The sequence below is a fragment of the Brevibacterium sp. NPDC056726 genome (assembly GCF_042790515.1).
GTDB lineage: Bacteria > Actinomycetota > Actinomycetes > Actinomycetales > Brevibacteriaceae > Brevibacterium > Brevibacterium sanguinis.
The window spans coordinates 224,729-412,436 of the sequence record NZ_JBHTYZ010000006.1 but is presented as its reverse complement, the minus strand read 5'-3'; the positions used below and the strand labels follow the sequence as shown (position 1 = coordinate 412,436).

The window sequence follows — 187,708 nt, the reverse complement described above, 5'->3', positions numbered from 1 at the left end:
GTTCTCGTGGGAAGACGGGATCGGTATCCAGTCAGGATGGGGCGGACGACGTCGGTGACACACCCGGCACGGACACACTTTTTGGCCTATAACCCGGAAGCCATGAGGACCCTTTTCGTCTGCGCCGCGTCCCCGGTCGCCGACGTCGGCGACCGGGGACGCGGATTGCTGCCAGCGGTTCCCGAGAACCGCGTTCGTCCCATACAGACTAGAGGCCTCTCACTGATTTTGCGAGATCCTGAAAGACATTCCCCAGAATCGTTGGAATCCGTGACCTACGGGCAGGTAGTTGAAACCTCCATGATGGCGGGGATCCGCGGGATGTCGGGGATCCCCGCCGAGGTTGTCCTCAGGTGGCCTTGTGCGCGCGGATTCCGCAGCGCCTCAGTCGACGGTGACAAGAGACGTTTCCGTGCGGGCGACAGGGCGGGGTGTCCCGGTCGGGCTCAGAGGTTGATCGTCACGTCGCCCTGATCCTGCAGCTCCCCGGCGTACTGCTGGGTCGCCTCGTTGGCCTTGTCGCTCCTGACCTGCTCCTCGAGCTGCGGGCGCATCTCGTCGATCGAGGGCACCTGCGCCTCCTGACCGGTCTGCGCGGCCATCTGCTCCTGCTGGTCCTTCGCCTGCTGGTAGGCCGCCCCGACCTCCTCGTCGGTGACCTCGAACTCTCCGAACTCGTCGGCGATGAGGCCCTCGATCTTCAGCTGGGTCTTCATCTCCTCATTCACCCGCGCTTCGTCCATGCCCTGGTCGTTCATCGCCGAGAGGAACTTCTCGGTGCTCATCTGCGAGGCCTGGGCGGTCTCGTCGAGGGCGGTGGCGACATCGTCGTCGGTGACCTCGATGCCGCGCCTGTCGGCTTCCTGCTTCAGCAGTTCGGTGCTCACGAGGTTGTCGGCGGTCTGCTGCTTGAGTGCGGCCTCGTCGACGGGCTGTCCGCCCTGCTGGGCGGCCATCATCATCTGCCCGTACTGGGTTTCGTAGAGGGGGACGAACTCGTCCTTCGTGATCTGCTCGCCGTTGACCTCGGCGACGACGTCGGGGATGTCGTCGGTGTTCGGCGCCCCGGCGTCGCTCTGCTCGGCGGCCGGGCTCGTCGGGGCGGCCGACGGGTCGTCACCGCTGGTCCCGCAGCCGGCGAGCGCGACGACGGAGACGGATACGGCGAGTCCCACCCACCACTTGGACTTGACCACAATCACTCCTGCGAATCGATTCAGCCCACCACGCTAACAGGCCGGGATCACTGCGGCCTGTGCGCACGCGGTCACAGCCTGGGCGCGCGGTGAGTGCGCGGCTAGACTGCAGGCATGACCGAACCCACGGAAACCCAGTTCCGCGGAGTGTTCCTCACCTGCGCGGATGTGGAGACCACGGCGGCGTTCTACCGGGACATCGCGGGACTCGCTCTCACCGCGGCCGGTGATGAGGAGTACAGCTACCAGCGCATCGACGTCGACGGGATCCAGATCGCCCTCCACGACGCCGAGGCGTTCGCCGACTACACCTCGCCGCCGCACCCGGCCTCCAACCTCACCCACCTCTACTTCCGCATCGCGGACCGCACGGCGTTCCTCGACCGCCTCGACGCGGCCGGGATCATCCCGGTCGCGGTCGACGACGTCGTCGTCACCGTTGCGGACCCGGACGGCCGGAAGGTGATGTTCGGGACGGCCTGACCGCCTCGGCGCGGGACGTGTCCGCCTGGGCACGGAACGGACGGAGCGACGAACGAGGCCGGATCACAGGCTCGTCGGGACCTCTCCGGTCGGGGCGTAGGCGGAGTAGACGACTCCGCTGCGGTGGAAGGGCCGGGAGTCGAGCAGGGAGAGCTGCGGCTGCGGGTGGCCGTCGGGGAAGAAGCCGCGTCCGCGCCCCTGCCACACGGGGTGGACGAACATCCGGTACTCGTCGACGAGGCCGGCGGTGATGAGCTCGTGGGCGAGCGTGATGCTGCCGGTGATGATGACGTCGAGGCCCGGTTCGCTGCGCAGGGCCGCCACCTCGAGGAGCGGTTCGGTGATGACCTCTGAGTTCGTCCACCCAGGTTCGGTGAGCGTCGAGGAGACGACGACCTTGCGGACCTTGTCGAGGTGGGCGGCGATGCCGGTCGTGTCGTCGGTCTGCTGCGGCCAGTAGCCGCGGAAGTCCTCGAACGTCTGCCGGCCGAGCAGGAGGATCTGCTCACGCGCGGACTGCGCCATCAGCTCGGCGACGAGCTCGTCGTCCTGGGCCTGCGGGTCGAACCAGTCGTCGAGCATCTCGACCCGTCCGTCGAGGGTGACGTTCTGCGTGATGATGATGCGCACGGTGGACTCCTTCGTCAGTGGCCCGGCGGGGCGTGTGCCCATCACGCTACGCACCCGGTGAGCGGGCGTAAAGACCCGGGCGACGGTGTCGTTCGGCCCGACTAGGATCGGGTCCATGACGACCCCCGACTTCCGCGCCGAGGCGACCGCCCTCCTTCCCGATCTCGTCACCCTGCGTCGCACGCTCCACGCCCACCCCGAGCTCGGCACGCAGCTGCCCTTCACGCAGGCCGAGGTGCTCCGGGCGCTTGCGGGGCTGGGACTCGAGATCACGACGGGGGAGTCGCTCACCTCGGTGGTCGCCGTCCTCCGCGGCCGGCGCCCGGACCTGCGGTGCTGCTGCGCGGGGACATGGACGCGCTCCCGGTGGTCGAGGAGACGGGGCTCGACTTCGCGTCGACGAACGGGAACATGCACGCTTGCGGGCACGACATGCACACGGCCGGGCTCGTCGGGGCGGCGAAGCTGCTCGCCGCGCACCGCGACGAACTGGCGGGCTCGGTGATCTTCATGTTCCAACCCGCCGAGGAGGTCGAGGGCGGGGCAGAGCCGATGATCGCCGAAGGCGTGCTCGAGGCGGCTGGGGTTCCGGTGGTCGCGGCGTACGGCATCCACGTTGAGGCGGCCGAACGGGGCCGGTTCGCGACGCGGCCGGGATCGCTCATGGCCGGGTTCGCCGATCTCCACGTCACCGTCCATGGGGCTGGCGGTCACAGTTCGCAGCCGCAGTCGACGCGGGACCCCGTGCCCGCGATCGCCGAGATCACGCTGGCGCTGAACACCATGACGACGCGGTCCTTCGACATCTTCGACCCCGTCGTCGTCTCCGTCACCCAGCTGCAGGGCTCGGCGGCGAACAACGTCATCCCCGACACCGCGTCGCTGGGCGCCTCGATCCGCTTCCTCTCCGCCGCATCGCTCGCCCTGCTCGAGGAGCGCATCACCGAGGTGGCCGAGGGCATCGCCCGAGCGCACCGGTGCACCGCCTCGGTGGACTTCGCAGTCGGGTTCCCCGTCACCGTCAACGACCCGGGCGAGACCGGCGTCGTCCTCGGACGCCTGCGGGAGCTGTTCGGGGAGGAGAGCGTCACGGTCCTCGACCACCCGCGGATGGGATCCGAGGACTTCTCCTACGTGCTCGAGCGGGTACCCGGTGCCTTCGTCTTCCTCGGCGCGACCCCGGACGGGATCGACCCCGACGCCGAGACGAACCATTCGCCGAGGGTGCAGTTCGACGACGGACTGCTCGGCGATCAGGCCGCCGCACTCGCCCACCTCGCCTGCACGCGGCTGCGCGACGAGGCGGGCGACTGAGCGCCGCGGCGGGCACCTGCGCGCCGAGACCGCCACTCAGCAGCGAGACGGACGGTTACAACCGGCGGTCTCGATGCTAAGTGGCGGTCTCGGTGGCTGGGGAGCGGGGGAGCTGGGGAGCTCAGGTCTCGTCGGCGACGGCCAGCGGCGGCTCGAGATCCCGGCGCCGCACGGTGCGGTAGGCGTCGAACGTGTGGTCCTCGTGCAGGGTCTTGACGATGCAGATGCCGAGCAGCGCGACGATGACGGCGAAGGGCAGGGCCGAGAGCATCGCCGCCTGCTGGAGGGCGGCAAGACCGCCGGCGAAGAAGAGGACCATCGCCGTCGTGCCCGTGAGCGCGCCCCAGACGGTGAGCACCCAGCGGCTCGGTTCGAGCGTGCCGCGCGAGGTGAGCATGCTGAGCACGAAGGTGTTCGCGTCCGCCCCGGAGACGAAGTAGAGGACGACGAGGATGATCGCGATGACCGAGGTCAGCCCGGTCCACGGCAGCTGCCCGAGGGTCTCGAAGAACGCGGAGTTGACGTTGGCCGCCGCGGCCTGGCCGATCTCCCCGCTGCCGTCCATGTCGAGCTTGATCGCGGTGCCGCCGAAGACGGTGAACCACGCGAAGAAGACGAGGCTCGGCACTCCCATGACGCCGAGGACGAACTCGCGGACCGTGCGGCCCTTCGAGATCTTCGCGAGGAACACCCCGACGAAGGCGCCCCAGCTCAGCCACCACGCCATCATGAAGTACGTCCAGAACTGGTACCACTCGACATCCCCGGAGGCCAGCGGCGTGAGGAGGCTCGTCGTGAAGAACTCGCCGAGGTACTGGCCGGTCGAGCGGAAGAAGAGGTTGCCGATGAACCCGGTCGGGCCGACGATGAGGACGAAGAGGCCGAGGAAGATCGAGAGCACCGCCGTCGTCTGGCTGAGGAACTTGATCCCCTTGTTGACCCCGGACAGCGCCGACAGGGTGAAGACGACGGTGATGCCGAGGATGATGATGATCTGGACGAAGAGCTCGTTGGGGATCCCGAAGACCCGGTTGAGGCCCTCGGAGATCTGGGAGGCGCCGAGGCCGAGCGACGTCGTCGTCCCGAAGAGCGTGGCGATGACGGCCATGATGTCGACGACCTTGCCCGGCCACCGGTCCATCGCGCTGCCGAAGAGCGGCTTGAGCATCGGGGAGATGAGCCCGGTGTTCCCGCGCTTGTGCGTCGAGTAGGCGATTGCGAGCCCGAAGACTCCGAACACCGCCCACGCGTGCGGACCCCAGTCGAAGTACGAGTACTGGAGGGCGACGACCGCCGCCTGGGTGGTGCCCGCCTCGGCGAGGTCGTGCGGGGGAGTCGTGAAGTGCGAGATCGGTTCGGCGACGCCGTAGCTGATGAGCCCGATGCCCATGACCGCCGAGAGGATCATCGCCAGCCACGCCCATGTGCTGAACTCGGGGCGGTCGTCCTCGGCGCCGAGGCGGACCCGACCGAAGCGGCCGAAGCCGAGGTAGACGAGGAGGCCGATGCAGCCGAGGGTGACGACGAGGTAGGACCAGCCGACGTTCGCCGCGACCGCGTTCATCGCCGTCGTCATCGTCGTCGACATGCCCTCGGGTGAGATCACGCCCCACAGGGTGAAGGCGGCGACGCCGGCGATCGAGATCCAGAACACCGACCCCGGCCGGTGGCGCAGGGCGTTGGCCTCGGCCATCGCCGGGGAGATCCCGGCATCGTATTCCATGCCGCCGCCGGGCAGCTGGGCGTGGCGGTGCGGGGGGCCTGATGAGGGGTCATCGGCGGGGCCGGGGACGTGTTCCATGGCGAACTCCACTTCCTTGTGAGTCAGTTCTTCGGGACTTCGGTGATCAGTCTGCGGGTGGTGCTGGTGGAGCTGCGGTGCTCAGGGGAGTGGGTGAGGGGGTGCCGGCGGGGACTCCGGATGCGGCATGGAGGGCTCGGCCGGTGGGGACGGCCGGTGGCATGACTCTCAGTCGAGGGACTTCAGGTCCTCGCTGTCGAAGAACTTGCCCGCCTTGTAGATCATCGGGGAGTCCTCCGAGGTCTCGGCGCTCTTGACCCGGCCGATGAAGACGGTGTGGGTGAGCGCCTGGAAGCGCTCCTTGATCTCGACCTCGATCGAAGCCGACGAGCCGTCGATGAGCGGCGAGCCGCCGGCGGCGGGATGCCAGTCGAGGGTGGCGAACTTGTCGGGGGCCTTCGAGGCGAAGACGCCGATCGTGTCCCGCTGATTGCGGCTCATGATGTTGATTCCCATGTGCGTCGAGCGGAACAGCGCCGGATACGTCGACGAGGTCTTCTGCACGCAGACGAGGACGAGCGGCGGGTCGAGGGAGACGGAGTTGTACGAGTTGACGGCGAGACCGCGGGGCCTGCCCTCGTCATCGGTCGTCGTGACCACGGTGACGCCGGTGATGAACTGCCGGTTGAAGGCCTTGAGCGAATCCTTCGTCGGATTGCCCGTGAGATCGGCGGTGACGACGTCGTCCGGGGCGACCTCGAACGCCGAGGACAGCGACTTCAGCCCGAGGTCGGCCAGCAGCTCGTGGGCATCCCACGTCACCGTCTCCCGTGCGATCCGATCGCCGTCGAGGGTGATGAGGTTCGAGCCGTGGGTCGTCACCTCCTGCCCGGTCGGCGGGATGTCGCCCATCGGCTCGGTGAACGTGCCGACGGAGTGCCAGTAGATCGCACCCTCATCGCCTTCGATGAGGATGTGGTCGATCGTCGTCGTGAGATCGGGGAACGCGGCGCGGATCTCCGCGATCTCCTCTTTGATCGCTGCGGCGTCCTTCTCCTGTCCGGAATTCGTCGAGACGCGGACGTAGTCGTCGGTGACGAGGGCGTCGAAGGCGTCGAGGTCATCGGTGTCCCAGACGGCGTGCCACGCGTCGCTGATGGTCTTCTTCACACCACTGGGGGCGGCATTCTGTGTTTCTTGCATACCAGAGACCATAGAATGGCCGACATGCATCCGTCAACAGATTCGGGAAACTCAGTGAAATCAAGGTTTCAATCATGCTGTTGACATGCTCGCATGTATGCAAGTAGATTTCTTGTATGCAACAGACCTCCAGCGACGCACAGACCGAATCGTTCCTCGACCGGGTCCGCACGCTCATCCTCAGCGACGGGTACGAACCGGGTGACATGATCCCCGAATCGACGCTCGCCGAGTCCTTCGGCGTCAGCCGCACCCCGGTCCGCGAGGCCTTCAAGCAGCTCGAGCGCGAGGGTCTCGTCGAGATCCGGCCCCGGGTCGGAACCTTCCTCCGCCAGCCCAAGCGCCGGGAGATCGTCGAGCTCTTCCAGCTCAAGGAGTCCCTCGAGGGCCTCGCCGCGAACCTCTTCGCCAAGCGCGGGGCGATCCCCGAGCTCGCGATGCTCAAGGACAACTCCGACGCCTCCGACGCCGCGGCGCTGGCCGAGGACGCCGAGACCTACGCCCGGCTCGTCCACGAATTCCACTGGGCGCTCGTCCGCGGGGCCGACAACCGCAAGCTCACAGAGACGTACGAGCGCCTCATGCACCAGCTCGCCTACCACCGCATCGTCCTCAAGGCCGTGCAGAGGCCGGGCCGGCTGAGCGAATCGGTCGGCGAACACCATGCCGTCATCGACGCGATCGAGAACAAGGACTCCATCGGCGCGGAGATCGCGATGCGCGAACACGTCAGCGCTTCCTCCCGTGCGGCCCTGCTCTCCCTGACCGAACAGGATCGGCAGACCGCCGGAGCCGGCACCGAGGAGGCGCAGTGAGCACGGCAGCCCCGACCGAGAATCTGCCCGCGTCGTTCGACGACCTCGCCCGCCGCCTCGGCGTGCGCTCTCTCACCGTCCACCGCGAGGAGATCCTCTCCGAGGCCGGCGCCGACCTCGATCGCCCGCTCGTCCAGGCGGCCGCCGTCGCCGTCGTCCCCAACCCGTGGATCGGGGAGGGACCTGCGGCCGACCTCGCCGCCGCGACGCAGGAGCTCGCACCCGTGCTCGCGAAGGTGCTCACCGACCGTCTGCTGGCGGCCATCGGATCCGCCGAGGCGGTCGAGGCCTTCGGGAAGGGCGCGGTCGTCGGCACGGGCGGGGAGCTCGAACACGCCGGCGCCCTCATCCACACCCCGTACTTCGGCAACATCATGCGCGAACTCCTCGCCGGCACCTCGGTGCTCTGCTTCGCCGACGGCCGCGGACCGGCCGGGACGACGATCCGCGTGCCCCTGTGGCACAAGACCCACGCGACCTCGCGCGACCACTACCAGTCGATCGAGGTCGCCCTCCCCGACGCCCCTCACGCCGACGAGATCTGCGTGATCGCCGCGGCCTCGAACGGGCCCCGGCCCTTCGCCCGCATCGGCGACCGTCGCACCGACGGCGCCGTGACCACCGACATCCTGAAAGGACTCATCTCATGAAGGTTCGCAAGATCACCACCATCGTCGAAGACGTGCTCACCGAGGGCGGACGCGACGTCAACCCGATCACCCGCGTCGCCGCCGTCGCCGCGGTCATCGAGAATCCGTGGGCGGGGCAGGGCTTCGTCGACGACCTCGGGCCCGGCATCGACGCCACGGCCAGCGACCTCGGCGCCCTGCTCGCCCCCCGCGTCATGGAGGCCCTCGGCGGGCAGCTCGAAGCGTACGGGAAGGCGGCGATCGTCGGACTCGGCGGAGAGATCGAGCACGGCTCCGCCCTCATCCACACGCTGAAGTTCGGTGACCACTTCCGCACGGCCGCCTCGGCGAGCACCCTGCTGCCCGCCGTCGAGAAGCGCGCGGACGCGGGAGCGATCTTCGACATCCCGCTCAAGCACTTCACGGATGCGACGATCCGCTCGCACCACCAGACCTTCGAATGGCGCGTCTCGGATGCCCCGCACGCCGACGAGATCCTCGTCGCGCTCGCCGGTGCCACGGGCGGACGGCCGCAGGAGCGGCTCGCCCCGCTCTCGGCGGACAAGTAGTCGGCGCGATGATCGCTGAGGATGCGGGCACCCCCGTCGTGCTCCTCCACGGGGTCGGTCTCGACCGGACCGTGTGGGCGCGCGTCGAGGACCGCCTCGACCGCCCGACGGTCGCCCTCGACCTGCCCGGGCACGGGGAGCAGCCGCCGCTCACCGCGCCGACGACCCTGGAGGACATGGCCGCCGACATCGCCGCGCGCATGCCCGCCGGACCCGTCCACCTCGTCGGGTTCTCCCTCGGCTCGCTCATCGCGCAGCAGCTGGCGGCGACGCTGCCCGGGCGCGTGCGCACCCTGACGTGCGTGAGCTCCGTGGCCGCGCGCACCGCCGAGGAGGCCGCGGCGGTCCGGGCCCGCCTCGACACCGCGTACGAGGACTTCGCAGGCAGCATGGAGCGTGCGCTCGACCGCTGGTTCCCCGCCGGGGAGAGCCCGGAGACCGCGGGCTGGCGGGCGGAGACGCGGGCGGTCCTCCTCGCCAACGACCCCGACTCCTACCGGCACGCCTATGCGGTCTTCGCCACCGGCGACCGGGCGATCGCCCCGCGGCTGCCGGCGATCACCGCCCCGACCCTCGCGATCACCGGGGAACGGGATCCCGGGTCGACCCCGGACATGAGCCGTCGCCTCGGCGCGCTCATCACCGGCACCGAGGTGGTCATCGTTCCCGCTGCCCGCCACATGCTTCCCGTCACCCATCCCGAGACGCTCGCCCGCCGGGTGAGCGCGCTCATCGACGGCAGTGCTGTTCCCCCGGATCGCAGTGCCGTTTCCCATGACCACAGCGAAAGGAGTCAGCGATGACGCTGCGACTCGACCACTTCATCGGCGGGGAGCACAGCGCCCCGGCCGATGGCGGCTATCTCACGAGCACGAACCCGGCGACGCTCGAGACCCTCTACGAATTCGCCCGCGGCACGGCGGCCGACGTCGACCGGGCCGTCGATGCCGCCTCGCAGGCCTTCTCCTCACGGATCTGGCGTCGGACGACACCGACGCAGCGGGGGCACCTGCTGCGGCGGTTCGGCGACCTCATCACGGAGAACGCGGACGAGCTCGCGCGGCTCGAGAGCCAGGACAACGGCAAGCTCCTGCGGGAGATGGTCGGCCAGCTCGCCGGGCTGCCCGAGTACCTCTACTACTTCGGCGGACTCGCCGACAAGGTGCAGGGGTCGCAGATCCCGACGAACTCGCCCGAGGTCATCAACTTCACGCAGCGGGAGGCGCTCGGCGTCGTCGGGCTCATCACCCCGTGGAACTCGCCGATGACGCTGACGCTGTCGAAGCTCGCACCGGCGCTGGCGGCCGGGAACACCGCGGTGATCAAACCGAGCGAGTACACCTCGCGCACGATCCTGCGCCTGGCCGAACTCGCCGATGAAGCCGGATTCCCCGCCGGCGTCGTCAACGTCGTCACCGGCCTCGGCGCCGAGGCGGGGCAGGCGCTCGTCGACAACCCGAAGCTCGCGAAGATCTCCTTCACCGGATCGACGCGCACGGGGTCGGCCATCGCCTCGGCGACGGCGGGACGGTTCATCGGCTCGACCCTCGAACTGGGCGGGAAGAGCCCGAACATCGTCTTCGACGACGCCGACGTCTCGAACGCCGCGATGGGCGTCATCGCCGGCATCTTCGCAGCCGCCGGGCAGACGTGCATCGCCGGGTCCCGGGTGTTCGCGCAGCGCGGGATCTACGATGAGCTGCTCGAGAAGGTCACCGCCCGGGCCGCGTCCATCGTCATCGGCGACCCGATGGCCCCGGAGACCGAGCTCGGGCCGCTCGCCTTCGAAGCGCAGCTCGGCAAGGTCAAGGAGTACGTCGACCTCGGCGTCTCCGAGGGCGGACGGATCGCCTACGGCGGGGACCGGCCCGACGTCGACCTCCCCGGCTACTTCTTCCAGCCCACCGTGCTCACGGACACGACGAACGACATGCGCGTCGTGCAGGAGGAGATCTTCGGACCCGTCGCCGCGGTCATGCCCTTCGACACCGAGGAGGAGGTCCTCGCACTCGCCAACGACACCGACTACGGGCTCGCCGCCGGGGTGTGGACCCAGAACCTCGCCCGCAGCATGCGGATGTCCCAGCAGCTCGAGGCCGGCACGATCTGGATCAACATGTACCGCGCGATGTCGCCGATGTCGCCGCGGCAGGGGTTCAAGAACTCCGGGGTGGGCATCGAGCACGGCATCGAGTCGATGCACGAGTACACGCGGCTCAAGAGCATCTGGATCAACACGGACGAAGGCCCGGTCGCCGATCCCTTCGTGCTGGGGAGGTGAGGACATGCCGCTCATCGACATCTCGATCGGCCGGGGCCGCACGCCCGAGCAGCTGCGCGCCCTCATCGCCGGCGTCCACGACGTCGCCGCCCGCACCACAGGTGCTGCGGACGAGAACATCACGGTGATCGTGCGCGAAGTCGACAAGGAGCTCTGGTCGCGGTCGAACACGACGATCGCCGAACGCGAAGCCTCCGCCTGACCCGCTGCCCGCGCTAGGCGGGTTTCCGGCGGCCGCCTCGGTGATCTCATCACCACGACCACACCACCCCGCTGAACCCTCCACCACCTCGGCGAACCGACCACAACGACAGCACCACGCTCACCTCACGAGCAGAGATCCGCCAGGCGCCGCCGGCGGATGGAAAGGACCAACGATGCGCTTCTCGCTCTTCCTTCACATGGAACGCTGGGACGACTCGATCAGCCCCGAACAGCACTGGGCCAACCTCGTCGAACTCGTCAAGATCGCCGAGGCCGGAGGCTTCGGCACGGTGTGGATCGGCGAACACCACTCGATGGAGTACGTCTCCTCACCGAGCCCGATGCCGCAGCTCGCCGCGCTCGCCGCGCAGACCTCGACGATCCGGCTGGGATCGGGCACGATCATCGCCCCGTTCTGGCACCCGCTGCGCGCCGCCGGCGAGGTCGCGCTCCTCGACGTCATCAGCGGTGGGCGCGCCGAGGTCGGCATCGCCCGCGGCGCCTACCAGTTCGAGTTCGATCGGATGGCCGGCGGCATGCCCGCGGCCGACGGCGGTGAGTACCTGCGCGAACTCGTGCCCGCGATGCGCGCCCTTCTCCAGGGCGACTACGCCCACGACGGCGAGCACTGGCAGTTCCCCGTCTCGACGGCGGTGCCCAAGCCGGTGCAGCAGCCGACGCCGCCGATCTGGCTCGCCGCCCGCAGCCCCGAGACCCACGACTTCGCCGTCGCCAACGGCTGCAACGTCCAGGTCACACCGCTGATGAAGGACGACCGCGAGGTCGAGGACCTCATGAACAAGTTCGAGACGGCGCTCGCCGCCCACCCCGAAGTCGAGAAGCGCCCGGAGATCATGGTGCTGCGCCACACCTACCTCCACTCGCCCGAGGACCCGGAGGGCTGGAAGGTCGGGGCTGCCGGCATCAACAAGTACTACCGGACGTTCTCCGCGTGGGCGTTCGGGAAGAAGGACCCCGTCGACGGCTTCCTCGACCCGACCCCCGAGGAGCGCTTCGCCGACCGTCCCGAGTTCGAACTCGAGTCCCTCCACCGGTCGGCGATGATCGGCACCCCCGCCGAGGTGACCGAGCGGATCAGGCACTACGCGGACCTCGGCTACGACGAGTACAGCTTCTGGTCGGACAATGCGCTCAGCCACGAGGAGAAGAAGGCGTCGCTGCAGCTCTTCATCGACGAGGTCGTGCCGAACTTCAGGTGATCGGGGCTGTCGGGGCGGGTGCGCGGTGCAGGTTGATGCGTGTCGCTGCGACGTGCCCCGGCTCCCGGGCGCTCGGGTACGTCTGTGCTCGGCGTGAGCCCGCGCGCGGAGTGAGCTCAGGTGCGGCGTGCCCCGGAGGTGGATCCCGCTCGATTTCTGCTCCGGAATCGAGCGGGATCCACCTCGGGGACGTGCTCGGTCGTGCGAAGCCCAGCAGCCCTGCCGACCCGCAGCCCTTCTGACCAAGGGCCGCAGCCCACCCGCGACTGCGGCCTCAGCCCGTCACGCGCTGATGAGGCCGTGGGGGTCGAGGACGAACTTCTTCGCGACGCCCGAGTCGAAGTCGGCGTAGCCCTGTGGGGCGTCCTCGAGCGAGATCGCCGTGGCGTTGACGTTCTTCGCGATCGAGACCTTGTCGTGGAGGATCGCCTGCATGAGGCCCCGGTTGTACTTCATCACCGGGCACTGGCCGGTGACGAAGACGTGCGACTTCGCGAACCCGAGGCCGAAGCGCATCGACAGCGAGCCCTCCTTGGCCGCCTCGTCGACGGCACCCGGATCACCGGTGACGTAGAGCCCGGGGATGCCGAGGCTGCCGCCGGCCCGCGTGATGTCCATGAGCGAGTTGAGCACGGTCGCGGGTGCTTCGTGCCCCGCGTCCTTGCCGTGTCCGCGGGCCTCGAAGCCGACGGCGTCGATGCCGCAGTCGACCTCAGGGGTGCCGAGGATCTGCTCGATCTGGTCCTTCGGGTCGCCCTTCGAGACGTCGACCGTCTCGCAGCCGAAGCTCCGCGCCTGCGCCAGACGGTCCTCGTTGAGGTCGCCGACGATGACGACGGCGGCACCGAGGAGCAGCGCCGAGGTGGCCGCCGCGAGACCGACGGGACCGGCGCCTGCGACGTAGACGGTCGAGCCGACCTGCACTCCCGCCCCGACGGCGCCGTGGAATCCGGTGGGGAAGATGTCCGAGAGCATCGTGAGGTCGAGGATCTTCTCCATCGCCTGCTCTTTGTCCGGGAACTTCAGGACGTTCCAGTCCGCGTAGGGGACGAGGACGTATTCGGCCTGTCCGCCGACCCAGCCGCCCATGTCGACGTAGCCGTAGGCCGAACCGGGACGATCGGGGTTGACGTTGAGGCAGATGCCCGTCTTGCCCTCCTTGCAGTTGCGACAGCGGCCGCACGAGATGTTGAACGGCACCGAGACGAGGTCGCCGACCTTGACGAACTCGACGTCCCGGCCGACCTCGACGACCTCACCGGTGATCTCGTGCCCGAGGACGAGGCCTTCGGGAGCAGTCGTGCGGCCCCGGACCATGTGCTGGTCGGAGCCGCAGATGTTCGTGGCGACGGTCTTGAGGATGACGCCGTGGTCGACCTTCCGGCCGACGTTGGCGGGATTGACGCCGGGGCCGTCCTTGAGGACGAATTCCGGGTACTCGGTGTCGATGACCTCGACCTTGCCGGGACCTGCGTAGCTGATTGCCCTGTTGCTCATCCTTGAGCCTCCGTTCGGAGCTGATGGTGAGGACGTGATCGGCGGGAGAACCGATCGGCCTCCTGAAATATCAGTCTTGTATCAGACGTGCTGTCAGTCTTGCCGGGCGTCTCCGTCCGTGTCAATACCCCAGTTCGGACTGTGCGACTCCTCCCAGGACCTCGCCGAGTCGCCGCGACGCGCGGCGCGGCGCACCCTGCCCGGCAACCTGACTTGGCGGTCGCGGCGACGGTCGGCCGCCTCGGCGCGTGGGGTCGGCCGGTGCGTCATCGGCCAGGTATTCCTTTGACGCCCTCGACCGACAGATACGCCCTGCGCTAACGGCGTATTTGTCGGTTGAGTGCGTCGGTGCGTGAGTGGGCGAAGGATGGCGGCGTAATTGTCGGTTCACCGCGTCGGTATCGCGGGCGGAGAGCGGCGCCGCACTCAATCGTCGCAGGCGGACTCGCTCCGCACGCAACTGCCCACACCCCGCGCAATCGTTGCGGGCTGGACCGGCCTCCGCGCAGCCAACCGTCCCACGCAGCCTCCCCGCACTCCCGCCCGCTCAGTCGGACTCGCCGAGGCGGGTGGCGAGGATCCGCTGGGACGTTGCGCGCAGGTGGCGGAGGGATTCGCGGATGAGCGGTGAGCCGCGGCTGCCGGTGCGCACGGCGGCGATGATCCTCCGCGAGAGCCGGGCCGTGCCGGTCAGCCGCACGCGTCTGACGTTGTCCTCGCCGGAGAGGTTCGCGAGCCGGGGGACGAGGCTGACCCCGATGCCGGCGCCGACGAGCGCGGCCGAGGTCTCCCATTCGACGGACTCGTGTGCGATCGTCGGCGTCAGCCCGGCCGCGGTGAACGCGGCGATGAAGAGCGCATGGTAGGGCGAGCCGGGCACCGCGGTGATCCAGTCCTCGCCGGCGAGATCCGACAGATCGACCGCGTCGAGTCCGGCGACCGGGTGGTCGGAGGGCACCATGACATCGAGCGGATCGTCGAGGAGGTCGACCTTCTCGAACCGCGCGTCGTTCTCCGCCCGGGTGTCCCCGCGCGGGGAGACGACGACGGCGAGGTCGATGCGCTCGGCGACGAGGAGGTCGAAGCAGCGGCTCGGACTCGCCTCGATGACGTGGACCCTGACCTCCGGATGGGTGGTGCGCAGGTTGGCGGCGAGCGGGGCGAGGAGATTCGCCGAGGCGGTCGAGAACCCGCCGATCCCGAAATGGGAAGGCGCCTGGTCGCCGGCGGTGAACGAGGAGGCGCGGATCTCCTCCCACACGGAGATCAGCCGGTCGGACCGGCGGACGAGATAACGGCCCGTCGCCGTCAGGCGCAGGCCGCGCCCGTCCTTGGTGAGAAGCGTCATTCCCAGCGCATTCTGGAGGTCGCGCAGCTGCGCGGACACCGCCGAAGGGGAGTATCCGGTGAGCTCTGCGGTGGCCGCGATCGTGCCCGCTTCGGCGAACGTCCGCAGCGTGATGAGACGCGGATCAAGCATGCTGACATTATGCACCGATTCCGCACGTTGATCTCCAGAATCTCGCGCTTTTCCCGCAGTGTTCGCCCGGTCTATCGTGACATCAGCGAGGCGGCGGGCCTGGGCGATGGGTCGGCCACGCCCGAGGGGCCGCTCGCCTTCATGAGCTCATCAAGGGAGATCGGAATTGACCGCTACCAACCTGGCACCGACGAAGAAGGGATTCCCCGCGGGGATCAGCGAGGAGAGGCTCGACGAGATCCGCCTCCTCCTCGACACCAGGCGCCAGGGCTTCTCACTCGAAGCCCCGTTCTACACCGACGACCACCTCTTCAACCTCGACATGCAGGGCATCTTCGGCCGGCACTGGGTCTTCGCGTGCAGCGTCGCCGAGATCCCCGAGCCCGGTGACTACATCACCGTCGACCTCGGGCCGTACTCGCTCATCGTCCTGCGCACCGACGACGGCGGCGTCAACGCCCTCCACAACGTCTGCCGCCACCGCGGCGCCCGCGTGCTCACTGAATCCTCGGGCACGACGGGCAACCTCGTGTGCGGCTACCACTCGTGGACGTACTCGCCCGACGGCGAGCTCATCCACGCCTCGGCGCCGGGTGAGATGTCCTTCGACAAGGCCTGCTACGCGCTCAAGCGCGCCCACGCGAAGGTCGTCGCCGGCCTCGTCTTCCTCTGCCTGGCCGAGGAGCCGCCGGAGGACTTCGCCGAGGTGGCCGACCTCTTCGCGCCCTACGTCGGTCCGCACGAGCTCGCGAAGACGAAGGTCGCCTACCAGCAGAACATCGTCGAGGAGGGCAACTGGAAGCTCGTCATGGAGAACAACCGCGAGTGCTACCACTGCGACGGCCACCCCGAGCTCGCCTGCTCGCTCTTCCCGACGTGGGGGCTGAGCGACGAGACCGTGCCCCCGCACCTGAACGAGGTGTGGGAGCGCAACCAGCAGGCCCAGGCCTCGCTCGAGTACCGCTGCCGGCGCTACGGCCTGCCGTACGAGGTCATCGAGGAGCTCGACACCCGGGTCGCCGGAATCCGGATCTCCCGGGAGTCCCTCGACGGGGAGGGCGAGTCGTTCTCCGCCGACGGGCGTCGGCTCGTCAAGAAGCTCCTCGGCGATCTGCCGGACTTCCGGCTCGGACGGTGCTCGATGCACCTGCAGCCCAACAGCTGGTTCCACCTCCTCGGCGACCATGTCATCACCTTCGCCGCGTTCCCCATCAACGCCCACCAGACGCTCGTGCGCACGACGTGGCTCGTCGCCGATGACGCGGTCGAGGGCGTCGACTACGACCTCGAGACGCTCACCCACACGTGGAAGCAGACGAACCTCCAGGACAAGGCGTTCGTCGAGCTCTGCCAGCAGGGCGCGGCCAGCCCGATGTACGAACAGGGCCCCTATATGAAGAGCGAGTACCAGGTCGAAGCCTTCATCAACTGGTACGTCGGCCGGATGCGGGAGCACGTGGAATGAGGTCGCTCGCCGACCCGACCATCCCGCTCGCGCAGCGGATCCGCGGCCTCGAGATGCCGTGGAACCGGGTCCTCGGCTCGACCGCGGGCCCGGCCGGTGCCGCCACCGCGCTCGGACCGTGGCATCCGCAGGAGTTCACCGCCGAATGCGTCGAGACGATCCCCGAGGCCGGGGACATGATGACGTTCGTCTTCCGCCGCACCGACGGCGCACCGCTGGCGTTCCGGTCGGGACAGTACGTCAACATCGACTTCCCCATCTACGGCGCCGAGGCGGAGCCGGAGTCCCGCAGCTACTCCCTGTCCTCGGCGCCCACCGAACCGTGGACGTTCTCCGTAACGATCAAACGCGACGACAACGGACTCGTCTCACCGTGGGCGCACGAGTCGATCAGGCCGGGCACGGTGCTCGAGATGCTCGGTCCCGTCGGCGCCTTCCACCTCGCCGACTGGGACCGGCGGGCCCGCTACCTGCTGCTCGCGGCCGGGGCCGGCATCACGCCGCTGATGTCGATGATCCGCACGATCCACTCGCTGCCCGGGCAGGCCGACGTCATCCTCCTCTACCACGGGTCGGAGCCCGACCGCTTCGCCTTCACCGATGAGCTCGACTTCCTCGAGAAGGCCGACTTCCGGATCCAGGTCGTCTACTGTCTCGGCGATCGGGCGCAGTCGGCGGCGGCGGAGGCGTGGACGGGACGGACCGGTCGGCTCTCGGCCGAGCTCCTCGACGAGGTCGTCCCCGACGCCAACGGCCGCCAGGTCTTCGCGTGCGGACCGGAGGGCTACCTCAACACGGCCACGGAGTGCCTGAGCCGGGTCGGCGTCGACGACACCTCGATCTTCATGGAGTTCTTCTCCGGTGACCGGGCGACCCGCCTCGAATACGCCGAGGAGGTGGCGCTGGCCGGAGAGATCGCCGGGGAGATCGCCTCGTCGACCGAGGAGTACTGGGAGCAGCAGCCGGCGGCGTTCGACCTCTACGAACCCGAGTGCGACACCGAGGGCGCAGTCGAGGCCGGCGGCGTCCCGCTTGAGGCCGTGCCCGCTGACGTCGAGACCACCCCCGACGGTGCAGATGATGGCGAAACGAGACCCGCGGACCCTGCGAGCTTCGCTACCGTGGGAGAAGGCGAACTCACCATGGCCTTCCTCCGCACCGGGGTGAACGTCCGCATCGCCCCGGAGGCCAATATCCTTCAGGCCGCACGGCGGGCCGGGGTGCGGATCGGAGCGAACTGCCAGGAGGGCATGTGCGGTTCGTGCAAGGTCGTCAAGCTCGACGGGGAGGTCGACATGAACCACCAGGGCGGCATCCGCGCCCGCGAGATCGACGCGGGGAAGTTCCTTCCCTGCTGCTCGACGGCGACGACCGATCTCGTCATCGACGCCTAGGCCACCGTGTCCACGGTCCCGGCACCCGCCTCGGCGCGGGGACGGGACGGGGCGACCACCTCGGCGAACACATCACCACACCTGTCCATCGCAGCGTCACCACAGCAAGGAGAACCCAGTGTCGAATTCCTCACCGCGGGTCGTCATCATCGGAGCGGGCATCGTCGGGGCGAACCTCGCCGATGAGCTCGCGCAGTTGGGCTGGACGAACACGCTCGTCATCGAACAGGGGCCGCTGTCCATCCCCGGCGGATCGACCTCGCACGCCCCGGGACTCGTGTTCTCGTCGAATCCGTCGAAGTCGATGACGGAGTTCGCGCAGTACACGATCGCGAAGCTGACGTCGCTGACCGGGCCCGACGGACGGGGATCATTCCTGCCCGTCGGCGGCCTGGAGATCGCGACGACCCCCGAACGGCTCGCCGATCTCGACCGCCGGGCCGGCTGGAACCGCGCGTGGGGCGTCGACGCCGAGGTGGTCGACGCCGACGAGGCGCTGCGGCTCTTCCCGATGCTCAACCGGGACATGGTATTGGGCGGTCTCTTCACCCCCGGCGACGGACTGGCGCTGGCGGCGCGGGGCACACAGCTCGTCATCGAGCGCGCCCAGGCCGCCGGGGTCGAGTTCCGCGACCGCACGGTCGTCACCGACATCGAGCATGCCGGGGGCAAGGTCGCGGCGGTCATCGCCGGCGACGAGCGGATCCCCGCCGACATCGTCGTCTCGTGTGCAGGCTTCTGGGGACCGAAGATCGGGGCGATGGCCGACACTCCCATCCCGCTGCTGCCGCTGGCCCACCAGTTCGCATGGTCGACTGAGGTCCCGAGCCTCGTCGGGAAGAACGAGCTGCCCAACGGTGCGCAGGCACCGATCCTGCGCTACCAGGACGAGGACCTCTACTACCGGGAGTGGGGCGAGCGGATCGGCATCGGCTCGTACGCGCACCGTCCGATGCCCGTCGACCTCGACGAGCTGCCGGCGTACGACCCGGACGAGATCACGTCCGAGCGGATGCCGTCGTCCCTGACCTTCACCCCCGAGGACTTCGAGCGCGAGTGGGAGCTCAGCCGGCAGATCCTCCCGGAGCTGGCGCAGACCGACATCCAGCGCGGGTTCAACGGCATCTTCTCCTTCACCCCCGACGGCGGGTCGCTGGTCGGGGAGTCCCGGAACGTCAACGGATTCTTCGTCGCCGAGGCGGTGTGGGTCACCCACGGGTGCGGCGTCGCGAAGGCCGTCGCCGAGCTCATCGCCCGCGGGTACTCGTCGACGGACCTCAGCGGACTCGACCTCAACCGCTTCGAGGACGTCCAGACGACACCGGAGTACGTCAGCGAGACCTCGCAGCAGAACTTCCGCGAGATCTACGACGTCCTCCACCCGCTCCAGCCCCGGGTCTCACCGCGCGACGTGCGGCTCAGCCCGTTCAACGAGCAGCAGAAGAAGCTCGGGGCGGTGTTCCTCGAGGCCGCGGCGTGGGAGCGCCCGCACTGGTACGAGGCGAACGCCGCGCTGCTCGACGAACTGCCCGAGGAGTGGCGGGCCCCGGAGCGCGAGGCGTGGGCCGACCAGTTCCATTCGCCGATCGCCGCCGTCGAGGCGTGGAAGACGCGGACGAACGTCGCGATGTTCGACATGACCCAGCTCAAGCGCTTCGAGGTCAAGGGTCCCGGAGCCGGCCGGCTGCTCCACGGGCTGACGACCTCGTCGATGCTGCGCAAGCCCGGGGCGGTGAGCTACACGCTGCTCCTCGACGAGGCCGGCGGCATCACCTCGGACATCACGGTGGCGATCCTCGACGAGGAGACCTACCAGGTGGGGGCCAACAGCAACATCGATCTCGCCTACATCTCCCGGGCCGCGCGGCGGCAGACCGAGGAGGACCCGAGCCAGTGGGTGACGGTGCGGGAGACGACGCCGGGCACGTGCTGCATCGGCCTGTGGGGACCGCTCGCCCGCGACGTCATCGCCGCGGTCAGCGACGACGACCTCTCCGATGAGGGGCTCAAGTACTTCCGGACGAAGCCCATCACGATCGCGGGGATCCCGGTCACGGCGATGCGGCTGTCGTATGTCGGGGAGCTCGGCTGGGAGCTCTACACCTCGGCGGATCTCGGGCACCGGCTCTGGGATGTGCTGTGGGAGGCCGGACAGGAGTTCGGGATCATCGCCGCCGGTCGGGAGGCGTTCAACTCGCTGCGGCTGGAGAAGGGCTTCCGCTCCTTCGGCACGGACATGACGAGCGAGCACGAACCCGAGCAGGCCGGTCTCGGCTTCGCCGTCAAAGCGTCGAAGACCGATGACTTCGTCGGGAAGTCGGCGCTCGCGGCCCGTGCCGCGGCGGCGGAGAAGAAGCTCACCTGCCTCACCCTCGACGAGCCGAGCGACATCGTGCTCGGCAAGGAACCCGTCTACGTCGGGCGGTCGGACGGCGACGGTGGTGCGGCGGGTGGCGGTGCTGCGTCGGGGTCGGGTGCGGCCTCGGGCTCAAGTGCGGCCGACGGGTACGTCACCTCGGCGGCGTACGGGTACACGATCGGGAAGGCGATCGCCTACGCGTGGCTGCCGAACACCCTGTCCGTCGGTGATCCCGTCGAGATCGAGTACTTCGGGCGCCGGGTGCCGGCCACCGTCACCGCCGAACCCCTCTACGACCCGGAGATGACGCGCCTGCGCGGGTAGTGCGCGAACCGGCGCGCTCCGCCTGTGAGCGCTCGTTCCACACTTCGCGTGAAAATCGCGTCCTCGGAGGGCCGTTTTTCACGCGAAGTGTGGAACCAGGGTGCGGGGGCTCCGCGCGGCGGTGTTCTGCGCGCGAAGTGCTGAACGACGGCGCCGAGGTGGTGGAGCGGGACGGGCCGTCACCTCGACGAGCGGGTGCGGAAGGTGAGCACGGCGATGACGGCGCCGACGGCACCGAGGGCGGCAAGACCGGCGCCCATCGTCGTCGACCCGCCCGCACCGGGACCGCCGACAGCGACCAGCACGCCGACGAGGGCCGAAGCGATCGCGTTGGCGATGAGCTCCGCGGTGCCGAGGCCCGCGGCCGCCTTCGAGCCCTCGACGGGGTCGTCGCTGCTGCTCATCGCGGCGACGTTGAGGTGGGGGAAGGCGAGGCCGATGCCGGCTCCGGCGACGACGAGACCCGCCGCCCAGACCCACGCGATCCAGGTGCCGGTGACGTGCTGCGTGACCGCGAAGACGGTGAGACCGGCGGTCACGAGGATCGGCCCGAGCACCATGAAACGGCGGGCGAGGCGGGGGCTGTCGACGCTCGCGCTGACGATCTGGACGAAGCTCCAGCCCACGGAGATGGCCACGCCGAAGACGGCGGCGACGAACGGGGACATCCCGATGAGCTCTTGGCCGAACTTCGGCAGGAAGATCTCGATCATCGCCGCGGAGGAGAGGATGCCGAGGACGAGATAGATCCACTTGAGCGGGTTCCCGCGGCGGTAGGCGAGGTGGGGGAGCACCGACGACGGCGAGCGGCGGTCGATGAGGACGAAGCCGACGACGAGGCCGACGCCGAGGACGAGGGCGACAGAGGTCGGCAGGCCGACGGGGACGACCGCCGCCGCGCTGAAAGCCGAGGCCGCGAGGACGAGCACGGTGAGGGAGGCGTACGGCAGCGGTCCGAAGTCGGGGTGATCTGCGGAGCGGCCGGGCAGGCTGCGCAGGGCCATGACTCCGAGGACGAGCGACATGATCGTCAGCAGCCAGAACGCTCCTCGCCAGAAGTCGAACTGGGCGAACAGTCCGCCGACGGCCGGGCCGACGAGGGTGCCGAAGCCCCACATCGCCGAGACGAGCCCGGTCGCGCGGGTCCACAGCCTGCGGGGGAGGGCGTCACGGATGACCGCGTAGCCGAGACCGGCGAGCAGACCGCCGCCGGCGCCCTGGATGATGCGGGCCCCGACGAGCAGCTCCATCGTCGGTGCGAGGGCCGCGCCGAGCGAACCGACGGAGAAGAGCATGAACGCGAAGAGGTACGCGCGGGCGGCACCCCAGGCTCCCAGTGTGCGGGCGACGAGCATCGAGGTGAGCACGGACGCGACGAGGAAGGCCGTCGTCACCCAGGCGAAGTAGCGTTCGCCGCCGATGTCGGCGATCGCGGAGGGCAGGAGGGCGGCGGTGACGAAGGTGTTCATCGCGTAGACGGCGACACCGCCGGCGAGTACGAGGGAGGCGGTGAGATGGTCAGGGCCGAAGAGTTCGCGCCAGCTGCCGGTCTCGCTCGGCACGCTAGTCGCCGGATCGGGAGTCATCGTCGGGTCGGAGGCGGTTGAGGGCCTGTCGTCGTCTCTCATATCGGCTACGCTAAAACCTCAACCAAAGTTGAGGTCAATGATGGATGTGAAGAATTCTCACGACGTGAAGCCCTCGCCCACCGATCTGCTCTCGGTCGGTGAGGTCGCGAGGCGCGCGGGCGTTGCCGTCTCGGCACTCCACTTCTACGAGCGTCAGGGGCTCATCTCCGCGACGCGGACGTCCGGCGGTCAGCGGCGCTATGCGAGGCACGTCATCCGCAGGGTCTCGGTGATCCAAGTGGCCAAGCGGATGGGCATCCCTCTCGTCGAGGTCGCCGAGGTGTTCTCCGACCTGCCGTCGGACCGGATGCCCGGCAAGGCGGACTGGCGACGGATCAGCGAGCGCTGGCGCGGCAGGCTCGAGGCCAGGCGCAGGGAGATCGAGCGGATGGAGAGCGAACTCGTCGAGTGCATCGGGTGCGGATGCGTGTCGCTGAAGAGCTGTCGCGTGCTCAACCCCGATGACGAACTCGGGACGAGCGGCTCGGGCCCCCGGCTGCTGCCGGAGATCCCGGCGGAGTGAACGGGAGACGGCTCACGCGACTGACACGGTGACGGCTGCGGCCCGGCCCGCCTTTCACTATTGCGACCGACGAACCCGGCCTGCGCGGATCAGGCGGCGACCGCCTCGGCGAGGGTGCGGCGATGCATCGCACGGTGGCCGATGACCGCGGCGACGGCGATGATGACGGCGACGAGGGCGATGCCGATCCACTGGTTGATGAGCAGGGAGGCGGCCCCGGCGAGGGCGCCGATGAGGATGAGCGCGACGGCGAGGCCACGGCGGATCCAGTTCGTGCTGTCGCCGCCGGCGAGCCGAGAGTCTGCGGCGAGACCGACGATCGTCGAGGTGACGACGACGGTCGTGACGTCGGCGATCTTCATCCGCCGTGCCGCGGCGGCCTGCGCGCCCATGAGCGTGGAGAGCGCCGAGGTGAAGATCGTGCCGGCGGCCCCGAGAGCCGGATCGGGAACAACGGCGACGTAGACGGACAGCGCCGCGCAGCCGAGCGCGACGAGCGTGAAGATCAGCGTCGTCCGGTGGTGCCAGGCCTCGCCGCGACGGCCGAGGATCCGTCCGCCGAGTGCCGCGCCGACCATGAAGAAGGCGAGCGCGAGCGCCGGGCGGAGGACGGGCAGGTCGTCGGCGCCGGTGAGCGCCATGCCGAGGATGACGACGTTGCCGGTCATGTTCGCGGTGAAGATCTTGTCGAATCCGAGATAGCCGATCGCGTCGACCATCCCTGTCGAGAAGGTGAGGACGAGGAGCATCGCGAGGTCGAGGCGGCGATTCATTGCGCCCCTTTCGTCGGGAGGGGTCCACGCGCAGGGGCGGGTCCGCCTGCCGGGAGGGGTCCACGCGCGTGCTCTCGCACGCGCGTGGGGGTGAGGGTGAGTCGTACGTGTTGTCGTCTCATTGCTGAGCCGGCACTTGTTCGGCCAGGTCATGGCCGGCCGAGCACGCGGCTCTTTCGACTGGCGCGGTGCCTGCGAGTTGCGCAGTGCCGGGCACAGACGCGGGCCGGCTGGGAACCGGCCCGAAACGGGTCTCCCACGGTGCGGGAGACCCATTGGGTTTGTATACAAAAAGCATAACCGTCGATAGATTGTATGCAAACGGAAGGCCGGAAACGATCTCCCGATTGCCTACGATGGCCTCAAGGCCGAATTCCCGACGCGCCACCGGTTCCACGGAGGAACACCGATATGACCTTTACCGCGCCCGCCGCGTTCACGACCCGCCCGACGCTCGAAGGCCACTTCGGAATGTCGGCATCGACGCATTGGCTCGCGACCGCCTCGGCGCAGGCCGTCCTCGAACGCGGCGGCAACGCCTTCGACGCTGCGGTGGCCGGAGCCTTCGTCCTCCACGTCGTCGAACCCCACCTCAACGGACCCGGCGGTGACATGACGGGGGTGTTCGCCACGGCCGATGACCCGTCCTCCCCACAGATCCTCATGGGCCAGGGCCCGGCTCCGGTGGCTGCGACCATCGAGCACTACCGCGGTGAGGGGCTCGACATGGTCCCCGGAGCGGGTGCCCTCGCCGCTGCCGTGCCCGGCTCCGTCGACGCATGGCTCGCCCTCCTCGAGGACCACGGCACCTGGGAGCTCGCCGAGGTGCTCGCCTACGCGATCGACTACGCCGAGAACGGGCACCCCGTCCTCGCGCGGGTCGCCGGAACCATCGAACGGGTGCAGGAGCTCTTCACCGACCATTGGCCGACCTCGGCGCAGCTGTGGATGCCCGAGGGCCGGATTCCCGAACCCGGAGAGATCATCGTCAACCCGGCCTACGCCGAGGTGCTCCGACGGCTGATCGCCGCCGGTGACAGTGCTGCCCCCGGTGAAGGCGCGGAGGCCCGGGCCGCGCGGGTCCGTGCCGCCCGGACGGAGTGGAAGACCGGATTCGTCGCCGAGGCGATCGCCGAGTTCGTGCGGACCCCGCACCGCCATTCGACCGGCGGTGACCACGCCGGAGTCCTCACAGTCGCTGACATGGCCGGTTTCGACGCAGGATACGAGACGCCGGTGACGATCGACTTCCGGGGATATGAGATCGCGAAGATCGGACCGTGGGGACAGGGACCGGCACTGCTCCAGGCGCTGACGATCCTCGACGGATTCGACGACGACCGCCTCGACCCATCGACGGAGATCGGCGCCCACACGATCCTCGAAGCCCTCAAACTCGCAATGGCCGACCGCGACGCCTACTACGGAGACGCCGCTGTCGACCTCGACTGGCTGCTCAGTGACGAGTATGCCGCGAGCCGCCGCGACCTCATCGCCGACACCGCCTCGGCGGAGTTCCGACCAGGGCCGAACCGGGCCGGCGAGGCTCCGACGTTCACCCCGCCGCTCGTCCCCGAAGGCGCGGACCGGGAGGAGCTCAGCAGAGCGGGAATCGGTGAGCCGACCGTCCAGAAGAACGGAGTCAACAACGGCGACACCTGCCACATCGACGTCGTCGACCGCTGGGGCAACATCATCTCCGCCACGCCGTCGGGAGGGTGGCTGCAGTCGTCGCCGGTCGTGCCCGAACTCGGCTTCTGCCTCGGCACGCGCCTGCAGATGACGTGGCTCGACGCGGACTCGCCGTCGGCGCTGACGCCGGGCAAGCGCCCGCGGACGACCCTGACGCCGACGCTCATCTCGCAGAACGGGCAGCCGATCATCGCGCTCGGCTCCCCGGGCGGCGACCAGCAGGAGCAGTGGCAGCTGCTGATGATCCTCCGCATGCTCGTCGGCGGATACGCGCCCCAAGAGGCGATCGACGCTCCGGCTCTGCACACGACGGCGCTGGCCGGCTCGTTCTGGCCCCGCACCTGGGTGCCGGCGGGCGCCGTCGTCGAGGACCGCCTCGGCGAGGACGTCATCGCAGGACTCATCGAGCGCGGACACGCGGTGACACGGGCCGGCGACTGGGAGCTCGGCCGGCTGTCATGTGTGACCCGCGAACCGACGACGGGCACGCTCGCGGCGGCGGCGAATCCGCGCGGTGCCCAAGGCTACGCGGCGGGGCGATGATGAGCGGCTCGAGTGCCGCCGCCGTCGGTGCGCTGCTGCGTCACGACATCATCGCCGGTGTGCTCCCACCCGGCACGAAGCTGCGGGAGGCGGCGCTCGCCACCCACTACGCGGTGTCTCGCATCCCCATCCGCGAGGCGCTGCGGGCGCTCGAATCCGAAGGGCTCGTCGAATCCCGGCCGTACGTCGGCAGCGTGGTCGCCCCTTCACCGGTCGACGACGCCGAGGACCTCTTCGAGATCCGCAACGTCCTCGAATCCGCGACAGCACGGAAGGCGGCGAAGCGGGCGGCAGCGCAGAGCAGCGGCGGGGCGACCGATGCGCAGTGGCTTCGGGTGCGCAAGGAGATCACGGTGATCCTCGACGACGGTGATGCCGTGATCGCGCAGCAGCGTTTCGACGCGCTCGCCGAACTCAACATGCGCTTCCATTTCGCCATCGCCGAACTCAGTGGAAGCCTGTCACTGACCAGCCTGCTGCGACAGATCTCGGGCAAGATCGAATGGCTGTATTCGCTCAACGTCACCACCCGCGGGTCGCAGGCGTGGTCGGAGCATCGGGGGATCCTCGCCGCCGTCGACGCCGGTCAGGAGGCAACCGCCGCTGACCTCATGTCCATCCACGTCTGCCGGAGCCGTGATGCGTACTTCGCGATGGTGGCCGAGGCCGCCGACCGCTCCCGGGAGAGCCCTGCCGCCGGCAGCTGACTCTCCCGGGAGCGGTCCCGGGCATGCCTCCTCTGCTCACCCCGCCTCGGCGAGCAGGGCGTCGAGCTTGTCATAACCCTCGACGATTCCGGTCTCCATACCGGAGGCGACCATGCCGTCGCGGGACTCGACGGAGTCGAAGATCGCCGTCGAGCTCAGCCGGGTGCGTCCGTCGCCGAGGTCGGTGAGCGTGAGGATCTCGAGGCTCACGGCGTCGGGGAAGCCCTCGTACGTGAAGGTCTGGACGATGCGCTCGTTCTCGCGCACATCGTGGAACGATCCGAAGAATCCGTACTCGCCGTTGTCGTCGGTGGAGACGTAGCTCCAGTTCCCGCCGGTCGTCGGATCCCATGCGCGGATCGTGTTCGTGGTCTCGGCGGGGCCGTTCCACTGCATGAACAGCTCCGGGTCGACGTGCGCCCGGAACACCTTCTCCGGCGGTGCCTGGAAATCGCGGGTGATCGAGACGGTCTGGACGCCCTCGGGCGCCTCGATCCTCGTCGTGCTGAAATCGGTGTCGGTGGTCATGTCATGCTCCTTTGCATCAGTGTCGGTCGGTCGTTTCCTGTGGTGTGGTCGTACTGGAGATCAGCTCGCCGAGGCGGTCCCCGGGTTCGCGTCCTCCCCGTCCTCGTCCGCGGTCATCGCGTCGAGCACCGCGTCGAGGCGCTGGTAGCGCTCCTCGGCTTGGCGCTGGTATCGCTCGATCCATTTCGTCATGAGATCGAAGACGTTGTCCTCGAGGTGGACCGGTCGACGCTGGGCATCGCGGGAGCGCGTGACGAGTCCCGAGTCCTCGAGCACCTTGAGATGCTTCGACACCGCCTGGACGCTCACGTCGTAGGGTTCGGCGAGTTCGCTCACCGTGGCATCGGCCACGCTGAGCCGGGCGACGATGTCCCTGCGAGTGGGGTCCGACAGTGCCGCGAACACCTTCGACAGCTGGTCGGTCACCGCACCTCCTCCGGCTGCAGTCGACGGTGAACAGTTTCTCAACCATTCGGTTGATTGCAACGGTAGGACTGCGCCGGCCTGTTGTCAACCATTTGGTTGAATAAAGGGTTAGCCTTCGTGCGCTGAGGTTCGGAGGCAGCGATGTTGATCCGGGTCGCTGTCTTCGGCAGGCGCGCGGCGAACCACAGCGACACGACTATGGCGAAACCGCTGGCGATCCAGAGCACTGGCTGCACGCCCAGGGACGTGACGCCGATCGCGGCCAATCCGGCTCCCAGCGGCAGAGCGCCCCAGCTGATGACCCGCGACGCCGAGTAGACGCGACCGAGCAGGTTCAGCGGTGTCGTCCGCTGGCGAACGACGGAGACGATGATCCGCCAGACTGTCGACCCGGCGCCCGCGATGATGATTCCGGCGGCGATGACCGGAACGGGGGCGCCGAGCGCAGCCGGGAGGACGAGGCCCGCAGTGCCCACGGTGTCAACGAAGAGGAGGGCGGCAGGAGGCAGCAGTCGTTCAAGCCGCGAGGTCAGCATCGAAGCGACGATGCCGCCACCGGCCATGCTCGCGAGGAGCAGGCCGTACGCTGCCGGCGAGAGGCCGAGGGGGCCGGGTGACACGGCGAAGAGAACGAAGACCGATGTCCAGGCGCCCCACACCACACTCATGGCGGCCGTCAGCACGGTGAGTTCGCGCTGAAGCCGATGGTTCCAGAGGAAGCGCATTCCGCCGAGGACTCCGCGCGGAGGTGTGGTGCTGCCGGCTGATTGCTGTCCGTGATCCTTTCCTGCGTCATCGGCGGTGGAGGCGGCCGGAAGTCGGGAGGGATGATTCGATGCCAGGCGATTGTCGCTGCTGAGCGTGATCGCCAATCCCACCGCGGCTATCGCCGCCAGCGCGTAGAGACCCGACCCGACTGCGGTGGCCGCAAGGCCCGACAGTCCGATGAGGAGCCCGGCGAGCGGGGGTCCTGCGAGCTGGTTGGCGACATTGATCGTCGCCTCGAGCCTGCTGTTGGCCGCGGTGAGCTGCCCCTTATCGACTGTTCGGGGGACGGTGGAGATCAGGGCTGTGTCGACGAGTGTCTCTGCGACGCCGTAGACGAACGCGGCTCCGACTGTGAAGGCGAAGGTCGCGAAGTCGGTGGTGAGCGAGACGGCAAGAGCGGCCAATGCAAGGACTCGTGCGACGTTGACGGTGACGAGCAGCGTTGCCGGAGAGGCTCTGTCGACCAGCCATCCAGCGTGGAGTCCGAAGAGGGGCCAGGCGATCGTCGCTGACACGGTGACCAGTGCGACCTGCCCCGGCGGGGCACCTGCGGCCACGGCGATGAGCGGCAGTGCGGTAACGGTGATTCCGTCACCGAGGTTGGCGGCACCCGAGCCTGCCCAGAGCCATCGAAATGATGCGCGCATTCTAACCACCTAAATCTCGTTTGAAGGTCAAGTCTTCTCCGAACGTCCTAACCAGTCAAGAGTCTGTGAGTGGTAAAGTTGGCGCATGGACTTCGAGCATGTCGGAAACGCCCACTGCTTCGAGCTGGTGAACTCGGTGCCGAACCGCCAGGACGGTGGAGACCGGGACTGGCTGTGCGACGTGGATACCGCCGAGGCATGGGCGCAGACGCTCGGACTGGGGCCGGTGCAGCGATTGACCCGAGACGAGCTGGCCAGCCTGCGGTCGTTGCGCGAGAAGATCCATGCCGTCTTCACGGCGGTCGTGAGCGACGTCGATATCCCTGTGGCTGAACTCAACGCGGTGACCGAGGCTCACGCGGCGGGGCTATCGCGGTACGGCTATGCGCCGACATCCACCGGAATCGCTCGAGCCTGGCCTGATGTCTGGGATGCAGAATCTCTCACCGCGCTTTTCGCTGAATCCGCCATCGAGGAGCTCAACGGTCCTCGGCTCGACCGAGTCAAATCGTGTCCGAACTGCCAGTGGCTCTTCGTCGACACCTCGCGGAACCGAAGTCGACGGTGGTGTTCGATGCGCACGTGCGGGGGGCGCGACAAAGCCCTGCGGCACTACCGGAAGACATCGGGCTGAGCTCGGCCATCATGCGGCGGCGCAGTCGGCTGCGGGACGACGCGCTGGTCGACGATCCGCACCTGCGGTGGCGTCCGCTGACGGATCGTGAACCGGCGCTCAACTGAGCCGACCCGCGGGGACATCGCATCAATTCGCCTCCAGCGCCCGCCGAGCGGGCCGCGGTCGGCTAAGGTCTGCAGAACAGAAGTGACTTGCGCGGCCTGCTGTGACCGATCGGCGGTTCGGCGTCGCGCCCTGCAACAACGACGACGACGTCGGGAAGGACAGTCATGAGCTCTCTGCGACAACAGCTCTTCCGAGTGAAACCGGTGCCGCGCGACAGTGAGGAGGCCGGCAGCGACCTCAAGCGCACGATCGGACTCTTCTCCCTGACGATGATCGGCGTCGGATCGACGATCGGCACGGGCATCTTCTTCATCCTCTCCGAATCGGTGCCCGTCGCCGGTCCCGCCGTCATCTGGTCGTTCGTCATCGCCGGCGTCGTCGCCGGTCTCGCGGTGATCTGCTACGCCGAACTCGCCGGCAGCGTGCCCGTCTCCGGATCGTCGTACTCCTACGCCTACGCCACCCTCGGTGAGCTCCCCGCGATGGGCGTGGCTGCGTGTCTCCTCCTCGAATACGGCGTCGCCGGTGCCGCCGTCGCCGTCGGCTGGTCGCAGTACGTCAATCAGCTGCTCTTCAACCTCTTCGGCTTCCAGATCCCCGATGCGCTCGCCTACGCCCCCGAGGAAGGCGGCATCGTCAACCTTCCCGCGATCCTCCTGCTCGCGATGTGCTGCTTCCTCCTCGTCCGCGGCACCGGCGAATCGGTCGTCGTCAACACGATCATGGTGTGCATCAAGGTCGCCGTTCTCGTCTTCTTCATCGTCGTCGGCCTCACCGGCTGGAACTCCGACAACTTCGCGAACTTCGCCCCCTTCGGCCTCTCCGGAGTCGTCTCCGGTGCCGGCATCATCTTCTTCAGCTACGTCGGCATGGACGCCGTCGCCACGGCCGGCGATGAGACGAAGAACCCGAAGAAGACGATGCCCAAGGCGCTGATCTCCGCGCTGCTCATCATCACCACCGTCTACGTCCTCGTCGCCGTCGCCGCCCTCGGCGCACAGCCGTGGGAGGAGTTCGAGGGGCAGGACGCGGGGCTCTCGGCGATCCTCGAGAACATCGTCGGCTCGACGTGGCCGGGCACCGTCGTCGCCGCGGGTGCTGTCATCTCGATCTTCAGCGTCACCCTCGTCTCGATCTACGGTCAGAGCCGCATCCTCTTCACGATGTCGCGCGACGGGATGATGCCCAAGCTCTTCCAGGACGTCAACCCCCGCACGCTCACCCCGGTCAAGGGCACGATCGTCGTCTCCGTCGTCATCGCCATCCTCGCCGGCTTCATCCCGATCAACTTCCTCGCCGAGATGACGAGCATCGGCACCCTCGTCGCCTTCGTCGTCGTCGCGCTCGCCGTCATCATCCTCCGCGTGCGCGAACCGAACCTCGAACGCGGCTTCAAGGTGCCCTTCTACCCGGTCCTGCCGATCCTCTCGATCCTCGGCTGCCTGTGGATCATCAGCAGCCTGCGCCCGATCACGATCGTCGTGTTCGTCGTGTGGACCGCCGTCATCATCGGCCTCTACCTCGTCTTCGGCCGCAAGAGCTCGGTCCTCGGCAAGCAGATGGCCGCGGCCGACCGCGATGCCGCAGGAGGTCAGCGATGAGCATCGTCGTCGGTGTCGCCCCAGGTCAGGACAATACCTCGGCGGTCGAACTCGGAGTCGTCCTCGCCCGTTCGTACAGCAGGTCGCTGACGCTGGTGTCGGTGAGTTCGACGGCATGGCCGCCGAACCGGGACAAGATCGATCAGGAGTTCCAGTCCTACATCCGCACCGTCGCCGAGGCGTCTCTTGAGGAGGTGCGCCCGCTCGTTCCCGACGACATCAGTACCGACTATGTCGTCCACGCCGCCCGCTCCTCCCGGCGCGGTCTGCTCGAGGTCTGCCGTCGCGTGGGAGCGTACCGGCTCGTCGTCGGCTCGGCCGCCGACGGCAGGGACGGGCGGATCACGCTCGGCTCGGTGACCAACGGCCTCCTCCACAGTGCGGAGCTGCCCGTCGTCCTCGCCCCCATGGGATTCCGCGCCGAGGCGGGGGCCAAGCTCAAGCGGATCACGGCGGCCTACAGTGGGTCGACCACCTCGGCGGAGCTCATCCTCGGTGCCGCGTTCGTGTCCCAGGAAACCGGGGTGCCCTTCCGCATCGCGTCGTTCGCTCCGCGTTCGCGCGTGCTGTCGGCGGCGAGCATCGGGCTCAACGCCGAGGCGGGGATCGTCGACGAGTGGACGAAGGTCGTCCGCCGCGACACCGATGAGATCCTCTGCTCGATCGACCAGCTCCACATCAACCCGGGGGAGACGGAGGTCGCGATCGGCACCGGCCCGAACTGGGCGGCCGCGCTCGAGAGCATCGGCTGGGAGCATCCCGAGGTGATGATGCTCGGGTCCTCGGGGCTCGGCACCCTCAAGCGGGTGTCACTCGGCAGCCACGCGATGCGGATCCTGCAGAACTCCCCGGTCCCCGTCGTCGTCGTTCCCCGCCGTGCCAAGGCCGGCTACATGTCCCAGGCGCGCGACCGCACGGACCTCGGCGGGGAGGGGTAGTCCGGTCCGCGGCGTCAGTATTCGGATTGGTACCAGGCGCGGCGTTCGAGGAGCTCGGCGCGGAATGTCGATGTCAGCAGGCGGGGATCGGGGATGTGCACTCGGGAACCGGGGCCTCTTGGGTGTCCGAGTGCCGCAAGAAGGGTGTCAGCCCGCTGGCTCGGCGCCGACTTCGCACCGAGGTGGCTCTGCAGGTCCTTGATGCGCAACGGGGTGCGACCCGCGGTCGATGCGAAAAATGTCTCATTGATTTCCCCTGCGATCCAGAACAGTGCCGCGAGCAGCGCCGGATCGGAGAACCGGCGCCGGAAGACGGTCGGTTCACGGCGGGCCACCTCGGCGAGGATGCGGAAGGCGACGGTGGCGAACTCCGGGTCGCCGAAGAACTCCTGTGCCGTTGTCGTCACCTGAGGCAGAAGAGGGCGGAGCCGATCGACGACATCGTCCGGGATGCCCGTGGCATCGAAATCCTCGGTCGGCAGCGGGTCGATGGTGAGCGAATCGAGGTTGGCTCTGCCCCCGACGGTCTCTTCGAGAAGGGCGAGTTGCCGTGTCGCGAACTGCTCGTCGGCGACGAAGCGCGCCTGCAGTGCGTCGATGAGTTCCGGCGGCAGATCGACACCGTCCGGCAGCTCGGCGAAGGGGAAGCCGATCGTGTCAGGCTCCGCCCGTCCGGTGACGAGGCTGACGTAGTCGGCACGTCCTGCCTCGATAGCGTTCAAGGCATTCTGCGTGAAGCCGGGATCGACGCCGGAGCGTTCGTTGGCGTACTGGACGAGCGCTGTCAAGGTCGTCGGCATCGACAGCATATATGCGTCATCGGCGACGACCTTGCGGGGATAGAGATCATGGAGGATGCGGTCGGTGAAGCTGCCCGACCAGCGCAGAGGATCGTTGTTGCCGTAGTTCGCCTGGAATTCTAGGAGCAAGTCGGCGTGCCTGAGCTCGTCCCCAGTGAGGTCTGCGGCCCACGGCGAGGCGGCGAAGTCGTCGGCGATCTCCTTGATCTCCTCGGGCGTCCACTCTTTGAGGTCGTACCCGATTCCGCCGGTGGGCATGAGTCTGAGCATCCAGGTCAACATCGCGCGGGTGCCAGGCCAGGTTTCGGTTGCCGGTGCTGGAATGATGGTGTCGCTCATGTCGAGGGCCTCGATGATTCGAGCCCGCGCATCGGCAGGGCTGAGCTCGACCCGGTCGACGTCGATCTCTGGGTTGACGGCGATTCCCGACATCACGGTGTCAAAGGACTCGGGCGTGAGGTAGGCGTCCTCGATGAACGGGGCCCCGCTGCGTTCGATGCCGATGGCGAGCGTGCACGACCGGGCCGCCGTGCTGATCTCGACGACGATCGTCTCTTCGATGAGCACGGGCGAGACGATCGCCGCAGCCCTGCGCGGGGTGACCTCGTCGATGCGTCGGACCCATTCGGGCTCCCGGCGATCGGCCGGTGGCAGCTGCCGTCTGATGCGTCGGCGGAACAGTTCGTCGTCGATCATCTCCGCCCATATGCGCACCAGCGACTCGGTTTCCTGACCGGCAGGGTCGAGCATCGACAAGGCGATGTCCTGGAGCCTGCTCAGGTCGCCGACATCGGGAATTGCCCTGTTGATCCGGTTGGCCTCTCGGAAGTCGAGGTCGGTCCCGGTGTCCTCACCATCGCTGCCGACGATCGCTGCGACCAACGTGCTCGCCAGTTGCAGGAGCGGGACCGGATCGGTCGGATCGGCGGTTGCCTCGGCAACGATGCGGATGAGGTCGAAGTCCGCGGGGCCGTGGGGTCCAGGAGGTCGGGCCATGCCCACACGCTACGCGATCGGGGCGGGCAGATGCGAGACTTCGGGGGGACCGGCTCGCGTCCGGGTGACCTGCGAATTGGTGCTCCGGTTCGGCGTGAGGGGACAAGGGAATCAGCCGAGCACCGATCTGGGGAGTCGATGCACGGTGACGGCTCCTTTCGGAGTCATCGGGTGCAGAGGGTCGGGCGCGGTGGATCCGGTCGGACCGCCGAGTTCGGAATCGGCCAACGCGCTCATGACCACGTAGGCATCGGCTGACGACCAGCCATGGTCTCCGACGAGGAAGTCGAACATGTCCTCGTAGCCGCGGGCGATCGATTCCTGCACCGGGTCGCCGAGTCCCACGAAGATCCACTCATCGGTGGTCTCGATCCGTGGCGCGCGCAGATTCGTCATCGTCGACCCTTGGTGGTCTCTGGCGCGCAGGAGATCGATGGAGACGATGGCCGTGCCCTGCGCCTCGATCGCCACGAATGAGGATTCTCCCCGGGCCATGAGCGCATGAATGTCGCCGATGCTCAGCAGGGCGCCGGGAACTTCGACCGGCAGGTAGACCGTCGAGCCCGGCTTGGCATCCGTGAGGTCCATGTTCCCGCCGAATCCGTAGCTGGGCATGATCGTCGAGCCTGTCCCGACCGCCGGTGCGGTTCCAATGCACCCGATCATCGGCTCGACGGGCGCCGTGAGCGAATCCGTGAGCACCACCTCGGCGCCGTTGATCGGTATCCGGTACGCTCTGGTCTCGCCTCCCATCCTGTTCGCAAGGGCGCCCGTCCCCGGCAGGTAGACCGACCACCCGTAGTCACCGAGGTCGATCCGGTGGATGGTCACGGCGAGCGTATCGCCGGGTTCGGCATCCTCGACGAAGACCGGCCCGGTCACCGGGTTGATCGGTGCCGTGACCGCCTCCAGGCTGCCGCGCTCATGGATCTGCGCATAGGCCGCGTCGTCGGTTTCGAATCCGATCGTCTCCGAGGTGCCCGGACGGATGGTCAGAGCAGGCTCGGCCTGGGCGTCGAATGCCGGTTTTCCGAAGGATCTGTCCAGGAGATGGGTTGGTGAGTCGGGCATGGTCACTCAGCCTCCTTGTGAAAGCGATGTTGGGAAGGGTGCTGAGATCCCGGCACCCTTCTTGCGATAGATGAAGAATACGATGGCGCCAAGAATGAGCCATGCCAGGCCGTCGATCAGCACGAAGCCATGCATCAAGGTGCCCTCCGAGATCACCGGGCTATCTCCACACTCAGTGATCCGGGGCCGTGCCGATCGTCGGCACAGCCCCGGATCACGTAAGCGCGACGTCAGTCGGTCTCGGGCTGCTGCGTCCCGCCGAATCCCTCGTCCTCGCTCTCCTCGAGGCGTCGACGGTCCTGCCCGTCGCCGAGGCCGTCGCCCTCGGGTCGGCCCGCCTGCTGTCCGTCGAGGCCGCCGACGCCGCCGCGGTCGCCCTGCGGCTGCCCGCCGGTGTCCTGCTCGCCGAACTCGGACTGGCTGCCCGGACCCGGATGGCCCTGCTGTGACTCCTGCGGATCCTGTCCCTGCTCGGAGTTGAAGCCGCCGTTGCCGAAGTTCTCCGATGTCATGTCCCACTCCTTCTCTGGTGTCGAACCGTCGCACTGTGCGACATGTTCGTCAGTCTTGGCCGTCTCCTCCAATTCGGCAAGGAGGTTTGTGCAATACTCATCGAACTCTGAGTTTGCGGACACGCAGGACTCCGCGCCCGCGACCATGACCTGGCACCATGGGAGGTCAAGCGACCATCGTTCGCCCGGCGGCGCCTGTCGCGGCCGCCCGAGAACAGGAGCCACCCATGACTACCAGACGCCTCCCGCTCGACGGTGTGCGAGTCCTCGAACTCGGCAACTACATCGCCGCGCCGACCGCCGGGCGCATGCTCGCCGACTTCGGCGCCGAGGTCATCAAGGTCGAACGTCCCGGCACCGGTGACGAACTGCGCAACTGGCGGCTGGCGGCCGGCACGACGTCGATGCTCTACCGCACGATCAACCGCAACAAGAAGTCCGTCACCCTCGATCTCCGCACCGAGGCAGGGCGGGAGGCCGTGCTCGAACTCGTGCGCCGCAGCGACATCGTCCTCGAGAACTTCCGACCCGGCACCCTGGAGAAGTGGGGGATCGGCCCCGACGTCCTCGAAGAGGTCAACCCCGAACTCATCCTCGTGCGCATCTCCGCATTCGGTCAGACCGGCCCGCTGTCGGCCCGACCCGGCTTCGCCGCCGTCGCCGAGGGATACTCCGGCTTCCGCGAACTCGTCGGCGACCCCGATCGCCCGCCCGTGCGCGTGGGCGTCTCGATCGGCGATTCGATCGCGGGCATGCAGGCGGCCTTCGGCGCCGTGATGATGCTCTTCGACCGTCAGCAGCAGAGGATCCACGGAGCCGCCGAGGCGGTCGTCGGATCCGAGACCGGCTTCGAAGGAGAGGGCCCGCTGGCCGACCGCACGGTCGACGTCGCGCTCAACGAGGCGATGTTCTCCGTCATGGAGTCCCTCGTGCCCGACTACTCCGCCTTCGGCGAGGTGAGGACCCGCACCGGCGGTCGCATGGAGGGCATCGCACCGTCGAACGGCTACCTCTGCGCCGGTGGGAAGTCCGTCGTCATCGCCGGCAACGGCGACGGCATCTTCACCCGCCTCATGGCCGCGATCGACCGCCCCGACCTCGGTGCTGACCCCGACCTGCAGACCAACGCCGGACGGTGGGCCAGACGCGACGAACTCGACGAGGCGATCGGCGCCTGGTGCGCGACCCGCGAGGTCGACGACGTCGTCGCCGTCCTCGACGCCGCCGGGGTGCCCGCGGGGCCGATCTACACGGCCGAGGACCTCGTCGCCGACGACCAGCTGCGCGCCCGCGGAATGATCCAGCACCTCGACGTCTCCACCGGCGAGGAGACGCTGACCGACGTCGCCTTCCCCGGGATCACCCCGGTCATCGGCACCGCCTCGCTGCCGATCGATCACCTCGGCCCCGACCTCGGCGAACACACCGATGAAGTCCTCGCCTGGCTCGGACTGAACCGCCCGGACGACGACGGCGGCGGCACCACCGAACAGACGGACGCGGACTGAGCCCATGGCCGCGCTGCGCTACGCCATCAACGTCACCATCGACGGCTGCGTCGACCACCGCGAGGGTGTCGTCGACGAGGAGCTCCACCGCCATCACGCCGAGAACCTCCTCCGCGCCGACGGTCTCCTCTTCGGCCGGACCACCTACGAGATGATGGAAGCGGCCTGGCAGAACCCCGCACCCGAGATCGCCGACGACCCCTTCGTCCAGGCGATCAACGCCGCGCAGAAGTTCGTCGTCTCCCGCACCCGCACCGAGGTCGGCTGGAACTCGCGGCTCATCACCGGTGACCTGAGGACGGAGATCGAACGCCTCAAGGCCGACTCGACCGACGGCATCGCCGTCGGCGGCGTGACTCTGCCGGCAGCGCTGGCGCAGCTGGGACTCATCGATGAGTACCAGTTCGTCATCCACCCCCGCGTCGCCGGCCACGGACCCTACCTCTTCGCGGGCCTCGAGCCGCGACTCGACCTCGACCTCATCGGACGGTCCGAGCTCGGATCCGGCGCTGTCGTCCTCGACTACCGCCCGAGACGCTGAGCGAGGCCGACCGGCCCAGACGCCGAGCGTCGCAGCCTTTTCCCGAAGAACGGGAACTGCGACGATGAGTTTCCCGTTAGCTCTCACATACCGACCGCTGCGTCTTCCCCGTGTGCGCAGGGCTATGGTAATCCTGACACCAGCACGCGACGAGGCGTGCAGTACCAGGCATTCCGGCCGGCCGTCCCGCTGACCGGGAGCCACCCCGAAGGAGTCTCATGGTTCGGCCGACCGCGGTCCACATCCTCGATACGACGCTGCGCGACGGTCTCCAGATCGAGTCGACCATCGTGCCCACCGACGTCAAGGTCGAACTCGCCGAACGGCTCATCGCCGCAGGCCTCACCCAGCTCGAAGTCGGCTCCTTCGTCAACCCGAAGAAGGTCCCGCAGATGGCCGACACCGACGACGTGCTGCGCCGCCTCCAACCCTATGAGGACCAGGGCGTCGAGCTATTCACCCTCGTCTTCAACCTCAAGGGAGCCCAGCGGGCCGTCGACGCCGGGGCGAAGAACATCAAACTCGTCGTCTCCGCCTCGGAGGGCCATTCGCAGGCGAACTCCGACGCCCCGATCGCGCAGGCCACCGAACGCCTGCTCGCCGCCGCCGACTACGCCACCGAGCACGGACTCCGCTGGGACATCACCACGGCCGTGAGCTTCATCTGCCCCTTCGACGGCATCACCGACTCAGGCCGCCTCGTAGAGGTCCTCCGTCCCTTCGTCGACGCCGGCGCGCACAGCATCGGGGTCGCCGACACCATCGGCAACGCCAACCCCTCGCTCGTGGCCGCGAACACCTCGGCGGTCATGGGGGCCTTCCCCGGCAAGCCGGTCAGCCTCCACCTCCACGACACGTACAACTTCGGTATGGCCAACGTCATCACCGCCCTCGACCTCGGCATCGAGAACTTCGACGCCGCGATGGGCGGCCTCGGCGGATGCCCGTTCGCCCCCGGTGCCGCCGGCAACATCGGCACCGACGACCTCGTCCACCTGCTCCACCGCGAAGGGGTCGCCACCGGCATCGACGTCGACGCGCTCGCCCAGGTCCGCGCGCCGCTGACCGCGGCCGTCGGCCACGACCTCACCTCGAGCCTGTCCCAGATCCCCGCGGTTCCCGCGAGCCTGACGAGCTGATCGGGGCCGGGCCATGAGCGCAGAGGACACGACCACGAGCACCGAACCGCTGCCGCTCGAGGGCATCCGCGTCATCGAGTTCTCCCACATGGTCATGGGGCCGAGCTGCGGGATGATCCTCGCCGACCTCGGCGCCGAGGTCATCAAGATCGAACCCCGCGGAGGCGGCGACAAGACCCGCTACCTGCCCGGTTCGGGCTCGGGGCTTTTCCCCGCGTTCAACCGCAACAAGCGCAGCGTCCAACTCGACATCGCCGAGGCGGTCGACCGCGACATCGCCCTCACCCTCATCGACTCCGCCGACGTCGTCCTCGAGAACTTCCGCGTCGGACGGATGGAATCCCTGGGCTTCGGCTACGAGGAGCTCTCCGCGCGCAATCCGCGCCTCATCTACTGCTCGCTCAAAGGCTTCCTCACCGGTCCGTACGGTGAGCGGACCGCCCTCGACGAGGTCGTCCAGATGCTCGGCGGGCTCGCCTACATGACCGGGCCGCCCGGCCAGCCCCTGCGCGCGGGAGCGAGCGTCAACGACATCATGGGCGGCATGTTCGGGGTCATCGGGATCCTCTCGGCGCTGCGAGTCCGGGAGCGGACCGGCCACGGGCAGGTCGTCAACTCCGCGCTCTTCGAGAACAACGCGTTCCTCGTCGGCACGCACATGGCCCAGGCGCAGCTGAGCGACGAACCACTGCGGCCGATGCCCACCCGCCGGGCGACCTGGGCGGTCTATGACATCTTCCGCGACCGGGACGACAGCCAGGTGTTCGTCGCCGCCGTCAGCGACGGACAGTGGCGCGACCTCTGCGACGAATTCGGACTCACCGAACTCGCCGATGACCGCGCCCTGGCCGACAATCAGGGGCGGGTTGACAACCGCGACCGGATCCACCGCGTCCTCCAGGCCGCGCTGTCCCACCTCAGCCTCGACGAGATCGTCGAGAAGTGCACGCAGCGCGGCCTCCCGGTCGCTCCCGTCAACACGCCCGCCGATCTCACCGCCGACCCCCACCTCGTCGCCTCCGGGGCGCTCGCGGCGACAGCGCTGCCGACCGGTGAGCGCGTCGACGTGCCGCTGCTGCCGCTGACCTTCGACGGTGCGCATCTGCCGAAGCGCAGCGACGTGCCCGCGCCGGGAGAGCACAACGGAATCTACCGCGACGGCGAGCCGGAGACGGCACACGACCGCGATGACGACGTACCCGACCGCGAGGAACACGCACCCGACCGCACCGAGGAGAGGGTGCAGTCGCCATGAGTGATGCGGTCATGGACTCGGACAGAAGCAGGCTCGGACTCGGACAGAAGCAGGAAGGACACTGCAGGCGACTGCAGCCGGTGAAGGAGTGGCAATGCGATCAATGGAGATCACACGTCGGACAGGGACGACGGGCGGCGCGGCGACCGCCTCGGCGCCGAGACGGGGGAGGAGACGCTGGCTTGGGATCGGTGCCGCGGTGGCGACGACGGCGCTCGTCCTCTCGGGGTGCCAGGGCAAAGCGCAGCCGCCCGGTGAGAGCGGGGACTACCCGAGCGGCCCGGTGACGGTGACGGCTCCGGCCGAACCCGGATCGGGATGGGACACGACCGCGCGCGCCGTCGTCGAGGCGCTGCAGCGCGACGAACTCGTCACCTCGCCGCTGCCGGTGCAGAACCGGCCGGGCGGCACGGGCTGTTCGTGGCTGACGACGATGATGCAGCAGGACAAGGGCAAGGACGACCAGATCGCCATCACGTCGCTGGCGAGCCAGACGATGAAGGCGCGGGGACTGTGCGAGTACGGCCCCGAGGATGCCACCCTCATCGCCACCCTCTACGTCGAGGACTTCATGGTCGTCGGCCCGAAGGACGGCGACATCAAGAACCTCGAGGACCTCGTCGCCGCACTCAAGGACGACCCGCAGAAAGTCACCGTCGCCGCAGCCGGTGACGACACGCTGCCGTTCGCGCTCTTCGCCCAGGCCGCCGGGGTCGAGCCCGCCGACGTCAACTTCGTCAACTACGACGGCGGCGGCGAGCAGACGACGGCGATGCTCAACGGCGATGCGAAGGTCGCGATCGCCGGGCTCAGCGAGTTCCGGTCCGTGCTCGAAGCCGGCGACATCGTCCCCCTCGTCACATTCGCGCAGCAGCCGCTGGCGGCTCCCTTCGACACGGTGCCGACGGCGATGGACTCCGGGTACGACGTCACCCTCGGCAACTGGCGCGGGGTCTACGGTCCCGCGGACATGCCGCAGACCGCCGTCGACTACTGGGCGACGACGCTCGAGGAGATGAGCACATCGCCGACCTGGGAGGACACGGTCAAGAAGAACCAGTGGGCACCGGAGTTCAAGACCGGCGAGGACGCGCAGGCCTACGTCAAGGAGGCCGCGACCACCGTCGACGAGGGTGTCAAAGCCACCGGCATCGGTTCGGAGAAATGACCGCGACGAGACGCGACCTCGTCACCGGGGTCGTCGTCGCCGTCATCGGCGTCATCTACTACATCGCGACGTTCTCCATCCAGGAGACGACCGACATCGTCACGCCGCGGACGTTCCCGGCGATCGTCGGGGCAGGGCTGATCATCCTCGGTCTCTTCCTCGCCGGTCAGGCCCTGTGGCAGGGGAGGACGGCGGCCGCAGACGCGGCGGCTGCTGACGCTGTGCCTCGAGACGGGGTCACGGCAGACGCAGCCCCCGGCGACACGACAGCCGCAGACGCGACGCCGGCAGACACGGCACCCGGCGACACGGCGCCCGAACCCGCCTCGGGTGTCGTCCTCCCCGCGCCCGAGGACCCGCCGGCCCGCAGGGTAGTGCTCCAGTTCGCGCTCTTCTTCGTCTACCTCGCGATCGTCATTCCCGTCGGCTTCCTCCTCTCGACGGCGGCGTTCCTCATGGCGGTGACGAGCCTCTACGCCCCGGAGAAGTGGATCCGCAACCTCCTCTACTCGGTGCTGTTCTCCGTCATCATCTACGTCGCCTTCGTCTACGGGCTGCAGGTCTACCTGCCCGTGGGAATCCTAGGGTAGAGGGAGGCACGGACATGGACACTCTCAGCGACCTCGCCGGCGGTTTCGCCGCAGCGGTGCAGCCGGCCAGCCTCGCCTTCGCCCTCCTCGGCGTCCTCCTCGGCACCGTCGTCGGCGTTCTGCCCGGCATCGGACCGATCTCGGCGATCGCGATCCTCATCCCCGTCTCCTTCGGCATGGAGCCGGTGCACGGGCTCATCCTCCTCTGCGGCATCTACTACGGGTCGATGTACGGCGGGTCGATCACCGCGACCCTCATCAAGACCCCGGGTGAGGTCGCCAGTGCGGTGACGGCGATCGAAGGCTACGAGATGGCCCGCCGCGGTCGGGCCAAAGCCGCGCTCGCGACCGCGGCGATCGGGTCGTTCCTCGCCGGCACGCTCGCCATCGTCGGGCTGACGTTCCTCTCCCCGCTGCTCGTCCAGCTCGCGAACTACTTCGGCGCCACCGAGTACTTCCTCCTCATGGCCACCGCCCTGCTCCTCGCCTCGACGATGTCGGCGGGGTCCCGGGCCAAGGCGCTCATCTCGATCTTCATCGGTCTTGCCGTCGGTCTCATCGGCCTCGACTTCCAGACGGGACTGCCGCGCCAGACCTTCGGTGTCGGGCTCCTCTCCGACGGCGTCGACTTCACGATCTTCGCGATGGCGCTCTTCGCGATCCCCGAGGCGATCCGCAACCTCGCCCTCGGGCGCGGTGCGAAGGAGGAGATCCAGAGCTTCGGCAGCGACAAGTGGATGACCAAGGAGGACTGGCAGCGCTCGGCGGGACCGTGGGCGCGCGGGTCGGTCCTCGGCTTCATCATCGGCGTCCTGCCCGGGGTCGGGCCGTCGCTCGCATCCTTCATGTCCTACATCATGGAGAAGCGGATCTCGCGGCGGAAGCACGAGTTCGGGCACGGGGCGATCGAAGGCGTGGCCGGCCCCGAGGCGGCGAACAACGCCGGCGTCGGCGGGGCGATGATCCCGCTCTTCAGCCTCGGCATCCCGGGATCGGCGACGACGGCGCTGCTCCTCTTCGTCTTCACGATGTACGGGCTCCAGCCGGGACCGCTGATCTTCCGCGACGATTCGGCGCTGATCTGGACGATCATCGCGAGCATGTACATCGGCAACGTCGCGCTCATCATCCTCAACCTCCCGCTCGTCGGCGTCTTCGTCAAACTGCTCAAGATGCCCAAGGAGATCCTCTTCTCCGCGATCCTCGTCCTCGTCGTCATCGGCGCCTACGCGATCGAGTTCAGCCTCTTCGGCCTTCTGCTGCTCGGCATCTTCGGGGTCATCGGCTACCTCATGGAGAAGGGCGGCATCCCGCTCGCGCCGTCGATCCTCGCGCTCGTGCTCGTCCCGCTCCTCGAGGACAACTTCCGCCGGATGCTCCAGATCTCCGGCGGTTCGATCGCGCCCCTGTTCACCCGGCCGGTGTCCCTGGCGATCATCATCCTCATGCTCGCCGGCATCATCGGTCCGTTCCTCTTCCGCTGGTGGGTGCGCCGGCGGAAGCTCCTCGCCGACGTCAGCGTCGGCTGACCCGACCGCACACCGTCAGACACGAGAGGCAGGCTCCCATGGCACGGTCCATCGACACGGCAGAGGCGAACCCCATCGCCGAGGTGCGCGCCGGGCCGGACCCGGACCCGCCCGACGGCGGCAACCGCAGGTCGGCGGAGGCCCCGCCGGTCGGTGAGGCTCAGGAGGTCGGGGTGATCGCCCGCAGTGCGGCGATCCTCACCGCCCTCCAGGACTCGCCGCTGACCGCCGCCGAGGTGTGCCGGCGACTCGGGTACTCGAAGTCGACGACCTACCGGCTGCTCGCCGATCTGCGCACCCACCGGTTCATCGTCCGCGACCCCTCGGGTCTGCTGCGGCTGGGACCGTTCCCCGGGCGACGGAGCATCGCGACGACGAACTCCGTGCTCGAGCACCTGCGGACGCGGGCGAGCGAGTCCGTGCAGCTGTGGGTCCGCGTCGGCGAGGACCGGGTGTGCGTGCGCAATGTCGAAGCCGACCACGAGCTGCGGGTCACGCGCAGCGTCGGCACGATCCTCCCGCTCGTCGACGGCGGGTCCGCGGCGCTCGCCCTGTGCGGGCCGGGCAGCCCGCAGGAGTTCTACGCGACGAAGCAGGCCCGGGTCAAGGGGACCGCCTCGGCGAGTGTCGCCTTCACGGTCGGACCCACGGTCTTCGCGCTCTGCGTGTCCTATCCGCTCTCCCGCGAACCCGACAACGTCGCCGGGGCCTACCGCGGCCTGCTCACGAGTGCCGCGACCGAGCTGAAGTCGCTGCTCGACGGCAGCGAGGAGCTCAACGTCCTCCGCGACATCGCCCGCCTCTCGGTCGGGGCGGCCCGCGGCGGGCCCCGCTGACTCTGTCAGTGAAGCCACTAACGGGTCAGCTGGCGTCCTCGCCGAGGTAGAACGCCGTCGTGCGCTCCGCGGCGGCCCGTGCCTCGTCCTCAGGGGTGCCGGCCAGCCGGGACGCCTCGGCCCAGCGATCGCTGACGATGCGGATGAAGTCGTGGGCGGGTTCGGCGTCGAACGTCGCCGCGTCGCGGGGCTCATCGCTGCGGGACTCGAGGTAGAGGGCGAGACCAAGGAACGAGAGGTCCCAGCCGACCCCGCCGGCACCGGGGCCGAACTGCGTCCAGAAGTCGGCGTCGGCCTCGGCGGTGAACCGGTGTTCGAGGGTGAGCCGGGCGTGGTGGCCGTCCTTGGCCATGCGCACGGCGACCTCGCTCTCATCACCGGCGCTCTCCCACGTCAGGGTGAAGGACTCGCGGGGTTCGCAGGCCGTGATCGTGCCCTCGGCGTTGTCCTCGACGACGTAGCGGCCGCCGAGCCGGAAGTGACCGGCCACGGGCGCGAACCACTTGCCGAGGCGCTCGGGATCGGTGCATGCCTCCCAGAGGTTCTCCAGCGAGGCGGGGAAGGTCTGGGTGAGCGACTGCGCGGTGTGCCGGAGGCCGTCGGCGACGTCGACGGTGAGGGTGCGGGCGACGGAATCGGGTTGGGCGGCGATGATCTCGTCATCCGTGCGGTGCGCCATGCGTGCTCCTTCGGGTCGGTCGCCGATGGTCGGCGCTTCTCATCATAGGCCCGCCCGGATCGCGGTCGTCGCCACCGCCTCGGCGCCGGGGTGTGGTTCGATGATCCCATGACTGCTGCACTCGAGACCCATCGCGCCCGCCTCGGCGACGGGGCGATCTACAACGGCCTGTGGATGATGTCGGCGGCCCCGGAGCTCGCGACGATCGGGGCGGCGGCCGGGTTCGACTACGTGTGCCTCGACCTCCAGCACGGTCTCGCCCGGGCCGGTGACGTCGTGCGCCTGTCCGATGCCGTCCGCGCGCACGGATCCGCGCTCGTCACGGCCCGAGTCGCGGCGAACCGGTTCACGGAGATCGGGCTGCTCGCCGACGCCGGCATCGAGGCGATCATCGTTCCCCTCATCGATTCGGTCGCCGATGCCGAGGCGGCCGTCGCCGCGCTCGACTACCCGAGCCGCGGCGGGCGCCGATCGTGGGGTCCGACCGCGGAGATCCTCACCGGCCAGGTGCGGGACTCCCGCACCGCCCGTCCGCTCCTCTTCGTCATGATCGAGACCGCCGAGGCGCTCGCCGCCGTCGAGGACATCTGCGCGGTGCCCGGCGTCGACGGGGTCTACGTCGGCCCGGCGGACCTCGCGTTCGCCGTCGGCACGGTCCCGGGCCGGCCCAACGACGCCCACGCCGAGGCGCTCGTGCGCATCCGCACCGCCGCGGACTCCGCCGGCATCGTCCCGGGCATCCACTGCTCGACCGGGGCGGAGGCCAAGCTGCGGGAGGAGCAGGGATTCCGGTTCATCACCTCGGCGAGTGACATCGGGGCCGCCGGCCGGGCGCTGCGGGAGGATCTCGAGGCGGCCCGCAGCTGAGGGTCTGCCGGCACAGGCCGAAGGGTGCCGTCAGCGGCGGAGATCGACGACGGTGCGCAGGCCCGGGGTGGGGTGGGCGAACTCCGCCGGCAGATCGGTCAGCCCGATGGGGCCGCCGAGGATGTCGTCCCAGGGCAGCGCTGAGCCGGCGGTGGCGAGGAAGTCGACGGCGGCGGTGAGGTGCCGGGGTTCGTAGTTGTGGACCCCGGTGATCGTGCGCCATCCGCGGACGAGGTGTTCGGGATCGACGGTGACGTGCGGGCCGGGCGAGACGCTGCCGACGAGGACCGCGGTGCCGCCGATGCCGAGCGCGTCCAGGCACGTGCGGACTCCCGCCTGAGCGCCGGAGAGTTCGATGGCGACGTCGACGTCGGCAGGGGTGTCCCCGTCACCGGTGACGAGGACGTCGGCGCCTGCCGCAGCGGCGAGGGTGCGACGGTCAGGGGCGGGGTCGAACGCGGCGACCTCGGCAGCGCCGCGTGCCTTCGCGGCCGCGACCGCGGCGAGTCCGAGCATCCCGAGGCCGTTGACGAGCACCCGCCGTCCGGTCAGCTCCCCGGCGGCGTCGAGGGCGGCCATGACGGTGGCCACCGCGCAGCCGGCGGTCGCCGCGACGGCATCGGGCACGTGGGCGGGAACGGGGGCGACTGCGACGCCTGCGGGCAGGAGGATGTGCGACGCGTAGGTTCCCGACAGGGCCCAGCCGGAGTCGGTCGCTTCGTGGCCGACCTTGGCGACCGCGGCGCATTTCGCGCTCAGTCCGCGCCGGCAGTTCTCACACGCCCCGCACACCGAGGTGACGGCGAAGACGACGCGCTCGCCGACGGTGAGTTCGCCTCTCGTCGCCTCGATGACGCCGACGCCCTCATGGCCGAGCACCGACGGGCAGGCCCCGGAGCGATGGCCGGAGACCGTGTGGCGGTCAGATCCGCAGACGGTTGCGGCACTCAGGCGCACGAGGCTCTCCCCGTCGGCGAGGTCCGGGATCGGCAGGGTCTGCCGATCGAAGCGATCGCCGCCGAGCCAGACGAGCGCCTCGGCCGTCGTCGCCGCCGGGCCGGAGGCAGGGTCAGATGCGGTGGCGGTGCGATCCGCGGGAGGTGTCGGCGCGGTCCGGGTCGCGGAGGCAGTCGGGGCGGTCCGGGTCGCGGTGGCGCGGCGGCTGGCGCTAGCGGTCGAGGTCTGGTCGTCCATAGACGACCAGTTGACCAACCCCCGACGTGACTTGTCTACACAAGTCGCCCGAGTTCACGCACGCGCCACGATGATTTCATGCGCTGTTGTGACAGTTCACGGCCTGGCGTCATCGCCTGATCCACCACTGCGGGCCCGGTGTCCCGGCAACGCCTCGGCTCAGTGAACGACGGGTTCGTCGCGCGATTCCTCGGGAGAGACCGCTCCGTTTCGCGCAGCCCTCACCCGTGCGGTGATGACAAGGGCGAGCCCGACCACGATCATCGTCATGCAGGTGACGAACACGGCGAAGGGAAAACCGAAATGCGTCGTCGTGAATTCGACGCCGGTCACGGTGTCGCCGTGGCACTTCAGATACGGCAGAAGATAGTTGGAATCGATTCCGAAACCGAGGATCTCCTCACCCTGAAACGAAGACGGGCAGACGGGCGAGCCGTCACCGGAGTTCGACGCCCGATACCACGCCGCGTACTGGGTGAGGATGCCGAAAGGACCGATGACGCACGCCACCATGAGCAGTCCGACGCCCCACCGGGCCATCCGCCCCGCGGATCGTGGCGCTCCCCACGTGACCAGCGCTTTCACGGCGACTGCGCAGAAGACACCGAAGAGGGCGACAGTGCTGATCACAGCAATCGCGATCGCGAAGAAGGTGAGAATCGAGAGATTGCTGAACTCCGTGACGCCGAAGCCGCCGTCGGAGAACGTTGCTTCGCACGCATAGCCCCACACCCCGCGGCTGACGATCTCCATCTCCTTCACCTGGCCCATCGAGGCGAGGTCCGCGCACACGACGTCGACTCCGCGACTGCGTGCGTCGGAGAGTTCGACGAAGGAGAGAAGCGACTGCACGGCACCGAGAATCACGGCGACGACGAATCCGAGGCCGGGCAGCAGAAAGCCCCATTGGAGCAGGGTCAATCGGGGCAGCCTGCGCCGGTTCTCCGGTCCGGTCTGCCGCACGTCGCGCTTCCTTCTCACGAGCTCACCCTAGCCGACGCTGACGGCCTGGCCCCGGCCCGGGCCTTGGAGCCCCGGACCCCCGGGACCCAGCGGTCCGCGGACCCTGAGCCCCGCCTCGGCGGGAGTATCGTGAGGACATGGCGCACGCGCAGATGTTCGACGACGATGACCCGGTGCTCGCGCGGTTCCGCACGCTCGCGCTCGGGTATCCCGATGCGCAGGAGAAGGTCTCGCACGGTCGCCCCGCGTTCTTCACGAAGAAGGTCTTCGCGTACTTCGGCGGCACGGAGAAGCACGTGACCGGACAGATGGAGCAGCATCCGCATGCCGCCCTCCTCCTGCTCGATCCCCTCGACGCCGAGGTGATGCTCGAGCGGGACGACACGTTCGTCCCGATGTACCTGGGTCCCACCGGCTGGATCGGCATCGACATCGACGACCTCGACGATGACGACCTCGGCGAACTCGTTGCCGATTCGTACCGCAACACCGCCCCGACGCGTTCGGCTCGGCTCGTCGAGGCGGAGGCGGAGGCGGAGTCGGAGTCGCAGTCCTGAGACGGCGCCGACGCCGCGAACGGGTGCGGTCGTGCGCTGGCGGTCGTAGGGTGGAAGCATGACTGAATCCGGCAACGGCACCCCGATTCCCACCGTCGACCTCAACGATGGACGCCCGATCCCGCAGATCGGCCTCGGCACCTACGCGATGACTGGTGACGAGGGCGTCGCGGCGATCGACGCCGGCATCGCCGGCGGCTACCGACTGCTCGACACCGCGGTCAACTACCAGAACGAACGCGAAGTCGGTCGCGCGATCGCCGAGAGCCCCGTCGCCCGCGAGGACCTCTTCGTCACGAGCAAGATCCCCGGCCGCCACCACGGCTTCGACGAGGCGATCGCGAGCACCGAGGAATCCCTCGCCCGACTCGGCCTCGACCGCCTCGACCTCCACCTCATCCACTGGCCCAACCCCAGTGTCGGCAAGTACGTCGACACGTGGCGCGGCCTCATCGAACTGCGCGACCGCGGACTCGTGACATCGATCGGCGTCTCGAACTTCACCGCGGACATGCTCACCGAGCTCATCGAAGCCACCGGCGTGACCCCGGCCGTCAACCAGGTCGAACTCCACCCGTACTTCCCGCAGACCGCGCTCGTCGACTTCCACCGGTCGATCGGCGTCCAGACCGAATCCTGGTCACCGCTCTACCGCGACGGCGGGCTGTTCGCCGAAGACCCCATCACCGAGGCGGCGGCCGCCCACGGCGTCGAACCGGCCCAGGTGGTGCTGCGCTGGCACGTCGAGATCGGCAGCATCCCGATCCCGAAGTCCGCGAACCCGGCCCGCCAGCGGACGAACGCCGACATCTTCGGCTTCAGCCTCACCCCCGCCGAGGTGGCCGCGATCTCCGGACTCGAGCGCGGCCGGATGAAGGACCGGGACCCGCTCACGCACGAAGAGATGTGACCGGCCGCCCGGGCCTCAGCGGGTCACGGTCTCCCGCGCCTTCGCATCCGCCCGCCGGGTCCGCAGGTTGCGGATGACCGCGGCGATGAGCGGGTAGGCGAGTGCCACGAGGGCTGCGAGGGTGAGGATGAGCGAGAGCGGCTGCTGGAACATGATGAGCAGGCTGCCGTTGCCCAGCGCCGAGGTCTGCACGAGGTACTTCTCGAGCAGCGGGCCGAGCACGAGGCCGAGGACGAACGGCGCGGCGGGGAAGTCGAAGCGCTTCATGAAGTAGCCGAGCAGCCCGGAGAAGAACACGATCCACAGGGTGAACATGTTGTTGCCGAGCGCGAAGGCCCCGATGAAGCTCATCATCAGCACGATCGGATAGAGGTAGACGTAGGGGATCCGCAGGATCTGCGCGAACACCGGCGCCATCGGCAGGTTGAGCACGAGCAGGATGAGGTTGCCGAAGAAGAAGCTCACGAGCAGACCCCACACGAGGTCCGGCTCCTGCTGGAAGAGCAGCGGGCCCGGCTGCAGACCGAAGATGACGAACGCGCCGAGGAGGACCGCCGTCGTGCCGCTGCCGGGAATGCCGAGCGCGAGGGTCGGGATGAAGCTCGCGTTCGCGGCCGCATTGTTCGCCGCCTCCGGAGCCGCCACCGCTTCGGGTGCGCCCTTGCCGATGAACTGCCGGAACCGGCTCACCTGCTTCTCGACACCGTAGGCGAGGAACGTCGCGAGCGTCGCCCCGGCGCCGGGCAGGACTCCGACGGTGAAGCCGAGACCGGTGCCGCGCACCGTCGACGGGAACGCCCGCCGCAGCTCCTCCTTCGTCACGAGCAGATCCCGGAAACCGGCGCGGATGGGCTTCTCCCCGCCTCGGCGGATCTGGTGGAGGACCTCACCGACGGCGAAGATGCCGATCATCACGGCGACGAAGTCGAGGCCGGAGAGGAGATTGACGCTGCCGAACGTGAACCGGGCCGTGGAGAATCCCGAGGCGACCCCGACCATCGACACGAGCAGCCCGGCCGCGGCCATGGTGATGCCGCGCAGGATGTTCTCCCCGGCGAACGACACGATCGTCGCCATGCCGAGGAGGATGATCGCGAGGTTCTCGGCCGGACCGAAGTTGAGGGCGAACCGGGCGATCGGCTGGGCGAGCGCGATGAGGCCGATGAGGGAGACGATGGCGGCGAAGAACGACGCGAGCGCCGAGATCGCCAGCGCCGCCCCGGCTCTGCCCTTCCGCGCCATCTGATAGCCGTCGATCGTGAGCACGACGCTCGAGGAGTCGCCGGGCGTCGAGATGAGGATCGAACTGATCGACGACCCGTACTGGGACCCGTAGTAGATGCCGGCGAGCATGATGAGCGCGGTCACCGGGTCGAGGGTGAGGGTGACGGGCAGGAGGATCGCGACACCGGTGGTCGATCCGAGGCCGGGCAGCAGGCCGATGACGGTGCCGAGCAGCACGCCGACGAAGCACCACAGCAGATTCTCCGGGCTGACTGCGGTCTCCAGCCCGAGCATGAGATTGTCGATCATGAGCACTCCTCAGATCAGGCCGAGCATCCCCGTCGGCATGGGAACCGAGAGGACGAGGCCGAAGACGATGTAGACGAACACGGCGGCCCCGAGCGTCGCCGCCGCCGAGGTCCACCACTTCTGCTTCTCCACGACGATGAGGAGGAAGAGGATCGCCAGGGACAGCGCGATGATGAGGCCGAGGACCGGAACGAGGGCGAGAGCGACGCCGAAGGTCGCGAAGATGACGAACGGCGCGCGGTTGCGCTGCTTCTCCGTGCGACCGAACGTGTCGACCTCGTCCCCGTCGGCCGAGACCGCCTCGGAGGCGGAGTCGATCGACTCCGCGGCCGTGGCCTCGATGTCCTCGACGGCGGACATGATCCGTCCGCCGGAGGTCCCGACGCGGGCGAAGAAGAGACGGAAGATCTCCGCCACCGAGGCGAGGAAGATGAAGGTGCCGGTGAGGAACGGCAGCAGCCCCGGCCCCACCTCGCCGCTGTCGACGCTCAGCCCGTAGCCGATCCCCATGACCGCCGCCACGGCGCCGACGACCCCGAGGATCGCGGTGCCGATGACGTCGGAGACCTCCGGCCTGTTGCGCGGCGGATTCTTCGCGGTGACCGTGTTCATGTCTCCTCCATTCCGTTCATCGCGTCTCGGCCGGCGCCGAGGCGGTCGCCCCGGTCGTCGGGGCATCCGCGGTGGCCGTGTCCCGGCGCGAGGCGGCCATCGCCGCAGCGAGGTCGAACGCGTGCTGACTCGGGCTGAGATCGGCGGTGCCGGTGCCGACGATCCCGTGCGCCGTGCCGTGGGCGGGGGTGGCGATGGGGATGGGCAGACCGCCGTGGACGGTCACCCCCTGGTCGAAGCCGAGCAGCTTCATCGCGATCTGCCCCTGGTCGTGGTACATCGTCACGACCCCGTCGTAGTCGCCGCCGGCGGCCCGGCCGAAGAGCGTGTCGCACGGGAACGGTCCCTCGACGTCGATGCCGCGGGTGCGCGCCAGCTCGATCGCCGGGGCGATGTCCTCGATCTCCTCCCGCCCGAACTTCCCGCCCTCGCCGGCGTGCGGGTTGAGCGCGCAGACGGCCAGCCTCGGTGTCGGGGTCCGCGTCTCCCGGACGACGCGGTCGAGGAGTTCGATCGTCTCGAGCACCCTGCCGGCGCGGATGCCCGCGGCAATCTGCGACACCGGCACATGGGAGGTGACGCGGGCGGTGACGAGCGAGGAGATGAAGTTGAGTTCGGAGGTGAAGCCGGTGAAGCCGATGCGCTTGGCGAACCACCGCAGCTCATCCTCCTCGGTCATCCCGGCCCTGCCCATCGCGCCCTTGTTGAGCGGGAGGAAGAGCACCCCGTCGGCGCGTCCGGCCGTCCACAGGTCGAGCGCGGTGCCGAGGTCGGAAAGCGCCCGCTCGCCGGCTGCCGTGCTCACCACTCCGGGCGGAATCTCCGGACCGTCGTAGGCGGTGCCGAGGAACTCGATGGCATCGACGTCGGGCACGGACACCCCGGCGGTGTCGGCGAAGGCCTCGAGCTCCTCGGGCGTTGCGGTGATGAGGACATCGGCCCGCGCGCGGTTCTCCGGGTCGGCGAGCAGCCGGGCCAGCAGCTCGGGGCCGACCCCGGAGAGGTCGCCGGGCACGAAGACGAGGCGAGGGCGGGGCAGTGTCGCGGTCATCTCGGCGCTCACTGTCCGATCGCCTCACGCAGCTCCTGGTCGTTCTCCCCGAGGTACGTCGTGAAGTCGTCCCCGTAGGCGACATTGGGCTGCATCATGTTGTCCTCGATGTACTTCGTGTACGCCTCGGACTCCGCGAACTTCTGCGACTGCTCGATCCAGTACTGCTTCGCCTCGTCGGGAATGTCTCCGGGGGCGATGACGCCGCGGAACTGGGCGAACGCGACATCGATGCCCTGCTCCTTCGCCGTCGGGATGTCCTTGAGCGAGTCGTACTCGTAGCGCTCCTCGGCGGCCGCGCACAGCGGTTTGAGATCGCCGGACTCGAGCTGACCGGAGACCTCGCCGGGGTTGACGGAGATCGCCTCGACCTGCCCGCCGAGGACCGCGGTGATCACCTCGGCGCCGGATTCGAAGGGCACCCGGTCGAACTTCGCCCCGGTCGCCTTCTCCATGAGCGTGAAGGTGATGTTGTCGAGGCCGGTGGCACCGGAGATCGCGACGACCGTGCGCTCGTTCTGCGCCTTGTCGGTGAGGTCCGAGCACGTGTTGAGCGGGGAGTCGGCCTTCGTGACGATGAGCGTGTAGTCGTCGCCGAGCTTCATGATCGGCGTGAAGCTCTCGTACGTGAACTCGACGTCCTGGGTCGCCGGCAGGGCGAGCATCGCCGTCTCCGTCGCCAGCAGGTAGCTCGGGTCCCCGCTGCGGCCGAGGAACTCCGAATATCCGACCGCGCCGGAGCCGCCGTCGATGTTCTGCACGGTGATCGTCTTGCCGGTCGCCTCCTCGAGACCCGAGGCCGTCGCACGACCGGCGATGTCGCTGCCGCCGCCGGCGGCGAAGGGTACGATCATCGTGACATTGCCGGGAGGCTCGTAGCCTCCGTCGGATGAGCCCGAGGATCCCTGACCGCACGCGCTGAGGGCGAGTGCCAGGGTGCCGGCCACGGCGGCAGCGGTGAGCAGTTTCTTCGAATGCATGTCCATCTCCTTTGACAGAACGTCCAGATCGGTGGTGCCGGTGGTGCCGGAGCGATGGTCACTCCGCAGTGGGCAATGAGGCACGCACCTCCTCGAGCCAGCGGTCGGATTCGGGAGTCGCCCCGTCGAGGCGGTCGACGACGTCGATGAGGAACGAGAGGTTCCCGTGGTTGTCGAGTGCGGTCTCGATCTCGTCGATGTCGCCGCGCAGGATGACCTCGAGCATGTGGGCGTGCCGAGCGACGTTGCCGTCGAGATCCTCGATCTCCCGGCGCGCCTGGTTGTTCAGTGCCATGCACATCTGCAGCTGCATCGCCATCGCCCGGTACGTCGATTCGATGCGGGCGTGGCCGGCGAGGCCGACGACGGCGTAGTGGAACTCGAAGCCCGCCGCGACCATGTCGCCCTCGGACCCGGAGTCGGCGATCTCGCGCATCGTCTCCAGCGCCGCCTCGCACCGGGCGACCCGGTCGGGGACGAGGGTCGGCAGGGCGAGGCGCAGCGCCATCGATTCGAGTTCGCGACGCAGGGTGGCGATCTCGAAGACGTCGTGCTGGGTGATCGCCATGATGCGGACCCCCTTGCGGGGAGTGTGCTCGACGAGTCCGGTGTGGGCGAGTTCCTTGAGCGCCTCGCGCAGCGGCGGGCGGGAGATGCCGAGCTCTGCGCACAGGCGCTCCTCGACGAGACGTTCACCGGGAAGGTAGTTGCCTTCGAGGATGGTGCGTTCGAGAGCCTGCCGTGCCTGCACCGACAGGCTGGGCTGGGAGGGAAGGAGAGTCGACACTTTTGAATAGATCCTCTTTTGTATACAGTAGTGCAAAGACTGTAACGCGGATCACAGTACGAATCAATGGGGTGTTTCGGCGAAGTGTCGCCTCGCAGCGACTCGGTGACAGGTGATTCCTACAGGATCGATGGCGATGTGAGGAGATCTCATGAACGAGAATGCGACAGGCGGGGGAGCGCTGGCCGGGGTGACGGTCCTCGAGCTCGGCGTCTTCATGGCCGGGCCGTTCGCGACGATGCAGCTGGCCGACCTCGGCGCCCGGGTCATCAAGATCGAGAACCCCGACGGCGGCGACCAGACGCGGAGCACCGGCCCGTACGTCAGCGGTGAGAGCGTGCCGAACATGCTCCTCAACCGCAACAAGGAGTCGATCACCCTCGACCTCAAGGACCCGACCGGTCGGGAGGCGTTCATGCGCCTCGTCGAGCGCGCCGACGTCGTCGTCGAGAACATGCGCCCGGGTGTCATGGCCCGCCTCGGCACCTCGTATGAGGAGGTGTCCGCGCGCAACCCCCGCATCGTCTACGCCTCGGCGTCGGGCTGGGGGCAGGACGGGCCGCTGGCACCGCTCGCCGGGCTCGACATCATGGCGCAGGCCCGCAGCGGGCTGATGAGCATCACCGGGTTCCCCGACTCCCCGCCGGCGAAGGTGGGGGTGCCGATCTGCGATCTCACCGCCGCGATGTACGTGGCCCTCGCCGTCACCGCAGCACTCGTCGAACGGGACCGGTCCGGTCAGGGACAGCACATCGACGTGTCCCTGTTCGAAAGCGGTGTCTCCTATGCCGTGTGGGAGGCCGCCGCGTACTTCACGGACGGGACGATCGGGCGCCCCAACGGCTCGGCCCACCAGAACCAGGCGCCCTACCAGGCGGTCCACTCCGCCGACGGGTTCGTCACCGTCGGGGCGAACACCCCGCGGAACTGGGAGCGGTTCTGTGCCGCCCTCGGACTCGAGGACCTGCTCGACGACGCGCGGTTCGGCCAGTCTTACGACCGCCTCACCCACCGGGAGGCCCTCATCGCCCGAGTCGAGGAGAAGACGCAGACGATGACGACCGACGAGATCGTCGAAGTACTCAACGCGGCCGGAGTGCCGTGCGCGCCGATCAGCGACTACGGCGAGGTCTTCACGGACGACCATCTCCAGGCCCGCGACTTCTACTGGGACTCCGACCATCCGGTCGCGGGAACCGTGCGGCAGATCGGCTCGCCGATGCGCCTCTCGCGAACCCCCGCCCGTCGCGGTCCGGCCGGCCCCTCCCTCGGGGCCGACAACGCCCTCCTCGACGACCTCGGGTTCACGCCCGAGGAGCTGACGAAGCTCAAGGGACAATGAGCACGACGACCTTCAGCCGCCCGGATCCAGCGTCCCGGGTGACCACGACGACGAGCGAAGGAGCTCGACCATGACCGACAACGCCCCCGACACGGGCACCGAGGACCTTCTCGTCGACCTCGCCGACGGTGTCCTGACGATCACCTTCAACCGGCCCGCGGCACGCAATGCGATGACGTGGGACATGTACATGGGCCTCGCCGAGGCGTGCGAGGAGGCCGACTCCGACGCGGCGGTGCGCGTCATGGTGCTGCGCGGCGCCGGTGACAGGGCGTTCGTCGCCGGCACCGACATCGCCCAGTTCACGGACTTCGACGGACCCGCCGGCGTCGCCTACGAGCACCGGATCTCCGAGGTGCTCTCCCGACTGCGCGCCGTCGACGTGCCCGTCATCGCCGCGATCGACGGCTACTGCGTGGGCGGGGGGCTCGGCATCGCCGCGTGCGCGGACCTGCGGGTGGCCTCGCCGACCTCACGGTTCGGGGTGCCGATCGCCCGCACCCTCGGCAACTGCCTCTCCGGGGACACCCTGAGTCTGCTCATCGAGCTGCTCGGCCGCGGCCGCGTCGTCGACATGCTCCTGCGCGCCCGCTTCATCGAGGCCGACGAGGCGCACACCGCGGGGTTCCTCGGCCTCGTCACCGCCGATGTCGATGCGGCGGCGGCCGAGTGGGCGGAGACGCTCAAAGGGCACGCGCCGCTGACGATGTGGTCGGTCAAGGAGGTCGTCCGACGCCTCTCGGCCAACGGTGGGTCGATCGACGACACCGATGTCATCGAGCGGATCTACGGCTCCGAGGACTTCCACAACGCCGTCGGCGCCTTCATCGCCAAGACCCCGTACGAGTGGACGGGACGCTGAGCCTGCGTCGTAGAGCGGCCCCCGGCGACCGGCGGCCTCTCCCGCGCCCCGGCCGCATCGCTGCCCGCGCCCCGGCCGCGCCGCTCACTTAGGATCGTAGGTGCGGATGACCTGCGAGTCGTCGCGCCGGGCGAGACCGGCGTCGGCCGCCTCGGCGAACTTCCTCCCGGCCACCGGCAGCAGAGCGAGGTCGATGTCGAGGTCGGCGGCCACCTCGGCGACGAGATCCGTGTCCTTGACGAAGATGCTCACGGCACTGGCGACGGGGGCCTCGAGACCCTCGAGCATGCGCGGCCCGCGGTCGCCGAGCATCCACGACTGCCCGGCACCGGCGGTCATCGCGGCGAGCACGGACTCCTCGTCGAGGCCGAGCCGATCCGCCAGGGACAGGGCCTCGGCGGCGGCGACGATGTGGACGGCGCACAGCAGCTGGTTGACCGCCTTGTACGCCTGACCGTCACCGACCCGCTCACCGCAGTCGATGAGCGTGCCGAGCGCCTCGAGCACGGACCGGCGGGATTCGAGCACCGCGGGCGGACCGGAGGCGAGGAGGCGCAGGGTGCCGGACTTGACCCCGGCGATGCCGCCGGTGACGGGCACGTCGAGGACGGCGATGCCGTGGGCGGCGGCGGACTCGGCGGCGCGGCGCACGGCGTCGGGGCCGACCGTGCTCATGATGACGAGCACGGACTCCTTCGGCATGAGCGCGAGCAGTCCGGGGGTGTCGGTGCTCGGGTCGCCGGTCAGGGCGGCCTCGAGCTGCGCGCCGTCGGCGACCATGACGATGACGGTGCCGGCCGTCGCCGCCGCCAGCGGCTGCGCTGCCGTCGTCAGCCCCGCCGCGGCGGCCCGCTCCCGCGGATCGGGGAACGGGTCGACACCGGTGACGGTGAGACCGGCGGCGTGCAGGCGCAGCGCCATCGGCAGGCCGATGGCGCCGAGGCCGAGGAACGTCACGTGCTCGGACATGGATCCTCCCGTGGATCGGTGGGGTCTAGTGGAAGTAGAGGCCTCCGTTGATGCTCAGCGTCTGGCCGGTGATGTGGCCGGCGCCTTCGCTGATGAGGAACGCGACGGTCGCGGAGACGTCCTCGGGCACGGAGATGCGCCCGAGCGGAGTGGCCGCCCCCATCGCGTCGCGGCGCGCGTCGTCGAGGGGACCGCCCATGATGTCGGTGTCGACGGGTCCCGGGGCGATGGTGTTCGCGGTGACTCCGTGCGGCCCGAGTTCGAGGGCGACCCCGCGCATCAGCCCGATGATCCCCGCCTTCGCCGCGGCGTACGCGGTCTTCGAGAACGTGCCGCCGCCCTTCTGCGCCGTCACCGAGGAGAGGCCGACGATCCGCCCGAGCCCGTTGGCCGCCATGATCCGGCCGAAGGCCTGGGTGACGAGGTGGGTGGCCGTGAGGTTGTTCGCGATGACCCGGGCCCACTCGTCGTCGGTGATCTCGAAGTAGGTCACTGAGGAGGAGACACCGGCGAAGTTCGCGAGCGCGACGATCTGGGGCAGGTCGGATTCGAAGGCGGCGGCCGCCTCGGCGATGGCCGTCGAATCGGTGACGTCGACCCCGGCGCCGCGTGCCGCGATCCCGTGGGCCGCGGTGAGCTCGGCGGCGAGTGCCGTGGCCTCGTCCTCCCGCCGGGCGATGAGGCCGAGGTTCCAGCCGGCCTCGGCGAGCCGGTGGGCGGTGTGCCGGCCGATGCCGTTGGCGCTGCCGACGCCGGTGAGCACGGCGGTCCGCTCGGCGGGGAACGCGGGCCCGGGCTGGGCCGATCCGGTCTGGGCGGATCCGGGCTGAGCGGATTCGGTCATGGGGTGACACCTTTCGTCGACGGCGCGGCGGGGCGGGGTGAGGTGGCGAGCAGGCCGGTCAGATACGTCCGGTTCTCCGCGCAGACGCCGAGGCTGTCGCCGCCGTACTGCTCCATGAGGAACGGTCCGTCGAACCCGAGCTCGACGGCGCGGGCGACCATCGCGCGGTAGTCGATGAGGCCGTCGCGCAGGGTGGTCGGATGGGCGGTGAACCACGAGCCGTCGGCCGCTTCGTCGCGCTGGTAGTTCTTCATGTGCCAGTAGTTCGCGTACGGCAGCGTCGCCTCGTGCATCTCCCGCCAGTCCTCGATGGGCCGGTGGAGGCGGATGAGGTTGCCGATGTCGGGGTTGAGGCCGACGGTGTCGAGCCCGATCTCCTCGATGAGGCGGACGGCGGAGGCGGCGGTGCCGAGGTAGGTGTCCTCGTACATCTCCAGCGACATCGGCAGCCCCACCTCGGCGGCATGACGTCCGAGCTCACGCAGCCGGGTCACGGCGAGCGCGCGGACCTCGGGATCGTCGGGGTCGGTCCACCCTGGTGCCGTCCAGAACCACAGCGCCCGCTTCTGCGCGGGAGTGAAGGGCTGGTGGAGTCCGGTGGAGAAGACCCGGCAGCCGAGTTCCGCGGCGGCGTCGATCGTCCGGTGGGCGTAGGCGAGGTTGTCCTCGCCGTGGACGGGGTCGATGACGGACCGGCGCTGGACGTGGACGGCGGCGAAGTCGATGCCCGCCGAGGCGGCTGCGGCGGCCAGCTCGGCCCGCCGCTGCGGGGTGAGGTCGCCGGGTCGGATGTGGCTGTCGGCGATCTCGAGGGCGGTGAATCCGAGACCGGCGACGGTGTCGGCGACGTGCTGCCACGCCGTGGGGTCGGCATCGTGGAGGGCGAGGCCGTCGCGGTCGACGGGGGAGAAGCCGTGCATGCAGCAGGCGATCATACTCATGTGTCCTCACTCTTCTTCATGCCGGGACTCCTCTTCGTCCCGGGCCGGGTCAGGCGTCGGGTGGCTGTGGGTCCTCGACGAGGGCGCGGTGGGCGACCATGCGCAGGTGGTGGCGCATCGCGGCCTCGGGGGCGGTGGGGTCGGGGGAGGCGAAGGCGTCGAGGATCGCGCGGTGTTCGGCGATCGCGTCGTCGACGTCGGTGATGCCGTGGGGCAGGGCCTGGCGCAGGCGGTGGACCTGGGCGCCGAGGTCGGACGACATCTTCATGAGGTACCGGTTGCCGCAGCCCTCGAGGATGACGCTGTGGAACGCGCGGTCCTTCGCGTAGTAGTCCTGGGCGGCGGCGACTTCGATGCGGCGGGCGGCGTCGGGGTCCTCGGTAGTCTCCGCGGCGGTCTGCGCGGCCTCGCGGACGCGGGCCCCGGCCTGCTCATGGTCGGCATGGGCGTCCTCGAGCGCGCGGAGGAACGCGTCGTCGGCGGGGGTCGCGAGCCGTGTCGCCGCGGTCTCGATGGTCTCACGGGCGACGAAGAGCTCGTCGAGCTGTTCGCGGTCGAGCGGCGGTGCCACCCGGTAGCCGCGGAGGGCTTCGCGGACGACGAGGCCGGTGCGCTCGAGGTCGACGAGGGCTTCGCGGACCGGGGTCGGGGAGACGTCGAGGAGCCGGGCCAGGCCGTCGATCGACACGCGCTCGCCGGCGGTCAGCTCACCGGTGAGAAGGATCTCGAGGATGTGGTCGTAGACGTGGTCGCGCAGGCCTCGCCTCTCGATGTCGGGGCGGCGGATCTCGGGGAGTGAACTCATGGGGACAGCTTAATGACGTCGGGAAGCTCGTCGAGGATCGCCGGGACCGCTGCCGGGTCGTGGGCGAAGCGCCCGAGGAAGAGACCGTCGACGGCCGCCCCGAGGCGGGCGAGCAGGCCGGGGCGGGCGCTGCCGCCGTAGATGAGACGGAAGTCGAGGCCGGGGAACTGGGCGCGGGTGCGCGAGCGCACGACGGTGCACACCGCGGCGATATGGTCGGGACCCGCCGGTTCGGCGGCCCCGATCGCCCACACCGGTTCGTAGGCGATGACGACGGTGAGCGGGCGGGGGAGGTCAGCGGTCGCGGTCGGCAGTGCCGAGCGGATCTGGACCATCACCTCGGCGGCGGCCTCCTCAGCCGGGACCGCGTCGACCTCCCCGACGCAGAGGACGGGGATGAGTCCGTGACGCAGGGCGGTCGCGGTCTTCTCCCTGATGAGGCCTTCGGTCTCGGAGAAGTGACGGCGGCGCTCCGCGTGCCCGATCTCGGCGAACCGGCACCCGAGTTCGGCGAGCACGGCGGCCGAGACCTCGCCGGTCCAGGGCCCGGAATCGTGGGCGGCGACGTTCTGCGCGCCGATGAGCACGGGGCCCGCGGTCTCGAGGCACGCCGGGATCGAGGGGAACTGCGGGAGGAGGAAGAGCCCTGCCGCGCCCGAAGTGAGCGCCGGGTGGTCACGGGTCAGTGCGGTCACCTCGGCGAGCCAGTCGAGGGTCTGCCGGTGGCCGAAGTACATCTTCAGGCTGGTGCCGAGGATCCGATCGGGCAGGGGAGAGGTGACCGCGTCGTCCATGGGTCAGCGGGACTCGTACGCGCTGATCTCGGCGACCTTGTCGTTCGAGGCGCTCGTCGGGTCGAACGTGTAGCCGATCCACTCATGCGCCAAGCGCCGGGCGAGTTCGACGCCGATGACGCGCTGGCCCATGCAGAGGACCTGGGCGTCGTTGGAGAGCACGGAGCGTTCGACGCTGAAGGAGTCGTGGGCGGTAGCCGCGCGGATGCCCTTGACCTTGTTCGCCGCGATCGCCACGCCCAGTCCGGTCCCGCAGATGAGGATCGCGCGGTCGGCGTCGCCGCGGGCGACGATCTCCGCGGCGGCGGTCGCGATCGAAGGATAGAACGTGTGCGACTGTGCGTCGACGCCGACGTCGGTGACCGCGGAGATGCGCTCATCGGCCTCGAGGTCGGCTTTGATGACCTCTTTGTAGTCGAACCCCGCATCGTCGGAGCCGACGACCACTCGCAGTGTCATGATCGGGTTGCCTTTCGTTCGGTCGGTGCCAGGGGCGGTGATGTCGTCAGTGGGGCGGCGCGGCGGGTGAGCTCCTCGGCGACGACCGAGGCGATCATCGCGAGCGAGACCGCGCCGGGGTCGGGGGTGCCGAGGCTCTTGTCCCCGTGGGAGCGGGCGCGGCCGCGGCGGGCGACGAGGTCGGCGGTGGAGTCGGCGCCGCGGTCGGCGGCATGGGCGGCGCGGGCGGCTGCCGCGGCGATGAGGGGAAGCGGGCTGGTGCTGTCTGGGGCGGGGTTGTCCGGGGCGACGCTGTCCCGGCCGGGTGCGGCGGCTTCGGCGACCGCCTCGGCGAATTCGTCGGCCAGGGGGGCCAGCGCATCGACGAGGGTCTTGTCGCCGACCTCGACCCTTCCGAACGCGCGGACGTCGTCAAGGGTCGTCGCCAGCACGGCGGCGACGCCCTCGGGGGTGGGGTCGTCGTCGACGGCTGCGGCGAGTGAGCTGAGGATGCGCCCCCAGATGGCGCCGGAGGTGCCGCCGCCGACGTCGGCCCAGGCCTCACCGGCGACGCGGAGGACGGCGCCGGCCGACTGGTCGTGGGCGGCGGCCGCTTCGGCTTCGAGGGCAGCGGCCTTCGAGCCGCGCTGCATGCCGATCCCGTGATCGCCGTCGCCGGCGATGCTGTCGAGGTGTCCGAGGTCGTCCGCGGCGTCATCGATAGACACGGCGATGCGGGTGAGGACCGCTGCGATCTCTCGGCCGAGCGCCCGCGACCGGGCGGTGGGGCGGGGACTGCCGGCATCGCCGCCTGCTGCCGGCACGGACGTGTCGGGCGCGGCGGTGTCTGGGTCTGCGGTGTCTGGGGCCGCGGAGTCTCGATCCCCTGCGTCTGCCGATGTCGCGCTGTCGTCCTCGACTCTCTCGTGGGCGAAGCCGAGGGCGTCGCGGGTGAAGGCCGCCGAGGAGCAGGGGGCGTCCCAGAGGGGCGCGAGTTCGTCGTCGAGCCACACGAGGGTGAGGGAGAGGCCGGCCATGTCGAAGCTCGTGCAGAACTCGCCGACCTCGGGGTCGACGATGACGAGTCCGGCCTCGCGCAGGAGCGGGTCGATGAGTCCGTAGAGGAGGTAGAGCTCCTCGTATTTCACGGTGCCCAAGCCGTTGAGGATGGGCACGACCCGTCCCGAGGTCACGGGCGCCTCGGCGAGGAGTCGGGTGACGAGGAGATCGGCGAGCTGAGATGCCGTGGGGAGGGGGACGTCGTCGATGCCGGGTTCCCCGTGGATGCCGAGGCCGACGGCCATGCGGCCGTCCGCGACGGTGAAGAGGGGAGCGTCGGCGCCGGGCAGGGTGCAGCCGGAGAAGGCGACGCCGATCGAGCGGGTGCGGTCGTTCGCCGAGGCGGCCAGGCGTTCGACCTCGGAGAGGTCGAGTCCCGCTTCGGCGGCGGCTCCGGCGATCTTGAAGACGGCGAGGTCCCCGGCGATGCCGCGGCGGCGGTCGATCTCGTCGGCCGGGGCGCTGAAGATGTCGTCGGTGACGACGACGGTGCGGGTGTCGATGCCCTCGGCGCGCAGCTGCTCCTGGGCCTGGTCGAAGTTGAGGACGTCGCCGGCGTAGTTGCCGTAGCTGAAGAGGACGCCGCGGCCCTGGTCGCTCGCGCGGGCGACGGAGAGGATCTGCTTCGTCGACGGGGAGGCGAAGACGTTGCCCATCGCCGCGCCGTGGGCGAGGCCGGGGCCGACGAGACCGGAGAATGCGGGGAAGTGTCCGCTGCCGCCGCCGATGACGAGCGAGACGGTCGGTGCGGGAGCGCGGGTCGAGCGCACGACCCCGCCGGGCACCGCACGCACCCAGCGCGCGGCGGCGAGGCTGAGTCCGCGTGACATGTCGGCGACGAAGTCATTCGGGTCATTGAACAATCGGGCCACGAGCTCCCCTTCGAACCAGTTCCTATTTCAAAGATCCTATAGGATTATTCGCCGGACGCAAGACCCGGGGGTTGAGCGGACGTCGAGGCGTCAGGGCATCAGCGACAGTGCCACTGCGCAGATGCTGCGATCCTCCCCGCTCGCCAGATCCATCCCGAGTGCATCCTCGAGTTCTCTGCGGTATGAACGGGCTGTGTTCCGATGGACGCCGAGCCGAGCGGCCGCCCGAGCCACGGACGGCGAATCGACGAACGCCGCCAGAGCGTCGAGCAGAGCGGTTTCGTCTCTGCGCCCGCGAATCGGACCGAGCACTGCCTCGGCGATCGCTGCGGAATGGGCGGGCGGCACGAGGAGGCCGAGGTCGCGCAGCCGCGGCGGGCCGAGGAAGCGAACTCCGGCGGACCCTCGGTGTGAGGACGGCGCAGGGACCGCATGCTCAGGCGCATCGTCGTCAGGGCTCGCCGGATCGACGTGGAGACCGACGAACAGTGACAGCGCCGAGGTGTGACGCACGGCTTCGCTGACAAGCACGCTGTCTCCGGCTTCCGCATTCACCGCCTCGACGAGTTCGTCGAGATGGGTTTCGGATTCCCGTACTTCACGGCCGTTGCGGGCAGCAGGCAGGCCGGCTGCGGCCGTGATTTCCGAGCCGTTCCGAGGCGGGTCGGTCGGCTTCGACGCCGACCACCGCACCGCGGAGAACGGGGCCAGCAGGAGCAGGACGGTGCGCTCGGTCTCCACCGGGAAGACGACGACGTGATCGTGGAGAATCCGCATCAGACGCCAGGTCAGGAGGTGACGGCGAATCGGACTCCGAGCGCGGACGCTGAGCATTCGCATGCCCGTCGTGCTGTCGACGCCGAGGTCCGCGAGCGCTGTCATGATCTCCGCGGAGGCGTGGCTGCCCGTCTGCCGCAGGGCCGCAAGAAGAGCATCGGTCTTCTCGCTCCGCGGCAGACCGATGCTCAGGCTGCGAGCGAGCACCATTCCCAGGATCGCGGCCGCAGGCGTGAGTGCGGTGCGCAGTGTGGCGGGAGTGAACACCGGCGCCGGAGTCCCGGACTGCACTGTGCTCGGCCCCGGGCTGTCGAGGCAGTGCAGGTGCCATTGCTCGTCCTCGCCGATGTTGAGGGGCAGCGAGAGCAGGGGAGCGGAGTCGGACGTCCTCCCTGCGGAGCGGTCCGAGCCGGGCATGCGGTCGGTGGACACGAAGACGGCGTCCTCATCGTCGACCACGCGCAGAGCATGTCCGATGCGAGATGCTACGCGTTCGAGCAGCGGGGCGAATTCGAGACCGTCGGCCGCAAGCTTCGTGCACTCCTCGGCGATCGACCAGGCGTGGTGCGATGCCTGGTGCTCGTCCTCGGAGAGCGCGCGGAGGACGAGGTTCTGGAGGCGGAGAAACGGCACATCGGGCGGGACGAGCAGAATCGGCAGGCCGCGGGCGTCCGCGGCATCGATGAGTCCGTGCGGCACCTGCTGGTGCGGCTTGCCTTCTCCGAACGCGATCGCCGCCGTGCCGGCGGCGACCAGCCGTTCGACATAGCCGTCCCAGATGCGAGCATCGTCGAAGTTGAGCGCCATTCCGGTGGTGAGGACGAGCGTGCCCGGCGTGAGGTAGGCGGCGGGATCGATGGACTCCGTGGCCACAGCGGCGCCGATCGCCGTCTGGAGGCGCTCCTGTGAACTCGGGGTGGCGAGTTCGAGGCGGAGCATCGGGTCGGCGATGAGGTCGATGAGTCTCATGCGCTGAATCTACGAGGACTGTGCACTGTGCACAATAATCCGCGGCGAATTTGATCATCGGCGTGGTGCAGGTCACATTCGGATTCCATACGGTTGTGCCAGGAGGTCACCGATGACGAAGACAATCAATGCCGATCTCGGCGAAGGAATCGGTCTGCACGCATTCGGCAACGATCCTGAGCTGATGACGCTCATCGATGTCGCCAATGTGGCATGCGGGTTCCACGCTGCCGACCCGCACATCATCAACACGACAGTCGAACTCGCAGCGGAGAACCAGGTGAAGGTGGGAGCGCACCCGGGGCTGCCCGACCTCGCCGGATTCGGGCGCAGACCGATGGTGCTCAGCGCCGATGAGGTCGAGGACATCGTCACCTACCAGGTCGGGGCGCTCTCGGCCTTCCTCGACCGACACGATCTTCGGCTCAACCACATCAAACCCCATGGGGCGCTCTACGGCATGGTCGGCCGCGACCCCGAGCTCATGGCCGCGGTCGCCCGAGTCGCGCTCGTCCACGGCGTCCCGATCTTCGGATTGGCGAACACCGCGCACAAGACCGTCTGCGACGAGCTCGGCGTCCCCTTCGTCGCCGAGATCTATGTCGACCTCGGCTACGACGCCGAGGGCAGACTCGTCATCGAACGCGCTCCCCAGCCCGGAGTCCCTGCCGAGGCCGCTGCGCGGATCACCTCGGCGATGACAGACGGCACGATCCGCGCCAACGACGGAACGGAGCTCACCGTCGATTTCGACAGCGTCTGCGTGCACTCAGATCCTGCCAACGCCGCCGATGTCGTTCGGGCAGTCAGAGCCGCCATCGACGCCGCCGAGGAAGAGGAAGCCGACAGCCTCTGACGGTCCTCGCAGACTCCCAGACCCCTCTCCAGACATTCCCCACCCAATCGGACGCTGACGTCCGGCCAGTGAAGAACAACGAAAGCAGGAACCGACATGGCTGAGATCATCTCCCCACTCCCCGGTGTCTTCTACCGGAAGCCCGCCCCCGGAAAGGACGACTTCGTCGAGATCGGCGACACCGTCGAAGCGGGACAGACGATCGGAATCGTCGAGATCATGAAGCAATTCACCGAGGTCAAAGCGGAGACCGCCGGTACCGTCGCCTCCTTCAACGTGGAGAACGAGGGCACGGTCAACCCGGGCGACGTCATCGCCGTCATCGACGAGGCCTGAGTCCGCCCGGGTTCCCATCCCGGCCGATCCCGAGAATTCCCATCCACCCAGAGCTGGAGACCCTCTCATGGACCACCTATTCATCGCCAACCGCGGCGAAATCGCGGTGCGCATCATTCGCACCGCCCAGCAACTCGGAATACGCACGACGCTGGCCGTCAGCGAGGCGGACACGGACTCCCTGGCCGCTCAGATGGCCGATGACACCGCACTCGTCGGTCCCGCACCGGCCACCGCTTCCTATCTCAACGGAGAAGCCGTGCTCAAAGCCGCCCGCGACTCCGGTGCCGATGCACTTCATCCCGGCTTCGGCTTCCTCTCCGAGAACGCCGACTTCGCCCAGATGGTCAGCGACGCCGGGATCATCTGGGTCGGACCAGATCCGGAGTCGATTCGCCTGATGGGCAACAAGGCCGCGGCGCGCGCAGCGGCCGTCGACGCCGGCGTCCCCACCCTCGCCGGATCCGATGGCGCGCTCGCCGCCGACGCCGACGTCACGGCGATCGCCGCGGAGATCGGGTATCCGCTCGTGGTCAAGGCATCGGCAGGCGGAGGCGGCCGCGGCATTCGTCGAGTCGAGTCGGCAGAGCAGCTGCCGGCAACGATCGACATCGCCCGGGCAGAGGCCGCCGCGGCATTCGGCGATGACGCTCTGTACATGGAGCGCTTCGTCGACCGCGCCCGACACGTCGAAGTCCAGGTCCTCGGAGACGGGGAGCGGTACATCCACCTGGGTGACCGTGACTGCTCGATGCAGCGACGCCAGCAGAAGGTCATCGAAGAGGCAGAGGCGCCGAGTCTCCCCGACCACGTTCGTGACCTCATCCGCTCATCGTCCGTCGAGTTGGCGCGGCGGTCAGGCTACAAGGGGGCGGGAACCGTCGAGTTCCTCTACGACCCGGCTCGCGAGACCGCCGCCTTCATCGAGATGAACACCCGTCTGCAGGTCGAACACCCCGTCACCGAATTCGTCACGGGCATCGACATCGTCGCCGAACAGCTGCGGATCGCCGAGGGCCGCGGACTGTCGGTCACGCAGGACGAGGTCGCCTTCGACGGGCACGCGATCGAGGTGCGCATCAACGCGGAAGACCCCGCACACAACTTCATGCCGTCGCCGGGGACGATCACCGCACTGCGATGGCCGGACGGGGAGGGAGTGCGGATCGACTCCGGCTTCGTCGAAGGCGGAGTCGTCGCCCCCTTCTACGATTCGATGCTCGCCAAGCTCATCGTTCACGCGCCGGACCGCGACCAGGCCATTGCGAAGATGGAGCGCGCGCTCGACGACACGGAGATCGACGGGGTGAAGACCACGGTGCCCCTGCTGCGCGCGCTCATCGCCCGCGAGGAATTCGCCGCCGTCGACCACTATTCGACCTTTGTGGAATCCGCCGACATCCTTCTGGAGAAGCTATGACCACGACCATTGAACTCGGACCAGCCCGCTACACGTTCGGAGGCGACGAATTCCTCTTCGTCGAGGTGTCGGAGGAGATGAGCCTGCAGGCCAACTTCCGGGCGATGCTCATCGCCCGGGCCCTCTCCGAACGCATCGACGGGGGAGAGCTGCCCGGGATCGTCGAACTCTGCCCCGCCAACGCCTCACTCCTCATCCGGTTCGACCCCGACGTCATCGCCCCGGGCACGCTCGAGGCGGCCGTCAGAGAAGTCGAGGCGTCGGTCATCCATTCCGACACGACGACGCTGGAGACGCGCATCGTCGAAGTCCCCGTCTGGTACTCCGACCCCTTCACCGCCGAGGTGGTCGAGCGTTTCCGTGAGGGCTACCACCAGGACCCGTCCGGCACCGATCTCGACTATGCGGCCGCCGTCAACGGCTTCGCCGGCGCCGACGAGTTCATCCAGGCGCACCACTCCTCGCCGTGGCTGGTCACGATGGTCGGCTTCGTGGCAGGGCTGCCGTTCATGTATCAGCTTGTGGACCGCGACCATCAGCTCGAAGTCCCGAAGTACTTGGCCCCGCGCACCGACACTCCGAAACTGACGATCGGGCACGGAGGGTGCTTCTGCGCCCTCTACTCCGTGCGGGGCGCAGGCGGATACCAGATGTTCGGAGTGGCCGCGGCGCCGATCTTCGAACCCGAGCAGAAGGGCCCTGACTTCGCCGATTTCATGATCTTCTTCAAGCCCGGAGACATCGTGCGCTTCCGTCCCATCGACGAGGCCGAGTACAACGAGATCCAGAAGGAGGTCGACGCGAACACCTATGCCTTCAAGCAGGCTCCGGTCACCTTCGACCTGGAACGGGCATTGGCAGAAGGACCGGCGTACAACGCAGAACTCCTGGAGGCACTGAAGTGAGCGCGACGACACCCTCAGACCGAGCGACCTTCGAGGTCCTCACCCCCGGCCTGTCGACGACAGTTCAGGATCGGGGCCGCTTCGGCTACTACAACGTCGGACTGCCGCAAGGGGGATCACTCGACAACTACTCATCGCAGGCGGCGAATATGCTCGTGGGCAACTCGCCGGACGAAGCGGTCCTCGAATGCACCTACATGGGTGCGAACCTGCGCTTCGACTCGGCCGCCACGATCGCGGTGACCGGCGGCGACATCGATGTGACGGTCAGCGGCGAACCCGCACCGACATGGCAGACGGTGGAGGTTCCCGCCGGGGGCACCGTCGAATTCGGCATGCTGCGCTCCGGGGCTCGCTTCTACATCGCCGTCCACGGTGGTGTCGATGTGCCCGTCGTGCTCGGCTCACGGTCGACCTATCCGCTGGGGCAGATGGGCGGATTCAACGGCCGCAAACTCGAAGCGGGAGATGTGCTGCCGATCGGCGCAGGCAGCGGTGAGGCTCCGAACAGAACCGTCGTCGATGAAGCGGCGAGACCGTCGTTCGCCAAACAGCAGGATGTGCGCATCCTCATGGGCCTCTACGATTTCCGGCTGACGGAGACGGGCAAGCGCAACCTCGTCGAGGGCGAATGGGAGCTGACCCCCGTCGCCGACCGGGCCGGCCTGCGCTACAAGGGCCCCGGAGTGGAGTGGGTCGAGCGCGAGCAGCCCTTCGGCGCGGGTTCCGACCCGTCGAACATCGTCGATGCCGGCTACGCCGTGGGCTCGATCCAGATCCCCGGCGGCACGCAGCCGATCGTCCTTCACCGTGACGCCGTCTCAGGCGGCGGCTATGCGATGGTGGCCACGGTCATCAGCGCGGATATGGATCTCGTCGCCCGGGCCACTCCCGGCACGAAGACACGGTTCGTCGAGGTGACGATGGAGGAGGCGCTTGCCGCGCGCAGAGAGTACAAGGATGCCGTGGCGGCGCTCTGGGAATGAGGCGCTGTGGAAATGACAGAGTCGACGCTTCTGCCACCATGCTCATGCGGAGCCCAATGCGCCTTGCACCCCGGGCATCGCACCCCGGCAGTCGGGTGAGAACGGCCCGCCCGCTCGTGTGACAATGGTGGGCGTGAAGAAGGACAGGCGCCGCCAGCGCGCCCTGCGGGGCACTGCCGCCGCGGTTGCCGCTACCTTCCTCGCGCTCACCTCCCACATCCTCGGCGGCGGGTCGATGCCGACGCTCATGGGCATCGTCGCCCCGCTCGCGCTTTCGATGCTCGTCTGCGTGCTCCTCGCCGGGCGGCGGATGACCCTGGCCCGACTCGTGCCCTCGGTCTTCGTCAGCCAGGGCCTCTTCCACGGTCTCTTCTCCGTCTTCACCCCGATGCACCCGATGGCGATGGGCGCCACCGCCGTCGAACGCCAGGCCATGGACCATGCGGGCATGGACGGCTCGGGGGCGATGGCGGGACAGATGGCCGCCTCGGCGGGACAGATGAGCCAGATGCATTCGCACTTCTCCGTGCCGATGACGATCATGCACTGTGTGGCGGCGATCGCGACGATCGCCCTCATCTACTGGGCCGAGACCCTGCCGGTGCGGCTGCTCGCCTTCGTCCGCCTCGTCGTCCGCGCCCTCGTGCCGGCCCTCGGTGCCGTTCGCGCGCTGCCCGAGCGCCCCCGTCTGGCCGTCCCGGTCAGCGATTTCGTGCCCCCACCGCTGGGCGTGCTGCGCTCACCGGTGCTCAGGCGCGGACCCCCGCTTCCGGCTTTCTGATCACTGACCTCCACGGCTCGGCCGCCCTGCCCGATGCCGTGGCATCGCCGTGCCACGACTGACTCTGTGCCACGGTGCTGCCGCGCGTGCGCCCGGGACCGCCGCCGAGCCGGCGAAGCGCGCTCGAATGCGTCCTTCGCCGACCATTCCACACAGAAAGCTTGACCATGACAGGACTGTCATCACCCCTGCCCGAAAACTCGGGCACCGCCACCCAGCCGCCCACCCGGCGGCCCGTTCCCGACCGCCGGCAGCCGTGGTTCTCCTCGCTCCTGCGCCGCCTGCACTTCTACGCCGGCATCCTCGTCGGCCCCTTCATCCTCATCGCCGCCCTCAGCGGTGCCGTCTACGCGATCAGCCCGCAGATCGAGCGGGTCGTCTACGCCGACGAACTCACCGCTTCGACGGAGGGACCGGCGCTGCCGCTGTCCGACCAGGTCGAATCCGCGAACGCCTACATCGGGGAGGGCCAGACGATCGCCACCGTGCGTCCCGCCCCGGAACCGGGCATGACGACCCGGGTCATGTACGAGGACCCGACGCTCGACTCGAGCGACTACCGGACGATCTTCGTCGACCCGACGACCGCCGAGGTGAAGGGCGACCTTCCCGTGTACGCGGCGTCGAGCACCCTGCCGGTGCGGACGTGGATCTCCCGCCTCCACACCGACCTCCACCTCGGCGACGTCGGGCGGTACTACAGCGAACTCGCCGCCTCGTGGATGGGGATCATCGCCGCCGCGGGCCTGTGCCTGTGGATCGTGCGGGCGCGGAAGGCGAAGAAGATCAGCTCGATGCTCAAGCCCTCCCGCAAGCACAAGGGGCTGCGCCGCACCCTGTCGTGGCACGCCTCGACGGGTGTGTGGATCGCGGTCGGGATGCTCTTCCTCTCCGCCACCGGGATCACGTGGTCGCAGCTCGGCGGCGGGAACGTCGGAGCGCTGCGCGAAGCGCTGAACTGGACGACGCCGTCGGTGTCGACGGAGCTCAGTGAGGACACCGGCACCGAGGCAGACGCCGGTGGCGCTCATGCCGGCCATGGTGCCGCATCCGGGGGCACCGAGGCGGCCCCGGCCGGCACCCCGAGCCCGGCGGACTTCGACATGATCTCGTCGATGGCCGAGAACGCCGGCTTCACGACGTCGTACATCGAGATCGTGCCGCCGGCCGATGCGGACACCGCGTGGCTCGTCGAGCGCTACCAGCACAACTACCCGGACAACACCGGCACGGTGTCCGTCGCCTACGACATGGCGACGATGGCCGAGACCGACCGCGTCGAGTTCTCCGACTACGGGGTGGCGGCGATGCTCACGAGCGTGGCCATCGACCTCCACATGGGGACGCTGTTCGGTCTGCCCAATCAGATCGTCCTCTTCGTCCTCGCCCTCGGCATCGCCTCGATGGTCGTGTGGGGATACACGATGTGGTGGCAGCGCCGACCCAAGCACGACACCTCGCGCCGCTTCGGGATCGCGCCGGCCCGCGGAGCGCTCAAGCAGGCGCCGTGGTGGGGTGTGGCTCTCGTCGTCCTCGCCGCCGTGGGCATCGGACTCTTCCTGCCGCTGGTCGGCCTCAGCCTCGTCGCGTTCCTCGTCCTCGACGTCATCCTCGGACTCCTCGCCCGACGGAAGGCGCGGGCGCAGGCCGGCGCCGGGAAGGAGATGGCACCCGCGTCTCGGAGCTGACCTGAGTACGGAAGCGGACGACCGCCTCGGTGGGGGAATCATCCTTCGCCGAGGCGGTCGGTGCTTTGCGGGGAAACCGAAGGCGTCTTGTGAGAAATCCGTGGTGAGAGGCGCACGCGCAGACGCATTTCCCTGGACAGGGCAGAATCTGTGGATATGCTGGGAGAGAACTCTGACGTGCGGCGCCCGTTTGGACGCCGCACGTCAGCCCAAAGCGGGGAAGGTGCGGGGATGCATCGGGTTCGCTCGTGGGGCTGCCGGAATTCTTCGGGGAACTACGCCCGTCGGAATGCCGAACAGTTCCATTGAACAATGAAAATGTTGCTGAGGCAACAAATGTTGAGAAGAGTTCATCTCCGCCATCATCCTCACCCCACAAGCGGGATTGCTGGTTATCTGCAAGTGGGATTGCCGATTCGTCATCACAGTGCCGTGCCCGAATGTCTGCAGGAGTTGTTATGTTCTCTTCCTCCCATGCCGCTCGAAAGTCGCAGCACCGCGCCTCGCAGCCGGTGTCCTCCACCTCCCTGCCCACGGACGTCGTCCGCGCACGACACAGATCCTCGACCCGGAACCGAGCCGCCGGGTCGGGGGTGGAGCATGACTGAGACGACCCCAGTGAGCACGATCCTCAAGAAGATCGCTCCGATCCAGATCGCCGCCTGGCGCCTCATGCTGGAGAAGCATCAGGACTTCATGGTGCGTTTCGCCGCTGAGTTCCGCGACCGTCATGACCTCACCGTCAACGAGTTCGACGCGCTCATCAACACTCCACCGGACGAGCAGATCCGCCAGCGCGATCTGCTCCAGCTCATGGTGCTCAGTCGCAGTGCGCTCAGCCGGCTGCTCCGCCGCCTCGAAGCCCGTGGCTTCGTCGCGCAGATTCCCGATCCCGAGGACCAGCGCGGGGTGCTCGTCGAACTCACTGAGAAGGGCTTCGCTCTCCGCGACGAGGCGGCGCAGACGAACGCTGAGATCATCCTCGACGGGTTCTCCGGGCTCACCGACGCCGAAGCCGATCAGCTCTTCGCGCTCGTCAGCAAACTCAAACCGCTCAAGCCGCAGGCGACTGCTCCGGAGTGAGCGAGCGCCTCGGCGCCGCCCCCGCGCCAAGCTGAGGCATCGCAGCCGCGCCGCGCTGAGGCATCGCGAGAAGTCCGGCGCCTCAGGAGGCGTCCCCAGCTATTCAGGAGGCGTCGAACGGGCGGTTGCCGTCGCCCATGTCCGGGTCGGGCAGCTTCGACTCGGGGTCGAAGAGTCCGACCTCGAGCCCGTCAAGCGCGAGCCGGCGCATCGCCTCGAGCACCATGCGGCGACCCACGTCGGTGAACGCGTCGACCCGGCTGACGTCGACGACCACGGTGCCCGACGGCGGGGCGGTGCCGTCGAGTTCGTGGAGGACCGCCTCGGCGCCGCTGAAGTTCACGGTGCCCTGGAGGTCGACGGTCGTCGTGTCCCCGTCCGTGCGGATGTCGCGCAGCGCCCGCGACCCCGTCGTCTCGACCTCCATGAGATGGAAGCCCATGTCCTTGGACATCCGGCTGAAGAGCTCGACGCCGCGCACACTGTTGCCGTGCTCGTCGAGCCGCGGGGAGAACGCGCCGAGTCCGACCTGACCGGGCAGCGCGCCGAGGAGGCCGCCGGCGACTCCGCTCTTCGCCGGGATCCCGACATCGCTGAACCACGAGCCCGCCGCGTCGTACATGCCGGCCGCCGCCATCGCCGACAGCGTCTGCCGGGCCACGGGCTTCGAGATCACCCGTTCGCCGGTGACCGGTTGGACTCCTCCGGTGGCCAGGGTCGCGGCCATCGTCGCGATGTCGGAGACCGTGACGAGGATCGAGCACTGCGCCGTGTAGCCCTCGACCGCCTCGTGGGCGTCGTCCTCGATGATTCCGTAGTTGTGGAGCATGTGCGCGATCGAGAGGTTCCGATCGGCGGTCTCGAGCTCCGATTCGTAGATCGTCTCGTCGATGCGCAGCTGCCGGCCGGCCAGAGTCGAGAAGAACGCGAGGGCCCGCTCGACCCGCTGGTCCCGGCTCGCTCCCTCGCCGACGAGGAGGCTGTGGGCGGTGATCGCGCCGGCGTTGATCATCGCGTTCTTCGGCCGGTAGGTGCCCGTCTCCAGGGAGAGCTCGTTGAACGCCTCACCCGAGGGTTCGATGTCGATGCGGCCGTCGACGAAGGTCGTGCCGCGGTCGGTCAGCGCCGCCGCGTAGGCGAAGGGCTTCGACATCGACTGGATGGTGAACTCGACGTCGCTGTCGCCGGCGGCGTACGTGCGCCCCTCGACCGTCGTCAGGGCGACGGCCAGTCGGTCGGGATCGGCCGAGGCGAGTCCGGGGATGTAGTCGGCGACGGCGCCGCGGTCGTCGTCGCGCAGGTCGTCGAGGATCTCGTTGAGGTAGTCGGGAATGGGAGTGCGCATGGGTCTGCCTCTCTGCGATTTCGGCCCGGCGGGCCGCCTCTGGACGCAACCTTACATGTGTGGGATTGTTGAGATCGCAACGACTTCGACGCCCTTCCCGCACCGAGGTGGGACCGATGTGACCCCTGGTGGCACCATAGAGGCAACCTCGGTCGGGTCGACCGCCTCGGCGGGGGAGGATCTGTCGGAACAGGCAGGAGTGGAGGTGTCCATGAGCAACGTCGAGACCCGCCCGGACCAGGTGGTCTGCCGGTCAGGCGGCTTGCCGGGTCCGCAGTGCGATCAGCAGGGCCGGGCTCCTGTCGAGATCATCACTGCCCGCGACGTTCCGCTCGGCGGACCGCGGGCGATGACCGTCCGCCGCACACTGCCGCAGCGGCAGCGCTCCCTCATCGGCCCGTGGTGCTTCGTCGACCATTACGGTCCCGAGGACGTCTCCCGCTCCGGCGGGATGGACGTCGCCCCGCACCCGCACACCGGTCTGCAGACCGTGAGCTGGCTCTTCGAGGGCGCCATCCAGCACATCGACTCCGGCGGCAACGCCGGCCTCGTGCTGCCCGGCGAAGTCAACCTCATGACCGCCGGTCGTGGCATCTGCCACTCCGAGGTCTCGACGGAGGAGACGACGACCCTCCACGGCGTCCAGCTGTGGCTGGCACTGCCCGACTCCTCACGGCACCAGCGGGAACGGGCATTCGAGCACTACGCCCCGCAGGTCAGAGCCGTCGACGGCGGGGAGCTCCTCGTCTTCCTCGGTGAGCTGTGGGGCGAGTCGTCGCCGGTGACGACCCATTCGCCACTCCTCGGCGCGGAGATCCGGCTGAACCCCGGGGCGAGCATCGATCTGCCCGTCAACCCCGATTTCGAGCACGGCCTCCTCGTCGACGACGGCGACGTCGCGCTCGAGAACGTCGCCCTTCCGGTCGCCGCGATCGGCTACACAGGGGTCGGGCTGAATGAGCTGCGCATCGCCAACCGCGGCGAGACACCGGCCCGCCTCCTCCTCCTCGGCGGAGAGCCGTTCACCGAGGAGATCGTCATGTGGTGGAACTTCGTCGGCCGCAGCCATGAGGAGATCGTCGAATACCGGCAGGAGTGGCAGGACCATTCGGACCGCTTCGGCATCGTCGAGGGATACGTCGGTCGCGGCGGGCCCGGTCGCAATGCCGAGGGCCTCGGCAGGCTGCCTGCCCCCGACCTGCCCGAGACCCCGATCCCGGCCCGGAAGAACCCGCCGCCTCAGGTTCAAGGCGGGGAGGACGAGACGTATGAGGAGACACAGTTCTGAGCGGCTGAGCGCCCACCCCGTCCCGATCCCCTGACCACCAACTCCGCACCCCGGCCCAGACCACTCACCCCGCACCACCGACACAAGGAGAAGAACGATGAACGATGCACTCAAGGACTCCACCGGAGAGGACGTCACCGTCGAACTCGACGAGGCGGGTCTCGCCTACGACATCAAGGTCGCTGACGGGGAGGTCGCCGGTCGGGCGCACTACCTCGTGGGAGCGAAGGACCCCAACGAGCGGATCTTCTATCACACGACCGTCGATTCGAAGTTCGGCGGCCGCGGAATCTCGAAGATCCTCGTCAACGAGGCGCTCAAGGACGCCCGGGAGAAGGGCGAGACCGTCGTCGCGATCTGCCCGCTCTTCGTCAAGAAGCTGCAGGAGTCCGGCGATGAGTACATCGCCGAGGGCGGCAAGATCCGCAACCCCACGGGCGCGGACTTCGATCAGGTCAAGCAAGAGGCCTGAGCGCAGCGGAATGCACGCGAACAGACCCTTCATCGACAAGGCCAATCCCGAGATCTACAAGGCCGCCGTCGCCGCCGCGCAGGCGACCCGGAAGGCGGCGGTGGCCGCGGGTCTCGACGTCGCTCTCATCGAGCTCGTCAACTCCCGCGTGTCGCAGATGAACAGGTGCCACACGTGCCTGAGCATCCACGTGCCCGCTGCGCGGAAGGCCGGGGTCGACCAGCTCAAACTCGACATCCTCTCCGCGTGGCGGCATGCGGAGATCTTCAGCGATGTCGAGCGGTCGGCCCTCCTCCTCGCGGAATCGCTGACGGATCTGTCCGTCCCGGTCGACCATGAAGCGGTCGCCGCCGAGGTGGGGCAGCACCTGAGCACGGAGCAGATCTCAGCGATCGAATGGGTCGTCACGCTCATCAACGCGTTCAACCGCATCTCGATCGCGAGCAACCATCCCACCGTCGGGGGCAAGCAGCTCGCGGCGATGCTCGCCGCCGGGGGCGGAGCGCCGCCGAGCTCCGGCGGGACGAAGGCCGCAGACGACTGACTTGCGCAGGGCTATACGCGAACGGCTGACGCGCCCAGCCAGTGAGACCGTCGGGGCACCGGCGGTCGCCTCCGGGCACACTGATGGTCGCACCTCGGCGCACTGCCGACCGAGCTGCGACTGATCTGCGCCGACCTGAGGAAAGTCACGAGACAATGCCAGCTGAACCGACACCGCCGTCGACCACCGAGCCCGCGACCGCCTCGGCGCCGGTGAACCTCACCGCACGCCTGCGGCTCATCGGACCGGGGATCGTGCTCGCGCTCGCGAGCGTCGGGGCCTCGGACATGATCACGACGATGAACTCGGGGGCCCAGTACGGTCTCGCGCTCATCTGGGTCTTCACGGTCGGGATCGCTCTGAAGTTCGTCCTCTCCGAGGCGGTGTCGCGGTTGCAGATGAGCGGTGACCGGTCGTTGCTCTCCCACCTCACCCGGTTCGGGGGACGACTGTTCCCCGCGCTTTTCCTCATCGCCGAACTCCTCGTCGGACTCTTCTTCGGCGCCGGCGTCGTCGCCGTGAGCGCGAACATCCTCCAGGCGATCTTCCCCGTCCTGCCGTTCTGGCCGACGGCGATCGTCGTCCTCCTCTCCGCGGCGATCCTCGTCGGGATCGGCCGCTACGGCATCGTCGAGAAGGCGATGATGGGCTTCGGGATCATCATGTTCTTCGGGATCATCGCCCTCGCGTTCTCCGTCTTCCAAGGTCAGGGTGCCCAGGAGATCGCTGCGGAGACGATCGTGCCGGTCTTCCCGCAGACCTCGATCATCACGGTGATGTCGCTCATCGGCGGGGTCGGCGGGGCGACGGGGATCCTCGCGTACTCGTTCTGGATCCGGGAGAAGTCGTGGCGCAGCGCCGACTGGAAGCCCGTCGTCCGCCTCGACCTGCTCATCAGCTACGGTCTCGTGTTCGTCTTCGCCGTCGCGATGAGCGCGGTGGGAGCGTTCATCCTCTACGGTCAGGGCTTCACGATCGCCGACAACGACGCCCTCTTCGCCATCGCCGACAGTCTCATCGCCTCGATCGGCGACGTCGGGCGGCTGATCTTCCTGCTCAGCTTCCTCGCCGTCGTCTACACGAGCGTGCTCGGCGGGTTCTCCGGCATCGCCTACGTCACCGCCGACTGCATCCGCGTGCTCCGCCGCTACCCGCACCAGGACGAGGCGCGGTTCGAGATGTCGGCGACGTCGATCGAGTTCCGCGTCGTCCTCGTCTACCTCAGCGTCGCGACGCTCGTCATCATGGGCCTCGGCAGGCCCGTCACCCTCGTCCTCGTCTACGCCGCGATCAGCGCGTTCATCCTCCCCGTGCTCGCGCTAGCCCTCCTCGTCATCCTCAACCGCTCGTCGGTGCCGGTCTCCCTGCGCAACAGCTGGTGGTCGAACGTGCTGCTGGCCGTGTGCCTCGGCCTCTTCGGGTTCCTCGCCGTCCTCCAGGTCATCGAGTCGGTGTCCGGGCTCGTGGGGTAGGGCGGTGCGTGGTCGGTTCGCAGGCTGACCGCGCCGAGGCGGGGCACCGTCCCGTCATCCGCCGAGGTGGTGTACTCAAACTGTATTTTTTACTGGGAGTTCCGGCGTGAATCGTGAATAAGCCCAGTGTTCGAGCACCGAAAGTGGAAAGCGCCTCGATACTGAAAGCATACTGCGAATATAAGGTATACAAGATAGTTACTCGGCAGTCAGCGCAGTCATAGTGATTTGTCAGCGTTGCTGTGCGCACGAAGTGGTACTGTGCCGCGATTGCCACATTATCGAATAAGCGTTCTATTTATGCTCGGGCCGGACGGCAGGCGTGATGAGGTGCGGTGACTCGGTGGACTTGAAAAACCTAAATCTAAATGTAATATATGCAACAAGATGACAGCAGTGGGCTACCTGAGTAAAGGAGCACTTTAGTGGAAAGGGTATTTAATGGACTCTGTAATTGAGGACGTTTTTAAAGATCGTGTCTTAGATTTAAGAAAGAATCCAAATACGCGATTTATTGACCAGAAGTCAACCCCCGATCTTCTCTCCTTAACATCAGCACTGATTGTCGAACTGTTTGATGAAGGTGATGAATTTTCGCATCCGGAATTTCAGCGTCGCCCGGAGGTAGAACGAGCGCTGGCCGTCGAGTTGAAAAAACCCCCGGCATCTGTGACTCCGGGCGAAAACAACAAGCTCTTTATGCACTCACTGAAATTGCTTAGCCATGCCGGAATTCTTGAGGAGACCAAGCGAAATAGCACAAACTATTATAGGGTGTCGAATATTAATGCGTTGCGAAAGCTGGCTAACGATGAGCGCCAATCTCTAAATTTCATCATAAAATACGTTACCGAAGTTTTTAAACAGACAAATGCGCTGTGGATGTTCGAGGAGTTTCGTGATTCCAGGCAAGATGCAGATGCCTACGCCACACTCAAGAGTAGATTTATATCTTTCGCGCGGAACCATATGGGGGCTGGTCTAAAGGGGGCGGATACCGATACAGAAGCACGGAGGATTCTTCCCAAGATCTTGAATCCGCTGGCAATCGAATGGAATATGAATGGGTCGATTGCGGGTAAAGTGTCAAAAGCAAATATCTCGGTAATGGATCTTCGTTATTCTCGAGTGAACGCGCGTGATCGGAAACTCTTGAGGTCAGCCGAAACTAGTCGTCAACAAAAAAAGGCCGAACGATATAGCAGTCTTGCCGAGCGAAGAAGTAGCAGGGTCACCGATGCCAAAAAACTGGTACGCGCGAGGCACCAGGACCGGTCTGAAATTTCTGGTCTCATGCCGGCCACACAGGTTCATCACATATTCCCGGCAAGCCAGTTCCCGTTGTTGGCAAGTGTTTTAGAGAATCTTATCCTTTTAACTCCGGATGAGCATAATGTTAAAGCGCATCCCCTCAATAATACTGGGAAGGTAGACGTTACTTATCAGCGACAGCTTTTGTTTGCAAAGTTGGATTCTATTGAAGAAAGTATTGTTAGGGGCGACAATTTTTATTCGATTGAGCGATTCGCGAAAGTCGTCGAAATGGGATACGGATTGGCTGACGGTTCCTTGGAGGCAAGTGCAGTACTTATACGTAGAGCAATTGAGGACAACGCGTAGGGTCGATAATTGAGTTCCGGCGATATCTTCGTTCTTTCTTCGACCCGACTTCTACATTTAGATGTTGAATCTGGGATTGCAGTCGCGTTTACGCTGGTCAGGGAGGTGTGCGTGCAGTTTGTGGGGAACTAACGTGCTGCCTACTTTAGGGGTATGTCGCCTCGCCTGGGGAAATTCGCCATTGGATCCGGGGCCAATGCTGTCCAGTTCGTGCGGAAGATCCGCGGGAAGTCACCGTCCTCGAACGAACACTTCGGTTCCCCCTGTACCCCGGTAGAGCTGTCGGCACTGGTGGCCCCGGTGAAGAGAAACTTGCCGACTATGGGGCCGCCGAAGAACTCGAGCCTGAACTGGGACTACCCAGCGACGAGACGACACCGCTACAAGCCAGAACCGTCGTCGGACCTCGAGCCGCGGTGCTCATCGACGCGAACACCGAGTCCTGGACACGACTTGGCGTCAGTGAGGCTATTTACGACCAGGGTTTTTTCACCTCGTCCTGACTCGTCTGGTCGAACCGACATCGAAGGCCGATAGCTTTCGGGTCGTTGCCGAGCTGGGAATCGACGCACCGCATCACAACACGTTCCTCAACTGCTTGACTCGAGCCAACGATCGCGACTACCGGGCGAAAATCGCTGCCAAGTGCTTCGAGTACAGCGTCGCCGCGTCCGGTATCAGCCTGCTCCCTTATGACGTCACGACTCTGTATTTTGAGGCAAAGAAAGAAGACGACCTGCGGAAAGTCGGGTACTCGAAAGAACGCCGTGTCGACCCGCAGACCGTCGTCGGCTCGCTAGTTGACCGCACCGTATTCCCCCTGGAGATCGGCTGCTACGAAGAATCCAAGGCCGAGACTCACAGGATTTCCCGGTGGTTAAGGCATTCCAAGACCGCCACGGTAATCGCTGTTGATGCTGGGATGCTCTCGGCCCAGAATCTGAAAGAATTCGATGCCGCCGCGTTGCGGTTCATCGTCGGGTCTGGGCAGACGAAAGCACCGCATGATCTGGCCACCTACTTCTGGTGGAGCGGCGAGTATGGCGAGCCCGGGCAGATCATCGACACGATTACCCCGAAAGGGGTGAAGCGGCTGGATCCGGAGCGGGTGAAGAAACAGAGCGAACCGATCTAGACGGCGGAGGCATTTCCCGATGCGTGGCGAGTGGTGTGGTAGTACCGACGCAAACGGGCGACGCGGGATTCCCAGACGCTGAACGTGCAGCGCAATTGGGCGTTGGCGATCATCGAAGGTGGAAAACTGGCGAAAAAAGCGAGGTTCGTCAAGGTCACCGACGAGGGCAAAGAATTCGACGAGAGCGCGTGCACACGTGCGATGATGCTGTCCGTTTACAAGGGGTACGTGACGAACATCCCGCCAGTATCATTCCGGGATCCGAGGTGATCGGCCGCTATCACGACCTGTGGCGTGTGGAGCAGTCATTTCGAATGTCGAAGACAGATCTGCGAGCCAGGCGGAGCTTCCACCGCCCGAGAGAGGCGATCGAAGCTCATTTGACGATGGTGTACACGGCGTTGACAGTCGCGCGATTCATGCAGGACGCGACGGGGGTGTCGTTGAAGAATATGATTTACCGCGTTGCGTCCGCTGTGGGAGTTCACGGGGCGTGTGGGTGGTCAGGACATCACGTTTAATCCCGAGGTCGCTGGGTCGTGAGAGATCGCGGCTGCGTTGATGCCTGGTCGGTTCTCGGAACACTAAAATTGTAGAGCTCAGGTTTGACCTGGTGGTCGCGTTCGCCATTCCTCTGTCTACTCGAATGGCCATCGCGTCGGCGAAAGACCCGGAGCTCCCGGAGCGCAACGCTGGCTACCTCGAGGCCTCGTTGCAGCCTGGTCTGAAGTTCACGTAACTGCATGATATAGCTGCTCAATTTGCTTAGTGGATCAGGACCAGAGCGGACATCGGCACGATGGGTGCCCGTCCAGTGGAGAAGCTTCCCGAAGAGCCTGCCGCGATGACGCATCTGCCACCGCAGATCGCGACAACAGGCTGCGGGCCCGAGTTCGCTTGTCCTGGGACCACCGTGTGCTCGTGACTTCCAACGACGGCTCCGGGGACTCTGACCATAGCGGACGATTGGTCGCCGTTACCGCGACCCCGGCGAGAAAAACTGTGGTCTGCGTAGAATTACTGATCGCCGATCACGAGCGGTGATTGCATTACCAGCAAGTCAGCATCGACCAGACACAAGTTCAGGTCGCGAAGCGTCTACGCGCTCACTACTCGGCCCGCCTGCTCAGACCGGTGCCTGAGCCGCGAGGCACCTAGAAGCCCACCCGGGCCTTGAGTGCATATGACAGAGTCTTCGCACCGAAGCCGTGCCCGTTCTCCCTATGTTCGGCTGGGATCGAAGTCGGTCCCCCGTGTGTGAAGAACGAAGGCCCCGAAGCAAAATTCGTGACACTCCGTACAAAATCTCCTTCACAGAGGCTTCATGTCCATGGCTTGCGATACATTGGGACCGATGACTACCTACCCCGCTTATGTTTCTCTGTTCAGTAGCGCTGGACTCGGCTGCTTTGGATTCAAAGAAGCCGGTTTTCAGTGCGTAGCAACCGCTGAGCTGTTGCCGCGACGCCTTGAAATACAGCGTTCAAACGAGGTCTGCGATGATCCGGAGGGATACATCCTGGGAGACCTTGGCGACACCCACACGCAACGACGAGTGTTGGACAAAGTTGAGGATTGGAAGAAAGCAAAACGAAGCGAAATAGCCGCAGTCATAGCGACGCCGCCATGTCAAGGTATGTCGGTAGCGAACCATAAAAAGAAGAACGAACTGCCAAGAAACTCACTGGTGGTAGAATCGTTAAAATTGATAAATAGTATCGAGCCACTTTTCTTCGTTATAGAAAACGTCCGAGCTTTCCTCAAGACTCCATGTTTGGATGTGGATGGCACTGTAAAGCCGATCGGTAATGCAATATCGGAAAATCTTGGCGGAAAGTATAATATTGAATCTCAGACCGTTAACTTAAAAGATTATGGTTCACCATCGAGCCGCACGCGATCTCTTACCATTGGAATCCGAAGAGACATACATGACGTAACACCGAGCGACGTATTTCCAGAGAAGACAACACCTCCAACGCTTCGTCAACTAATTTATGATCTCCCTCGCTTAAATAGGATGGGGCAAATATCGGATGACGATATTTATCACGGGTACCGCAGCTTCGATTCACGAATGCGCCCTTGGATCACTGAACTAAAAGAAGGCCAAAACGCTTTCGAAAATACTGACGAACTCAAACGACCACATAGATATGTGGACGGGCGCGTGATTCCAAATAAATCTTCGAATGGTGACAAGTACCGAAGAAACGTATGGGATAAAGTTGCACCATGCGTTCACACGAGAAACGATATCCTGGCAAGTCAATCGACTATTCATCCGGAAGATGACCGGGTATTCAGCATTAGAGAACTTTCGCTGATGATGGGAGTTCCAGATACTTTCAAATGGACGCCCTATTCATTGGCGATGCTTAATGAACTGCCGATAGAAGCTAAAAGACAACATTTGCGGGAGAATGAACTAAACATACGTCAGTGTCTTGGAGAGGGAGTTCCCACTCCTGTCTTCCAAGCAATGGCAGAGCGCATCTACTCATTGATTGGATACGCTAGCGTTAAGGGGCGGCCGAACAAGAGTAGGCGCACGCGGCTTGGATTACGCATAGCTGATTTTATATCAACCGCCGAGAGTTTGAACTCAGACAAGAAAATGTTAGCTGGATTCTATACGAGACAGGATACTGTATTCAGCCTGATTCGTTCGTTAGAAAAACCTGGCCGGGTGAAGCAAGTACGTATTCTCGAGCCGTCGGTTGGTGCAGGCGCGTTCTTGCCTGAACTTATAAAGCACTTTAAATTGTACAAGGTCCAGTTGGATCTTGTGGACATTAACCCGCTAGCATTAGAGCAGGCTAAAGAACTAGTTTCAACACTAGACGTGCCCGACTCGTTCCAAATAAATTATATTAACTCTGATTTTCTTTCAGAGTTTGACGGCTCGGACTACGACTACGTCGTAGGAAATCCTCCGTTCGGGGCGCAGCCTCTCGGGCCAGGTGCTGGTAGATCGTCGCTTGGACTTCGAGATCGGTACGCGCGTTTTCTGCATAAAGCGATGCAGATCGGAGACCGCGTCGCGTTTGTTGTACCAAAGACGCTACTGAATGGTCCGGAGTTCTTTCAGCTGCGTAATGCAATATCGTCAGAATGGCACATTCGGGAGATTCAGGACTATGGCGAATCAGCATTTCTGGATATCAATATTGAAACGATCGGTATCTCAATTTCCCCTAAGTCTCGTGACGGGCTAGATTTAGATACTGTTATTACCTCAATCCCAATGAGGACTCGAGAAGTGAAAAAGCAGAGCTATATCACTGATTCACGGTATCCGTCATGGCTGATATTTAGAAATGATTTCTTTGACTCGGTCGCTAGCCAGCTAAATTTCGGCGAATTTAAATCATACAGGGACCGTAGGCTGACTAAAAGTAGATTGTCTGAAGACGGTGATGTCCCGATCGTGAGAGCTCGCAATATTCGACCTGGCTCCGTGACGTTCGATGAAGACGGTCCATTGTATTGTTCTCTGCGGGACGTCCCACCCGGCTTCGTGGGAATTTCTCATCGCTCTAACTTGATTGTAGCGCCGAATCTTTCATATTACCCACGTGCTGCCAAGCTGCCAGCTGGCGCGTATGTCGATGGCTCCGCTGCCGTGCTTATCCCCATTGATGACGGTGCAAACCCCGATGTCGAATATTACTCTTCACCTGATTTTTTCTACTTTTATAGAATTGCGAGAAACTTTTCGACACGTTCATTAAATATAGATTCAGTCTCAGTGCATTATTGGGGAATCCCTCGGCCTGGATACCGGCGAGTTTTGGAATATTCGAATTTCACTCCAAGCTCGAAAGATATTTTTAAGATTCCCGATGTTGCGTTATTGTCAAATTCGTCGCGACATTCTGTTGAGCGTAATGATGCAAGCGGCCTTTCGCCTGCGGCTGGCTAATGCGTGGTGCGGCGACCTTTACTGGTGCGTAGTTTACCGGTGCTCCATGTTGGCCTCCCACGCGAACGTCGCCACCCAGTGCGACGACATGTACTCATCGGACACGGCAGCCTCAAGCCCCGGTGCCATGAGCGCATCGACACGGGTCAGCATGCCTTTGGCCAAGGAGTCGAGGTCGGCCCTGTCGTGGCGTTGGGCGATCTGCTCGAGCTGTGGGGCGAGGCGCATGATCGATGCCGCGACCGACAACCCCAAGCCATAGAGGTGGCTCTGCTGGCCGTCGGTGGGGTCGAGCACCTCGACCGGTGAGAGCGCAGGCGACTCGGGAGACAGCTCCGAGAGGAACGCCGGGAGCCACACGGCGAGCTCATCCTCGGTGAGGATCCCCGACATCAGGTCGGCCTCGCACAGTCCTGCCGAGAGGAAGTCCTGACCGCTGCGCTCCTGACGGAAGTTCCATGCCTCGTCCTCGGCATAGAAGCGTCGCGCCGCACCCGCGATGACATCGACGACGTCCCGGCGTCCCTGTGCGCGAGCGCCGAGGAGGATCCGACGCAGACCGAACGCAGTGTTGGAATGCACCCCGTGCCGAACAGGCTCCGGAACCTTCGGCAGCCACGCGACCACGAGATCGAACACCGTGTCCGCGAGAATTTGCGCGCCCTCAGTCAAGTCCCCCAGCTGCGGATCCGAGCTGGTCCGCAGCGCCTCGACGAGTTCGACCGCCCACGCCCATCCGTACGGCCGTTCCCACCCCGGATGGTCACGCAGGAATGCGGCCTCCGCAGTGAGCTTCACGGCACTGAGGTGCAGCTGCAGCAGCTCGATCGCCTCGTCGCGCCACGGTGCGTCCTGCGCCGCCTCGGTGTCGAGGAGCTTGACGAGCAGATAGTGCATGTGAACGCTCGAGTGCCAGTCGAACGAGTTCGCAAACGTCGGGTGCTTCTCACTCGCTGGCACGATGTCGGCGAGGCTGTTCGCCACGTGATGCGCCGCGTAGGGGTAGTCCTGCGTGATGTTCGTCAGCGCGACCTGCGCGAACGGGTGAACGAAATCGGCGGGTGCAGTCATGCGTGAGTCCTCTTCGGCTGGGGTAATCCAACAGTAGTCGAGTGAAGTCGGATGATCCGACCAGACCGGCAAGCGTCGTTGACGTGAAACAGCCCCTCCGCCGAGGCGGTCGGACGTAAGCTGGTCCCCAACGGTTCGACCGCCCATCGAGAGGACGCTGCCATGACCAGTTCGACCGCAGGGAGCCCTGCAGTCCAGGCCGCGTCCCATTTCGAGGTTCGGGCATGACCGCGAGCAGGGGCGGCGTCGATACGGAGGCCCACAAGGCCGCCGGCGGCAGCTGGCTCACCGTCATCATCGCCTTCGCGGCGAACCTCGCCGTCGCGATCGCGAAGACGATCGCCGCCGGCATGACCGGGTCGGCAGCCCTCGTCGCCGAGGCGGCCCACTCCTGGGCCGATGCCGGCAACGAAGTGTTCCTCCTCATCGCCGAACGCAAATCCTCCCGCCCCGCCGACGCCAAGCATCCCCTCGGCTTCGGGCGCGAGGCCTACGTGTGGTCGATGTTCGCGGCGTTCGGCATCTTCACGGTCGGCTCCGCCGTCTCGATCTGGCACGGGTTCCAGTCGCTGTTCTCCCACGAATCCAATGACAGCAACTACCTCGTCGGGTACATCGTGCTCGCGATCTCGTTCGTCCTCGAAGGATTCTCCTTCCTGCAGTCGGTGCGCCAGGCCAGAGGCAGGGCGGCGGAGCTGCGGCAGCCGGTCCTGCGCTATGTGCTCAAGGGCTCGAACCCGACGCTGCGGGCGGTCTTCGCCGAGGATGCTGCGGCCCTCATCGGACTCGTCATCGCGTTCCTCGCCATGTTCCTTCACCAGATCACCGGCATCGCCGCGTTCGACGCGATCGGTTCGATCCTCGTCGGCATCCTCCTCGGCATCGTCGCGATCGTCCTCATCGACCGCAACCGCCGCTACCTCGTCGGCGAGAACGTCACCCCGCGCATCCGCGACATGATCCTCCGCGCCCTCCTCGAGGACAAGGACATCGTCGAGGTCACCTACCTCCACGTCGAATTCGTCGGCTCGGGCAAGGTCTACGTCGTCGCCGCCGTCGACCTCGTCGGCGATGCGAAGGAGAGCCAGCTCGCGGTGCGCCTGCGCACCGTCGAACGTCACCTTGAGGAGAATCCCATGGTCCAGGAGGTCGTCCTCACTCCGTCGGCTCCCGGGGAGAAGCCGCTCGTGCCGCTGACGGTTGACTGAGCACATCTCCCAGAACGGCTGGAATTGCCAAATAGCATGTAGCTATATTTGATTCATGGGACGGTTTGACTCCGACGATGCACGCGATCTCGTCCGGACCGCTCGGCTCGATGCTGGGTTGACGCAGACCGAGCTCGCCGAGCGCGCCGGTATGCGTCAGCCGACGATTGCCCAGATCGAATCGGGCAGTCGGAAGATCTCTTCGGAGATGCTGGAACGGATCCTGCAGGCAGCCGACTTTCGACCGGCGCTCGCCCTCGAACGAGTCGTCAGTCAGGTGCGGGACATCGCATCGGAGCTCGGTCTGCGCAATGTCAGGGTGTTCGGGTCGGTGGCACGCAACGAAGACGGCTATGACAGCGATATCGACCTCGTCGTCTCCGCCGACGATGGGGTGGACCTGTTCGATCTGGCGTATTTCGGTGAGCGGGTCCGCCAGATCACCGGCTTCCCCGTCGATGTCGTCGTCGACAACGGGCCGGTGCCACCGGGCTGGGACGTGCTGCGTGAGGCGGTTCCGGTATGACCGGCTCCGACTCGTCCAGGGACGATTACTCGGCCGGGCGGCGCCGCAGTCGACGGAACAGCCCGAACTTCGACCGCGAGAACATTCGGGAGGAGCTGGCTCGAATTCTCCAACGCGCACAGGCCGTCGCCTCGACCCCGCGCGATGACTTCGTCGCTGGCGCGCCGTCCTACGATGTCGCGAGTATGGTGATCATTCGTCTGGCCTCGTTGACTGAACGTGCAGAATTCGCTCCGTGGCTTGACGAGTTGACCCCGATGGAGGTGACCGCGATCAGGGCGACCCGGAACATTGCCGCCCACGCCGGGTATACGGCAGTGAACAACGAGGTCTTCTGGAACGCTGTGACAGTTCGTGTTCCGGAGATCATCGGCCGTCTGCTCAAGCACTGAAGTTCGAACGATGCCTCCAGCTGACCCTCACCCGTCGAAGAGATCCCGGATGTCGTCTGCGGTGATCTCCCGGCTGAACGCCTGACCGTGGCTGCTCGACGGCCCGCCTAGCAACGCCGCCGGCCCACCCGACGCCCCCGACCCCGACGCCGGCCCGGGCGCCACCTCGTCGCCCTCACTCATCAGCGAGTCGAAGAGCTCCGCCTTCTTCCGCTGGAGCCCGAGCACCTTCTCCTCGATCGTGCCCTCGGTGACATAGCGGTAGACGATGACGTGCTTCGTCTGTCCGATCCGATGCGCACGGTCGATCGCCTGATTCTCCGCTGCCGGATTCCACCACGGATCCATGAGGAAGACGTAGTCCGCCTCGGTGAGGGTGAGACCGAACCCGCCGGCCTTGAGACTGATGAGGAACACCGGCGCCGCCCCCGCCCGGAACGATTCGACGACCTCGGCGCGATTGCGGGTCGACCCGTCGAGCATGACGGAGGGGACACCGCGACGATCGAGCTCCTCGGCGACATGATCGAGGAACGACGTGAACTGACTGAACACGATCGACCGATGCCCTTCGGCAATGACCTCGTCGAGGTGGTCGAGGAGCGCCGTGAGTTTGCTCGAGGGCACTGCGGCGTGCTCGGCATCGACGATGCGCGGATCGAGCGCGAGCATCCGCAGCAGGGTCAGTGACCGGAAGACGATGAACCGCTGCCGGTCGTAGTCGGATTCGATGAAGCCGAGGATCTTCTTCCGCTCCTTCTGCAGGATCCGATCGTAGAGCTTCCGGTGCGCGGCCGAGAGCTCGACGGTGATGACCTGCTCCTGCTTCTCCGGCAGATCGGCGGCGACGAGGTCCTTCGTCCGGCGCATCATGAACGGCCGGATCCGTCGCTGCAGACGCTGCATCCGTCCCGGATTCTCCCCGCCTTCGATCGGCCGCACGTACTCCTCCTCGAACCGGTGCGGCGAGGGGAAGAGACCGGGTGCGGTGATCGCGAGCAGCGACCAGACGTCGCGCAGCGAATTCTCCAAGGGCGTGCCCGTGAGCGCGAGGCGGAACGGCGCCCGCACCGCCTTCGCCGCCTGGTGGACCTGCGAGGACGCGTTCTTGACGAACTGCGCCTCATCGAGGACGAGGCCCGCCCACTCCAGGCCGGCGATCTCGTCCTCATCGAGGCGGAGGATCGCGTACGAGACGACGATGACATCGGCACCGGCGGCCACCTCGGCGACGGACGTGCCCCGCTTCTTCGTCGACTCCCGGACGACGCGCACATCGAGGTCAGGGGTGCGCATCCCGGCCTCCTGAGCCCAGACCGGGACCACCGAGGTGGGGGCGACGACGAGGAACGGCGGCTCGGTGCCGGTGGCCTCGCGGCGCGCATGGGCGATGAGCGCGAGCGTCTGCAGGGTCTTGCCGAGCCCCATGTCGTCGGCGAGGATCCCGCCGAGGCGGCACCGGTGCAGCAGCGCGAGCCAGCGGAACCCCTGCACCTGGTACGGCCGGAGGGTGACCCCGTTCAGGTGCGGCACCGGTGTGGCGGGAAGCCGGTCGAGTTCGGTCAGGGCCTGCGCGGACTCCCGCCAGGTCACGGCGGGTTCGGCCTCGTCGGCGAGGTCCTCGAACTCCGACCACAGACCGACGTGGAGGCGACTGATCTTCGGGGCGCCCGGTTCCCATTCGGGGATGAGCTCCGCCTCGGCGAGGAGGGCCTTGATCCGGTCGAAGACGGGCCGGTCGAGGGTGAGGAAGGTGTCGTCGACGACCTTGATCTTCTTCGCCCCCTTGGCGAGCGCGGTGAAGAGCGTGGCGAAGGGGATCGGCTTGCCGCCCACGGTGATCTGGAAGCCGAGGTCGAACCAGTCGTTCTTCTCCGACTCGACCGAGGTGATCTTCACGTTCGGATCGCCGCCGAGCTCACGGTACGGCTGCCGCCTGCCGCGGGTGATGACCGTGACGTGGTCGATCTCCTCGAGGCCGGGGAGGATGTTCGCGACGAAATCCGCGGTGTCGGCGTCGTCGAGGTCGACGTCGGTCGGGGTGGTGGGGAACTCGGCCCCAGGGTCGGTCAGCGCGAATCGGGCGAGGTGGGTGCTCACCTCGGCAAGGACCGCGGCTTCGTGCTCGTGGTCCCGACGCTCCTCGCCGAGGCGGTTGTCGCCGTGGCGGTTGTCGCCGCGGCGGTCGACCGGCCGGACCGGGAGCCTGCGACGCGGCCCCGAGTACTCCCAGTACCAGCGCACGCTCAGTCGGTCCGCGGTCCCGAAGGTGAGGAAGAGAACGAGACGGGGGTCCCTGAAGTGCGGAAACGTCACGGAATCATCGGAGCTCACGACCTGCGCGGAGGTGCGCAGCAGCGGGTAGTACTCCGCGAAGAACTCCTCGGCCTCGGCGGCGGGAATCGTGATCGGGCCGGGGGAGGAGAAGACCGGCAGCGCCGAGGCGGTCGTCGGCGCCGCCGCAGGCGCGAGGGTGACGGTGAAGCCGGTGCGGGTGTCGACGCCGAAGAATCCGTGCGTCCAGATCGGCTTGGCCAACCCCGTGGCGAATTCGCGCTCATCGATCGTCACCTGCGGTTGGACGCGGAGACGACCGGGCACCCGGGCGACGTCGATGAGGGCGCCCGCACTCCGCCCGATGCGGACGTCCATGCCCTGGTTGACGCCGACGAACGCGATCCCGAGCTCGGCCCCGTGGGTGAAGATGTCCCAGATCAGCGGGGTGTGGAAATCGCCGAGGTGGTACGGCGCACCGTCGGGCGTGAAGTCGGTCTTGTCGCGGGTGCGCAGGCCCGCGAGCTGGGAGAACCACTCCTGGTGGCGCGGGTCGACCCCGAACTGCGTCGTCATCCGGTCGATCGTGCGCCACGTCAGCGACTTCTTCACCCAGTTCCCGGACTCGCTGAGGACGAGCGGACGGATCGCCAGCGTCGGGTTCGCTCGCGGACTCACGGCATTCCTCGTCAGCAGCACCGAGCGCTGCGGTTCGTACCACGTGCGGGGCACGACCTCGATGAGCTCGAATCCCAGAGCCACGGGCGTGTGGTCCTGCGGCGTCACCTCGGCGAAGGAGGCGAACGTCGTGCGCCAATCGGTGTGGACGCTCTCAGACCGCCGAGGCTGCGGCGAGGTCGGACGATCGGTAGGCACGAGCCCATCCTCTCACCCCGGCCTGACACGGGGCAGGCTCTACGGCAGCAGGCCCGTCTCCTGCGCCTCGATGACCGCAGCGTACCGGGTGCGGGCATTGAGCTTCGCCATGAGCGCCTTCATATACGCCTTGACGGTGAGCACGGTGAGACCGAGCGCCTCGGCGACCTCCCGGTTCGTCATGCCCGTCGCCACGAGCGCGAGGACATCGGTCTCCCGCTCGGTCAGCGACACCGGCACCGTCGGCTCACGCTTCTCCGGCAGCGCGAGACCCTCGGCGATCTCGCGCAGCTCCCGGCGCAGGCGACCGTCGGTGACCGCGGCACTGAGTGCCCGCAGCTCCCCATGAACGGCGCGGATCCGGGTGAGCAGAGCGCGGGCCGCCTCGGCGTCGCTTTCGAGCCGCTGCGCACGGGCGACGATGAGCGCGTGCTCGAGTTCGCGGGCTTCGTCGGTCAGGGTCGAGAGGATGCGGTCGGCGATGACGGCGTCGCTGCGGAACGCGGCATAGAGAACGACGGTGGTCTCACGGTCGACGACGACCGGGGCCGCAGCGATCGCCCGCAGACGCTCAGCCCGGATCACCCCGTCGTAGTGGTGGGAGATCGCCTCCGAGGCGACATAGTCGGCCACGGCCAGGGGCCGCCGCAGGGCGACCGTGCGACCGCCGAGCCCCGCATCGTAGGACAGCGTGACACCCGGAAGCGCACCGACGGTGGGGCCGAAGAAATGGGAGAGGAGCAGACCTCGGGAGTCGTCGACCACCCCACCGAAGGCGAGGTCGACACCGGTGCCGGTGCGCACGCGATCGAGCGACCGTCGAATGCGCTCGTCGTGCTCCGTGCCCATCGCCGCCCCGTCCTCGCCTCATCGCCTCGGCAGCAGCCACTGCCCACTTCGGAGGGTAGTCAACGATGCGCGCCTTGCCTAGTCTCGCTTCAAACGTCTCGCTTCACCGGCGCACGGGACCACGGTGCCGTCGAGACAGGACGATGACGACCGAGACTGAGGAGAGCGCAATGAACGAGGCAATGACGACCGAGCAGGTGGACGAGGATGTCGCGGCGGCGCCCGCCCCGTGGCAGGACCATCTCGACATCGTGGCCGAGGTCGAGGAGCTGCGCCGCCGATTCTCGGTGGCCGACCTCTGCCTCGCCGAGGTGCTCTGTGACAGCCGCCCGGCAGCCGACACCGCGTTCGTCTGCGTCGACGAGCGACTCGACCCCTACCGCCTCACGTTCGGCGAACTCGCCGATCGCTCCCAGCGCCTTGCCGCACTGCTCCGCGAACTCGGCGTCGGACGCGGATCGCGAGTCGGCGTCCTCATGGAGAAGACGCGGCAGCTGCCGATCGTCCTCATGGCACTCTGGCGCCTCGGCGCGGTCGAAGTCCCCCTGTTCACCGCCTTCGCCGGACCGGCGATCGCAACCCGAGTGACCGGGGCCGATGCCGTGCTCATCGTCGCCGACGCCGCCCAGCAGCCCAAACTCGAGGGCATCGATGTTCCCCTCCTCGGGACGGGTGCCGACCTCGACCGGGAGATCGCTGTACGTCAACCGCTCGACTCTGCCGAGGCGATCGGCGGGGATGGTCTGTTCCTCCAGCTCTACACCTCCGGCACCACGGGCACCCCCAAGGCCGTGGGGGTCCCGGGCTCCGCGCTCGCCGCGTTCATCGCCTACATGCGCTACGGTCTCGGCGTCGCCGAGGACGACGTGTTCTGGAACGCAGCCGACCCCGGCTGGGCCTACGGCCTCTACTACGGCGTCGTCGGACCGCTCGCGATCGGTGTGCCCAACATCCTCTTCGCCGGCGGCTTCGATCCCGCGACGACCGGGTGCCTGCTCGACGAGCTGCAGGTGTCGAACCTCGCAGCCGCGCCCACCATCTACCGGGCCCTGAAGAAGACGGGCATCACCGCTGCCGCACCCCTGCGCGCAGCCTCCTCGGCGGGAGAGCCGCTGACCGCAGACGTCGTCGACTGGGCGCCGGGTGCGCTCGGGGTGACGGTGCGCGACCACTGGGGGCAGACCGAGCAGGGCATGGCCATCGGCAACGCATGGGACGAACGTCTGCGCTCCACGGTCGCCGACCGGTCGATGGGGCAGGCGCTGCCCGGGTTCGTCGCCGGCACGACCGGCGGGTCGATCACCCTCTCGGTCGAGGACAGCCCGCTGATGTGGTTCACCGGCTACGTCGACGCCCCGCGCCAGACGGCGGAGCGCTTCACCCCCGACCGCCGGTGGTACTTCACCGGGGATATGGGCCGAGCGGAGGGACCGGACTTCTTCTTCGCCTCCCGTGACGACGACATCATCCTGGCCGCCGGCTACCGAATCGCCCCGTTCGATATCGAGAGCATCCTCGTCACCGACGACGCCGTCGTCGAGGCGGCCGTCGTCGGGCGCCCGGACGAGGTCCGAGGCGAGGCCATCGAAGCATTCGTCGTCCTCGGGGAGTCCGCGGGCACCGACGATCTCGTCACGCGGCTGCAGAACGCCGTGCGCACCACGTACGGCGCACACGCGTATCCGCGCCGAGTCCACATCGTCGACGAGCTGCCGAAGACGCCGAGCGGGAAGATCCAGCGATTCGTCCTCCGGAATCTCGAGGTCTGAGCCGCCCCGTAGGATGGTGGGGATGACGGATGCAACGCGCGACAGATCCCACACCCCCACCCCTGCGGTGCTCGGGGCTCTGCTGCTCGCGACCGCGCGCACGACCGACACGGCGCCGACCGACGCTGGACCGGCGGGCGCGGCGCTGCCCAACGCAACCGGAGGGCTCGATGCGCCGGATGAGACGATCCTCGCCGAGGTGGAGGCGACGCTGTCCGCCCAGTTCCCCGACGACGCGGCACTCGTCGCTCGCACCGTCACCGAGGTGGCTGAGGCGATCGGTTCCATCCGCCGTCGTGACGCGAAGCCCGGTCTGACCGCGGCACGCTACGACGCCGAGCGCACCGCCCTGCTGCGCCACCTCGGGATCGGCTCGGGCAAGGGCGCGAGCCTCTGGCCGCCGACGAGTCAGACCGCCGTGCAGCGGTTCGGATCGTGGAACGATGCGCTCACGGCGGCGGGACTGGCGACGAGCAGCACGGGCCGGGCGAAGGGTCAGCTGCGCTTCGACGCCGCTGCCTACGATCGGGCGATCGCGGCGTTCGTCGCCGACTGCGAATCGCGCGGCGTCGGCGCCACGTACAAGGCGTACGGGGAGTACGCGACGGCGCACAAGGGCGAGGTGCCCTCGGCCGCCGCGGTGCGGAAGTTCTACGGAAGCTGGAACGCAGCGCTCGCCTCGGCGACCTGACCCGATCGCGGTACCGCCGCCGCGGCGGGATCGACAACATCGATTTCTGCCCGATCTGACGGCGTCGACGGCCTGACCTCGACGGCCGCATGCCCCGTGATCGCGGGGCACACGCCGGGAAACGCCCGACCGCGTGATCCGACACGGCAAGTTCACCTGGGTGAAACTCCGGGAAAAATCCTTGAAAAATGTGCGTGAGGTTTGTAGTGTCACTGCGTCTGTACAGGTGGAATGGAACCAAGCAGGCCTGCCGGTCTGCAGGCTCCGTTCCCTAGAGAGAAGGATGGAAACATGGTTGTCATCGGCTGGATCATCGTCGGACTGCTCGCGGGAGCGCTCGCGAAGCTCATTCTGCCCGGCAAGCAGGGTGGTGGCTGGATCAGCACCATCATCCTCGGTGTCATCGGCGCCTTCGTCGGTGGACTTCTCTTCGGCCTCTTCGGCGGCAAGGGAATCGGCGCAGTCTTCTCGGATCCCTGGTCGTGGGGTTCGTTCTTCATCGCCGTCATCGGCGCGATCGTGTTCTCGTTCATCTGGGGACTGATCATCAAGAACCGCAGCAAGAACGCTGCCTGACCACGATCCGGTCTCTTCCGGATCACCTGTTGGAACAACGAAAGGAAATCGCCATGAGTGCGAAGGACAAGTTCGACAACAAGGCCCAGGAGCTCAAGGGCAAGGCCAAGGACGCCACCGGCAAGCTCATCAACAACGAGCAGATGCAGGCCGAGGGCAAGGCCGACCAGGCCGCCGCCGGCACCAAGCAGGCCGGTGAGAAGCTCAAGGACACCGCGAAGGACGTCACCGACCGTCGCTGAATGACGGGCGCTGATCTCTGATCAGTGCGTCCTGGCTCCGGTGATCGCACACCGGGCACCGACCCGGTCGCGCCGCTTCTTCCGCGGCGGTCCGGGCAGCGCAGGGGCGAGTGCACTTAAGTGCACTCGCCCCTGTCGCGGTCTCAGCCGGTTGAAGTCACCGTGCCACTGGGTCACTGCGCCACCCTGTCACCGCGTGGCAGCGAAGTCCGCGAGGCGTCGGCACGCCTCCCTGATCGTCTCCGGGGACACGGCGAACGTCAGCCGCAGATAGCCCTCACCGGCGGGGCCGAACGCCGACCCGGGAATCGTGGCGAGCCCGTGGTGCCTCAGCAGCTCAAGTGCGACGTCCCACGAGCTCAGACCCCAGTCCTTGACGTTGGCGAACGCGTAGAACGTCGCCTCGGGGCGCAGCACACTCATTCCGTCGATGGCGTTGACCTCATCGACGATGAGGTCACGGCGCTGCGCATACGACTCGACCATCGCTCCCACCACCGACTGCGGGCCGGTGAGCGCGGCGATCGCTGCCTCCTGGACGAAGCCCGGCAGGCTCGAGGTCAGCCCCTCCTGGAGCAGCGGCATCGGTGCGATGAGATCGGCAGGGGCGATGACGAACCCGCACCGCCACCCCGTCATCGCATAGGTCTTCGAGAAGCTGCCGATGACGAGGTGCCGATCGAACCCGGGCCGCACCTCGGCGATCGAGGTGAACGTCGCATCGTCGAAGACGATCTCGTCGTAGACCTCATCGGAGATGATCGTGAACCCGAACTCCTCGGCGAGGTCGACGATCCCCTCGAGATCGGCCCGATCGATGACCGAGCCGAGCGGATTCGACGGGGAGTTGAGGATGATCGCCGCGGTCCGCTCGGTGACGGCGGCCCGGACATCCTCGGCGCGGACCTTGAAGCCGCTGTCCTCGCGCACGGGCACGGGAACGGCAACCGCGCCGAGGCGGTGGATCTGACCGCGGTAGTTCGGGAAGCTCGGATCGGCGATGATGACCTCCTGTCCGGGCGAGACCGTGGCATCGAGGGAGAGGGTGAGCGCCTCCATCGCCCCGAAGGTGACCATGACGTTCTCGATGCCGACCGGCCGACCCCAGCGGGCCGCGTACTTCTCCGCGATCGCCTCGCGCAGCCCCGGGATCCCGGCATTGGCGACGTAGCGGGTCTCGTTGTTCTCGATCGCCCGGATGCCGGCGGCCTTGATGTGCTCCGGCGTGGGGAAGTCCGGTTCGCCGACGGTGAGTTTGACGGCCTCGGGGTGGTCGAGCGCGAGGTTGAACATCCTGCGGATGTCCGAGGCCGGGTACGTCTGCGCCATCGGCGAGATGCGCTGGTCCGGGGTCGTCATGGTCGCACTCCTTCATCGTCGCTGCCCTCTCACTGAGTCTGGCAGATCTCAGCCCGGCCGTGTGACAGCAGCACGGCCCGCGAACTCGCGAACCCGAGGAACTCCAGGTCGAAATGGTCAGATTTTCCGTCGGATTCTCTGTCTGGAACGACCTGAAGTCGGAGGAGCCCGGCCTACTCTGCGAGGCCGGCGAGCCGCGCGCCGAAGCGGGCGAGGAGGCTCGTCCGCTGCGCTTCGGTGATGCGCTCCCACTCATCGGCGAGGTTGAAGATCTTGTACATCGACCGGATGCCGAGCCACCGGATCGGCTCGGGCTCCCACTGCCCCGAGACGTGATCGTTCCACGGCAGGGCGGTCAGCGGCGTCGGCGTGCCGGCCGCCCGGTCGAGGAGCGTCTTCGCCGCCAGATGCGTCGCCGTCACCCCGTGTCCGGCATACCCGCGCGCCACGCCGATGCGCTGTGCGGGGTCGAAGAAGATCCCGGCGCACCAGTCGCGCGTCACCCCGAGCGCACCCCGCCACGCGTGGGCGACCTCGACGTCGAGCGTCGGGAAGAGCGAGGACAGCCGCGTGCGGAGCAGGTCGACCACCTCGGCGGGGACCCGTCCATCACCGGGCAGGCCCGAGCCGAACGCATACGGCGCACCCCGGCCGCCGAGGGCGATCCGATCATCGGCGGTGCGCTGGGCGTAGATGAAGGTGTGGGCGGCATCGCCGAGGCACTCCCGGCCCTCCCAGCCGATCTGCTCCCACGCCTCGGCCGGCAGCGGCTCGGTGGCGATCATCGAGGAGAACACGGGAATGACCTGGCGGCCCTCGAGGCCGGGCAGGTCTCCGGCGACGGTGTCGGAATACCCTTCGAGGCAGACGAAGATCGTCTCCCCGCTGACCGGGCCGCGTTCGGTCGACACGAGGCCGGTGCCGATGTGCCGGGCCCGCGTGCCCTCGCAGATCGTCACGCCGCGCTCGCGCAGAACGCGGGCGAGTCCTTCGGTGAGGAGCGCCGGGTCGATGCGCGCGGTGCCGGGCACGAAGACGCTGCCCTGCGCGTTGTCGACGTTGATCCTCGCCCGCGTCTCGGCGGCGTCAAGGACCTGCATGTCCTCAGGCCCGTACCCGAACCGGCGGTTGCCCTCGACGAGGTCGTGGAGGCGGGCCATCCCTGCCGCGGACTGGGCGACGTCGATGTGCCCGCCGCGCACCGCCTCGGCGTCGATGCCCTCGGTCTCGAGCACGTCGAGGACCTCGTCGATCGAATCGAAGAGCGCGGACTGGAAGGCCCGGACGCTCTCGACGCCGGTCCGTCGGGCCGAGCCGACCGGGCCGTCCGGGTCATCGATGACGGCGCGGTCGACCGCCTCGGCGAAGCGGGCCCGATTGCCGGGCATGAGCGTGGAGAGCCACCCGCCGTTGCGGCCCGAGGCGCCGTAGCCGACCGTCTTCGCTTCGATGACCGTGATCGCCCAGTCGGGGTGGGCCTGGCGGGCGCAGTAGGCCGACCACAGCCCGGTCATGCCGCCGCCGACGATGACGAGGTCCTGCTTGGCAGAGGGGAGTGGGGTGGGGATGGGCGCGGCCGGCGACTGCGCCAGCCAGAACGACGCCTCACCGTTGAGGTAGGTCAATGGAGCTCTCCTGATCGAGTGCGCCCGCCCGCTGCGAGCGTACGGATTCAGTTCTATCCCATGGCTAGTCGTGCTGTAAACAGCAGCTGGACGTCGTATTGGCATATGTAATCGCCGAGGCGGCTCCGAATTCCGTGCTCGTGTTCCGGTTCCGCTCGCTACACTGGGCGCATGAGCGCAACGGAGCCGATCGACACGACCACCTACCCCCTCGACCACGAGCCGATCGAGGAGTGGCAGCGCCTCGACCCCGCCGGGACTGACGCGCCCGGCGACGCTGGGGCGCCCGCCGCGGAAACGACGACAGCGTTCGCCGAGCTCGGAACGATCGGCGACGTCGACTACGGACTGTGGGAGATGAGCACGGGCGCGATGCGCGATGTCGAGGGCGACGAGGTCTTCCTCGTCATCTCCGGTGCCGGTCGCATCGAATTCGACGACCCCGCGCAGGAGCCGGTCGTGCTGGCACCCGGCTCCCTCGTCCGCCTGACCGCCGGGATGAAGACGCGGTGGTACATCGACAAGTCACCGCTGCGGAAGCTCTTCATCGCCCCGAACGAGGGGTGACTCCGAGCCCGGCTCGCGGACAAGGCTGACGCCGACCCTCAGGCTGCAGACGACACCAACCCTCAGGCCGCCTCGGCGATGAGGGATTCGATCGCAGCGACAGCACCGGTGATCGCGAGCTCGAGACCCCTGGCCGAACGGTCATCATCATCCCCGAACGGCGCCGCACGCTGCAGGTGCGGGACCGCATGATCGCCCGGCTGCCACATCGGCACCGGGGCACCGCGATCGAGCGCCGATCCGAGGACGACCGCGTCGAGCATCGAGACGACGTCGACTTGGTCCTCGGCGGGGATGCCGATCTCGTCGAGGATCGCGAACGCGACCTCGTAGATCCGCAGCGTCGGCAGGTCGTCGACCGGGGAGCCGACGAGCAGCGGCATCGCGGCGGGCAGCTTCGCCATGTTCGCCCGGTAGCTGCGGATCCACGCCCGCAGCCGGTCCTGCCACGGGGCGCCCTCCGCGGTCGCCGCACGCAGGTCGATGCGACCGTAGAGCGCCTCGCGCATGAGGTTGATGATCTCGTCGCGACCGCCCCGGACGTGGTGGTAGAGCGATGACGGGTTGACCCCGAGCTCCTTCGCGATCCCGGGAATCGTGAAATCGTGATCGCGCTCGACCAACGTCAGGGCCGCCTCGGCGATGATGCTGGGGGAGAGGATGTTCTTGCTCGGTCGCGCCATGGCGCCATTCTCTCAGAGCGTCGCGCATCCCCTCCCTTGAGGCGGTCAGTGGACGATGACCGTGCGGCCCTGAGCCCCCGCGCGCATCGCGTCGAAGGCCGCATTGGCCTCGTCGAGGCCGACCCGATCGGTGATGAGGCGGTCGATCGGCAGCTTCCCCGCGCGGTAGAGCTCGGCGAGGAGCGGGAAGTCGCGACCGGGAACCGTCGACCCGTAGTTCGAGCCGACGAGCCGCTTGCCCTCTTCGGCCAGGAGCAGGGCGTCGACGGAGACCGGATCGTCCTCCGGGGGCAGTCCGACGACGACGGCGGTGCCGCCGGGCATCAGGCACTCAGGCATCTGCTCGATCGTCTGGCGCCGGCCGATCGCCTCGAACGCGTAGTCGACGCCGGTCCCGGTGAGCGCGGCGACCTCGGCGGCGAGGTCGGGTCCCGATGTCAGCGTGTGCGTGGCGCCGAACGATGACGCGAGGCCGAGCGCCTCGTCGGAGATGTCGGCGGCGATGATCGGGTTCGCCCCGGCCAGGGCGAGGGACATGATGATGCTCAGCCCCACCCCGCCGGCGCCGATGACGAGCGCCGAGCGGCCGGGTTCGACCGCGGAGTCGTTGACGACGGCGCCGAAGCCGGTGGCGATCGAGCAGCCGATGAGGGCGGCGACGTCGAAGGGGACGTCGTCGGGGATCTTCACCGCCGCCTGCTGCGCGACGACGGTGTACTCGCTCATCGACCCGACGGCGAGGTACGGGTAGACGGGGGCATCGTCCTGCGCGAACGCCGTCGTCCCGTCGGGCAGGAGCCCGGCCGAGGCGCCGCTGCCCGTGCACACCCACATGCGGCCGGCGCGGCAGGCCGCGCAGTGCAGGCAGGGGTAGAACCAGCTGAGGACGACGTGGTCGCCGACGTTGAGGTCGGTCACGCCCTCCCCGGTGGCGACGACGGTGCCGGCTCCCTCGTGGCCCATGACGGTGGGACTCGGCAGGTTCCAGTCGCCGTCGAGGACGTGCCGGTCGGAGCCGCACACCCCCGAGGCGCCGAGCTTGACGAGGACCTGGCCGGGACCGGGGTCGCGGACGACCACCTCGGCGATGGTGAGGTCGGGTCCGGCGGTGTGGATGGCGGCACGTGAAGCGGTGGGCATGTCTCTCCTTGGTGGTGATGGCGCATGGTGCGGTGGGCTGGAGGGCTCGCCGAGGCGGTCGGTCCTCAGCGGGCCGGATGCCGGGAGGCGTAGGCGACCCGGAAGATGAGGAGGTAGATGAGGCCGGCGACGAGTGCGGCGGGCAGGGCGGCGGTGATGACCGAGAACGCCGGTGCGGTCTCGAGCGTGACGGGGTTGTAGAGCCACACGTAGAACGCGGCGCCGGCGATCACGGCGACGATGCCCGCCCAGTTGACCCCGCCCGTGTACGCGTAGAGCCGGCCGTGCCCGCCGAGGTGGAGCTCGCGCAGGTCGATGTGCTGGCGGCGGAGGACGAAGTAGTCGGCGAGTGCGACGCCGCAGATCGCGGTGAGGAAAGCGCCGGAGAACGACACGAACACCATGAACTGCTCGTACATGAACTGGGGGAAGAACGTCATGATCGCGGGCAGGACGAAGAAGGCCGCCGTGAGCGCCTTCCACGGCACCCGTCTCAGCGCGTGACCGGCGGACTGGCGGATCGCGAGGATCGTCGAATAGACGATCGAGGACATCGACGTGATATTGGCGAACCCGATGAACGCGAGGACTGCGACCCCGAGGATCGGCCCGCCCAGCGGCACCATCCAGTACGTCGGATCGGAGTCGCCGATCGTCAGGGCCGCGGCCATCCCGACGGCCTGGGCGATGAGGGTGGCGAAGAACAGGGCGCCGAAGGCGGGCCAGACGGCTGCTCGGCGGCTCTTCGTCATCCGCGCGAGCGAGCCCATGACCGGGTACCACGAGACCCCGACGCCGACGTTGAACTCGACGGCGACCATGAAGTTGAGCGTCGGATCGTCGAACGGCGCCAGGGGGGACGCGTCCCGCAGGGTGTCCCACGAGGTGGTCGCCACGAGGACGATCATCATGACGACGGTGATGATCGCGAGCCCCGGGGCGACGAACTTGTTGAACTTCCCGATCGTCACCGGGCCGCGGGAGAGGACGAACCACGCGATGCCGATGGCGACGAGGCCGCCGATCGTCACGAGCGGCCCGTACTGATCGAACTCCGCTCCGACGAGCGTGCCCGCGACCTGGCTCGTCGCGCGCCCGGCCATGACCGCGAGCAGCGAGGACCAGCCCATCTCCGTGACGAGGATGATCGTGAAGACGATGAGGCCGACCCCGACGACGCCGAACGCGCCGCGCAGCAGTGTGTACTGCTCGGAGCCGTAGCGCTGGGAGGCCGGCACGGAGGCGAGCACCATGAAGCACAGGCCGATCGCGTTGCCGATGATCATCGCCGCGACACCGTCGGCGAACCCGACGAGCAGGGCAGTCGAGCCGCCGACGAGGAACGCCCACGTGGCGATCGCGAGCGCTGTGTTCACCCATGTGAAGTCCCAGCCCGACCAGGTCCGCTCGGATTTCAGGAGCGGGAACGTGCCGTAGATGCGCTCCTGCTGCAGTTCGCGGCTGACCGGGTCCTCGGCGGCCGTCGCGGCGCCGACCGTGTGATCCGGTGCCCCGTTCACAGCGCCACCACCAGCAGGCCGATGAGGCAGGCGGCGACGGCCGACCCGGTGTAGACGGTGAGCTCTGTCGCCGACAGCGGCAGACGCGAGGGATCGGCCGCCTCGGTGGATTCGACGATCGCGATTCTGCGCTCGATCTCCTCGGCGACGGCGGGTGAAGTGCCGTTCGCGGCCATGGTGGACGCGAACTCGCTGTGCGGTGTCATCGGTGACTCCTCGGGCTCTCGGTGGTCGGGTCGAGGGCAGCGGCTGCGATGCGCTCGACGAACCGGACGGCCAATAAACCAAATCCGATTTGGTTTATAATTGTCACTGACCGGCGAAGGCGCCGTCAATGGCGTCGGGAGGAAAACTTCCGCGCGGAGGAGGGGATGCTCCATGAGCGAACAGCGCACTCCGGAACGTGTGGCCAGTGCGAGCCCGGCCAGTGCGAGCCCGGCCAGCGCGAGCCCGGCCAGCGCGGGTCCGGCCGGCGCGGATGCGGGCCCGGCGGTGGCGATCGGGATCGTCCAGTCGGTCGCCCGCATCGACGACATTGACGGCAATCTGCGGACATTGCGGCGCGGGGTCGCGGAGGCACGGGATGTCGGCGCCGAGGTGGTGGTCACGCCCGAGCTCTTCGCCACCGGCTACGACCCTGCCCGGGCCTGGACCCATGACGGGGCTCGGGTGCGGGAGGGCCTCGCCGCCATCGCCGGTGACCTCGGGGTCGCGCTCGTCGCCTCAAGCGTCGACGAGGTCGGTGCCCGCCGGTTCATCGCGGCGTCGTTCTTCGACGACTCCGGCACCGAGCTCGCCCGGATCCACAAGCGTCACCTCTTCGACATCGAACGCGACTTCTTCACGCCGGCCGACCGCTGCGGCGACCTCGTCGACTGGCGGGGCATGCGCTTCGGCATGGGCATCTGCTACGACATCGAGTACCCGGAATTCGCCCGGGCACTCGCCGAGGCGGGAGCCGAGGTGCTGCTCGTGCCGACCGCCGTGCCCGCATCCTCCGGCGACGAGCCCCGCGATCCTGCCCTCGCATTCTCGCCGACGCAGACCTCGACGCTGCTCGTGCCCGCGCGGGCCCTCGAGAACGGTCTCGCGATCGCCTATGCCAACCACAGCGGCGAGGGCTTCACCGCCCACAGCTGCCTCGTCAACCCCAACGGGCGTATCGTCGACCTCCTCGACGGGGGCGCCGGCGTCGCCGTCACCGTGATCAGCGCCGCGGAGATCGCCGAGGCGCGAGCCAGTAACCCCTACCTCGCCGACCTCAGGCGACTGCGCGGCGTCACAGAGTGAGCCGGAGCAGGACCCCTTGACGCGGTCGTCTATCGTGTGAGGAAGGCGCCGCCCACCGCTCCGCGCGGAAAGCGGCGCCTCCCACCAGCTGCACCACCGTTCCCTGCGGCACCGCTGCCGGGGAGCGGGCGTTCGAAGGAGCCGCCGATGAAGACTGCCCAGCGACTGAATGACCTCGGCACGGAAACCGCTTTCCGCGTCGCCCAGGCCGCCGCCGATTGGAAGGCTCAGGGGAATCGGGTCTATCCGTTCCACCTCGGCGATCTCGATTTTCCGATGGCCCCGCACATCGTCGAGGCGATGAACCGGGCGATCACGGACGGCAAGACCGGGTACTGTCCGGGACCGGGGATCCCCGAGTTGAGGGCGGCGCTCGCTGAGGACATCGGGTCTCGGCGCGGTCTCGACATCGATCCCGCCGAGGTGGTCGTCACCACCGGGGGCAAGCCGGTCATCACGAAGTTCCTCCAGGCGGTGATGGATCCCGGTCAGTCCGTGCTCTACCCGAATCCCGGGTTCCCGATCTATGAGTCGCAGATCGAATACCTCGGTGGGCGGGCGCTGCCGTACCGGTACGTGCCGACCGCCGACGGGTTCGCCATCGACCTCGACCATCTGCGGGCCTCGATCGACGAGACGACGGTGGCGATCATCTACAACGATCTGCAGAATCCCATCTCCGCGGAGTCGACGCCGGGGGAGCGGGAGGCGATCGCGCAGATCGCCGCCGAGCACGACCTCTGGGTGCTCTCCGACGAGGCGTACTTCGAGATGCGCTACGGCGGTGAGTCCGCGTCGATCGCCGCCCTGCCGGGGATGCGCGAGCGCACCGTCATCCTCTACACGTTCTCGAAGAAGTTCGCGATGACCGGGTCGCGGCTCGGGTGTGCGGTGGCCCCGAAGGAGGTCGCCGAGGCGATCTCGACGATGAACACGAACGACGAATCGTGCACGACCCACTACGTCCAGTGGGCGGGGATCTCGGCGCTGCAGGGACCGCAGGAGCCGGTCGCGGAGATGCTCGACGTGCTCCGCGCCCGCCGCGACGCCGCATGCTCGCTCATCAACGCGATCCCCGGCATGGAGGTCGCCGTGCCGGAATCGACGTTCTACATCTTCCCCGACGTCACCGAGGCGATGGCGAGCAAGGGGATCGCGACCCTCTCCGACTTCTCCACCCAGGCCCTCCATGACACCGGGGTCTCGTTCTGCACCCGCGAGCACTTCGGTCGCCCGCAGCCGGGGGAGGAGCAGAAGTACATCCGGCTCGCGTACTCGGGCATCGGCGAGGACGACATCGTCGAGGGGCTGACGAAGCTCAGGGAGTGGGTCGAGGCCGGGTGAGCCAGGGGCGGCGTCGTCACCGCAGGCGGAACGTCGCCGTCCCCACGGCATCGCGGACAGCGGCGAGCGTCTGCTCCGAGGTCTGAATGCTGCTGTCGATGACGTGGTCCTCCAGGTCGCCGAGGTGGCTGAACTGATCCCACATCGTCGTGAGCGGCTCCTCGTCGGTGAGGTCGTCGGGACCGGTGCGCGCGGTGGCGCGGTCGAGCGCGACCTCTCGGCTCGGCCGAAGGATGAGGTAGTGGACCGGCAGAGGATCAGGGTGCCGGGTGAGCACACGGAAGTGATCGAGCATCCATGGTCCGACGATCCCATCGACGATGACGGTGTAGTCGCCCCGCGCGTAGATCGCGGCAGCGTGGACGACGACCTCCATGACCGTGTGGTTCTGCGCCTCGGACTCCGGCAGGTAGGGCGGGATGGCACCGGAGGCGATGAAATGCCAGAAGTCGTCGGTGTGCAGGTGGACGGACCGTGGGAAATCGTGCGCCAGGGCGCGGGCTGTCGTCGACTTCCCGGCTCCCGGAGGTCCGGCGAGGATGATGACGTCGGCGCTCATGGTCGTCAGTGTACGGTCCGCGCATCGGACCACCAGGCTTCCTTATAGCTCTACCGACCGATGCAGCTCTGCCGACCGATGAATCCGGAGCGATGAGCGGTCACCGGCGCCGAGGCGGTCGCACCGCTGCGCGCCCGGCATCGGTGAGCAGACCGACGGTGCGCAGCCAGGCGATGGTCTCGGCGAGCATCGTCGTCAGCGAGGTGCGTCCCAGTCCGAGGGTCGTGCGGGCCAGGGAATCGTCGACGAGGAGGTTGCCCGTCGCCCGCCGATACTTCGCCAGGCTGAGTTCGGGCTCGGTTCGCGTCAGGGCGGCTTTGGCCTGACTTACGGCGAAGAGTGCGGCCATCACCGAGGCGGGAGTGGCGCGGGTGGGCGCAGGTCTGCCGAGCAGCCAGGCGATCGTCTGCACGACCTCGAGGAAGCCGGCTTCGACTCCGCCGAGGATGATGTTGCCGCCCTCGACCGGGGCGTCGACGGCCGCGAGGTGGGCGGCGACGACATCGTGCACAGAGATCCACGTCGCCGTCCCCGGTGGGACGACCCGCAGGCGATCGGAGGCGAGCGGCAGGATGAGCTGCCGGGACCAGTTCGCGGCATCGTAGCTGCCGATGATGTTGACGGGGTTGAGGATGACGGTCGACAGCCGTCCGTCACGGTCAGCCGCCGTGATGAGCTCTTCGGCGGCCCGTTTGCTCTTCCCGTAGTTGTCGCCCTTGACGGCGACGTTCGACGCCGAGGACTCGACGAGGCGGACGCCGGGCTGATACCCGTAGGCGGAGATCGACGAGGTCGCCACGAGCCGTCTGGCCCCGGCGCGCTCGGCGGCGGCGAGGAGCTCGCGGGTGCCGTCGACGTTGTCGCGAAACTGTGCCTGCGCGTGACGGGACCACGTCGTGGTGTTGCCGGCGAGGTGGAAGACGACCGGGTGTCGCAGACCGGTGAGCGCGGCCTGCAGCGACGATGGGTCGAGGAGGTTGCCGAGACGGACGTCGACTCCCGGCGGCAGCAGGTCGGATCGGTCCTCGGGGCGGCAGAAGGCGGTGACGGACCATCCGTCGTCGACGAGGCGCTCGACGAGCTGGCGGCCGAGGAAACCGGCGGCGCCGGTGACGAAGGCGTGCGCTGACATGATGCGTGTCCGTTCTCCCGAGTTCGATACCGTGAGTATTGCATACCGAGGGTATCCAATACCAGTGGTACTGTCGAGGGCATGGCGAAGACCACTCCCTCGACCGCGCGGCAGCGACAGCGCCCGACCCGCGAGCAGACCCGCACCCGGGTGCTCACCGCAGCCGCCGACGTCTTCTCCGCCCGGGGCTTCACGCAGGCTTCGGTCGATGAGGTCGCACGGGCGGCCGGGCTGACCAAGGGCGCGGTCTACTCGAGCTTCGGCAGCAAGGACCAGCTGTTCTTCGAGGTGCTCAAGGCGCGGACGGCCGAGCGGATCGCCTCGATCGTCACTGCCGCCCGCGCGGCAGGGGAGCCGGACTCTCCGGATTTCGCCCGCGGACTCGCGACGCGGCTGGCGCGCTTCACCACCGACGACCCGACCTGGCACCGGGCGTTCCTCGAGTTCTGGGCCTCGGCGATGCGCGAGGGCGGCACCGGTGCCGCCGACCTCGAGGCGAGCAGGCGTCAGCTGCGCGAGGCGATCGCCGCGGAACTGAGCGCCGCCGGCATCGCTGAGGCCGAGCAGCTTGCGGTCGTCATCCTCGCCCTCTCGAACGGCCTCGCAGTCGAGGGCGCGATCGACCCCGACGCCACCGTCGGAATCTACGAATTCGCCCTGCAGCGTCTCCTCGCCACTGCCTGATGCCCTGCGTTCGGACGCGACCCAGGGTACTCGCCTGACGGAACCACCGGGCGCCGGTCGACTAGGGTGAGGTGACCAGCCCGCATCGAGTGAACCGGAGCCGTCCTGCGCCTGCGACCCCGCCACAGCCAGATCATCACGATCTCCGATGACACGCGCTCATCGGTGAGCATGATCCCCGCACTGCTCGTCGGGGTCGTCGTCATCGTCGGACTCGGATTCTCCCCTTTCGGCGCCGATTCGGCCGGTTTCGTCGATGCGACGCAGCGACTCATCGCCGTCTTCCTCGTCGCGTGGCCGGTGTACGCGCTGGTCTACCTCCTCTGGACCCATGTCGGACTGCAGGACCTCACGGAGACGGAGCTCACCGTCCACTCGCGCTGGGCCATCGCCCGCAGGCGCCGCTGGACGTCGATCCTCTTCGGCGGCGGTGGTGCCGTGTCGTGGACGCTCGTCGCCGCCTTCGTCGCCATCATGCTCAACGTCTACCTCGTCACCCTCGGATCGAGCGAGGAGACCGTCATCGCCGGTGCCCTCGGCGTCGCCAACGTCATCGCCTCGTGGGCGGTCATGGTCTACTCGTTCGCCCTCGACTACATGCGCCTCGACCTTCGGGACGGCGGCAGCCAGGCGGCACGCCACCTCGAGTTCGACATGGAGGAGGACCGGGCCTTCAGCGACTACCTGACGTTCTCCGTGCTCACCTCGACGATGACGGCGGCGCTGCCGGGCCGAGCCATCACCCGCGCCGGGTGGAGACTCGTGCGGACCAACGTCATCGTCGCGTTCGCCTTCAACTCCGTCGTCGTCGCCACCCTCGTGTCGATGATCCTCTCCTACGTCATGGAGGCGTAGCCGAGCCTCCCGCCGGCTCGGATGCTCGGCTAAGCCCGCGGGATCAGAGCCGCCAGCAGCTGTTGAGCGGAGACTGACCGGCGAAGGTCGTCGACGTGAACGCCTCGACGCGCGGCAGCGAGGCGAGGTACCCGCCGATGTGCGTGGGCGCGAGATTGTCGGCGAAAGTCACCGACCTGCCCGCATCGCACCAGGCCGCGGCCAGCCCCCGACCCTGCGCGAAGGGCACGACGTCGTCGAGGCGGCTGTGGTTGACGAGGACGGGAATGTCCGGGATCGCCGCCGTGCCCAACCGCTGCTCGTCGAGGACTGCGGTGAACTCCTCCTCGACGAGCTGCTGGAAGTCCCCGCCGTTCTTCGTCAGTGTGCTCGTGTCGACGAAGGCGTTGGTGAGAACGGCTTCGATCGTGCACTGGCCGGCGGCGCGCTCGACCGTCTCCTGGCCCTTCTCGTTGAGGTGCTCGCTGAGGTCGATGCCTGCCTGCTCCGCGAACGAATCCGCCCCGAAGAGGAGGAAGCCGGTGTAGACGCCCGAGAGGCTGCCGACGGCGTCGTTGAGGTCGGTCGGAGCGGCCCCCGCCGAGGCGGAGGTGAGGTTGAGCTCGGGAGCCCACTCCGTGGCGAGTTCGAGGGCCGCCGCCGTCGCCTGCCCGCCCTGGGAGTAGCCGCGCAGCTGCAGCTGCGTCTCCGCATCGATGCCGCTTCCCTCGACCAGTTGGACGGCGCGGGCGGCGTCGAGCACGGCACGGCCCTCTTCGACGCGGTTGAGGTAGCGGTGCGGACCCTCGGTGCCGAGGCCGATGTAGTCGACGACGATGACCGGACGGTCGGCGGCCAGCGCCGAGGTCACCCCGATGCCCTCGTACTCCGTGCCCATGCTCAGCTGTCGGCTGGGAGCGCACTTGTCGGCAGTGCCCTGCGTGCCCGGGGCGATGACGACGGCGTCCTGCGCCGGGCCGTCGGAGTTCGCCGGGCTGAGCAGGGTGGCGGTGGCGGCACGGGCAGTGCCGCGTTCGTCGGTGGTGCGGTACATGAACGTCGTCGTCTTCGCGTCGTGCCTGATGAGCCGGACGGGGTCGAGGTAGAAGTCGGATTCGGCCTGCCTGACGACTGCGCCGTTCTCCTCCGGCAGCGTGGCGGGAGTCTCGTAGAAGTCCGCGGGGACACCGGATGCCGGGAGGTCCTCGACGGCGGCTGCGTATTCGACATCGGCGACGGTGATCTCGTCGGAGGATTCGACGACCGACTGTGCCTGTTCGACGCTCACTCCGGCGGGAACGCTGCTGCGATCGAGTTCGGAGGGATCCTCGGCGGCCCGCTCGTCGTTGAGGCGTTCGGCTTCGGCGTCCGTCGTCGGGACGGGGTCGGCGGCGTGGGCCGGGGTCGCGATCGTGCCCACCGCCAGCGCGAGGCCGGCGATCGCTGCGGTGCCCACCGTGGTCAGTCGTCGCAGGGGCGGAGTCATTGTCGGTCGACGTGTGCTCATAGGTCTGCATTCCTGTTCTGTCGTGGATCTCGGCGTTGAGAGTGCGCGAACAGCCGACCGCCCGGGCTTCGGTGGAGCCGCGGGGGTCGACCAGGACGGGGTGCCCGGATGGTGACCGGCGCCACACATCCTACCGAACAGAACGACTGATCGGTAGTTAGTCCTCGGTCGGCCCGGCCAGCCCATCGCCCCGCGGCAGAGGCCGCGCACCGACTGATCACCGCCTCGACCCGCGGAATTCATCGACACCGACCCTGATCGGGCGTACGCTCAAAATCGGGTGCCGACCGTTGTGTCACTGCTCTGCCTGCGTGATCGTCGGCTGGTCACCGCGAACCGGCGGACGTCATCGCCACCGGTTCGATCACCGCCACGATTGCAAAGGAGCAACCATGCGAGCATCTGTGTCCGAGGGAGTCGGCTCACCGTTCACCACGCGGGACGTCGACATCGACGAACCGCGCGAGCGCGAGGTCCTCATCGATGTCAGGGCCTCGGGTCTCTGCCATTCCGACCTCCACATCGTCGAGAGCGGCTACGGCTTTCCATTTCCCGCCGTGTTCGGCCATGAGATCGCCGGCGTCGTCGAGGCGGTCGGCTCCGAGGTCACGACGATCGAAGTCGGCGACCACGTCGTCGGATGCCTCATCCAGTTCTGCGGAGTGTGCACGACGTGCCTGTCCGGGCGCACCTACGAGTGCCCGAACCCGCAGGCGACGGTGCGCGGACCGGACGAGCCGTCGCGCCTGAGCGCCGAGGACGGCACGGCGATCGCCTCGGGGTGGGGTCTCGGCGGCTTTGCCTCCCAGGCGCTCGTCCACGAGAACCAGCTCGCCGTCGTCCGCGACGATCTCCCGTTCCCGCAGGCGGCGATCATCGGGTGCGCGGTCGTCACCGGGGCCGGATCGGCGATCAACACCGCCGGTGTGCGCGTCGGCGATTCCGTGGCCGTCATCGGCACCGGCGGGGTGGGGCTCAACGTCATCTCCGGTGCGCTCCTGGCCGGAGCCACGCACGTCATCGCCATCGACATCATCGACGCGAAGCTCGAGGTCGCGAAGAGCTTCGGCGCCACCGAGGTCATCAACTCCTCACAGGTCGACGCCGTCGAGACCGTCAGGGAGCTCACCGGGGGAGGGGTCGACCACGCGTTCGAGGTCATCGGACTGCCGGCCACCCAGGAGCAGGCGATCGCGCTGCGCCGCGTCGGCGGGCACGCCTACCTCATCGGCATCGCCAAGCCCGACGCCACGGTCACCCTCGACACCTCGCTCGCCGCCCTCGTCAGCCATGCCAGCGTGCAGGGCGTGAGCATGGGATCGACGAACCTCAAACGCGACATCCCGATGTACGCCGACCTCTACATGCAGGGGCGGCTCAACCTCGACGGGCTCATCAGCCAGGAGATCTCCATCGACGACGTCGACGAGGCCTACGACAAGCTGAGGAAGGGCGAGGTCATCCGCTCGATCATCACGCGCTTCTAGACGCTGACGGCCGGCCGCCTCGGCGATATTCCCCACCGAGGCGACCGTCAGCTCAGCGTGCGAGGAGTCCTCAGGCGGGATCGAGGACGAAGTCGTAGACGGTGACCTCTCCCTCGCCGTCGGGGTTCGGCTGCGGATCGAGGAGGAGCTCGGGTTTGACCGCCGAGGCGATGTCGTCGTCGTTGTGCGGATCGCCGGGGAAGTAGAGCTGCGAGGTGATGAGCTGGTGGTCCGGCGCGTGCACCTTGAAATGCAGGTGAGCCGGCCGCCACGCATGCCACCCGGCGGCCGCGATGAGCTGGCCGCAGGCCCCGTCGGTGGGGATCTGATAGGGCGCGGGCCGGATCGTGTGGATCTCGTACTCGCCGTTGTCGTTGGCCGTGAACGTCCCCCGCAGGTTCCACTCCGGCAGTCCCGGCGCGAACTGCGAATAGAAGCCGAGGTTGTCGGCATGCCAGAGCTCGAGCTTCGCCCCCGGCAGCGGAGTGCCGTCGACCGCGGTGACCTGGCCCTTGAAGACGAACGGTGTGCCCGGTTCGTCGTCGCGCATCGGGATCGTGCCGTTCCACTCCAGCTCCGGTGAGCCGCCGAGGTAGTACGGCCCTTCGATCGTCCCCTTCGACCCCTCCCGGTCGGCATTGGCGACCTCTTCGACGGAGTGCTCGAGCCAGACGTCGAGGAAGAGCGGCCATTCGCCGTCCTCCCCGACCTTGATGAGCCACGCCTTGAACGCGTTGTACTCCTCGTAGCTCAGCTGCTCCTCGATGACGAGGTCGTTGAGCGCCTTGATCGCCTTGCCGGCGAGCAGGGCGACGCGATCCTGGTCGACGGCGGCGGTGCTGCCGCCCTGCGCCTGCCTTTCGCGGAAGCGGGCCGAGGCGTTGGCGCCGGATTCGGCGGCCTTCGCCGTGACTTCGGACTGGAAGCTGTTCTCGGACATTGTCTCTCTCCTTCGGGTGATGTGAGTGCGGTGTCAGATGTGGGAGGGGTGGGTGGCCAGGGGCGTGACGTGGATGCGCATGTGCGGGAAGAGCGGCAGGCCGCTGAGCAGCTCATGGAGTTCGTCGTTGTCGGTCACGTCGAAGACCGAGTAGTTCGCGTACTCCCCGACGATGCGCCAGATCTCCTTCCACCGGCCGTCGCGCTGCAGCTCCTGGGAGTAGGCCTTCTCGCGGGCGAGCAGCGCTGTCGTCTCGGCCGCGGAGAGGTCGGTGGGAAGGGTGACGTCCATTCTCACGAGGTACAGCATGGGAGGCTCCTTCGGTTGTCGACGCTGTGTCTCTGGTTGTCGACTCTGCGTCGTCGTCGGGCGGGACAGCGGAGTCGGGCGGGTCAGTCGATGCGGTAGTGGGCGAGCTTGTCCTCATCGACGACCGTGCCGACCCCCGGGTCGGTGGGGGCGGCGACACGACCGTCGACGATGCGCAGCGGTTCGGCGGCGAGATCGTCGGCCATGTCGAGGAAGTTCGAGAGCTCCGCGGGGTAGCGCGAGGAGTGCTCGAAGGCGGCACCGAAGGTCACGGTGGCGATGCTGCCGAGCTGCGTGTCGATCTGGTTGCCCATGAGGACGTCGAGGCCGAGCGCCTCGGCGAAGCCGAGGATCTTGCCCGACTCCGTGAACCCGGTGCGCGCGGTCTTGATCGACAGGGCGCTCGCCCCGCCCGTGTGGATCTCCCGGGCCGCCGCGCCGAGATCGGGTGCCGACTCGTCGGCGACGATTGGGATCGGGGAGGAGGCGACGAGTCGCCGGCGGCCGAGCACCTCGGCGGCGTCGTCGGGCTCCTCGAAGAACCGCAGATCCGCCTCGGTCGTGGCCGCGAGCATCTGCGCGGCCTCGGTGGCCGTCCACCCGCGGTTGGCGTCGAGGTAGAGGAGGACGTCGGGGCCCACGGCCTCCCGCAGCGCGGTGACGAGGTCGACGTCGACGCCGACCGGGCGCCTGCCGACCTTGATCTTGAACGACCGCACCCCGTGTGTGTCGATGAACGCGAGCGCCTCGTCGACGACCGCCTCGGTGGGGGCGAACCCGAGCATGTGGGTCACGGCGAGCGACTCGCAGTACCCGCCGAGGAGCCGGTGCACGGACACCCCGGCCGCCTGCCCGACGAGGTCCCAGAGGGCGACGTCGATGCCGCCCTTCGCGGTCTGGTTGCCGACGGTGCGGCGCAGCCGGGCGTGGATTCCGGCCCGGTCGAGGGGATCGGCGCCGAGGAGCGCCTCGGCGAAGACGCCGTCGATGACGGCGATGACGGACGCCAGGGTCTCCCCGTACGTGTAGGGCCGGGGTGGGATGTCGGCGCAGCCGGTCAGCCCCTCGTCGGTGTGCAGGCGCAGCAGGACGTGCTCGATGTGGTCGACGGCGCCGCTGGCGAACGCGAGCGGCTTGCGCATGGGGATGCGGTAGGGCACGGTCTCGACGGCGGTGATCCTCATGACGCGTCCTCCTCGGCGATCGCCGCTGCGACAGGGGGCTCGGCGATGGCCGCGGCGACGACCTCGGTGATGATCGCCGTCATCCGCTCCGTCGCCCGGGAGTCGTCATCGGCCCGCCGGGCCAGGGCGAGCTCGGTGCGCGGGGCGTCGACGATGGTGCGGAATTCGACGCCGGGGATGGCCAGCGCCGAGGCGGTGCCCGGGACGATCGCCATGCCCAGTCCCGCGGCGATGAGGGACATGAGCGTCGAGGTCTGCGACGCGCGGATCGCGTAGTCCGGGGTCCGGTGGTGAGCGCCGAGGAAGTTCGCCGTCGTCGTCGACATCACCGAGGTCTCCGGGTAGCCGACGAGGACGCGGCCGCTGATGTCGGCGGCCGTGATCGCCTCGGCCTCGACGAGGTCCGAATCCGAGGGGAGTGCGGCGATGCAGGGTTCGGAGCCGATGGTCTGGCACTCAAGTCCCGTCGCCGGGGTGGTGCCGCGCAGCAGGGCGATGTCGACGGTGCGGTCGAGCAGCTGGGTGACGAGCTGCGGGGTGATCATCTCGCCGCTCACGCTCAGCTGGAGGCGGGGTGCCAGCGCCGCGGTGCGGCGCACCACCTGCGGCATCACCCCGTACGTCGTCGAGCCGGTGAAGCCGAGGCGCAGCGGGCCCTGGAGTCCGGAGCCGATGAGTCCGACCTCGGTGCCGAGGGTGTCGAGTTCGGCGAGCACCCGCTCAGCCTCCTCGAGCAGGTGGGCGCCGGCCGGGGTGACGGTGACCGAGCGCGTCGTGCGGTGGAGCAGGGTCGTGCCGAGCTGGCGTTCGAGTTTGCGGATCTGCTGCGAGAGGTAGGGCTGGGCGAGGCCGAGGCGCTCGGCGGCCCGTCCGAAATGGCGTTCGCGGGCGACCATCGCGAAGTTCTGCAGCTGGCGGGTCTCGAGCATCATGCCCGCACGGGGGTGAGCGGGCCGCGGGTCGGCGCGGCGGGCGTGGGCGGGATGAACATCGTTGTTCCTCTTCCAGTGATCTCGAGGGTGTCCTGTCAGACTATGCGCGGGGCCAGGACTTTTAAAGAACCGATTTCGTCTTGATTGAGACGCCCTAGGCATGAATAGCGCTCGCCGAGTCGTCTGTGTCGCCACTGAAGCAATTCACCGTTGTGAATGCACTTTAGTGGTATTAAAGTGAATGAGTGCGGAGCAGCTCGTGCTCCGCCGACGCTGCGATGAGGAGGTGCGACCGTGATGATCGAGGAGAACGACCCGCGCGAGATGCTCGCCCGGGCCGAGCGGGTCAGCGACGACGTCCGGCGAAGGGGTGCCTGGTATCCGCCGATGATGGTCGGCTTCGGCCTCGTGACGATCGTCATCATCGGCGCCCTGCCCGCGGTGCGCGGCACCTGGGACGGCCTCCTCTTCACCCTCGCCGTGGTCGTCGGGGCTGGACTCCTCTACCGCTGGAAGTCCCGCCAGGAGATCCGTCCGGCGAGCAGGGCGCACACGTGGAGATGGGTCGCGGCCTGGGCGATCCTCTATGCGGTCGCCGTCGTCTGGGTCGGGCCCGTCGTCCTCGGAGACCGGATCGATCTGTGGCTGCTCATGGGAATCGTCGTCGCGCTGCCGGCCTTCGCCGAGGCGGCCCGGGCGGGGAGGAGGAATCGCCGATGAGCCATCCGCGTCACTCCCTCGATCCGCGCATCCACGCCCCGGTGCGGTTCTCACTCATGGCGGCGCTCGCCGCGACGGGAGAAGCCGACTTCAAGGCTCTGCGCGAGACCCTCGAGGTCAGCGAATCGCTGCTCTCCCAGCACATGCGGGTCCTCGAGGAGGCCGGTTACGTCGACATCCGCAAGGGATTCGTCGGCAAGCGCGCCCGCACCTGGCTGTCTCTGACGCCCGAGGGCCAGGCGGCTTTCGCCGCGCACTGGGAGACGCTCAGCGCTATCGCCGCGAACCCGATCGCTGCTCCCTCCACCACTGATTGACCCCTTTTCGCCACTGACTGAGTCGGCCGCCCTGCGTGGGCATCGCGGCCGGTGAGGAGATCACCATGTCCACTGTCCCTACCCCGTCGCGCCCGAATCCGTCCTCACAGGCGGCACTGCAGGGGCGCCGGCCCGGGTGGATCGAGCTCGGCGTCGGCTTCGCCGTCTTCGTCATCCTCACCCTTGGGCTGACGATCCTCCTCAAGCCCGTCGTCAGTCCCGAGGCGTTCAGCATCTTCCTCATGGGTCTGTCGTTCATCGCCGGCACCGGCGGATTCGCCGCCGCGGTGGCCGTGCGCCTCCGGTCGGCCTCCGCCTTCGGACTGCGTCCTGCCGCCGGAAAGTGGCTGCTCCTCGGTGTCGTCGGCGGTCTCATCGCCTTCGCACTGAAGTTCCCGGCCACCTGGGTCTATGTCGCCGTGACCGGGGATTCGGGCAATGCGCAGAGCGACTGGTCGCAGACCGCGGCGACCGGACTCGTTCCCCTGCTGCTCGGACTCGTGCTCCTCGGGGTGCTCACCCCGATCGGGGAGGAGCTGTTCTTCCGCGGCGTCGTCACCACCGTGCTGCTGCGGTACGGTGCGATCGTCGGCGTCGTCGGCAGCGCCCTGCTCTTCACGATCCTCCACGGCGTTCCGCAGACGATGCTCTCGGCCTTCATCGTCGGCCTCATCACCGGCGAACTCCGGCGACGCAGCGGCTCGGTGTGGCCGGGCATCATCGCGCACATCATCTTCAACGTCCTCAGCACCGGGCTCGCGTTCCTCGTCGCGCCTGCCCTCGGCGGCTGACCGCCACCCCAACCACCCAGTCGCCACCCCGACCACCCGTCTGACCAGGAGGAACCATGACCACGCTGACACTGCACTCCCGCCGCACCGGCTTCCCGGCCCGCTATGAGATCACGGGGTCCGGATTCCCGACGACGCGGATCGGCTCGCGGGCCCTGCGCCGAGGCGGTGAGATCGTCATCGACGGCGCTCGCTTCGAACTGACCAGCGGGTCCTTCGGCACCGCATACACCCTGCGGCCGGTGGCGCGCGCCTCCGCACCCGACGGGCCGGCGAATCCAGTGGCAGCTGCCGAACGCGCCGGAACCACCGGGTGGACCATCGCGGCGGGAGACCGCGAGTACCGCCTCGCACCGGCCCCGGACTCGCGTGACCTCGAGCTGCGCGACGGCGACGGCGCGCTCTGCGGCCGGATCGGCCGGACCGGCTGGTCGAGCCGCGGCATCGACGCGGAGTTCGACGGTCTCGACGGGCCTCTCGCCGTCTTCGTCCTCTGCCTCGGCCTCGCGACCGGTCAGCGACGCCGCCGCACCGTCACGGTCGCCGGCGGATAGTGTCCGAAATATCGGACAGAACTTGAGCCAGACCACTTCCGTCCGCGCTCCCAGCGGACACAATGGAAGGGTAGTCAAAGACGATTCGGCCCCCACGGTCTCTCGCCGTCGGGCCGCGATCGGGAATCCACTCCGTCGGACACACCGGTCGAACTGAGCTCAGGTCCCCCTGCGGGACCCCACGAAAGGGAATCCCATGACCGCCACGTCCGAAACCGACGCCGCGACCACCTCGGCGACCACACCGTCGTTCACCCAGCACGACCCCACCCGGGTCATCCGCGCCGACCGCGGACCTGAGATCACCGCGAAGAGCTGGCAGACCGAAGCCGCGAAGCGGATGCTCATGAACAACCTCGACCCCGAGGTCGCCGAACGCCCCGAAGACCTCGTCGTCTACGGCGGCACCGGCCGTGCCGCCCGCTCGTGGGAGGCCTACGACGCGATCGTGCGGACGCTGGACGACCTCGAAGACGATGAGACGCTGCTCGTCCAGTCCGGCAAGCCCGTCGGCGTGCTGCGGACCAACGAATGGGCACCGCGCGTGCTCATCGCGAACTCCAACCTCGTCGGCGACTGGGCGAACTGGGAGCACTTCCGCGCGCTCGAAGCCGAAGGCCTGATGATGTACGGCCAGATGACCGCGGGCTCCTGGATCTACATCGCCACCCAGGGCATCCTCCAGGGCACGTACGAGACCTTCGGGGCCATCGCCCGCAAGCGCTTCGACGGGACGCTGGCCGGTACCCTCACCGTCACCGCCGGCTGCGGCGGCATGGGCGGTGCCCAGCCGCTGGCCGTCACCCTCAACGGCGGGGCCTGCCTCATCATCGACGTCGACCGGACCCGCCTCGACCGCCGCCAGGCCAAGCGCTACCTCGACGAGGTCGAGACCGACCTCGACACCGCGCTCGCCAAGGTCATCGAGGCGAAGAAGAACGGGCAGGCGCTCTCCGTCGGACTCGTCGGCAACGCCGCCGAGATCCTCCCGCTCATCCTCGACCGTCCCGAAGCCGCCGAGGTCGACATCGTCACCGACCAGACCTCGGCCCACGACCCGCTGTCCTATCTGCCCCTCGGCGTCAGCCTCGACGACTGGCAGACCGAGGCCGAGCAGGACGCGGAGAAGTTCACGCTCCGCGCCGAACAGGCGATGGCCGCCCACGTCAAGGCCATGGTCGAGTTCCAGGACCGCGGCGCCGAGGTGTTCGACTACGGCAACTCGATCCGCGACGAAGCGCGCAAGGCCGGCTACGACCGCGCGTTCGCGTTCCCCGGCTTCGTCCCCGCCTACATCCGGCCCCTCTTCTGCGAGGGTCTCGGACCGTTCCGCTGGGTCGCGCTCTCCGGTGACCCGAAGGACATCGAGGTCACCGACGCCGCCCTCAAGGAGCTCTTCCCGGAGAACGAGTCCCTGCACCGCTGGCTCGACGCCGCCGCCGAATACGTCGAGTTCGAGGGACTGCCGGCTCGCATCTGCTGGCTCGGCTACAAGGAGCGCCACCAGGCCGGTCTGCTCTTCAACCAGCTCGTCGCCGAGGGCAAGGTCTCGGCCCCGATCGTCATCGGCCGCGACCACCTCGACTCCGGGTCCGTCGCCAGCCCCTACCGGGAAACCGAGTCGATGCTCGACGGTACGGACGCCGTCGCCGACTGGCCGCTGCTCAACGCGCTCGTCAACACCTCCTCGGGAGCGACGTGGGTCTCGATCCACCACGGCGGCGGCGTCGGCATCGGCCGGTCCATCCACGCCGGACAGGTGTCCGTGGCCGACGGCACGGAGCTCGCGGCGAAGAAGCTCGCCCGCCTGCTCACCAACGACCCCGGCATGGGCGTCATCCGGCACGTCGACGCCGGCTACGACCGCGCCGTCGAGGTCGCCGAGGAGCGCGGCATGCGCATCCCGATGATCCCCGAACTCGACGTCCGCGACGAGGAATCGGCAGCCCAGTGATGAAGCTCCTCACCGGCATCAGCGAACTCGTCACGAACTCGGACCCCACCGAGCTCATGGCCCGCCCCAGCCTCGGTGCGGGGGATCTCTTCTCCCTGACCGACGCCGCGGTGATCATCGACGGTGAGACCATCGCCTGGTCCGGTCCCGCCGCCGAGGCGGACGCCGCCCTGGCAGCGCTCCTGCTCACCGCCCCCGACGCCGAGGTCGAGACCGTCGACCTCGGCGGGCGGGCGGTCCTTCCCGGCTTCGTCGACAGCCACAACCACCTGATCTTCGCCGGTGACCGCTCGGCGGAGTTCGCCGCCCGGATGGCGGGGGAGAAGTACTCCGCCGGGGGCATCGCGACGACGGTCGCGGCGACCCGCGCGGCCAGCGACGAGGAGCTCGAGGCCAACCTCGTCCACCTCCTCGACCAGGCCACCCGGTCCGGCACGACGACGTTCGAGATCAAGTCCGGCTACGGGCTCGACCTCGCCGACGAGATCCGGGCGCTGGAGATCATCGGCCGCCACACCCCGGAGTCCACGCTCATGGCAGCCCATGTCGTGCCGCCGGAGCACAAGGACGACCCGGAGGCCTACGTCAGCCTCATCATCGACGAGATCATCCCCGCCGCGTCCGGCCTGGCGAAGTGGATCGACGTGTTCTGCGAAGAGGGCGCGTTCGACGAGGACCAGACCCGGCGGATCATCGAAGCCGGCGTCGCCGCGGGAATGCGGCCTCGCCTCCACGCGAACCAGCTCACCGCCGGTGGGGCGCTCCAGCTCGGGGCCGAACTCGGCTGCGTCTCCGTCGACCATGCGACCTTCGCCTCCGATGAGGACCTCGCCGTCCTCGCCGCCGCGGGCACCGTCGTCACCCTGCTGCCCGGCGTCGAATTCTCGACCCGTCAGCCCTACCCCGACGTCCGCCGCTACCTCGAGGCCGGGGTGAACATCGCGATCGCCACCGACTGCAATCCCGGGTCGTGCTTCACCAACAGCATGCCCTTCTGCATCGCCGTGGCCGTGCGCGACATGCACTTCACCGTCGACCAGGCTGTGTGGGCGGCGACCGCCGGCGGCGCCCACGCCCTCGATCGCACCGACATCGGCCACCTCGGTGCCGGGGCCCGGGCCGACCTCACGGTCCTCGACGCCCCCAGCTACCGGCACCTGGCCTACCGGCCCGGCGTCCAGCTCGTCGACCGCGTGTACCGCGGCGGTGAGCTCGTCGCCGACAACCGTCCGACCACCTCGGCGGACTGAGGATTCGAAGGAGAATCATGACCACCCCGACCACGCCGTCCCGGACGAGGCCCGCCGGCACCTGGCGGTTCTTCGCCTACAGTGCCATCGGGATCGTCATGTTCTTCGTTCCCGTCACGATCGCCGGGGTCTCGACGATCCCGCTCGACCACATCGTCACCGCCATCCGCACCTTCGCGGGCCCGGTCGTGCCGTTCATCGTCCTCGCCCTCATCCTCCTCGGCGCCGTTCGCCCCTTCGTCACCGGCACGTGGAAGTCGTCGGTGACGAAGGGGATCTTCGCGGTCCTCGGCGTCGTCGGCCTCGTCGTCGCCGTCCTCATTCTCACGGTCCCGCCCGCCTGGCTCGCCGCGGAGGACATCGGTCCGTTCCTCTGGGACAAACTCGTCATCCCCGTCGGCCTCATCGTCCCCGTCGGCGCGATCTTCCTCGCCCTCCTCGTCGGCTACGGGCTCATGGAGTTCATCGGCGTCCTCGTCCAGCCGATCATGCGCCCGGTGTTCAGGACGCCGGGCCGCTCGGCCATCGACGCCGTCGCCTCGTTCGTCGGCAGCTACTCCCTCGGTCTGCTCATCACCAACCGGGTCTACAAGGAGGGCAAGTACACGGCGCGGGAGGCCGCGATCATCGCGACCGGGTTCTCGACCGTGTCGGCGACGTTCATGATCGTCGTCGCCAAGACGCTCGACCTCATGGACCACTGGCTCCTCTACTTCTTCTTCACCCTCGTCGTCACGTTCGTCGTCACGGCCATCACCGTCCACCTGCCGCCGCTGCGATCGATCCCCGACACGTACTATCCGGGGGCGACCCCGCAGCCGGAGGAGAAGGTGACGAAGCACCGCTTCCGCGTCGCGTGGCGGGAGGCGAAGGCGACGCTCGCCGAGACGCCGAGCCTCGGCCGCAACCTCTGGCTCAACTTCCGCGACGGTCTGCTCATGGCCGCCTCGATCCTGCCCTCGATCCTCTCCGTCGGGCTCATCGGCCTGCTCCTGGCGAAGTACACGCCGATCTTCGACTGGCTCGGGTGGATCTTCGTGCCCTTCACGTGGGTCACGCAGCTGTCCGATCCCGTGCTCGCCGGCAAGGCCTCGGCGCTCGGCCTCGTCGAGATGTTCCTGCCGGCCACCCAGGTCGCCGGTTCCGACGACCTCGTCCTGCGCTTCACGATCGCCGTCGTCTCCGTCGCCGCGATCATCTTCTTCTCCGCGATGGTGCCCTCGATCCTCGCCACGGAGATCCCGATCTCCGTCGGCGCGCTCGTCATCATCTGGTTCGAACGCGTCGTCCTCACCATCCTCATCGCCGCCCCGCTCGCCCACCTGCTGCTCTGAGAGCGACTACGCTGTGAGCGCCCGCCCCACCGACCATCCATCCGCCATCTGTTTCCCGCCCCGACGAAAGGCCCCTAGATGTCCGCTGTCATCGATCTCGATCCCGATACCCTCACCTTCGCCGACGTCGTCGACGTCGCCCGCCACGATGCGAAGGTGGCCCTGAGCGAGACGACCCTGGCTCGCGTCGGGAAGTACCGGGAGGCGATCGATGCGCTCGCGGCGGCGCCGAAGCCCGTCTACGGCGTCTCGACCGGGTTCGGGGCGCTCGCCCAGCGGCACATCCCCGCCGAGCTGCGCACCCAGCTGCAGAAGTCGCTCATCCGCTCCCATGCCGCCGGTGTCGGCGCACCCGTCGAACGCGAGGTCGTGCGGGCGCTGATGCTCCTGCGCGCCCGGACGCTGGCGACCGGGCGCACCGGTGTCCGCGCCGAGGTGCTCCAGACCTACGTCGATCTCCTCAATGCCGGGATCACCCCCGTCGTCCACGAATACGGGTCCCTCGGGTGCTCCGGTGACCTCGCGCCGCTGTCGGCGTGTGCGCTCGTCGTCATGGGCGAGGGCGTCGCCGAAGGTCCCGACGGCGTCGCCGGGCCTGCCGATGAGATCCTCGCGCAGGCCGGGATCACGCCGGTCACGCTCGCCGAGAAGGAGGGGCTCGCGCTCGTCAACGGCACCGACGGCATGCTCGGCATGCTCATCATGGCGCTCACCGACCTCGAGAGCCTGCTCACCGCTGTCGACGTGTCCGCGGCGATGAGCATCGAAGGGCTCTTCGGCACCGACGCCGTCTTCGCCCCCGAACTCCACTACCCGCTGCGCCCCCACGACGGGCAGGCCGCCTCGGCGGCCAACATGCTCGCCGCCCTCCACGGGTCGGGCATCACCGCGAGCCACCGGGACTCGACCCACCTCGTCCAGGACGCGTACTCGATGCGCTGCGCCCCGCAGGTCAACGGCGCCGCCCGGGACGCCGTCGCCTTCGCCACCCAGGTCGCCGAACGCGAGCTGCGGGCCGCGATCGACAATCCCGTCGTGCTCACCAACGGCATGGTCTCCTCGAACGGCAACTTCCACGGCGCCCCGCTGGCCCACGCGCTCGACTTCCTCGCGATCGTCGCCGCCGATGTCGCCTCGATGGCCGAACGCCGCACCGACCGCCTCATGGACGTCGCCCGCAACCAGGGGCTGACCCCGTTCCTCGCCGACGACGCCGGAGTCGACTCCGGTCTGATGATCGCCCACTACACGCAGGCGGCCATGGTCTCCGAGGCCAAGCGCAATGCCGCCCCCGCCTCGGTCGACTCGATCCCGTCCTCGGCGATGCAGGAGGACCACGTGTCGATGGGCTGGTCGGCGGCGCGCAAGCTGCGCACGGTCGTCGACAACCTCGCCAGCGTCATCGGCATCGAGCTCTACGCGGCGTCCCGCGCCTGCGACATGCGCGAGGCTGATCCGGCCCCGGTCACCGGCGCCGTCATCGCCGCAATCCGGGAGACCGTGCCCGGTCCCGGCCCCGACCGGTTCCTCTCCCCCGAGCTCGCCGAGACCATCGCGAAGGTCAAGGACGGGTCCCTCGTCGCCGCCGCCGAGGCGGTCACCCCGCTCACCCACACCGTCACCGCGGCCGCCGGCACCTGGCAGCCCGTGGGCGGCGGCCCGGCCGTCAACGATCCCGACTTCACCGCGCTCGGCAACCTCGAGGCCGCCGCGGAGGCCTCGGGCACGGCCGCGGCGACGACCGAGTACCACGAGGACAAGTGAGATGAGCGACGTCGTCTCCCTCCTCGCCCAGATCGCCGACACCGGTCGGGATCCGCGCGGACCCGGTTACCAGCGGCCCGGGTTCTCCGCCACGGAACGGGAGCTGCGCACGTGGTTCCTCGCCGAGGCGGACCGCCGCGGTCTCGACACCGAGATCGACGCGAACGGCATCACCTGGGCGTGGGCGACCGAACCGGGCGACGACGCCGTCGTCACCGGCTCCCACCTCGACTCCGTCCCCGGCGGCGGGGCGTTCGACGGGCCGCTCGGGGTCGCCTCGGCGCTCGCGGCCTTCGATGACCTCAAGGCCTCCGGGGCGCTCGACGCGGCCGGCCGACCACTCGCGCTCGCCGTCTTCCCCGAGGAGGAGGGGTCGCGGTTCGGGGTGGCATGCCTGGGCTCGCGGCTCATCACCGGTGCGATCGACTCCGACCGGGCCCTCGGCCTCCGGGACGCGAACGGCGACACCTTCGCCGATGTCGCGCGCGGCTACGGCCTCGACCCCGCGCGCATGGGCGCGGACCCTCAGCGGCTGCAGGGCATCGGCTCGTTCATCGAACTCCACGTCGAACAGGGCATCGGGCTGGCCGGCACTGATCAGGCTGTGGCCATCGGCTCCTCCATCATCGGACACGGTCGGTGGCACTTCGCGTTCGCCGGTCAGGGCAACCACGCGGGGACGACCCCGATGAACCACCGCGCCGACCCCGTGGTCGCGGCCTCCCGCGTGATCGGCGACATCCCGACCCTAGCGGCCGCCACTGACGCGACAGCCGTCGCCACCGTCGGGCGCACCCTCATCCACCCGGGCGGGACGAACGTCATCGCCTCGGGCATGAGCTTCTGGCTCGACATCCGCCACGAGGACGATGCCGTCGTCGAACAGGTGCTCGAGGCGATCACCGCCCGCGCCCGGGACCACGCTGCGGACACCGGTGTGAGGGTCGAGGTCTCGCAGGAGTCGTACTCTCCGACGACGCGCTTCACCGCCGCGCTCAACGACCGGCTGCGCGCGGTGCTCCCCACCGCCCCGATGCTGCCCTCGGGGGCCGGTCACGACGCGGGCATCCTCGCCCCGCACGTGCCCTCGGCGATGCTCTACGTCCGCAATCCGACCGGCGTCTCGCACGCGCCGGAAGAGGCGTGTGAGGACGATGATGCGCGGGCGGGCGTCGACGCCCTCGTCGCCGTCCTCGAGAGCGAACTCGGCGTCGGCGGTGACCGATGAGTACCGCATTCTGGTGCGAGTCGGCCTGGGTCGATGGCGCGGTCGCCACCGGCGTCCTCCTCACCGTCGATGACACGGGCACGCTCACCGCGGTCGACACCGGCATCGCCGTCGCGCCGGAGGGCGCCGAGGTGGTCCCCGGCCTCGTCCTGCCCGGCGGAGTCAACGCCCACTCCCATGCGTTCCACCGGATGCTGCGCGGCCGCACCCACGGTGACGGCGGCACGTTCTGGACGTGGCGGGAGGTCATGTACTCGATCGCCGGCCGACTGACCCCGGAGAACTACGAAACCGTGGCCCGGGCCGTCTTCGCGGAGATGCTCGCCGGCGGATACACCTCGGTCGGCGAGTTCCACTACGTCCACCACGCCCCCGACGGCACCCCCTACGGCAGGGATGCCGGCTCATCCCCGCACGCGATGGAGCGGGCGCTGGCCCGGGCGGCCGCCTCGGCGGGCATCCGTCTCCGCCTCCTCGACACCGCCTACCTCACCGGCGGCATCGGCGCCGATCTCACCGCCGAGCAGGCGCGCTTCGGCGATGGGACGATCGCCGGCTACCTCGAGCGTCATGCGCGGCTCGGCGAATATCTCGCCGCCGAGTTCCCCGTCGGTGCGCCCGGGGAGAGCTTCGTCCACCTCGGTGCCGCGATCCATTCGGTGCGTGCGGTGGCCGCCGCGGATCTGCCGCGCTTCACCGAACTGTCCGGACCGCTGCACGTCCACCTCTCCGAGCAGCCCGCGGAGAACGAGGCGTCGGTCGCGGCGTACGGGACGACGCCGACGCAGGTCCTCGCCCGGGCCGGAGTCGTGAGCGAGAGACTCTCACCCGTCCATGCGACGCATCTGTCCGACGCGGACGTCGCGACCCTCGGGCAGAGTGGGACGACGATCGTCATGTGCCCGTGCACGGAGGCCGACCTCGCCGACGGGATCGGTCCGGCCCGGGAGCTCGCCGAGGCGGGGGCGACGATTGCGCTCGGCTCCGACCAGCACGTCGTCCTCGATGCCCTGCGGGAGACGCAGGGACTCGAGGCCGGGGAGCGGCTGCGCAGCGGCCAGCGCGGCCGGTTCTCTCCGGCCGAGCTCATCGCGGCTCTGACGACCGGGGGTGCGCGCAGCCTCGATCTGCCCGTCGGCGAACTCGTCCCCGGGGCGGCGTGCGACTTCATCGCCGTGGCCACCGACAGCATGCGGACGATGGGGTCACTCGGCGAGCAGATCGTCCTCACCGCCACCGCCGAGGACATCCGCATGACGGTGAGCGGCGGCATCGTCCGCATCCGCGACGGCGTCCACACCGAGCTCGGTCCGATCGCCGATCTCTACGCCGCGGCGTTCGCTGCCCTGGGAATGACGACGGCTGTATCCGGGACGCGTGTGTCCGGGACGCATGCGTCCGGGACGGCTGGCTGAGTCGTGGCTGAGGTTCCCGCGCTGCGCCGCTCGGTGGCGATCCTGCGGCACCTGGCGGCGTCGAACCGGGCGATCTCCGCGGGTGCCCTCGTGCGCGCCCTCGACCTGCCGCGCTCGAGCGTCTACGAGCTCCTCGCGGTCCTCGAGGAGCTCGGCCTCGTCGTCCGCACCGAACCGGGGTTCGTCCTCGGGCCCGGGGTTCACGAGCTCGGCAGCTCGTACCTGCGGATGAATCCGCTGCAGCGGCTCGCCCAGCCCGTCGTGCGGCAGCTCGCCGAGGACACGGCGGCGACGGCCCAGCTCGCCGTCATCCGCGGGTGGGAGACGGTCTACGTGCTCAAGGAGCAGTCGCTGAAGTCCGTCGCCGTCGTCACCGCGACCGGGGTGCGGATGCCGAGCTATCTCACGGCCACCGGGCGGGCGATCCTCGCCCAGTTGCCGAAGTCCGAGGTGCTCGCGATGTTCCAGTCCGAGTCCGCCTTCGTCACCCGCACGGGCCAGGGGCCGACCTCGGTGCGGCAGCTCGGCGCCCTGCTCGCGCAGACCAGGCGTGCCGGGTGGGCGATCGAACACGGGGAGGTGACGCCGGGCATCTCGACGCTCGCCGCCCCCGTCTACGATGTGCTCTCCCGCCCGATCGCCGCGATCGGCCTCTCCGTGCCCGCGCCCGAAGCGCCGGCCCCCGGAGCCGGTGAGGCCCCCGCGACGCCCGCAGTGCCCGACGATCTCGTCGCCCAGGTCCTCACCGCCGCCGCCGAGGTCACCGCGAAGCTGCGCTGACCGCGAACCTGCGCTGACCGGGAACCTGCGCTGACCGCGTTCGCCGCGCACCGCCTCGGCGATTGTCCTTGCTGACATCAGACACCGATGCTGACATCCGGCACCGATGCTGACATCCGGCACCGATGGGCGGCGGTTACACTGTGCCCACCCCAGACCGCAGCGGAGCCGATGGAGGGTTCGCGCGAGACCCAGGAGCAGGCATGGAATCCCCACATCTGACAATGTTCGGCAGCGACGCCGGACGCGCTCGGGAGATCCTCGAGGTGCTCGCGCGCTACGGCATCGCCGAACGATCCGCGCGCACGCTCGCCGCCGCGGACGGCAGCACGAACCTCGCGACGCGGTTCGCCGATCCCGACCTCGTCAAACTCGCGCCCGGTGCACGGCTGACCGCGGCCTTCACCGAACTCGGGACGACGTGGATCAAACTCGGCCAGTCGCTGAGCATGCGCGGCGACCTCGTCGGCGCCGATATCGCCGAGGCGCTGTCCGGGCTCCAAGCCGAAGTGCCCGCCGATCCGCCGGGCAGGGCGAAGGAGCGGGTCGAAGCCGACCTCGGTGCCCCGGTGAGCGAGCTCTTCACCTCCTTCGACGTCGAGCCCTTCGCCTCGGGATCGGTGGCGCAGGCGCATCACGCGGTGCTCACCGACGGCACCCCGGCCGTCGTCAAGGTCCTCCACTCCGGTGCCGAGGAGAAGGTCCGCGGCGACCTCGACCTCATGAAGAAGGTCGCGCGGTTCGTCGAATCCGCGGACCCGGAGCTCGCGCGCTTCAACCCGGCGCAGATGGTCGACGAGTTCGCCGAGATGATGAGCCAGGCGATGGACCTGACCAACGAGCTCCGGGCGATGCAGCGTTTCGCACGGGAACTCGACGAACTCGACTGGCTGCTCGTGCCCACGCCCTACCCGGAGCTCAGCGCGACAGGGGTGCTGACGATGGAGCAGATGCCGGGCGTTCAGACGAAGACCAGCGCGGATGTCACGGGCGCCGGGTGGAGTGTCGACGATCTCACGAAGCACGTGACGAACGCGTGGATGACGATGATCTTCGACAACGGCCTCTATCACGCCGACCCGCACCCGGGGAACTTCCTCATCCCCGATGCCGAGCACGTCGTGCTCCTCGACTACGGGGACGTCGGCTACCTCGCCGGCCCACGGCGCAACGACGTCATCCGCCTCCTCACGGCCGTCGTCGGACGTGACGTCTCCGACCTCACCGACATCCTCCTCATCGTCTGCAACGCCCCCGCCTCGACGGACGTCAAAGACCTCGAGATGGCCGTCGACAAGTGGATGGCGCAGTACCTGCCCGAGGACACGGCGTCGACGGACATCGACCTCAACGCCGCGATGACCGCGTGCATGCAGCTGCTCCACGACAAGGAGTTGAGCTTCCCGAGCGACCTGGCGATGCTCGTGCGCGTCATGGGGCGGCTCGAGGGATTCGGCATCCAGCTCGGCAGCACCGTGACGATGGAGGAGTACCTCGGGCCGTACCTGCGTGAGCACATGATCAGGGAGAACAGTCCGAAGAAGATGCTCGAGCGGCTCGTGCGGTCGACGACGAGCTGGACCCGGATGGCCCGTGAGCTGCCCCGCGACATCGAGATCCTCGTTCAGCAACTGCGCAAGGGCGAGACGCGGTTGGAGATCAACCTGCGCGACCCCGAGGAGCTCACCGACAAGCTCATCGACGGCCTCATGGCGTCGTCGTCGTTGCTCGCCGCCTCCCAGCTGCTGGCGAACCGGACGGGACCGACGGTCAAGGGGGTCTCGATCGCCGGTCTCGCCGCGGCCGGGGTCTCCGTGGTGACGTGGCGGAACCTCACGGTCCGGCGCAACAGTCACATCACCGTCACCGAGGAGCTCATGAAACTGGCCCGCCGCGTGCGGTGAGACCGCCAAGGCTGCTTCGCGCCGCGCCGCTCAGAGATAGGGCCGCGTGATGAGCTCGAGGTAGTGGCCGGCCGGGTCGAGGAAGTAAACGCCGCGACCGCCGTGTTCGGTGTTCGTCTCCAGCGGGCGCGTCCGCTGCGGATCGGCCCAGAACTCGAGGCCGCGCTCCCGCAGCAACGCCATGGCACGGTCGAATTCGTCGTCGGTGCAGAGGAACGCCATATGCACGGGCGAGATCTCAGACGGCGGCGGGGGAGCGGCGAACTGGAGCATCACTCCGCCCGTGAGCATGATGTTGGAGAAGACGCCCCACGACTGGGTGTGCTCCGCGCCGAGGATGTCGACGTAGAACTGTGCGGACTCGACCGGGTCCGTGGCGGCGATGATGGTGTGGTTGAACGTGGCTGACATGTGGGAATGACCTGACTCTGTGATGTGCGTGGGGCGACTCAGCCGTGGGATCTCAGGCCGTCACCGGCCGTCGTCGATGAGGGTGAGCAGCTCTTTCGCCGCCTTCTCGATCTCGCCGTGCTTGTACTCCCCGGCGCGCGATTCAGCGGCGATGACACCGGCCCGGTGGACGACGACGAAGTCGCCGTACGGGAACGAGTAGGCCTTCTTCGTGCGCGGGTCAGCCGATTCGTCGATGCCGAGGTGCCACTTCGCGTAGGCGTCCCACCCGTTGTCGGAGATGAAGACGTCCTCGTCTTCGGCGCTGGGGCGATCCTTCGACCAGTCACCGCGATCGTTGCGATCGACCTTGCCGTCTCGGATGAGGGTGCGCGCCTGTTCGACGCCCTGGGTGTTCACTGCGATCGACATGCGGGTACTCTAACGCGCCCACCGGGCACTGACCACCCTGCAAGCTGTGGCTGGGGTCCATTGAACTGTCGGTCCGGTCAAGGCGTCTCCCGCCGATGAGAGTTGTCTGGCGGCGCGTGCCAAGGGGTGAGAGAATTGACGACGTGAGCGGTGACCTGCCTTTCGACGAAGTTGCCATCGCACGTGTGTGCGAGCAATTCGGTGTCGCACGTCTGAGCGCATTCGGCTCGGTGCTCCGAGACGACTTCGATTCTGAGACCAGCGACGTCGACTTTCTTGTCGAGTACAAGCCGGACGCAGACCTGACGTTCTCGTCCTACTTGGCATTGCGCGCAGAGCTGGAGGCAATCGTCGGTCGACCAGTGGATCTCGTGGATGTCCGCACGCTCCGAAATCCCTACTTCACCCGAAATGCACTGTCGACATCGCGCGAAGTCTATGCCGCCTGAGACCGGGGCATATCTGTGGGACGCCCTCGAAGCCGCTGAGTTCGCGCAGTCAATCGCAGAGAAATCCTCCCGCCGTGAGTTCTCCGACGATTGGATTCTCCAAGCGGCCGCAGAACGCAAGTTGGAGATCCTCGGCGAAGCGCTCAACCGGATTCGCCAGACCGATCTTCCGACTGCTCTGCGCATCCCATCGGTCAACGAGATCATCGCCACCAGACACGTCATCGCTCACGGCTATGCGACTGTCGACTCCGAACGGGTCTGGAGGATGATTCGGGACGACCTTCCCCAGCTGATCGTCTCACTGAGGAATCTCCTGGAGGAGTTCGGACCCCCGCCGCGCTAGACCGCTCCCGCCCGGCGGCGCAGGAGGACTGCGACCTCGAGGTGCTTCGTGTGCGGGAACATGTCGAAGACGCGGGCGCGGGTGACTTCGTAGCTCGGCATCCGGTCGAGATCCTTCGCCAGGGTGAGCGGATTGCAGCTCGAATAGACGATGTGCTCGACCCCGGAGGTCTCGAGCGCGGTCGACAGCCGCGACCCGATCCCTCGCCGAGGCGGGTTGACGATGATCGCGTCCGGGCGCTCCCCGGCACCGAGGCGGGCCTCCGCGACCTCGGTGGCATCCCCGGCGATGAACTCCGTGATGTCGTCGACGCCGAGTTCGACGGCACTGAGCTTCGCCGACTCGATCGCCTGGTCGCTGATCTCGATGCCGGTGATGCGCCTCGGCGCCAGCCTGCCATCGTCGCTGCCGGCCGCACTCCACAGGGCGAAGCCGCCGACCCCGCAGTAGAGGTCCCACAGTGCGGCCGGTGCGATCTCGTCGACCCAGTCCGCGACCTGATCGCAGAGCGCGGTGGCGACCCCGGTGTTCGTCTGGAAGAAGCTCTGCGGCCGCAGGTGGAGGTCGACGCGCTCGAGGTTCATCCACAGCGACTCACCGACGAGCATGACCTCGCGGCTGCCCTCAAGTGCGGCCTTGTGCTCGGGGAGGAGGTTGACGGAGACGACGGACGCCTGCGGGATCGCCGCGCGCAGCGTCGCGGTCCGGGAGGCGATGACCTCGAGCCCGAACTGCGAGCGGACGACGAAGCGGACCATGAGCTCCCCCGAGGGCGCCGCGGTGACGTGGACGAACTTCAGCTCGCCTCGGCGGGCGGAGACATCGTAGGGGTCGAGGCCGGTCGCGTCGAGGAAATCGGCGAGCACGGGGATGACGGCGCGGATCGTCGGCACCTGGATCCCGCAGTCGCGCAGGTCGACGCCGTGGAAGTCCCCGTCGAGGATGCCGAGCGTCACCGCACCCGCGACCCCTCCGACGGCGAGCTTCGCCCGGTTGCGGAAGTCGTGGTCGGGACCCGAGGCCGCCGGCAGCCACGCGGCGGGGGCGTGGGCGGCGAGGACCTCCCGGCACCAGGCCTCCTTGTCCGTGATCTGCTCGTCGTGCGGGGTGCCGAGCAGCGCGCACGACCGACACCGGTCGGCCTCGAAGTAATGGCAGACCAGGCGTCCGTCCACGGTCGTGGCAGGAGCGAGCGGCAGCGTGGTCATGCCTGCCATTTTACGCGGCACCATCGCCGGCACCCGGCGGGAGTGGGCTCAGTCCTCCGCGGTCGCGCTCTTCATCGCATCGTAGGCGGCGAGCGCGGCATGACGGGACTCGCCGAGGTCGACGAGCGGGTCGCCCGCGTCCCCCGACGCACCGAGCCATCGCCTCACGTACACCCCGTCGGGGTCGAAGCGGATCCGCTGCCGTTCGGGATTGAAGACCCGGAAGAAGGGGGAGGCGTCGGCACCGCACCCGGCGACCCACTGCCAGGACACGGGATTGTTCGCCTCATCGGCGTCGACGAGGGTGTCCCAGAACCACTGTTCCCCGGACTGCCAGGCCAGCAGCAGGTTCTTCGTCAGCAGGCTCGCCGTGACCATCCGGACCCGGTTGTGCATCCACCCGGTCTCCCACAGCTGCCGCATCCCCGCGTCGACGAGGGCGATCCCCGTCCGGCCCGCCTGCCATGCGTGCAGCGCCTCGTCATCGTCCTCGTAGGGGAAGTGCGCGAACTCCGGCCGCATCGGCCGCCAGTCGAGGTCGGGCACATGGTGGGTGAGGTGCCACGCGAACTCCCGCCAGTACAGCTGCCGCACCCACGCCTGCCGATCCGCCGCCCCGACATCGGTGAGGTCCGCGACGGCGGTGAGGAGCTGCCGCGGCGAGACCTCACCGAAGCGCAGGCGCGGCGACAGCGCCGACGTCCCCTGAGGATCACCGGGGACGTCCCGGTCCTCGGCGTAGCCGTCGATGCGCTCGCCGAGGCGGTCGAGCGCCTCCGCGGCAGCGACGACCCCCGGTGTCCAGTGGGCGGCCACGGTGTCCGTCCACCACGGAAACCCGTCCTGGTCGCCGGAGGCCGGATCACCGGCCACGGCGTCGAGCAGGCGAAGGTCGGCGACGCCGGTGAGGAGGTGGGGACTGTCCTGCCGGACGCGGGCGAGACGCTCGGCGGTCGCAGCGCTCGGCGACTGCGCCTCGATGACCGGCAGCGGCGGGTCGACGGGGATCTCCCGGGCGGCGTTCCAGAACGGGGTGAAGACCTTGTAGTGCTCACTCGCCGAGGACGGCGTGACCTCCCACGGTTCGACGAGGAGGGCGCCACGCGAGCCCTCCGCCGCGATGCCGCGAGCGCTCAGCGTCCCGGCGACGACCTCGTCGAGGGCGCGGGAGGCCGGGGCGTACCGGCGTGACCAGCGCACCGTCGTCGACCCGAGGCCCTCGGCGACGTCGGGAATGATGTCGGCGGCATTCCCCGCGGCGAGGAGCAGCGGGATGCCGAGCGACTCGAGTTCCCCCTCGAGGACCCGGAGGGATTCATGGGCCCACCAGCGCGCTGCCGCCCCGAGCGGCCGCGGCCCGCGGCCCTCGGCATCCCGGGTCTCGCGGATCCAGATCGCCACGACGTCGCCGGCTTCACGGGCGGCGGTGAGCGCTTCGTGGTCGGCGACGCGCAGATCATCGCGGAACCAGACGAGGGTGAGAGGGTGGGAGGCCATGACAGGGATTATTGCACTGTCACCGTCATGGTGAGTGCCGTTGACCGACGCGATTCGGAGGCCTACAATTGAATGAACCAAATCGATTTGGCCACGATCGTACGGCACCCCGAGATCCCGCGATGCTGCGGGTCGGACCGCCAGAGCCCGAAGGACGATATGAATCCCCTGCGCACCCTCGACGACACTGCGACGCTCCTCGTCCCCGAACAGCTGCTGCTGCCGACCGGACCGCAGCGGGATCACGCCGTGCTCATCGAGAACGGCCTCATCGCCGCGGCCGGTCCGACCGCCGAGCTCGCAGCGACCGCCGCCGGTCGCACGGCTCGGCGGATCGAGCTTCCCGGCCGCCTCCTCATGCCCGGCTTCGTCGATGCACACCATCACCTCTCGCAGTCCTTCGGCAAATCCCTCGTCTTCGGCGAACCCTCGGAGATCTTCTCCCGCGTGTGGGTGCCGATGGAGGGGCAGATGGATGCCGAGGCCCTCGACGTCGCCACCCGGTTGGCCGCATGGGAGTCCCTGCGCGGCGGCTTCACCACGGTCGTCGACGCCGGAACCCGGGCCGCCGCCGACGTCGGAGCGATCGCCGAGGCGACCGTCGAGGTCGGGATGCGCTGCGTGCTGGGACTCATCGGCAACGACCTCGGCGGCGGGGTGCGCACCGCGTCCGTGCCCGAGGTGACGGCAGCGGCTGCCCACCATCTGAGTCGCTGGGAGTCGATAGAGCTCGTCCACCCGTCCCTGGCGGTCTCGATCCCCGAGGTCGCCTCCGATGAGGCGCTCATCGCCTTGGCGGGGCTCGCCGGTGAGGCCGGCGCCGTCCTCCAGACCCACCTCAACGAGCACCTGGCGGCAGTCGAGCGCTCCCTCGTCGCCGGTGGCGAGCGACCGCTGGAACGTCTCGCGCGCCTCGGCGTGCTCGGTCCGCAGCTCCTCGCCGCCCATGCGACGCTCCTGACTCCGCGAGAGATCCGCCTGCTCGCCGACACCGGCGCGGCGATCGCCTACAACCCGGTGGCGAGCTCGTGGAAGGGCAATGCCGTGGCGCCCGCCCTCCTCCTCCACGAACTCGGGGCCCGGCTGGGGCTCGGCACGGACGGCACCCGCTCCGATGCCTTCCGCCTCCTCGACGCCGCCGAGACAGCCCAGCGCCTGACCGCCGGCCTCGCCGCGGGAGATTCATCGACCGGCGGCGGGTGGACCTGGCTCGAGCTGGGCCTGCGCGGGGGAGCCGACGCCGTGGGCCTCGCCGGGCGAGTCGGCGAGATCACCCCGGGGGCCTACGCGGACCTCCTCGTCGTCGACCTCGAGACGCCGGAGTTCGCGCCCTCGTGGGACCTGCCGTGGGAGCTCGTGCGCCTGGGCAATCGCGACCAGATCGAGGCTGTCATCGTCGGCGGTCGTCTGCGCCTCGAGCGCGGATGGCCGGTCGACTGGGACGGACGTGCTCTGCTCGGACGGGTGCGGGAGATCGCCCAGCGGGTCGTCGAGACCTCGCCGATCACCCGCGTCGACCCGCTCTCGGCCGACCATCGCGCTGCGTGGGTGAGAGAGCATGCCGCCGACGCGGCGCGGGCCACCGCGCACCCTGTCGAGGTCGCACAGTGACGCTCCTCGCCCTCGGCATCATCGCGGGCACCGTCCTCGTCTCGGCGTTCGTGCAGGGCTCGACGGGCATGGGGTTCGCGATGATCGTCGCCCCGGTCGTCAGCTTCATCGACCCGAGCCTCATCCCCGTCATGCTCCTCGTCCTCATGATCCCCTTGAATCTCTACGTCGCCGCGCGCGAGCGCAGCGCCATCGACTGGCACGGCGTCAAGTGGATCAGCGTGGGGCGCTTCGCCGGGACCTTCGCGGGATTGTGGATCCTCCTCATCGTCAACCTCCAGCAGCTCTCGCTGCTCATCGGCTGGTCGACCCTCGTCGCCGCCGTCATCGCCCTCCTCGCTCCGAAGTTCACCCCCAACCGCACGGTGCTGGCCTCCGTCGGCCTCGTCACCGGGGTCACCGAGACCTCGACCGGCGTCGGCGGACCGCCGTATGCTCTGGCCTACCAGCACAGTCCCGGTCCGGAGCTGCGGTCGACGGTGGCTGTGTGCTTCCTCGTCGGCGAGGTCATCTCCCTCGTCGTCCTCGCCATCAGCGGTCAGGTCACGGGCGCCACGCTGCAGACGACGCTCATCATGCTGCCCTTCCTCGCCATCGGCTCGTTCATCAGCCGCTACGTCCACCATCGCCTCGACGGCCCGGTGCTGCGCTACATGGTCCTCGGCTTCGCGATCATCTCCGGTGCCATCGTCATCATCCAGGCGTGAGAGCCGACGGCGCTCGGCCGGGACCATCCGCTCCGGGCTGCGCGACCCCGTCCAGTACGCTGAACCCATGTCAGCACCCACCCGGCGGCCCCGCGCCACGATCGCCGATGTGGCCCGTGAGGCCGGCGTCTCCCGGACGACCGTCTCCCATGCGCTCAACGGCCTCGGGAAGGTCAACCCGCAGACCCGCGAGCGGGTCCGGGCCGTCGCAGAGGCCCTCGACTACCGTCCGAGCGTGCGCGCCCAGGGCCTGCGCAAAGGCCGGTCTCGCGCGGTGGCCCTCCTCTCGTCGATGCCCGCAGCCGTGTCGGCTGGGCCCTCCCAGCTCGGCTTCTTCACCGAACTCGCGATGAGCTGCGCCCGCACGGCCCTGCTCAGCGGCTATGTCTTCGTGCTCGCCCCACCGGCGGACGGCGACAGCCCCGTCGACCGGCTCGACATCGACGGAGCGATCCTCCTCGAACCGGAGGCCGACGATCCGATCGCCGCGGCGCTGACCGCTCGCGGCATCCCCTTCGTCACGATCGACGGACCGGAAGCGGTCGACAGCCCCCAGGCACGCGCCTCGGTCGATCTGCATCACACGCAGACCGCGACGCTGCTCATCGATCACCTCATCGCCCAAGGGGCGCAGGCGCCTGCGCTCATCGTCGGCACGAGCGATCGCGGGGCGCAGGTCGCCGCCCGCGACGTCTATCTCTCCGCGGCGGCCGCCCACGGCTTCACCCCGATCATCGCCGAGGCGGATGAGGCCGACGGCGAGGACGGCGGAGCCCGGGCCGCCGCCGAGGTGCTGGCCGACCATCCGCGCATCGATGCCCTGCTCGTGCCCATCGACACATTCGCCGCCGGAGCGGTGCGGGCGGCCGCCGAGGCGGGACGCCGGGTCGGCAGCGACCTGCTCATCGCCACGCGCTATGACGGTCTGCGGGCACGCACGAGCACGCCGCCCCTCACTGCGGTGCATCTCGGACTCGATGCCGTCGCTCAGAGTGCCGTGGAGTCGCTGCTGTCCGTCCTCGACGCCGAACCCGAGGAGGCGAGCGAGCCTGCCACGGCGGAGCCGCCGGCACCGACCCTCATCCCGCGGGCCTCGACGGCCGGCGGGATGAGCGCCGGCGGGGCATGAAGGCCGGTCAGCCGCCTCGGCGCAGGAATCAGATCCGATAGTCGCCCGGTCGCTGTTCGAGCGCGCTCGGGTCGTCAATGGGGGTGCGCGCCTTGGGATGGCGATTGCGCTTGCCCGTGTGATGGAAGAGGAGATTGAGGAGGACGGAGACGAAGGCGGCCATCGCCACGCCGCTGCCGAGCAGTGAGGCGACGTTCGGCGGGAACTGGGAGTACATGCCGGGGATGAGGACGGGCAGCAGTCCCGCGGCGAGACCGACGGTCGCGGTGATGAGGCTGCCGGTCTGAGTGAAGTCGACCCGGGCGAGCATCTGGATGCCGAGCACCGCGATGATCGCGAAGACGACGACGGCGGTGCCGCCGACGACGGCCGGCGGGATCCCGTTGAGGATGCGGGCGAGCGGGCTGAGGCCGATGAGGATGAGGAGGATGCCGGCGAACGCGGTGACGTAGCGGCTGCGGACCCCGGAGGCGCGGACGATGCCGACGTTCTCGCCGCTGGTGACCATCGTCGGAGTGCCGAAGAGGCCGCCGGCGAGTGTGACGAGGCCATCGGCGCGGATGAGGCGGGGGACGTCGCGGCTCGGCTCGACCTTCTTCTCGACGATCTCGCCGTTGATGATCGTCTGTCCGGTGGCCTCGGCCATCGAGGCCAGCGCCCACAGGAGCATGGGGATCGCCGCGATGAGGTCGAAGGTCGGAGGACCGAAGGGGAAGAGCGTGGGCACGGCGACGACAGGACCGTCGAGCTGGCTCCCGAACGTCGTCATTCCCATGAACCCGCCGACGACGGTCCCGCCGACGAGGCCGATGGCGATCGAGAGCCGGCCGGCCATGCCGCGGAGGAAGCGGAAGGCGAGCACGGTGATGAGGATCGTGATGAAGCCGAGGAAGAGGTTGCGCGGGTCGCCGAACGAGTCGCTGCCGGGTTCGCCGACCATGAGTCCGCCGGTGACCTGGATGAGGTTGATGCCGATGACGACGACCATGATCCCGATGACCAGCGGAGGGAAGAATTTGAGGAGTTTGACGAAGAGCGTCACGGCGACGATGTAGAAGACGCCGGTGATGAGGACGGCGCCGACGGCGGTGGAGGGGTCGGTGTCCTGGCTGATGGTGATGAAGAGGATCGTCGCGGCCCCGCCGGGAAGCATGACGAAGGGCAGGCGCACCCCGATCTTCCAGACGCCCACGGACTGGAGGATCGAGCCGAGTCCGGAGAAGACGAAGACCGCGGAGAGGATCGCCGAGGTGGTCCCCGCCGGCAGCGACAGCGCTGAGGCGATGAGGAACACCGAGGAGATCGGTGTGGCGACCATGACGAGCACATGCTGGATCGCGAACGGCAGGAGGCTGTGCACCGGGCGCAGCCTGTCGACGGGGTGGATCTCTGAGGCAGTGGTGTCGGCGGACATCGAATCAGTTCTCCTTCGCTCGTGGCTTCGTCGTCGAAGCCCATCGCGTCCAGCGCCGAGGCGCACGAGTGGCCTGTTCACTGCTGCGGCCAAATCGATTTGTTCAATCGTGCACGGGCAGCGGAGAACTGTCAAGGAGAATTCTTCAGGCGGACGTCCGCCCGCCGGCTCACAGGAGGGCGAAGCTGAGGATGAGGAAGAGCGCGAAGGAGATGACGGGGGCGAAGATCGCGACGGCCGTGGCGATGATGCCCTGCGTGCGGCCGCGGTCGGCGGCGGTCGCGATGATTCCCATGACGAGGCCGCTGAGCCCGGCCAGCGTGCACAGGCCCTGGAGGGCGAAGAGGGTCGTGCCGAGCACCGTCAGCCACGCCGGTGCGTCGGAGAAGTAGCGTCCGTTCGCGGCTTCGGCGGGCCCCGCGGTGGCCCCGAGGATCATCGAGGCGATGAGGGAGAGTGCCGCAGCGCCGACGGTGAGTCCGAGCGCCCACTTCCCGAGCCGCGGCGACGGCGCACCCACCGGGGCGGACCCGGGCACTGGGTCGACAGGGCCGGGCACTGGGTTGACAGGGCCGGGCACTGGGGCAGACGACGTGCGGAGGGCGGAGGGTGCGGCCGGCATCTGCGCGGCCAATTCGTCATCGGTGGGCTGCGGAAACGAGAAGTTCGGCGAGGTCATGTCCCCGACGCTACGGAACCGCGATCCCGGGGCCCAGACGGCTTCCCAATGGGTGGGGTCGGGATATCCTCACTCCTTGATCGCGGCGATGAGGAAGCGCTTCTGCGTCACCTCGATCGGGCGGCGCTCGGCGGCGAGGCGCTCCAGACCGCCGAGGTGGTCGCCGACGACGAAGTCGGGCACGTCCCACGGCACGTACGCGAGGTACTCGATGACGGCCTCGACATCGGTGAAGCGCATCGTCCCCTGCCAGCGGCGGGCCGCCTCGACGCGCAGCCCCTGCTCCTCGACGGCGTCGACGCACGGTTCGAGCTGGATCTCCGGATGCTCGGGCTCCCCGCCGAACCAGTTGCGGAACTCGATCGCCTCGGTGCCGTCGACCTGCTGGGTGAGGAAGAGTCCGCCGGGGGAGAGGACACGGGCCACCTCGGCGATGTCATAGCTCTCGTGCCGGTTCATCACGACGTCGAAGGAGGCATCGGGCCACGGCAGCGGCTCGCCGTCGCCGCTGTCGTAGTCGCTGACCTCGATCCCGAAGGGCTCGAGCGCGGCGGCGGCCACCGGCACGTTCGGCGCCCAGCCCTCGGTGGCGACGATCGAGAGGTCGGGCGCGGTCCCGGGGTGGCGGCCGCGGAAGCGTTTGACGAGGGCGATGAGGCGCTCGCCGCCTCCCGTGCCCATGTCGAGGACGGTGCTCGCGTCGTCCCAGGCCTCGAGGCACATCGTGTCGAAGTCCCACGGGGGATCGTCGGCGACGAGGCGGCCCTCGAGGGCGGTGAAGTTCCACCCGGTCATGGCGGCGGTCTCGTGGATCCAGGTCCACCGGGAATGGCGTTCGGCCGGGGATTCGGCGCGAGCGCGGCTGCTGTCGGCGAATTCGGGCATTTCCACACTCCTTCGTCTGGCGTGGCGGCCGTCACTTCGAGCCTAGCCGAGTCGTCGTGCGATCCGAAGCACCGCAATGTTGCAATCGGTTCACGGTCGTCACGACAGTTCCGCGGGCGGCGAGCTCACACGAGGAAGCACCCGATGAGGACGAGGACGGTGAGGGCGAGCATGCCCAGGCAGTTGAGCCAGAAGTCCCGGCCCGTGTAACCGGCTCGGAGGTGGGCGCCTGCTGCGGTGAGGAAGTAGACGACGAGCCCGGCCATCGCGGCGAGTCCGACCCCGGGAATCCAGAAACCGGCGATGAGACCGGCGACGGCGGTGACCTTGACGACGGCGAGCACCCACCACCAGTCCCGCGGCAGGCCCACCCCGTCGAGGCAGGCGGCGATGAACGCCGGCGGGCGGAACGTCATCGCCGCATCGCCGGCCACGATGACGGCGATGACCGCGACCGGCCACCACGGATCGGGCAGCAGCGTCACGGCGTCCTCCGGAAGCGGGTGTGGAAGGCGATGATGTCCGACAGCGCTGTGACCGCGTCGGCGGCGCTCATGTCGCTGGCCGCCCAGCGGAAGATCACGCCCATGTAGGAGTCGTAGAGGGCCGCGGCGCTCGCCCGAGCATTGTCCTCACTGATCCCGATCGACACGAGGTTGTCCCGCAGGGCCGCCTGCAGATCCCGGGCGAGGCCGTCGAAGACCTGCGGTCGACCGTGGATGCGGATGAGCGCGGCCGCATAGTCCCGGGAGAGGTCCTCATGGGCGGCGAAGAACTCGAGGAACGGCAGGAAGATCCCGAGCAGATGGTCCTGCACCGCCGAGGCGGTGCCCGTGCGCGCGATCGTCGCCGGGACCTCCGAGGTGCCGTCCTGGAGCTGCCCGATCCACCGGTCGTAGCACGCGATGAGGAGAGCGTCCTTGTCCCCGACCGCCATCACCCGGCCCACGGACACCCCGGCAGCCTCGGCGACCCTGCGGATGGTCGTCGCCCGGTATCCCGCGGCGAGGAAGAGCTCGGCGGCGGCCGTGACGATCCGGTCCTCGGTCCGTCGGCGCTGGAGTGAGCGCGGGGATTCCGCGGCGCGCGGAGAATTTGAGTGAACACGTTCACTGGACATGGCTCCACGATACGCCGCCTGTGCGCGGGTGCCAAGGCGCCGAGGTGAATGCTCGGTGACGATGCTGCCGACCGTCCGTGTTGCCGGCCGATGAAAGTTAATGTACCTTAACTTTATGCGCAGGACCTCTCCGTCGGCTCACACTGCGAGCCCCACGACCCCACGGGCGCGGCCCCGCTCGTCGCTCGTGCTCCTCCTCGGTCCTGCCTTCGTCGCCGCCGTCGCCTATGTCGATCCCGGCAATGTCGCGGCCAACCTCACGGCCGGCGCGCAGTACGGCTACCTCCTCGTCTGGGTGCTCGTCGCCGCGAACCTCATCGCCGTCCTCGTCCAGTACCTGTCCGCGAAGCTCGGACTCGTCTCCGGGCGGTCGCTGCCGGCCCTCCTCGGCGATCGCCTCGGCCGGAGGTCACGGCTCGCGTACTGGGGGCAGGCGGAGATCGTCGCGGTCGCCACCGATCTCGCCGAGGTGGTCGGCGGTGCCATCGCCCTGAAGATCCTCTTCGACGTGCCCCTCCTCCTCGGCGGGGTCATCGTCGGCGTCGTCTCCCTCGTCCTCCTCTCCATCCAGTCGACACGCGGGCAGCGTCCCTTCGAGTTCGTCATCATCGGCTTCCTCGCGATCATCGCGATCGGCTTCCTCGCCGGACTCGTCGTCGGCGACGTCGACTGGGGGCAGGCCGCCGGAGGCCTCGTCCCGCAGCTCGAGGGCACGAACTCGCTCGTGCTCGCCGCCTCGATGCTCGGGGCCACGGTGATGCCGCACGCGATCTACCTCCACTCCGCCCTCGCCGTCGACCGGCACGGGATGGTGCCGCGGGCGGAGATTCCGCGACTGCTGCGGGCGAACCGGTGGGATGTCGCGCTCTCCCTCGTCGTCGCCGGCTCCGTCAACATCGCGATGCTCCTGCTCGCCGCGGCGGCGCTGCGCGGGGAGTCGGGCACCGACACGATCGAAGGGGCGCATGCGGTCGTCACGGCCAACCTCGGCGAGGTCGTCGGCCTCCTCTTCGGCATCGGCCTGCTCGCCTCCGGGCTCGCCTCCTCAGCGGTCGGATCCTATGCGGGGGCCTCGATCATGCAGGGTCTCCTGCGCATCGACGTGCCGATCGTGTGGCAGCGGGCGGTGACGATGCTCCCGGCCCTCGCCGTCCTCGCGATCGGCGTCGACCCGACGTGGGCGCTCGTGCTCAGCCAGGTCGTCCTCAGCCTCGGGATCCCCTTCGCGATGGTCCCGCTCGTGCGGCTGACGAGGATGCGCACGGTCATGGGCGAGTTCGCCAACGGGCGGGCGATCACGGTCGCCGCGCTCGCCGCCGCGAGCCTCATCATCGTCCTCAACGTCGTCCTCATCGCCCTCCTCGTCGCCGGCATCGACTAGGTCGAGGAGCCGGGCACCGCACCTGAGGCCCGCCTCGGCGGAGGTACATTGGCGGCCCCGCAGGGAGTCAGCGACCCCGCGGGGAGTCAGCGGTCGCGCAGCGATACGGGCCGGACGATCGTCACCGGGTCGGAGCGGACCCACCACGGCACGGGCTCGCCCGCCGCCCGCGCCGCGCGCCGCTCTTCCCGTGTCGCATACCGGTAGGTGAACATCCGGGCGCGGATGAGGGCGGGAGCCTCCCCGTCGAACGGGTCGGGGCCGAGCAGCCGACGGATGAGCGGATCTCCGGTCGCGAGGCGTTCGAGGAGCACGAGGAACCAGGAATCCCGGTAGTCGCCGAGGGCGGCGAACCACATGAGCCAGTCGAGCCGCAGATGATAGGGCGCGACGATGGGTCCGCGCCGGGTGACGTCACCGGGCTTGCCCTTGAAGACGTATTCCTTCCACCCGTGTGTGCCCGAGGGGTCGAGCGTGCCTTCGATGGCGATCTCGTGGCGGGTCTCCGACATCGACCCGAACGCCCCGTACGCGTTGCCGAGTCCCCAGCGGTTGAAGTGCGCGTTCATCAGCTGCCGCGGCGAGAAGAGGTTGCGCAGCGCCGGGATGTTGAGGATGGCCTGCCAGATGACGAACGCGGTGGTGAGGAGCACCCACCACAGCGGGGACGGCGGGTAGGCAGCGGAACTGCCGGCCGCCTCGGCGATCGTGCTGACGGCGGCGTCGATGCCCCACTCCGGCCACGGCCCGCCGATGATCCAGCGGAGGAAGGAGTCGCTGATGCCCGCGCACGCGAGCAGGATCGTCGCCCAGTTGAGCCACGCGTAGTTGCCGGTGATGACGAGCGCGAGCTGGGTGATGATGATCGCGGTCGCGGCGAACGAGGCGATGGGCTGGGGGAGGAAGAGCAGCCACGGGGCGATGAGCTGGACGATGTGGCTGCCGAGCGTCTCTCCCTTGTGCCACCATGTCGGTTTGAGGTGGGCGCTGCGGCTGAGCGGACCGGGCATCGGCTGCGTCTGATGGTGGTAGTTCATCGCCGTGAGGTCGCGCCACGAACTGTCCCCGCGCATCTTGATCATCCCGGCGCCGAACTCGACGCGGACGGTGAACCACCGCAGCAGGAGGATCATGAGCAGGGGCGGGGCGACCGCGTGGGAGCCGAGGAACCCGACGAAGAACCCCGCCTCGAGGAGCAGGCTCTCCCAGCCGAAGCCGTAGAAGCGCTGCCCGATTGCCGAGATCGAGAAGTAGAGCCACCACATCATGAGGAACACGGGAATCGGTGCCCACGCGGGACCGGCCTGGGGGAGGCCGACGATGACGGTGAGGGCGAGGACGATGCCGACGGCGCAGACGATGCGGAGGTTGCGATCGGAGTACGGAGTGCGTCTCCAGCGGAAGAGGCTCGGGGCCTGCCGTGCCGTCGTCAGGGCGATGAAGCGCGGCGCGGGGAGGAGGCCGTGCTCGCCGAGGAGGGGCGGAAACTGGTTCCAGGCGTTGACGAAGGCGATGAGGAAGAGGACCGCGAAGCCGCGTTGGAGGATCTCGCGGGCGATCGTGTAGTCGCCCGCGTCGAGCAGGGGAAGCAGAGCGGTGACGTCCACGGGATCCTCCTCGCCTCGCAGGTGCCCTTGCAGTCGACTATCGCGCGAATCGGGGATGGGGGCAACAGCGAAAAGCGGCTATTGTCGGGGCTGAGGCGCGATCCCCGCGCTCATCACACCCCAGGAGGCATCATGAGCGATCATCCCCAGAAGACCAAGGAGTCCATCCTCGGCCATCCCGCTCCGCGCGACATCGAGTGGAAGCACTTCATCACGATGTGGGAGAACTATGCCGATCGGGTCGAGCAGGAGTCGGGTGACCGCCTGGCGGTGAACATGAACGGCCACCGTGTCGTCTTCCGCCGTCAGCACGACGGGCTCGTGAGCATCGAGGACGTCGAACGCGCCCGTCACCTCTTCGCCGCCCACGAATCGACCGAGGGCGAGGGGCACCTGTTCGTCGTCACGCTCACCGACGAGGACGCGCGCTTCTACGACTTCGACCTGAGCGCCCATGATGTCGAGGTCGACCAGCACGAGCACGAGAAGAACCCGGACTCCCGCGGCCACCACATGCGCACGGTGGAGAAGAAGACCGGTCGTGACGACAAGCAGGACCTCGACCGGTTCTTCGACGACCTCGTCACCGAGATCGACAAGGCCGCGGCGGGACGCGACTTCGTCCTCCTCGGCCACGGCACGGGAACCTCGAACGCCGCCGACGACTTCGAGAAGTTCCTCGCCCACCGGCACGAGCCGCTGCACGAGCACATCATCGCCGCAGGCGTCATCGACCTCAGCGCCGCCGGTGAGCCGGAGATCGAGAAGAAGGCGCAGGAGCTCGCCGGACGGTGACTGTCTTCGTGCTGCGCGGACTGCCTCGGCGCTGCGGAGACGGCATCGGACCGGGCTGGGTGAACTCGGCGGAAATCCTTGTCCGCCCTGTTCACAACGGCGGGTTTGACACGTAGCCTGTCAGCAAGGCGGCTCGTCCCAACCGGGGACGACGCTGGCCCGCTCCCGGCCAGATCTCAGTGCCGATCGGGTGCCGCCGATGCCATGCGATATCAAGGAGGAATCATGACGGAATCCAACTTCGATCCCAACGAAACCGAAGGCCCGGCCGACGGCGGTGCCGCGGGCACGCCTGGCGTTCACGACGGCGGTGCTGACGGTGGCGCCGAGGGTCCGGCCGACGGCGGAGCCTCGGGCACCCCGGGTGTCCAGGACGGTGGCGCCGACGGCGGTGCCGAAGGTCCGGCCGACGGCGGAGCCTCGGGTGAACCCGGTGTCCACGACGGCGGTGCCGACGGTGGAGCCGACCGGTCTTGAGCAGTCCCACCACTGAGGTCCAGCACCCCGACGCCGCTGCAGGCGCCGGGGTGCTGGAATCCCGGCTCATCGACTGCTCGCGCGAGACCTTCGCCAAGGACTACTGGGGCAGGCGGGCGCTGCTCAGTCGCGGAGTCTCCGACTTCTCCGACCTCTTCTCCTCCCGCGCCGTCGACGAGCTCATCTCCGCCCGCGGCCTGCGCTCCCCGTTCCTGCGCGTCGCCAAGGACGGCGCGACCCTGCCGACGGCGTCCTTCACCTCCCCGGCCGGGGTCGGCGCGACGATCGGCGACCAGCTCGACGACACGAAGCTGTGGAAGCAGTTCCATGCCGGAGCGACCCTCGTCCTCCAGGCTCTGCAGCGCACATGGGAGCCCATCGGCGAGTTCTCGAGCGCGCTCAGCCGCGAACTCGGCAACCCGGTCCAGGCGAACGCCTACATCACCCCGCCGCAGAACCAGGGCTTCGACGACCACTACGACGTCCACGACGTCTTCGTCCTCCAGATCGAGGGCACCAAACGGTGGGTCATCCACGCGCCCGTCTTCGATGCGCCGCTGCGCGACCAGCCGTGGACCGACCGACGCGAGGCCGTGGGCCGGGCGGCGCAGACCGACCCGGTCATCGACGCCGTGCTCGAACCCGGTGACGCCCTCTACCTGCCGCGCGGCTGGCTCCATGCCGCCACCGCCCAGGGCGAGGTCTCCATCCACCTCACCCTCGGCATCCACAACTGGACGCGGTACGGGGTCGCCGAACAGCTCGCGCAGGCGGCGCTCGCCCAGCTCCAGGACGATCCCGCGATGCGGGCGAGTCTGCCGCTCGGGGAGAGCCACCCGAGCCCCGAGGTCCTCGAGGCGATCCGCCAGGCAATGGTCTCCGCGCTCACCGCGGCTGACCCCGGTCCGAGCATCGACCGGATCAGTCGGTCGCAGGCCCGCCCCGCGCCCCTGGGTCCCCTCGCCCAGCATGCGGCGATGCGAGACCTCGACGACGCGTCGCCGCTCACGCTGCGCGCCGGCCTCGATGCCACCCTCGAGGGGAACCGCCTGCGCACCCGGATCGGCTGGTTCGACTTCAGCGACGCCGAGCTGCCCGTCGTCCGCACCCTCCTCGACGGCGATCCGGCGTCGGTCGCCGACATCGGTCGGCCGTTGGCGGAGCGGCTGCTCGCTGCCGGTGCGCTCGTGCCCGCGCTCGGCTGAGCACTGGGGTTGAGGTGACGATGAGCGAGGTCCGGGGCTTCCGCTGCTCGAACGCCGCCCGTGACCGCGGCGACAGCATCGTGGGCACGGCCCCGCGGGGGACGTACTGGGTGCTCATCGAACACCGAGGCGGCTGGCCGATCAACGGCTTCGAGGGCCTCGACATCGACTGGCGCGTGCGGTCCGAGGTCTTCTATGCCGCACAGTCCCTGCGCGCCCGCATCCTCCTCATCCGCCGACCCGGACGGCGCACCCGCGGTGGGCCGGGTGTCTGGGGTGTCATGCACCTCGAGGGTCCCGGCCGCCTCCACCAGATGTGGGGAGAGTGGGAGGACGACTCCGACCTCCTCGCGATCGTCGAGGCACTCGAGGCCTGTGCCGCGCAGTCCGAGACCTTGCAGTCCGAGACCTCACAGTCCGAGACGGGATTGCTGCCGCCGGTCGTCCTCGTCTGCGCCCATGGGCAGCACGATGTCTGCTGTGCGGTGCGTGGGCGACCCGTGGCCGCCGTGCTCGCAGAGCGGTGGCCGGATCTCGTGTGGGAGTGCACCCACGTCGGCGGGGATCGGTTCGCGGCGAACATCCTCGTCGTGCCCGACGGCGTCTACTACGGGGATCTCGATGAGGACACCGCGGTCGACGTCATCGCCGGGCACCTCGCCGATGAGATCGACGGCTTCCACCTGCGCGGCTACACGGATCTCAACTCGCTCGAACAGGTCGCCGTCGCCGCGGTGCTCAAGGAACGGGGCCCGGCCGGACGCTTCGCCTACGGGATCGGCGGCGTCGACTCGGCCGACGGGGTGTGGACGGTGCGGGTCATCGATCGGCGGACCGCCTCGGCGAACGTCGACGTCGACATCACGGTGTCCCGGTCGGACCCGCACTTCCTCACGTGCCGCGGCGTCGAACGCGCCGTCGCCAACGTCTTCACCGTGGTCGGGATGCGTCCCGGCGATCCGCTACGCTGACGACATGCGCGCAGGGGAAGTGTCGGAGGTCAGCCAGGACTATCTCAAGGCGATCTGGTCGGCACGCGAATGGGGCGGGGATCCGATGACCGCGACCGAGCTCGCGCAGCGCTTCGGGACGACGAAGGCCAACGTCACCGAGGTGCTCAAGCGCCTCGACGACCTCGGCCTCGTCAACCGGGTGCCCTACCGGCCACCGGAGCTGACGGCGGCGGGGGAGGAGATCGCGGTGGCGATGGTGCGCCGGCACCGACTCATCGAGACGTTCCTCGTCGAGTCGCTCGGCTACAGCTGGGACGAGGTCCACGATGAGGCGGAGGCGCTCGAGCATGCGGCATCGGACCTGCTCATCGACCGGATCGATGCGTTCCTCGGCCACCCCACCGCGGACCCCCACGGCGATCCGATCCCGGGATCCGATGGGGCTGTGCAGTGCCATGACTCCTCGCTTCTCCTCGCCGAGGCGGTCCCCGGGTCGTACGAGGTCCTGCGGGTCTCCGACGCCGACCCCGAGGTGCTCGCGACCCTCGCCGAGGCGCGCGTGCGCCCCGGCTCGACCGTCGTCGTCAGACGCGCGGCCGCGGGCGGGACGGTCGAGATCGCCGTCATCGGCGCCGCCGGCACCTCCGTCATCGACGCAGCCGCCGCCTCGGCGGTGTATCTGGCCTGAGCGCGCCCCCTCAGGATTCCGGCACGTACTCGAAGACGGCGCCGAGGCACTGCGGAAGGTATGGCGGCGATCAGCCCCTGCGGTGAGGGAACAGCCGCTCCCCATAGAGCAGACACAGAGTCGTGGCATCCCGCGGAGAGAACTCTTCGTCGAGGACGAGCCGCGGCCACGGCTGCCACAGCACTGACTCATACGGAGTGCCCGGCAAAGATCGTGGGTGCGTGACCTGGCGACGGTGCGGGTGCGACGTGAACGCGCTGGCCTCGATCGATGTGAAGGTTCGGAACAGCGATTCGTAGAGGACCGGCGTGAATCCGTCGTCTCGAGCGGCGGTCGCAACTGTCACCCACGCGGGAACTCCCAGGGGTCGACCCTCTTCGAGAGTCGTCCACATCACCGCTTTGATCCCCGCCGGACGAGGATCAGGCGAATGGCGAATGAGGACTCGGCACCAGTGCAGAGCGTCCTGCGGGGAGAAGTCGGTCCACATGTCATGGCGTTCTGGCAGCATTGTGCGGCCTTTCTCGGGTGACGGGCCACCCGGATCGAGTCTTGCCCTGCCGTGCGGCGCGGGCCCGTTCTTCCCCTGGGGCACCCGGTCGATGACGGGTTGCCGTGTGGCCGGCCAGGTACCGTTGGCCACAGCTCGCGAACGTGATACCGATGCTATCCCACCCCACTGTCACGGTCAGGTCACTCACCGACAACCCTCTTCAGAAGTTCGAAAATCAGGACTAGGCTCGAAGACAACGTCGAAAGTGAGGGACAGATCATGGCGCGAACAGTGGCTGACGACCTATGGCACATGCTCATCCAGGCCGGCGTGAAGCGATGCTACGGAATCGTCGGGGACGCACTCAATCCGACGATCGATGCACTCGCCCGACACCCGGAGATCGAGTTCATCCACGTCCGACACGAGGAGTGGGGCACGTTCGCCGCCTCGGCGGACGCCCAGCTCAGTGACGGTCCCGTCGTCGTCTGCGGCACGGCAGGCCCCGGTGTCACCCACCTCCTCAACGGCCTGCTCGACGCCTTCCATGAGATGGCCCCGGTCATCGCGATCGCCGGTGACGTCGAGACGAACATCATCGACACCGAGGCGATCGAGGAGGTCAGTCCGTACGACCTGTTCCGCACGGCCTCGCTCTACACCGGTCGCGTCGTCAACCCGACCCAGGCGCGCGCGGTCTTCCAGCAGGCGATCACCGTCGCCACCGAGGAGCACGGTCCCACGGTCATCGCCCTGCCCGGTGACGTCGCCCATGCGAAGTCGCCGCTCGCAGAGCCCGCGGTCTACGCCTCTTCCCGCGGTTCTGTCCTCACCCCGCACGACGAGGACGTCCAGGCCGTCGCCGATCTCATCAACGGCCACGACCGGGTCTTCCTCTTCGGCGGCAACGGCACGGCCGGGGCCGTCGACCTCGTCAAGCAGCTCTCCGACAAGGCCAAGGCGCCCGTCGGCTTCACGCTCAAGGGCAAGAACTGGCTCGAGGCCGACAATCCCAACGCCGTCGGCATGACCGGCCTGCTCGGATACGGGGCGGCGGCCGACTGCATCAAGCACGCCGATGTCATGCTCATGCTCGGGGCCGACTTCCCGTTCCCCGACTTCCTCGACCGCGGTCACGCGGCGATCGTCCAGGTCGACAACACCCCCTCCCACCTGGGTCGTCGAGTGGCACTCGAGCTGGCGATCCCCGCCGACGTCGGCGTCTTCCTCGAGAAGCTCCTCCCGCTCATCGAGCCGAAGCGAAACGACGAGTTCCTCCGCACCGCACAGCACGTCACCGAGAGCTGGCGGAAGCGCCTGCGCCACTACGTCGACGGGGGCGAGAAGCGCTCGCCGATCCGACCCGAATACCTCGCGTCCGTGCTCGACGACCTCCTCGACGACGATGCGATCGTCACCGCCGACACCGGCACCTCGGTGATCTGGGTCGCCCACCAGATGAGCTTCGGCGGTGATCGGTTCCAGTTCGGGTCGTACTCATGGGCGTCGATGGCCGACGCCTCGCCGTATGCGTTCGGGGCGACCAAGGCGCTGCCCGGACGGCAGGTCGTCGCCCTCTGCGGGGACGGCGGGTTCTCGATGCTCGGCCTCGGCGACCTGCTCACCGAGCGCCAGCACAGGTCGCCGATCGTCCACGTCATCCTCAACAACGAGGAGCTCGACTTCGTCAACATCGAACAGCAGGAGGCCGGGTTCCGACCCTGGGGCACCGAGTTCCCGGCCGCGAACTATGCGGCGATCGCCGAGGGATTCGGCGTCAAGGGCATCCGCTGCGAGGACCCCGCGCGCCTGCGCGACCAGATCGCCGAGGCGCTCGCCCACAAGGACGGACCGGTCGTCGTCGATGTCGTCGTCGACAAGCGCGCGCTCGCCCTGCCGTCGACCATCAACGCTGACCTCGTCGGCAAGTTCACTCTCAGCGTCTTCAAGCGGGCCCTCCGCGGGGAGATCCCCGAGCTGTGGGACGAGGCGAAGGACAACATCAGGCTGCTGTGAGGGCGGAACAGCCCTGCGGGTCCACCCGATCCGGATGGACCCGCAGGGTCGGCTCACCCCTGGCGGCGCGGCAGGTTCCAGCGCGGCTGCGGCTGGGACCTCTTGCCGTGCTGGGGCATGTAGCCGCGCTCGGCCTGGAGATGAGCCTTGTCATGGCTCTTCGCCGAGTTGTCGGCACCGGGGATCGGAGCCTCGAGCCGAGCCGGCGCCTCGGCGCCGACAATGGGCATCTCCCCGGTGATCACCGGCTGGGATCCGGTGATCGGGGCGGACTCCGCGACCGCCTCGGCGAGGGATTTCTGGTCTGCGGGCTTCTTCGCTCCGCTGCCGTTCTTCTTCTGCATTGTCTCTTCCTTTCCTTGTGCCGTCGTCGGCGTGGTGGTCCTGTCAGCGGCCAGCGCCGTATAGAGTCCGGCCCACTGTGCGGGGGTGAGTTCGCGTGGCAAGGCGTCTCCTCTGATGTCGTTGCGGTCCATGGTCGATTGCAGGTGGGGTCGATCGGTGAGCTTCATGTGCGTGAGGATCCCTTTCATTCCGCGTCCGCGACCGGTGAAGGCCGCTCGGACGAACTGCTGGTAGGAGGCCCGATCCCGGTGCGGGACCAGTCCGGTCGCGAGGCGTTCGACGGTGAGCAGGCCGCCGTCGACGCTCGGTCTGGGGGTGAACGCGTGCGCGGGCACGCGGGTGATGAGGCGGAAGTCGAACCACGGACTCCACTGCGCGGTCATCATCGTCGATCCGCCGATCCCGGCGCGCTTGCGCGCGACCTCCCACTGCGTGAGCAGGATCGCCGACTGCCACGTGCGGGCACGGAGCAGGCGCCGGAGGATGGGCGTCGTGAGGTGGAAGGGCAGGTTGCCGACGACCACCTCGGCGTCGAGGTCGGTGCTCAGAGCATCGGCGTGCCTGACGCGGGCGCGGGGGAAACGGTGGGCAAGGGTCTCAATCCTCGTTTCGTCGATCTCCACGAGCGTGAGCGGTCGGCCGAGCCGGTCGAGCTCCGCAGTGACCGCTCCGGCCCCGGGTCCGATCTCGAGGATCGAACCGCTGGTGGCCCGGGCGAGGCCCGCGATCGTGGCGATGGTCTGGCGTGAATGCAGGAAGTTCTGGCCGAGTTCGTGTCGGCCGCCTGCCTGGGAATGGGGTCGCATGATGTGGCGCTCCAGAAGTGGAATGGAGAGCACCCAAGGCTGCGCGCTGCGTCGTCGCTGGTGACAGCGGTTCAGCGGAGGCCCGGATGCCGATGGTCTTCCGGGAGGACAGCGCGCAGCAGCGTTATCGGTGACGAACCGATCCGATGGATCGGGAGTTCCTGACGGTGTGGCTGTCGGGGACAGTCACGAGGGACCGCCTCGGCGAGGTCGGCGGGGAGTCGGGCCCTGAGCCGGGCTCAGCGGCGGACTCGGTCGAACGACCGGAGGAGGTGAGGAACGTGCGCGCTGTCAGGCGCGGCGGTCACGGATGTAGGCGATGCCGGACGCAGTCACTGCGCAGCGAATCAATGTACCCATGGTCATCAAGCTAGCACAGGTCCGCGCACGGGGGCCGGGGTGATCGCCGAGGTGGCCGGCGGTCGCGATCATTCCGCAGCGTCGGGACCGGTACCGGCCTCGCGGCCGTCGGCGTCCGGATCCGGTGCGACGAGGTTGAGCTGCCACGACACCCCGTACCGGTCGTTGAGCCACCCGAAGGGCCCGAATCCGTAGTCCCCGAGCGGCATGAGCGCGCGCCCCTCCTCGCCGAGGAGGCCGGTCCACAGGCGGTCGAGCTCGGTCTGCGAGGTCGCGCGGTAGAACAGGGACATCGACGGGGTGAAGTCGAAGCCGTGCCGGACCGAGCTGTCGATGATGGCGATCTGCTCGTCGGCGATCGTGAACCGCGCGAGCCGCACCTTGCCGTCCATGCCGGGAGTCTCCGGCCCGTACCGGTCGATCATGAGGAGCTCACCGCCGAAGAGGTCGACGTAGAAGTTCAGGGCCTCCTCGGCGCGGCCGTTCTGGAACATGAGGAACGGGGTGAGCTGCTGGATGTCCGACATCGGTGAGGGTCCTGTCGTTGGGGGAGTCATTCGATGACTTCGCCGCTGATGATCTCTCCGCCGCCGTCGCCTCGGCGGTTGATGTGCGGGTCGGCGGCGATGCGGGCTTCGAGTTTCCGCAGGCGCCAGCCGAGCCAGACGAGGGCGATGCCGACGAGGGCGATGAAGATCGAGAGGGTGACGACGAGGGCGGCGATGCCGGCCTCGGGGGCGAAGAGGAAGAAGCCGCCGATGACGATGCCGACGACGCTGATGATCGTCAGCAGCCACCACGCACGCACGCCGAGCTGGCGCACGAAGACGGAGATGCCGATGCCGAAGGTGCTCACGGCGATGATCGTCAGGCCCGCGAGGACGGTGACGACGGCGGCGAAGAGCATCGGGGCGAGGAAGACGATGACGGCGAAGGCGAGCATGAGGATCGTCCGCAGGATGCGACCGCCGCCGCGGGTGCCGCGCGGGGCGAGGACGAGCGAGGTGATCGCGATGAGCGCGACCCAGCAGGCGAAGATCCGGGCGACCACCTCGGCGGTCGCGCCGGGCCAGACCATCATGAGGACTCCGACGGCGAGGGCGATGACGCCATTGACGATGACGGCGGTTCCGGTGCGTTTGAGGTCCATGGACCAAGCGTAGTCAGCGGGGATGGAAGGAGTCTGAACGCTGGGAATCCGGGACGGTCTCGGTCACGTCGGCTGGCGGTGGTCCCTCGTCACCGAGTCCCAGCCGACGACGGGCGGCGGTGTGGGTTCGGAGCCGACGGCCGGTCCGAAGCACGGTGCCTGGGCGGGAGGTGCAGGTGTGTCCGCCGAGGCGGTCGGCTCGTCTGCGCTCTGTGCCTCGTGATCCTGCCCGTCCTCGTCGCCGGCGTCGGAGCGCACCGACTGCGACAGTGCGCGGACCATGCTGTCGAGCTCCTCGAGGGAGTAGCCGGTCGTCTTCATGAACTCGGCGATGGTGATGTCGCGGGTGCCGGTCAGCCCGGTGAGCCGGTCATGGTCACCCGCTGCGGTGTCGATCGCCTCACGGACGCGCTCAGCGACCGGTGCGTCTGAGTCAGCCGAGTGGTCCGAGCCGTCCGCGCTGTCGGCGGCACGGCTCTGACGGTCCGCCGGCCTCGGTGAGTTCGATTCGAGGAAGCGGAGCAGTTCGACGGGGAACGGCAGGACGAGTGTCGAGTTCCGCTCGGAGGCGACTTCGACGATCGTCTGCAGGAGCCGCAGCTGGAGGGCTGAGGGCGTTTCCGACATCGCGCTCGCGGCCTGGGCGAGTTTGTTCGACGCCTGGAGTTCGCCGTCGGCGACGATGATGCGCGAGCGGCGTTCGCGTTCGGCTTCGGCCTGCCGGGACATCGAGCGCTTCATCGCCTCGGGCAGGGCGACGTCCTTGATCTCGACGCGATCGATGTGGATGCCCCAGTCGACGGCGGGGCTGTCGATCATGATCGCCAGACCCTGGTTGAGGCGTTCGCGGTTCGTCAGCAGGTCGTCGAGTTCGCTCTGGCCGATGATCGACCGCAGCGAGGTCTGGGCGACCTGACCGACGGCGAGCCGGTAGTCCTCGACGTCGACGATCGCGCGGCGCGGGTCGACCACTTTGAAGTAGATGACGGCGTCGACGCGGACGGTGACGTTGTCGCGGGTGATGCCGTCCTGTGCGGGGATCGGCATCGTGATGATCTGCAGGCTGACTTTCTGCAGGTGATCGACGAACGGGATGATCGCGGTGAGCCCGGGATCCCGCGCATCGCTGGTGACGCGGCCGAAGCGGAAGACCACGCCGCGTTCGTACTGTTTGACGATCTTGAGGCTGTTGCCGAGCGTGATGGCTCCGACGGCGACCAGTCCGAGAAGGATGTAGAGGAACAACATCGTCATCGCCCCCTTGCGACGCTTGCTGGTCCTTTCAACGGTAGCACCGCTCTGGTCAGATGAACCCATCTCATCTACAATGCCCGGCGGATTGTCGACAGGTGTGAAGATTCGGCGGTGACGTGAATCCGCCGCTCACGCAGAGGTGCGGAGTCAGGCAGCGGGGGCGGAGTCAGGCAGCGGCTTCGCGGGCGAGGAGACGACGCCCTGCTGGGTAGGCGGCCAGGGACTCGGGGAGGCGGATGCGCCGTCCCGAGGCATAGGTCGCGATGATCTCGCCGAGGCGGACCTCGGGTTCCGCTCCCACCTGACCGTCGGCGGTCACGATGGGGATCTGTGCCGTGGCGGTCTCGACGCCGAGGCGGCGCAGCGTCTGCTTGGCCACGGGCACGGGGGAGTCGAAGAGGGTGATGCCGGCGCGGGCGGCCATGATCCGGTCGGCGACGAGTCCGTAGTGCGTGCACCCGAGGACGATCGCCTCGGTGCCGGGGTCCATCTGGGCCAGAGCCGCGTCGATGGCGGCGTCGATCGTCGGCATGTCCGCGTCGTTGATCGCCTCGGCGAGTCCGGGGCAGGCGATCTTCGCCACCGTGAGGTCGCCGGCGAAGGAGTCGATGAGGTCCTGCTGATAGGCGCTGCCGGTCGTTGCCGGGGTCGCCCAGATGGCGAAGTCCTCGCCGGTGCCGGCCGCCATCTTCACGGCGGGCACGGTTCCGATGACGGGAATCGTCGGTTCGTAACGGGCCCGGACCGCGTCGAGGGCCTGCACCGAGGCGGTGTTGCAGGCGATGACGATCGCGTCGGGTTCCCAGTCGGCGAGCACCGCCGCCGAGGCGAGGGCCCGCTCTTCGAGGGTCTGCGCGCTGAGGCTGCCGTAGGGGGTGAAATCGGGGTCCATGGCGAGGACGAGGTCGGCCTGCGGGGCGAGGCTGAAGAGAGCGTCGGCGGTTCCGAGGAGCCCGAGACCTGAGTCGAGCAGTCCGATGCGCGTCATGATTCCTCTTTCGCGGCGGAATCGGTGGGGGCATCGCCGCGGGAGGGAGCGTCCGCCTCTGCGGCAGTGTCGTTGTCGCTCTGGTCCTCGCGGATGTTCGAGTCCTCGCGGACGATCGGCTGCGTGCGGGGGTGCGCGAAGTCCTTGATCTCCTTGAGGTGGGCGCGGGTGAGCCCTTGGGCGAACTCGGGGGCGATGATCTTCAGGCGGTCGGAGGAGTAGCGGTCGACGAAGTACCGCCGTGTCGTCGGGGCGGCGAGATCGTCGTCGACCCACACGGCCTTCTGCGGTTCGTGGGTGTCGAGCCAGTCCTCCATCGCCCGCGCCTTCCACCACAGCTGCGGGTCGTTGGCGTAGCGGTTGTGGGTGTCGTCGGGCATCTCGATGACGTCGAAGGAGTTGCGCATCCCGAACTTCGGTTCGAGCTCGGTCTTGCAGCGCTGCGACCACGTCGAGAGCCAGACGATGTCGACCTCATGGGTCTCGACGAGGCGATCGAAGAAGGCGATGACCGACGGTCGGTAGTGGAGTTCGTAGTCCCACGCCTGGAGCTTCTTGCGCCCTTCGGTCATGAGGCGCAGCGCCGGCACGGGGTAGGAGTTGAGCACTCCGTCGACATCGAGGAAAACGGTGACGTGGCGGGCCTGCCGACGCGCCGAGACCGGCGACGATGATGCAGCTGCCATCGTTCCTTCCTGTGTCGAGGGCGACCCGGTAGCCTGGCGGCAGGTCTGTGATCGGATCAAGATTCTGTCATCTGATCCGGAATCTTTGATCCCAATCAGAATACCGTTCGAAGCTGAGGACTGAGGAAGTCGGGGCGCCGTGCACCGAGACGAGCTGGCATGTATCGCGAGGTGAGGATCCCGCGACTCCGTGCGGTGCTGTGGGTGTCCGGCCCTGATGTGGGAAGGCGTCCTTTGTTGTCCGATGGGATTGACCGATCGGTGGCGGAGAACGGGACAACGGCGACCGGGACAACGGCGTCGGACCATGGCGAGGACGGCGTCACGGCCGATGTCATCGTCCCCGATGGGTGCATGGATCTCATCGCCCTCGACTCCGGAATCGTCATCGCAGGTGCAGATTCCACCGCTCGCCGAATTGCTCCTGCGCGGAACCCCGCGGTTGGTCTGCGCTTCGATTCCGGCGTTCTGCCGCAGCTGCTGACGATTTCGGCCGCGGAACTCGCTGACCGCGTCACCCCGCTCGGAGACGTCGTCCGTCTGAGGCCGTTGACATCGGGATCGCGCGGTACCGGTCCGATGATGTCCGCCGCGCCCACGTCGAGCACTCTCGCCGAGGTGGCTCGAACGTGGGTCGACGGTGCGTCAGGTCTCTGGAATGACCGCGGGTTGCCGGGTGGCGACGGGGGCACGCAGGCTGCGGTGTTCGGAGAGAGCGTGGAGAGGCTCGTCCGACTAGGCGAAGCACTCGTCCGCGGCACGGAGATCGATCGGCGCCCGCTCGACTTGGCGACTGCCCTCGCTTTCTCTCCGGAGGCGCCGGCATCGACGATCGCCGAGGTGGCCGCCGACTTCGCCTATTCCCCGCGGCAGCTGCGGCGGCTCTCAGGAGCGTGGTTCGGGTATGGGCCGAAGCATCTCGCGAAGATCCTGCGGTGGAGGACTGCCCGCGAACTCCTGGATGCGGGCCACACGCGCACGAGCGCGGCGGTCCGTGCCGGTTATGCCGATGCCTCCCACTTCTGGCGGGATGAGCGCTCGCTGCTGGGTCGGTGAGAGCCTGAGTTCAGGTCAGTGCGTGGGATTCAGTTCTGCGCTGCGAAGAGGTCGATGGTGTTCCCGTCGGGGTCGGAGATCACGGCGTAGCGCTGTCCCCAGAAGGCGTCCCAGGGTTCCTTGACGACTGCGGCCACCGGGTCGCCGTCGTCGCTGCCCTCGGTGAGCTGGGCGAATGTCGCATCGACGGCCTCGGCGGTGGAGCAGTCGAAGGCGAGTGACATCTTGTGGCCGCCGGTGGGCCACGTCCACTGGGGGTCGATTCCGAGCATGACCTCTTCGGTGTCGAGGAGGACACGGAGGCCGCCAGTCGAGAGCTCGGAGTGCGGTGCTTCCGAACTTCCGTCGACGAGGTTGAGGCCGAGAGCCTGATAGAAGGCCAGTGCCTTGGCCATGTCTGCTGTCACGATGGAGATGGCGTCGAGTTTCATACCGACAACGCTAGGGCCGAGGCGCCTGGCTGGGCATGAATGATTCGGCCATGTTCGGGGTGAACCAGATTCGAGGCAGCGGTTCAGAAGGGTGGGGGTTCGCCGTTGTCCCAGACCCATTCCTGTTTCGCGGGGTTCTTCCATCGGATGCCGCCTGCTCGTGGCATCCACCCCGGGGTCCCGTCCTCGCCACCTGCCGGCCCTGGGCATTCGGGTCCGGTGCGCACTTCGCCATGGGGCGGCGTTGAATCTGGTGGGTCAACGACCAGTGGTGGGATGCCGGGAACATCGAGATCGTCATCGAGGTTGCTCACGCCGGGACTGCTCATGCCGGGACTGCTCATGCCGGGACTGCTTGTGAATGGGTCGTCCGGGTCTCCGGCGAGGCTGTTCGTGTCGGAAACATCGGGGCGGCTGACAGTGACGGGGTGATCGCTGGCGCTGCTGGTGGTGCCGGTGCTGCTGGTGAGGGTGTTGATGAGGCGTGCGTTCTCGACGTTGACAGGGTTGTCCCCTGGGCGTGCGGTGACGCGGGTGCCGTGGGCGAATGTGTACTCGGCGATCCCCGGGGTGCTCATTTGCACGGTGAGGAGCCGGTCGGTCTTCTGCTGGTGGTGCTGTTTGCAGAGGGGGTGGAGATTGCCGAAGACGGTCAGGCCACCGTCGTCCGGGTTGTCGTGATTGAACGGGTCGATGTGGTCGATTTCCGCGGTCGCGGCACGGCGACGGCATCCGGGCACAGTGCACCATTGCCATTGCGCGGCCAGCGTCGTTCTCACGGGTGTGGGGATGTGGTACGTCTTGGCTTTCGCGTTGATGGGGGTGCCGGTGGCGGGATCGGTGAGGATTCTGGTCCAGGTACGGCAGGTCCCGGCGATGAGTCGGGCTTGGTCAGCGGGCAGAGGGGTGCCGTCGGGCAGGGTGCCGGGCAGATTGCTGTGGCCGGAGAGGGTGGTGCAGGGCACGGAGATGAGCATGCGTGCTTGCATGGCCATCCAGTAGGGGCTGGTGGGCGCTTCGAGGGTGAGGGAGAACAGAGATCGGCCCTGGTCGTCGAGTCCGGCGTCGGTGATGCGGGTCAGAGCCGCCCGCAGCGCGGCACTCGGTGACCGCGGCGGCGGTGGCGACTCTTCGTCGGATGTGTTGCCGTCGTGGCCAGCTATCGCGGAGATTTTTGGTGCTGATGCCGTGGCATGATCGTCCGAATGACTCAAACCGACTTCGGCATCCTCGGTGGGTGCTGTCTCAGTGGCGGCGGCGACCGCCTCGGCGGTGGTGTCGTCTGTCGGGCCGGCGTTGCCGGGAGGAACCTCGTGGTGGGGCAGGCCTGCTGCGTCGGCGGCAGCGGTGATGGCGGTGGCGATGTCGTCCATCGTGGCGGCGGTGTCGAGGTCGAGAGGAATGCTGCGGTCCGCGGTGGCTCCGGTGTCGGTGTCGTGGGCGCGGATGGTCAGGTTCAGGCGCGGGGTGGTGCTGGTGAGGATGTCGAACATGAGGGCATCGATGCTGCGGACGTCCTCGATGACGGAGTCTTCAGGCAGTTGGTCGGCGAATGCGGTGGTGTTGCCGGCGCGGATGGCTTTGGCGAAGGCTTCGATGCGCAGGTAGCAGGCGTGGAGTTCGAGGGCGGATCCGGTGAGCATCAGGCATGCGGTGCCGTCGTCGTGGGTGGTCAGTGACACTCGTCGGCGCTGATGGGCGGTCTGGGTGCGGTCGTCTGCCGGTTCGATGACGTTGATCTTCAGGGACAGTGACTTCCTGAAAGTTTGGATGGTCACGTCGGGGCGGCGGTGGCACAGGTAGTCGTCGATGAGGGGCAGGTGGCGGAAGGCGACGTTGCCGCAGAGGCGGGTCGCTGCCAGGGCGTGCTCGATGGTGAAGTCTCCGGCTTGGCAACGAGCGTGGAATTTCGGGAGGCCGTGGATGAGGGTCATGGCGTCGGTGACGTGGCTGTAGGTGTGCGCGATGGTGGTGCCGCGGATAGCGGTGAGTTCGGCGATGTCTTCGGCGTGGGAGTAGGTGTGGACCCAGGCGTTGAAGGTGCGGTCGGGGGCGAAGCGGGGAAATCCGGGCAGCGCTGGTGACGTGGGCTCCTGGGCCTGCGGGTCCGGGGTGGAGTCGTCTGCCGAACTGGCCTGCGAGTCGGTGCCGACCTTGCCCGCGCTATCGGGGTCGGTTGTCGCGGGCGCATCGGGAGAAGGTGGTGCGCCGGCAGCGGAGGGTACACCGGTTGCGGGACGGTCGTCAGTGCTGAGGACGCCGGTGCCACCGGCAGCATCGTTCCGACCACCGGGAGCATCATCGCCACCACCGAGAGCGGCTTCTCCGTCACCGGTGTCAGCGTCGCTGTCGGTCTCGTCGTCGGTGACCCAGTCGGCAGTGCAGCCCTGAGCTCGGGCGAAGCGGCGGACGGTCTCGGTGAAGGCGGCGTGTTCGTAGGGGGTGCCGGGACGGGGATTGAGGAGATTGAGGTGGGTGATCGTGTCGGTGAGGAAGAGGCTGGCGGTGGTCTCGAGCGCGGCGAGTTGGGCCTGGTCGCTGGCGGCGTAGACGGTGAAGGCCGCGGCGTAGGGGGAGGAGGCGTCGATGTCGACACGGGCCGGAAGAGGGCCAGGCGTGTCCCCGGAAGGAGCGGATGCGATTGTGTCGGTCACTGGGTTTCACCTGTCTTCCCACGTCAGCGTGGCTGATGACAATAGTGTAGTTCACGTCACATCCGATGTCAATGGGTAGTTCGAAACTCGTTCGAACGGAAGATTCATTCGTTTCGTTGTGCTCAGTGATTTTCAGGCGCGAAAATCATCGTCGTGAGGTGCTGTGAAGGTGTGCTCAGCGATCGTGTGTGGCGCCGTGAGAACGTGGCAGCGTGCGAGCCGATCCGGGGGCTGTGCCGTGATTGTGAGGCCTCTTAGGCGAGCCTGATGAGAGTGCGAGCGGGAGCGAGCAGGGGCAGCGGATTCCTCCTGAGCAGGGATCCCTCAATGCGTCGGCCGAAGGCCCGCACTCGATTCAGCTGCCCTGCTCGTGTTCACTCTGCTCGCGGTGCGTCGCGTCGGCTCGTCGAGGGCCGAGCGCATCGGTCCCTCGTGGCAGTTCTGGCCCGCTGATTCGCGCGGGCGCGGCAATGCTCCGCAAGGCCGCCATTCCGCGTTGCCCCGCAGGGCCGCCGTTCCGCGCGATCGCCGCCGTTCCGCGTTGCCCCGCAGGGCCGCCGCTCCGCGCAGCCGCGCTGCAGCTCCCCGCACCTGCAACTCTGTACCGCGCAGCCGCAACCCTGCCCCGCCCGCGCAAGTGCAGCGAAGCCGCTGCCCTACTCCGCGAGGTAGGGCTCGAAGACGGCGCGGACCTCGTCGGTGAGGGGAGTGGGCCGGCCGGTCTCGCGGTCGATGTGGACGAGGACGACGTCGGAGTCGAAGACCTTCCGTCCGCTCTGGTCGCCGCGGGTGCTGATCGTGAACGACGAGTTTCCGATCTTCTTGACCACGGCGGTGAGCTTGAGCTCCGGGCCGTACATGACGGGCACGAGGTAGTCGATCGACTGGTGGGCGACGAGCAGTCCGCCCGAGGTGATGTGCGATGCCCTGACGTGGTGCATCCAGCGGACCCGGCACTCCTCGATGAGTGTGATCATCCGGGCATTGTTGACGTGGCCGAGCAGATCCTGATCGGACCACCGCACCTCGGGAGAGTACTCGAACGTCCTCACGGCCACCCCTTCCGTTCCTGTCGGGCACGACACTTCGCGTGTCGGCAACGACGATTACTTCGCCTGTCGGCAACGACGATTCCGCCGCTGTGCGTCATTGTCGAAACTGATCGAACGTTCTACAGTAAATCAGGATCTGTCGGCGAAGGTGAAATCGACGAAAGGGAGATCAATGGAGATGCCACCAGGAGCGGGCCCGTCGAGCGCAGGAGCAGGCTCGGCGAGCGCCGACGACAATGACGCGAACCGTGCCCCCGCGACCTCATACGGCACAAACCCTGCCCCCACCACCCCGTCCCCCGGCATGCTCGCCGGGGTGCGCGTCCTCGACCTCGGCGGTATCGGACCGGGTCCGTTCGCGACGATGATGCTCGCCGACCTCGGCGCCGAGGTGATCCGCCTCGACCCGCCGACGAGCATCGGTCAGCCGATGAATCCCGTCCTCGACCGGGGCAAGCGCTCGGTGACCGCGGACTTCAAGACCGCCGAGGGCATCGCGCTGGCCAAGGCGATCGCCGCCGGCAGCGACATCGTCGTCGAGGGCTTCCGGCCCGGCGCTGCCGAGCGCCTCGGCCTCGGGCCCGACGACCTGCGCGCTCTCAACCCCGCCCTCGTCTACGGGCGGATCACCGGCTACGGACAGGACGGCCCGAAGGCCCAGAAGGCCGGCCACGACCTCGGCTACATCGCCTCGACGGGACTCCTCGCCCAACTCGGCCGCGCCGACGGACCGCCGCAGTTCCCGGCCAATCTCCTCGGCGACTTCGGGGGAGGGGGCATGCTCCTCGTCGTCGGCGTGCTCGCCGGCCTCACGCATGCCCGCGCCACCGGCGAGGGCACCGTCGTCGACGCCGCGATGGTCGACGGCGCCAACCTCCTCTACGCGATGATGCACGGGTTCGCCGCGATGGGCATCTGGCGCCACGACGCCCGCGGCCGCAACCTCCTCGACTCCGGGGCGCCGTTCTACGACGTCTACCCGACTGCCGACGGCAGACACCTCTCCGTCGCCTGCATCGAGCCGCCGTTCTTCGCCGCGTTCGTCCGCGCGCTCGACCTCGAGGACGATCTCCCCGAGCCGCTGGGCACCCTCGACCACTGGAACCCGCAGCACTGGCCGGCCCTGCGCGCCCTCATCGCCCCAGCGATCGCCGCCCGCAGCCTCGCCGAGCTCGACGACCTCTTCACCGGTGTCGACGCGTGCGTCGAACCCGTGCTGACGATGGCCGAGGCGAAGCACGACGAGCACAACCGGGCCCGCGGTCTCTTCGCAACTGATGCCGCCGGTGTCGACCAGCCCAGCCCCGCCCCGAGGTTCGGTGGCACGAGTGCCCCGGAGCCGCCTCGGCGCGCTCCGCAGATCGGGGACGACACCGCCGCGGTCGCCGCGGAACTCAGCGCAGACCGCACGTGACCTGCAACGCAACCGTGTGCCAATCGTGACCTGCGGCCCAAATCGGGTGCGGTAGTGTGAATGGCGCCGGAGGGTCGAGAACCGCCCGGCGCCCCTTTCCCCGACGGAGCGAAGCAGTATGAGCAATGGGACCCAGTCGATCGATCGAGCCGCAGAGATCTTGTCGCTGGTCGTCAAGGCCGACGACCCGATCTCGTTCACCGAGGTGGTCGAGGCCACGGAGCTCGCCCGGTCGACCGTCTCCCGCCTGCTCTCCGCGCTCGAGCGCAACGGCCTCGTCGAACGCAACGCCGAGGGTCACTTCCGCGGCGGCTCCCTCTTCGCGACGTACGCCTCCCGCTTCGATCGGGTCGAGGCGCTCGTCGCCGCCGCCGACCCCATCCTCCAGCGTCTGAGCGAGGAGACCGGCGAGACCGTCAACCTCGCCGTGCCGAGCTCGAACGCCGTCGTCCAGATCGCGCAGGTCGACTCGACGTACGTCCTCGGGGCGACGAACTGGGTCGATGTGAAGGTGCCCTCCCACGCCTCGGCGCTGGGGAAGGTGATGTTCGCATTCCGCGCGATCCCCGTGCCGACGGGGCGTCTCGAACGCCTCACCCCGCGCACGCTCGGATCGCGGAAGGAGCTGCTCGCCGACCTCGCCGAGGTGCGCGACCGCGGGTTCGCGATCGTCCACGAGGAGTTCGAGCCGGGTCTCGACGCCCTCGCCGCCCCCGTGCTCGGCACCGATGACCAGGTCATCGCCGCCGTCGGCATCTCCGGCCCGACGATGCGCATCGCCGAGCACCACGACCGGTTCGGTGAGCTCCTCATCGCCGAGGCGGGGCTGCTGTCCCGCAGCCTCAAACGCAAGGTCAGCCACCGGTAGGCTCGGCGGGGAGGTGCGGGCGTCGTCCCGCACCGAGGCGGTCGATCGTGTCGTCCGGAAGTGCGGTCGACGACTAGAACCTCACCGATTCAGAACCTCACCGGCTTACGACGTCACCGAGGCGGGATCGGGGTCGCCGAGCAGCTCGAGCTGCCTGCGTCGCCACGCCTCGGTGTCCTTGACCTGGTTGAACGTGTAGATGTGCAGTCCCGAGACCCCCATGTACGGGTCGGCGAGGACGGGGGAGAGGCGGTCGAGGAACTTCCGGGGGTTGTAGCCGCCGGGCTTGGCCATCCGGGTGAACGTCGCCGTGTTCTTGCGCAGGAACCGCGTCGATTCGCCGACGCCGATCTTCGTCGCGACCTTGGCGAGCTTCGCGAGCTCGACCTTGCCGGCGATGCCGAGGATGAGGGGCATCTCGATCCCGCGCGCCCGCACGCGGGCCAGCCACGTGCTGACGATCCCCGGGTCGAAGCAGAGGTTCGAGACGATGTGCGTGGCGTAGTCGCGCTTGTCCCACATCGCCTGGACGGTGACGTCGTCGGGGATGAGCGGGTGTGACTCGGGGTAGGCGGCCACCCCGATCTGCGAGATCGGCGGGGCGAGGCTCGTGAGGTCGATGAGGAGGTCGAGCGCACTCGCATAGCCTCCGGCCGGCGGCGTGGCATCCCCTGCGGGAACGAAGATCGTGTCGATCCCGGCGCGCCCGAGGCGATCGATGATCTCCTCGAGCTCGGTCCGGCCCTGGACCATGCGGGCGGCGATGTGCGGCACGGCGGTGTAGCCGCGGGCCTGGAGCGCCTCGGCGGTGGACAGGGTCGCATCAAGGCCCATGCTCGTCGATGCGGTCACCGTGATCGTCCGACCTGGGGCGACGTGGTCGCTGATGCGGTCGACGATCCCGGCAGTGGGGAGGACCTCGTAGCGGGCGGACTTGAGAAGTGTGCGAAGAGCGGACACGGACACCATTGTCTCCTTCCGGCGGGGCAGGGACCCGATCGCGGCGGCAGCCGATCCGCCGTCTTGCGCGCCGGCCAAATTACCGGTCGGAAGTCCTTGCTTCTGCTGTGCCGACGATTCTACACTCAAATCACCCATAATATGGGAGTTGAGTTCCATAATATAAAACTGTGGAAGCAGGGGGAAACCCATGGACAACAATGTTCCAACCGTTGATCAGAGCGACAGAGGCGTCCCGATCAACCTGAGGCAGTCCGGCCCGACCCCAGTGGAGATGCTCATCGACACCCGCGTGCGGAAGTCCCCGTACTGGGAGCTGTCGATGGAGCAGGGGTGCTGGCGGGCATCGATCTACAACCGCATGTACCACCCGCGCGGCTACATCTCCCGTGAGGACGGCGGGATGATGGCCGAGTACCAGCCCCTCGTCAACGACGTCACCCTGTGGAACGTCGCCGTCGAACGGCAGATCCAGGTCAAGGGCCCCGACGCCGAGGCGTTCGTCAACTACGTCATCACCCGTGACGCGACGAAGATCCCGGTGATGCGGGCCCGCTACGTCATCCTCTGCAACGAGCAGGGCGGCATCCTCAACGACCCGATCCTCCTCCGGGTGGCGATCGACGAGTTCTGGTTCAGCCTCTCCGACACCGATCTCATGCTCTGGCTCCAGGGCGTCAACGTCGGGAAGAAGTTCGACGTCACGATCCAGGAGATCGACGTCGCGCCCGTGCAGGTCCAGGGCCCGAAGTCAGTCGACGTCATCGCCGATCTCGTCGGCGACGAGGGGCGCGACCTCCCGAGCTACGGCCTCATGGAAGCCCAGGTCGGCGGCCACGACGTCATCATCTCCCAGACGGGATTCACCGGGGAGAAGGGGTACGAGATCTACCTCAAGGACGCGACGAAGTACGCCGAGGACATGTGGAACGCTGTGCTCGCCGCGGGCGTGCCCTACAACCTCCGCGTCGTCGCCCCGAGCCACCACCGGCGGATCGCCGCGGGCATCCTCTCGTGGGGCCAGGACATGGACTTCGAGACCCTGCCGTTCCAGGTCAACCTCGGCTATCAGGTGCCGCGGAAGAAGGAAGCCGACTACATCGGCAAGGCACGGCTCGAAGAGGTCCGCGAGCAGATCGAGGCGGGCGACCCGCCGTATCGGACGCAGCTCGTCGGACTCGTCCTCGGCGGCAATCCGATCACGGACTACGCCCCGGACTTCTGGCTCGTCAGCGAGGATCCCGAGTCCGATCCCGTCGGCTACGTGACCTCGCCGTGGTACTCGCCGGAGCTCGAGTCGAACATCGCGATGGCTCACGTGCCCGTCGGCAAGGCGGAGCTGGGCACCGAATTCTGGGTGCACCTGCCCGAACCGTATGCGGACACTCCCGGAGTGCCGGTGCGCGCCGAGGTGGTCGAGATGCCGTTCCGTCCGAGCGTCAACCCCAACCAGCGTGAACGCCTCAAGGTCAGGGGACTCGACGCCGCGATCTGAGCCGGCGCTCCCGGACAGTCCGGCAGGCTGTCCCACCGATCCGGGCGCGGTCACTGTGCGAGAAGCCGGTGGCCGCGTTCGCACGTCCGACAGGCGGGCTCTCGACCTGTGGGCCGGTCCTCAGACCGCGGCGTCACTCAGCCCGTGACCTGCCTCAGCCCGTGACCGGAACGTCCTTCCTGATGTCGGCGAACAGCGTCGCGGCCTCGGGAGAGGGCACCACGCGGTTGGGATCCTCAGGGGCGGGCTGCCACGGCATCGTCACGACCGTGATCCGGTTCGCATCGACCTGCGCGAGGCGGGTGAAGACCGACGCCAGGGCCGCTGACGTGCCCAGGTCGCTGTCGACCGTGAGTGCCTCGGCAGCGGAATCGGCGAGGTCGAGGACCCGGTCCGGGCGGGTGAGGAGGTTCTGCTCCCTGACCCGGTCGACGATGGCGGCGATGACCTCCTGCTGGTGGGACAGGCGGGAGATGTCCGAACCGTCGCCGATCGAGTGCCTGGCCCGCGCCCAGGCCAGGGCCTGCCTGCCGTCGAGGACCTGGTCTCCCGCCGGCAGGTCGAGGTCGGCCGCGGTGTCCTTCATCGGCGCGTCGAGGCGGACGGGCAGACCGCCGATCGCGTCGATGACGGAGGCGAAGCCGTCGAAGTCGACGAGCGCGAAGTGCTGGATCGGCACCCCGGTGAGCTCTTCGGCCGCCTGCACCGAACACGCCGGTCCGGCGTTGAGCGCCGAATTGATCATCATCGTCGTGCCGGACGCTCGGCCGGTGCACTGCGGGGCCTCGACGAGGGTGTCGCGGGGAATCTGCACGGCGGAGATCCGCGAATCGTCCTGCGAGAGGTGAACGAGGAGCATCGAATCGCTGCGCTGGGCCCCGTCGTCCTTCCCGTAGCGCTCTGTGGTCAGTTCCCGCGAGTCGGAACCGAGGACGAGGATATTCAGCCCGGGCCCGTCCTCTTCGGCGAGCGAACTCGTCAGCAGCGGCTCGGTCCGGATCCTCTCCTCGACCCGGTTGAGGGCGATCACGGCGCTCCCTGCCAGCAGCAGGATCAGCGCCCCGCCGATGATCGCCGTCCTCCGCGTCCAGCGCAGCCGGCGCGATGACGAACGGCGGGGTGAACGGTGTGACGGTGGGCGATGGTCTGACATGGTCTCGTCCTTTCGCGGTGATGGTCGGGGCTGGTCAGCGCTCATAGCCGAGCGGTTTGACGGGCTGGCGCTGGACCCATTCCCAGGTCCTCTCCAGCCCGTCACGCAGGCTCGTCGTCGGAGCCCACCCGGTGAGCTCGCGGGCCAGCGAATTGTCGGAGAGCAGACGGTCGACTTCGCTGCCGGCGGGACGGATGCGCTCTGCGTCCTGCTCAAGGGCCACCTCGGCGCCGGAGATCTCGACCAGACGGGTGATGAGGTCGCCGACGGAGATCTCGTGTCCGGTCCCGAGGTTGAGGGTGCGACCGATGGCCGCGTCCGCGGCGGCGATCGCCATGAAGCCGGCCGCGGTGTCCGTGGCATAGGTGAAGTCCCTCGTCGGCGTCGTGGAGCCGATGCGCAGGGTGCGGGCTCCGGCATGGATCTGCCCGAGGATCGCCGGGATGACGGCGCGGGCGCTCTGCCGGGGACCGTAGGTGTTGAACGGTCGGCAGACGGAGACGGGGGTCTCGAAGCTGTGGAAGTACGACATCGCCATCATGTCGGCGCCGATCTTCGACGCCGAGTACGGTGACTGCGGCTGCAGCGGATGGTCCTCGCTGATGGGCACGGTGATCGCGGACCCGTAGACCTCGCTCGTCGACGTGTGCACGAGGCGGCGGACATCGTGACGGCGGACCGCCTCGGCGACATTGCGGGTCCCGGCGATATTGGTCTGCAGGTAGGAGTCGGGGGCGACGTAGCTGTACGGAATGCCGATGAGGGCGGCGAGGTGGAAGACCGTGTCCGCCCCGGCCACGACGCGCGAGACCTGATCGGCGTCCCGGATGTCGCCGCCGACGAGTCGGACGTCATCGAGGAGATGGGCGATGTGGCCGTTCTCGCCGTAGGGCTTGTAGTGGGCGAAGACGGTGACGTCCGCTCCGGCGCTGAGGAGCGATTCGACGAGGTGGGAGCCGATGAATCCCTCGCCGCCGGTGACGACGACGCGGCGGGAGGAGAAGAAGCTGGTGTCCATGATGAGTCCTGTTCTGATTCGTGATCGATGGTGCGGGGTGGGAAGGGGTGGGGCGGCGCAGAGCTCAGCGCCGCGGGGCGGGAAGGAGCGCGAGGAGCGAATCGGCCAGGGTGGCCGCCGCCCTCGCGTGGATCGAGTCGGCGGTGCCCCCGGCCGCCTCGCCGCGGTCCCTGTTCCGGAGTTCTCCGGTCCGGGCGAGGAGGTCGGTGATCGCCGCGTCGAGGCGGGAGGGGCTGAGCTCGTCCTCGGCGATGACGTCGGCGAGGCCCTGCGACCGCAGGTGGTCGGCATTGGCCTGCTGATGTCCGCCCGCCGAGGTGGTCAGCGGCACGAGGACCGCGGGAAGTCCGAGATGCTCGAGCTCCGCGACGGTCGAGGCGCCTGCGCGGGCGACGATGAGATCGGCGGCGGCATACGCGAGGTCCATGCGGGAGAGGTAGTCGACCGTCGTCACCGCGGTGGAGTCGACGTCCCTGGCGGCTGCGGCGCCGGTCTTGATGAGGAAGTGGATCCCCGGGTCGCCGTTCCGGGCGACTCCGAGCTCGAGTGCGGCGTCGTTGACGGCCTGTGCGCCGAGGCTGCCGCCGGAGACGAGCACGAGGACGCCGGATTCGGGCACCCCCAGCTGCTTCCGCGCGCGGGTGCGCAGCGACCGGCGGTCGAGGCCGACGAGCGCCGGATCGATCGGCATTCCGGTGATCGCCGCCGCCCGCTGCCCCGCTGTGCGCGACACGGCGGCGAACCCCCGGGCGGCGGCGGTGCTGCTCACCGCCACCTCGGCGCCGAGGCGGGCTGCGGTGCGATTGGCGAGGCCGGGCACGCAGTTCGATTCGTGGACGAGGGCCGGCAGTCCGAGCAGCCGTGCGGCGATGAGCGCCGGCATCGACGGGTAGCCTCCGGTTCCGAGGACCGCCTCGACCCCGGCGCGGCGCAGGGCGCGAGCGCTGCGCATGACCGCCGCGGACAGCGTCCCCGGCAGGGTGAGGGCCGAACGCGGACCGGTGAGACCGTGGATGCGCGAGGTTTCGAGGTGATAGCCCCGCGCGGGGACGATGCGGTTCTCCATCCGGTCGTCGCTGCCGAAGAAGATGACGTGATGACCGCGTGCCCGGAGTTCGTCGGCGACGGCCAGCCCGGGATAGATGTGTCCGCCGGTTCCGCCTGCGGCGATCGCGATGGTCCGGGGGCGGTCCGCGCTCGAGGTGCTGATGTGCCCGTCGTGCCGGGCGCTGCTGAGGATGCTCATGCCCTCAATGGTGGGAAGGGGACATAAGACGGATATAAGAGCAGCGGATGCGGCCGGTCCTACGATGGGGTGCATGAGAATTGCGATCGTCGATGACGAGCCCCGGATCGTCGAGGCCGTCTCCGCAGCGGTGGCACTCGCCGGGCATGAGACGCTGAGCGCCGGCAGCGGGGAGGACGCGCTCGTCCTCATGGCCGAGCACGACGTCGATGCTCTGGTCCTCGACGTCTCGATGCCGGGTCTGTCCGGGCTCGCCGTCGCCAGGGCGCTGCGCGCGGCGGGGGACCGGCTGCCGATTCTCATGCTCACCGCCCGCACGAGCGTCCGCGACCGCGTCGACGGTCTCGATGCCGGGGCGGATGACTACCTCACGAAGCCCTTCGACATGGAGGAGCTGCTCGCTCGCCTGCGCGCCCTGCTGCGCCGCGTCGACGATCCGGCCGCCGCGCAGCTGCGATTCGGCGATCTCGAGTTCGATCCCGGTGAGCGGACCGGTCAGCGGGGAGGTCGGCGGATCGACTTCACCGCCACCGAGGCGGCCATCCTCCGGCTCCTCATCACCGCCCCCGACCGGGTCTTCACCCGCGCGCAGATCGCCGAGGAGGTCTGGGACCGCACCTTCGACCCGGGATCGAATTCGCTGACCGTCTACATCGGCTACCTGCGGCGCAAGCTCAACGCCGACGGGGACGAACCGCTCATCCAGACGGTCCAGGGACTGGGCTACCGGCTGGGGGTGCGCGCATGAGGGTCCCCCTGCGCCGGCGCCTGGGGCTGACGCGCGCTCTCACCCTCACCGTCGCCGCGGTCATCGGCCTGCTGCTCGTCCTCGCCCTGCTGGGCGCGTACTGGCTCGTCTCCCGGGAGAGCTATCGGAGCCTCGACCTCACGCTCGTGCGGTCGGCGAATGCCGTCGTGCTCGAACAGCGGCAGGGTGAGGAGATCCCGACGACGACGGACTGCCGGTGGTTGGGCGCACCCGCGTGCACCGAGGTCGCCGTCACCGGTGACCCGGTCCCGCCCGGCGGTCTCGTCCTCCCCGACGACCGCGCCGCGATCGCCAGCGGCGAGGCGCCTCCGGAGTTCCACACCGAGACGATCGCCGGTGCGCACTACCGCCTCTACACCGCACCGCTGGCGGATCGGTCCGGCACCGTCACCGTCGCCTACCGGGCCGACAGCGTGGAGACCTCGCTGCAGCGCACACGGTGGCTGTTCCTCGCCCTCGGCGGAGCGAGCGTGCTCGCCAGCCTGCTCATCGGTGCGCTGGTGTCGCGCGCGCTGCTGCGGGATCTGCGGTCGGTGACCTCGACCGCCGAGGCGATCGCGGAGAGCCGGGACACCGAGCTGCGGCTGAATATGCCGGGCACCGACGAGCTGGCTCAGCTCGGACGGTCCTTCGATTCCATGGTGGCCGCGCTCGACACCTCGCTGCAGGCCCAGCGGCAGCTCGTCGCCGACGCGTCCCACGAATTGCGGACGCCGCTGACCGCGATCAAGGCCAACGCCCAGTTGGCGACGAACCCGCAGCTCGATCAGCGCCGCCGCGAGTCGGCCGAAGCGAACCTTCACGAGGCGATCGACGAGATGTCCGGTCTCGTCTCCGATGTGCTCGACCTGGCGCGCGGTGCCGAACCCGATCCCTTCGTCGAGCCCCTGCGCCTCGACGCCGTCGTGGAGTCGGCAGTGACCTCACTGCGCGCGGCCTGGCCGGAGCGCACGATCCGCGTCGACGTTCCCGAGGTCGTCATCGTCGGCAGCGAGCCGGATCTCGGGCGCTTGGCGGGCAACCTCGTCGCCAACGCCCTCAAGTACTCCCCGGGGGCCGTCGACGTCACGGGCGTGCTCTGCGGACCCGACGGGCACGCGGCCGCAGCCGACTCGGCGGACAGTGTGATGCTCCGGATCAGGGACGAGGGTCCCGGCGTCTCCGTTGAGCACCGCGAGCGGATCTTCGACCGCTTCTATCGCGCCCCGGACAGCGGAGGGCAGACCGGCTCGGGGCTCGGCCTCGCCGTCGCCCAGCAGATCGCGGCGGCCCACGGAACGCGCATCGTCGCTGACTGGCCGGCCGCGGGCGGCACGCTGATGAGCATTCGCTTCCCCCTCGCCGCCGTGTGAGACCGGTGCGGCCCTCAGCGGCGGGACGAACACCGAATCTCTCGCCGAGTCGTGCCAGATCTGCCAGACTGTTGGTATGAAGCCCGCCGACCGACTGGATATCGAGGCGATTCGTCGTGCGTGTGAGCGCTACGGCGTGAAACGGCTTCGGGTGTTCGGCTCGTATGCCACCGAGAAGTTCGATCGCGAAACGAGCGATGTCGACTTCCTTGTGGTCTTTCAACCCGGGCGTGAGAACGTCTACCATGACTACTTCGATCTGAAGTTCGAGCTGGAGAGAATCGTCGGCAGACGAGTCGACCTCGTAGTCGAGCGTTCTGTGAGGAATCCATTCTTCAGGGCATCCGCTTTCGCCAATGCACAGGACGTCTATGCGGCCTGAGGCAGGGGCGCACCTGTGGGATGCGGCGGACTCGGCCACGAATGTGAGGGACTTCGTCGACGGCAGGACCGAGACCGAGTTCAACTCCGACCTTGTCCTCCGGTCGGCGATCGAGCGTCAGCTGGAGATTCTCGGAGAGGCTCTGAATCGGCTGCGGAGGGACGACAGGGAGACGTCAGAGAGGGTGCCGGGACTCGAGAAGATCATCGGAATGCGGAACATCATCGCTCACGAGTACGGGAACATCGATTACGAGATCGTGTGGCGAGCATCGACGACCGATATCCCCGCGCTGGTCCCTCTACTCGTTGAACTTGTCGATGAAGCTCGGGGCGCTGCCGAAGCACAGTAGCTGAAATGACGTCATCGACCGGTTCGCGAAGTCGACGGTCCTGCCCACATGACTGTGGCGCTCACCGCCCCGGCTTGGTCCACTCGAGCGTGTACCTGAACCCGACCCTGTGCCGGAACCGCGCGCCGGGCAGGTGACGGCGGGCCGCCTCGGCGATCTCATCGAACGTCATCGTCGGATCCGTCACCGGGAACGGGTCGCGCGGACCCGCGGACGTGGGAGGGTTCCCGTCCGGTCCGCCGACCCGGTCGTCCCCTCGCCGAGGTGGGGCGTTCTTGACCATGCCGATGAGCGGGTTCGTCACGACCGAGATCCCCTCCCAGAGGAAGTCCCGGGGAGTCGCCGAGAGGGCGAGGCCGACGATGAGGAGCCGACCGCCGGGGGTCAGGAGGCGGGCCGCCTCGGTGAAGGTCTCCTCGACATCGAGGTGATGGAGCGCGGCGACCATCGTGATGAGGTCGATCGGCTCCGGTTCGGTGCCATGAGCTTCGGTGCCATGAGCTTCTGTCCCGGGATCGAGGTCGCGCAGCTGGGCGGCATCGATGGTGACGTTGCCCAGGCCCGCGCAGCGCCGGAGCGAATCAGCGCGCATCGCCGCCGAGGTGTCGGTGCCGTGGACGTGCCGGAACTCCCCGGCCAGTCGGGCCAGGAGTGCGCCCTGCCCGCAGCCGACCTCGATCGCACCGCGCCTGCGAGCAGGCAGGCTGGCAACGATCCATGGGTGGAAGTGGTCGTTGTGGCTCCACGGGAACCGGTCGTTGAGCCGTCGCAGCGTCCGGGCGAACGGGGTCACCGCCGCATCCGCGCCTTGACCTTGGACAGCAGCTCCGCCTCGGCGTTGGGCCCGGCCTTGACCCCACCGGGCAGACGGAACATGTAGAAGACGCCGACGATGAGCCAGGCGGCGAACATCACCCACGACTGCCAGGCCAGCTGCGCGGAGAACGGGGTGATCGGCAGGTAGAGGACGAAGAGGACGAGGGTGAGGATCGCCGAGATCACCCCGATGACCATGCCGCCGCTGCCGCGCCCGCCGATGCGCAGGGGACGGGCCATATCCGGTTCGTTCCGCCGCAGCACGATGAAGGCGAGGCTGACGAGGAAGTAGGCGATGACGATCGCCGGGGAGCCGGCGTCGACGATCCAGCCGAGCGCCGCCGCCCCGAGGAACGGGGCGAGGGCGGAGAGGACGCCGATGAAGATGATCGCGTTGACCGGGGTCCGGTACTTCGGGTGGAGCCGGCCGAACCAGGCGGGGATCATCCCCGCCACGGCCATCGCCCACATCAGCCGCGAGGAGCCCATGAGGAACGCATTCCACGAGGTGATGATGCCGGCCAGGCCGCCGGCGATGACGATCTGGCCCCAGACCGGGGAGCCGAACATCGCCGAGAGCGCATCGGCGGTGACGAGGTCGTGGGCGGTCAGCTCGGTGGCGGGGATCGCCAGCGACGTCATCCAGATGATGACGATGTAGAAGACGATCGCCATGAGCACCGAGATGACGACGAGCTTGCCGATCTTCGCCGCCGGCAGCTTGATCTCCTCGGCCGACTGGGGGATGACGTCGAAGCCGACGAAGAGGAATGGGACGACGGCGACGACGCCGATGAAGCCGGCCGCCCCGCCGGTGAACAGCGGTTCCGTGTTCGCCGGATCCCCGCCGACGATGCCGCCGGTGAGCAGGAGGAGGGCGACGATGATGAGGAACGAGACGACGAACGTCTGGACGAGGGAGGCAAGTCGGACGCCGCGGATGTTGATCCACGCGATGACGATCGCCGTGACCGTGCCGATGAGCGCCCACGTGAGGTAGACGTCCTCGCCGGCGATCGTCCACAGCTTGATGTACTCGAGGTCGGGGAAGAGGTAGAGCGCGGTCCGCGGGACGGCCACGGCCTCGAACATGACGACGCTGATGTATCCGCCGGTGATCGCCCACGACCCGAACAGCGAGATCTTCGGGCCCATCGCCCGGATGAGGTAGTTGTGCTCGCCGCCGGCATGGGGCATCGCGGCGACGAGTTCGGAGTAGACGGTGCCGACGAAGCACATGATGATGCCGCCGACGGCGAACGCGAGGATCGCCCCCAGGGTGCCCGCCCCGGTCAGCCATTCGCCGGTGAGGACGACCCAGCCGAACCCGATCATCGCCCCGAACCCGATGAACAGCGCATCCACCGTGCCCAGCGCCTTGACGAAGCCGTGCCCCCGGTCCTCGGTCTCTGTGTGCTGAGTGCTCATGACTCGCCTTCCTCATCGTCGGTCCATGCCCCACCGAGGTGGCCGGCAGCAGTGCCGATCCCGTGGGTATCTGCACAGTAACAGCACAGGGAGCGTCTACCCGGCGGTATGACAGGGATTTCCCACGTCCGCCGAGGCGGGTGCTAGATTTCCTCTGTGCACAGCACACATCGAAATGCGATCGTCCGAGTGGTCACGGGGTACCTGTCCGCGCTGATCGTCGGGGCCGGTCTCCTCATGACTCCCGCCGCGACCGTGGCGCCGGGCGGGATCTCCCTGCTGTCCGGACTCTTCACGGCCACCTCGGCGCTCAGCGTCACCGGCCTCGTCGTCCTCGACACCGGGCAGGACTTCACCTTCTTCGGCCAGCTCGTCATCCTCATCCTCATCCAGGCCGGTGGGCTCGGCGTCATCCTCCTCACCACGCTGCTCGCCCTCGTCATCGCCGGGCGCGCGGGACTCAAGCTGCGGCAGTCGGTGGCCTCGGAGACGAAGAGCTCCGACATCGGCGGTGTCATGCCGATGGTGCTGCGCATCACCGCGCTGACGCTGAGCACCGAGTTCGTCGTCGCCGTCCTCCTCTACCTCCGGCTGCGGTTCTTCTACGGGGAGGCGAACGGCGAGGCCGTGTGGAGTGCGATCTTCCACGCCGTCTCCGCGTTCAACAACGCCGGCTTCGGCCTCAACCGCGACAACCTCATGGCCTACGTGGCCGATCCGTTCATCACCGGTCCCATCGCCCTGTCCGTCATCCTCGGCGGCCTGGGCTACCCCGTGCTCATCGAGCTCTTCCGCAAGTACCGCTTCCCGCTGACGTGGAGCATGACGACGCGCGCCGTCGTCGTCGTCACCCCGATCCTGCTCATCTCCGGCACGATCTTCATCGGCGCGATCGAATGGAACAATCCCGGCACGCTCGGCCCCCTCGACTGGTGGGGCAAGATCCAGGCCGCGGCCTTCCAGTCGACGATCACCCGCACGGCGGGCTTCAACACCATCGACATCGGGCAGATGCACCCGGCGACGTGGTTCGGGATGGACATCCTCATGTTCATCGGCGGCGGCCCCGCCGGCACCGCGGGCGGTGTGAAGATCACGACCTTCGTCGTGCTCGCGGCGATGACGTGGACGGAGATCAGCGGCGGTCGCGCCGTCAACCTCTTCGGCCGTCGGGTCTCCCGCTCTGTCCACCGCCAGGCCACCACCGTCATCGTCCTCGGTCTCGGCCTCATCGTCGTCTCGACGATGGCGATCATGCTCGATGCGCAGGAGCTCGGGTTCGACCGGATCCTCTTCGAGGTCGTCTCGGCGTTCGGCACCGTCGGCCTGTCGACCGGGATCACCGCACAGCTGCCGCCGTTCAGCCAGGCCGTCCTCATCGTCACGATGATCTTCGGCCGCCTCGGGCCCGTCACCGTCGCCTCGGCGCTGGCCCTGCGCAACCGCCCCATCCGCTACGAACTGCCGAAGGAGCGCCCGCTCATCGGCTGATCGCGCTCGCCCCCACTGACACACGTCCGCATCGCAAGGAAAGGACACCGCAATGAATGAGAAGACCTGGCTGGCCCGCTCCGCCGCCTTCTTCGCCGGCGACTCCGAGCCGATGGCCGAAGCCGGGGCGGTCGCCGTCATCGGCCTCGGTCGCTTCGGCGGCTCGCTCGCGCTCGAGCTCGCCAAGCACGGAGTCGACGTCATCGGCATCGACAACGACGAGGCGGTCGTCGCCGAATACGCGGACAGGCTCGCGTTCGCGACGCGAGCCGATGCCACCGACGAGGTGGTCCTCCGTCAGCTCGGCATCGACGAGGTCAGCCGGGTCGTCATCGCGATCGGCAGCGACCTCGAGGCGAGCATCCTCGCCGCCTCCCGCATCCTCAAGATCGGCTGCCAGCACATCTGGGCCAAGGCGATCAGCGAGACCCACGGCGAGATCCTCCACCAGCTCGGGATCAAGAACGTCATCCGGCCCGAGAACGACATGGGGCGCCGGCTCGCGCACCTCATCCGCGGCCACATCTCCGACTTCCTGCCCATCGACGACGACTTCGTCCTCGCCCGCACGACCCCGCCGGTGCGCGTCGCCGATGTGCCGCTCGCGAGCCTCGGCGTCCGGGCCACGTACGGGGTGACGATCGTCGCGGTCAAACGGGCCGGCAGCAGGCAGTGGGACATCGCCGACCGCGACATGACCCTCTACGCCGACGACGAGATCCTCATCGCCGGCCACCCCCGTGAGGTCGAGCGGTTCAGCGAACTCGACAAGGATACGGACAACTGAGACTTGGCGTGGGCTGAGGCCGGTGCCTCGCGTGGGGCGGAGCCGCTCCGGTGCGGCAGTCAGAAGTCCCGTCGCCGCAGCCGCCACGCGGCGAGGACCCAGCCGAGGACAACCCACGCCGCGAGGACGATCACCGCTGGGACGATGCCGAGGAACTCCGTCGACCCCGCCTCGGCGGCACCGCTGATCGTGTGGACGGCGGCCAGGGGCAGCACGGGCGCAACGACCGCGGCAGCGCCGGCCGGCAGCCAGCCGGCGAGCATCGAGGCGACGATGAGGCCGAGCGCGCCGAGGACGCCCGCCGCCATCGACCCGAAGGCGAAGGCGGCGAACGCGGCGAGCAGAGCGAAGACCACGGGCATGAGCGCGCTGCCGAGGAGCAGCCGGAGATGCTCGGGTGAGACGGCCGCAGTCAGGGCCTCCGACCAGCTCGTCCCGGTCAGCGTGGCCGCGAGGGCGACGGCGACGACGGTGAGGGCAAGTGCCGCGATCACCGCGGTGAGCACGGTGACTGCGGCGATGACGAGGGCCTTGGCGGTGATGACCGCGGAGCGGCGCGGCAGACGCAGGAGCGCCTCGGTGATCGCGCCGGTGCGGAACTCGATGCCGACGAACCATGCGGCGAAGACGACGAGGACGATCGCCGCGACATCGACGCCGAGCACGCTGGCGGTGAGGACATCGGTCAGCGGGGCGCGGTCGAGCGCGGTTCCCTGCGTGACGGGGAAGCTGAGGATGAAGGCGGCGGCGGAGACCGCAGCGAGCACGACGGCCGTGCCGCCGAGCATGCGCGGGGCGCGCAGGGACTGCAGCTTCGCCCATTCTGCCGATGCGGCGCGGGCTTGAGGGGTTGTCGACATTCAGCGTGCCTTCCGGGTGGTGGTGAGACGGAGGAAGACCTCTTCGAGGCCGGGTTCGTCGAGGCGGAGCTCATCGAGGTCGACGCCGAGGCGGACACTGTCGCGGAAGATCTCGCGCGGTTCGGCGTCGGCGATGACCGCGCCGGTTCCGTCCGGAGTCGGCGTGCTCGGTCGGCCCGCCGCCGCTTGGCTGGCCAGCAGGGCAGAGAGATCGGGACCGCGGACGACCACCCCGGCCTGTGCGTGGGAGACGAGGTCGGCGAGCGGGAGGTCGGCCACGAGGCGACCGGCGCGGATGATGACGACGTGGTCGGCTGTGAGCGCCATCTCGGTGAGCAGGTGGCTGGAGAAGAGGACGGTGCGCCCCGAGGCGGCGAAGCGCTTGAGGAACGTCCGCATCCACGTGATCCCCTCGGGGTCGAGGCCGTTGAGCGGTTCGTCGAGGAGGAGCACCTGCGGGTCGGTGAGGATCGCGGCGGCGAGGCCGAGGCGCTGGCGCATGCCGAGCGAGAGCGCGGAGATGCGACGGGTCGCTGCGGACTCGAGCCCCACCTCGGCGAGGACGGCGGCGATTCTCGTCGTGCGCTCGTCGCCGGTCAGGCCCGAGAGCCGGGCCGCCCACTCGAGGTGCGCGTCGACGGTGAGGCCGGGCAGGAGGCGTTCGGTGCCGAGCAGCGAGCCGGCGACGGCGGCGGGGTTGGGGTGATCGCGCAAGGGTGCGCCGGCGACGAGCGCGGTCCCTGCGTCGGGAGCCGTCAGCCCGAGGATCATCTGAAGGGTCGTCGACTTCCCGGCGCCGTTGGGGCCGAGGAAGCCGGTGACGTGGCCGGGCATGACGTCGAAGCTGAGATCGTCGACGGCGGTCGCCGTCCCGAAGCGCTTCGTCAGACCGCGGACGCTGACACCCGCATCGTCGTTTTGCAATATGTTCATATCGCAATAGTGATGCAAGTTGATCGTATTGTAAAGTGGCGGAATGCCGAAGATCGTCGACCATGCCGCCCGCCGCACCGAGATCGTCCACGCGCTGTGGCTCGTCATCTACACCCGGGGGATCGATGCGGTGACCTTCAGGGCCGTCGCCGATGCCGCGGGGATCTCGATCGGTCGCGTCCAGCACTACTTCCCGTCGCGTGAGGCGCTCGTCCTCGAGGGGTGCCGGCAGCTCGTCGCCGGGGCCGAGATCGACGACGAGGCTGAGCTCGTTGACGAGGCCGGGGACGGCTCGGGAGAGATGGAGGAGGCCGGGGATGTCGCCGGGGCCGACCCGGTCGATGCCCTGCGAACGTTCGTGCGCGCCTTCATCCCCGCTGGTGAGGCGATGCGGGTGGGGGCGTCGGTGTGGTTCACGTATGTCGCGAAGGCCGTGGGCGACCCGCTCATCGCCGAGATCGTCGTCGACAACGATCGGCGGACGGCGGAGGCGGCGGCCCGGCGGGTGGCGCGGGTGCTCGCGCGGGGGAGCGAGGCCGGCCAGGTCGCTGTGGGCGCTGAGCCGGCCACCGAGGCGGCGGTGCGGCTCGTGGCGCTCGCGAAGGGTCTGGCTCAGGACGTCATGCTCGAGGTGCGGACCCCGGAGGCGGCCTACGGCATCCTCGATCGCGAGATCGCCGGCATCGCAACCGCCTCGGCGCAGGACTGAGCTGACGAGCGGCGCCGTTCGTCAGCTCAGTCAGAGGTGAAGTGTGGTGTCAGTCGCCGAGGTCGACGACCTCGAATTCGAGGAGCTCGGCCGCGCTCGAGACGGGCGCCTGGCCGTTCGACTCGTGGGCCGAGGAGCGGTTGGCCTTCCAGTTCTCGAAGTCCTCCTTCGTCGCCCACTGCGTGTAGACGAAGTAGCGGTCGCCGCCGGCCGTGGGACGCAGCAGCTGGAAGCCCTCGAAGCCGGGCGCGCCGTCGACGGAGTGCTTGCGGGCGGCGAAGCGCTTCTCGAGTTCCGGGCCGGCGTTCTCGGGAACCGTGAGGGTGTTGATGGCGACGACGGACATATCTGCTCCTCCGTGGGGTCGGCGATGAGTGTCTGTCCTCCCGAGACTACGACCGCACCCTGGATCCACGCTGGGGTGTCCGGATGCGGTCGCGGTGCGTCTCGCGCCGACTCCACGCGCTGACTCTCACGGGGTGGTGCGCGCGGCGCCGATGCCCGGGTCGATCTGCACGGGGCCGTCGGAGTTCGGTGTGACGTCGAAGTCGAAGATCGCGGTGGGCAGGTAGACCGTGGCGCATGAGTTCGGGATGTCGACGACCCCGGAGAACCGACCCTCGATCGGGGCGGCGCCGAGCAGCAGATACGCCTGCTCGGGGCTGTAGCCGAACTTCGTGAGGTAGTCGATCGCATGGAGGCAGGCCCGCTGGTACGCCAGCTGCGAGTCGAGGTAGCGCTGTTCGCCGTCGAGGGTGACCGAGGTGCCGGAGAACGCCAGCCACTCCGAGTACTGCGGGTCGGAGTTGCCGGGCTGGAAGATCGCGTTCTCGCTCACCCCGTAGGTATCCATGCCGCCCTTGATGAGGTCGACGCGCAGGTCGATGAACCCGCCCATCTCGATGGCGCCGCAGAACGTGATCTCCCCGTCGCCCTGACTGAAGTGGAGGTCGCCGACGGAGAAGTTCGCGCCGTCGACGAAGACCGGATAGAACACCCGGGTGCCCTTCGTAAGGTTCTTGATGTCCTGGTTGCCGCCGTTCTCCCGAGGCGGGGCCGTGCGGGCGCCCTCGCCGGCGACCCGGTCGAAGTCCTCCCCGGTCAGCGACCCGAGGATCGCGCCGTTGGGCTCGGGCGGCAGGGCCAGCGGCGGTTCCCGATCGGGGTCGGTGGCGATGAGCGCGGCTTCACGGGTGTTCCATGTCCCCAGCAGATCGGCGCTCGGGGCCGTGCCCATGAGGCCGGGGTGGACGATTCCGGTGAAGGACACGTGCGGGACGTGGCGCGATGTCGCCGTGCCGCCGGAGAAGTCCCAGCAGGCCTTGTAGGCATCGGGGAACTGCTCGACGAGGAACGAGCCGCCGTTCTCCTTCGCGAAGATCCCCGTGTACCCCCAGCCCTGCCCGGCGAGAGGACCCTCCTCCTGCGGGATCGGTCCGACGTCGAGGATGTCGACGATGAGGAGGTCACCGGGCTTCGCCCCTTCGACGCCGACCGGTCCGGAGAGGGCGTGGACGATGTCGACCGGCGCATCGCGGACGTCATCGGCGCTGTCGTCGTTCTTGATGAACCCGTCGAACCATTCCCGGCAGTCGAGCCGGAACGATTCCCCGGGCTTGACGTGGACGGCCGCGGGAATGTCCGGGTGCCAGCGGTTATGGCCGGTGATCTTCTGGTCGGTGAACGGCTTGGTCGAGTCGAGGGGAAAGATGACGTCTGGCATGGCGTGTCCTTTGCGTGGAGTCGACAGTGACGGGCGGCGGAGCAGGACGGTGCTGATGGAGCAGCTGGGCGGTGCAGGACGGCTGTGCAGTGACGAGCGGCGAGCGGTGTCAGGCGCGCGGGAGGGTCTGGTGCCGAGGATCTCGGCTCACCCGCCTCGGAGCGCGTGGTGAACCGGGCAGACGATCGACGATGGGAGGGGCGTCTGCGGTGGCCGCGGTCGCATCGAGGAGTCGGTGGGCCGTGGTGTTCCCCGCGCCGAGGTGGGGCGAACTCACCACCGACCGTGCCGTCCCAGCGCAGCGGGGGCAGGCGATCGTCGACGGCTTCTCGAGCATGGGGAAGGTCTGCTCGGTGTCGCCGCACGCATCGCAGCGGTAGACGTATGTGGGCACTGCATCACCCCTGACTTCGCTGGTGGAGGGCCTGATGTGACCGTACAAGCATTCTGTCAGCGCGGCGAGAGCCTGGGAAGACCTGTTGAGAGATTCGCAGCGCGAGTGAGCGGCCGCCTCGGAGCGGGAGAGTGGCCGCGCCAGGGCGGGAAAGAGCCGCCTCGGTGCACCCGCTCACTGATTTCGCTGAAACCGAGGACGCAGAGTGTCGATGGCAGCGCTTCGAATCGACACTCTGCGACCTGAACTCTGGGATGGAGGGACTGGGGCGCTCGTGAGGCGGGTGTGGGGACGAGGGGCTGAGGACGAAGGCATCTGCGCCACCTCCACAGCGATTGTGCGCCACGTCCATGGCGATTCTCGCGCCGATTCCACCCTCGATCTGGCGCAGATCTCTCAGTGCCACCCTCAATCTGGCGCAGAGTGTTCGGGGCTGCGCACAATCTGGCGCAGAACCCTCAATGTGGCTCAGCAGCGGCGCGGGACGCGGTGCGGAGGTCAGGAATCGGCGACGGTGACCTCGGTGAAGGTGAGTCCGGGGGCGAGCACATCGGCGGCGCGCCGGATGCGCTCGGCGGTGAGGTCGCTGATCGTCGCGAAGCCGCCCGCGCGTGCGCTGCTGCTCGCAGACTTTGCCACTGCATCGCCGGCGCCCGCAGTCCCGGAGCTCGCAGCCATCGCCACTGCATCTCCGGCTCCTGCCCCACCGCCGCCGGGACCCGCGGCAGCACCGGCACCGGAGCCCGCAGTCTTCGCCGAGGGATCTCCCGCACCCTCGCCCGCCTCGCCGGCACCGGTGTCCGCGCCAGTGCCACCCGCACCATCGCCCGCCTCACCCGACGCACGCACGCCGCGGCCGCCGCACTTGCCGCGCAGCTTCTCCGGGAGCTGGACGAGGACGAACGACCGTCGTCCCTCGTCACGCCGGTTGGCCTCCATGACCGCCTGGGCCGTCGTCCCGGAGCCGGCGAAGAAGTCGAGGACGATGGCTTCGGGGTCGAAGAACGTCTGCGCGGTGATGAGCGTCTTGACGAGGTCGACGGGCTTCGGATACCCGAACACCCCGCCCAGACCGAGGTCCTCGAGGTCGTTCTGCCCGCCGAGGGCCTTGATGATCGAGTAGAGCTTCGAGCTCGCGAGCTCGTACGGCGTCACCCGCACCACCGCGTGCTTGCCGGGACCCCAGGGCCGGAGGATGTACTCGCCCGAGGCCAGCTTCGCGTCCACCTCGGCGAGCTTCCGCTCACCCTTGACCGCGCGGATGTCCTCGTACATGAGCCGCCGCTCCGACCCGCGCGCATACCGGCCGAAGCTCGCCCGCAGCACATCGGTCTCGACGAGCATCTTCCGCCCGTCGATGACCTCGACCTTCGCCGGGGCCTTCTTCTCCGTGAGGAACGCCCCCGCCGCGCGCGCGTCCCGACCCCACACGTGGATGTAGTCGTGCCCGCGGACGAACGACGGGGAGTTGCCGCCGCCCTTCGCACGCTGGTGGATGAGGGTGCCGAGCGAATTCGCCTCCCCGAAGACCTCGTGCCCGAGCAGCTGCGCCCACGCGCTCTCCCCATCGTCGAGGTGGAGGTAGAGCACGCCGTCATCGCGCATGAGCTCCCGGGCGAGGATGAGCCGCGGAGCCATGAAGTCGAGCCAGCTGCCGTGATCGTAGCCGTCGTCCTTGTACGCGTGCGCGTTGCCCGTGTTGTACGGCGGATCGATGTAGACGACCTTGACCCGGCCCCGATGCGTGGCGAGCAGCGACTGCAGCGCGGGCAGATTGTCCCCGACGACGAGGAGGTTCTCGTGCGGGTCGGGCACGTGGGTGCGCAGGCTGTGCTCATCCGTCCCCGGCAGTCCCGCGCCGAGGCGGCCGCCGGGAACCGTGAACCCGGCCCCCGGCGTGCGGCTCAGGTGGTGACCGAGCGCGAACGACTCCTCTTTGCCGGGCCAGGTCAGGGCGGTCACGGTCGTCATCACCTCGCTTGATCGTCTCGACGGTGCCAAGATGGCTGTATGAGTATTTCACGAGTGGCAGCCGTCGGCGCAGGCATCATCGGTGTGGCTCTCGCCCGTGAGATCACCCGCCGGTTCCCGGACGCCGAGGTGACGGTCCTCGACCGCGCCGACCGCGTCGCGGCCGCCCAGAGCGGGCACACCGCGGGCATCGTCCATGCGGGACTGACGGAGGCGCCGGGCACGCTCGAGGCGAAGCTCGCCCGCCGCGGCCTCGAACTCCTCATCCCCTACGCCGCCGGGCAGGGGATCGCGCTGCGCGAGTGCGGGCAGCTTGTCATCGCCCAGGACACCGATGAGGTCGAACGCCTCGAGGACCTGCTCACCCGGGCCGAGAAGACCGGCGTGCCCGGGGTGAGGGTGGTCGATCGAGCCGAGATGCGCGAGATCGAACCGCAGGCCAGGGGCGTGCAGGCCCTCTACTCACCCCATACCGCGATCACCGACTATCGCAGCCTCGCCGAGGCGCTCGCCGCCGACGTCCGGGAGGCCGGGGGCCGCTTCCGCTTCGGCACGGAGGTCACCGGCATCGACGTCATGAGCAACGAGGTGCGGGTGCGCGCCCGCAACGCCCCGACCGACGACGAGGACGGCTCTGAGTCGAGCGAGACCGGCTATTCGACCGACCTCGAGACCATGCCCGGCGAACGGCCTCACACCGACGACGACCAGGTCGTCGACCGGCCGCGCACGTATCGCGGTGACGACGGAGAGCCGCAGGTCGAGGCCGGCAGGGGCGGACGCGGCGGCCGGCTCGGGGAAGAGCTGCACCGCCGGTTCGGGGACAAGGACTGGTTCCGCAGCGCCGAGGACAAGATCGACGAATGGACCGGCACCAAACCCGTCGACCGGAACCGGCCGACCCCGCCCGCGGAGTTCGACGCCGGGGTCTTCGACCTCGTGTTCGTCGCCGTCGGGCTCCAGTCGGATCGGCTCGCCGCCGCGGCCGGCCTCGACCCCGAACCCCGGGTCGTGCCGTTCGCCAGCAGCTATTCGCAGCTGGTGCTGCCCGCCGCCGAGGCGGTCCACGGGATCATCGGCTCCGTGCCCGACCCGGATGATCCCCTCGAGGAGACGATGCTCGTGCGCACCGTCGACGGTGCGCTGCTGCTGGGCCCGACCACGCATATCGCGCTCGGTCGCAATGCCGGGTCGGCCCGTGACATCGACTTCGGCGACCTCGGCTCGTCCTTCGGGTTCTCCGGATTCTGGAAGTTCGCGAAGCGCAATGTGCGCTCCGCGGCCGAGGGTGTGCGGTCGGCGACGAGCACCTCGGCGCTCGTCGAGCGGATCAGGCGCTTCGCTCCCGATCTCGACACGGCGGAGATGACGGCGGGACCGCGCGGGATCCGCGCCGCGACGATCGATGCCAAGGGCGACCTCGTCACCGGACTGACCGTGACCACCCGCGGCCGACTCACCCAGGTCCGCAGCGTGCCCGCATCAGGGGCGACGATGGCGCTCGCGATCGCCGAGCACATCGTCGAGCGCGCGCAGGCAGCGGGGCGCTGAGGGGCTCAGCCCTCGGAATCGCGCTTGCTCGTCGACCGCAGGGCACAGATTGCGGCGAGGGCGATCCCAGAACCGATCGGCGCGCCGATCATCGTGGGAAGGACCCGTTGGAAGCCTTCGCTCATGCTGCCCGTCAGCATGCCGATGATCGGCCACGCCACGACGGGAACCAGGCAGATCCCGATCCAGGTGAGGACGAAATCGATGGGGCGTTCGGGCCGTGCGGTGAAGAACCGCCGCAGCGCGCCTGTCTCGGACGAGGACACCGCTCAACCTCCTCAATGCTCGGGCCCACCAGTGTAGTTGCAGGTCAGAGGCCGATCAAGGATCTCGTCGAACGCGCGCAGGCTGCAACCGGGCGCTGAGGCGGCTCAGCCCGAGTGGCGTTCGAGGAACTCGAAGACCTCGGTGTCGTCGACGCCGGGGACCGCACCGGGTGGGACGGCGGCGAGCAGCGAGGCGTGCATCTTCGCCGACGGCAGCGAGTTGTCCTCCCACTTCGCGGCGAGGTCGTCCGGGGCCGTCCGGCAGCATGAGGGGTCCGGGCAGCGCGACTGCGAACGGATCGGCGACTCCCGACCCTCGAACCACTTGACGTGGGCGAAGGGGACGCCGACGCTGATCGCGAAGTCACCGCCGGGCAGCACCCGGGCGGTGCACCAGAACGAGCCCTGCGGGGTGTCGGTGTACTGGTAGTACGGGCTGAACCGGTCGGCGACGCGGAACACCGTGCGCGAGGTGAAGCGCTTGCACGCGAACTGCCCTTCGATCGCCCCGAGCGGATCGGTGGGGAACGGCAGGCCGTCGTTCGAGTACGCCTTGTGGATCGTCCCCGAGGTGTGGACCTTCATGAAGTGGACGGGCAGGTCGAGGTGCTCGGTCGCGAGGTTGGTGAACCGGTGCGCCGCGGTCTCGTAGCCGACGCCGAACATGTCGCGGAGGTATTCGACGGACAGCTGCCGCTTGCGCTTGGCCTCGGTGAGCACGGGCACGGCCTCACTCTCCGGCAGCAGCACGGCTGCGGCGAGGTAGTTCGCCTCGACGCGCTGCTGGAGGAACTCATGGAAGTCCTTCGGCGAATCATGGCCGAGCACATGCGGGGCGAGGCTCGTGAGCAGGTGCGTGCGCGGATCGAATGCGGCATCTGCGTTGGGCAGGTAGATGCGGCGGTTCGCCGTGTCGGAGATCGACCGGGTCGAACTCGGCAGATCCGAGACGTAGTGGAGGCTGAAGCCGAGCTTCTCGGCGATCGTCGCCGTCTCCCGCTGCGACACCGTTCCCGATTCGTACCCGGCGAGGCTGAGCAGCTCGGCGGCCTGCTTCTCGAGATCGGCGAAGTAGTTGTTCTTCTCGCGCATCATCTCCCGCAGCTCCCGGTTGGCCCGCCGAGCCTCCTCCGGGGTCGCCGCTCTCCGGGTGAGCACCTCGGCGAGCTGCCGCTGAAGTCCGACGATCGCCTCGAGCGCATCCTGCGGCAGGGACTTGATGCGCACCTGCGGCAGGCCGAGCGAGGAGTACATCGGCGAGGCCTGATTGCGTTCGGCCTCGAGCTCGAGCGCCTGCCGACCGTCGACGGGAGTCGGGTCGATGAGCTCGGCGACCTCGGTGCCGAGCGCCGCTGCGATCGCGGCGAGGAGCGTGACAGAAGTTTCCCGCTTGCCGTTCTCGATCGTCGAGATCTGCGAGGCCGCACGCCCCACCCTCTCCCCGAGCTCGCTCAGCGTCATCCCCGCCTGTTTGCGAAAAAATCGGATTCTTCTGCCGATGCTGAGGCTGTCGACGGGCTGGTCGAGATCGGTTCCCTGCGTCTGTGTGCTTGTCACAACGGCCTCCGAGGCGTCGAATCGGCGAGTGATGCGCGAGTGTGACCAGTATGACAGAACTGAGATTTTTCACCAATGGGAAAAGCGCAGAATATTCTTCCCACTTTCCTCTGTCGCACCCCTTGCGGCCCCACCAAGATGGATGACACGAACCACCTCGGCAAGCAATCAGGAGTGAGAACAATGAGCGCCAACGAACTGCACGACATCGAAGCGATCCGCCGCGACTGGGCGACCAACCCCCGGTGGCAGGGAGTCGCCCGCGAGTACTCGCCCGAGGATGTCGTCAAGCTGCGCGGATCCGTCATCGAGGAGCACACGCTGGCCCGTCGCGGAGCCGAGAAGCTCTGGGAGGAACTCCACGATCTCGACTTCGTCAACGCCCTCGGCGCGCTCACCGGCAACCAGGCCGTTCAGCAGGTCAAGGCCGGGCTCAAGGCCATCTACCTCTCCGGCTGGCAGGTCGCCGCCGACGCGAACCTCTCCGGCCACACCTACCCGGACCAGTCGATCTACCCGGCGAACTCGGTGCCCGCGGTCGTCCGCCGCATCAACAACGCCCTGATGCGCGCCGACCAGATCGAGCATGCCGAAGGCGTGCAGACCGTCGAGGACTGGATGGTCCCGATCGTCGCCGACGCCGAGGCCGGCTTCGGCGGCCCGCTCAACGCCTTCGAGCTCATGAAGGGCATGATCAACTCGGGTGCGGCCGGTGTCCACTGGGAGGATCAGCTCGCGAGCGAGAAGAAGTGCGGCCACCTCGGCGGCAAGGTCCTCATCCCGACCTCGCAGCACATCCGCACCCTCCAGTCGGCCCGCCTGGCCGCCGACGTCGAGAACGTCCCCTCGGTGATCATCGCCCGCACCGATGCCGACGCCGCGACCCTGATCACCACCGACGTCGACGAGCGCGACAAGCCCTTCCTCACCGGGGAGCGCACCGCGGAGGGCTACTACAAGGTCCGCAACGGCCTCGAGGCCTGCATCGCCCGCGGCAACGCGTACGCTCCGTACTCGGATCTGCTGTGGATGGAGACGTCGCTGCCGGATCTCGAGATCGCGAAGCAGTTCGCCGAGGCGATCCATGCCGAGCACCCGGACCAGATGCTCGCGTACAACTGCTCGCCGTCGTTCAACTGGAAGAAGCACCTCGACGACGACACGATCGCGAAGTTCCAGCGCGAACTCGGTGCGATGGGCTACAAGTTCCAGTTCATCACCCTCGCCGGCTTCCACGCCCTCAACTACTCGATGTTCGACCTCGCCCACGGCTACGCCCGTGAGCAGATGAAGGCCTACGTCGAGCTGCAGGAGCGCGAGTTCGCCGCCGAGGACCGCGGCTACACCGCGACGAAGCACCAGCGCGAGGTCGGCACCGGCTACTTCGACCTCGTCTCGACCGCCGTCAACCCGGAGGGCTCGACGCTGGCCCTGTCCGGGTC

Annotated in this window: 177 protein-coding genes, 2 pseudogenes and 1 riboswitch (1 of these 180 only partly in view); of the genes and pseudogenes, 98 read left to right on the top strand and 81 right to left on the bottom strand. The window is 68.2% G+C overall.

Features of this window, described 5'->3' with window-relative positions; genetic code table 11:
• Positions 1-446: 446 nt before the first annotated feature.
• Positions 447-1,196, bottom strand: coding sequence for a SurA N-terminal domain-containing protein (locus ACFQ91_RS14925; RefSeq protein ID WP_211978415.1), 750 nt, complete (start codon positions 1,194-1,196; stop codon positions 447-449).
• A gap of 114 nt (positions 1,197-1,310) precedes the next feature.
• On the opposite strand from ACFQ91_RS14925, the gene ACFQ91_RS14920 reads away from it, so the two are divergent.
• Positions 1,311-1,679 (top strand): VOC family protein, encoded by a 369-nt coding sequence (locus tag ACFQ91_RS14920; RefSeq protein ID WP_211978414.1) that lies wholly within the window; start codon positions 1,311-1,313, stop codon positions 1,677-1,679.
• A gap of 63 nt (positions 1,680-1,742) precedes the next feature.
• On the opposite strand, the gene ACFQ91_RS14915 is transcribed toward ACFQ91_RS14920, so the two are convergent.
• On the bottom strand, positions 1,743-2,309 hold the full coding sequence (locus tag ACFQ91_RS14915; RefSeq protein WP_211978413.1) for a dihydrofolate reductase family protein: 567 nt from the start codon (positions 2,307-2,309) through the stop codon (positions 1,743-1,745).
• A gap of 115 nt (positions 2,310-2,424) precedes the next feature.
• On the opposite strand from ACFQ91_RS14915, the pseudogene ACFQ91_RS14910 reads away from it, so the two are divergent.
• Positions 2,425-3,623: pseudogene (locus tag ACFQ91_RS14910) on the top strand (M20 family metallopeptidase).
• A 121-nt stretch (positions 3,624-3,744) separates the two neighbouring features.
• Here the strand turns inward: ACFQ91_RS14910 and ACFQ91_RS14905 are convergent.
• Together ACFQ91_RS14905 and ACFQ91_RS14900 are read right to left on the bottom strand one after the other, a co-directional pair.
• Positions 3,745-5,424 carry a BCCT family transporter gene (locus tag ACFQ91_RS14905; RefSeq protein ID WP_249120952.1) on the bottom strand — a complete coding sequence of 560 codons (1,680 nt, stop codon included), beginning with the start codon at positions 5,422-5,424 and terminating at the stop codon, positions 3,745-3,747.
• A 168-nt stretch (positions 5,425-5,592) separates the two neighbouring features.
• Positions 5,593-6,567, bottom strand: a complete 975-nt coding sequence (locus ACFQ91_RS14900) for a flavin reductase (RefSeq protein ID WP_232623798.1) — start codon at positions 6,565-6,567, stop codon at positions 5,593-5,595.
• 116 nt (positions 6,568-6,683) lie between these two features.
• On the opposite strand from ACFQ91_RS14900, the gene ACFQ91_RS14895 reads away from it, so the two are divergent.
• The 7 genes from ACFQ91_RS14895 to ACFQ91_RS14865 all read left to right on the top strand — a co-directional run bounded on the left by ACFQ91_RS14895 (position 6,684) and on the right by ACFQ91_RS14865 (position 12,285).
• A complete protein-coding gene (locus ACFQ91_RS14895; protein WP_198500218.1) occupies positions 6,684-7,382 on the top strand; it encodes a GntR family transcriptional regulator in 699 nt (232 codons plus the stop codon).
• Positions 7,379-8,032: an amino acid synthesis family protein gene (locus tag ACFQ91_RS14890; protein ID WP_198500219.1), complete on the top strand. Its 654-nt coding sequence runs from the start codon at positions 7,379-7,381 to the stop codon at positions 8,030-8,032. The genes ACFQ91_RS14895 and ACFQ91_RS14890 overlap by 4 nt, the downstream gene beginning before the upstream one ends.
• On the top strand, positions 8,029-8,580 hold the full coding sequence (locus ACFQ91_RS14885; protein ID WP_198500220.1) for an amino acid synthesis family protein: 552 nt from the start codon (positions 8,029-8,031) through the stop codon (positions 8,578-8,580). Before ACFQ91_RS14890 ends, ACFQ91_RS14885 begins: the two co-directional genes overlap by 4 nt.
• Positions 8,581-8,588: 8 nt before the next feature.
• Positions 8,589-9,383 (top strand): alpha/beta fold hydrolase, encoded by a 795-nt coding sequence (locus tag ACFQ91_RS14880; RefSeq protein WP_232623799.1) that lies wholly within the window; start codon positions 8,589-8,591, stop codon positions 9,381-9,383.
• Complete coding sequence (locus tag ACFQ91_RS14875; protein ID WP_198500221.1) at positions 9,380-10,861, top strand: aldehyde dehydrogenase; 1,482 nt, start codon at positions 9,380-9,382, stop codon at positions 10,859-10,861. The genes ACFQ91_RS14880 and ACFQ91_RS14875 overlap by 4 nt, the downstream gene beginning before the upstream one ends.
• Positions 10,862-10,865: 4 nt before the next feature.
• A complete protein-coding gene (locus tag ACFQ91_RS14870) occupies positions 10,866-11,063 on the top strand; it encodes a tautomerase family protein (protein ID WP_198500222.1) in 198 nt (65 codons plus the stop codon).
• A 175-nt stretch (positions 11,064-11,238) separates the two neighbouring features.
• Entirely contained in the window at positions 11,239-12,285 is a 1,047-nt protein-coding gene (locus ACFQ91_RS14865; RefSeq protein WP_198500223.1) for an LLM class flavin-dependent oxidoreductase, read from the top strand.
• Positions 12,286-12,567: 282 nt separating this feature from the next.
• Here ACFQ91_RS14865 and fdhA read toward each other — a convergent pair whose 3' ends face one another.
• Positions 12,568-13,782 (bottom strand): formaldehyde dehydrogenase, glutathione-independent, encoded by a 1,215-nt coding sequence (fdhA, locus tag ACFQ91_RS14860; protein ID WP_137826460.1) that lies wholly within the window; start codon positions 13,780-13,782, stop codon positions 12,568-12,570.
• Positions 13,783-14,329: 547 nt separating this feature from the next.
• Entirely contained in the window at positions 14,330-15,262 is a 933-nt protein-coding gene (locus tag ACFQ91_RS14855; RefSeq protein WP_198500224.1) for a LysR family transcriptional regulator, read from the bottom strand.
• A 214-nt stretch (positions 15,263-15,476) separates the two neighbouring features.
• On the opposite strand from ACFQ91_RS14855, the gene ACFQ91_RS14850 reads away from it, so the two are divergent.
• The 3 genes from ACFQ91_RS14850 to ACFQ91_RS14840 all read left to right on the top strand — a co-directional run bounded on the left by ACFQ91_RS14850 (position 15,477) and on the right by ACFQ91_RS14840 (position 20,804).
• On the top strand, positions 15,477-16,727 hold the full coding sequence (locus tag ACFQ91_RS14850; RefSeq protein WP_376872626.1) for an SRPBCC family protein: 1,251 nt from the start codon (positions 15,477-15,479) through the stop codon (positions 16,725-16,727).
• On the top strand, positions 16,724-18,121 hold the full coding sequence (locus ACFQ91_RS14845; RefSeq protein ID WP_344250149.1) for an iron-sulfur cluster-binding domain-containing protein: 1,398 nt from the start codon (positions 16,724-16,726) through the stop codon (positions 18,119-18,121). The genes ACFQ91_RS14850 and ACFQ91_RS14845 overlap by 4 nt, the downstream gene beginning before the upstream one ends.
• A 118-nt stretch (positions 18,122-18,239) precedes the next feature.
• A complete protein-coding gene (locus ACFQ91_RS14840) occupies positions 18,240-20,804 on the top strand; it encodes an FAD-dependent oxidoreductase (RefSeq protein WP_344250151.1) in 2,565 nt (854 codons plus the stop codon).
• A gap of 179 nt (positions 20,805-20,983) precedes the next feature.
• On the opposite strand, the gene ACFQ91_RS14835 is transcribed toward ACFQ91_RS14840, so the two are convergent.
• Positions 20,984-22,432 (bottom strand): MFS transporter, encoded by a 1,449-nt coding sequence (locus ACFQ91_RS14835; protein WP_211978403.1) that lies wholly within the window; start codon positions 22,430-22,432, stop codon positions 20,984-20,986.
• A gap of 46 nt (positions 22,433-22,478) precedes the next feature.
• On the opposite strand from ACFQ91_RS14835, the gene soxR reads away from it, so the two are divergent.
• Complete coding sequence (soxR, locus tag ACFQ91_RS14830; protein WP_376872613.1) at positions 22,479-22,955, top strand: redox-sensitive transcriptional activator SoxR; 477 nt, start codon at positions 22,479-22,481, stop codon at positions 22,953-22,955.
• An 89-nt stretch (positions 22,956-23,044) separates the two neighbouring features.
• Here the strand turns inward: soxR and ACFQ91_RS14825 are convergent, their stop codons facing one another.
• On the bottom strand, positions 23,045-23,728 hold the full coding sequence (locus tag ACFQ91_RS14825) for a YoaK family protein (protein WP_211978401.1): 684 nt from the start codon (positions 23,726-23,728) through the stop codon (positions 23,045-23,047).
• 411 nt (positions 23,729-24,139) lie between these two features.
• Between ACFQ91_RS14825 and ACFQ91_RS14820 the strand changes: the two genes are divergently transcribed.
• Positions 24,140-25,963: a gamma-glutamyltransferase gene (locus tag ACFQ91_RS14820; protein WP_344250155.1), complete on the top strand. Its 1,824-nt coding sequence runs from the start codon at positions 24,140-24,142 to the stop codon at positions 25,961-25,963.
• On the top strand, positions 25,963-26,670 hold the full coding sequence (locus ACFQ91_RS14815; RefSeq protein ID WP_211978399.1) for a GntR family transcriptional regulator: 708 nt from the start codon (positions 25,963-25,965) through the stop codon (positions 26,668-26,670). Before ACFQ91_RS14820 ends, ACFQ91_RS14815 begins: the two co-directional genes overlap by 1 nt.
• 36 nt (positions 26,671-26,706) lie before the next feature.
• Here the strand turns inward: ACFQ91_RS14815 and ACFQ91_RS14810 are convergent, their stop codons facing one another.
• The 3 genes from ACFQ91_RS14810 to ACFQ91_RS14800 are packed head-to-tail and all read right to left on the bottom strand — an operon-like array spanning position 26,707 to position 29,039.
• Positions 26,707-27,198 carry an SRPBCC family protein gene (locus ACFQ91_RS14810; RefSeq protein ID WP_211978398.1) on the bottom strand — a complete coding sequence of 164 codons (492 nt, stop codon included), beginning with the start codon at positions 27,196-27,198 and terminating at the stop codon, positions 26,707-26,709.
• Positions 27,199-27,258: 60 nt separating this feature from the next.
• Positions 27,259-27,624 (bottom strand): helix-turn-helix transcriptional regulator, encoded by a 366-nt coding sequence (locus tag ACFQ91_RS14805; protein WP_211978397.1) that lies wholly within the window; start codon positions 27,622-27,624, stop codon positions 27,259-27,261.
• A 38-nt stretch (positions 27,625-27,662) separates the two neighbouring features.
• The gene (locus tag ACFQ91_RS14800) at positions 27,663-29,039 is read right to left on the bottom strand and encodes an MFS transporter (RefSeq protein ID WP_211978396.1); all 1,377 of its coding nucleotides are present in this window, start codon (positions 29,037-29,039) and stop codon (positions 27,663-27,665) included.
• 85 nt (positions 29,040-29,124) lie between these two features.
• On the opposite strand from ACFQ91_RS14800, the gene ACFQ91_RS14795 reads away from it, so the two are divergent.
• The 3 genes from ACFQ91_RS14795 to ACFQ91_RS14785 all read left to right on the top strand — a co-directional run bounded on the left by ACFQ91_RS14795 (position 29,125) and on the right by ACFQ91_RS14785 (position 32,320).
• Complete coding sequence (locus tag ACFQ91_RS14795) at positions 29,125-29,673, top strand: CGNR zinc finger domain-containing protein (protein ID WP_198500235.1); 549 nt, start codon at positions 29,125-29,127, stop codon at positions 29,671-29,673.
• Between the two features lie 272 nt (positions 29,674-29,945).
• A complete protein-coding gene (locus ACFQ91_RS14790) occupies positions 29,946-31,382 on the top strand; it encodes an APC family permease (RefSeq protein ID WP_198500236.1) in 1,437 nt (478 codons plus the stop codon).
• Positions 31,379-32,320, top strand: coding sequence for a universal stress protein (locus ACFQ91_RS14785; RefSeq protein ID WP_198500237.1), 942 nt, complete (start codon positions 31,379-31,381; stop codon positions 32,318-32,320). Before ACFQ91_RS14790 ends, ACFQ91_RS14785 begins: the two co-directional genes overlap by 4 nt.
• 14 nt (positions 32,321-32,334) lie before the next feature.
• Here the strand turns inward: ACFQ91_RS14785 and ACFQ91_RS14780 are convergent, their stop codons facing one another.
• From ACFQ91_RS14780 to ACFQ91_RS14765, 4 genes are all read right to left on the bottom strand, one after another.
• Positions 32,335-34,116: a hypothetical protein gene (locus ACFQ91_RS14780; protein WP_198500238.1), complete on the bottom strand. Its 1,782-nt coding sequence runs from the start codon at positions 34,114-34,116 to the stop codon at positions 32,335-32,337.
• A 111-nt stretch (positions 34,117-34,227) separates the two neighbouring features.
• The gene (locus ACFQ91_RS14775) at positions 34,228-35,187 is read right to left on the bottom strand and encodes an acetamidase/formamidase family protein (RefSeq protein ID WP_198500239.1); all 960 of its coding nucleotides are present in this window, start codon (positions 35,185-35,187) and stop codon (positions 34,228-34,230) included.
• Between the two features lie 6 nt (positions 35,188-35,193).
• On the bottom strand, positions 35,194-35,343 hold the full coding sequence (locus ACFQ91_RS14770) for a hypothetical protein (RefSeq protein WP_198500240.1): 150 nt from the start codon (positions 35,341-35,343) through the stop codon (positions 35,194-35,196).
• A 74-nt stretch (positions 35,344-35,417) separates the two neighbouring features.
• The gene (locus ACFQ91_RS14765) at positions 35,418-35,699 is read right to left on the bottom strand and encodes a hypothetical protein (RefSeq protein WP_137826198.1); all 282 of its coding nucleotides are present in this window, start codon (positions 35,697-35,699) and stop codon (positions 35,418-35,420) included.
• Between the two features lie 227 nt (positions 35,700-35,926).
• On the opposite strand from ACFQ91_RS14765, the gene ACFQ91_RS14760 reads away from it, so the two are divergent.
• The 8 genes from ACFQ91_RS14760 (at position 35,927) to ACFQ91_RS14725 (ending at position 44,265) form a co-directional block, all read left to right on the top strand.
• On the top strand, positions 35,927-37,207 hold the full coding sequence (locus tag ACFQ91_RS14760) for a CaiB/BaiF CoA-transferase family protein (RefSeq protein WP_198500241.1): 1,281 nt from the start codon (positions 35,927-35,929) through the stop codon (positions 37,205-37,207).
• A gap of 4 nt (positions 37,208-37,211) precedes the next feature.
• Positions 37,212-37,748 (top strand): dihydrofolate reductase family protein, encoded by a 537-nt coding sequence (locus tag ACFQ91_RS14755; protein WP_198500242.1) that lies wholly within the window; start codon positions 37,212-37,214, stop codon positions 37,746-37,748.
• 218 nt (positions 37,749-37,966) lie between these two features.
• Complete coding sequence (locus ACFQ91_RS14750; RefSeq protein WP_198500243.1) at positions 37,967-38,887, top strand: hydroxymethylglutaryl-CoA lyase; 921 nt, start codon at positions 37,967-37,969, stop codon at positions 38,885-38,887.
• Between the two features lie 13 nt (positions 38,888-38,900).
• Positions 38,901-40,142, top strand: a complete 1,242-nt coding sequence (locus ACFQ91_RS14745) for a CaiB/BaiF CoA-transferase family protein (protein WP_198500244.1) — start codon at positions 38,901-38,903, stop codon at positions 40,140-40,142.
• Positions 40,143-40,245: 103 nt separating this feature from the next.
• Positions 40,246-41,310 (top strand): tripartite tricarboxylate transporter substrate binding protein, encoded by a 1,065-nt coding sequence (locus ACFQ91_RS14740; protein WP_232623801.1) that lies wholly within the window; start codon positions 40,246-40,248, stop codon positions 41,308-41,310.
• Positions 41,307-41,900 (top strand): tripartite tricarboxylate transporter TctB family protein, encoded by a 594-nt coding sequence (locus tag ACFQ91_RS14735; RefSeq protein WP_198500245.1) that lies wholly within the window; start codon positions 41,307-41,309, stop codon positions 41,898-41,900. Before ACFQ91_RS14740 ends, ACFQ91_RS14735 begins: the two co-directional genes overlap by 4 nt.
• Positions 41,901-41,914: 14 nt before the next feature.
• Positions 41,915-43,429 (top strand): tripartite tricarboxylate transporter permease, encoded by a 1,515-nt coding sequence (locus ACFQ91_RS14730; RefSeq protein ID WP_198500246.1) that lies wholly within the window; start codon positions 41,915-41,917, stop codon positions 43,427-43,429.
• Between the two features lie 38 nt (positions 43,430-43,467).
• The gene (locus tag ACFQ91_RS14725; protein ID WP_232623802.1) at positions 43,468-44,265 is read left to right on the top strand and encodes a helix-turn-helix domain-containing protein; all 798 of its coding nucleotides are present in this window, start codon (positions 43,468-43,470) and stop codon (positions 44,263-44,265) included.
• Between the two features lie 25 nt (positions 44,266-44,290).
• Here the strand turns inward: ACFQ91_RS14725 and ACFQ91_RS14720 are convergent, their stop codons facing one another.
• Positions 44,291-44,944, bottom strand: coding sequence for an SRPBCC domain-containing protein (locus ACFQ91_RS14720; protein ID WP_198500247.1), 654 nt, complete (start codon positions 44,942-44,944; stop codon positions 44,291-44,293).
• Between the two features lie 108 nt (positions 44,945-45,052).
• Here ACFQ91_RS14720 and ACFQ91_RS14715 point away from each other — a divergent pair, with 108 nt between their 5' ends.
• On the top strand, positions 45,053-45,811 hold the full coding sequence (locus ACFQ91_RS14715) for an HpcH/HpaI aldolase/citrate lyase family protein (RefSeq protein WP_198500248.1): 759 nt from the start codon (positions 45,053-45,055) through the stop codon (positions 45,809-45,811).
• 30 nt (positions 45,812-45,841) lie between these two features.
• Here ACFQ91_RS14715 and ACFQ91_RS14710 read toward each other — a convergent pair whose 3' ends face one another.
• Positions 45,842-47,005: a zinc-binding dehydrogenase gene (locus tag ACFQ91_RS14710; protein ID WP_198500249.1), complete on the bottom strand. Its 1,164-nt coding sequence runs from the start codon at positions 47,003-47,005 to the stop codon at positions 45,842-45,844.
• Between the two features lie 159 nt (positions 47,006-47,164).
• Positions 47,165-47,986, bottom strand: coding sequence for a hypothetical protein (locus ACFQ91_RS14705; protein ID WP_198500250.1), 822 nt, complete (start codon positions 47,984-47,986; stop codon positions 47,165-47,167).
• A 119-nt stretch (positions 47,987-48,105) separates the two neighbouring features.
• Between ACFQ91_RS14705 and ACFQ91_RS14700 the strand changes: the two genes are divergently transcribed.
• Both ACFQ91_RS14700 and ACFQ91_RS14695 read left to right on the top strand, forming a co-directional pair.
• The gene (locus ACFQ91_RS14700) at positions 48,106-48,525 is read left to right on the top strand and encodes an MmcQ/YjbR family DNA-binding protein (protein WP_232623803.1); all 420 of its coding nucleotides are present in this window, start codon (positions 48,106-48,108) and stop codon (positions 48,523-48,525) included.
• 58 nt (positions 48,526-48,583) lie between these two features.
• The gene (locus ACFQ91_RS14695; protein ID WP_198500251.1) at positions 48,584-49,435 is read left to right on the top strand and encodes an aldo/keto reductase; all 852 of its coding nucleotides are present in this window, start codon (positions 48,584-48,586) and stop codon (positions 49,433-49,435) included.
• 15 nt (positions 49,436-49,450) lie between these two features.
• Here the strand turns inward: ACFQ91_RS14695 and ACFQ91_RS14690 are convergent, their stop codons facing one another.
• Genes ACFQ91_RS14690 through ACFQ91_RS14670 form a run of 5 tightly spaced genes read right to left on the bottom strand, consistent with a single transcriptional unit; the run spans position 49,451 to position 54,398 of the window.
• Positions 49,451-50,968, bottom strand: coding sequence for a tripartite tricarboxylate transporter permease (locus tag ACFQ91_RS14690; RefSeq protein ID WP_198500252.1), 1,518 nt, complete (start codon positions 50,966-50,968; stop codon positions 49,451-49,453).
• Between the two features lie 9 nt (positions 50,969-50,977).
• Positions 50,978-51,580, bottom strand: coding sequence for a tripartite tricarboxylate transporter TctB family protein (locus ACFQ91_RS14685; protein ID WP_198500253.1), 603 nt, complete (start codon positions 51,578-51,580; stop codon positions 50,978-50,980).
• Between the two features lie 16 nt (positions 51,581-51,596).
• Entirely contained in the window at positions 51,597-52,631 is a 1,035-nt protein-coding gene (locus ACFQ91_RS14680; RefSeq protein ID WP_198500254.1) for a 4-hydroxythreonine-4-phosphate dehydrogenase PdxA, read from the bottom strand.
• 8 nt (positions 52,632-52,639) lie between these two features.
• Entirely contained in the window at positions 52,640-53,611 is a 972-nt protein-coding gene (locus ACFQ91_RS14675) for a tripartite tricarboxylate transporter substrate binding protein (protein WP_198500255.1), read from the bottom strand.
• A 58-nt stretch (positions 53,612-53,669) separates the two neighbouring features.
• Positions 53,670-54,398 (bottom strand): GntR family transcriptional regulator, encoded by a 729-nt coding sequence (locus tag ACFQ91_RS14670; protein ID WP_198500256.1) that lies wholly within the window; start codon positions 54,396-54,398, stop codon positions 53,670-53,672.
• A gap of 151 nt (positions 54,399-54,549) precedes the next feature.
• Here ACFQ91_RS14670 and ACFQ91_RS14665 point away from each other — a divergent pair, with 151 nt between their 5' ends.
• Positions 54,550-55,740, top strand: coding sequence for a CaiB/BaiF CoA-transferase family protein (locus ACFQ91_RS14665; protein ID WP_198500257.1), 1,191 nt, complete (start codon positions 54,550-54,552; stop codon positions 55,738-55,740).
• Between the two features lie 70 nt (positions 55,741-55,810).
• A complete protein-coding gene (locus ACFQ91_RS14660) occupies positions 55,811-56,602 on the top strand; it encodes an enoyl-CoA hydratase (RefSeq protein ID WP_198500258.1) in 792 nt (263 codons plus the stop codon).
• An 84-nt stretch (positions 56,603-56,686) separates the two neighbouring features.
• Here ACFQ91_RS14660 and ACFQ91_RS14655 read toward each other — a convergent pair whose 3' ends face one another.
• From ACFQ91_RS14655 to ACFQ91_RS14620, 8 genes are all read right to left on the bottom strand, one after another.
• On the bottom strand, positions 56,687-57,571 hold the full coding sequence (locus tag ACFQ91_RS14655) for an NAD(P)-dependent oxidoreductase (protein ID WP_198500259.1): 885 nt from the start codon (positions 57,569-57,571) through the stop codon (positions 56,687-56,689).
• 25 nt (positions 57,572-57,596) lie between these two features.
• Positions 57,597-58,415: an SDR family NAD(P)-dependent oxidoreductase gene (locus ACFQ91_RS14650; protein ID WP_198500260.1), complete on the bottom strand. Its 819-nt coding sequence runs from the start codon at positions 58,413-58,415 to the stop codon at positions 57,597-57,599.
• Positions 58,412-59,356 (bottom strand): sugar phosphate isomerase/epimerase, encoded by a 945-nt coding sequence (locus ACFQ91_RS14645; RefSeq protein WP_198500261.1) that lies wholly within the window; start codon positions 59,354-59,356, stop codon positions 58,412-58,414. Before ACFQ91_RS14645 ends, ACFQ91_RS14650 begins: the two co-directional genes overlap by 4 nt.
• A gap of 49 nt (positions 59,357-59,405) precedes the next feature.
• On the bottom strand, positions 59,406-60,161 hold the full coding sequence (locus ACFQ91_RS14640) for a GntR family transcriptional regulator (RefSeq protein WP_198500262.1): 756 nt from the start codon (positions 60,159-60,161) through the stop codon (positions 59,406-59,408).
• Positions 60,158-60,955 carry a triose-phosphate isomerase family protein gene (locus ACFQ91_RS14635; protein WP_198500263.1) on the bottom strand — a complete coding sequence of 266 codons (798 nt, stop codon included), beginning with the start codon at positions 60,953-60,955 and terminating at the stop codon, positions 60,158-60,160. Before ACFQ91_RS14635 ends, ACFQ91_RS14640 begins: the two co-directional genes overlap by 4 nt.
• Positions 60,956-60,958: 3 nt before the next feature.
• Positions 60,959-61,414, bottom strand: coding sequence for a ribose-5-phosphate isomerase (locus ACFQ91_RS14630; RefSeq protein ID WP_137826945.1), 456 nt, complete (start codon positions 61,412-61,414; stop codon positions 60,959-60,961).
• Positions 61,411-63,324, bottom strand: coding sequence for a dihydroxyacetone kinase family protein (locus ACFQ91_RS14625; protein WP_198500264.1), 1,914 nt, complete (start codon positions 63,322-63,324; stop codon positions 61,411-61,413). Before ACFQ91_RS14625 ends, ACFQ91_RS14630 begins: the two co-directional genes overlap by 4 nt.
• 90 nt (positions 63,325-63,414) lie before the next feature.
• Positions 63,415-65,070, bottom strand: coding sequence for a PucR family transcriptional regulator (locus ACFQ91_RS14620; protein ID WP_198500265.1), 1,656 nt, complete (start codon positions 65,068-65,070; stop codon positions 63,415-63,417).
• A gap of 112 nt (positions 65,071-65,182) precedes the next feature.
• Between ACFQ91_RS14620 and pxpA the strand changes: the two genes are divergently transcribed.
• The 8 genes from pxpA (at position 65,183) to ACFQ91_RS14580 (ending at position 73,125) form a co-directional block, all read left to right on the top strand.
• Entirely contained in the window at positions 65,183-65,926 is a 744-nt protein-coding gene (gene pxpA, locus ACFQ91_RS14615) for a 5-oxoprolinase subunit PxpA (protein ID WP_198500266.1), read from the top strand.
• Positions 65,927-66,022: 96 nt separating this feature from the next.
• Complete coding sequence (locus tag ACFQ91_RS14610; protein WP_198500267.1) at positions 66,023-66,262, top strand: acetyl-CoA carboxylase; 240 nt, start codon at positions 66,023-66,025, stop codon at positions 66,260-66,262.
• Positions 66,263-66,329: 67 nt separating this feature from the next.
• Complete coding sequence (locus tag ACFQ91_RS14605; protein WP_198500268.1) at positions 66,330-67,682, top strand: acetyl/propionyl/methylcrotonyl-CoA carboxylase subunit alpha; 1,353 nt, start codon at positions 66,330-66,332, stop codon at positions 67,680-67,682.
• Positions 67,679-68,587, top strand: a complete 909-nt coding sequence (locus tag ACFQ91_RS14600; protein ID WP_198500269.1) for an allophanate hydrolase subunit 1 — start codon at positions 67,679-67,681, stop codon at positions 68,585-68,587. The genes ACFQ91_RS14605 and ACFQ91_RS14600 overlap by 4 nt, the downstream gene beginning before the upstream one ends.
• On the top strand, positions 68,584-69,573 hold the full coding sequence (locus ACFQ91_RS14595; protein WP_198500270.1) for a biotin-dependent carboxyltransferase family protein: 990 nt from the start codon (positions 68,584-68,586) through the stop codon (positions 69,571-69,573). Before ACFQ91_RS14600 ends, ACFQ91_RS14595 begins: the two co-directional genes overlap by 4 nt.
• 124 nt (positions 69,574-69,697) lie before the next feature.
• Positions 69,698-70,354 (top strand): hypothetical protein, encoded by a 657-nt coding sequence (locus ACFQ91_RS14590; RefSeq protein ID WP_232623804.1) that lies wholly within the window; start codon positions 69,698-69,700, stop codon positions 70,352-70,354.
• A 167-nt stretch (positions 70,355-70,521) separates the two neighbouring features.
• Entirely contained in the window at positions 70,522-72,042 is a 1,521-nt protein-coding gene (locus tag ACFQ91_RS14585; RefSeq protein WP_198500271.1) for a PepSY domain-containing protein, read from the top strand.
• A gap of 600 nt (positions 72,043-72,642) precedes the next feature.
• Positions 72,643-73,125 carry a MarR family winged helix-turn-helix transcriptional regulator gene (locus ACFQ91_RS14580; protein ID WP_198500272.1) on the top strand — a complete coding sequence of 161 codons (483 nt, stop codon included), beginning with the start codon at positions 72,643-72,645 and terminating at the stop codon, positions 73,123-73,125.
• A gap of 103 nt (positions 73,126-73,228) precedes the next feature.
• On the opposite strand, the gene ACFQ91_RS14575 is transcribed toward ACFQ91_RS14580, so the two are convergent.
• The gene (locus ACFQ91_RS14575; RefSeq protein ID WP_198500273.1) at positions 73,229-74,470 is read right to left on the bottom strand and encodes a glutaminase; all 1,242 of its coding nucleotides are present in this window, start codon (positions 74,468-74,470) and stop codon (positions 73,229-73,231) included.
• A gap of 211 nt (positions 74,471-74,681) precedes the next feature.
• On the opposite strand from ACFQ91_RS14575, the gene ACFQ91_RS14570 reads away from it, so the two are divergent.
• From ACFQ91_RS14570 to ACFQ91_RS14530, 9 genes are all read left to right on the top strand, one after another.
• On the top strand, positions 74,682-75,758 hold the full coding sequence (locus ACFQ91_RS14570) for a pirin family protein (protein ID WP_198500274.1): 1,077 nt from the start codon (positions 74,682-74,684) through the stop codon (positions 75,756-75,758).
• 97 nt (positions 75,759-75,855) lie between these two features.
• Positions 75,856-76,230: a GNAT family N-acetyltransferase gene (locus tag ACFQ91_RS14565; RefSeq protein ID WP_198500275.1), complete on the top strand. Its 375-nt coding sequence runs from the start codon at positions 75,856-75,858 to the stop codon at positions 76,228-76,230.
• A gap of 10 nt (positions 76,231-76,240) precedes the next feature.
• A complete protein-coding gene (locus ACFQ91_RS14560; protein ID WP_198500276.1) occupies positions 76,241-76,774 on the top strand; it encodes a carboxymuconolactone decarboxylase family protein in 534 nt (177 codons plus the stop codon).
• A gap of 155 nt (positions 76,775-76,929) precedes the next feature.
• On the top strand, positions 76,930-78,246 hold the full coding sequence (locus ACFQ91_RS14555) for an Nramp family divalent metal transporter (RefSeq protein WP_198500277.1): 1,317 nt from the start codon (positions 76,930-76,932) through the stop codon (positions 78,244-78,246).
• A gap of 441 nt (positions 78,247-78,687) precedes the next feature.
• A complete protein-coding gene (locus ACFQ91_RS14550) occupies positions 78,688-79,866 on the top strand; it encodes a hypothetical protein (protein WP_198500278.1) in 1,179 nt (392 codons plus the stop codon).
• Between the two features lie 598 nt (positions 79,867-80,464).
• Entirely contained in the window at positions 80,465-81,001 is a 537-nt protein-coding gene (locus ACFQ91_RS14545; protein WP_198500279.1) for a hypothetical protein, read from the top strand.
• Positions 81,002-81,103: 102 nt separating this feature from the next.
• Entirely contained in the window at positions 81,104-81,271 is a 168-nt protein-coding gene (locus ACFQ91_RS14540) for a hypothetical protein (protein WP_198500280.1), read from the top strand.
• Between the two features lie 498 nt (positions 81,272-81,769).
• Positions 81,770-82,045, top strand: coding sequence for a hypothetical protein (locus tag ACFQ91_RS14535; RefSeq protein WP_376870161.1), 276 nt, complete (start codon positions 81,770-81,772; stop codon positions 82,043-82,045).
• Positions 82,046-82,355: 310 nt separating this feature from the next.
• Positions 82,356-84,926: a DNA cytosine methyltransferase gene (locus ACFQ91_RS14530; protein ID WP_198500281.1), complete on the top strand. Its 2,571-nt coding sequence runs from the start codon at positions 82,356-82,358 to the stop codon at positions 84,924-84,926.
• A gap of 33 nt (positions 84,927-84,959) precedes the next feature.
• Here the strand turns inward: ACFQ91_RS14530 and ACFQ91_RS14525 are convergent, their stop codons facing one another.
• Complete coding sequence (locus ACFQ91_RS14525; RefSeq protein WP_198500282.1) at positions 84,960-85,997, bottom strand: DUF2891 family protein; 1,038 nt, start codon at positions 85,995-85,997, stop codon at positions 84,960-84,962.
• Positions 85,998-86,221: 224 nt separating this feature from the next.
• Between ACFQ91_RS14525 and ACFQ91_RS14520 the strand changes: the two genes are divergently transcribed.
• The 3 genes from ACFQ91_RS14520 to ACFQ91_RS14510 are packed head-to-tail and all read left to right on the top strand — an operon-like array spanning position 86,222 to position 88,123.
• Positions 86,222-87,205: a cation diffusion facilitator family transporter gene (locus ACFQ91_RS14520; protein WP_198500283.1), complete on the top strand. Its 984-nt coding sequence runs from the start codon at positions 86,222-86,224 to the stop codon at positions 87,203-87,205.
• A 55-nt stretch (positions 87,206-87,260) separates the two neighbouring features.
• The gene (locus ACFQ91_RS14515; RefSeq protein ID WP_198500284.1) at positions 87,261-87,731 is read left to right on the top strand and encodes a helix-turn-helix domain-containing protein; all 471 of its coding nucleotides are present in this window, start codon (positions 87,261-87,263) and stop codon (positions 87,729-87,731) included.
• Positions 87,728-88,123: an antitoxin gene (locus tag ACFQ91_RS14510; protein ID WP_198500285.1), complete on the top strand. Its 396-nt coding sequence runs from the start codon at positions 87,728-87,730 to the stop codon at positions 88,121-88,123. Before ACFQ91_RS14515 ends, ACFQ91_RS14510 begins: the two co-directional genes overlap by 4 nt.
• Before the next feature lie 27 nt (positions 88,124-88,150).
• Here the strand turns inward: ACFQ91_RS14510 and ACFQ91_RS14505 are convergent, their stop codons facing one another.
• Positions 88,151-91,273, bottom strand: a complete 3,123-nt coding sequence (locus ACFQ91_RS14505; RefSeq protein WP_198500286.1) for a DEAD/DEAH box helicase — start codon at positions 91,271-91,273, stop codon at positions 88,151-88,153.
• 39 nt (positions 91,274-91,312) lie between these two features.
• Positions 91,313-92,122: a LuxR C-terminal-related transcriptional regulator gene (locus ACFQ91_RS14500; protein ID WP_198500287.1), complete on the bottom strand. Its 810-nt coding sequence runs from the start codon at positions 92,120-92,122 to the stop codon at positions 91,313-91,315.
• 170 nt (positions 92,123-92,292) lie between these two features.
• Here ACFQ91_RS14500 and ACFQ91_RS14495 point away from each other — a divergent pair, with 170 nt between their 5' ends.
• The 4 genes from ACFQ91_RS14495 to ACFQ91_RS14480 all read left to right on the top strand — a co-directional run bounded on the left by ACFQ91_RS14495 (position 92,293) and on the right by ACFQ91_RS14480 (position 95,400).
• Positions 92,293-93,891 carry an AMP-binding protein gene (locus tag ACFQ91_RS14495; RefSeq protein WP_232623805.1) on the top strand — a complete coding sequence of 533 codons (1,599 nt, stop codon included), beginning with the start codon at positions 92,293-92,295 and terminating at the stop codon, positions 93,889-93,891.
• A 22-nt stretch (positions 93,892-93,913) separates the two neighbouring features.
• Positions 93,914-94,582, top strand: coding sequence for a homing endonuclease associated repeat-containing protein (locus tag ACFQ91_RS14490; RefSeq protein ID WP_198500288.1), 669 nt, complete (start codon positions 93,914-93,916; stop codon positions 94,580-94,582).
• A gap of 291 nt (positions 94,583-94,873) precedes the next feature.
• On the top strand, positions 94,874-95,158 hold the full coding sequence (locus ACFQ91_RS14485) for a GlsB/YeaQ/YmgE family stress response membrane protein (RefSeq protein WP_198500289.1): 285 nt from the start codon (positions 94,874-94,876) through the stop codon (positions 95,156-95,158).
• Between the two features lie 53 nt (positions 95,159-95,211).
• Positions 95,212-95,400: a CsbD family protein gene (locus ACFQ91_RS14480; RefSeq protein WP_137826597.1), complete on the top strand. Its 189-nt coding sequence runs from the start codon at positions 95,212-95,214 to the stop codon at positions 95,398-95,400.
• A gap of 189 nt (positions 95,401-95,589) precedes the next feature.
• Here the strand turns inward: ACFQ91_RS14480 and ACFQ91_RS14475 are convergent, their stop codons facing one another.
• Together ACFQ91_RS14475 and ACFQ91_RS14470 are read right to left on the bottom strand one after the other, a co-directional pair.
• Positions 95,590-96,759, bottom strand: a complete 1,170-nt coding sequence (locus tag ACFQ91_RS14475) for a pyridoxal phosphate-dependent aminotransferase (protein WP_198500290.1) — start codon at positions 96,757-96,759, stop codon at positions 95,590-95,592.
• 173 nt (positions 96,760-96,932) lie between these two features.
• Positions 96,933-98,384, bottom strand: coding sequence for an FAD-binding oxidoreductase (locus ACFQ91_RS14470; protein ID WP_198500291.1), 1,452 nt, complete (start codon positions 98,382-98,384; stop codon positions 96,933-96,935).
• A gap of 171 nt (positions 98,385-98,555) precedes the next feature.
• On the opposite strand from ACFQ91_RS14470, the gene ACFQ91_RS14465 reads away from it, so the two are divergent.
• Positions 98,556-98,951 (top strand): cupin domain-containing protein, encoded by a 396-nt coding sequence (locus tag ACFQ91_RS14465; protein ID WP_198500292.1) that lies wholly within the window; start codon positions 98,556-98,558, stop codon positions 98,949-98,951.
• A 62-nt stretch (positions 98,952-99,013) separates the two neighbouring features.
• On the opposite strand, the gene ACFQ91_RS14460 is transcribed toward ACFQ91_RS14465, so the two are convergent.
• The 4 genes from ACFQ91_RS14460 to ACFQ91_RS14445 form a co-directional block, all read right to left on the bottom strand.
• Positions 99,014-99,634 (bottom strand): TetR/AcrR family transcriptional regulator, encoded by a 621-nt coding sequence (locus ACFQ91_RS14460; RefSeq protein WP_198500293.1) that lies wholly within the window; start codon positions 99,632-99,634, stop codon positions 99,014-99,016.
• Positions 99,635-99,679: 45 nt separating this feature from the next.
• The gene (locus ACFQ91_RS14455) at positions 99,680-100,774 is read right to left on the bottom strand and encodes an alcohol dehydrogenase catalytic domain-containing protein (protein ID WP_198500294.1); all 1,095 of its coding nucleotides are present in this window, start codon (positions 100,772-100,774) and stop codon (positions 99,680-99,682) included.
• A 65-nt stretch (positions 100,775-100,839) separates the two neighbouring features.
• Positions 100,840-102,294 carry a cytosine permease gene (locus ACFQ91_RS14450; RefSeq protein WP_198500295.1) on the bottom strand — a complete coding sequence of 485 codons (1,455 nt, stop codon included), beginning with the start codon at positions 102,292-102,294 and terminating at the stop codon, positions 100,840-100,842.
• Positions 102,291-102,500 carry a hypothetical protein gene (locus tag ACFQ91_RS14445; RefSeq protein WP_198500296.1) on the bottom strand — a complete coding sequence of 70 codons (210 nt, stop codon included), beginning with the start codon at positions 102,498-102,500 and terminating at the stop codon, positions 102,291-102,293. Before ACFQ91_RS14445 ends, ACFQ91_RS14450 begins: the two co-directional genes overlap by 4 nt.
• 172 nt (positions 102,501-102,672) lie before the next feature.
• Here ACFQ91_RS14445 and ACFQ91_RS14440 point away from each other — a divergent pair, with 172 nt between their 5' ends.
• Together ACFQ91_RS14440 and ACFQ91_RS14435 are read left to right on the top strand one after the other, a co-directional pair.
• Positions 102,673-103,584 carry a carbon-nitrogen hydrolase family protein gene (locus ACFQ91_RS14440; protein ID WP_198500297.1) on the top strand — a complete coding sequence of 304 codons (912 nt, stop codon included), beginning with the start codon at positions 102,673-102,675 and terminating at the stop codon, positions 103,582-103,584.
• 147 nt (positions 103,585-103,731) lie between these two features.
• Positions 103,732-104,928, top strand: a complete 1,197-nt coding sequence (locus ACFQ91_RS14435) for a pyridoxal phosphate-dependent aminotransferase (protein ID WP_198500298.1) — start codon at positions 103,732-103,734, stop codon at positions 104,926-104,928.
• A gap of 16 nt (positions 104,929-104,944) precedes the next feature.
• On the opposite strand, the gene ACFQ91_RS14430 is transcribed toward ACFQ91_RS14435, so the two are convergent.
• Together ACFQ91_RS14430 and ACFQ91_RS14425 are read right to left on the bottom strand one after the other, a co-directional pair.
• Positions 104,945-105,487, bottom strand: coding sequence for an AAA family ATPase (locus tag ACFQ91_RS14430; protein WP_198500299.1), 543 nt, complete (start codon positions 105,485-105,487; stop codon positions 104,945-104,947).
• A 100-nt stretch (positions 105,488-105,587) separates the two neighbouring features.
• Entirely contained in the window at positions 105,588-106,619 is a 1,032-nt protein-coding gene (locus ACFQ91_RS14425; RefSeq protein WP_198500300.1) for an NAD-dependent epimerase/dehydratase family protein, read from the bottom strand.
• Positions 106,620-106,700: 81 nt separating this feature from the next.
• On the opposite strand from ACFQ91_RS14425, the gene ACFQ91_RS14420 reads away from it, so the two are divergent.
• Both ACFQ91_RS14420 and ACFQ91_RS14415 read left to right on the top strand, forming a co-directional pair.
• The gene (locus ACFQ91_RS14420) at positions 106,701-107,303 is read left to right on the top strand and encodes a TetR/AcrR family transcriptional regulator (protein WP_198500301.1); all 603 of its coding nucleotides are present in this window, start codon (positions 106,701-106,703) and stop codon (positions 107,301-107,303) included.
• 171 nt (positions 107,304-107,474) lie between these two features.
• A complete protein-coding gene (locus ACFQ91_RS14415; protein ID WP_232623806.1) occupies positions 107,475-108,158 on the top strand; it encodes a DUF1345 domain-containing protein in 684 nt (227 codons plus the stop codon).
• 43 nt (positions 108,159-108,201) lie between these two features.
• Here the strand turns inward: ACFQ91_RS14415 and ACFQ91_RS14410 are convergent, their stop codons facing one another.
• Complete coding sequence (locus ACFQ91_RS14410) at positions 108,202-109,644, bottom strand: lipase family protein (protein WP_198500302.1); 1,443 nt, start codon at positions 109,642-109,644, stop codon at positions 108,202-108,204.
• 392 nt (positions 109,645-110,036) lie between these two features.
• Here ACFQ91_RS14410 and ACFQ91_RS14405 point away from each other — a divergent pair, with 392 nt between their 5' ends.
• The gene (locus ACFQ91_RS14405; RefSeq protein WP_198500303.1) at positions 110,037-111,131 is read left to right on the top strand and encodes a zinc-binding dehydrogenase; all 1,095 of its coding nucleotides are present in this window, start codon (positions 110,037-110,039) and stop codon (positions 111,129-111,131) included.
• Between the two features lie 70 nt (positions 111,132-111,201).
• On the opposite strand, the gene catA is transcribed toward ACFQ91_RS14405, so the two are convergent.
• From catA to ACFQ91_RS14385, 4 genes are all read right to left on the bottom strand, one after another.
• The gene (gene catA, locus ACFQ91_RS14400) at positions 111,202-112,071 is read right to left on the bottom strand and encodes a catechol 1,2-dioxygenase (protein ID WP_198500304.1); all 870 of its coding nucleotides are present in this window, start codon (positions 112,069-112,071) and stop codon (positions 111,202-111,204) included.
• A gap of 33 nt (positions 112,072-112,104) precedes the next feature.
• A complete protein-coding gene (gene catC, locus ACFQ91_RS14395; protein WP_198500305.1) occupies positions 112,105-112,380 on the bottom strand; it encodes a muconolactone Delta-isomerase in 276 nt (91 codons plus the stop codon).
• Between the two features lie 83 nt (positions 112,381-112,463).
• Complete coding sequence (locus ACFQ91_RS14390) at positions 112,464-113,564, bottom strand: mandelate racemase/muconate lactonizing enzyme family protein (protein WP_198500306.1); 1,101 nt, start codon at positions 113,562-113,564, stop codon at positions 112,464-112,466.
• A complete protein-coding gene (locus tag ACFQ91_RS14385; protein ID WP_198500307.1) occupies positions 113,561-114,496 on the bottom strand; it encodes a LysR family transcriptional regulator in 936 nt (311 codons plus the stop codon). Before ACFQ91_RS14385 ends, ACFQ91_RS14390 begins: the two co-directional genes overlap by 4 nt.
• 297 nt (positions 114,497-114,793) lie before the next feature.
• On the opposite strand from ACFQ91_RS14385, the gene ACFQ91_RS14380 reads away from it, so the two are divergent.
• The 12 genes from ACFQ91_RS14380 to ACFQ91_RS14325 all read left to right on the top strand — a co-directional run bounded on the left by ACFQ91_RS14380 (position 114,794) and on the right by ACFQ91_RS14325 (position 128,507).
• A complete protein-coding gene (locus ACFQ91_RS14380) occupies positions 114,794-115,216 on the top strand; it encodes a hypothetical protein (RefSeq protein ID WP_198500308.1) in 423 nt (140 codons plus the stop codon).
• Positions 115,213-115,533, top strand: coding sequence for a transcriptional regulator (locus ACFQ91_RS14375; RefSeq protein ID WP_198500309.1), 321 nt, complete (start codon positions 115,213-115,215; stop codon positions 115,531-115,533). Before ACFQ91_RS14380 ends, ACFQ91_RS14375 begins: the two co-directional genes overlap by 4 nt.
• A 65-nt stretch (positions 115,534-115,598) precedes the next feature.
• Positions 115,599-116,324: a type II CAAX endopeptidase family protein gene (locus ACFQ91_RS14370; RefSeq protein ID WP_198500310.1), complete on the top strand. Its 726-nt coding sequence runs from the start codon at positions 115,599-115,601 to the stop codon at positions 116,322-116,324.
• Between the two features lie 56 nt (positions 116,325-116,380).
• Positions 116,381-116,878 carry a hypothetical protein gene (locus tag ACFQ91_RS14365; protein ID WP_198500311.1) on the top strand — a complete coding sequence of 166 codons (498 nt, stop codon included), beginning with the start codon at positions 116,381-116,383 and terminating at the stop codon, positions 116,876-116,878.
• A gap of 196 nt (positions 116,879-117,074) precedes the next feature.
• Complete coding sequence (hutU, locus tag ACFQ91_RS14360; RefSeq protein WP_198500312.1) at positions 117,075-118,832, top strand: urocanate hydratase; 1,758 nt, start codon at positions 117,075-117,077, stop codon at positions 118,830-118,832.
• Positions 118,832-120,082, top strand: coding sequence for an imidazolonepropionase (gene hutI / locus ACFQ91_RS14355; RefSeq protein WP_198500313.1), 1,251 nt, complete (start codon positions 118,832-118,834; stop codon positions 120,080-120,082). Before hutU ends, hutI begins: the two co-directional genes overlap by 1 nt.
• A gap of 17 nt (positions 120,083-120,099) precedes the next feature.
• Positions 120,100-121,416, top strand: a complete 1,317-nt coding sequence (locus ACFQ91_RS14350; RefSeq protein ID WP_198500314.1) for a YjiH family protein — start codon at positions 120,100-120,102, stop codon at positions 121,414-121,416.
• A gap of 78 nt (positions 121,417-121,494) precedes the next feature.
• On the top strand, positions 121,495-123,180 hold the full coding sequence (gene hutH, locus ACFQ91_RS14345) for a histidine ammonia-lyase (protein ID WP_198500315.1): 1,686 nt from the start codon (positions 121,495-121,497) through the stop codon (positions 123,178-123,180).
• Between the two features lies 1 nt (position 123,181).
• The gene (locus ACFQ91_RS14340) at positions 123,182-124,408 is read left to right on the top strand and encodes an allantoate amidohydrolase (protein WP_198500316.1); all 1,227 of its coding nucleotides are present in this window, start codon (positions 123,182-123,184) and stop codon (positions 124,406-124,408) included.
• Positions 124,405-125,823, top strand: a complete 1,419-nt coding sequence (locus tag ACFQ91_RS14335; RefSeq protein ID WP_198500317.1) for a formimidoylglutamate deiminase — start codon at positions 124,405-124,407, stop codon at positions 125,821-125,823. The genes ACFQ91_RS14340 and ACFQ91_RS14335 overlap by 4 nt, the downstream gene beginning before the upstream one ends.
• Positions 125,824-125,826: 3 nt before the next feature.
• A complete protein-coding gene (locus ACFQ91_RS14330; RefSeq protein WP_198500318.1) occupies positions 125,827-126,603 on the top strand; it encodes an IclR family transcriptional regulator in 777 nt (258 codons plus the stop codon).
• A 203-nt stretch (positions 126,604-126,806) separates the two neighbouring features.
• Positions 126,807-128,507, top strand: coding sequence for an AarF/ABC1/UbiB kinase family protein (locus tag ACFQ91_RS14325; RefSeq protein ID WP_198500319.1), 1,701 nt, complete (start codon positions 126,807-126,809; stop codon positions 128,505-128,507).
• A 30-nt stretch (positions 128,508-128,537) separates the two neighbouring features.
• Here ACFQ91_RS14325 and ACFQ91_RS14320 read toward each other — a convergent pair whose 3' ends face one another.
• Together ACFQ91_RS14320 and ACFQ91_RS14315 are read right to left on the bottom strand one after the other, a co-directional pair.
• Positions 128,538-128,918 (bottom strand): VOC family protein, encoded by a 381-nt coding sequence (locus tag ACFQ91_RS14320; protein WP_198500320.1) that lies wholly within the window; start codon positions 128,916-128,918, stop codon positions 128,538-128,540.
• 60 nt (positions 128,919-128,978) lie between these two features.
• On the bottom strand, positions 128,979-129,329 hold the full coding sequence (locus ACFQ91_RS14315) for a hypothetical protein (RefSeq protein ID WP_198500321.1): 351 nt from the start codon (positions 129,327-129,329) through the stop codon (positions 128,979-128,981).
• 143 nt (positions 129,330-129,472) lie between these two features.
• On the opposite strand from ACFQ91_RS14315, the gene ACFQ91_RS14310 reads away from it, so the two are divergent.
• Together ACFQ91_RS14310 and ACFQ91_RS14305 are read left to right on the top strand one after the other, a co-directional pair.
• Positions 129,473-129,778: a nucleotidyltransferase family protein gene (locus ACFQ91_RS14310; RefSeq protein ID WP_198500322.1), complete on the top strand. Its 306-nt coding sequence runs from the start codon at positions 129,473-129,475 to the stop codon at positions 129,776-129,778.
• Complete coding sequence (locus tag ACFQ91_RS14305) at positions 129,768-130,124, top strand: DUF86 domain-containing protein (protein ID WP_198500323.1); 357 nt, start codon at positions 129,768-129,770, stop codon at positions 130,122-130,124. Before ACFQ91_RS14310 ends, ACFQ91_RS14305 begins: the two co-directional genes overlap by 11 nt.
• On the opposite strand, the gene ACFQ91_RS14300 is transcribed toward ACFQ91_RS14305, so the two are convergent.
• Positions 130,121-131,332, bottom strand: coding sequence for a methyltransferase domain-containing protein (locus ACFQ91_RS14300; RefSeq protein WP_232623807.1), 1,212 nt, complete (start codon positions 131,330-131,332; stop codon positions 130,121-130,123). The two genes, ACFQ91_RS14305 and ACFQ91_RS14300, sit on opposite strands and share 4 nt — an antisense overlap.
• 48 nt (positions 131,333-131,380) lie before the next feature.
• Positions 131,381-132,829, bottom strand: a complete 1,449-nt coding sequence (locus ACFQ91_RS14295) for a deoxyribodipyrimidine photo-lyase (RefSeq protein WP_198500325.1) — start codon at positions 132,827-132,829, stop codon at positions 131,381-131,383.
• Positions 132,830-132,988: 159 nt separating this feature from the next.
• On the opposite strand from ACFQ91_RS14295, the gene ACFQ91_RS14290 reads away from it, so the two are divergent.
• The 3 genes from ACFQ91_RS14290 to ACFQ91_RS14280 all read left to right on the top strand — a co-directional run bounded on the left by ACFQ91_RS14290 (position 132,989) and on the right by ACFQ91_RS14280 (position 136,276).
• Positions 132,989-134,440: an amidohydrolase family protein gene (locus tag ACFQ91_RS14290; RefSeq protein WP_198500326.1), complete on the top strand. Its 1,452-nt coding sequence runs from the start codon at positions 132,989-132,991 to the stop codon at positions 134,438-134,440.
• On the top strand, positions 134,437-135,147 hold the full coding sequence (locus ACFQ91_RS14285; protein ID WP_198500327.1) for a sulfite exporter TauE/SafE family protein: 711 nt from the start codon (positions 134,437-134,439) through the stop codon (positions 135,145-135,147). The genes ACFQ91_RS14290 and ACFQ91_RS14285 overlap by 4 nt, the downstream gene beginning before the upstream one ends.
• A gap of 67 nt (positions 135,148-135,214) precedes the next feature.
• Positions 135,215-136,276: a LacI family DNA-binding transcriptional regulator gene (locus ACFQ91_RS14280; protein WP_198500328.1), complete on the top strand. Its 1,062-nt coding sequence runs from the start codon at positions 135,215-135,217 to the stop codon at positions 136,274-136,276.
• Between the two features lie 28 nt (positions 136,277-136,304).
• Here ACFQ91_RS14280 and ACFQ91_RS14275 read toward each other — a convergent pair whose 3' ends face one another.
• From ACFQ91_RS14275 to ACFQ91_RS14255, 5 genes are all read right to left on the bottom strand, one after another.
• Complete coding sequence (locus tag ACFQ91_RS14275) at positions 136,305-137,690, bottom strand: uracil-xanthine permease family protein (RefSeq protein WP_198500329.1); 1,386 nt, start codon at positions 137,688-137,690, stop codon at positions 136,305-136,307.
• A gap of 169 nt (positions 137,691-137,859) precedes the next feature.
• The gene (locus tag ACFQ91_RS14270; protein WP_198500330.1) at positions 137,860-138,369 is read right to left on the bottom strand and encodes a hypothetical protein; all 510 of its coding nucleotides are present in this window, start codon (positions 138,367-138,369) and stop codon (positions 137,860-137,862) included.
• Between the two features lie 69 nt (positions 138,370-138,438).
• On the bottom strand, positions 138,439-139,254 hold the full coding sequence (locus ACFQ91_RS14265; RefSeq protein ID WP_198500331.1) for a class I SAM-dependent methyltransferase: 816 nt from the start codon (positions 139,252-139,254) through the stop codon (positions 138,439-138,441).
• 125 nt (positions 139,255-139,379) lie between these two features.
• Positions 139,380-139,739 carry a DoxX family protein gene (locus ACFQ91_RS14260; protein ID WP_211978332.1) on the bottom strand — a complete coding sequence of 120 codons (360 nt, stop codon included), beginning with the start codon at positions 139,737-139,739 and terminating at the stop codon, positions 139,380-139,382.
• The gene (locus ACFQ91_RS14255) at positions 139,736-140,374 is read right to left on the bottom strand and encodes a TetR/AcrR family transcriptional regulator (protein ID WP_211978331.1); all 639 of its coding nucleotides are present in this window, start codon (positions 140,372-140,374) and stop codon (positions 139,736-139,738) included. Before ACFQ91_RS14255 ends, ACFQ91_RS14260 begins: the two co-directional genes overlap by 4 nt.
• Before the next feature lie 115 nt (positions 140,375-140,489).
• Between ACFQ91_RS14255 and ACFQ91_RS14250 the strand changes: the two genes are divergently transcribed.
• The gene (locus ACFQ91_RS14250) at positions 140,490-141,755 is read left to right on the top strand and encodes an Nramp family divalent metal transporter (protein WP_249120941.1); all 1,266 of its coding nucleotides are present in this window, start codon (positions 140,490-140,492) and stop codon (positions 141,753-141,755) included.
• An 86-nt stretch (positions 141,756-141,841) separates the two neighbouring features.
• On the opposite strand, the gene ACFQ91_RS14245 is transcribed toward ACFQ91_RS14250, so the two are convergent.
• Positions 141,842-143,362: a lipase maturation factor family protein gene (locus tag ACFQ91_RS14245; RefSeq protein ID WP_211978329.1), complete on the bottom strand. Its 1,521-nt coding sequence runs from the start codon at positions 143,360-143,362 to the stop codon at positions 141,842-141,844.
• Positions 143,363-143,494: 132 nt separating this feature from the next.
• Between ACFQ91_RS14245 and ACFQ91_RS14240 the strand changes: the two genes are divergently transcribed.
• From ACFQ91_RS14240 to ACFQ91_RS14215, 6 genes are all read left to right on the top strand, one after another.
• Positions 143,495-144,157 carry a hypothetical protein gene (locus ACFQ91_RS14240; protein WP_211978328.1) on the top strand — a complete coding sequence of 221 codons (663 nt, stop codon included), beginning with the start codon at positions 143,495-143,497 and terminating at the stop codon, positions 144,155-144,157.
• A gap of 225 nt (positions 144,158-144,382) precedes the next feature.
• Positions 144,383-144,634 carry a BatC protein gene (locus tag ACFQ91_RS14235; protein ID WP_211978327.1) on the top strand — a complete coding sequence of 84 codons (252 nt, stop codon included), beginning with the start codon at positions 144,383-144,385 and terminating at the stop codon, positions 144,632-144,634.
• Positions 144,631-145,839: a cupin domain-containing protein gene (locus ACFQ91_RS14230; protein WP_211978326.1), complete on the top strand. Its 1,209-nt coding sequence runs from the start codon at positions 144,631-144,633 to the stop codon at positions 145,837-145,839. The genes ACFQ91_RS14235 and ACFQ91_RS14230 overlap by 4 nt, the downstream gene beginning before the upstream one ends.
• A gap of 20 nt (positions 145,840-145,859) precedes the next feature.
• The gene (locus ACFQ91_RS14225; protein WP_211978325.1) at positions 145,860-146,810 is read left to right on the top strand and encodes a sucrase ferredoxin; all 951 of its coding nucleotides are present in this window, start codon (positions 145,860-145,862) and stop codon (positions 146,808-146,810) included.
• A 4-nt stretch (positions 146,811-146,814) separates the two neighbouring features.
• A complete protein-coding gene (locus ACFQ91_RS14220; RefSeq protein ID WP_198500340.1) occupies positions 146,815-147,480 on the top strand; it encodes a metal-dependent transcriptional regulator in 666 nt (221 codons plus the stop codon).
• Positions 147,481-148,023: 543 nt separating this feature from the next.
• A riboswitch (SAM riboswitch) is annotated at positions 148,024-148,134 on the bottom strand.
• A 118-nt stretch (positions 148,135-148,252) separates the two neighbouring features.
• On the top strand, positions 148,253-149,989 hold the full coding sequence (locus ACFQ91_RS14215) for a thiamine pyrophosphate-dependent enzyme (RefSeq protein ID WP_232623808.1): 1,737 nt from the start codon (positions 148,253-148,255) through the stop codon (positions 149,987-149,989).
• A gap of 398 nt (positions 149,990-150,387) precedes the next feature.
• Here ACFQ91_RS14215 and erm read toward each other — a convergent pair.
• The 6 genes and pseudogenes from erm to ACFQ91_RS14185 all read right to left on the bottom strand — a co-directional run.
• Positions 150,388-151,140: pseudogene (gene erm, locus ACFQ91_RS14210) on the bottom strand (23S ribosomal RNA methyltransferase Erm); the annotation flags it as partial.
• 428 nt (positions 151,141-151,568) lie between these two features.
• On the bottom strand, positions 151,569-152,027 hold the full coding sequence (locus tag ACFQ91_RS14205) for a VOC family protein (RefSeq protein WP_198500342.1): 459 nt from the start codon (positions 152,025-152,027) through the stop codon (positions 151,569-151,571).
• Between the two features lie 26 nt (positions 152,028-152,053).
• Complete coding sequence (locus tag ACFQ91_RS14200) at positions 152,054-152,650, bottom strand: HdeD family acid-resistance protein (protein WP_198500343.1); 597 nt, start codon at positions 152,648-152,650, stop codon at positions 152,054-152,056.
• Positions 152,651-152,713: 63 nt separating this feature from the next.
• Positions 152,714-153,904, bottom strand: coding sequence for a slipin family protein (locus ACFQ91_RS14195; RefSeq protein ID WP_249120940.1), 1,191 nt, complete (start codon positions 153,902-153,904; stop codon positions 152,714-152,716).
• Between the two features lie 166 nt (positions 153,905-154,070).
• Complete coding sequence (locus tag ACFQ91_RS14190) at positions 154,071-154,892, bottom strand: glutamate racemase (protein WP_198500344.1); 822 nt, start codon at positions 154,890-154,892, stop codon at positions 154,071-154,073.
• Entirely contained in the window at positions 154,889-155,578 is a 690-nt protein-coding gene (locus ACFQ91_RS14185) for an HAD domain-containing protein (protein WP_198500345.1), read from the bottom strand. The genes ACFQ91_RS14190 and ACFQ91_RS14185 overlap by 4 nt, the downstream gene beginning before the upstream one ends.
• A gap of 354 nt (positions 155,579-155,932) precedes the next feature.
• On the opposite strand from ACFQ91_RS14185, the gene ACFQ91_RS14180 reads away from it, so the two are divergent.
• The gene (locus ACFQ91_RS14180; protein WP_198500346.1) at positions 155,933-156,634 is read left to right on the top strand and encodes a helix-turn-helix domain-containing protein; all 702 of its coding nucleotides are present in this window, start codon (positions 155,933-155,935) and stop codon (positions 156,632-156,634) included.
• A 29-nt stretch (positions 156,635-156,663) separates the two neighbouring features.
• Here ACFQ91_RS14180 and ACFQ91_RS14175 read toward each other — a convergent pair whose 3' ends face one another.
• The 3 genes from ACFQ91_RS14175 to ACFQ91_RS14165 all read right to left on the bottom strand — a co-directional run bounded on the left by ACFQ91_RS14175 (position 156,664) and on the right by ACFQ91_RS14165 (position 160,771).
• Positions 156,664-157,065, bottom strand: a complete 402-nt coding sequence (locus tag ACFQ91_RS14175; RefSeq protein ID WP_198500347.1) for a VOC family protein — start codon at positions 157,063-157,065, stop codon at positions 156,664-156,666.
• An 83-nt stretch (positions 157,066-157,148) separates the two neighbouring features.
• Positions 157,149-159,719 (bottom strand): HNH endonuclease signature motif containing protein, encoded by a 2,571-nt coding sequence (locus ACFQ91_RS14170; protein ID WP_211978323.1) that lies wholly within the window; start codon positions 159,717-159,719, stop codon positions 157,149-157,151.
• A gap of 656 nt (positions 159,720-160,375) precedes the next feature.
• On the bottom strand, positions 160,376-160,771 hold the full coding sequence (locus tag ACFQ91_RS14165) for a thioesterase family protein (RefSeq protein ID WP_198500349.1): 396 nt from the start codon (positions 160,769-160,771) through the stop codon (positions 160,376-160,378).
• 172 nt (positions 160,772-160,943) lie between these two features.
• Between ACFQ91_RS14165 and ACFQ91_RS14160 the strand changes: the two genes are divergently transcribed.
• Together ACFQ91_RS14160 and ACFQ91_RS14155 are read left to right on the top strand one after the other, a co-directional pair.
• Positions 160,944-162,185, top strand: coding sequence for a CaiB/BaiF CoA-transferase family protein (locus ACFQ91_RS14160; RefSeq protein ID WP_232623810.1), 1,242 nt, complete (start codon positions 160,944-160,946; stop codon positions 162,183-162,185).
• Between the two features lie 118 nt (positions 162,186-162,303).
• Positions 162,304-163,053, top strand: a complete 750-nt coding sequence (locus ACFQ91_RS14155) for an IclR family transcriptional regulator (protein ID WP_198500350.1) — start codon at positions 162,304-162,306, stop codon at positions 163,051-163,053.
• A 105-nt stretch (positions 163,054-163,158) separates the two neighbouring features.
• On the opposite strand, the gene ACFQ91_RS14150 is transcribed toward ACFQ91_RS14155, so the two are convergent.
• Positions 163,159-164,022, bottom strand: a complete 864-nt coding sequence (locus tag ACFQ91_RS14150; RefSeq protein WP_249120939.1) for a methylenetetrahydrofolate reductase — start codon at positions 164,020-164,022, stop codon at positions 163,159-163,161.
• 265 nt (positions 164,023-164,287) lie between these two features.
• On the opposite strand from ACFQ91_RS14150, the gene ACFQ91_RS14145 reads away from it, so the two are divergent.
• Positions 164,288-165,508 carry a glycine cleavage T C-terminal barrel domain-containing protein gene (locus ACFQ91_RS14145; protein ID WP_198500351.1) on the top strand — a complete coding sequence of 407 codons (1,221 nt, stop codon included), beginning with the start codon at positions 164,288-164,290 and terminating at the stop codon, positions 165,506-165,508.
• A gap of 154 nt (positions 165,509-165,662) precedes the next feature.
• On the opposite strand, the gene ACFQ91_RS14140 is transcribed toward ACFQ91_RS14145, so the two are convergent.
• The 3 genes from ACFQ91_RS14140 to ACFQ91_RS14130 all read right to left on the bottom strand — a co-directional run bounded on the left by ACFQ91_RS14140 (position 165,663) and on the right by ACFQ91_RS14130 (position 168,925).
• Positions 165,663-166,661, bottom strand: coding sequence for an LCP family protein (locus tag ACFQ91_RS14140; protein WP_211978322.1), 999 nt, complete (start codon positions 166,659-166,661; stop codon positions 165,663-165,665).
• A 34-nt stretch (positions 166,662-166,695) separates the two neighbouring features.
• On the bottom strand, positions 166,696-167,679 hold the full coding sequence (locus tag ACFQ91_RS14135; RefSeq protein WP_211978321.1) for an SDR family NAD(P)-dependent oxidoreductase: 984 nt from the start codon (positions 167,677-167,679) through the stop codon (positions 166,696-166,698).
• A gap of 64 nt (positions 167,680-167,743) precedes the next feature.
• Positions 167,744-168,925 (bottom strand): glycosyltransferase, encoded by a 1,182-nt coding sequence (locus ACFQ91_RS14130; protein ID WP_211978320.1) that lies wholly within the window; start codon positions 168,923-168,925, stop codon positions 167,744-167,746.
• Between the two features lie 73 nt (positions 168,926-168,998).
• Between ACFQ91_RS14130 and ACFQ91_RS14125 the strand changes: the two genes are divergently transcribed.
• The 4 genes from ACFQ91_RS14125 to ACFQ91_RS14110 all read left to right on the top strand — a co-directional run bounded on the left by ACFQ91_RS14125 (position 168,999) and on the right by ACFQ91_RS14110 (position 171,780).
• Positions 168,999-169,673 (top strand): response regulator transcription factor, encoded by a 675-nt coding sequence (locus ACFQ91_RS14125; RefSeq protein WP_211978319.1) that lies wholly within the window; start codon positions 168,999-169,001, stop codon positions 169,671-169,673.
• Positions 169,670-171,046, top strand: coding sequence for a HAMP domain-containing sensor histidine kinase (locus ACFQ91_RS14120; protein WP_211978318.1), 1,377 nt, complete (start codon positions 169,670-169,672; stop codon positions 171,044-171,046). Before ACFQ91_RS14125 ends, ACFQ91_RS14120 begins: the two co-directional genes overlap by 4 nt.
• A gap of 76 nt (positions 171,047-171,122) precedes the next feature.
• Positions 171,123-171,428, top strand: coding sequence for a nucleotidyltransferase family protein (locus tag ACFQ91_RS14115; RefSeq protein ID WP_211978317.1), 306 nt, complete (start codon positions 171,123-171,125; stop codon positions 171,426-171,428).
• Positions 171,429-171,471: 43 nt separating this feature from the next.
• On the top strand, positions 171,472-171,780 hold the full coding sequence (locus tag ACFQ91_RS14110) for a DUF86 domain-containing protein (protein WP_211978316.1): 309 nt from the start codon (positions 171,472-171,474) through the stop codon (positions 171,778-171,780).
• Positions 171,781-171,841: 61 nt separating this feature from the next.
• Here the strand turns inward: ACFQ91_RS14110 and ACFQ91_RS14105 are convergent, their stop codons facing one another.
• Positions 171,842-172,573 carry a bifunctional 2-polyprenyl-6-hydroxyphenol methylase/3-demethylubiquinol 3-O-methyltransferase UbiG gene (locus tag ACFQ91_RS14105; RefSeq protein ID WP_211978315.1) on the bottom strand — a complete coding sequence of 244 codons (732 nt, stop codon included), beginning with the start codon at positions 172,571-172,573 and terminating at the stop codon, positions 171,842-171,844.
• Positions 172,570-174,024: an APC family permease gene (locus ACFQ91_RS14100; RefSeq protein ID WP_211978314.1), complete on the bottom strand. Its 1,455-nt coding sequence runs from the start codon at positions 174,022-174,024 to the stop codon at positions 172,570-172,572. Before ACFQ91_RS14100 ends, ACFQ91_RS14105 begins: the two co-directional genes overlap by 4 nt.
• 189 nt (positions 174,025-174,213) lie before the next feature.
• Here ACFQ91_RS14100 and ACFQ91_RS14095 point away from each other — a divergent pair, with 189 nt between their 5' ends.
• Positions 174,214-175,515 (top strand): potassium transporter TrkG, encoded by a 1,302-nt coding sequence (locus ACFQ91_RS14095; RefSeq protein ID WP_344250834.1) that lies wholly within the window; start codon positions 174,214-174,216, stop codon positions 175,513-175,515.
• A gap of 52 nt (positions 175,516-175,567) precedes the next feature.
• Positions 175,568-176,302: a TrkA family potassium uptake protein gene (locus ACFQ91_RS14090; protein ID WP_198500354.1), complete on the top strand. Its 735-nt coding sequence runs from the start codon at positions 175,568-175,570 to the stop codon at positions 176,300-176,302.
• A gap of 59 nt (positions 176,303-176,361) precedes the next feature.
• Here the strand turns inward: ACFQ91_RS14090 and ACFQ91_RS14085 are convergent, their stop codons facing one another.
• Together ACFQ91_RS14085 and ACFQ91_RS14080 are read right to left on the bottom strand one after the other, a co-directional pair.
• A complete protein-coding gene (locus tag ACFQ91_RS14085) occupies positions 176,362-177,162 on the bottom strand; it encodes a hypothetical protein (RefSeq protein ID WP_198500355.1) in 801 nt (266 codons plus the stop codon).
• Positions 177,163-178,095, bottom strand: coding sequence for an ABC transporter ATP-binding protein (locus ACFQ91_RS14080; RefSeq protein ID WP_198500356.1), 933 nt, complete (start codon positions 178,093-178,095; stop codon positions 177,163-177,165).
• Between the two features lie 43 nt (positions 178,096-178,138).
• Here ACFQ91_RS14080 and ACFQ91_RS14075 point away from each other — a divergent pair, with 43 nt between their 5' ends.
• Positions 178,139-178,804, top strand: a complete 666-nt coding sequence (locus ACFQ91_RS14075; RefSeq protein WP_344250838.1) for a TetR/AcrR family transcriptional regulator — start codon at positions 178,139-178,141, stop codon at positions 178,802-178,804.
• 49 nt (positions 178,805-178,853) lie between these two features.
• Here ACFQ91_RS14075 and ACFQ91_RS14070 read toward each other — a convergent pair whose 3' ends face one another.
• The 4 genes from ACFQ91_RS14070 to ACFQ91_RS14055 form a co-directional block, all read right to left on the bottom strand.
• Positions 178,854-179,150, bottom strand: a complete 297-nt coding sequence (locus tag ACFQ91_RS14070; RefSeq protein ID WP_198500358.1) for an antibiotic biosynthesis monooxygenase — start codon at positions 179,148-179,150, stop codon at positions 178,854-178,856.
• Between the two features lie 126 nt (positions 179,151-179,276).
• The gene (gene fmdA, locus ACFQ91_RS14065) at positions 179,277-180,527 is read right to left on the bottom strand and encodes a formamidase (protein ID WP_198500359.1); all 1,251 of its coding nucleotides are present in this window, start codon (positions 180,525-180,527) and stop codon (positions 179,277-179,279) included.
• A 109-nt stretch (positions 180,528-180,636) separates the two neighbouring features.
• Positions 180,637-180,921 (bottom strand): FmdB family zinc ribbon protein, encoded by a 285-nt coding sequence (locus ACFQ91_RS14060; RefSeq protein ID WP_198500360.1) that lies wholly within the window; start codon positions 180,919-180,921, stop codon positions 180,637-180,639.
• 498 nt (positions 180,922-181,419) lie between these two features.
• Entirely contained in the window at positions 181,420-182,892 is a 1,473-nt protein-coding gene (locus ACFQ91_RS14055) for a site-specific DNA-methyltransferase (RefSeq protein ID WP_232623814.1), read from the bottom strand.
• A 39-nt stretch (positions 182,893-182,931) separates the two neighbouring features.
• Between ACFQ91_RS14055 and ACFQ91_RS14050 the strand changes: the two genes are divergently transcribed.
• On the top strand, positions 182,932-184,443 hold the full coding sequence (locus ACFQ91_RS14050) for an FAD-dependent oxidoreductase (protein ID WP_249120937.1): 1,512 nt from the start codon (positions 182,932-182,934) through the stop codon (positions 184,441-184,443).
• A 5-nt stretch (positions 184,444-184,448) separates the two neighbouring features.
• On the opposite strand, the gene ACFQ91_RS14045 is transcribed toward ACFQ91_RS14050, so the two are convergent.
• Complete coding sequence (locus tag ACFQ91_RS14045; protein WP_211978306.1) at positions 184,449-184,709, bottom strand: hypothetical protein; 261 nt, start codon at positions 184,707-184,709, stop codon at positions 184,449-184,451.
• Positions 184,710-184,814: 105 nt separating this feature from the next.
• The gene (locus tag ACFQ91_RS14040; RefSeq protein ID WP_198500362.1) at positions 184,815-186,266 is read right to left on the bottom strand and encodes a helix-turn-helix transcriptional regulator; all 1,452 of its coding nucleotides are present in this window, start codon (positions 186,264-186,266) and stop codon (positions 184,815-184,817) included.
• 183 nt (positions 186,267-186,449) lie between these two features.
• On the opposite strand from ACFQ91_RS14040, the gene aceA reads away from it, so the two are divergent.
• A protein-coding gene (gene aceA / locus ACFQ91_RS14035) for an isocitrate lyase (RefSeq protein ID WP_211978305.1) crosses the window boundary here: on the top strand, positions 186,450-187,708 show its 5' portion. It continues 25 nt past the right edge of the window; 1,259 of the gene's 1,284 nt are visible here — the first part of the coding sequence; the start codon lies at positions 186,450-186,452; its stop codon lies beyond the right edge, outside the window.

Bases quoted from the DNA above. Each gene is read 5' to 3' on its own strand.
- ACFQ91_RS14920 (WP_211978414.1), top strand. From the start codon at position 1,311: ATGACCGAACCCACGGAAACCCAGTTCCGCGGAGTGTTCCTCACCTGC.
- ACFQ91_RS14905 (WP_249120952.1), bottom strand. From the start codon at position 5,424: ATGGAACACGTCCCCGGCCCCGCCGATGACCCCTCATCAGGCCCCCCG.
- ACFQ91_RS14900 (WP_232623798.1), bottom strand. From the start codon at position 6,567: ATGCAAGAAACACAGAATGCCGCCCCCAGTGGTGTGAAGAAGACCATC.
- ACFQ91_RS14895 (WP_198500218.1), top strand. From the start codon at position 6,684: ATGCAACAGACCTCCAGCGACGCACAGACCGAATCGTTCCTCGACCGG.
- ACFQ91_RS14885 (WP_198500220.1), top strand. From the start codon at position 8,029: ATGAAGGTTCGCAAGATCACCACCATCGTCGAAGACGTGCTCACCGAG.
- ACFQ91_RS14880 (WP_232623799.1), top strand. From the start codon at position 8,589: ATGATCGCTGAGGATGCGGGCACCCCCGTCGTGCTCCTCCACGGGGTC.
- ACFQ91_RS14875 (WP_198500221.1), top strand. From the start codon at position 9,380: ATGACGCTGCGACTCGACCACTTCATCGGCGGGGAGCACAGCGCCCCG.
- ACFQ91_RS14870 (WP_198500222.1), top strand. From the start codon at position 10,866: ATGCCGCTCATCGACATCTCGATCGGCCGGGGCCGCACGCCCGAGCAG.
- ACFQ91_RS14865 (WP_198500223.1), top strand. From the start codon at position 11,239: ATGCGCTTCTCGCTCTTCCTTCACATGGAACGCTGGGACGACTCGATC.
- fdhA (WP_137826460.1), bottom strand. From the start codon at position 13,782: ATGAGCAACAGGGCAATCAGCTACGCAGGTCCCGGCAAGGTCGAGGTC.
- ACFQ91_RS14855 (WP_198500224.1), bottom strand. From the start codon at position 15,262: ATGCTTGATCCGCGTCTCATCACGCTGCGGACGTTCGCCGAAGCGGGC.
- ACFQ91_RS14845 (WP_344250149.1), top strand. From the start codon at position 16,724: ATGAGGTCGCTCGCCGACCCGACCATCCCGCTCGCGCAGCGGATCCGC.
- ACFQ91_RS14835 (WP_211978403.1), bottom strand. From the start codon at position 22,432: ATGAGAGACGACGACAGGCCCTCAACCGCCTCCGACCCGACGATGACT.
- ACFQ91_RS14825 (WP_211978401.1), bottom strand. From the start codon at position 23,728: ATGAATCGCCGCCTCGACCTCGCGATGCTCCTCGTCCTCACCTTCTCG.
- ACFQ91_RS14820 (WP_344250155.1), top strand. From the start codon at position 24,140: ATGACCTTTACCGCGCCCGCCGCGTTCACGACCCGCCCGACGCTCGAA.
- ACFQ91_RS14815 (WP_211978399.1), top strand. From the start codon at position 25,963: ATGAGCGGCTCGAGTGCCGCCGCCGTCGGTGCGCTGCTGCGTCACGAC.
- ACFQ91_RS14810 (WP_211978398.1), bottom strand. From the start codon at position 27,198: ATGACCACCGACACCGATTTCAGCACGACGAGGATCGAGGCGCCCGAG.
- ACFQ91_RS14800 (WP_211978396.1), bottom strand. From the start codon at position 29,039: ATGCGCGCATCATTTCGATGGCTCTGGGCAGGCTCGGGTGCCGCCAAC.
- ACFQ91_RS14795 (WP_198500235.1), top strand. From the start codon at position 29,125: ATGGACTTCGAGCATGTCGGAAACGCCCACTGCTTCGAGCTGGTGAAC.
- ACFQ91_RS14790 (WP_198500236.1), top strand. From the start codon at position 29,946: ATGAGCTCTCTGCGACAACAGCTCTTCCGAGTGAAACCGGTGCCGCGC.
- ACFQ91_RS14785 (WP_198500237.1), top strand. From the start codon at position 31,379: ATGAGCATCGTCGTCGGTGTCGCCCCAGGTCAGGACAATACCTCGGCG.
- ACFQ91_RS14780 (WP_198500238.1), bottom strand. From the start codon at position 34,116: ATGGCCCGACCTCCTGGACCCCACGGCCCCGCGGACTTCGACCTCATC.
- ACFQ91_RS14775 (WP_198500239.1), bottom strand. From the start codon at position 35,187: ATGCCCGACTCACCAACCCATCTCCTGGACAGATCCTTCGGAAAACCG.
- ACFQ91_RS14765 (WP_137826198.1), bottom strand. From the start codon at position 35,699: ATGACATCGGAGAACTTCGGCAACGGCGGCTTCAACTCCGAGCAGGGA.
- ACFQ91_RS14760 (WP_198500241.1), top strand. From the start codon at position 35,927: ATGACTACCAGACGCCTCCCGCTCGACGGTGTGCGAGTCCTCGAACTC.
- ACFQ91_RS14755 (WP_198500242.1), top strand. From the start codon at position 37,212: ATGGCCGCGCTGCGCTACGCCATCAACGTCACCATCGACGGCTGCGTC.
- ACFQ91_RS14750 (WP_198500243.1), top strand. From the start codon at position 37,967: ATGGTTCGGCCGACCGCGGTCCACATCCTCGATACGACGCTGCGCGAC.
- ACFQ91_RS14745 (WP_198500244.1), top strand. From the start codon at position 38,901: ATGAGCGCAGAGGACACGACCACGAGCACCGAACCGCTGCCGCTCGAG.
- ACFQ91_RS14740 (WP_232623801.1), top strand. From the start codon at position 40,246: ATGGAGATCACACGTCGGACAGGGACGACGGGCGGCGCGGCGACCGCC.
- ACFQ91_RS14735 (WP_198500245.1), top strand. From the start codon at position 41,307: ATGACCGCGACGAGACGCGACCTCGTCACCGGGGTCGTCGTCGCCGTC.
- ACFQ91_RS14730 (WP_198500246.1), top strand. From the start codon at position 41,915: ATGGACACTCTCAGCGACCTCGCCGGCGGTTTCGCCGCAGCGGTGCAG.
- ACFQ91_RS14725 (WP_232623802.1), top strand. From the start codon at position 43,468: ATGGCACGGTCCATCGACACGGCAGAGGCGAACCCCATCGCCGAGGTG.
- ACFQ91_RS14720 (WP_198500247.1), bottom strand. From the start codon at position 44,944: ATGGCGCACCGCACGGATGACGAGATCATCGCCGCCCAACCCGATTCC.
- ACFQ91_RS14715 (WP_198500248.1), top strand. From the start codon at position 45,053: ATGACTGCTGCACTCGAGACCCATCGCGCCCGCCTCGGCGACGGGGCG.
- ACFQ91_RS14710 (WP_198500249.1), bottom strand. From the start codon at position 47,005: ATGGACGACCAGACCTCGACCGCTAGCGCCAGCCGCCGCGCCACCGCG.
- ACFQ91_RS14700 (WP_232623803.1), top strand. From the start codon at position 48,106: ATGGCGCACGCGCAGATGTTCGACGACGATGACCCGGTGCTCGCGCGG.
- ACFQ91_RS14695 (WP_198500251.1), top strand. From the start codon at position 48,584: ATGACTGAATCCGGCAACGGCACCCCGATTCCCACCGTCGACCTCAAC.
- ACFQ91_RS14690 (WP_198500252.1), bottom strand. From the start codon at position 50,968: ATGATCGACAATCTCATGCTCGGGCTGGAGACCGCAGTCAGCCCGGAG.
- ACFQ91_RS14685 (WP_198500253.1), bottom strand. From the start codon at position 51,580: ATGAACACGGTCACCGCGAAGAATCCGCCGCGCAACAGGCCGGAGGTC.
- ACFQ91_RS14680 (WP_198500254.1), bottom strand. From the start codon at position 52,631: ATGACCGCGACACTGCCCCGCCCTCGCCTCGTCTTCGTGCCCGGCGAC.
- ACFQ91_RS14675 (WP_198500255.1), bottom strand. From the start codon at position 53,611: ATGCATTCGAAGAAACTGCTCACCGCTGCCGCCGTGGCCGGCACCCTG.
- ACFQ91_RS14665 (WP_198500257.1), top strand. From the start codon at position 54,550: ATGAACGAGAATGCGACAGGCGGGGGAGCGCTGGCCGGGGTGACGGTC.
- ACFQ91_RS14660 (WP_198500258.1), top strand. From the start codon at position 55,811: ATGACCGACAACGCCCCCGACACGGGCACCGAGGACCTTCTCGTCGAC.
- ACFQ91_RS14655 (WP_198500259.1), bottom strand. From the start codon at position 57,571: ATGTCCGAGCACGTGACGTTCCTCGGCCTCGGCGCCATCGGCCTGCCG.
- ACFQ91_RS14650 (WP_198500260.1), bottom strand. From the start codon at position 58,415: ATGACCGAATCCGCTCAGCCCGGATCCGCCCAGACCGGATCGGCCCAG.
- ACFQ91_RS14645 (WP_198500261.1), bottom strand. From the start codon at position 59,356: ATGAGTATGATCGCCTGCTGCATGCACGGCTTCTCCCCCGTCGACCGC.
- ACFQ91_RS14640 (WP_198500262.1), bottom strand. From the start codon at position 60,161: ATGAGTTCACTCCCCGAGATCCGCCGCCCCGACATCGAGAGGCGAGGC.
- ACFQ91_RS14635 (WP_198500263.1), bottom strand. From the start codon at position 60,955: ATGGACGACGCGGTCACCTCTCCCCTGCCCGATCGGATCCTCGGCACC.
- ACFQ91_RS14630 (WP_137826945.1), bottom strand. From the start codon at position 61,414: ATGACACTGCGAGTGGTCGTCGGCTCCGACGATGCGGGGTTCGACTAC.
- ACFQ91_RS14620 (WP_198500265.1), bottom strand. From the start codon at position 65,070: ATGAGACTCATCGACCTCATCGCCGACCCGATGCTCCGCCTCGAACTC.
- pxpA (WP_198500266.1), top strand. From the start codon at position 65,183: ATGACGAAGACAATCAATGCCGATCTCGGCGAAGGAATCGGTCTGCAC.
- ACFQ91_RS14610 (WP_198500267.1), top strand. From the start codon at position 66,023: ATGGCTGAGATCATCTCCCCACTCCCCGGTGTCTTCTACCGGAAGCCC.
- ACFQ91_RS14605 (WP_198500268.1), top strand. From the start codon at position 66,330: ATGGACCACCTATTCATCGCCAACCGCGGCGAAATCGCGGTGCGCATC.
- ACFQ91_RS14600 (WP_198500269.1), top strand. From the start codon at position 67,679: ATGACCACGACCATTGAACTCGGACCAGCCCGCTACACGTTCGGAGGC.
- ACFQ91_RS14590 (WP_232623804.1), top strand. From the start codon at position 69,698: ATGGTGGGCGTGAAGAAGGACAGGCGCCGCCAGCGCGCCCTGCGGGGC.
- ACFQ91_RS14585 (WP_198500271.1), top strand. From the start codon at position 70,522: ATGACAGGACTGTCATCACCCCTGCCCGAAAACTCGGGCACCGCCACC.
- ACFQ91_RS14580 (WP_198500272.1), top strand. From the start codon at position 72,643: ATGACTGAGACGACCCCAGTGAGCACGATCCTCAAGAAGATCGCTCCG.
- ACFQ91_RS14575 (WP_198500273.1), bottom strand. From the start codon at position 74,470: ATGCGCACTCCCATTCCCGACTACCTCAACGAGATCCTCGACGACCTG.
- ACFQ91_RS14570 (WP_198500274.1), top strand. From the start codon at position 74,682: ATGAGCAACGTCGAGACCCGCCCGGACCAGGTGGTCTGCCGGTCAGGC.
- ACFQ91_RS14565 (WP_198500275.1), top strand. From the start codon at position 75,856: ATGAACGATGCACTCAAGGACTCCACCGGAGAGGACGTCACCGTCGAA.
- ACFQ91_RS14560 (WP_198500276.1), top strand. From the start codon at position 76,241: ATGCACGCGAACAGACCCTTCATCGACAAGGCCAATCCCGAGATCTAC.
- ACFQ91_RS14555 (WP_198500277.1), top strand. From the start codon at position 76,930: ATGCCAGCTGAACCGACACCGCCGTCGACCACCGAGCCCGCGACCGCC.
- ACFQ91_RS14550 (WP_198500278.1), top strand. From the start codon at position 78,688: ATGGACTCTGTAATTGAGGACGTTTTTAAAGATCGTGTCTTAGATTTA.
- ACFQ91_RS14530 (WP_198500281.1), top strand. From the start codon at position 82,356: ATGACTACCTACCCCGCTTATGTTTCTCTGTTCAGTAGCGCTGGACTC.
- ACFQ91_RS14525 (WP_198500282.1), bottom strand. From the start codon at position 85,997: ATGACTGCACCCGCCGATTTCGTTCACCCGTTCGCGCAGGTCGCGCTG.
- ACFQ91_RS14520 (WP_198500283.1), top strand. From the start codon at position 86,222: ATGACCGCGAGCAGGGGCGGCGTCGATACGGAGGCCCACAAGGCCGCC.
- ACFQ91_RS14515 (WP_198500284.1), top strand. From the start codon at position 87,261: ATGGGACGGTTTGACTCCGACGATGCACGCGATCTCGTCCGGACCGCT.
- ACFQ91_RS14510 (WP_198500285.1), top strand. From the start codon at position 87,728: ATGACCGGCTCCGACTCGTCCAGGGACGATTACTCGGCCGGGCGGCGC.
- ACFQ91_RS14500 (WP_198500287.1), bottom strand. From the start codon at position 92,122: ATGGGCACGGAGCACGACGAGCGCATTCGACGGTCGCTCGATCGCGTG.
- ACFQ91_RS14495 (WP_232623805.1), top strand. From the start codon at position 92,293: ATGAACGAGGCAATGACGACCGAGCAGGTGGACGAGGATGTCGCGGCG.
- ACFQ91_RS14490 (WP_198500288.1), top strand. From the start codon at position 93,914: ATGACGGATGCAACGCGCGACAGATCCCACACCCCCACCCCTGCGGTG.
- ACFQ91_RS14485 (WP_198500289.1), top strand. From the start codon at position 94,874: ATGGTTGTCATCGGCTGGATCATCGTCGGACTGCTCGCGGGAGCGCTC.
- ACFQ91_RS14480 (WP_137826597.1), top strand. From the start codon at position 95,212: ATGAGTGCGAAGGACAAGTTCGACAACAAGGCCCAGGAGCTCAAGGGC.
- ACFQ91_RS14475 (WP_198500290.1), bottom strand. From the start codon at position 96,759: ATGACGACCCCGGACCAGCGCATCTCGCCGATGGCGCAGACGTACCCG.
- ACFQ91_RS14465 (WP_198500292.1), top strand. From the start codon at position 98,556: ATGAGCGCAACGGAGCCGATCGACACGACCACCTACCCCCTCGACCAC.
- ACFQ91_RS14460 (WP_198500293.1), bottom strand. From the start codon at position 99,634: ATGGCGCGACCGAGCAAGAACATCCTCTCCCCCAGCATCATCGCCGAG.
- ACFQ91_RS14455 (WP_198500294.1), bottom strand. From the start codon at position 100,774: ATGCCCACCGCTTCACGTGCCGCCATCCACACCGCCGGACCCGACCTC.
- ACFQ91_RS14445 (WP_198500296.1), bottom strand. From the start codon at position 102,500: ATGACACCGCACAGCGAGTTCGCGTCCACCATGGCCGCGAACGGCACT.
- ACFQ91_RS14440 (WP_198500297.1), top strand. From the start codon at position 102,673: ATGAGCGAACAGCGCACTCCGGAACGTGTGGCCAGTGCGAGCCCGGCC.
- ACFQ91_RS14435 (WP_198500298.1), top strand. From the start codon at position 103,732: ATGAAGACTGCCCAGCGACTGAATGACCTCGGCACGGAAACCGCTTTC.
- ACFQ91_RS14430 (WP_198500299.1), bottom strand. From the start codon at position 105,487: ATGAGCGCCGACGTCATCATCCTCGCCGGACCTCCGGGAGCCGGGAAG.
- ACFQ91_RS14425 (WP_198500300.1), bottom strand. From the start codon at position 106,619: ATGTCAGCGCACGCCTTCGTCACCGGCGCCGCCGGTTTCCTCGGCCGC.
- ACFQ91_RS14420 (WP_198500301.1), top strand. From the start codon at position 106,701: ATGGCGAAGACCACTCCCTCGACCGCGCGGCAGCGACAGCGCCCGACC.
- ACFQ91_RS14415 (WP_232623806.1), top strand. From the start codon at position 107,475: ATGATCCCCGCACTGCTCGTCGGGGTCGTCGTCATCGTCGGACTCGGA.
- ACFQ91_RS14410 (WP_198500302.1), bottom strand. From the start codon at position 109,644: ATGAGCACACGTCGACCGACAATGACTCCGCCCCTGCGACGACTGACC.
- ACFQ91_RS14405 (WP_198500303.1), top strand. From the start codon at position 110,037: ATGCGAGCATCTGTGTCCGAGGGAGTCGGCTCACCGTTCACCACGCGG.
- catA (WP_198500304.1), bottom strand. From the start codon at position 112,071: ATGTCCGAGAACAGCTTCCAGTCCGAAGTCACGGCGAAGGCCGCCGAA.
- catC (WP_198500305.1), bottom strand. From the start codon at position 112,380: ATGCTGTACCTCGTGAGAATGGACGTCACCCTTCCCACCGACCTCTCC.
- ACFQ91_RS14390 (WP_198500306.1), bottom strand. From the start codon at position 113,564: ATGAGGATCACCGCCGTCGAGACCGTGCCCTACCGCATCCCCATGCGC.
- ACFQ91_RS14385 (WP_198500307.1), bottom strand. From the start codon at position 114,496: ATGATGCTCGAGACCCGCCAGCTGCAGAACTTCGCGATGGTCGCCCGC.
- ACFQ91_RS14380 (WP_198500308.1), top strand. From the start codon at position 114,794: ATGATCGAGGAGAACGACCCGCGCGAGATGCTCGCCCGGGCCGAGCGG.
- ACFQ91_RS14375 (WP_198500309.1), top strand. From the start codon at position 115,213: ATGAGCCATCCGCGTCACTCCCTCGATCCGCGCATCCACGCCCCGGTG.
- ACFQ91_RS14370 (WP_198500310.1), top strand. From the start codon at position 115,599: ATGTCCACTGTCCCTACCCCGTCGCGCCCGAATCCGTCCTCACAGGCG.
- ACFQ91_RS14365 (WP_198500311.1), top strand. From the start codon at position 116,381: ATGACCACGCTGACACTGCACTCCCGCCGCACCGGCTTCCCGGCCCGC.
- hutU (WP_198500312.1), top strand. From the start codon at position 117,075: ATGACCGCCACGTCCGAAACCGACGCCGCGACCACCTCGGCGACCACA.
- hutI (WP_198500313.1), top strand. From the start codon at position 118,832: ATGAAGCTCCTCACCGGCATCAGCGAACTCGTCACGAACTCGGACCCC.
- ACFQ91_RS14350 (WP_198500314.1), top strand. From the start codon at position 120,100: ATGACCACCCCGACCACGCCGTCCCGGACGAGGCCCGCCGGCACCTGG.
- hutH (WP_198500315.1), top strand. From the start codon at position 121,495: ATGTCCGCTGTCATCGATCTCGATCCCGATACCCTCACCTTCGCCGAC.
- ACFQ91_RS14340 (WP_198500316.1), top strand. From the start codon at position 123,182: ATGAGCGACGTCGTCTCCCTCCTCGCCCAGATCGCCGACACCGGTCGG.
- ACFQ91_RS14335 (WP_198500317.1), top strand. From the start codon at position 124,405: ATGAGTACCGCATTCTGGTGCGAGTCGGCCTGGGTCGATGGCGCGGTC.
- ACFQ91_RS14325 (WP_198500319.1), top strand. From the start codon at position 126,807: ATGGAATCCCCACATCTGACAATGTTCGGCAGCGACGCCGGACGCGCT.
- ACFQ91_RS14320 (WP_198500320.1), bottom strand. From the start codon at position 128,918: ATGTCAGCCACGTTCAACCACACCATCATCGCCGCCACGGACCCGGTC.
- ACFQ91_RS14315 (WP_198500321.1), bottom strand. From the start codon at position 129,329: ATGTCGATCGCAGTGAACACCCAGGGCGTCGAACAGGCGCGCACCCTC.
- ACFQ91_RS14305 (WP_198500323.1), top strand. From the start codon at position 129,768: ATGCCGCCTGAGACCGGGGCATATCTGTGGGACGCCCTCGAAGCCGCT.
- ACFQ91_RS14300 (WP_232623807.1), bottom strand. From the start codon at position 131,332: ATGACCACGCTGCCGCTCGCTCCTGCCACGACCGTGGACGGACGCCTG.
- ACFQ91_RS14295 (WP_198500325.1), bottom strand. From the start codon at position 132,829: ATGGCCTCCCACCCTCTCACCCTCGTCTGGTTCCGCGATGATCTGCGC.
- ACFQ91_RS14290 (WP_198500326.1), top strand. From the start codon at position 132,989: ATGAATCCCCTGCGCACCCTCGACGACACTGCGACGCTCCTCGTCCCC.
- ACFQ91_RS14280 (WP_198500328.1), top strand. From the start codon at position 135,215: ATGTCAGCACCCACCCGGCGGCCCCGCGCCACGATCGCCGATGTGGCC.
- ACFQ91_RS14275 (WP_198500329.1), bottom strand. From the start codon at position 137,690: ATGTCCGCCGACACCACTGCCTCAGAGATCCACCCCGTCGACAGGCTG.
- ACFQ91_RS14270 (WP_198500330.1), bottom strand. From the start codon at position 138,369: ATGACCTCGCCGAACTTCTCGTTTCCGCAGCCCACCGATGACGAATTG.
- ACFQ91_RS14265 (WP_198500331.1), bottom strand. From the start codon at position 139,254: ATGCCCGAATTCGCCGACAGCAGCCGCGCTCGCGCCGAATCCCCGGCC.
- ACFQ91_RS14255 (WP_211978331.1), bottom strand. From the start codon at position 140,374: ATGTCCAGTGAACGTGTTCACTCAAATTCTCCGCGCGCCGCGGAATCC.
- ACFQ91_RS14250 (WP_249120941.1), top strand. From the start codon at position 140,490: ATGCGCAGGACCTCTCCGTCGGCTCACACTGCGAGCCCCACGACCCCA.
- ACFQ91_RS14240 (WP_211978328.1), top strand. From the start codon at position 143,495: ATGAGCGATCATCCCCAGAAGACCAAGGAGTCCATCCTCGGCCATCCC.
- ACFQ91_RS14235 (WP_211978327.1), top strand. From the start codon at position 144,383: ATGACGGAATCCAACTTCGATCCCAACGAAACCGAAGGCCCGGCCGAC.
- ACFQ91_RS14225 (WP_211978325.1), top strand. From the start codon at position 145,860: ATGAGCGAGGTCCGGGGCTTCCGCTGCTCGAACGCCGCCCGTGACCGC.
- ACFQ91_RS14220 (WP_198500340.1), top strand. From the start codon at position 146,815: ATGCGCGCAGGGGAAGTGTCGGAGGTCAGCCAGGACTATCTCAAGGCG.
- ACFQ91_RS14215 (WP_232623808.1), top strand. From the start codon at position 148,253: ATGGCGCGAACAGTGGCTGACGACCTATGGCACATGCTCATCCAGGCC.
- ACFQ91_RS14205 (WP_198500342.1), bottom strand. From the start codon at position 152,027: ATGTCGGACATCCAGCAGCTCACCCCGTTCCTCATGTTCCAGAACGGC.
- ACFQ91_RS14200 (WP_198500343.1), bottom strand. From the start codon at position 152,650: ATGGACCTCAAACGCACCGGAACCGCCGTCATCGTCAATGGCGTCATC.
- ACFQ91_RS14195 (WP_249120940.1), bottom strand. From the start codon at position 153,904: ATGACGATGTTGTTCCTCTACATCCTTCTCGGACTGGTCGCCGTCGGA.
- ACFQ91_RS14190 (WP_198500344.1), bottom strand. From the start codon at position 154,892: ATGACGCGCATCGGACTGCTCGACTCAGGTCTCGGGCTCCTCGGAACC.
- ACFQ91_RS14185 (WP_198500345.1), bottom strand. From the start codon at position 155,578: ATGGCAGCTGCATCATCGTCGCCGGTCTCGGCGCGTCGGCAGGCCCGC.
- ACFQ91_RS14180 (WP_198500346.1), top strand. From the start codon at position 155,933: ATGGATCTCATCGCCCTCGACTCCGGAATCGTCATCGCAGGTGCAGAT.
- ACFQ91_RS14175 (WP_198500347.1), bottom strand. From the start codon at position 157,065: ATGAAACTCGACGCCATCTCCATCGTGACAGCAGACATGGCCAAGGCA.
- ACFQ91_RS14160 (WP_232623810.1), top strand. From the start codon at position 160,944: ATGGAGATGCCACCAGGAGCGGGCCCGTCGAGCGCAGGAGCAGGCTCG.
- ACFQ91_RS14155 (WP_198500350.1), top strand. From the start codon at position 162,304: ATGAGCAATGGGACCCAGTCGATCGATCGAGCCGCAGAGATCTTGTCG.
- ACFQ91_RS14150 (WP_249120939.1), bottom strand. From the start codon at position 164,022: ATGGTGTCCGTGTCCGCTCTTCGCACACTTCTCAAGTCCGCCCGCTAC.
- ACFQ91_RS14145 (WP_198500351.1), top strand. From the start codon at position 164,288: ATGCTCATCGACACCCGCGTGCGGAAGTCCCCGTACTGGGAGCTGTCG.
- ACFQ91_RS14140 (WP_211978322.1), bottom strand. From the start codon at position 166,661: ATGTCAGACCATCGCCCACCGTCACACCGTTCACCCCGCCGTTCGTCA.
- ACFQ91_RS14135 (WP_211978321.1), bottom strand. From the start codon at position 167,679: ATGGACACCAGCTTCTTCTCCTCCCGCCGCGTCGTCGTCACCGGCGGC.
- ACFQ91_RS14130 (WP_211978320.1), bottom strand. From the start codon at position 168,925: ATGAGCATCCTCAGCAGCGCCCGGCACGACGGGCACATCAGCACCTCG.
- ACFQ91_RS14125 (WP_211978319.1), top strand. From the start codon at position 168,999: ATGAGAATTGCGATCGTCGATGACGAGCCCCGGATCGTCGAGGCCGTC.
- ACFQ91_RS14120 (WP_211978318.1), top strand. From the start codon at position 169,670: ATGAGGGTCCCCCTGCGCCGGCGCCTGGGGCTGACGCGCGCTCTCACC.
- ACFQ91_RS14115 (WP_211978317.1), top strand. From the start codon at position 171,123: ATGAAGCCCGCCGACCGACTGGATATCGAGGCGATTCGTCGTGCGTGT.
- ACFQ91_RS14100 (WP_211978314.1), bottom strand. From the start codon at position 174,024: ATGAGCACTCAGCACACAGAGACCGAGGACCGGGGGCACGGCTTCGTC.
- ACFQ91_RS14090 (WP_198500354.1), top strand. From the start codon at position 175,568: ATGAATGAGAAGACCTGGCTGGCCCGCTCCGCCGCCTTCTTCGCCGGC.
- ACFQ91_RS14085 (WP_198500355.1), bottom strand. From the start codon at position 177,162: ATGTCGACAACCCCTCAAGCCCGCGCCGCATCGGCAGAATGGGCGAAG.
- ACFQ91_RS14080 (WP_198500356.1), bottom strand. From the start codon at position 178,095: ATGAACATATTGCAAAACGACGATGCGGGTGTCAGCGTCCGCGGTCTG.
- ACFQ91_RS14075 (WP_344250838.1), top strand. From the start codon at position 178,139: ATGCCGAAGATCGTCGACCATGCCGCCCGCCGCACCGAGATCGTCCAC.
- ACFQ91_RS14070 (WP_198500358.1), bottom strand. From the start codon at position 179,150: ATGTCCGTCGTCGCCATCAACACCCTCACGGTTCCCGAGAACGCCGGC.
- fmdA (WP_198500359.1), bottom strand. From the start codon at position 180,527: ATGCCAGACGTCATCTTTCCCCTCGACTCGACCAAGCCGTTCACCGAC.
- ACFQ91_RS14055 (WP_232623814.1), bottom strand. From the start codon at position 182,892: ATGACGACCGTGACCGCCCTGACCTGGCCCGGCAAAGAGGAGTCGTTC.
- ACFQ91_RS14050 (WP_249120937.1), top strand. From the start codon at position 182,932: ATGAGTATTTCACGAGTGGCAGCCGTCGGCGCAGGCATCATCGGTGTG.